Source organism: Henriciella algicola (assembly GCF_003576245.1).
Classification (GTDB): domain Bacteria; phylum Pseudomonadota; class Alphaproteobacteria; order Caulobacterales; family Hyphomonadaceae; genus Henriciella; species Henriciella algicola.
The window spans coordinates 1-229,213 of record NZ_QWGA01000003.1 but is presented as its reverse complement, the minus strand read 5'-3'; the positions used below and the strand labels follow the sequence as shown (position 1 = coordinate 229,213).

At 60.5% G+C, this 229,213-nt stretch carries 204 protein-coding genes, 1 tRNA gene and 2 riboswitches (1 of these 207 cut by a window edge); of the genes, 104 read left to right on the top strand and 101 right to left on the bottom strand.

The window, feature by feature from the left end:
• Window positions 1-743: the 3' portion of an SGNH/GDSL hydrolase family protein gene (locus tag D1222_RS01585; RefSeq protein ID WP_119452488.1), read on the top strand. The gene continues 109 nt to the left of window position 1, outside the view; only the last 743 of its 852 coding nucleotides appear in the window; its start codon lies beyond the left edge, outside the window; its stop codon occupies window positions 741-743.
• Window position 744: 1 nt separating this feature from the next.
• Here the strand turns inward: D1222_RS01585 and D1222_RS01580 are convergent, their stop codons facing one another.
• Window positions 745-1,911 (bottom strand): BaiN/RdsA family NAD(P)/FAD-dependent oxidoreductase, encoded by a 1,167-nt coding sequence (locus tag D1222_RS01580; RefSeq protein WP_233348461.1) that lies wholly within the window; start codon window positions 1,909-1,911, stop codon window positions 745-747.
• 120 nt (window positions 1,912-2,031) lie between these two features.
• Between D1222_RS01580 and D1222_RS01575 the strand changes: the two genes are divergently transcribed.
• Complete coding sequence (locus D1222_RS01575; protein ID WP_119452486.1) at window positions 2,032-6,990, top strand: alpha-2-macroglobulin family protein; 4,959 nt, start codon at window positions 2,032-2,034, stop codon at window positions 6,988-6,990.
• Window positions 6,987-9,050, top strand: a complete 2,064-nt coding sequence (gene pbpC, locus D1222_RS01570) for a penicillin-binding protein 1C (protein ID WP_119452485.1) — start codon at window positions 6,987-6,989, stop codon at window positions 9,048-9,050. The genes D1222_RS01575 and pbpC overlap by 4 nt, the downstream gene beginning before the upstream one ends.
• Window positions 9,051-9,056: 6 nt before the next feature.
• Here pbpC and D1222_RS01565 read toward each other — a convergent pair whose 3' ends face one another.
• The gene (locus D1222_RS01565) at window positions 9,057-10,229 is read right to left on the bottom strand and encodes a hypothetical protein (protein WP_119452484.1); all 1,173 of its coding nucleotides are present in this window, start codon (window positions 10,227-10,229) and stop codon (window positions 9,057-9,059) included.
• A gap of 208 nt (window positions 10,230-10,437) precedes the next feature.
• On the opposite strand from D1222_RS01565, the gene D1222_RS01560 reads away from it, so the two are divergent.
• Entirely contained in the window at window positions 10,438-11,238 is an 801-nt protein-coding gene (locus tag D1222_RS01560; RefSeq protein ID WP_119452483.1) for a sterol desaturase family protein, read from the top strand.
• Here D1222_RS01560 and D1222_RS01555 read toward each other — a convergent pair.
• The 3 genes from D1222_RS01555 to D1222_RS01545 all read right to left on the bottom strand — a co-directional run bounded on the left by D1222_RS01555 (window position 11,202) and on the right by D1222_RS01545 (window position 13,577).
• Window positions 11,202-11,888: a TlpA family protein disulfide reductase gene (locus D1222_RS01555; protein WP_119452482.1), complete on the bottom strand. Its 687-nt coding sequence runs from the start codon at window positions 11,886-11,888 to the stop codon at window positions 11,202-11,204. The two genes, D1222_RS01560 and D1222_RS01555, sit on opposite strands and share 37 nt — an antisense overlap.
• Window positions 11,889-11,996: 108 nt before the next feature.
• Entirely contained in the window at window positions 11,997-12,320 is a 324-nt protein-coding gene (locus tag D1222_RS01550; protein WP_147371795.1) for a hypothetical protein, read from the bottom strand.
• Between the two features lie 48 nt (window positions 12,321-12,368).
• Window positions 12,369-13,577 (bottom strand): acetyl-CoA C-acyltransferase, encoded by a 1,209-nt coding sequence (locus D1222_RS01545; RefSeq protein WP_119452480.1) that lies wholly within the window; start codon window positions 13,575-13,577, stop codon window positions 12,369-12,371.
• Between the two features lie 171 nt (window positions 13,578-13,748).
• On the opposite strand from D1222_RS01545, the gene D1222_RS01540 reads away from it, so the two are divergent.
• Window positions 13,749-14,123: a DUF4112 domain-containing protein gene (locus tag D1222_RS01540; RefSeq protein WP_119452479.1), complete on the top strand. Its 375-nt coding sequence runs from the start codon at window positions 13,749-13,751 to the stop codon at window positions 14,121-14,123.
• A gap of 44 nt (window positions 14,124-14,167) precedes the next feature.
• On the top strand, window positions 14,168-14,665 hold the full coding sequence (locus D1222_RS01535) for a DinB family protein (RefSeq protein WP_119452478.1): 498 nt from the start codon (window positions 14,168-14,170) through the stop codon (window positions 14,663-14,665).
• A gap of 6 nt (window positions 14,666-14,671) precedes the next feature.
• On the opposite strand, the gene D1222_RS01530 is transcribed toward D1222_RS01535, so the two are convergent.
• Window positions 14,672-15,571: a haloalkane dehalogenase gene (locus tag D1222_RS01530; RefSeq protein ID WP_119452477.1), complete on the bottom strand. Its 900-nt coding sequence runs from the start codon at window positions 15,569-15,571 to the stop codon at window positions 14,672-14,674.
• A gap of 82 nt (window positions 15,572-15,653) precedes the next feature.
• Here D1222_RS01530 and D1222_RS01525 point away from each other — a divergent pair, with 82 nt between their 5' ends.
• Complete coding sequence (locus D1222_RS01525; RefSeq protein WP_119452476.1) at window positions 15,654-16,049, top strand: VOC family protein; 396 nt, start codon at window positions 15,654-15,656, stop codon at window positions 16,047-16,049.
• A gap of 84 nt (window positions 16,050-16,133) precedes the next feature.
• On the opposite strand, the gene D1222_RS01520 is transcribed toward D1222_RS01525, so the two are convergent.
• The gene (locus D1222_RS01520; RefSeq protein ID WP_119452475.1) at window positions 16,134-16,436 is read right to left on the bottom strand and encodes a CC_3452 family protein; all 303 of its coding nucleotides are present in this window, start codon (window positions 16,434-16,436) and stop codon (window positions 16,134-16,136) included.
• Between the two features lie 262 nt (window positions 16,437-16,698).
• Here D1222_RS01520 and D1222_RS01515 point away from each other — a divergent pair, with 262 nt between their 5' ends.
• The 6 genes from D1222_RS01515 to gcvPB all read left to right on the top strand — a co-directional run bounded on the left by D1222_RS01515 (window position 16,699) and on the right by gcvPB (window position 23,186).
• A complete protein-coding gene (locus D1222_RS01515) occupies window positions 16,699-18,009 on the top strand; it encodes an acyl-CoA dehydrogenase family protein (RefSeq protein ID WP_119452474.1) in 1,311 nt (436 codons plus the stop codon).
• Between the two features lie 117 nt (window positions 18,010-18,126).
• A riboswitch (glycine riboswitch) is annotated at window positions 18,127-18,218 on the top strand.
• 3 nt (window positions 18,219-18,221) lie between these two features.
• Window positions 18,222-18,348, top strand: a riboswitch (glycine riboswitch).
• A gap of 61 nt (window positions 18,349-18,409) precedes the next feature.
• On the top strand, window positions 18,410-19,564 hold the full coding sequence (gene gcvT, locus D1222_RS01510; RefSeq protein WP_233348460.1) for a glycine cleavage system aminomethyltransferase GcvT: 1,155 nt from the start codon (window positions 18,410-18,412) through the stop codon (window positions 19,562-19,564).
• Between the two features lie 13 nt (window positions 19,565-19,577).
• On the top strand, window positions 19,578-19,967 hold the full coding sequence (gene gcvH, locus D1222_RS01505) for a glycine cleavage system protein GcvH (RefSeq protein ID WP_119452472.1): 390 nt from the start codon (window positions 19,578-19,580) through the stop codon (window positions 19,965-19,967).
• 2 nt (window positions 19,968-19,969) lie between these two features.
• Entirely contained in the window at window positions 19,970-21,316 is a 1,347-nt protein-coding gene (gene gcvPA / locus D1222_RS01500) for an aminomethyl-transferring glycine dehydrogenase subunit GcvPA (RefSeq protein ID WP_119452471.1), read from the top strand.
• On the top strand, window positions 21,313-21,624 hold the full coding sequence (locus D1222_RS01495) for a hypothetical protein (protein WP_119452470.1): 312 nt from the start codon (window positions 21,313-21,315) through the stop codon (window positions 21,622-21,624). The genes gcvPA and D1222_RS01495 overlap by 4 nt, the downstream gene beginning before the upstream one ends.
• Entirely contained in the window at window positions 21,621-23,186 is a 1,566-nt protein-coding gene (gene gcvPB / locus D1222_RS01490) for an aminomethyl-transferring glycine dehydrogenase subunit GcvPB (RefSeq protein WP_119452469.1), read from the top strand. Before D1222_RS01495 ends, gcvPB begins: the two co-directional genes overlap by 4 nt.
• 36 nt (window positions 23,187-23,222) lie before the next feature.
• Here gcvPB and D1222_RS01485 read toward each other — a convergent pair whose 3' ends face one another.
• Window positions 23,223-24,413 carry an acyltransferase family protein gene (locus D1222_RS01485; RefSeq protein ID WP_182481835.1) on the bottom strand — a complete coding sequence of 397 codons (1,191 nt, stop codon included), beginning with the start codon at window positions 24,411-24,413 and terminating at the stop codon, window positions 23,223-23,225.
• 155 nt (window positions 24,414-24,568) lie between these two features.
• Between D1222_RS01485 and D1222_RS01480 the strand changes: the two genes are divergently transcribed.
• Window positions 24,569-24,946, top strand: a complete 378-nt coding sequence (locus D1222_RS01480) for a hypothetical protein (RefSeq protein WP_233348459.1) — start codon at window positions 24,569-24,571, stop codon at window positions 24,944-24,946.
• An 85-nt stretch (window positions 24,947-25,031) separates the two neighbouring features.
• Here D1222_RS01480 and D1222_RS01475 read toward each other — a convergent pair whose 3' ends face one another.
• The 8 genes from D1222_RS01475 to D1222_RS01440 all read right to left on the bottom strand — a co-directional run bounded on the left by D1222_RS01475 (window position 25,032) and on the right by D1222_RS01440 (window position 32,821).
• The gene (locus D1222_RS01475; protein WP_119452467.1) at window positions 25,032-25,634 is read right to left on the bottom strand and encodes a F0F1 ATP synthase subunit B family protein; all 603 of its coding nucleotides are present in this window, start codon (window positions 25,632-25,634) and stop codon (window positions 25,032-25,034) included.
• A gap of 6 nt (window positions 25,635-25,640) precedes the next feature.
• Window positions 25,641-26,189, bottom strand: coding sequence for a F0F1 ATP synthase subunit B family protein (locus D1222_RS01470; RefSeq protein ID WP_119452466.1), 549 nt, complete (start codon window positions 26,187-26,189; stop codon window positions 25,641-25,643).
• Window positions 26,190-26,281: 92 nt separating this feature from the next.
• Window positions 26,282-26,518, bottom strand: a complete 237-nt coding sequence (locus D1222_RS01465; RefSeq protein WP_018146608.1) for a F0F1 ATP synthase subunit C — start codon at window positions 26,516-26,518, stop codon at window positions 26,282-26,284.
• Window positions 26,519-26,630: 112 nt separating this feature from the next.
• Complete coding sequence (locus tag D1222_RS01460; protein ID WP_233348458.1) at window positions 26,631-27,410, bottom strand: F0F1 ATP synthase subunit A; 780 nt, start codon at window positions 27,408-27,410, stop codon at window positions 26,631-26,633.
• Entirely contained in the window at window positions 27,410-27,769 is a 360-nt protein-coding gene (locus D1222_RS01455; protein WP_182481834.1) for an AtpZ/AtpI family protein, read from the bottom strand. Before D1222_RS01455 ends, D1222_RS01460 begins: the two co-directional genes overlap by 1 nt.
• Before the next feature lie 161 nt (window positions 27,770-27,930).
• Window positions 27,931-31,392, bottom strand: a complete 3,462-nt coding sequence (locus D1222_RS01450; protein WP_119452464.1) for an AAA family ATPase — start codon at window positions 31,390-31,392, stop codon at window positions 27,931-27,933.
• 27 nt (window positions 31,393-31,419) lie between these two features.
• Window positions 31,420-32,217 (bottom strand): DsbA family protein, encoded by a 798-nt coding sequence (locus tag D1222_RS01445; protein WP_119452463.1) that lies wholly within the window; start codon window positions 32,215-32,217, stop codon window positions 31,420-31,422.
• A 37-nt stretch (window positions 32,218-32,254) separates the two neighbouring features.
• Window positions 32,255-32,821: a DciA family protein gene (locus D1222_RS01440; protein WP_182481833.1), complete on the bottom strand. Its 567-nt coding sequence runs from the start codon at window positions 32,819-32,821 to the stop codon at window positions 32,255-32,257.
• A 19-nt stretch (window positions 32,822-32,840) separates the two neighbouring features.
• On the opposite strand from D1222_RS01440, the gene D1222_RS01435 reads away from it, so the two are divergent.
• Entirely contained in the window at window positions 32,841-33,902 is a 1,062-nt protein-coding gene (locus D1222_RS01435; protein WP_119452461.1) for an A/G-specific adenine glycosylase, read from the top strand.
• Here the strand turns inward: D1222_RS01435 and D1222_RS01430 are convergent.
• From D1222_RS01430 to D1222_RS01405, 6 genes are all read right to left on the bottom strand, one after another.
• Window positions 33,897-35,639 (bottom strand): cation:proton antiporter domain-containing protein, encoded by a 1,743-nt coding sequence (locus D1222_RS01430; protein WP_119452460.1) that lies wholly within the window; start codon window positions 35,637-35,639, stop codon window positions 33,897-33,899. The two genes, D1222_RS01435 and D1222_RS01430, sit on opposite strands and share 6 nt — an antisense overlap.
• Window positions 35,640-35,717: 78 nt before the next feature.
• The gene (locus D1222_RS01425) at window positions 35,718-36,800 is read right to left on the bottom strand and encodes a site-specific DNA-methyltransferase (protein ID WP_119452459.1); all 1,083 of its coding nucleotides are present in this window, start codon (window positions 36,798-36,800) and stop codon (window positions 35,718-35,720) included.
• 100 nt (window positions 36,801-36,900) lie between these two features.
• On the bottom strand, window positions 36,901-38,034 hold the full coding sequence (locus D1222_RS01420; protein ID WP_119453678.1) for a PA0069 family radical SAM protein: 1,134 nt from the start codon (window positions 38,032-38,034) through the stop codon (window positions 36,901-36,903).
• A gap of 89 nt (window positions 38,035-38,123) precedes the next feature.
• Window positions 38,124-38,537 carry a BLUF domain-containing protein gene (locus tag D1222_RS01415; RefSeq protein ID WP_119452458.1) on the bottom strand — a complete coding sequence of 138 codons (414 nt, stop codon included), beginning with the start codon at window positions 38,535-38,537 and terminating at the stop codon, window positions 38,124-38,126.
• 87 nt (window positions 38,538-38,624) lie between these two features.
• Window positions 38,625-39,224: a TIGR04282 family arsenosugar biosynthesis glycosyltransferase gene (locus D1222_RS01410; protein WP_119452457.1), complete on the bottom strand. Its 600-nt coding sequence runs from the start codon at window positions 39,222-39,224 to the stop codon at window positions 38,625-38,627.
• A gap of 11 nt (window positions 39,225-39,235) precedes the next feature.
• Window positions 39,236-39,919: a TIGR04283 family arsenosugar biosynthesis glycosyltransferase gene (locus D1222_RS01405; RefSeq protein WP_119452456.1), complete on the bottom strand. Its 684-nt coding sequence runs from the start codon at window positions 39,917-39,919 to the stop codon at window positions 39,236-39,238.
• A 111-nt stretch (window positions 39,920-40,030) separates the two neighbouring features.
• Here D1222_RS01405 and D1222_RS01400 point away from each other — a divergent pair, with 111 nt between their 5' ends.
• A complete protein-coding gene (locus tag D1222_RS01400; protein ID WP_119452455.1) occupies window positions 40,031-40,507 on the top strand; it encodes a hemerythrin domain-containing protein in 477 nt (158 codons plus the stop codon).
• Window positions 40,508-40,682: 175 nt separating this feature from the next.
• Here the strand turns inward: D1222_RS01400 and D1222_RS01395 are convergent, their stop codons facing one another.
• Window positions 40,683-40,958, bottom strand: a complete 276-nt coding sequence (locus D1222_RS01395) for a hypothetical protein (RefSeq protein WP_119452454.1) — start codon at window positions 40,956-40,958, stop codon at window positions 40,683-40,685.
• On the bottom strand, window positions 40,955-41,749 hold the full coding sequence (locus D1222_RS01390) for a uracil-DNA glycosylase (protein ID WP_119452453.1): 795 nt from the start codon (window positions 41,747-41,749) through the stop codon (window positions 40,955-40,957). The genes D1222_RS01395 and D1222_RS01390 overlap by 4 nt, the downstream gene beginning before the upstream one ends.
• Window positions 41,750-41,847: 98 nt before the next feature.
• Between D1222_RS01390 and D1222_RS01385 the strand changes: the two genes are divergently transcribed.
• Both D1222_RS01385 and D1222_RS01380 read left to right on the top strand, forming a co-directional pair.
• The gene (locus D1222_RS01385) at window positions 41,848-43,536 is read left to right on the top strand and encodes an electron transfer flavoprotein-ubiquinone oxidoreductase (protein WP_119452452.1); all 1,689 of its coding nucleotides are present in this window, start codon (window positions 41,848-41,850) and stop codon (window positions 43,534-43,536) included.
• A gap of 27 nt (window positions 43,537-43,563) precedes the next feature.
• Window positions 43,564-44,169, top strand: a complete 606-nt coding sequence (locus D1222_RS01380) for a hypothetical protein (RefSeq protein ID WP_147371794.1) — start codon at window positions 43,564-43,566, stop codon at window positions 44,167-44,169.
• Here D1222_RS01380 and D1222_RS01375 read toward each other — a convergent pair.
• The 5 genes from D1222_RS01375 to D1222_RS01355 form a co-directional block, all read right to left on the bottom strand.
• Window positions 44,065-45,123 carry a glycosyltransferase family 4 protein gene (locus tag D1222_RS01375; RefSeq protein WP_119452450.1) on the bottom strand — a complete coding sequence of 353 codons (1,059 nt, stop codon included), beginning with the start codon at window positions 45,121-45,123 and terminating at the stop codon, window positions 44,065-44,067. The genes D1222_RS01380 and D1222_RS01375 overlap by 105 nt on opposite strands.
• A 9-nt stretch (window positions 45,124-45,132) precedes the next feature.
• Window positions 45,133-45,993 (bottom strand): 4-(cytidine 5'-diphospho)-2-C-methyl-D-erythritol kinase, encoded by an 861-nt coding sequence (locus D1222_RS01370; RefSeq protein WP_119452449.1) that lies wholly within the window; start codon window positions 45,991-45,993, stop codon window positions 45,133-45,135.
• The gene (locus D1222_RS01365) at window positions 45,993-47,693 is read right to left on the bottom strand and encodes a tetratricopeptide repeat protein (protein ID WP_182481832.1); all 1,701 of its coding nucleotides are present in this window, start codon (window positions 47,691-47,693) and stop codon (window positions 45,993-45,995) included. The genes D1222_RS01370 and D1222_RS01365 overlap by 1 nt, the downstream gene beginning before the upstream one ends.
• Window positions 47,694-47,864: 171 nt before the next feature.
• Complete coding sequence (locus D1222_RS01360) at window positions 47,865-49,826, bottom strand: tetratricopeptide repeat protein (protein WP_119452447.1); 1,962 nt, start codon at window positions 49,824-49,826, stop codon at window positions 47,865-47,867.
• Window positions 49,827-49,968: 142 nt separating this feature from the next.
• Window positions 49,969-50,916 (bottom strand): polyprenyl synthetase family protein, encoded by a 948-nt coding sequence (locus D1222_RS01355; protein WP_407646732.1) that lies wholly within the window; start codon window positions 50,914-50,916, stop codon window positions 49,969-49,971.
• A gap of 166 nt (window positions 50,917-51,082) precedes the next feature.
• On the opposite strand from D1222_RS01355, the gene D1222_RS01350 reads away from it, so the two are divergent.
• From D1222_RS01350 to D1222_RS01310, 9 genes are all read left to right on the top strand, one after another.
• The gene (locus D1222_RS01350; protein ID WP_119452445.1) at window positions 51,083-51,292 is read left to right on the top strand and encodes a putative signal transducing protein; all 210 of its coding nucleotides are present in this window, start codon (window positions 51,083-51,085) and stop codon (window positions 51,290-51,292) included.
• On the top strand, window positions 51,270-52,028 hold the full coding sequence (locus D1222_RS01345) for a tRNA1(Val) (adenine(37)-N6)-methyltransferase (RefSeq protein WP_147371793.1): 759 nt from the start codon (window positions 51,270-51,272) through the stop codon (window positions 52,026-52,028). Before D1222_RS01350 ends, D1222_RS01345 begins: the two co-directional genes overlap by 23 nt.
• A gap of 208 nt (window positions 52,029-52,236) precedes the next feature.
• Entirely contained in the window at window positions 52,237-53,139 is a 903-nt protein-coding gene (locus tag D1222_RS01340; RefSeq protein ID WP_119452443.1) for a glycine--tRNA ligase subunit alpha, read from the top strand.
• 49 nt (window positions 53,140-53,188) lie between these two features.
• Window positions 53,189-53,734, top strand: coding sequence for a hypothetical protein (locus tag D1222_RS01335; RefSeq protein WP_147371792.1), 546 nt, complete (start codon window positions 53,189-53,191; stop codon window positions 53,732-53,734).
• Between the two features lie 63 nt (window positions 53,735-53,797).
• Window positions 53,798-56,155, top strand: a complete 2,358-nt coding sequence (gene glyS, locus D1222_RS01330) for a glycine--tRNA ligase subunit beta (protein WP_119452441.1) — start codon at window positions 53,798-53,800, stop codon at window positions 56,153-56,155.
• Window positions 56,156-56,185: 30 nt separating this feature from the next.
• Window positions 56,186-56,578 (top strand): hypothetical protein, encoded by a 393-nt coding sequence (locus tag D1222_RS01325; protein WP_119452440.1) that lies wholly within the window; start codon window positions 56,186-56,188, stop codon window positions 56,576-56,578.
• 5 nt (window positions 56,579-56,583) lie between these two features.
• On the top strand, window positions 56,584-59,268 hold the full coding sequence (gene ppdK, locus D1222_RS01320; RefSeq protein ID WP_119452439.1) for a pyruvate, phosphate dikinase: 2,685 nt from the start codon (window positions 56,584-56,586) through the stop codon (window positions 59,266-59,268).
• A gap of 366 nt (window positions 59,269-59,634) precedes the next feature.
• The gene (locus D1222_RS01315) at window positions 59,635-60,630 is read left to right on the top strand and encodes a cell wall hydrolase (protein WP_119452438.1); all 996 of its coding nucleotides are present in this window, start codon (window positions 59,635-59,637) and stop codon (window positions 60,628-60,630) included.
• A gap of 9 nt (window positions 60,631-60,639) precedes the next feature.
• Window positions 60,640-61,299, top strand: coding sequence for an O-methyltransferase (locus D1222_RS01310; RefSeq protein WP_119452437.1), 660 nt, complete (start codon window positions 60,640-60,642; stop codon window positions 61,297-61,299).
• 9 nt (window positions 61,300-61,308) lie between these two features.
• Here the strand turns inward: D1222_RS01310 and D1222_RS01305 are convergent, their stop codons facing one another.
• The 7 genes from D1222_RS01305 to D1222_RS01275 form a co-directional block, all read right to left on the bottom strand.
• A complete protein-coding gene (locus D1222_RS01305) occupies window positions 61,309-62,118 on the bottom strand; it encodes an SDR family oxidoreductase (RefSeq protein ID WP_119452436.1) in 810 nt (269 codons plus the stop codon).
• 65 nt (window positions 62,119-62,183) lie between these two features.
• On the bottom strand, window positions 62,184-63,035 hold the full coding sequence (gene nadC / locus D1222_RS01300) for a carboxylating nicotinate-nucleotide diphosphorylase (protein ID WP_119452435.1): 852 nt from the start codon (window positions 63,033-63,035) through the stop codon (window positions 62,184-62,186).
• The gene (locus tag D1222_RS01295) at window positions 63,035-64,579 is read right to left on the bottom strand and encodes an L-aspartate oxidase (RefSeq protein ID WP_119452434.1); all 1,545 of its coding nucleotides are present in this window, start codon (window positions 64,577-64,579) and stop codon (window positions 63,035-63,037) included. The genes nadC and D1222_RS01295 overlap by 1 nt, the downstream gene beginning before the upstream one ends.
• A gap of 20 nt (window positions 64,580-64,599) precedes the next feature.
• The gene (locus D1222_RS01290; RefSeq protein WP_119452433.1) at window positions 64,600-65,058 is read right to left on the bottom strand and encodes a hypothetical protein; all 459 of its coding nucleotides are present in this window, start codon (window positions 65,056-65,058) and stop codon (window positions 64,600-64,602) included.
• Window positions 65,055-65,519, bottom strand: a complete 465-nt coding sequence (locus tag D1222_RS01285; RefSeq protein WP_119452432.1) for a hypothetical protein — start codon at window positions 65,517-65,519, stop codon at window positions 65,055-65,057. Before D1222_RS01285 ends, D1222_RS01290 begins: the two co-directional genes overlap by 4 nt.
• A gap of 59 nt (window positions 65,520-65,578) precedes the next feature.
• The gene (nadA, locus tag D1222_RS01280) at window positions 65,579-66,727 is read right to left on the bottom strand and encodes a quinolinate synthase NadA (RefSeq protein ID WP_119452431.1); all 1,149 of its coding nucleotides are present in this window, start codon (window positions 66,725-66,727) and stop codon (window positions 65,579-65,581) included.
• 235 nt (window positions 66,728-66,962) lie between these two features.
• Window positions 66,963-68,801, bottom strand: coding sequence for a DUF885 domain-containing protein (locus D1222_RS01275; RefSeq protein WP_182481831.1), 1,839 nt, complete (start codon window positions 68,799-68,801; stop codon window positions 66,963-66,965).
• Between the two features lie 147 nt (window positions 68,802-68,948).
• Between D1222_RS01275 and D1222_RS01270 the strand changes: the two genes are divergently transcribed.
• From D1222_RS01270 to D1222_RS01260, 3 genes are all read left to right on the top strand, one after another.
• A complete protein-coding gene (locus tag D1222_RS01270; protein WP_233348457.1) occupies window positions 68,949-69,773 on the top strand; it encodes a SapC family protein in 825 nt (274 codons plus the stop codon).
• Window positions 69,774-69,955: 182 nt separating this feature from the next.
• The gene (locus tag D1222_RS01265) at window positions 69,956-72,106 is read left to right on the top strand and encodes a protein-disulfide reductase DsbD family protein (RefSeq protein WP_119452429.1); all 2,151 of its coding nucleotides are present in this window, start codon (window positions 69,956-69,958) and stop codon (window positions 72,104-72,106) included.
• A 33-nt stretch (window positions 72,107-72,139) separates the two neighbouring features.
• Entirely contained in the window at window positions 72,140-72,793 is a 654-nt protein-coding gene (locus D1222_RS01260) for a redoxin domain-containing protein (protein ID WP_119452428.1), read from the top strand.
• A 76-nt stretch (window positions 72,794-72,869) separates the two neighbouring features.
• Here the strand turns inward: D1222_RS01260 and D1222_RS01255 are convergent, their stop codons facing one another.
• Window positions 72,870-73,391, bottom strand: coding sequence for a hypothetical protein (locus D1222_RS01255; protein ID WP_119452427.1), 522 nt, complete (start codon window positions 73,389-73,391; stop codon window positions 72,870-72,872).
• Between the two features lie 95 nt (window positions 73,392-73,486).
• Here D1222_RS01255 and D1222_RS01250 point away from each other — a divergent pair, with 95 nt between their 5' ends.
• The 4 genes from D1222_RS01250 to D1222_RS01235 all read left to right on the top strand — a co-directional run bounded on the left by D1222_RS01250 (window position 73,487) and on the right by D1222_RS01235 (window position 80,336).
• Window positions 73,487-75,163 (top strand): peptide ABC transporter substrate-binding protein, encoded by a 1,677-nt coding sequence (locus D1222_RS01250; RefSeq protein ID WP_233348456.1) that lies wholly within the window; start codon window positions 73,487-73,489, stop codon window positions 75,161-75,163.
• Between the two features lie 26 nt (window positions 75,164-75,189).
• A complete protein-coding gene (locus D1222_RS01245; protein WP_119452425.1) occupies window positions 75,190-76,254 on the top strand; it encodes a DUF3667 domain-containing protein in 1,065 nt (354 codons plus the stop codon).
• A gap of 231 nt (window positions 76,255-76,485) precedes the next feature.
• On the top strand, window positions 76,486-79,479 hold the full coding sequence (locus D1222_RS01240; RefSeq protein WP_119452424.1) for a TonB-dependent receptor domain-containing protein: 2,994 nt from the start codon (window positions 76,486-76,488) through the stop codon (window positions 79,477-79,479).
• 119 nt (window positions 79,480-79,598) lie between these two features.
• Window positions 79,599-80,336: an RluA family pseudouridine synthase gene (locus tag D1222_RS01235; protein ID WP_119452423.1), complete on the top strand. Its 738-nt coding sequence runs from the start codon at window positions 79,599-79,601 to the stop codon at window positions 80,334-80,336.
• A 34-nt stretch (window positions 80,337-80,370) separates the two neighbouring features.
• Here the strand turns inward: D1222_RS01235 and D1222_RS01230 are convergent, their stop codons facing one another.
• The 4 genes from D1222_RS01230 to D1222_RS01215 form a co-directional block, all read right to left on the bottom strand.
• Window positions 80,371-81,582, bottom strand: coding sequence for a PQQ-dependent sugar dehydrogenase (locus tag D1222_RS01230; RefSeq protein WP_119452422.1), 1,212 nt, complete (start codon window positions 81,580-81,582; stop codon window positions 80,371-80,373).
• Window positions 81,583-81,661: 79 nt separating this feature from the next.
• A complete protein-coding gene (locus tag D1222_RS01225) occupies window positions 81,662-82,732 on the bottom strand; it encodes a phosphotransferase (RefSeq protein WP_182481830.1) in 1,071 nt (356 codons plus the stop codon).
• Complete coding sequence (locus D1222_RS01220; RefSeq protein WP_119452420.1) at window positions 82,725-83,090, bottom strand: nuclear transport factor 2 family protein; 366 nt, start codon at window positions 83,088-83,090, stop codon at window positions 82,725-82,727. The genes D1222_RS01225 and D1222_RS01220 overlap by 8 nt, the downstream gene beginning before the upstream one ends.
• A 5-nt stretch (window positions 83,091-83,095) precedes the next feature.
• Window positions 83,096-84,325, bottom strand: a complete 1,230-nt coding sequence (locus D1222_RS01215; RefSeq protein ID WP_119452419.1) for an FAD-dependent oxidoreductase — start codon at window positions 84,323-84,325, stop codon at window positions 83,096-83,098.
• Window positions 84,326-84,468: 143 nt separating this feature from the next.
• Between D1222_RS01215 and D1222_RS01210 the strand changes: the two genes are divergently transcribed.
• From D1222_RS01210 to D1222_RS01165, 11 genes are all read left to right on the top strand, one after another.
• Complete coding sequence (locus D1222_RS01210; RefSeq protein WP_119452418.1) at window positions 84,469-84,858, top strand: fluoride efflux transporter FluC; 390 nt, start codon at window positions 84,469-84,471, stop codon at window positions 84,856-84,858.
• The gene (locus D1222_RS01205; RefSeq protein ID WP_119452417.1) at window positions 84,855-85,850 is read left to right on the top strand and encodes an RluA family pseudouridine synthase; all 996 of its coding nucleotides are present in this window, start codon (window positions 84,855-84,857) and stop codon (window positions 85,848-85,850) included. Before D1222_RS01210 ends, D1222_RS01205 begins: the two co-directional genes overlap by 4 nt.
• Before the next feature lie 144 nt (window positions 85,851-85,994).
• Window positions 85,995-86,672, top strand: a complete 678-nt coding sequence (locus D1222_RS01200) for an HAD-IA family hydrolase (protein WP_119452416.1) — start codon at window positions 85,995-85,997, stop codon at window positions 86,670-86,672.
• A gap of 61 nt (window positions 86,673-86,733) precedes the next feature.
• On the top strand, window positions 86,734-86,898 hold the full coding sequence (locus D1222_RS15695; RefSeq protein WP_182481829.1) for a hypothetical protein: 165 nt from the start codon (window positions 86,734-86,736) through the stop codon (window positions 86,896-86,898).
• Window positions 86,899-87,067: 169 nt separating this feature from the next.
• A complete protein-coding gene (locus tag D1222_RS01195; RefSeq protein WP_119452415.1) occupies window positions 87,068-87,511 on the top strand; it encodes a hypothetical protein in 444 nt (147 codons plus the stop codon).
• 49 nt (window positions 87,512-87,560) lie between these two features.
• The gene (locus D1222_RS01190; protein ID WP_119452414.1) at window positions 87,561-88,289 is read left to right on the top strand and encodes an ATP12 family chaperone protein; all 729 of its coding nucleotides are present in this window, start codon (window positions 87,561-87,563) and stop codon (window positions 88,287-88,289) included.
• A gap of 57 nt (window positions 88,290-88,346) precedes the next feature.
• Entirely contained in the window at window positions 88,347-89,012 is a 666-nt protein-coding gene (locus D1222_RS01185) for a hypothetical protein (protein ID WP_119452413.1), read from the top strand.
• A 179-nt stretch (window positions 89,013-89,191) separates the two neighbouring features.
• Complete coding sequence (locus D1222_RS01180; protein WP_119452412.1) at window positions 89,192-89,842, top strand: hypothetical protein; 651 nt, start codon at window positions 89,192-89,194, stop codon at window positions 89,840-89,842.
• Between the two features lie 155 nt (window positions 89,843-89,997).
• Window positions 89,998-91,530 carry an acyl-CoA carboxylase subunit beta gene (locus tag D1222_RS01175; protein WP_119452411.1) on the top strand — a complete coding sequence of 511 codons (1,533 nt, stop codon included), beginning with the start codon at window positions 89,998-90,000 and terminating at the stop codon, window positions 91,528-91,530.
• A gap of 184 nt (window positions 91,531-91,714) precedes the next feature.
• Window positions 91,715-92,950, top strand: a complete 1,236-nt coding sequence (locus tag D1222_RS01170) for a hypothetical protein (protein ID WP_119452410.1) — start codon at window positions 91,715-91,717, stop codon at window positions 92,948-92,950.
• A 183-nt stretch (window positions 92,951-93,133) separates the two neighbouring features.
• Complete coding sequence (locus D1222_RS01165) at window positions 93,134-93,508, top strand: hypothetical protein (RefSeq protein WP_119452409.1); 375 nt, start codon at window positions 93,134-93,136, stop codon at window positions 93,506-93,508.
• 75 nt (window positions 93,509-93,583) lie between these two features.
• Here D1222_RS01165 and D1222_RS01160 read toward each other — a convergent pair whose 3' ends face one another.
• From D1222_RS01160 to D1222_RS01150, 3 genes are read right to left on the bottom strand one after another with little or no spacing between them, the layout of a single operon-like run.
• Window positions 93,584-94,294 carry a hypothetical protein gene (locus tag D1222_RS01160; RefSeq protein ID WP_119452408.1) on the bottom strand — a complete coding sequence of 237 codons (711 nt, stop codon included), beginning with the start codon at window positions 94,292-94,294 and terminating at the stop codon, window positions 93,584-93,586.
• A 24-nt stretch (window positions 94,295-94,318) separates the two neighbouring features.
• Entirely contained in the window at window positions 94,319-95,704 is a 1,386-nt protein-coding gene (locus D1222_RS01155; RefSeq protein WP_119452407.1) for a tetratricopeptide repeat protein, read from the bottom strand.
• Window positions 95,701-96,174 (bottom strand): hypothetical protein, encoded by a 474-nt coding sequence (locus tag D1222_RS01150; protein WP_119452406.1) that lies wholly within the window; start codon window positions 96,172-96,174, stop codon window positions 95,701-95,703. The genes D1222_RS01155 and D1222_RS01150 overlap by 4 nt, the downstream gene beginning before the upstream one ends.
• Before the next feature lie 373 nt (window positions 96,175-96,547).
• Between D1222_RS01150 and D1222_RS01145 the strand changes: the two genes are divergently transcribed.
• On the top strand, window positions 96,548-97,030 hold the full coding sequence (locus D1222_RS01145; protein WP_119452405.1) for a DUF411 domain-containing protein: 483 nt from the start codon (window positions 96,548-96,550) through the stop codon (window positions 97,028-97,030).
• Here D1222_RS01145 and D1222_RS01140 read toward each other — a convergent pair.
• Window positions 97,027-97,392: a DoxX family protein gene (locus D1222_RS01140; RefSeq protein WP_119452404.1), complete on the bottom strand. Its 366-nt coding sequence runs from the start codon at window positions 97,390-97,392 to the stop codon at window positions 97,027-97,029. The two genes, D1222_RS01145 and D1222_RS01140, sit on opposite strands and share 4 nt — an antisense overlap.
• Before the next feature lie 164 nt (window positions 97,393-97,556).
• On the opposite strand from D1222_RS01140, the gene D1222_RS01135 reads away from it, so the two are divergent.
• Window positions 97,557-99,788 (top strand): M3 family metallopeptidase, encoded by a 2,232-nt coding sequence (locus D1222_RS01135; protein ID WP_119453676.1) that lies wholly within the window; start codon window positions 97,557-97,559, stop codon window positions 99,786-99,788.
• A 120-nt stretch (window positions 99,789-99,908) separates the two neighbouring features.
• Here the strand turns inward: D1222_RS01135 and D1222_RS01130 are convergent, their stop codons facing one another.
• Window positions 99,909-100,517, bottom strand: coding sequence for an MlaC/ttg2D family ABC transporter substrate-binding protein (locus D1222_RS01130; protein WP_182481828.1), 609 nt, complete (start codon window positions 100,515-100,517; stop codon window positions 99,909-99,911).
• A 232-nt stretch (window positions 100,518-100,749) separates the two neighbouring features.
• Here D1222_RS01130 and D1222_RS01125 point away from each other — a divergent pair, with 232 nt between their 5' ends.
• Window positions 100,750-101,757, top strand: a complete 1,008-nt coding sequence (locus tag D1222_RS01125) for an SDR family NAD(P)-dependent oxidoreductase (RefSeq protein WP_119452402.1) — start codon at window positions 100,750-100,752, stop codon at window positions 101,755-101,757.
• Window positions 101,758-101,779: 22 nt separating this feature from the next.
• On the opposite strand, the gene D1222_RS01120 is transcribed toward D1222_RS01125, so the two are convergent.
• Both D1222_RS01120 and D1222_RS01115 read right to left on the bottom strand, forming a co-directional pair.
• On the bottom strand, window positions 101,780-102,310 hold the full coding sequence (locus D1222_RS01120) for a VOC family protein (protein WP_119452401.1): 531 nt from the start codon (window positions 102,308-102,310) through the stop codon (window positions 101,780-101,782).
• Between the two features lie 2 nt (window positions 102,311-102,312).
• A complete protein-coding gene (locus tag D1222_RS01115) occupies window positions 102,313-102,963 on the bottom strand; it encodes a carboxymuconolactone decarboxylase family protein (RefSeq protein WP_119452400.1) in 651 nt (216 codons plus the stop codon).
• 284 nt (window positions 102,964-103,247) lie between these two features.
• On the opposite strand from D1222_RS01115, the gene D1222_RS01110 reads away from it, so the two are divergent.
• The 5 genes from D1222_RS01110 to D1222_RS01090 all read left to right on the top strand — a co-directional run bounded on the left by D1222_RS01110 (window position 103,248) and on the right by D1222_RS01090 (window position 108,342).
• Window positions 103,248-103,658, top strand: coding sequence for a BLUF domain-containing protein (locus D1222_RS01110; RefSeq protein WP_119452399.1), 411 nt, complete (start codon window positions 103,248-103,250; stop codon window positions 103,656-103,658).
• A 96-nt stretch (window positions 103,659-103,754) separates the two neighbouring features.
• On the top strand, window positions 103,755-104,729 hold the full coding sequence (locus D1222_RS01105; protein WP_119452398.1) for a hypothetical protein: 975 nt from the start codon (window positions 103,755-103,757) through the stop codon (window positions 104,727-104,729).
• A gap of 156 nt (window positions 104,730-104,885) precedes the next feature.
• Window positions 104,886-106,883: an acetyl-CoA carboxylase biotin carboxylase subunit gene (locus D1222_RS01100; protein ID WP_119452397.1), complete on the top strand. Its 1,998-nt coding sequence runs from the start codon at window positions 104,886-104,888 to the stop codon at window positions 106,881-106,883.
• 37 nt (window positions 106,884-106,920) lie between these two features.
• Complete coding sequence (locus D1222_RS01095) at window positions 106,921-107,460, top strand: DUF805 domain-containing protein (protein ID WP_182481827.1); 540 nt, start codon at window positions 106,921-106,923, stop codon at window positions 107,458-107,460.
• 78 nt (window positions 107,461-107,538) lie between these two features.
• Window positions 107,539-108,342: a DUF805 domain-containing protein gene (locus D1222_RS01090; protein ID WP_119452395.1), complete on the top strand. Its 804-nt coding sequence runs from the start codon at window positions 107,539-107,541 to the stop codon at window positions 108,340-108,342.
• Here the strand turns inward: D1222_RS01090 and lipB are convergent.
• On the bottom strand, window positions 108,330-109,052 hold the full coding sequence (gene lipB / locus D1222_RS01085) for a lipoyl(octanoyl) transferase LipB (RefSeq protein ID WP_233348454.1): 723 nt from the start codon (window positions 109,050-109,052) through the stop codon (window positions 108,330-108,332). The genes D1222_RS01090 and lipB overlap by 13 nt on opposite strands.
• A gap of 62 nt (window positions 109,053-109,114) precedes the next feature.
• Between lipB and D1222_RS01080 the strand changes: the two genes are divergently transcribed.
• From D1222_RS01080 to D1222_RS01065, 4 genes are all read left to right on the top strand, one after another.
• Window positions 109,115-109,199: transfer RNA gene (locus D1222_RS01080), tRNA-Leu, on the top strand.
• Between the two features lie 59 nt (window positions 109,200-109,258).
• Window positions 109,259-110,650, top strand: coding sequence for a magnesium transporter (gene mgtE, locus D1222_RS01075; protein WP_119452394.1), 1,392 nt, complete (start codon window positions 109,259-109,261; stop codon window positions 110,648-110,650).
• A gap of 74 nt (window positions 110,651-110,724) precedes the next feature.
• Window positions 110,725-112,281, top strand: coding sequence for a lysozyme (locus tag D1222_RS01070; RefSeq protein WP_147371791.1), 1,557 nt, complete (start codon window positions 110,725-110,727; stop codon window positions 112,279-112,281).
• A gap of 60 nt (window positions 112,282-112,341) precedes the next feature.
• Complete coding sequence (locus D1222_RS01065; protein WP_119452392.1) at window positions 112,342-113,514, top strand: isovaleryl-CoA dehydrogenase; 1,173 nt, start codon at window positions 112,342-112,344, stop codon at window positions 113,512-113,514.
• A 16-nt stretch (window positions 113,515-113,530) separates the two neighbouring features.
• Here the strand turns inward: D1222_RS01065 and D1222_RS01060 are convergent, their stop codons facing one another.
• Window positions 113,531-115,489: an ATP-binding protein gene (locus D1222_RS01060; RefSeq protein WP_119452391.1), complete on the bottom strand. Its 1,959-nt coding sequence runs from the start codon at window positions 115,487-115,489 to the stop codon at window positions 113,531-113,533.
• A gap of 225 nt (window positions 115,490-115,714) precedes the next feature.
• On the opposite strand from D1222_RS01060, the gene egtB reads away from it, so the two are divergent.
• The 4 genes from egtB (at window position 115,715) to D1222_RS01040 (ending at window position 119,226) form a co-directional block, all read left to right on the top strand.
• Window positions 115,715-116,983, top strand: a complete 1,269-nt coding sequence (gene egtB, locus D1222_RS01055) for an ergothioneine biosynthesis protein EgtB (RefSeq protein ID WP_119452390.1) — start codon at window positions 115,715-115,717, stop codon at window positions 116,981-116,983.
• Window positions 116,983-117,921 carry an L-histidine N(alpha)-methyltransferase gene (egtD, locus tag D1222_RS01050; RefSeq protein WP_119452389.1) on the top strand — a complete coding sequence of 313 codons (939 nt, stop codon included), beginning with the start codon at window positions 116,983-116,985 and terminating at the stop codon, window positions 117,919-117,921. Before egtB ends, egtD begins: the two co-directional genes overlap by 1 nt.
• 28 nt (window positions 117,922-117,949) lie before the next feature.
• Window positions 117,950-118,315, top strand: a complete 366-nt coding sequence (locus D1222_RS01045; RefSeq protein ID WP_119452388.1) for an MmcQ/YjbR family DNA-binding protein — start codon at window positions 117,950-117,952, stop codon at window positions 118,313-118,315.
• Window positions 118,316-118,392: 77 nt separating this feature from the next.
• On the top strand, window positions 118,393-119,226 hold the full coding sequence (locus tag D1222_RS01040; RefSeq protein ID WP_119452387.1) for an aldo/keto reductase: 834 nt from the start codon (window positions 118,393-118,395) through the stop codon (window positions 119,224-119,226).
• 14 nt (window positions 119,227-119,240) lie between these two features.
• On the opposite strand, the gene D1222_RS01035 is transcribed toward D1222_RS01040, so the two are convergent.
• Window positions 119,241-121,067 (bottom strand): patatin-like phospholipase family protein, encoded by a 1,827-nt coding sequence (locus D1222_RS01035; RefSeq protein ID WP_119452386.1) that lies wholly within the window; start codon window positions 121,065-121,067, stop codon window positions 119,241-119,243.
• A gap of 152 nt (window positions 121,068-121,219) precedes the next feature.
• On the opposite strand from D1222_RS01035, the gene D1222_RS01030 reads away from it, so the two are divergent.
• From D1222_RS01030 to D1222_RS01000, 7 genes are all read left to right on the top strand, one after another.
• Window positions 121,220-122,827: a carboxyl transferase domain-containing protein gene (locus D1222_RS01030; protein ID WP_119452385.1), complete on the top strand. Its 1,608-nt coding sequence runs from the start codon at window positions 121,220-121,222 to the stop codon at window positions 122,825-122,827.
• 174 nt (window positions 122,828-123,001) lie between these two features.
• Window positions 123,002-123,325 (top strand): EF-hand domain-containing protein, encoded by a 324-nt coding sequence (locus tag D1222_RS01025; RefSeq protein ID WP_119452384.1) that lies wholly within the window; start codon window positions 123,002-123,004, stop codon window positions 123,323-123,325.
• Between the two features lie 88 nt (window positions 123,326-123,413).
• Window positions 123,414-124,493, top strand: coding sequence for an acyltransferase family protein (locus tag D1222_RS01020; protein ID WP_233348453.1), 1,080 nt, complete (start codon window positions 123,414-123,416; stop codon window positions 124,491-124,493).
• Between the two features lie 60 nt (window positions 124,494-124,553).
• The gene (locus D1222_RS01015) at window positions 124,554-125,345 is read left to right on the top strand and encodes an enoyl-CoA hydratase-related protein (RefSeq protein WP_119452383.1); all 792 of its coding nucleotides are present in this window, start codon (window positions 124,554-124,556) and stop codon (window positions 125,343-125,345) included.
• Between the two features lie 101 nt (window positions 125,346-125,446).
• Complete coding sequence (locus tag D1222_RS01010; protein ID WP_119452382.1) at window positions 125,447-126,328, top strand: DUF817 domain-containing protein; 882 nt, start codon at window positions 125,447-125,449, stop codon at window positions 126,326-126,328.
• Entirely contained in the window at window positions 126,294-128,234 is a 1,941-nt protein-coding gene (locus D1222_RS01005) for an acetyl/propionyl/methylcrotonyl-CoA carboxylase subunit alpha (RefSeq protein ID WP_119452381.1), read from the top strand. Before D1222_RS01010 ends, D1222_RS01005 begins: the two co-directional genes overlap by 35 nt.
• 96 nt (window positions 128,235-128,330) lie before the next feature.
• Complete coding sequence (locus tag D1222_RS01000) at window positions 128,331-128,735, top strand: DUF1489 family protein (RefSeq protein WP_233348452.1); 405 nt, start codon at window positions 128,331-128,333, stop codon at window positions 128,733-128,735.
• A 48-nt stretch (window positions 128,736-128,783) separates the two neighbouring features.
• Here D1222_RS01000 and D1222_RS00995 read toward each other — a convergent pair whose 3' ends face one another.
• From D1222_RS00995 to D1222_RS00975, 5 genes are all read right to left on the bottom strand, one after another.
• Complete coding sequence (locus D1222_RS00995; protein WP_119452379.1) at window positions 128,784-131,672, bottom strand: M16 family metallopeptidase; 2,889 nt, start codon at window positions 131,670-131,672, stop codon at window positions 128,784-128,786.
• A 159-nt stretch (window positions 131,673-131,831) separates the two neighbouring features.
• Entirely contained in the window at window positions 131,832-134,153 is a 2,322-nt protein-coding gene (gene clpA / locus D1222_RS00990; RefSeq protein WP_119452378.1) for an ATP-dependent Clp protease ATP-binding subunit ClpA, read from the bottom strand.
• 6 nt (window positions 134,154-134,159) lie between these two features.
• Window positions 134,160-134,537 carry an ATP-dependent Clp protease adapter ClpS gene (gene clpS / locus D1222_RS00985; protein ID WP_267896077.1) on the bottom strand — a complete coding sequence of 126 codons (378 nt, stop codon included), beginning with the start codon at window positions 134,535-134,537 and terminating at the stop codon, window positions 134,160-134,162.
• Between the two features lie 52 nt (window positions 134,538-134,589).
• Window positions 134,590-135,006 carry a DUF1499 domain-containing protein gene (locus D1222_RS00980; protein ID WP_147371790.1) on the bottom strand — a complete coding sequence of 139 codons (417 nt, stop codon included), beginning with the start codon at window positions 135,004-135,006 and terminating at the stop codon, window positions 134,590-134,592.
• A 127-nt stretch (window positions 135,007-135,133) separates the two neighbouring features.
• Window positions 135,134-135,547 carry a phasin family protein gene (locus D1222_RS00975; protein ID WP_119452376.1) on the bottom strand — a complete coding sequence of 138 codons (414 nt, stop codon included), beginning with the start codon at window positions 135,545-135,547 and terminating at the stop codon, window positions 135,134-135,136.
• A gap of 203 nt (window positions 135,548-135,750) precedes the next feature.
• Between D1222_RS00975 and D1222_RS00970 the strand changes: the two genes are divergently transcribed.
• Window positions 135,751-136,731: a D-alanyl-D-alanine carboxypeptidase family protein gene (locus D1222_RS00970; RefSeq protein ID WP_119452375.1), complete on the top strand. Its 981-nt coding sequence runs from the start codon at window positions 135,751-135,753 to the stop codon at window positions 136,729-136,731.
• Between the two features lie 88 nt (window positions 136,732-136,819).
• Here D1222_RS00970 and D1222_RS00965 read toward each other — a convergent pair whose 3' ends face one another.
• Window positions 136,820-137,716 carry a division plane positioning ATPase MipZ gene (locus tag D1222_RS00965; protein WP_119452374.1) on the bottom strand — a complete coding sequence of 299 codons (897 nt, stop codon included), beginning with the start codon at window positions 137,714-137,716 and terminating at the stop codon, window positions 136,820-136,822.
• Between the two features lie 53 nt (window positions 137,717-137,769).
• On the bottom strand, window positions 137,770-138,093 hold the full coding sequence (locus D1222_RS00960) for a hypothetical protein (protein ID WP_147371789.1): 324 nt from the start codon (window positions 138,091-138,093) through the stop codon (window positions 137,770-137,772).
• Between the two features lie 179 nt (window positions 138,094-138,272).
• Between D1222_RS00960 and panC the strand changes: the two genes are divergently transcribed.
• Window positions 138,273-139,130, top strand: coding sequence for a pantoate--beta-alanine ligase (panC, locus tag D1222_RS00955; protein WP_119452372.1), 858 nt, complete (start codon window positions 138,273-138,275; stop codon window positions 139,128-139,130).
• Here panC and D1222_RS00950 read toward each other — a convergent pair.
• The 8 genes from D1222_RS00950 to cysG all read right to left on the bottom strand — a co-directional run bounded on the left by D1222_RS00950 (window position 139,098) and on the right by cysG (window position 145,810).
• Window positions 139,098-139,727: a murein L,D-transpeptidase catalytic domain family protein gene (locus D1222_RS00950; protein WP_182481826.1), complete on the bottom strand. Its 630-nt coding sequence runs from the start codon at window positions 139,725-139,727 to the stop codon at window positions 139,098-139,100. The two genes, panC and D1222_RS00950, sit on opposite strands and share 33 nt — an antisense overlap.
• 94 nt (window positions 139,728-139,821) lie before the next feature.
• Window positions 139,822-140,493 carry a GOLPH3/VPS74 family protein gene (locus tag D1222_RS00945; protein ID WP_119452370.1) on the bottom strand — a complete coding sequence of 224 codons (672 nt, stop codon included), beginning with the start codon at window positions 140,491-140,493 and terminating at the stop codon, window positions 139,822-139,824.
• 79 nt (window positions 140,494-140,572) lie between these two features.
• A complete protein-coding gene (locus D1222_RS00940; protein WP_119452369.1) occupies window positions 140,573-141,316 on the bottom strand; it encodes a phosphoadenylyl-sulfate reductase in 744 nt (247 codons plus the stop codon).
• Window positions 141,317-141,326: 10 nt separating this feature from the next.
• Window positions 141,327-141,818 (bottom strand): DUF934 domain-containing protein, encoded by a 492-nt coding sequence (locus D1222_RS00935; protein WP_119452368.1) that lies wholly within the window; start codon window positions 141,816-141,818, stop codon window positions 141,327-141,329.
• Between the two features lie 21 nt (window positions 141,819-141,839).
• Window positions 141,840-143,498 carry a nitrite/sulfite reductase gene (locus D1222_RS00930; protein ID WP_119452367.1) on the bottom strand — a complete coding sequence of 553 codons (1,659 nt, stop codon included), beginning with the start codon at window positions 143,496-143,498 and terminating at the stop codon, window positions 141,840-141,842.
• Window positions 143,485-144,102, bottom strand: a complete 618-nt coding sequence (locus D1222_RS00925) for a glutathione S-transferase family protein (RefSeq protein WP_119452366.1) — start codon at window positions 144,100-144,102, stop codon at window positions 143,485-143,487. The genes D1222_RS00930 and D1222_RS00925 overlap by 14 nt, the downstream gene beginning before the upstream one ends.
• Entirely contained in the window at window positions 144,099-144,413 is a 315-nt protein-coding gene (locus tag D1222_RS00920) for a DUF2849 domain-containing protein (protein ID WP_119452365.1), read from the bottom strand. Before D1222_RS00920 ends, D1222_RS00925 begins: the two co-directional genes overlap by 4 nt.
• Window positions 144,410-145,810, bottom strand: coding sequence for a siroheme synthase CysG (gene cysG, locus D1222_RS00915; protein ID WP_119452364.1), 1,401 nt, complete (start codon window positions 145,808-145,810; stop codon window positions 144,410-144,412). Before cysG ends, D1222_RS00920 begins: the two co-directional genes overlap by 4 nt.
• A gap of 116 nt (window positions 145,811-145,926) precedes the next feature.
• Here cysG and gcvA point away from each other — a divergent pair, with 116 nt between their 5' ends.
• Window positions 145,927-146,862 carry a transcriptional regulator GcvA gene (gene gcvA / locus D1222_RS00910; RefSeq protein ID WP_119452363.1) on the top strand — a complete coding sequence of 312 codons (936 nt, stop codon included), beginning with the start codon at window positions 145,927-145,929 and terminating at the stop codon, window positions 146,860-146,862.
• A gap of 79 nt (window positions 146,863-146,941) precedes the next feature.
• Here gcvA and D1222_RS00905 read toward each other — a convergent pair whose 3' ends face one another.
• Entirely contained in the window at window positions 146,942-148,543 is a 1,602-nt protein-coding gene (locus D1222_RS00905) for an AbgT family transporter (protein ID WP_119452362.1), read from the bottom strand.
• 154 nt (window positions 148,544-148,697) lie between these two features.
• On the opposite strand from D1222_RS00905, the gene D1222_RS00900 reads away from it, so the two are divergent.
• Complete coding sequence (locus D1222_RS00900; protein ID WP_119453672.1) at window positions 148,698-150,299, top strand: peptide chain release factor 3; 1,602 nt, start codon at window positions 148,698-148,700, stop codon at window positions 150,297-150,299.
• A gap of 14 nt (window positions 150,300-150,313) precedes the next feature.
• Here D1222_RS00900 and D1222_RS00895 read toward each other — a convergent pair whose 3' ends face one another.
• The 10 genes from D1222_RS00895 to uvrB form a co-directional block, all read right to left on the bottom strand.
• Window positions 150,314-152,851: a DUF3772 domain-containing protein gene (locus D1222_RS00895; RefSeq protein ID WP_119452361.1), complete on the bottom strand. Its 2,538-nt coding sequence runs from the start codon at window positions 152,849-152,851 to the stop codon at window positions 150,314-150,316.
• 58 nt (window positions 152,852-152,909) lie between these two features.
• Window positions 152,910-153,236, bottom strand: coding sequence for a DUF6665 family protein (locus D1222_RS00890; RefSeq protein WP_233348450.1), 327 nt, complete (start codon window positions 153,234-153,236; stop codon window positions 152,910-152,912).
• 5 nt (window positions 153,237-153,241) lie between these two features.
• Window positions 153,242-155,170, bottom strand: coding sequence for a hypothetical protein (locus D1222_RS00885; protein ID WP_119452360.1), 1,929 nt, complete (start codon window positions 155,168-155,170; stop codon window positions 153,242-153,244).
• A 119-nt stretch (window positions 155,171-155,289) separates the two neighbouring features.
• Window positions 155,290-155,961 carry a GNAT family N-acetyltransferase gene (locus tag D1222_RS00880; RefSeq protein WP_119452359.1) on the bottom strand — a complete coding sequence of 224 codons (672 nt, stop codon included), beginning with the start codon at window positions 155,959-155,961 and terminating at the stop codon, window positions 155,290-155,292.
• A gap of 132 nt (window positions 155,962-156,093) precedes the next feature.
• The gene (locus D1222_RS15690) at window positions 156,094-156,249 is read right to left on the bottom strand and encodes a hypothetical protein (protein WP_182481825.1); all 156 of its coding nucleotides are present in this window, start codon (window positions 156,247-156,249) and stop codon (window positions 156,094-156,096) included.
• A gap of 90 nt (window positions 156,250-156,339) precedes the next feature.
• Window positions 156,340-156,642 carry a hypothetical protein gene (locus tag D1222_RS00875; RefSeq protein WP_119452358.1) on the bottom strand — a complete coding sequence of 101 codons (303 nt, stop codon included), beginning with the start codon at window positions 156,640-156,642 and terminating at the stop codon, window positions 156,340-156,342.
• A gap of 235 nt (window positions 156,643-156,877) precedes the next feature.
• A complete protein-coding gene (locus D1222_RS00870) occupies window positions 156,878-157,516 on the bottom strand; it encodes a hypothetical protein (RefSeq protein ID WP_119452357.1) in 639 nt (212 codons plus the stop codon).
• 976 nt (window positions 157,517-158,492) lie between these two features.
• Window positions 158,493-159,365, bottom strand: coding sequence for a class I SAM-dependent methyltransferase (locus D1222_RS00865; protein WP_119452356.1), 873 nt, complete (start codon window positions 159,363-159,365; stop codon window positions 158,493-158,495).
• Window positions 159,322-160,077, bottom strand: coding sequence for a hypothetical protein (locus D1222_RS00860; protein ID WP_119452355.1), 756 nt, complete (start codon window positions 160,075-160,077; stop codon window positions 159,322-159,324). Before D1222_RS00860 ends, D1222_RS00865 begins: the two co-directional genes overlap by 44 nt.
• Before the next feature lie 373 nt (window positions 160,078-160,450).
• Window positions 160,451-162,652, bottom strand: a complete 2,202-nt coding sequence (gene uvrB / locus D1222_RS00855) for an excinuclease ABC subunit UvrB (protein ID WP_119452354.1) — start codon at window positions 162,650-162,652, stop codon at window positions 160,451-160,453.
• Between the two features lie 224 nt (window positions 162,653-162,876).
• Between uvrB and D1222_RS00850 the strand changes: the two genes are divergently transcribed.
• Entirely contained in the window at window positions 162,877-164,382 is a 1,506-nt protein-coding gene (locus tag D1222_RS00850; RefSeq protein ID WP_119452353.1) for an MFS transporter, read from the top strand.
• Window positions 164,383-164,477: 95 nt separating this feature from the next.
• On the opposite strand, the gene D1222_RS00845 is transcribed toward D1222_RS00850, so the two are convergent.
• From D1222_RS00845 to D1222_RS00815, 7 genes are all read right to left on the bottom strand, one after another.
• Window positions 164,478-166,892, bottom strand: coding sequence for a TonB-dependent receptor domain-containing protein (locus tag D1222_RS00845; protein WP_233348449.1), 2,415 nt, complete (start codon window positions 166,890-166,892; stop codon window positions 164,478-164,480).
• Between the two features lie 147 nt (window positions 166,893-167,039).
• Complete coding sequence (locus D1222_RS00840; RefSeq protein ID WP_182481824.1) at window positions 167,040-167,924, bottom strand: FAD:protein FMN transferase; 885 nt, start codon at window positions 167,922-167,924, stop codon at window positions 167,040-167,042.
• 95 nt (window positions 167,925-168,019) lie between these two features.
• On the bottom strand, window positions 168,020-168,838 hold the full coding sequence (locus tag D1222_RS00835; RefSeq protein ID WP_119452351.1) for a DUF4198 domain-containing protein: 819 nt from the start codon (window positions 168,836-168,838) through the stop codon (window positions 168,020-168,022).
• Between the two features lie 21 nt (window positions 168,839-168,859).
• On the bottom strand, window positions 168,860-169,366 hold the full coding sequence (locus D1222_RS00830; protein WP_119452350.1) for a DUF2271 domain-containing protein: 507 nt from the start codon (window positions 169,364-169,366) through the stop codon (window positions 168,860-168,862).
• 9 nt (window positions 169,367-169,375) lie between these two features.
• Entirely contained in the window at window positions 169,376-169,942 is a 567-nt protein-coding gene (locus D1222_RS00825; RefSeq protein ID WP_407646731.1) for a PepSY-associated TM helix domain-containing protein, read from the bottom strand.
• 272 nt (window positions 169,943-170,214) lie between these two features.
• Window positions 170,215-170,925, bottom strand: coding sequence for a hypothetical protein (locus D1222_RS00820; RefSeq protein WP_147371788.1), 711 nt, complete (start codon window positions 170,923-170,925; stop codon window positions 170,215-170,217).
• A 77-nt stretch (window positions 170,926-171,002) separates the two neighbouring features.
• Window positions 171,003-172,463 (bottom strand): AMP-binding protein, encoded by a 1,461-nt coding sequence (locus D1222_RS00815; protein WP_119452348.1) that lies wholly within the window; start codon window positions 172,461-172,463, stop codon window positions 171,003-171,005.
• Window positions 172,464-172,745: 282 nt separating this feature from the next.
• Here D1222_RS00815 and D1222_RS00810 point away from each other — a divergent pair, with 282 nt between their 5' ends.
• Together D1222_RS00810 and D1222_RS00805 are read left to right on the top strand one after the other, a co-directional pair.
• Window positions 172,746-173,081 (top strand): hypothetical protein, encoded by a 336-nt coding sequence (locus tag D1222_RS00810; protein ID WP_119452347.1) that lies wholly within the window; start codon window positions 172,746-172,748, stop codon window positions 173,079-173,081.
• Window positions 173,035-173,766, top strand: a complete 732-nt coding sequence (locus D1222_RS00805) for an HNH endonuclease (RefSeq protein ID WP_119452346.1) — start codon at window positions 173,035-173,037, stop codon at window positions 173,764-173,766. Before D1222_RS00810 ends, D1222_RS00805 begins: the two co-directional genes overlap by 47 nt.
• Here the strand turns inward: D1222_RS00805 and D1222_RS00800 are convergent.
• Both D1222_RS00800 and D1222_RS00795 read right to left on the bottom strand, forming a co-directional pair.
• The gene (locus D1222_RS00800; protein ID WP_119452345.1) at window positions 173,763-174,242 is read right to left on the bottom strand and encodes an N-carbamoyl-L-amino acid amidohydrolase; all 480 of its coding nucleotides are present in this window, start codon (window positions 174,240-174,242) and stop codon (window positions 173,763-173,765) included. The two genes, D1222_RS00805 and D1222_RS00800, sit on opposite strands and share 4 nt — an antisense overlap.
• Before the next feature lie 58 nt (window positions 174,243-174,300).
• A complete protein-coding gene (locus tag D1222_RS00795) occupies window positions 174,301-176,688 on the bottom strand; it encodes a transketolase (protein WP_119452344.1) in 2,388 nt (795 codons plus the stop codon).
• Between the two features lie 225 nt (window positions 176,689-176,913).
• Here D1222_RS00795 and D1222_RS00790 point away from each other — a divergent pair, with 225 nt between their 5' ends.
• The 3 genes from D1222_RS00790 (at window position 176,914) to D1222_RS00780 (ending at window position 181,907) form a co-directional block, all read left to right on the top strand.
• The gene (locus D1222_RS00790) at window positions 176,914-179,565 is read left to right on the top strand and encodes a M14 family metallopeptidase (protein WP_119452343.1); all 2,652 of its coding nucleotides are present in this window, start codon (window positions 176,914-176,916) and stop codon (window positions 179,563-179,565) included.
• A gap of 63 nt (window positions 179,566-179,628) precedes the next feature.
• Window positions 179,629-179,961 carry a hypothetical protein gene (locus D1222_RS00785; protein WP_119452342.1) on the top strand — a complete coding sequence of 111 codons (333 nt, stop codon included), beginning with the start codon at window positions 179,629-179,631 and terminating at the stop codon, window positions 179,959-179,961.
• 137 nt (window positions 179,962-180,098) lie between these two features.
• Entirely contained in the window at window positions 180,099-181,907 is a 1,809-nt protein-coding gene (locus D1222_RS00780) for a DUF885 domain-containing protein (protein WP_119452341.1), read from the top strand.
• Between the two features lie 178 nt (window positions 181,908-182,085).
• On the opposite strand, the gene D1222_RS00775 is transcribed toward D1222_RS00780, so the two are convergent.
• The 3 genes from D1222_RS00775 to D1222_RS00765 are packed head-to-tail and all read right to left on the bottom strand — an operon-like array spanning window position 182,086 to window position 184,997.
• Window positions 182,086-183,504 carry an NAD(P)(+) transhydrogenase (Re/Si-specific) subunit beta gene (locus D1222_RS00775; protein ID WP_119452340.1) on the bottom strand — a complete coding sequence of 473 codons (1,419 nt, stop codon included), beginning with the start codon at window positions 183,502-183,504 and terminating at the stop codon, window positions 182,086-182,088.
• Entirely contained in the window at window positions 183,505-183,876 is a 372-nt protein-coding gene (locus tag D1222_RS00770; protein WP_407646730.1) for a proton-translocating transhydrogenase family protein, read from the bottom strand.
• Window positions 183,870-184,997: a Re/Si-specific NAD(P)(+) transhydrogenase subunit alpha gene (locus D1222_RS00765; protein WP_119453667.1), complete on the bottom strand. Its 1,128-nt coding sequence runs from the start codon at window positions 184,995-184,997 to the stop codon at window positions 183,870-183,872. Before D1222_RS00765 ends, D1222_RS00770 begins: the two co-directional genes overlap by 7 nt.
• Before the next feature lie 57 nt (window positions 184,998-185,054).
• Between D1222_RS00765 and D1222_RS00760 the strand changes: the two genes are divergently transcribed.
• Complete coding sequence (locus tag D1222_RS00760) at window positions 185,055-185,822, top strand: SDR family NAD(P)-dependent oxidoreductase (protein WP_119452339.1); 768 nt, start codon at window positions 185,055-185,057, stop codon at window positions 185,820-185,822.
• Window positions 185,823-185,961: 139 nt separating this feature from the next.
• Here D1222_RS00760 and D1222_RS00755 read toward each other — a convergent pair whose 3' ends face one another.
• The gene (locus D1222_RS00755; protein ID WP_119452338.1) at window positions 185,962-187,008 is read right to left on the bottom strand and encodes a mechanosensitive ion channel family protein; all 1,047 of its coding nucleotides are present in this window, start codon (window positions 187,006-187,008) and stop codon (window positions 185,962-185,964) included.
• Window positions 187,009-187,202: 194 nt separating this feature from the next.
• Here D1222_RS00755 and D1222_RS00750 point away from each other — a divergent pair, with 194 nt between their 5' ends.
• From D1222_RS00750 to D1222_RS00735, 4 genes are all read left to right on the top strand, one after another.
• Window positions 187,203-187,466, top strand: a complete 264-nt coding sequence (locus tag D1222_RS00750; RefSeq protein ID WP_119452337.1) for a hypothetical protein — start codon at window positions 187,203-187,205, stop codon at window positions 187,464-187,466.
• 68 nt (window positions 187,467-187,534) lie between these two features.
• Entirely contained in the window at window positions 187,535-188,407 is an 873-nt protein-coding gene (galU, locus tag D1222_RS00745; RefSeq protein WP_119452336.1) for a UTP--glucose-1-phosphate uridylyltransferase GalU, read from the top strand.
• Between the two features lie 80 nt (window positions 188,408-188,487).
• On the top strand, window positions 188,488-189,492 hold the full coding sequence (locus D1222_RS00740) for a GDP-mannose 4,6-dehydratase (RefSeq protein ID WP_119452335.1): 1,005 nt from the start codon (window positions 188,488-188,490) through the stop codon (window positions 189,490-189,492).
• A gap of 3 nt (window positions 189,493-189,495) precedes the next feature.
• Window positions 189,496-190,482, top strand: coding sequence for a threonine ammonia-lyase (locus D1222_RS00735; protein ID WP_182481823.1), 987 nt, complete (start codon window positions 189,496-189,498; stop codon window positions 190,480-190,482).
• Window positions 190,483-190,563: 81 nt separating this feature from the next.
• On the opposite strand, the gene smpB is transcribed toward D1222_RS00735, so the two are convergent.
• Together smpB and dapA are read right to left on the bottom strand one after the other, a co-directional pair.
• Complete coding sequence (gene smpB / locus D1222_RS00730) at window positions 190,564-191,043, bottom strand: SsrA-binding protein SmpB (RefSeq protein WP_119378386.1); 480 nt, start codon at window positions 191,041-191,043, stop codon at window positions 190,564-190,566.
• A gap of 6 nt (window positions 191,044-191,049) precedes the next feature.
• Window positions 191,050-191,925, bottom strand: coding sequence for a 4-hydroxy-tetrahydrodipicolinate synthase (gene dapA / locus D1222_RS00725; RefSeq protein WP_119452334.1), 876 nt, complete (start codon window positions 191,923-191,925; stop codon window positions 191,050-191,052).
• A 266-nt stretch (window positions 191,926-192,191) separates the two neighbouring features.
• On the opposite strand from dapA, the gene D1222_RS00720 reads away from it, so the two are divergent.
• The gene (locus D1222_RS00720; RefSeq protein ID WP_182481822.1) at window positions 192,192-194,054 is read left to right on the top strand and encodes a lytic transglycosylase domain-containing protein; all 1,863 of its coding nucleotides are present in this window, start codon (window positions 192,192-192,194) and stop codon (window positions 194,052-194,054) included.
• A 339-nt stretch (window positions 194,055-194,393) separates the two neighbouring features.
• On the opposite strand, the gene D1222_RS00715 is transcribed toward D1222_RS00720, so the two are convergent.
• On the bottom strand, window positions 194,394-194,954 hold the full coding sequence (locus tag D1222_RS00715) for an RcnB family protein (RefSeq protein WP_119452332.1): 561 nt from the start codon (window positions 194,952-194,954) through the stop codon (window positions 194,394-194,396).
• Between the two features lie 123 nt (window positions 194,955-195,077).
• Between D1222_RS00715 and arfB the strand changes: the two genes are divergently transcribed.
• The gene (gene arfB / locus D1222_RS00710; protein WP_119452331.1) at window positions 195,078-195,506 is read left to right on the top strand and encodes an alternative ribosome rescue aminoacyl-tRNA hydrolase ArfB; all 429 of its coding nucleotides are present in this window, start codon (window positions 195,078-195,080) and stop codon (window positions 195,504-195,506) included.
• A gap of 79 nt (window positions 195,507-195,585) precedes the next feature.
• On the opposite strand, the gene D1222_RS00705 is transcribed toward arfB, so the two are convergent.
• Together D1222_RS00705 and D1222_RS00700 are read right to left on the bottom strand one after the other, a co-directional pair.
• Entirely contained in the window at window positions 195,586-196,206 is a 621-nt protein-coding gene (locus tag D1222_RS00705) for a superoxide dismutase family protein (protein ID WP_119452330.1), read from the bottom strand.
• Between the two features lie 39 nt (window positions 196,207-196,245).
• Window positions 196,246-196,995 carry an SDR family oxidoreductase gene (locus D1222_RS00700; RefSeq protein ID WP_119452329.1) on the bottom strand — a complete coding sequence of 250 codons (750 nt, stop codon included), beginning with the start codon at window positions 196,993-196,995 and terminating at the stop codon, window positions 196,246-196,248.
• A gap of 84 nt (window positions 196,996-197,079) precedes the next feature.
• Here D1222_RS00700 and D1222_RS00695 point away from each other — a divergent pair, with 84 nt between their 5' ends.
• Window positions 197,080-197,811, top strand: a complete 732-nt coding sequence (locus D1222_RS00695; RefSeq protein ID WP_119452328.1) for a TlyA family RNA methyltransferase — start codon at window positions 197,080-197,082, stop codon at window positions 197,809-197,811.
• Here D1222_RS00695 and D1222_RS00690 read toward each other — a convergent pair.
• Window positions 197,808-198,674 (bottom strand): AAA family ATPase, encoded by an 867-nt coding sequence (locus D1222_RS00690; RefSeq protein WP_119378394.1) that lies wholly within the window; start codon window positions 198,672-198,674, stop codon window positions 197,808-197,810. The two genes, D1222_RS00695 and D1222_RS00690, sit on opposite strands and share 4 nt — an antisense overlap.
• Before the next feature lie 187 nt (window positions 198,675-198,861).
• Between D1222_RS00690 and D1222_RS00685 the strand changes: the two genes are divergently transcribed.
• The 3 genes from D1222_RS00685 to D1222_RS00675 are packed head-to-tail and all read left to right on the top strand — an operon-like array spanning window position 198,862 to window position 200,216.
• Window positions 198,862-199,254: a flagellar biosynthesis repressor FlbT gene (locus tag D1222_RS00685; protein ID WP_119452327.1), complete on the top strand. Its 393-nt coding sequence runs from the start codon at window positions 198,862-198,864 to the stop codon at window positions 199,252-199,254.
• Between the two features lie 22 nt (window positions 199,255-199,276).
• Complete coding sequence (locus D1222_RS00680) at window positions 199,277-199,555, top strand: hypothetical protein (protein WP_147371787.1); 279 nt, start codon at window positions 199,277-199,279, stop codon at window positions 199,553-199,555.
• Window positions 199,556-199,574: 19 nt separating this feature from the next.
• Complete coding sequence (locus tag D1222_RS00675; protein WP_119452325.1) at window positions 199,575-200,216, top strand: MarC family protein; 642 nt, start codon at window positions 199,575-199,577, stop codon at window positions 200,214-200,216.
• A 32-nt stretch (window positions 200,217-200,248) separates the two neighbouring features.
• Here D1222_RS00675 and D1222_RS00670 read toward each other — a convergent pair whose 3' ends face one another.
• Complete coding sequence (locus tag D1222_RS00670) at window positions 200,249-201,565, bottom strand: hypothetical protein (protein ID WP_119452324.1); 1,317 nt, start codon at window positions 201,563-201,565, stop codon at window positions 200,249-200,251.
• Window positions 201,566-201,804: 239 nt separating this feature from the next.
• Between D1222_RS00670 and dksA the strand changes: the two genes are divergently transcribed.
• Both dksA and D1222_RS00660 read left to right on the top strand, forming a co-directional pair.
• Entirely contained in the window at window positions 201,805-202,221 is a 417-nt protein-coding gene (gene dksA / locus D1222_RS00665; RefSeq protein ID WP_119452323.1) for an RNA polymerase-binding protein DksA, read from the top strand.
• Between the two features lie 323 nt (window positions 202,222-202,544).
• The gene (locus D1222_RS00660; protein ID WP_119452322.1) at window positions 202,545-203,564 is read left to right on the top strand and encodes a FliM/FliN family flagellar motor switch protein; all 1,020 of its coding nucleotides are present in this window, start codon (window positions 202,545-202,547) and stop codon (window positions 203,562-203,564) included.
• A 30-nt stretch (window positions 203,565-203,594) separates the two neighbouring features.
• Here the strand turns inward: D1222_RS00660 and D1222_RS00655 are convergent, their stop codons facing one another.
• Complete coding sequence (locus tag D1222_RS00655; RefSeq protein ID WP_233348447.1) at window positions 203,595-204,332, bottom strand: D-Ala-D-Ala carboxypeptidase family metallohydrolase; 738 nt, start codon at window positions 204,330-204,332, stop codon at window positions 203,595-203,597.
• A 150-nt stretch (window positions 204,333-204,482) separates the two neighbouring features.
• Window positions 204,483-206,318: a L,D-transpeptidase family protein gene (locus D1222_RS00650; protein WP_182481821.1), complete on the bottom strand. Its 1,836-nt coding sequence runs from the start codon at window positions 206,316-206,318 to the stop codon at window positions 204,483-204,485.
• 298 nt (window positions 206,319-206,616) lie between these two features.
• Here D1222_RS00650 and D1222_RS00645 point away from each other — a divergent pair, with 298 nt between their 5' ends.
• Complete coding sequence (locus tag D1222_RS00645) at window positions 206,617-209,208, top strand: ATP-binding protein (protein WP_119452319.1); 2,592 nt, start codon at window positions 206,617-206,619, stop codon at window positions 209,206-209,208.
• Window positions 209,209-209,211: 3 nt separating this feature from the next.
• Here D1222_RS00645 and D1222_RS00640 read toward each other — a convergent pair whose 3' ends face one another.
• Window positions 209,212-210,099 (bottom strand): class I SAM-dependent methyltransferase, encoded by an 888-nt coding sequence (locus tag D1222_RS00640; protein WP_119452318.1) that lies wholly within the window; start codon window positions 210,097-210,099, stop codon window positions 209,212-209,214.
• Entirely contained in the window at window positions 210,096-210,908 is an 813-nt protein-coding gene (locus D1222_RS00635) for a TrmH family RNA methyltransferase (RefSeq protein WP_119453665.1), read from the bottom strand. Before D1222_RS00635 ends, D1222_RS00640 begins: the two co-directional genes overlap by 4 nt.
• Window positions 210,909-211,095: 187 nt before the next feature.
• On the opposite strand from D1222_RS00635, the gene D1222_RS00630 reads away from it, so the two are divergent.
• From D1222_RS00630 to tuf, 12 genes are all read left to right on the top strand, one after another.
• Window positions 211,096-212,388, top strand: coding sequence for a hypothetical protein (locus D1222_RS00630; RefSeq protein ID WP_119452317.1), 1,293 nt, complete (start codon window positions 211,096-211,098; stop codon window positions 212,386-212,388).
• An 84-nt stretch (window positions 212,389-212,472) separates the two neighbouring features.
• Window positions 212,473-213,288 (top strand): M48 family metallopeptidase, encoded by an 816-nt coding sequence (locus tag D1222_RS00625; RefSeq protein WP_119452316.1) that lies wholly within the window; start codon window positions 212,473-212,475, stop codon window positions 213,286-213,288.
• A gap of 207 nt (window positions 213,289-213,495) precedes the next feature.
• Window positions 213,496-213,939: a 50S ribosomal protein L11 gene (rplK, locus tag D1222_RS00620; protein WP_119452315.1), complete on the top strand. Its 444-nt coding sequence runs from the start codon at window positions 213,496-213,498 to the stop codon at window positions 213,937-213,939.
• 4 nt (window positions 213,940-213,943) lie between these two features.
• A complete protein-coding gene (gene rplA, locus D1222_RS00615; protein WP_119452314.1) occupies window positions 213,944-214,645 on the top strand; it encodes a 50S ribosomal protein L1 in 702 nt (233 codons plus the stop codon).
• A 412-nt stretch (window positions 214,646-215,057) separates the two neighbouring features.
• On the top strand, window positions 215,058-215,573 hold the full coding sequence (gene rplJ, locus D1222_RS00610; RefSeq protein WP_119452313.1) for a 50S ribosomal protein L10: 516 nt from the start codon (window positions 215,058-215,060) through the stop codon (window positions 215,571-215,573).
• Between the two features lie 64 nt (window positions 215,574-215,637).
• Complete coding sequence (gene rplL, locus D1222_RS00605; protein WP_119452312.1) at window positions 215,638-216,015, top strand: 50S ribosomal protein L7/L12; 378 nt, start codon at window positions 215,638-215,640, stop codon at window positions 216,013-216,015.
• A gap of 175 nt (window positions 216,016-216,190) precedes the next feature.
• Window positions 216,191-220,318 (top strand): DNA-directed RNA polymerase subunit beta, encoded by a 4,128-nt coding sequence (rpoB, locus tag D1222_RS00600; protein ID WP_119452311.1) that lies wholly within the window; start codon window positions 216,191-216,193, stop codon window positions 220,316-220,318.
• Between the two features lie 92 nt (window positions 220,319-220,410).
• Complete coding sequence (rpoC, locus tag D1222_RS00595; RefSeq protein WP_119452310.1) at window positions 220,411-224,640, top strand: DNA-directed RNA polymerase subunit beta'; 4,230 nt, start codon at window positions 220,411-220,413, stop codon at window positions 224,638-224,640.
• 252 nt (window positions 224,641-224,892) lie between these two features.
• Window positions 224,893-225,264 (top strand): 30S ribosomal protein S12, encoded by a 372-nt coding sequence (gene rpsL, locus D1222_RS00590; RefSeq protein ID WP_018146782.1) that lies wholly within the window; start codon window positions 224,893-224,895, stop codon window positions 225,262-225,264.
• A gap of 12 nt (window positions 225,265-225,276) precedes the next feature.
• Window positions 225,277-225,747, top strand: coding sequence for a 30S ribosomal protein S7 (gene rpsG, locus D1222_RS00585; RefSeq protein WP_119452309.1), 471 nt, complete (start codon window positions 225,277-225,279; stop codon window positions 225,745-225,747).
• 45 nt (window positions 225,748-225,792) lie between these two features.
• A complete protein-coding gene (gene fusA, locus D1222_RS00580) occupies window positions 225,793-227,937 on the top strand; it encodes an elongation factor G (protein WP_119452308.1) in 2,145 nt (714 codons plus the stop codon).
• Window positions 227,938-228,017: 80 nt separating this feature from the next.
• The gene (gene tuf, locus D1222_RS00575; RefSeq protein ID WP_119452236.1) at window positions 228,018-229,208 is read left to right on the top strand and encodes an elongation factor Tu; all 1,191 of its coding nucleotides are present in this window, start codon (window positions 228,018-228,020) and stop codon (window positions 229,206-229,208) included.
• Window positions 229,209-229,213 lie beyond the last annotated feature (5 nt).

Sequence of the window (229,213 nt, the reverse complement as noted above, 5' to 3'; positions counted from 1 at the left end):
CGAACTATCGCACGCCAGGCCTGCCGGTGGTTCACCTCTTCGGTGACAGCATCATGCGTGGCTATGCGCTCAGAAAGTTTCCTGACCAGTATTCACCTGAGGAGGTTGAGAGTGAGATCCTCTGGTCGCTGCGCTCGCCTGCATCGATGCTCAAATTCATCGCGGAAGACAATTACTGGGCCGGTTACGCTGGCGGGACGGGTCTGCCGTACACGACGGACCCCAAGGGCAATACGGTTTATGCACGGGTCGATAATGGCCAGGTCTTCGACGACGATTTTATCGTGATCAGCGATGCCGGTGAGCACAATAACAATCCGGCTGAATACTATCTCATGCTGAGAAGCCTGCGGACCCTGCTCTGCGCCTATGATGTCGATGTGCTGTATGTGAACACGTTCGACGATATCGCCCCCGGCGCCTTGGCGATTGAGGACGAGGACCAGTATCGCTGGTCTGTCCCAATCAAGGGCAAGACGATGAATTCGACCTTCGAGAAGGCGGCAAATGAGGACATCGCCGACTGCAAGGCAGATGCCCACCTCATCGACATTGTGCCCGACATGATTGCGCTCAAGGAGCGGGGTATCCCCCCGATCCAGTCAGATGGCATCCACCCGAACATTACGGGCCAGTGGCTGATTGCCTACAAGATCGACAGCAAGGTTCGTGAAATCATGGACGCTCGTGCCGCCGCCGCTGGCGGAGAGGTCGCGGAGCTGGAAGCCGCAAGCGAGCACTAGGTCAGGCAATTGCCTTTGCGCAGGCGTCTGCGCTGGCCCAGGCCCATTGGAAATTATAGCCGCCGAGCCAGCCGGTGACGTCGACGCACTCGCCGATGAAGTAGAGGCCGGGCTGGTTCCTGCTTTCCATGGTTTGAGAAGACAGCCCATCGGTATCGATACCGCCTGATGTTACTTCGGCCGTTCGCCAGCCTTCCGTGCCGACGGGGACGACCCGCCATTTCTTCAGCGTGAGCGCGATATCGTCCATCTCGCCTTTGGAGAGCTGAGCGAGCTGCTTGTTAGCGGGCATGGTTGGCCAGCTGGCGATATAGCTGGCGAGACGCGCCGGGAAGCGTTTGCCGAGCCAGCTGGAGACGCTGGTGCGCGGCTGGTTCTCACGCGCGGCGCGCAGGTCTTCCAGCACAGGATCACCGGGCGCAAGATCGATTTCGACAGGCTGGCTTTCGCGCCAATAGGTCGAGGCCTGCAGCATGGCCGGGCCAGAGAGGCCGCGATGGGTAAAAAGCATCGCTTCATGAAAATCAGGCCCGCCGCCCGCTTTCGCATCCACCATGCAGGAAACGCCGGAAAGCTCTGAGAAGGCGTCCTTCAGCTCCCCTGAGAAGGTGAAGGGTACGAGCGCCGGGCGTGTTGGGATGATGTCATGTCCGAACTGACGCGCGATATCATAGGCGAGCCCGCTAGCGCCCATCTTTGGAATGGAAAGCCCGCCGGTTGCAACGACGAGGTTCGCGGCGCTGACCAGGCCGTTCGACGTCGTGACCTCGAACCTGCCATCGCGGTGTGCAATTTCGCCTATGCTTGTCTCGAGCCGCATCCTGCCGCCGGGGGCGGTCAACTCATCGACCAGCATGTCGATGATGGCGCCGGATTTCTGATCGCAGAAGAGCTGGCCGAGCGTCTTTTCATGCCAGGTGATACCGCGCTGGGCGACCCGGTCGCAGAAGTCCCACGGGCCGTAGCGGGCAAGCGCCGATTTGGCAAAATGACGGTTCGCCGAAATGAAGTTGGCGGGGCTGGTATGTATGTTGGTGAAGTTGCAACGCCCGCCGCCAGAGATACGCACTTTCTCGGCTGGTCGCCTGGCGTGATCGAGCACGAGGACGTCCGCGCCGCGCTCAGCAAGGCGCCCGCCGCAGAAGAGGCCTGCAGCGCCTGCACCCAAGATCAGCGTATCGACCCGCTCAGACAGTTCGCAAATCCTTAAAAAGTCTCAATCTGGCCCTGTTCGCGGCATAGCAAACTCCTGTAAAGAGTGGGAACGCACCAGGAGGAGGACGCAGGGATGGCAGGGTGGACCAACAGGGCGCGGGGATTGGTACTGGGTGGACTGACGGCCTTGGTCGTCGCCTGCGGCATCGGGGATGAGCCGCCAGCACCTGTCGATCCGGAAACCGCTGGCGGTGAAATCGTCGAGCGCTCACGTGCTGCACAGGCCGCTGCAGAGCGCCGCGAACGAGAGCGCCAGGCCCTCGCCGAGGCAGAAGAGAACCGCTTCGTCTATTTCCGCTACGCGCCTGATACGAGTGGTGTCAGCCCGCGTGCCTGCCTCGTCTTCTCCCAGCCGCTCGACCCTGAAATCAACTATGCCACCTATATCCGGATGCAGTCTGATGTGCGTCCTGCGTTTGCGGTAGAGGGGCGCGAGCTCTGCCTCGAAGGCCTCGACTTTGCGAGCGGGTACACCGCCACGATCCTGGAAGGCCTGCCAAGCGCTGATGGCCGCACGATCGAGCGCGAGGAAGAGGTCCAGATCAGCTTTGAGGACCGCCCGGCCTATGTCGGTTTTGATGGCGCAGGCGTTATCCTGCCGCGCGATGATGCCGATGGCCTCGCAATCGAGACGGTCAATGTCGATGCGGTCGAGATCAGCGTTTACCGCGTGAATGACCGCGCGCTGGCTTTCAAGTCGATCAGCCAAGGCGATGAAGCCGCGCAGGGCCGATATTCCTATCTTTATGGCGAGGAAGACCCGCGCGATGTCTCGACCGAAGTCTGGTCTGGCAGCATGGACATCGACAATGTCACCAATGCGCCGGTCACGACCGTCTTCCCGCTTCAGGATGTGATCGGTGAGCTTCGTCCCGGTTCCTATTTCGTGGAGCTGAAAGACGCCAAGGAGCTTGATGATTATGACGGCCCGGCCGCGTCGGCCCGCCGCTGGATCATGCTGACCAACCTCGCGCTGACAGCCTACCGCGCCGAGAATGGGATGGATGTCACGCTGCGCTCGCTGCAGGACGGTGAAGTCCTGCCGAATACGCGTGTTCAGCTGATTGCTTACAACAACGAAGTCCTGGGTGAAGCCGAGACGGGCGAAGACGGACGCGTGCGCTTTGAATCGCCGCTGCTGGCCGGTGAGGGCAATTCCGCGCCGCGCATGATCATGGCGTTCGGTGCCAAGGGTGACCTTGCTGTTCTCGATCTCTCACGGGCACCGGTTGACCTGTCCGAGATGAAGACGGGTGGGCGCGTGACGCCCGGCCCGGTCGATGGCTATCTCTATGCTGATCGCGGCATCTTCCGTCCGGGCGAGACCGTGCACCTGACTACAATGATGCGTGACCGCGGCGGTTCGGCCGTAACAAACCGTGCTGGCCAGATCGTCATTTACCGTCCGAACGGTGTCGAAGCCGACCGTATGCGCTTCACCGAAGCCGAGGCAGGCGCGCTCGTCTGGGATTATGAGCTGTCGCGGACGGCATCGCGCGGCATGTGGCGCGCGGTCCTGACGATAGATGGGGCGGGTGAAGCCGGCTCGCTGCGTTTCTCTGTCGAGGATTTCGTCCCGCAGCGTATCGCAGTCGAACTGGACGGCGAAGAAGAGAGCTTCATCGCAGCTGGCGGCACACGCGAAATCGAGGTTGAGGCGCGTTTCCTTTATGGCGCGCCGGGTGCTGGCCTGACGGTTGAGGGACAGGCAAGACTGGAGGCGGATCCGCGTCCGTTTGAGGCGCTGAACGGCTTCACTTTTGGGCGGGCCGACGAGCAATTCCGTGAGCGTATCGTGGAGTTTGAGCCGCAGACGACCGATGGCGCAGGCCGCGCCGTGGTGCGCCTCAATCCGGGTGACCGGGGCAGCGACTCCTCGCGCCCGCTGCGCCTCAATACCAATGTCAGCGTGCTTGAGCCGGGCGGACGTGCGGTCACAGAGAGCGTGCGTATCCCTTACCGCCCGCGCGACAGCTATGTCGGCATCCGCAAGGATTTTGATGGCCGCGCCGACCGTGATGGCCCGGCGGCGTTTGAACTGGCCGCCGTCAGCGCAAGCGGTGAAATTATCGACACGGAGCTGAACTGGCGCGTGATCGAGATCGACTATCATTATGACTGGTACCGCGATGGTAGCCAGTGGCGCTGGCGCCGCTCGCGCACGGTCAGCACCGTCAATGAAGGCGTGGTGCAGACAGATGGCACGACGCAGACGATCAGCGTCGATGGTCTCGACTGGGGCCAGCACGAATTGATCGTGTCAGATGTAAACGGCGATGCGGAAGCCAGCACAGGCTTCTATGTCGGCTGGGGCGGTTCTGTTTCCGATGACGGCGTCGAGGCACCAGACCGCGTCGAAGTGATCGTCGAGGAGCAGACCATCGTTCCGGGGCGTCCGGCCGCGATTACGGTGATCCCGCCCTATGATGGCGAGGCGCAGATCGTGGTGGCGACCGACAAAATCCTTCGTATCGAGACACGGGACGTGTCGGCTGAAGGCACGCAGTTCACCCTGCCAGTGACGGCTGAATGGGGCGAAGGCGCCTATGTCCTCGTCAATGTCTATACGCCGCGCGATCCTGTGCTTCAGGCAAAGCCCCGGCGCGCCGTCGGTGTGGGCTATGTGCCTCTGGACATGGACGAGCGCACCTTCGATGTCGCGATCAATGCGCCAGAGGTGGTTCGCCCGCGCCGCGAGCAGACGATTGAGGTCGAACTGGGCGAAGGCCCGCGTGAGAATGTCTATCTGACGCTGGCAGCGGTCGATGAGGGCATCCTGCAACTGACCAAGTTCCAGAGCCCTGACCCTGTGGCCTATTACTTCGGCAAGAAGTCGCTCGGCGTCGATATCTTTGACGATTATGGCCGCCTGCTCGACCCGAATATGGGGCTACCGGCAGAAGTGCGGACCGGCGGTGACCAGCTTGGCGGCGAGGGGCTTTCCGTTGTCCCGACAAAGACGGTGGCGCTGTTCTCCGGCATGGTCGATGTCGGCCGCTCCGGCCGGGCACGTGTGACCTTCGATGTGCCGGACTTCAATGGTGAGCTTCGCCTCATGGCAGTGGTCTGGTCGCAGAACGGTCTTGGCTCAGCCAGCCGTCCGCTGACTGTGCGCGACCCTGCGCCAGCTGACCTGATCCTCCCGCGCTTCCTTGCGCCGGGAGACGAAGCCGTTGCGACGGTCTCGATCGACAATATCGAGCTGGATGACGGCACCTTCACCGCGTCGCTGGACGCGAGGGAGCCTGTCAGCGTAGCGGCGACCGAACTATCGCGGACCATTCCATCCGGCCAGCGTGTCGATGAGGGGCTGCGGATTTCAGCAGGCGAGACAGGAATCTCGGATCTCCGCCTCAACGTGTCGGGGCCGGATAATTACAGCGTCGTGCGCCATTACGAGATCGAGTCCCGCTCTCCATGGCTTCCGGCGACACAGATCTCGACGGCGATGATGCAGCCGGGTGATAGCTGGGCAATCCCCGAGGACCTGCTCGAGGATTATGTGCCGGGCACGAGCTTTGTCTCGGTGACGTTCTCGACCCTGCCGCTGGACGCGAACGCGCTTTATGCCTCGCTTGCGCGCTATCCTTATGGCTGCACCGAACAGACGGTGAGCCGGGCGTTGCCGCTTCTCTATTCAGAGCAGCTGGTGGCGATGGGCGCAGATGAGACGTCACGTGAACCGGCGCGTGCGCAGATACAGGAAGCTGTAAGCGCTGTTCTGAACCGTCAGTCTGCCGAAGGGGCGTTTGGCCTCTGGCGCGAAGGTGACCGCAATGCGTCGCCCTGGCTGGGTGCGTACACGACTGACTTTGTCTACCGCGCGAGCGAGGCAGGCTATGAAGTGCCGGAAGTGGCGCTGGAGCGGGCCTTTGCATCGATGCGGGCCGTGGCGCAGGGCGATGCCTGGCGCGCCTATGGCTATGACACCGATGTCTGGGAAAGCGAGTGGCACAACGACACGGAAGCCAAGCTGATGCGCCGCGCCTCTGCCTATGCGCTCTACGTGCTGGCCAAGGCAGGCCGCGCGGATATCAGCCGTCTCCGCTACCTGCATGACCGCGAACTGGAGCGGATTGAGAGCCCGCTTGCACGTGCGCATCTTGGCGCCGCGCTTGCCTTCATGGGTGACCGGTCACGTGCGTTCAGCGCTTTCGAGGCCGCCGAAGATGCCCTCGGCTATCAGAACACGGGCGACTATTACCAGACGCCGCTGCGTGACCTGACCGGCATTATCGCGCTGGCGGCGGAAGCCGATTTTGACGATGTCGTCGCGCGGCTTGCAGAACAGCTTGGCGATGATGCGCCAGACCCAAGTGAACTGACCACGCAGGAGAAGGCGTTCGCGTTGCTCGCCGTCAATTCCATGAATGATGGCGGTGATGACTATCGAATGGTGGTCGAAGGGCTTGGCAACGGCAACAACAATGACCGGCGCTATCAGCTCAGCGAAGAGCAGGCCCGCGGCGATGTGAGCTTCACGCTCGGCCAGAACGGGCCAGCCATGTTCCGCACCGTGATGGTGCGCGGTGCGCCGTCTTCGCCGCCGCCTGCCGTCTCGTCTGACCTTCGCGTGACCAAACAGGTGCGCACGCTGACCGGCGGCGCGGTCGACCTCGGCGATGTCGATCAGGGCGACCAGCTGATCGTGACGGTTCAGATCACGCCGGAACAGCGCCGGACAAACCCTGTCATCGTGGCGGATCTTCTGCCTGCAGGCTTTGAGATCGAAACGGTTCTGAAGCCTGCCGACGGTGCGCGCGAAGGTGACACCAATGGCGCCTTCGCCTGGGCCGGTGAGATCGACGCGGCCAAGACGGCAGAAGCGCGCGACGACCGCTTTGTTGCCGCGATCGATGTGCGCAATGAGGCTGTGCGCCTTGCCTATGTCGTGCGCGCAGTCACACCGGGCGAGTTCGTGATGCCGGGTGTGACAGCTGAAGACATGTACCGGCCCGACGTGTTCGCACGCTCAGCCCCTGGCCGCGTGACGATCAGCACGGCCAATGCGGCGACTGGCGGACAGAGATGATCTGGCTGAAACGGTCAGCGATTGCCATTGCGGCGGCGCTGACCGTCCTGTTCGCGCTGGACAGGATTTTTCCGCCACCGCTTGAGCGCGGCGAAACCGTCTCCCAGCTGGTCAGTGACCGGCGCGGGCGGCCACTTCGCGCCATTCCCACACCGGACAATTACTGGCGCTTTCAGGCACATCTTGAAGACATCGATCCGATCTTTATCGAGGCGCTTCTGGAGGTTGAGGACCAGCGGTTCTGGCGTCATGGCGGCGTCGACTGGACCGGCATGGTTCGCGCGGCGTGGAGTTCAGTGCTCGCGGGCCGCGTCGTATCTGGCGGCTCGACCATCACCATGCAGACAGCACGCCTGCTGGAACCGCGCCCACGGACCATTCCGTCGAAGCTGATCGAGATGTTCAGGGCGCACCAGATAGAGGCGCGGCTGAGCAAGGAAGAGATCCTAGAGCTTTACCTCACCCTGACGCCCTATGGCGGCAATATTGAGGGTATTCGTGCAGCGAGCTGGCGCTACTTCGGGCGGTCCCCGGACCGGTTGTCTGACGATCAGATTGCGCTTCTGATTGCCCTGCCGCAAAGCCCTGAAGTGCGCCGCCCCGACCTTCGGCCGCAAGGCGCTGATGCTGGCCGCCGGGCCATTGTCGCCAAGCTGGAGCGGCTCGGTTATCTCGATGCGGGCCGGGCAGAAGAGGCGCGGACAAGCCAGATGCCGACGGGGGCCTATGCCTTCCCGTCCGATGCCTGGCATGCGACGGCGCGCGCAGCCCGCGATGTTCGCGGCGATGTCCGCGCCAGCCTCGATGCGCGCCTGCAGGCCGAGATGGAGGCGCTGGCGCTCGCCCATGCGACGGAGGCGGGACGCGAGACACAGCTTGCAATCCTCGTGGTGGACATTCCGACCCGTGCCGTGCGGGCTTCGGTCGGATCTGCTTCACGCGACATTGCAGGGGGCTGGCTGGATCTGACGGCGCAGGCGCGCTCACCCGGCTCGGCGCTGAAGCCGTTCATTTATGCCATGGCCTTTGATGATGGGGAGGCGAGCGCCTTGACGCGGATCGCCGACCTGCCAAAGCGATTTGCGTCGTATCAGCCAGATAATTTCGACCGTACTTTCAGGGGCGATGTGCGCGTGTCCGATGCGCTCCAGCATTCGCTCAACGTGCCCGCCGTGCTGGCGCTGGACCGTGTAGGGCCTGAGCGGTTTGCGGCGACACTCGCGCTCGCCGGTGCGCCGCCGCGCATTTATGGCGGGGCCGATCATGAGTTTGGCCTTGCGCTGGCACTCGGCGGGGCAGGGCTGACCGCGAGGGAGCTTGCGATTCTCTATGCAGCACTTGGCGATGGTGGCCGTGCCAAGCCGCTGGTCTGGACGGCTGAGGAGGAAGCGGAAAGCCGCGCGGCGAAAGGCTTCCGCATGATGGAAGCTGAAAGCGCGGGCGAGATCCTGTCCATCCTGCGACGCGCGCCGACGCCTGAGGGACGCATGCCTGGCAGGCTGACAGCGGATGCGCCGCAGATCGCCTTCAAGACGGGGACGTCCTATGGCTTCCGCGATGCCTGGGCAGCTGGCGTGTCGGGCGACCACGCCATCGTTGTCTGGGTTGGCCGAGCTGATGGCGCACCTCGCCCGGGTGAGACAGGGCGCACAGCCGCGCTGCCCATCCTGTTCGAGGTTGCAGACCGCGCCGCCTACCATCTTGGCGGTGACGGTGATGCAGGCGCGCGCCTGATGCCAGAGAGGCAGCATGAAGCCGACGGCGCGTTGACATCCTTCGATCAGTCGCGCGCGGAGGCACCGCACATTCTCTTCCCGCCTAAGGACGCAGAACTCTGGTCAGGTGAGATCAATGGCGCACCGGCGCGCCCCTTCGTGTTTGCCGGTCGCGGAGAGGGCAAGCTTCGCTGGTTCATTGATGGCGAGCCGTCGGACATTGATGACGCGGGACTGCCAATCTGGCAGCCGACACGCGCGGGCTTTTATCAGGTGCGCGCCGTCGATGAGGATGGTCGCACGAGTGAGGTACGGGTGCGCGTCATCGGCATAGGGGAAAGCTAGGCGCGCTCAGCTCCAGGGATTGAAGCGCGATTTACGTCTCTTCGGGCGTTCGGATTTCCTGTCCTCATCCTTCGCCTTTGAAGGCTTCGGCTGCGGCGTAGGTTCTTCGCCCTCATCGAAGAGTTCGATATCGGCTTCGCCGCTGGCTTTGCCTTCGGCTGGAGGGGAGACGGCATCGAGGTCTGCCGAAGAGACCGGGTCCGGACCGTCGGCCTCATCGTCCGATGCAGAAGGCGCCGTAGCGGGGTCCGTATATTCGACATTGGAGCGGAAGCCCTTGAGGTTCAGTGGGTAGCTTAGCGGGGCGTCGCCCGGCTCATTGTCTTCGTCGTAACCGGTCGACACATCATGGTCGGCGCCGTTCGGAATGGTCATGCCCGTGGAGGCTGCGCCGAGCTCTGATTCAATATCATCGTCGTTGTCAGTGTCTTCAGCCGTGCTCTCTGATGCATCACTCCCTGCGACCTGCGTGCCGCCAAGGCCGAAGGGAACATAGCTCTTCGCCTGCGGTGCGGTTTCCGTGCTGCCTTCGTCGGGGCCTGCGTCATCCCAGACATCAGGCGATGAGGCGTCGGCTCTAGACTCGCTCTCTTCTGGTGCCTTGGTTTTGGCGCGCGCGGCTTTTCCAAGTCCATTCACTTCTTCGGCCAGTCTCGCGACTGCCCCGCTGACATCGTCCTCGTCGAAGGCGGCGTGAAGGCGTTCTTCAGGCTCATCTTCAATGAGAGCGCTTGGCGGGATGCTTTCATCGACGGGGAGGGTGGGCTCGCCCTCATCCTCGTCGTCGACGGCTGTCTCGGCTTTTGTCGCAGCCGGCGCACTATCTGACTTACGCTTGTTCGGTGACTGGCCGCTCAGCCCTGCGAGCAGGGCGTCGATGGCCGCTTCCGTCCCCTTCGCGATGCGGGAGGCTTCCTTGACGACGGCGACGATCAGATCGCCATAATTGCCATGCTCCTCATGCGGCGTATCCTTGAGCAGACTTTCAGGCGCCTCTTCGAGCAGTTTGCCTTTCTCGGTCGCCAGCACGACTTGTGGCGGGCTGTCGGTCAAGTGAACGGAATAGCCCTCAGTCGCGTAGACGACGCCGCCGTTCTCGGTCTCGGCCCAATCGATCTGCTTGAGGGCGGTCATTTCTGCCAGCCTGTCGATGAGTTTCTTTGTCGATGGGTGAAGCATGAAAATTCTTTCCGCCAGCAGGAGTAGGAGGGGCAGTTTACACTAGACGGGATGAAACGCGCGTCAAAGATGCGGGTATCCGCCAGAGGCGAAAAACTTCACGGCCGCGGCATTGCAGGCCGCCGCGCTTCAATTGAGGGCGGAAGCGCTCATATTGGTGTTGTAGGCTACGAACAGGCAGGATTTGGAACAGCAGACCTTCATACGCATGGGTGTTTTTGCGGGCGTTTTCATCTCGCTCGTCCTTCTGGAGATGCTGGCACCCCGGCGCGAAGCGGCGCTTCCTCGTGCGCAGCGGTGGCCGGGCGCAGGTGCGATCTTCATCGCAGGCGCCGTGATTGGTCGGCTGGTACTGCCTGCCGGACTGGCTGGCATCGCGCTTCTGGCGGACGAGGCCGGGTTTGGCGTATTCAATGTGATGGGCGCGCCGGTCTGGCTAGTCGCGATCGCTGCATTCCTGGTCATGGACCTCGCGGTCTGGAGCCAGCATGTCGCTATGCACCATGTGCCCTTTCTCTGGCGCCTGCACCGCGTCCACCATTCCGATCCACATATCGACGTGATGACCGCGCTTCGCTTCCACCCGGCAGAGATCATCGTTTCGCTGGTCTGGAAAGGCGCAGTCGTCTTCCTATTCGGCATCCCGGCCTGGGCAGCGTTCGCGTTTGAAGTCGCCCTCAATGCTTTCGCCCAGTTCAACCACGCCAATTGGAAGATCGCGCCTTGCATCGACAGCGCCCTGCGCAAGCTGGTCGTCACGCCGGATATGCACCGGGTGCATCACTCGGTCCACCGCGCCGAGGCAAACCAGAATTTCGGTTTCTGCCTGTCAGTCTGGGACCGTATCTTCAGGGTGTATCAGGCTCAGCCTGCGGCCGGCCATGAAGCGATGAAGATCGGGCAGGAAAGCTGGAGAGAGGCAGGCGATCAGAACCCGCTACCGCTTCTCGTCCAGCCTCTGAAGTCGCCGCCTCAGTCTTCGACAGGACGCGGCGCGCCCGGCGTGTAGGAGGCCTTCACCGCTTCGATGTCAGCGAGAAGGTCAGCCACCGGATCATCGGAACTTGCAGCCGCAAGCTCTGAGCGGAAGCCCTGTACGGTGAGGTCCGGCGCAACGAGGATATAGCTCGGCGTCCAGGCGATCCCCAATGTTTCGCGGATGGAAGCGTCCTCATCGACGATGGTCGGGTAGGAGTATCCCTTCTCCTCGAAATAGGCACCGACGGAGCCATAACGGCCGAACGCCTCATCTGCGCGCTGGGCGTTAGGCGGTGTGTGGATCGAGAGGAAGGCGAGCTCATCGCTGCCGGATACCTCGTTCCAGAGCTCTTCGACATATGGGGCGTCGGCCATGCAGTCGCCGCACCAGAGTCCCCAAACATCAATGAGCGTCCATTGGCCTTCCAGATCCCCAGTCGAAAATCGAGAGCCGGAAATCATGGTACCGCTGAAGGCGGGGAGTTCACGGCCAAGAAACTCATAATCATAAGGACGCCCGTAATCGTCGCGAGGCACGCCATCCTCGCGGCGTTCTGCGCTTTCGGGCACGGAGGCACCGGGTTTGATGAAGCCGGTTGCGCTGTCGTCTCCGGTGCTGCCTGCACCGCCACAAGCAGCGAGAAGGGCGAGCGAGGCGGACAGGATAAGCGTTCGGATCATGGGTGGATGTCTCCTTTGTACAGAGTGGAAGGGTAATCCTGCGCGCACAAAGAAAAAGCCCCGGCCAATCGACCGGGGCTTTATAATTTCTAATGTCGAAATTGGCGATCAGCCAGCATTCGGGTCTGGCGTGCGAAGCGCGTTATTCTGGATATCGCGCGTGCCATCCTTGCTTGCCTGGGTTTTTGCGGCCCACTCTGCGCGTGTCGCGCAGATCCGGCGAGGAATGGTCGACCCCATTTGCTCTTCGCGCTTGCAGATTTCTTCATCCGGGTCGTGACCCTGACGACGGATCTCCGCTTTGATCGCAGGTGTCACAGAGACCATTTGGGACCCGCTGGACGCGCTGCTGGTGCCGGCGGCGCCGGCGGTGCAGGCTGCGGGGACAATGGCCATTGCAAGTAGACCTGCGCTAAGGGCGAGTGATTTCATCGAGTACTCCGATCTGAGGTGTTTAGGAAAAACTGACCCGAGGCCACCTTAGCTATAGATCTCGAAAAGGCCAGCAGCACCCATGCCGCCGCCCACACACATGGTCACAACGCCCCATTTCGCGCCACGACGCTTGCCTTCGAGCAGCATGGAGCCCGTGCAGCGAGCACCAGTCATGCCGAATGGGTGGCCAATGGAGATCGAGCCGCCATTCACATTGTACTTCTCAGGGTCGATGCCGAGGCGGTCACGGCTGTAGAGACACTGCGATGCGAAAGCTTCGTTGAGTTCCCAGAGGTCGATGTCGTCGACCTTGAGGCCGTGACGCTCAAGCAGGCGTGGAACGGCGAAGACCGGGCCAATGCCCATTTCGTCCGGGTCACAACCAGCGACGTTGAAGCCAACGAAACGGCCGAGCGGCTCAATGTTGCGCTTCTTGGCTTCGGCGGCTTCCATGACGACAACAGCTGCTGCGCCATCGGAAAGCTGCGAGGCGTTGCCAGCGGTGACGTACTTGCCTTCCTTGACGACCATGCCGCCGGAGAAGACAGGCTTCAGGCCCTGAAGCGATTCGAACGTCGTACCTGGGCGGTTACAGTCATCGCGGTCTGCGACGACGTCCTGGAAGGTCTCTTCGCCGGTTTCCTTGTTGACGAGCTTCATCTTCGTTTTCAGCGGGACGATTTCTTCAGCCATCCAGCCTTTTTCCTGGAAGACAGCCGTGCGGCGCTGGCTTTCAGCGGAGTACTCATCCTGGGCTTCGCGGCTGACATTGTAGCGGTCTGCAACGATCTCAGCGGTTTCGATCATCGTCATCCAGATCGCTGGCCACTTCTTCATGAGCTCAGGCTCAGTGTAGCGGTGGGTGTTCATGTGACCCGAGCGAGACACGAGCGAAAGGGATTCAACGCCGCCGCCGATTGCGACTGGGGCGCCTTCGCTGACAACGGTGTGCGCTGCGTTCGCGATGGCCTGCAGGCCGGACGAACAGAAACGGTTGATGGTCGCGCCAGACGTCGAGGATGGGCAACCGGCCCAGAGGGCGGCGTTGCGTGCAACATTGTGGCCCGTCGCGCCTTCCGGCTGAGCAGCGCCGAGGAACACATCTTCGACTTCAGCGGCGTCAATGCCAGCACGGTCGATCGCGCCCTTGATGGCGTGGCCGGCCATGGTGATACCGTGCGTGTCGTTGAGTGCGCCGCGGCCTGCTTTGGTCAGGGCCGTGCGGGCGGTTGAAACGATGACTGCTTCTCTCATGATTTGTCTCCTCCAGACAGGTTCTCGTTTGTTGCGGTGCAACCTAACGAGGCAAAGTTCAGGACGCTACCCCAAAACCGACAGTGGGTGCGATGACGTCGCGCCTTCATCTTCTGGCTCGCGGAACAGCATTGCGCGGACGCGCGTTCGCTAGCAAAGGAGACCTGCCACATGCCCACTGGAAACCGCTCGGATATCGACCGGCTCGCGAAATTACTTGATACGCAGTTCAAGTTGCCGGGTACGAATTTCCGCTTTGGTCTGGACGGGATTATTGGCCTCATTCCGGGTATAGGCGATACGGTGTCAGGCGGGCTGGGCCTCTACATTATTCATCGCGCACGGCAGGAAGGTGCCTCCGGCGGTTTGATTGCGAAGATGATCTGGAATCTGCTGGTCGATACCGTGCTTGGCGCGATCCCGCTCGTGGGCGACCTCTTTGACTTCGCGCACAAGGCCAATGCGAAAAATGCCCGCCTGCTTCAGGAATATCTGGACCGGCACGCCAGCGAGCACGCAAAGCCAGTTGGCCGCAGCACGGCTTAAAGCGTAAGTTCACCTCTAGCGAAGATTGGAGAGGGGTGGACCTGATGATCTTGCCGGACCATGCGCGACTGATGGCGCGATACAATCGCTGGCAGAATGAAAGCCTTTACGCTGCTGCTGACGCGCTTGGCGGCGATGCGAGGCTTGCAGATCGCGGTGCCTTCTTCCGATCCATTCACGAAACGCTCGCGCACATCCTGTGGGCCGACAGGATCTGGCTGTCGCGGTTCGGCAAATGCGAGAAACCAGCGTGTGCCGGGCATGAAACACTGAAGCTCTGGCCGGATTGGGAGGGTCTGAAAGCTGACCGGCAGGCCATGGACGATGTTGTCGAAGCCTGGGCTGCCGGTTTTAGCGAAGACGATCTTCGCGGTAATCTAGAGTGGTATTCAGGCGCTGCGGGCCGGAATATGGCCAGACCGGTCTGGTTGCTCGTCACGCACATCTTCAACCATCAGACCCATCACCGCGGGCAAGTGCACGCCATGCTGACATCAGCGGGCGCGCGCCCGGACGACACGGATCTGTTTCTCATGGAGTAATGCAGACTAGGGGAGGTCACCCCAGTGTTTGAGAGCCGCACGGGCAATCTGTTCGCCATGCTCCTGAACGAAGTGCCCGCCTTCAGAAATTTCCATTGGTTCAGGGCAGCCGCGAATGGTTTTCTGAAGATCGCGCATGATAGGTGGTCCCAGCACAGGGTCCTGCATGCCGATTGCCATGAAGCTGTCGCCGGTCCAGTCCTTCGACCAGAACGCTGCGGCGCGCTTCGATATATCGACGCCCTCCATATCCGGCGCGACCATCACTAGTTCGGGAAAGCGGCGCACGCCCGCCTTGTAACGGTGATCGGGATACGGGGCCTCATAGGCTGCCGCTTCAGTATTCGTCAGGACTGGGGTGGACCGCTTCATTAGGGCGGCAATGGGCAGGTCGGGCTGGCTGCGGTTGAACGCCTTCCAGCTCTCGAAACCTTCGCCAGGGCTCGTTCCCGTGGCGATGGCGGTGTTCATGACGAGAAGGCGCTCGAACCGCTCAGGCATTTCCATTGGGATTGTCAGGCCGAGCAGTCCGCCCCAGTCTTGGCAGACCAGGGTGATGCGTTGCAGGTCGAGCGCCTTGATGAAGGCCAGCATCATGTCGCGGTGGAAGTTGAACGTATAGACGTCGTCGCTCACTGGTTTGTCAGAACGGCCAAATCCAAGCCAGTCAGGCGCGATGACCCGTGCGCCGCTTTCCAGGAAGACGGGGACCATGCGCCTGTAGAGGTAACTCCACGTCGGCTGGCCATGCAGGCAGAGGAAGACGCGGTCCGCGTCTTTCGGCCCCTCATCGATGTAGTGAATTCTGAGCCCGTCATAGCCTTCGAGCGTATCGATATAATGCGGATCAAAGTTGTAGCCCGGCAGGTTCGCAAAGCGCTCGTCCGGTGTTCTCAAGCTTTCCATATCGCACAAACCTCCCATCACGCTGGCCTCTTTGCGGTTTGTGGGCCAGACTTGCCCCAAAGCTTTAGGATGGGAGGTTCAATTGGCAAGAGTTATCGGGGTCGGCGGTATTTTCTTTCTCTGCAAGGACGCAGAGGCGACGAAAACCTGGTACACAAGCGTGCTCGGTATCGAAGCGTCTGAGTACGGCATCTCGTTCAGTCACGCGGAATCGGCGAAAGCCTTTCCGAAAGGCGCGATGACCATCTTCGCGCCCTTCAAGGCGGATAGCGACTATTTCAAGCCATCCGACCACAACGTCATGTTCAACCTCATGGTTGATGACCTGAGCGGCATTCTGAAACAGGCCGAAGCGAAGGGTGTTATGCCAGTTCAGCCGCGTGAAGACCATGATTATGGCAGCTTTGCCTGGCTGATGGATCCGGACGGGCGGAAGGTTGAGCTGTGGGAACCAAAAGAGCCGCCAGCGGAAACCTGATCGCGATCTTTCGCGCGGCTCATAAAAAATGCCGCCCTTTTGTGAAGGGCGGCAAGTTCATTCAGAGAGTGAGATGAAGTTTATTTAGTCCTTGGCTGCCTTGTTGCACTCTGCCAGGTCTTCCTCGGAGAGGCTGTCATCGGCAGAGCCAAAGGAAGCGAGTACGCCAACTTCAGAGGCGACTTTCTTGCACGTGCGGACCGTCGCAGTGCGGCGATTGAGCTCGGCAACGCAGGTGTCTGCTTCGCAAGTCCAGACGGCGCTGGCAGCGACAACGCTGGACTGGCCGTCTGCAGGCGCAGCGAGCTTGGCGGTAAAGGCCGTACCAGCAGCGGCTGGCAGGGCGATGGCTGCGAATGCCGCAGACAGAACGATAGAGCGGATCATGGGAGGAAACCTTTCAGGCTTGGGCAGAAGATTTGTTTTTGGTCTTACTCTACAAGTGCTATTTATGAGCGCTGAATAAAATGTCAATCATTCAGTGATGACAAATTAGCGCAGTCGCCGCATGCGCTTTGATCGAACTGCGCATTCCGACGTGAAATTCTTCCCTGGCTTGACGCGACGGCCTGCATTGATGCGGCCTGATGGCCCGGTATCCTCAACCACAAACAGATCAGAATGCGCCCAAGCGCCAGGGAGGTTTCACATGGATTTCAACATTCCGCAGGATATCGCCGACTATCTCGTCGTGCTCGACAACTTCATCGAAGAGAAGATCAAGCCGCTCGAGAACAAGGACGACAATATCCGCTTCTTCGATCATCGCCGCGAATGGGCACGGACCGATTTCGACAATGACGGCCTGCCGCGCCCGGAATGGGAAGACCTGCTGCGTCAGGCAAAGAAGCTCGCCGATGAGGCAGGGCACCTTCGCTATGCGCTACCAAAGGAGTTTGGCGGTCAGGACGGCACCAATCTCGGCATGGCGATCATCCGCGAGCATTTCGCCCGCAAGGGCCTTGGCCTCCACAATGACCTGCAGAACGAGCATTCCATCGTCGGCAACTTCCCGCAGATCCTGATGCTGCGCGACTTTGCCCGTCCGGATCAAAAGCACCTCGCAGATGCGGCCCTGAAAGGTGAGTTCCGCGCCTGCTTCGGCCTGACGGAGCCTGATCACGGCTCTGACGCGACACACATGGAAACCCGCGCGGTGCGCCACAAGAAAGACGGCAAGGATGGCTGGCTGATCAATGGCGCGAAGATGTGGATTACCGGCATGCATGCCGCGTCCCACATCATGATGTTCTGCCGGACGTCCGGAAATGATGGCGACGCCAAGGGCATCACCTGCCTCATTACGCCAGCAAACGACCCGGCGATCGAGATCGACGAGTTCATGTGGACGTTCAACATGCCGACGGACCACGCCCGCTTCTACATCAAGGACCTCTGGGTGCCGGAAGATGCCGTGTTCGGCCCGCCGGAAGGCGGCCTCGCGCTGGCGCAGCACTTCGTGCACGAAAACCGCATCCGTCAGGCGGCAAGCTCTGTCGGCGCGGCGATGTACTGCATCACCGAAGCGATCAACTATGCCAATGAACGCAAGCCGTTTGGCAAGGCGCTGTCGCACAATCAGGCGATCCAGTTCCCGCTCGTGGAGCTTGCGACGCAGGCAGAGATGCTGCGCCTCCTGATCTTCAAGACGGCCTGGGAGATCGACCAGATGTCGAAGCCCGACGTTGCGATCTATCTCTCTGACAAGGTTTCGATGTGTAACTATTACGCCAACCGGCTCTGCTGTGATGCGGCGGACCGCGCGATGCAGGTGCATGGCGGCATGGGCTATTCACGCCACAAGCCGTTCGAGCACATCTATCGTCACCACCGCCGTTACCGCATCACGGAAGGCTCCGAGGAGATCCAGATGCGCAAGGTTGCCGGCCACCTCTTCGGCTTCATGGGCCCGAACAAGGGCAAGAACCGCAACGAGCCGTTCGACTTCGCCGTCCGCTAATTGCCGGCAGCAGCCTGACCTGCCCAAGAACAGGTCAGGCTGCAAACTGGAGTCACATCGCGGCGACGTTGCGCTTGCCGGGATGCTGAATCCGAAATAGTTTGCACCTCAAGTGATGACTCCCTCCCGGGAGAGAGCAGGTCCTTGTGCCTGCCGCCGAAGGCGCAACCGCCCCGGAAACGCTCAGGCAAAAGGACCGGGAGAGACCTAAACGCTGGAAAGAGGCAAGCGGGCCGTCAGAAGACCCGCAGCAGGCCTCGCCGAAGGAGCAAGCCGCTTCGACCTCCTCACCGCGAGCGAAGTCGAAGATGGCGGAATCTCTCAGGCACCGAGACAGCGGGGGCGGCCAACCATCCGGATCATCCGGAGTGGACGGCCGTTACCAATGTCAAAGGGTGCCATGGCTGACCAATCAATCGATACACTTCGCAGAACACCGCTCTATGAGCTCCATCAGGAGCATGGCGGCAAGATGGTGCCTTTCGCCGGCTATGAGATGCCGGTTCAGTTCGAGGGCGTGAAGCCTGAACACCTATGGACCCGCGAGCATGCCGGTCTTTTCGACGTTTCCCACATGGGGCCGTGCTTTCTCTATCTGAAGGAAGGCCTCGGCCAGCCGGGCGCGCATGAGAAGATCTCGACGCTGATCGAGCGCCTCGTGCCGAGCGCGATCTCGACCCTGAAACCGGGACAGGGGCGTCTGACCGTGCTGCTGAACGATGGGGGCGGCATTCTGGATGACCTGATCATCACCCGCATGCCTGACGCCAGTCTGGACGGGATGCTCTACATCGTCGTCAATGGCGCGGTGAAGCATGACGACTGGGCGCTGATCCGCGAAAAGCTGGCCGGCGAAGCTGAGCTTCAGACCGCAGATGACCGCATGCTTGTCGCCCTTCAGGGGCCTGAGGCGGAAGCGGTCCTGACCCCACATTTCCCAGTAGCGGCTGAGCTGAGCTTTATGCGCTGTGCCCACGTCCAGAAGGATGGTGAGCGCTACATGGTCTCGCGCTGTGGCTATACGGGCGAGGACGGGTTTGAGCTGCTGCTGCCGAATAATGAGACCGGCCTTGCCTATGTCCGCGGCCTGCTCGCTGATGAGCGCGTCAAGCCGATCGGTCTCGGCGCGCGCAACAGCCTTCGCCTTGAGGCAGGGCTGTGTCTCTATGGCCATGACATGGATGCGAGCCGCACGCCGGTCGAGGCGGACCTGCAATGGGTGATCCAGAAGTCGCGCCGTGAGCGCGCTGATTTCCCCGGCGCGGAGAAAATCCTGAAACAGATCGCTGACGGCCCCGCCGAGAAGCGCGTAGGCATCCTGCCGCTGGAGCGAGCACCCGCGCGTGAGGGCACGGAGATCCACGTCGACGGGCAGCTGGTCGGCATGGTCACGTCCGGCGGTTTCGGCCCCAGCACGGACGGGCCTGTCGCCATGGGCTATGTGCGCGCCGACCTCGCTGAGCCCGGAACGAAAATCGACCTCATGGTGCGTGGCAAGGCCCGCGCCGGAGAGGTCGCCGCCCTGCCATTCGTACAACCAAACTACAAACGTTGAGGATACCCGCCAGATGACGCAATTCACCCAGCAGACCACCTTCTATACCGAAGACCATGAATGGGTCACCGTTCACGGCGACCTCGCAACGGTCGGCATCACCCGTTACGCCGCCGAACAGCTTGGCGACGTTGTCTTCGTCGAGACCCCGGAAGTCGGCAAGACCTTCAAGAAGGGCGACGAGATGGCCGTCGTGGAGAGCGTGAAAGCCGCCTCTGACGTCTATGCACCGCTTTCGGGCGAAATCATCGACACCAACAGCGCGCTCGCTGACTCGCCGGAGACGGTGAACGAGCATCCTGAAGGCGAAGGCTGGTTCTGCGTGATCAAATTCTCTGACGGCGCCGAGACCCGCAACCTGATGGACAAGGACGCCTATTTCGAGTTCTGCAAAGGCCAATAATCATGCGCTACCTCCCCCTGACACCTGAAGACCGCAAGGAGATGCTGGCCACGATTGGTGCAGCCTCCATCGATGACTTCTACACCGATGTGCCTGAGGCAGCGCGCCTCGGCGGCAAGATTGCAGGCCTGCCTGATCATCAGGGGGAGCTTGCCGTCGAGCGCCATATGGGCGCTCTGGCGGCCAAGAACCGGACAGCCTCTGAAGGGCCGTTCTTTGTCGGTTGCGGTGCCTACAAGCACCACGTTCCGGCAACTGTGGACCACATCATCCAGCGGTCCGAGTTCCTGACGACCTATACGCCTTACCAGCCTGAAATTGCGCAGGGCACACTGCAGACCCTGTTCGAATTCCAGAGCCAGGTCGCCGCGCTGACCGCGATGGAAGTCGCGAACGCGTCCATGTATGACGGCTCAACCGCCTGCGCGGAAGCCGCCGTCATGGCATGCCGCGTGACGCGTCGCCAGAAGGTCGTCCTGTCGGGCGGTCTGCATCCTCACTACGCCGCTGCAACGCGCACCGTCTGTGAGGCGCAGGGCATTGAGGTCGTCCAGCTAGCACCCGGTATCGATGCAGAGCTCGCGCTCGCAGAGGCTGTCGATGACGAAACCGCCTGCGTGATCGGCCAGAGCCCGAACGTCTTCGGTACCGTCACGGATCTGACGCCAGTGGCAGACGCCGCACACGAGAAGAAGGCGCTTCTGGTGTCTGTCTTCACTGAAGCTGTTTCCCTCGGCATGACCATGCCGCCGGGCGAAATGGGCGCCGACATTGCGGTTGGCGAAGGCCAGTCGATCGGCAATCCGCTCAATTTCGGCGGCCCCTATGTCGGGCTTTTCGCCTGCTCGAAAAAGCTGATGCGGCAAATGCCGGGACGGCTTTGCGGTGAGACGGTCGATGCCGACGGCAATCGCGGTTTCGTGCTGACGCTCTCAACGCGCGAGCAGCATATCCGCCGCGACAAGGCGACATCGAACATCTGCACCAATGCGGGCCTCTGCACGCTGGCCTTCACGGCGCACATGACGCTGCTTGGTGAGAAGGGCCTTGGCCATCTCGCGCAGCTCAACCATGAAGCTGCCTGCATGCTGGCTGATGCGCTTGAAGGGGTGTCTGGCGTCGAACTCCTGACGCCGCGTTTCTTCAATGAGTTTGCTTTCCGTATCCCAGGCGACGCAGGCGACGTGCTTGAGAAGCTCGACGGACTTGGCGTCGTTGGCGGTGTGCGTGCCTCGCGCCTCTATCCGGGGAAGGGCCTCGACGATGTCATCATCGCTGCCGCAACTGAGTGCACGAGCGAGGCCGACATCAAGGCCTATGCAGACGCGCTCGTAAAGGTGCTGGCATGAGCGAAGCGCCCCAGCATCAGGAAGCCTGGGAGCATAAGCGGGCGATCCGTGAGTATGAGGATTTCCTTGAGGAGATCTTCCTGCGCATGGGCGCCGACAAGGCGGCGATCAGCCGCCGAAAGTCCCAGTTTCAGGAGATCTATGACGATCCCGAAACCTGGCGCGACCCGCAGGACTTCAAGAAACTCTATGCTGATCTGCGCCGGGAAATCCTTGCCCTCGGCGCCATCCATGTCAGCGCAGCCAACAAGCGTCTGAAAGAGACATTCGGACCAAACACCCAGCATTTCGTGGAGGCTCAGGCATGAGCATGAATTCACAAGGCCGTCCAACCAGCCCGTCCGCGCCAAGCGCCCCGCCAGCGATTGAGACCGTTTCCGGCTCACGCGGCCTGCAGCAGCGTGAAGACCTGATCTTCGAGACAGGCTCCACGACCAAGACAGGCGTCGACCTGCCAACGCCCAAGGGCGGTATGGACCGTCTCGGCGGTGTCACCCGCAAGAAGAGCGTTGGCCTGCCGGGCCTCTCCGAGCCTGAAGCGGTGCGCCATTATGTGCGCCTCAGCCAGCAGAACTATGCCATCGATCTTGGCCTGTTCCCGCTCGGCTCGTGCACCATGAAGCATAATCCACGCCTCAATGAGAAAGTCGCGCGGATGCCGGGCTTTGCAGACATCCACCCGCTGCAGCCCCAGTCGACCGTTCAGGGCGCGCTGGAGCTGATCGACCAGCTGGCGACGTGGCTAAAGACGCTGACCGGCATGCCAGCCGTCGCGATGAGTCCGAAGGCCGGCGCGCATGGCGAGTTTTGCGGCATGATGGCGATCCGCGGCGCCCTGATGGCTCGCGGCGAGATCGAGACCCGTACGCGCGTTCTGGTGCCAGCCTCTGCGCACGGCACCAATCCGGCAACCGCGGTCCAGTGCGGCTTTACCGTGGACGAGATCAAGGCTGATGCGCGCGGGCGCGTCGACATGGAAGACCTCAAATCCAAGCTGGTCGACAGCTCGGATATTGCAGGGATCATGCTGACAAACCCGAATACGTGCGGCCTGTTCGAAACCGACATTCGCGAGATTGCCGACCTCATCCATGAGGCTGGCGGCTATTTCTATTGTGATGGTGCGAACTTCAACGCCATCGTCGGCCGTGTGCGTCCGGGGGATCTCGGCGTCGATGCGATGCACATCAACCTGCACAAGACCTTCTCCACGCCGCACGGCGGGGGCGGCCCGGGCGCTGGCCCGACAGTGCTATCTGAAGCGCTAGCTGATTTTGCGCCTGTGCCTTTCGTCGTTGAGGAAGACGGCGTCTACCATCTGGTTGAGCAGCGCAGCGGCGAAGGCTCCGATGCGTTCGGCCGTCTCTGCGCCTTCCATGGCCAGATGGGCATGTTCACGCGTGCGCTGACTTATATGCTGAGCCACGGCGCAGACGGCCTGAAGCAGGCGGCGGAAGATGCCGTCCTGAACGCGAACTACCTTCAGTCGCGCCTTAAGAAGGTGATGACCCCGGCATTCGATGGCTACTGCATGCACGAAGCGCTCTTCTCTGACGCCTTCACGGCGGAAGGGATCGAGACGCTGGATATCGCGAAGGCGATGATCGATGAGGGCTATCACCCGATGACCATGTACTTCCCGCTGGTCGTGCATGGCGCCATGCTGATCGAGCCGACTGAGACGGAGTCGAAAGCCGAACTCGACCGGTTCTGCGAGTCGCTTCTCTCCATCGCCGAGAAAGCCAAGGCGGGCGATGAGAGCCTTAAAGGCGCGCCATATCTCGCGCCCAAGCGCCGCCTCGATGAGACGCAGGCTGCGCGCAAGCCCGAGCTCCGCTGGAGTGAGCCGGACAAGATCGCGGCAGAATAAGCTGAGAGATGGCCGGGCGATGTCCCGGCCATTTTTTTACCAGATGGCCGCTTTGATCGGGGCGGGCTTCAGCTGTGCATTCGTGTCTTCGAAAAGGTCTTTCCGCCAACGGCCAGTCAGCGCCATGGCAGGCTTTTCAAACAGTTTGAAGACGAGACCGGCGAAGATGATGCTGCCGATGAAGCCGAGTACGTAGAAGAGCAGATTGTCGAGAATGCCTGGCGCGCCGATCGTGAAAACGCCTTCAAGGAATGTGCCCTGCAGGCGGGCGGCCAGTGCATCGAAGATGCGGCGCAGCCCGCTCAGCACTAGCGGGTGGCCGAGGTAGAGCGCATAGGACCAGTCACCCAGCACGACGAGGGATCGCGGCACACTGATGCGGTCTTCTGCCTCCAGAGCGGCCGCGCCATAGACGATCAGAATGCTCGGAATGCCGAAGAAGAGGACGCGGCCCCAGCCAAGGGTAAAATCTGTCGGGTAGGGCTGCAGGTAAAGCGCCGCGATAAAGGCGACAAGGCCGACGATAAGCACGGTCATCGGCTTGAAACGCCGTCCTGAACAGATGAGCAGTGCAGCAGCGCAGCCACCCAAAAATTCAAGCGATAGTGGGTGGACGAGCAGGGAGACGTAATCCGTCGCGGTTGGCTGCTGCAGCCCTGCCAACGTGCCCAGGAGGATGATCGCTGCCCAACCAAGCAGGCCAAGTGGCAGGAAGCGGCGCGGGAGCAGGATGAGTACCGCAAAGCCGATATAGAAATGCATCTCATGAACCAGCGTCCAGCCAACGCCGTGCACGGGAACGGCCTGCTGGGGGAGCAGGGCGTAGGAATAGAAAAGGTGGAGCCACGGATTGTCCCGCATGAGTTCGCTGCCGCCAGCTAGCCGGTCGGCGTCATAGGGCAATCCGTATGAGATGAAGAAGAACAGCGTCATGATGGCCGCAAACAGCCACCAGAGCGGATAGATGCGGGCGGCCCGCGCGAACAGGAATGCGCCCGCCGTCGTCAGGCGTGGCTGCACCTTGCCGGTCACGTAGACCATGATGAAGCCGGAAATGACGAAGAAGAAATCGACGCCGGAAAAACCGTTCTGCACGAAGGTTGAGAGCAAGGGCGCCTCATCCAGCCCCTTGCGCATGATGGCATCCATCTCAATCGCGCGAGTGTGATAGAGGACGACGAGAAGCGCCGCGACAGCGCGAAGGGCCTGGATTGAATGGAGCTTCAAGGCGCCGCTTCCCTCTACTGCACATCCAGGTGCCTTCATCCCGGATCGGAGTGTCGTCTGTTGCGTTGTCATGACATGGCCCGCGAGAGAAGCAAAGGCCGCATCGCAACCACAGCTAACTCGATTGCCGTTCATCATGGTGAGGCGATCTAGGAATGCAGGCAACAAAGACCATATTCGAGATGATGGCGCGCCAACCCATAGACTCCGATATCCCTGAACAGGCCAGGATCAATCAAGCGCGTCGGCGTTTTGGCGCCGTGACGATGGGGCTCCATGTCGCGATGCGCCAGTGTCTGGCGGCGCTCGGCGCCTTTCTCATCGCGATGGCCATACCGATTGGTATCCTGACGCCGTTTCTTCCGATTGGGCTTCCCCTTGCAATTATTGGCGTAGTGCTTCTTGGCCGAAATGCAGTCTGGGGACGCCGGTGGATGGAAGGAATGCTGGACCGTCATCCGCGCCTCGAACACTTCGCGCCAAACTGGTTGATGCGCGCTGTATTCGGCAGGGACAAACGCCCGCGGTCCTGAAAGTGCTATCCCACATATGAAAACGCCCTGCTGAAGAGCAGGGCGTTCGTTGTTCTGGTACGAGTTTGCCGGATGGCAGTCTGCGCTAGTTCAACGCTTTCTCGATGTCGGTCAGCGCTTTGGTAAAGAGGTCACCGCGCTGAGGTGAATTGGCGACGATGTCCTTCGAGGCGCGGGTTGCAGCGTTTGCAGCGGCGCGGCGCACATCATTGGTCGCTTCGGCTTCGGCGCGCGCGATACGGGCCTCAGCCTGTGCTTCGCGGCGGGCAACCTTCTCTGCGAGATCCTTGCGGGCCTGCTCAACCATCATTTTGGCATCGGCCTTGGCCTGCTTGATCATCTCTTCAGCAGCCTGGTCAGCTTCTTTCTGCTTGCGCTCTGCCTCAGCAAGGGCAGCAGCGGCTTCTTCACGAAGCTGGCGCGATTCATCGAGCTGGCGCTTGATCTCATCAGCGCGGCCGTCGAGGGCAGACGTGATCGCTTTGAGACCGCCGAGCGAGATCGCGATCAGGAGGAAGACTACGAAGGCCGCGAATGCGAAATTGGTCGCCGCATCCGTGAACGGGTAGGCGAGGTTGCCAAAGCCGGTCTTGGTCTCGTAGCCAGCTTCGCCGGCAGGCGCAGCAAGCGCGAGCGGTGCAGCAAGGGCTGCGGCGGTCAGCATGGATGAAAAACGTCCAATCGTCATGATCGTCTAGCCTTCCTGCTGGGTGTTACGGGCGACGGCCTGACGGGCGTCGGCTTCTGTCACAGTCACGCCGAGACGGCCAAGCATGGCTTGCGTCGCGGAGGTCGCAATCTGTTCGACATTCGACATGGCGTTGGTGCGAAGCGTCTGGATACGGGCTTCAGCCTCTGCGAGGCGCTCACCGAGATCAGCGTCGACCTTGGCGGTTTCAGCCGCGATCTCTGCTTCAACTTTTTCGCGGGCCTTGTCAGCGGTGTCGCGGGCTTTGCCGCGTGCTTCTGCAAGCGCGAGGTCCTGCTGTTGCTTCGCTTCCTTGGACTGCTCGTTAAGACGTGCAGCTTCATCAAGCGAGTCAGCAATCGTGTCTTCGCGGTTCTCGATCACGCCGCCAAGCTTAGGCAGAATGAAACGCGAGAGCGCGAGGTAGAGAATACCAAACAGGATGGCCAGCCAGAAGAGCTGTGACGGGAAATGCCACGGATCGAACGGCGGGAAAGAGGCCCCACCGGCGGCTTCGCCGTTAGCGGCCGGAGCTGCAAGCGACAGGAAATTCATGGCGCGACCTTATCAGTCTGAATGGTTGAGACTGGCCCGCGCGCAGTCAATGCGACGGGCCAGTCCAAATCAATAGTCCGGAAAAGTCTTCGTTAGACGACGAAGAGGATCAGGACGGACACCAGGAAGGCCAGGATGCCGAGAGCTTCAGCAAGGGCCATACCGATGAAGAGGTTACCGGTCTGCTGAGGAGCAGCCGATGGGTTGCGCATGGCAGCGTCAAGGAAGCTGGCAAAGATGTTGCCCACACCGAGCGCGGCACCGATCATGCCGAGAGTTGCGAGGCCTGCACCAACATATTTGAGGCCAAGAGCGATATCGCCTTCCATTTCGTGTCTCCTTTGAGGGATTGGCGTTGGTTCGATTTGATGCCCGTGAAGCCTGTTCGGCGGGGCGCGTCAAGTGTTGAGGCGCGGCTCTTTTGGCCGCACCGGCGAGAAACTAGTGCGATGGGTGAAGCGCGTCGTTGAGATAGACGCAGGTCAGGATCGCGAAGATGTAAGCCTGAAGGCCTGCAACGAGAAGTTCAAGCGCGTTGATGGCGATGCCCATTGCAAAGGCGAGCACACCGACAACACCGAGGAGCGCCGTGCCAGCCAGCGCCGCAGCGAACAGCTGGGCAGCAAAGGTGGCGAACAGCTTCAGCATGATGTGACCGGCAAGCATGTTCGCGAAGAGACGAAGCGCCAGTGTCACAGGACGTGCGATGAAGGAGATGACCTCGATCGGCACGAGAATGAGATAGATGAAGAAGGGGGCGCCGGACGGGGCGAAGAGTTTGAAGAATTTCAAGCCGTTCTTGTAGAGACCATAAATGATCACGATGGAGATCACGAGCAGGGCCAGCGCCCCGGTGACGACGATATGGCTGGTTGTCGTGAAGGCGTACGGCACCATGCCGATCATGTTCGCGAAGAACACGAAGAAGAAGAGCGTGAACACGAACGGGAAGAATTTGAGGCCTTCCTCGCCCGCAGTGCTGCGGACCATATTGGCCACGAAGCCATAGCCGATCTCAGCGATGGACTGCGAACGCGATGGGATGAGCTTGCCGCGCGACGCTGCAAGGCCGAAGAAAACGATGATCAGCGAAACGCCCAGCAGCATGTAGAAAGCTGCGTTGGTGAACGAAAGATCGATGCCGCCAATTTGAAGTTCGAAGAGTTTCTTCACTTCGAACTGGCTCATCGGGTCAGCCATCTGGTGGAAGGAGAGGTTCATCAGCCCTGTTTCCTGTTTTCCGGACCCTTGGTCTGGTCCGTTCCCTGAGTTTCCGCATATGCCGTTAGCTGGCGATAGGCGCGTATAACACTAAGGATTCCGGCTGCAAGGCCGAATCCCAGCCAGACAAGCAGTCCCCAGGGCTCTGTGCCGAAAACCTTATCGAACCAGTATCCGATAAGCAGTCCGATCACGACGCAGCCGGCCATCTCCGCGCCGTAGCGCAAGGCCATGCCAGCCCCTGAGTTCACATTCTCCTGATCTGCCTCGCGCTTTCGCTTCCTGGCTTCCCGCGCGTCATTGTCGGCCTGCGCTTTCGCAATCCGCTCTGAAAGATCATCACGCTCAGGACCGGCCATGGGGAATCGCCTAAATGCCGCTCGATACAGACCCGGGGAGGACCCCATGTCTTTCGAGCCGGAAGCTATTGGAGGGGGGTGGCCAAGTCAAGCCGACCGGTTTTCGTGCAAACGTTTGATTTAAATGGAAAAAGTGCCAGCTGCGCTTTTGACGCATGCGCCTATTCGGCTGCGACCAGCTCTTCGGCGGCATCGAGGTCGACGGAGACCAGTTTGGACACGCCCTTCTCGCGCATGGTCACACCGAACAGGCGGTCCATACGGCTCATCGTGACCGGATTGTGGGTGATGACGATGAAGCGTGTATTGGTGCGGCGGCGCATCTCGTCGAGCAGGCGGCAATAGCGGTCGACATTGGCGTCATCGAGCGGTGCGTCCACCTCGTCCAGCACACAGATCGGGGCAGGTCGCGACAGGAAGACGGCGAAGATCAGTGCCGTCGCCGTCAGGGCCTGCTCACCACCCGACATGAGCGACAGCGTGCCGAGGCGTTTGCCCGGCGGCTGAGCCATGATCTCAAGGCCGGCATTGAGCGGGTCTTCATCGTCAATCAGGCGAAGCTCTGCCTCACCTCCCCGGAAGAGCGTGGTGAACAGCGCTTTGAAATGCTCATTGACCCGCTCGAAGGCTTCAAGCAGGCGTGCACGCCCTTCATCATTGAGCGCCATGACACCTTCGCGCAGGCGGGCGATGGCCTTTATCAGATCGTCTTTCTCGGTTGCCTGCGTGCCGAGACGCTCTGCAAGCTCCTCGGCCTCGGCTTCGGCTTCCATATTGACGCCGCCGAGCTGGTCGCGGTCACGGCGAAGGAAGTCGAGCTGGCGTTCCGCTTCTGACGGATCGAGGCTTTCAATCTCTTCGTCCTCAAGCCCTGCACGGGCGAGCGTGATGAGGCCGGCCGGGGCGCGCTGGAACTGGTTGCGAGCCGCTTCGACCGCATCGGTCAGGCGGGCCTCGGCATTCTCGACCCGCACCTTGGCGCCGGCGAGCGCTTCGCGGGCTTCGACGGCGGCATTCGAAGCCTCGCGGGCTTCTGTCTCGCTCTCGCGCAAAGAGGCTTCTTTCTCTGCCAGGGCATCAGCGGCGACGCGGCGCTCTTCTTCCAGCGTCTCGACCCGCTTGGCGAGCGCGTCGATGTCGGCCTGCATGTCTTCAGGCTTCGCACGCGCGGCCACTGCCTCGCCAGCCGCCTCACGGCGCCGGGCAAGAAGGTCTTCGAGGCGCTGCTCGCTTGCTGCGAATCGCCTTTCCCACCGCTCAACGTCGCGGGCGAGGCCTTCACGCCGGGCGATGGCCTGTTCCCGGTTGCGGGTAATGTCGGCCAGCTGGCCGCGATATTCGGTTTCGTCGCTGCGGGCGCGGGCGAGGGCTTCGCGTGCTTCGGCGAGTTCAGCCTCAAGCTCTGCGAGATCTTCTGGCGCACCGCCGATGGAAACTGATTCCAGCGCATCCTCGACGCCGCGTAGGTCTGATTCGACACGGGCGAGCGCTTCGCTGGCTGATTCGCGCTTCACGTCGGCGCGCTCAGCGGCTTGCCGGGCTTCTGCGGTGGCAGAGCGGGCGCGGTTAAGCTCAGAGGCTTTTGGAGAGACTTGCTGGCGCGCGTCCTTCAGGTCGCGTTCGGCGCTCTCGCGGTTTTCCCGCGCTTCAGACAGCTCAGCCGTCGCCGATTCGAGGCGATTGCGGGCGGGGCCGATTTCGGCCTCTGCTGCATCGAGACGCGCCTGCTGCGCGAGGCGTTCAGCGGCAGAAACGGGAGCGTCAGGCGTGCGGGTAAAGCCATCCCAGCGCCAGAGATGCCCTTCAACGGAAACGAGCCGCTGGCCGGGCTTCAGATGAGCTGCAAGGCGTGGTCCCATCTCGGCCGGAACAACGCCGCATTGCGAAAGACGCACGGCGAGTTCGACCGGCGCTTCGACATGAGTCGAAAGCGGCTCGGCGCCCTCTGGCAGGTCGGGTGTCTCAATTGAGCTACCGCCCCAATAAAGCGGCGAATCAGACCGGGTTGATGCCTGAAGGTCATCACCAAGCGCGGCGGCGACGGCTTTCTCATAGCCATCATCAGAGCGTATCCGGTCGATAACGGGCGGCGCCTTGGGGCCGCTGGACGGCTGAAGCAGGCGTTTGAGGCCTGCAATTTCCGACTCCAGCGTCCGCACCGCCTGGTCTGCCTGATTGCGTGGGCCTTGGGCTGCGGTTTCGCTGGCTCGGGCTTCGACCAAGGCCTCGTCGGCCGCGTCCACGGCACGCTCTGCATCATGCAGCGCGATCTCTGCGGCCTCTTCAGCCTTTTCGGCAGTCGCGAGGCGTTCAGCCAGCGCAGCTGTGTCCGGCATATCACCCAGCTGCTGGCGAAGCCGGGCGGCATCGCTTTCAAGCGACTGCTTACGGCGGCGCTGCTGGTTCGCATTGGCTTCGGCCGCCTGACGCGCCGCTCTCAGCTCGGCGAGCTTGCCGCCAAGCTCATCAGCGCGTGTCTGCGCAGCCTCGAGTTCCGTGCGGGCCTGTTCCAGCTTCTGCTTTGCGTCAGCTTCCAGTTCTTCATTCGCTTCCGGGTCTTCAGTCGGCAGCGCGGCCAGCGTTTCACGCGCTTCGGCAAGGGCGTTTTCGGCTTCTTCCTTCTGCGATTGCTCGCGCTCGATATCGGACATGATCCGGCGCGCTTCGCTCTCATGGCGGGCTAACAGCTCGGCAGCGGTCTTTCGCTCGGTTTCAAGGCGGGCAAGGTCGATCTTGGCCTGGCCAAGCTTTCCGGAAATGGCCGCTTCGACATTGCGCAGAGGCTGGATGCCATCGCCAGCTTCTATGCGGCGGGTCTCTGCGATGGCAGACGCGCGGGTCAGCGTCTCGACGGCGTCGCGGCAGCGGATGAGTTCTTCTTCAGCGAGTATTTTGGCTTCAGTGGCCGCCTGCCAGCGAAGATGGGCGAGGAAGGCTTCCAGAGCGGCGATCTTGTCTGAAAGCTCTTTGTATTTTCGTGCTTTACGGGCCTGACGTTTCAGGCTTTCGAGCTGTCGTTCTACCTCGGCCGAGACTTCAGAGAGCCGTTCGAGATTGGTTTCAGCGGCGCGCAGCTTCAGCTCGGCTTCGTGGCGGCGGGTATTGAGGCCCGCGATACCGGCGGCTTCCTCTAGGATGCGGCGACGGTTCTGTGGCTTGGACCCGATAAGTTCCGAAATCTGGCCCTGACGAACCAGAGAAGGAGAGTTCGCGCCTGTAGAAGCATCCGCAAAGATGAGCTGGATGTCCTTGCCGCGTACCGTCCGCCCATTGAGCTTGTAAGTCGAACCAGCACCCCGTTTGAGGCGGCGCACGACTTCCAGCGTGTCGGAGGCATTGAACTCCGGCGGCGCGGTGCGGTCCGAATTGTCGAGAACGAGGGTGACTTCAGCCAGCTCACGGGCCGGGCGGCTTTGCGAGCCGGAAAAGATGAGATCGTCCATCTCGCCGCCGCGCATGGCCTTGGCGGAACTGGCGCCCATGGCCCAGCGCAGGGCTTCGAGAAGGTTGGACTTGCCGCATCCATTCGGGCCGACAATGCCTGTCAGGCCCGGATGGATGGGGACTTCCTGGGGTTCAACAAAGGATTTGAAGCCTGCAATGCGCAGTTCTGAAATGTGCAATGCAGGCTCCCCAACTGAATGGAAGGCTTATTGCTGCGGCGCAGCCTCACCTTCGGTTTCGTCCATGGACTCAGTGTCACTGTTCATAGATTCGCCTGACATGTCGCCCTCGTCAGTCATGGCGGGGGTTTCAGCCTCTTCCATGCTCGCTTCGGTGGCAGTTTCTGGCGCATCTTCACCAAGGGCTTCGTCGAGCATGGCCTGCATGGCTGGCCACTGACGCCACTCATACCCTTCGAGCTGCTCGCCGTTGAGGAAGAGGGTCGGCGTTGCGTTCACGCCTGCATCATCACCGGCGGCGACGGATGCTGAGATCGCACGGCGGATGTCGGAGTTCTCAAGACAGGCATCAAACTCGGCCTCATCCGTGATGCCGTGATTGGCGCCGATCTGCTGCAGAGCTTGCTTCACCTGGCCGCCTTGGCGCGCAAGGCTGAGAATGGCGGTCTGGCGTGAGAAAAGCTCATCGAGAACGTCATAGTAGCGGTCTTCGCCTGCGCAGCGCGCGATTGCAAAGCCTGCGACGGAGATGTTTGCCGGTGCCGTCGGAAATTCGCGGAAGACGTAGCGGACCTTGCCGGTGTCGACATACTCGTCTTTCAGATTGCCAACGACATCATTGTGGAACTGGAGACAGGCCGGGCAGGTCCAGGAGGCGTACTCGACGATTGTGACCGGCGCATCCGCCTCACCAAGCGAAATTTCCTGAAGGGCCGCACTGTTCGGACCTTCGCCGCTTTCATCGCCTGAGGCCCCGCAGGCAGCCATCATCAGGAAGGATGCAGCCAGAATGGAGGTCCGGCGGGTCAGGGTGTTCATTTTCATGACGTCTTCTCTTCAGGATTGGTAGGTCAGGGGCCGGTCAGGGGTGATCCGGCAAATTAGTTGTCTCGTCGCTGGCTAGCACAGCTTCGCCCAGCGCCAAAACCGCCTCTCGCAAGGCGCGATCTTCTATCTTCGCAACTGAAGCCTCCAGTGCGGCGCGCTCCTCGGCTGTCAGGGGACGGCGCGTTCGTACAGGCTTCGGAGCAGGTTGGCGCGCAAGCGGCCCCTGCTTGATCCGGATTTCGGAGATATCGCCGCCCAGTGCCACAGAAACACGCTGGCGGATCAGCTCACTCTGATGCTGGATCATGGTCGAGGCTGCTGGGATGCAGGTCACGGTGAGGACGCGCCCCTTGCCCTTGCCGCCAGAGCCGACTTTCTCTGGCTCACAAACTCTTGCGATCTGCGAGCCGACGGTTTCGGCCCAGATCAGCTTTAGCCGGCCGATTGCCGGGCCCTTGTCCGGCACGCGGTCGCGGGTGATGCGCTGGCTGAGTGTGCCGATCGTCTTTGGGGCGGGGGCAACCGGTTTGGCGCGGGCATGGCGCAGCCTGATCCGGGCACGGGCTTCTTCCAGCGGGTCGAGGCTTGATCTCATCACCATGAACGTGATTGTGCCCTGCATGGCGAAACGAGAAAAGGCCGCTTCTGCGGCTGGCGCGCGCTTTGACGGGCTGCCTGATGCACTTCTTGACTGGTATGGGCGTCATGCGCGCACGCTGCCCTGGCGGATTGGCCCGGGTGAGCGCGGCCGCGGTGTCGTCCCCGACCCTTATCGCGTCTGGCTGGCGGAGATCATGCTGCAGCAGACCACAGTGCCGCATGCGGCTGGGTATTTCGAAGCATTCACCCGGACATGGCCGACGGTAGAGGCACTGGCCTCAGCTGAAGATGGGGACGTCATGGCGGCATGGGCCGGCCTTGGCTATTACGCCCGTGCTCGCAACCTCCTGAAATGTGCGCGTGAAGTCGCTGCGAGGGGCAGCTGGCCAAGAACTGAGGCGGGCCTTCGGGAACTGCCGGGCATCGGGCCTTACACGGCGGGGGCCGTCGCAGCGCTGGCCTTCAACCAACGCGCCGCTGCCGTCGACGGCAATGTCGACCGCGTCTTCGCCCGCATCCTTGCCGCCAAGGGTGAGTGGAAAGACGAGAAGCGGCGCATCGCGGACCTGGTGGGTGAGCTTGTTCCCGAAGACAGGCCGGGGGAGTTCGCAGAAGCCCTGATGGACCTCGGCGCCACCATCTGCACGCCAAAACGCCCCAACTGCCTGATCTGCCCTTTGCGGGCATGGTGCGCGGCTCATGCGGAAGGCGAGCCAGAGCGCTATCCGATGAAGCCAGCCAAGAAAGCCAAGCCGGTCAGGTTCGGTGAGGTCTACATCGTGCGCGGGGCATCAGGCGTCGCCGTGGAGACACGTCCGTCGCAGGGTCTGCTTGGCGGCATGCTCGGCCTTCCCACCACGGAATGGCGCGAGGATGGCAAAGCTGGCCGGCTGGATTGGATTGAGGGCGCGCAAGAGATAGGTGAGGTCAAACACGTCTTCACTCATTTCGAACTGCGCCTGAGAGTGCTGACCGTCGAGAGCGAAGGCGCGCTTCCGGATGGGTATGAGCTGCGCGATTCAGGCAGTGTGGCAGACGCTCTGCCGAGTGTGTTCAGGAAGGCGCTGAAGCTTGCTTCATGAGGTTTCCGTCGTTCCGGCCCGATAGGCCTCTTCGCGTTCGGCCGCGAGAAGGTCCCTCACTGTCTCATTGGCATAGCCGAACTCTTCGAGGACACGGCCGGAAAGCTGAAGCGCGGCCTCGATAGCGTCGGGGATCACATAGGTAGCGCCAGCAGCCTGGAGTTCCCGGCCATGCTCTGCATCGCGCGCCCGCACCATGATGGGGAGGGCCGGCCGCCTGCGGCGAACCGCTTCCACCATCTGGCGTGCGCTGGCTGCGTTATCGACGGTCACCACCACCATCGATGCCCCGGCGAGCCCAGCTGCGCCCAGCATTTCAGGCCGACCGGCATCCCCGATAGAGACTTGCCAGCCCTTGCGGCGCCCTTGCCGGACGAGGGCAGGATCATTTTCCACAATCACGATATCGGTGTTCGCTTCGGAGAGGACACGCGCAATCGTGCGTCCAACACGGCCAAACCCTGCAATGATGACGTGGCCGTCGAGGCCCTCGAAGCTCTCGGTGTCGGGCTCCTGCTCTGGCTGCGGGGATTTAAACCGCTTGGCGAGGACCTGCCCCAGCCGGGATGTGGCCGGGATCAGCAACATTGAAAGGCCAGCAATGGCCGTGACGGGTGTCGCCTGCTGCGAAGTCAGCAGACCAGCGGCCGTCGCAGATGCCATCACGACAAAAGCGAACTCACCGGCTGGGGCGAGCAGGAACGCGGCCTCGGTCGCGACGGGGCGGGCCGCTCCAAAGAGGCGCGTGCTGGTCCAGGCGATGGCGAGCTTCAGCGCCAGCATGGCGGCCAGTCCGCCAAGGACGACAGGCGCGAGTTCGACGATGACGGCGAGATCGATGCTCATGCCCACCGTCATAAAGAAGATGCCGAGGAGAAGCCCCTTGAACGGATCGAGATCGACTTCCGCCTGATGCCGGAACTCTGTTTCGCCCAAAAGCAAGCCAGCGAGGAATGCGCCGAGCGCAACGGAGAGCCCGGCAGAGGCGGTGATGACTGCTGCGCCGATAACGGTGAGCAGCGTGACCGCCATGAGAAAGTCGCGACCGCCCGCCTGCGCTGCCAGCCTAAAGACGGGGCGCACGGCAAAACGGCCGATGGCGACAATGACGACCAGCGCGATCAGCCCCTCACCGAGCGCGCGCAACACATCCCCCGCGAGGCTGCCGCCGCTTTCCGCTGAAAGGAAACTGATCAGGATCAGGATCGGCGCAACCAGAATGTCCTGAAAGAGGAGCACGCCCAGCGCCGCCTTGCCTGTCGGGCCGGTAGCACGATGCTCATTGGTCAGCATCTGCATGACGATGGCCGTGGAGGAGAGCGCGAGCGCAAGGCCGATGATGGCAGCGGCTGCTGGCTCAAGCCCGATCAGCCACAGCGCAACGCCAATGGCGATTGCGCTCGCCACCGACTGCAGGGCGCCTGCGCCAAACACCGCATCTTTCATGCGCCAGAGCTTTTCAAAGGAAAGCTCGAGCCCGATCAGGAAGAGAAGGAAGAGAATGCCCAGTTCAGCAAACGGCGCGGCAGCTTCCGGCTCACCTACGGTAATGAAATGAACCGGGGCCCAGAGGTCTTCCAGCGTGCCGAGGCCGTAAGGGCCAAGCACCACACCGGCGATCAGGAAACCAGCCACTGCAGGCACGCGCACCAGTCGCAGCGCTGGCACGATGATGCCAGCGGCGAACAGAAAGACGAGCATGTCCTTCAGGAAGAGTTCCTGGCCTTCGTGTCCCATACCTTGTCTTTCGACACGATCCGGGCGCCTGCGGCAAGGCCGGGATATTCCTTATGCTATTCCGGTCAGGGAAGGGCGCTAGTTAAGGCCCATTTCCTGACGGTATCGGCGGCGTAGCAGGTCGATCGGCGCAAGGTCGCCCTTTGGCGATTCATAGTGCCAGAACGTCCAGCCATTGCAGGCCGGCTGCTTCATGACATGGGCGCCCAGCCGGTGGATAGAGCCGGATGCGTCGCCTGAAGACAGGCTGCCATCGACGCGGATACGGGCGTGGTGGCGTTTCTTTGGCGACCAGAGACGGTCACCGGGTTTCAGCCAGCCATTCTCGACAAGTGCGCCAAACGGCACGCGGGGCAGCGCACGTGCACCCTTCTGCGTTTCCAGCGCGTCGCCTTCGAGCGGCGTGATCGCCGACAGTCGGGCGCGCGAGAGGCGAATGTAGGATTGGTCCTGCTCGATGCCGACATAGTCGCGGCCAAGCATCTTTGCCGCAGCAGCGGTCGTGCCGGTGCCAGAGAACGGATCGAGGATGACATCGCCCGGATTGGTGGTCGCGAGGATGACGCGTTTCAGCAGCGCCTCAGGCTTCTGCGTCGGATGGGCTTTCTTGCCCTGAACATCTTTCAGTCGCTCAGACCCCGTGCAAAGCGGGATGGTCCAGTCGGAGCGCATTTGCTTGTCTTCGTTGAAGGCTTTCAGCGCGTCGTAATTGAAGGTGACGCGCGACTTCTCGGTCTTGCCGGCCCAGATCAGCGTCTCATGCGCATTCTGGAAGCGCGTGCCCTTGAAGTTCGGCATTGGGTTCGACTTCAGCCAGATCACATCATTCTGGATCCAGAAGCCGCTATCCTGGAGGATCGCGCCGACGCGGAAGATGTTGTGATAGGAGCCGATCACCCAGATCGCGCCATCATCCTTCAGGACGCGGCGGCATTCGGTCAGCCACTGATGGGTGAACAGATCATAGGCGTCGAAGCTGTCGAACTGGTCCCAGGCATCATCGACGCCGTCGACATGCGACTGGTCAGGCCGGGTGAGCCCTCCGCCAAGCTGGAGGTTGTAGGGCGGGTCGGCGAAGACAAGGTCAACGGACTTGTCCGGAAGGCGCGACAGCACGTCGACACATTCGCCTTCGATGATCGTATTGCGGACCAGATCCATACTTGATTGCCCTCTTGCGCGCGATTCGGTTTCAGGCGCGCATCCCGCAGGAATTTGGTTATTCAATCGTTACACCCGCGCGCCCGTGCGCAGACGTTTTTCAGAAAGCCAGCCGCATCTGCCCGCTCGGCGGCTCTGGCGGACGGAAAAGATCGGTGCGCAGGCGCGGGCGCGCCTCATCAAGACCGAGCCGGCGCGCGGCCTTCTTGAAGCGCTGGGAAATGATCTGGGCGTGTACCCCACGTCCGCGCCCCCGCTCAAACCAGTTTGAATCATAGTCCTGACCGCCGCGCATATCGCGCAGCGTGTTGATCACTTTCGCGGCGCGGTCCGGGTAGTGTTCGGCCAGCCATTCATGGAAGATGTCTTTCAGCTCAAAGGGCAGGCGAAGGACGACATAGCCCGCGCTGGAGGCGCCATTCTCGGCGGCCGCTTCAAGAAGGTCTTCCATCTCCGGCTCATTGAGGGCCGGGATGATCGGAGCCGTCATCGCGATGATCGGAATGCCTGCTTTTGTCAGCGCAGAGATGGTCTGAAGCCTGCGATAGGGCGCGGCGGCGCGCGGCTCCATCAGGCGCGCAAGCCGGGGGTCCAGCGTCGTCAGTGACACGCCAACCCGGGCGAGCCCTTTTTCTGCCATCGGCGCGATGAGGTCGATATCACGTTGGATCAGCGCTGACTTGGTCAACAGGGTGACCGGGTGATTATGTTCTGACAGGATTTCCAGGAAGGTACGTGTCAGCTTCAGCTGTCGCTCCACTGGCTGGTAGGCGTCCGTATTCATCCCAAGCGCGATAGGCCGAGGTACATAGGAGGGGCGGGACAATTCCTTGCGCAGCAGGGCAGGGCCTTCCGGCTTGAAGAAGAGCCTGCTTTCGAAGTCCAGGCCCGCCGACAGGCCGTGATAGGCATGGGTTGGCCGAGCGAAACAGTAGACGCAGCCATGCTCGCAGCCGCGATAGGGATTGATCGTCCGATCGAAGGAAATGTCCGGCGAGCGGTTATAGGTAATGATCGTGCGCGCGCTCTCGCGTGTGAGTGTCGTGTCGAGACGTGCGGCGCTATCCTCGATCGTGCCCCAGCCATCATCGAACGCATCACGCGTCTCGCGCTCGAACCGGCCCGTCTGGTTAGAGATCGCGCCGCGTCCGCGATGTTCATGGCGCTCGGCGCTATGCGACACGTCCAGATTGGTGACGCGACCTTTCGGGGGGAGTTTCTGGTTCAGTCTCATGGGGAAAGGAAACCATGAGAAAAAGAACAAAACAAGAACAATATGGGCGTCATAAAGCGCTCATCCACAGGCGAATCAGCGGAGAGAGCCTAGTCGCGGCGGGTGTCGAAACTTTCCAGGATGGTTCGGAAGTGGCGCGCCAGAGAGGTCGGCAGGAACAGCGCGATGTCCTTGGTCACGGTCATGCCGTCCGGAGCCACGCCATGGGAGGCTGGCACGATCTGCAGCAGCATCGGGGCTTCTTCAAACTCGCGCACGCTGGTGCGTTCGCGATAGATGACGACGACGTTGCGGTGACGATCATCTGCGCAGATGTCTTCGAAGATCTTTTCAACTTCTTCCTGCGGGCCTTCGAGGACCTGCATGAAGTTCGTGCCGTTGAAAAGTAGAATGCCGGTTATGTTGCTATCACGGTTTCTGGTGATCGCAGCTTCCAGAATACTCTGAAGATCAACAGACGTCAGCGTGCGCGTTGCAACACTAACATAAGCTAGTTTGTACATAACGGACCCTCTTCGGCAGGCCGGGACATGGAACAATTCGGCAGGTGCCGTCGATAACCTGCATCAATATAGCTGTTCATCACGCGCTTATTGACTCTGTTTATACAGTTGCCAGTCACGCCATGTATCTATGTCGATCAGTTGCGGCAGTAGAGTTATACTCACGTCTCGCGGCAAGTTGCTCCACACGTCCTCCATGGCGTGAGGGCTAGACCAGCGGATATTTTCAAAAAGACTTGGGGTGCGCAGGTCTTGAGAAATGCCGAACAGCCAGAACCCCCCGTCCAATGCCGGTCCGAAGACAGCAGAGTTTCGCCCGAGATTTCGGGTCGCGGTGAGTATCATGCGCTTCTTCAGTCCCGGCGCATCCGTGCCGATGAACATGACGGGGCCGCGCGGGGCTTCGATCATTGCATGGGTCAAGCGCTCGCCGAGCGAGCGGCCATGCTGCACAAATCGTTCAAAATGTTCTGGCCAGACACCGCCCAGGGTAGACGACATCATCGATGGTGGATCGACCATGAGGCGCGTGTGCCATGCCGGGTGCTCGCTCTGGCTGATCGTGTGTGCGGTGAGGCTGCGGGCCATGCGCCGCGCGGCAACCCGGCCAATATCTGCCGCGAGCCTGGTCTTAGATGCGCCGATGCGCGGCGCCTTGGTGAAGATGAGGAGCGTTGGTCTGGTCATTAGGGCAATATTCAGCGATAGGCGGCGGCCAGCTTTTCCGGGCTGGCGCCAAGCAGGTAACGTGTAATCAGCCAGGCATTCTTCCAGCTGCGCTTGCGCCAGCCATCGCGTTCATACTTGGCGGCTGATGTCCGCGACTCGGCCGAGAGCATGTTCAGCCTGCGTTTTCCGATGGCCCGCACAAGCGCGACATCCTCCATGAGGGGCAGGTCCTGATAACCGCCGACCTCTTCATACAGGCTGCGAGGCAGCAGCAGACCCTGATCGCCATAAGGCAGACCAAGCAGCTTCGCGCGCCGGTTGGCCCGTGCGGCGACATGCTTGGCCATCGGATTGTCTGACCGGAAGGCGAGGGTGAAATATGCCGCCTTGCCGGGCGAGTTCGACATATGATCTCGGGCGCGCTCAACCCAGTCGCGCGTCAGCGCCGTGTCGGCGTGCAGGAAGAGGAGCCACTCGCCTCGCGCCGCATCTGCCCCGGCGGCGAGCTGTTTTCCGCGGCCAGGCTCACCTTTGATGAGTGTCGCGCCGGAAGCTTCAGCAATCTCGAAGGTGGCATCGTTAGAGCCCCCATCGCTGATCACGACCTCACGGATCAGGCCAGCTTCGGCACCGTTCATAAGGCTGGATAAGCTCTGCGGCAGATCGTCGGCGGCGTTGAGCGTCGGTATGACGACAGAGAGAGGCGCTGGCATGCGTAAATCTCGACAAGGTTCAAATTGTCGCGCGAAGGCGCACCACTATTGGCGGAACGGCTCCGCACCAACGGCGTTAAAGCAGTGTTCGAAACATGAAGGAAGGGACACATGTCCACGATCTACGAGACACTGAAGAAAGACCACGACAAGCACCGCGAGATGCTCGACCTCATCGCCAGCACCAGCGGCGACAACGAAATGCGCCGCGACGTCTGGGACAAGTTCTATCACGATGTGAGCGCGCACGCCGCCGCTGAGGAAGAGACGTTCTATTCCAAACTCATCTCCACAGAAGATGGCCAGCCTGAAGGTCGCCACTCCGTCGCCGAGCACAAGGAACTCGACGACCTGATGGAAGAGCTGAACGACACTGACATGTCTTCACCAGCCTGGCTCACCAAGTTCAAGAAGCTCAAGGACCGCTACGAGCACCACATGGAAGAGGAAGAAAACGACGTCTTCCCAGTGGCGAAAGAAACTGTCGGCAAGGACGGGAACGAAAAACTGGGGTCCGCGTTCAAGAAGCGTAAGGAAGCTGAATTTGAGCTTGTCGAGGAGAAAGCCGAAGAGAAGCTCGAAGAGTAGATTAGACAGATGGGACACCTAAGGAAGCTGGACCGCACATCCGGTGGACGTCCATCAAAAAGAGGCTGAAGCGTTCCCTCCCCCTCGCGCTTTACCCTCTCAAAAAGCCCCGGAGCGCATCCCCTCCCCCTCCCTAGCGCTCCGGGGTTTTTTTAATGCGCGGGAGAAAAGTCGCTCAATGGATGGAGTTGCGGAAGTGAGCCGCAATCAGCAGGGCTGCATACAAGCCCGCAGCGGCATTTCCTCCGATAGGGGTCTTCAAGCCGAAATACCCCGACACCATCCCGGCTGGCACAGCAATCAGCAACCGAAGCCCTTCATCAAGTGACGTGTATCGATCAAGCGCATAGGCAGTACCTAGCCCTGTGATCAGCGCCAGGAGGAAGAAGTGAAGGAAATGGCGACCCGTTCGCGCCATTTCAGTGTCCTCGCGGCCATATCGATCTATCAAGAAAGTGCCTCCAGCTTTGCCTGTATCTGCAGCAGGTCCCGCCATGCGCGGCTCTTTTCTTCGGGGCGACGCAGCAGGAAAGCCGGGTGGAAGATCGGGAAGAGGGGGCCTGAATAGCCGCCAGGTGTCTCGAAGGTCTGCTCGGTGCCGCGCAGCTTCATGATGCCGATAGAGGCATTGAGAAGCGACTTCGCAGAAACGCCGCCTGCCGAGATGATGAGTTTGGGTTGGCCCAGTTCCACCATCCGGTCGACGAAGGGGCGGCAGAGCGCCAGTTCATCATCGGTCGGATTCCGGTTGCCGGGTGGGCGCCAGTAATTGACGTTGGTGATGAATGTGTTTGTCGCACGCGACAGGCCGATTGCCGCCAGCATCCTGTCCAGCAACTGACCTGCGCGCCCCACGAATGGCAGGCCCTGTTTGTCCTCTTCGGCGCCCGGACCCTCACCGATCACCATGACCGGCGCGCCCTCGACACCGTCGAAACAGGCCGCCTTTCGCGCCGCCTCCTTGAGGAGGCAGCCGTCAAACCCTTCGATCGCCGCTTTCAGCTCAGCAAAGCTCGATGCCGCCTTTGCCAGGTTTTGGGCTTCTTCCACCCAGTCCTGATGGCCTTTCTCTTTGGGTATCCGGCGCAAGGCGCGTGTCTGCGCAGGGGCAGGCCCTGCGTCAGGTCTTGCGCGCGCAGCCTTGGTCAGGGCGCGGATCTCTGCCTCATCGGCCTCCACACCCATCTCCGCCCACCAGGCGCGCAGCGCCTCAAGCGCCTGAATTTGTTCCGTCTGAGACATTGAGACCCTTTGGAATTCTGGCAAATCGACTGTAGACCGGACTGTGACTATGTACAAAGCGGGCTATCACACGTGGCCTCAGCCGGGAGAGACAAGATATGACCGAAGCGGTGGAACGCGAATCCATGGAATTCGACCTCGTGATCGTTGGCGGTGGGCCTGCAGGCCTGTCAGCTGCGATCCGGGCGAAACAGCTGGCCAATGAGGCAGGCGAAGAGCTTGAAGTCGTCGTGCTGGAAAAAGGCGGCGAGATCGGCGCGCACATCCTTTCCGGCGTCGTGCTCGATCCAAAGGCCCTCGATGAGCTAATCCCCGACTGGCGGACACGCGACAACAAGCCGATCTATACCGAAGTCACCGCCGACAAGTACAAGCTGCTCGGCCCGAAAGGCTCCATGGGCATGCCGACCTTCGGCTTCCCGCCTTTCATGCACAACCATGGCTGTTTCACCGGCTCACTCGCGAACGTGACGCGCTGGCTGGGTGAAGAGGCAGAGAATCTCGGCGTTCAGGTCTTCCCGGGCTTTGCGGCATCCGACGTGGTCTATGGCGAGAATGGCGAAGTCAAAGGCGTCGTCGCTGGTGTCATGGGCATTGCAGCAGATGGCAGCCACAAGGGCGACTATGAGCCAGGCATGGAGCTGCTCGGCAAATACGTCCTCTTCGCAGAAGGCGCCCGCGGCTCGCTGACCAAGCAGGTCAAGGCAAAGTACGACCTCGAAGCCGACTGCGACCCGCAGAAATACGGCATCGGCCTGAAAGAAGTCTGGTCCGTCCCGGCAGACCATCCTGAATTCAGCGCAGGCTATGTCCAGCACACCTTTGGCTGGCCAGTACAGGACAAGGACGGCAATGGCGGCGGCTTCCTCTACCACTTCTCCGAGGGCGGCGAGAACTATGTCTCCGTCGGCTATGTGGTCCACCTGAACTACAAGAACCCGTGGCTCTCCCCGTATCAGGAGTTCCAGCGCTACAAGCACCATCAGGACATCAGCAAATTCCTCGAAGGCGGCAAGCGCGTTGCCTATGGCGCCCGTGCGATCACCTCTGGCGGCGTCCAGTCTGTGCCAAAGCTCGCCTTCCCGGGCGGTGCACTGATCGGTTGTTCTGCCGGTTTCGTGAACCTGCCGCGCATCAAGGGCTCTCACAATGCGATGAAAACCGGCATGCTGGCAGCTGAAGCCGCCGTCGAGGCCGTGCGCGAAGGTCGCCAGAGCGACACGCTGGACGCTTATGAGACGGCCTACAAGGATAGCTGGGTCTTCACGGACCTCTCGCAGGTCCGCAACATGAAGCCGCTGATGAGCAAGTTCGGCACGATGGCCGGCGCCGTCCTAGGCATGCCGGACATGTGGCTGCGCTATCTCTTCGGCTTTGGTTACCTGCCAACCATGAAGCATGAGAAGCCGGACTACGCCTATCTGAAGCCCGCCGACAAGTGCCGGAAGATCGAATACCCGAAACCGGACGGAAAGCTCAGCTTCGACAAGCTGACCAACGTGTCCTTCACCAACACCAACCATGCTGAAGACCAGCCGGTGCACCTGATCGTGAAGGATATGGAGCTTCAGAAGCGTTCAGAGCATGACGTGTTCGCAGGTCCATCCGAGCGCTACTGCCCGGCCGGCGTCTATGAGTGGGTTGAGGAAGATGGCAAGGAGCCACGCTTCCAGATCAATGCGCAGAACTGCATTCACTGCAAGACTTGCGATATCAAGGACCCGAACCAGAACATCAACTGGGTTACGCCTGAAGGCGGCGGCGGTCCTGCCTATCCGAACACGTAAGGTTCGCATCCTGAACAGGAGCGCGCTGTGCAAAGCTTCGAATTCAAACCCGCCCTCCTGAGAGGGCGGGACAACTGGACCGTCGATAGCGGCATGCTGACCTGTAATGGGGAGCTCTATCTGAGCTTCGCCGATGTCACGGGTCTTCACTTTGGTGAGATGACGGTCCGGCAAACGCATAGCGCGTGGCTGGATATCGAGACGGGCGAAACCCGCCACCGTATCGGCTGCAATGCGCCCCGGGGCGACCAGAATAATGAGCAGTTCCTGGCGCTTTGCCGGGCCATTGTCGCAGAGGTCGCTGAAAAGAAGCCCGACCTCACCATGAAGGTCGGGGTAGGCGGCGGCGCCCGCTGGACACTCTTCCTTCTTGGCCTCGCCATGATCGCGGCGGGCATCGTCGGCATGGTCTTCTCTCAGGAAGCACGGCGCGGCATGGAGCTTTTTGCACTGGCAGCCGGCGGCGGTTTTGCGCTTTTCGGTTTGCTGCTTGCCTTCATGTGGCGGCCGGGGGCAGGCATTCTCGTTCTAAATTCGGACCAGGCGCGTGCCCATCTGGCCGCAAGATCTCTGAACCCTGACCCAGCCGAAGCCGAGAAGCAGGCCGAGACAGACGAAGACAACAAAGGGTAGCGCGCCGCCGCCCGCTGCCCCAATCGTCGCCCCGGTTGCGCAGGCAGCGGCAAGCCCCCACCAGAGAATGGCAACTTCCCATGCGCTCCAGCCAGACTTGATGAGCGCCTGATAGGCATGGTCGCGGTGCGCGGTGAACAGGCTCTCGCCGCGCTTGGCGCGAAGGACCAGCGTCATCAGCGTATCGATCAGGATAGGCAGGGCGAGCGTCGCAATCGTCCAGACAGACAAGCCTGAGATGATGGCGAGCGTCGCAAAGAGCGCACTGACGCCGAACGCGCCGATATCGCCCGCATAGAGCTGGCCGCGCATATTGATGATGAGAAAGCCTGCGCAGGCCGTGATGATTGCGATCAGGCCGGACGGGAAGCAGCCAGCTTCGCTGAGCAGGAGCGACGCGCCAAGCCCGGAAAACATGAAGGCGAGGACGCCGATGGCGAGGCCATTGCTGCCATCCATGAAATTGGCGGCATTAGTAAAGACGAGCAGCCAGAGGGCAGAGCCTGCAATCATCAGTGCCGGCGCTGTGAGATTTCCGAACGGGCTATCAAGCTGCGGGACCACAACGCCGAAAAGCGGTGCGCCAATACAGATGGCGAGCAGCAGGACGAGTTTAAGGACGGCATTGAGGTCGCTGATATCATCAGCAGCACCGATCGCGGCAAAGCCGAGGCTCGCCGCCAGCGCAACCGCTACGGCGCGAACATTCCCGGGCAGGAAGTCATTGCCGAGCCAGAGCGGGTTCACTGCGTGGAGCACGCCCGCGAGCAGGATGACAGAGAAGAAGCCCGCCAGAATACCAGCGCCGCCAAGGCGCGGCACCGGCGCGGCCTGAAACTTCCGCTGGCCGTCCGGCATGTCGAGCACGCGCCATTTCCGGCTGAACTGGCACACCAGATAAGAGACAAGGCCCGCCAGAAGGCAGATGACCGGATAGAGAATCAGCTCAGGCATTCGCCGATCCTAGCCGCCTTTGAGAAGCGTGGGAGCCACCCACCAGTGCGGATATTGCGATTTCAGCGTATCGGCGGCGGCGACAAGGTCTGCGCGGGTCTCAAACAGGCCAAAACAGCTCGCGCCAGAGCCGGACATACGGCTGAGCGCGCATCCCGGCAGTCCCCTGATCGCGTCCAGTACACCTTCAATTTCAGGGATCAGGCCGATGGCCGGGGCTTCGAGGTCATTGCGGCTATTATTGCGCAGCCAGGCAATCATTTCAGGCGGGTGTTCAAAGGCCGGCAGGTCCAGCGGCGAGAGCCCCGGATTGCCGCTCGCCTCGTCAAAAGCCCTGAAAACCGGACCCGTCGGACAGGCGATGTTCGGATTCACGAGAAGCGTCGGCAGGTCCGGAAGGCCGCTGACCGGTTTGATGACTTCGCCTTCGCCCTGCATCCTGCAGGCCTGCGATACATAGGCGGCGGGCACATCCCCGCCGAGACTGGCAGCGAGCGTCCAGGCAATCTGGTCGGTGATCGTACCGAGCTTCACCAGCTGTCGCAGCATCGCCCCTGCATCGGCAGAGCCGCCCCCAAGACCGCCCGCAACAGGGATGTTCTTGTAAAGGGTAATGGCAAGCGGCGGCACGCGCAGGCCGCGGACCGCGCAGGCCGACAGCGCTTTCAGGACGAGGTTTTCGCTGGTCGCAAGGTCGGGCGAAGCGAAGGAGCCGTCAATCTGCAGGCTGAGGCTGGTCGCGCGCCGCGCTTCGACCCTGTCAGAGGCTTCGGGGCCCGCGAACATGACGAGGCTATCCAGCGGATGCCGGCCATTTTCCTTTACGGCTCCGACATGGAGCAGGAGGTTTATCTTGGCCGGAGCCAGCATCAGTTATCCCGGCTGGCCGCCTGCGTTTCAGGACCGGTGAGCATCTTGCGCTCAATCTTCCGGATTTCCTGCTCGTCATCATTAAGGAGCGTGAGCGCCTTTTCCCACTGGAAGCGCGCTTCGGTCCGCCGGCCCGTCATCCAGTAGGCATCGCCCAGATGATCGATGATCTCGGCAAGGTCAGGCTCAATCTCAGCGGCGAGCTCCAGATAATAGACCGCCTGATCAAAGTCGCCGAGCTTGTAATAGCCCCAGCCAAGGCTGTCCGTGATGGCGCCGCTATTCGGGCGCAGCGAAAGCGCCTGACGGATAAGGTCCATACCGCGCTCAAGGTGGAGGCCGCGATCCACCCAGCTATAGCCAAGATGGTTGAGAACTTCCGGCGAGGACGGGTTCAGCGCCTTGGCCGTCAGGAAGTCGGTTTCAGCGTCAGGCCAGTTGCCGAGGCGCTCATTGAGCGTGCCGCGTGCATAGTAAAGCCGCCAGTCACCAACGCCCAGTGCTTCGTCGCCAGAGATGACTTCGGTGAAGGCGGTGAGCGCTTCCTCGTCAGCCTCGAGCGAGGTGAGGAGGTCAGCAATCTGGATCTTGAGGTCGCGTTCCGGATCTTCCGACAGCGTTTCGATGGCAAGGCTCAGCGCTTCCTCATCGTTGCCGGCGCGGTGCAGGGCCCAGGCAAGCTGGCCAATGGCCGTCACATGATAGGGCGAGGCATCCGGAATGGCGCGCAACATGTCGATGGCGTCGCCGCTGCGGCCTGACCGGTCCAGCGCATCGGCAAAGAGGGCGCGGGCGGCATGCAGCTGGGGATCAAGTTCGAGCGCGATGGAATAGTAGACACCGGGCAGGTCGTCAGTGGACTGCGCGGCGAGTGCGGCAGCAGGCACATAGATGGAGAGCGCTGCGCCTTCTGCTGCGCTAAGGCGCTTTACCGGAAGGTCTTCACCGGCAGCAATCCGGTTCAGCGTGTCTTCGATGGCAGGGCTGTAGCCGACCTGTTCGAGATAGACTGACAATACGTTGATCGCGTGTGCTTCTTCCCCGCGGCTGGCCAGCAGGCGGGCATAGCTTTCGGCAGCGGCTGCGGTGAGCGCGAGGTTCTCCTCAAGAACGCCGAGCGTCTCCAGCGCCTGTACATCCTGACTGGCTGCGATTTCCATCAGCGCCAGCGAATTCAGCATGATGTCGCGCAGATACGGGTCTTCGCCTGCTGCATCGAGTAGCGTGAGCTCAGCCGGTCCAACGTCGCCTTTGCCGAACAGGGCCCATGCCTCAAGCGAACCGAGCACGAGCGCGTAAAAAGGGCCGGACCGCTCTCGGGTCGTCAGGGCAGGCACAGAGTCATAGTCGCCAGAGGAGATGGCATGCGCTGCCAGTGTCAGGCGCGGCAGACTCGATTGGCCGAGCACGGTTTCATCAGCGCTTTTCGACACCGACAGCGCGAGGTCAAAATCATTGGCAAGCAATGCCGAAAAGACCGCGCGCTCAGTGATGGAGGTATCGCCTGTATCAGACAGTGCGACACCGGCATAGCGTTGCGCGGCCTGCTGCGGATCGTTCGTCAGGGATGCATAGCGGGCGATCAGGAAGTCGCTGAACTCATTCGTCGACGCGACGGCTTCTGGCTCTGCCACCTTTTCGGTCGCTGCCGTTTCAGAGCTCTGGAAGCGTTCGGACAGGGCAAGCCCATAATCAGGCATGGACGAACACCCGGCGAGAAACACCGAAGCGGCGGTCAACACAGCTGAAAGATGGCGCTTTTTGATCATGATCCTACGCAATATCCGGCCTGGAACTTTACCATACCCGGCCTGACCGGACTTTCCTAGGAAAACCGGGTCACATTACCGTCATGCAATGTGGACAAGTGATCAGATGTCCTGGCGGTTCACTTCCTGGTCGTCGCCGAGCGAAATGTCAGGCAGGGGCTGCTTCTCTGGTGGCGGGCCCTCAAGGCCATTTTCCAGCTTCCGGGCGAGGTTCTGGCGAGTCTCCTCGCGGGGGTAGTCCGTTAGGGCGCGTTCCCACGCAGCGCGGGCTTCATCTTCGCGGCCAAGATGCCAGTAGATATCGCCAAGGTGATCCTCGATTTCCCAATGGGTATTTGGCTCAAGCAGGCGACGGGCGAGCTCAATATAGCGGGCCGCGCCTTCCAGGTCGCCAAGCCGATAGCGTGCCCAGCCATAGCTGTCAGCAATATAGGGGTCATTCGGCGCGAGCGCATTGGCGCGGGCGAGGACGCGGTAGGCTTCAGAATACTGGTCGGTGTTCTCGATCAGGAAATAACCGAGCGTATTCAGCATGTAAGGGTCATTGGGCCGGCGCAGCGCTTCGGCGCGAATAAGCTGTAGCGCCTCGTCCACCTGGCCTGCATCCGCCATCGCATTGGCAAGTGCCATGCGCCGCTCATGCGTATCGTCCAGTTCGCGCGCGGCTTCGGCATGGAAGAGGGCGCGTTCGAAATTGCCGAACTGGGAATAGATCGTCGCGCTGGTGGAATGGGCGCTGGCCTTTTCAGCATCCGTTTCGGCAAGGTCCGGCGTCGTCTCAGCCAGCTCACTCGCGCTTTCCTGTTCGCCAAGGAGGGCGTAGATCAGCATGGCGCTGGAGGTCGTGCTCAGCTTTTCGTCTTCGTCGGCAAGTTCAAGCGCGCGATCAAGGGCGGTGCGGGCCTCATCTGCCTGCTCCATCCGGACATAGGATTGCGCTTTGGCAAGCTGCAGCGAGGCCGTCTCTTCCGGCGCGACTTCCGCGACATGAAGGGCGGATTCAAACAGCGTCTCGTCGTAAAGGTCGGCAATCACTGCGAGGCGCAGGTCTTCATTGTCCGGGTCGATGAGAAGGGCAAGCTGGTCAAAGGCAGCCTTGGTATCGTCGAAACCTGACGCCTGCTGGCCTGCAAAGGCTGACCGGATCATCCGCTGATAGGCGAGGGCCAGCGAATAGTCCGCCATGGTGCGGGCGAAGGCGGTGTCCACATCCAGCGCTTCATCGTCGAGGCCGCGGCCGGTTTCTATCTGCTCGATGGCGGCAGCATAAGTGGCGGCGCGTTCAGGTTCTGCTTCGGCGAGGCGCTGGTAAAGTTCCACCGCTTCTTCCACGCGGCCAAGACGGCGCAGGAGCAGGGCCTGGCGCGAGATGACGAGGCGCACATGGCTGAAGATGATCGACTGCGGATCGAACTGGTGTTCGGGCGCTTCGATCTCTGACGGGGTGATGGCGGAATAGACGGCAAGGGCTTCTTCCTCGCGGCCTGCTGCTTCCAGCATGGCGGCGAGAGAGAGGTCACCGGTCAGACCCGGCAGCCGCGATCCGACCTCAAGTTCAGCATCGACGGCCGCGTCAAAGTCGCCTTCAAGCGCAAGGTACCAGGCTTTCAGGAAGCCGCCGAGCAGCGCGAGCTCTGCACTTTCCGCCGCTACATCCGCGAGGTCCCGGGCGCGTTCATAATCTTCGGCAGCAGCGGCATCGATGGAGCTGATGGCAGAGGCGAAGGGGACGTTGGAATCGTTACGCTCAATGCTGAGCTTCATGGCGGCGACGAAGGCGGCCATGTCGCCAGCTTTCACAGCATCGCCGGGGGAGGCATAGGCGAGCGGGCCAACAGGGGCGCCGCCGGGGCCGCGCACAGCGGTGGCGAGGGCGGCGTCAGAAAGCTCGAAATCATTCGCCGTTTCGGGGCTAATGCCCAGAATTTCATACTTTTTCGCGTTCACTGCGGCCTGGTCAGCCTCAGAGATCTCAAAGGTCTGTTCCGGCGTGGTTTCCACGGTCGCGCAGGCGGCGAGCGCGAGTGCGGAGAGGGCGACGGCTGAGGTCTGATGGAACTTCATGCGGCAATCCTTTCGGGATTATCGGCCTTCAAGCTAGAACGGGTTTGCCGACTGACCACCGGTGTTTTGACGGTGCAGTGGCGGTGTATGGACGGTGTTTCTGCCGGTGTCGCAGAATGCAGATTTGAGCCGCGCGCGGATATCAGCTGACGCGCCGGATACAGAAGTCGGCAAGCTCACCAAGAAGGGTACGCCATGGCGTATCCGGCAGCGTCGATAGCGCGGACTTTGCGAGACCGACATAGGCCTCAGCTTCGGCAATCGTCGCCTCGGCAGCACCGGTCGTGCGGATAAGATGGATCGCGCGGGCGAGGTCGCCTTCTTCCTGCTGGTCGAGGTCGAGCGCGCGGGCCCAGAAAGCCTGGTCTTCGGCGCGGCCTCGGCGGCGAGCGATAATGACGGGCAGGGTGATCTTGCCTTCGCGAAAATCGTCGCCGACGACCTTGCCGATCACCGAAGTCGTGCCGCCATAGTCGAGGACGTCATCGACGATCTGGAAGGCGAGACCGAGATTCTTGCCATAGCTGGCGAGTGCGGCTGCGTGATCTGAACCGCCGCCAGAAATTGCGCCAGCGCGGGCAGCCGCTTCGAAGAGGGCAGCGGTCTTGGCTTCGATGATGGCGAGGTAGTCTTCGGTCGGAAGGTCGGGCTTGCCTTGCGCGGCGAGCTGGCGAACTTCGCCCTCTGCGATCACCGAAGAGGCGTTGGAGAGGATATCGAGGATTTCCAACGAGCCGGTTTCCACCATGAGCGTGAATGCGCGCGCGAACAGGAAGTCGCCAACGAGGATTGAGGCAGAATTTCCCCAGATTGACTTTGCGGCGGGTTTGCCGCGGCGAAGGTCGCTCTCATCGATTACGTCATCGTGCAGCAAAGTGGCGGTGTGGATGAACTCAACCGCAGCGGCCAGCGAATGGGTCGATGGATTGGCCGTGCCGACAGCCTGCGCGGCGGCGAGCGTGATCATCGGGCGCAGGCGTTTGCCGCCAGCCGAGACGATATGCTCGGACATGGCAGGGATAATATCGACGGGGCTTGCAGCCTTGGCGTTGAGCAGGGTCTCAACCGCGGCGAGGTCCTTTTCGAGCATGCCGCTCAGACGTTCGACGACGGATGACCGGCTGGAAGTTTCGCGCGCTGTCGCTGGTGTGGTCACAAAGATTTCCTGCTAAGCTCAATTGACTAGGTCATATGCATACGAATACGTCCGCGGTCCAGCGATGCGGTACAGGACCGCAGCAGTGAAGGGACATGGCATGGAAGAAGTGTTCCGCACCAATGACCCCGTCAAGCTGAGCTATATCAGACATCTGCTTTCCGAGGCCGGAATCGAGGTTTTCGTGCTCGATGAGCACACCGCCTATATCGATGGGCGCGGCCCTCTGGTGCCAGTGCGCGTGGTGGTGCACGAAGATGATGCAGACGACGCCCGGCGCGCTCTAAGTGAACTGGACCAGGATGGTTGAAGGCGAGGTCACTGAAGACGCCTTCCTTGGCGGGCTGGTGAAAGTCTACCAGCCACGGCGCGGATTTCGCGCCGGAACGGACAGTGTTCTCCTGTCGGCTGCGCTCGATCCTGAAATGACCGGCGATGCGGCCGAGTTTGGCTGCGGGGCAGGCGGGGCGCTCCTGCCGGCAGCTTACCGCCTCAAGAAAATGCGCTTCACCGGCTATGAGCGTGATGTGCGTCTTGCGGGGCTTGCCCGTCTCGGCGTTGAAGCGAACGGTTTTGGCGAGCGCATGTCGATCGAGCTTCAGGATGTGGGCGAGCTGTCCGACGCCATCGAGAACCGCTTTGACCTCTGTTTCTCCAACCCGCCTTTCTTTCGCGGCGGGTCGATCACCTCTCCCGGCGAGGGCAAGGCCGACGCCTATCTGGAGACGGTGCCGCTGAAAGACTGGATCGGGCGGATGCTGCACGTGTTGAAGCCGAAGGGCCGCTTCGTGATGATCCACCGCGCCTCAGAGCTTGCGCGCATCCTGTCCCTGATCGAGCGGCGCACCGGCCAGATCGAGGTCCTGCCTGTCCGATCCTTCCCGGGTGAGGATGCCAAGCGCGTGATCGTGCGGGCCCGCAAGGGGCTGCGGTCCGGGCCGATGCGGCTGCTGCCAGGGATCAACATCTATACCGGCAAGGGCGGTGAGCGGACCGAACTTCTGGAACGTATTGCGCGGTCCGAGGCCGGGCTGGACTGGAGTTAGCATGCGGTGCCCGCGTGGTTCGGCTTCGCTCACCATGCGGTGCCCGCGTGGTTCGGCTTCGCTCACCATGCGGGCATTCTTTCCGTCAGCAGAACTTCTGCTGCTTGTCGCTGGCCCGGACGGCCGTGCCGCAGTTGCGAATTCGGGCAGGTGGCGCTAGGCGGAGTGACCAGAACCACGACGCCAACTCAACCGGCTGAGCCCTAGCATGACTGCACCCGTTGCCCGCGAGAAACCCGCTTCCTTTCAGGACCTGATCCTGCGCCTGCAAGCCTATTGGGCCGCGCAAGGCTGCGCGATCCTGCAGCCTTACGACATGGAAGTTGGCGCAGGTACGCTGCACCCGGCGACCGTGCTGCGTGCGCTGGGGCCGAAGGACTGGCGCGCTGCCTATGTGCAGCCATCGCGCCGCCCGGCCGATGCGCGCTATGGTGAGAACCCGAACCGGCTCGGCCATTACTATCAGTATCAGGTGATCCTGAAGCCGAACCCGGCTGACCTTCAGGACCTGTACCTCAACTCGCTCTACGAGATCGGCATCGACCCGACCGTCCACGACATCCGCTTTGTCGAGGATGACTGGGAGAACCCGACCGTTGGCGCCTGGGGGCTTGGCTGGGAAGTCTGGTGCGACGGGATGGAAGTCAGCCAGTACACCTATTTCCAGCAGGTCGGCGGGCTTGATGTCTTCCCGGTTTCGGGCGAGCTGACCTACGGCCTCGAACGCCTCGCCATGTATGTGTTCGGCGTCGACAATGTCTACAATCTGCCATTCAACGATCCGGCCTCGCAGACTCCGCTCTCCTATGGCGATGTCTTCCTGCAGAACGAGATCGAGCAGTCGGCCTTCAACTTTGAACTGGCCGATGTGGAGATGCTGCAGACCTGGTTCTCGGGCTGTGAGAAACAGTCAACGGCGCTTCGCGAAGCGGGCAAGCCGCTGCCAGCCTATGATTATGCGCTGAAAGCCAGCCACGTCTTCAATCTGATCGATGCGCGCGGCGCGATTTCGCCAACAGAGCGTCAGGCCTTCATCGCCCGCGTGCGCGATCTTGCCCGCGGCGCCGCCGAGAAATGGGCTGAGCAGGAAGCAGAACGCGCGGCCGTCTAGGGCGCGGCAGGTGAGCGGCGCACGGGCGCCGGACCTTCAGGAGAAAGCCATGACCAGGTCTGGTTCAAACACGAAGAACGCCATCCTCCTTGGGGGCATCATCATGCTGGTCGCTGCCTGCGGCGGAGACCGTGCGCAGCCCGAAGCGACGAATGAATTCAAGAAATCAGTCGAGGAGCCGTCCCCGCAAGTCCAGCAGGTCGCAGACCGGGACCCGCAGGCGCTTGAAATCCGCACGATGCACGCGCCGGACACTGACGCCTATTGCACCTTCACGCAGGCTGCCCACACATTCGTCTATGATGACCCGGCAACCTGGCGCTTTGTTTTCCTGAGTGAGCCAGCTGGCGAGACCCCGTCAGCGCGCATCAAGATCAATGATGAGGAGCTGGCCTTCCAGCGCGCCGACCGCACGACAGATGATGAGGGGCTGCAAACCTGGCGCTTTCGCTCTGAAGACCGGCGCATCCTTGTTGAGATGAAGCTGAAAGAGGCTGAAAGCGGCCCTGAGAACACCGATTACACCGGCACGATGGCGATCATAGAGCCGACGACAACCGAACGAATGCGCATCAAAGGCAGTTGCGGCGTCTAGGAAGCTGCGCCATCCCTGCCCACTGATTTTTCTGGCCCCCTGAATTTCCGGACCGACCCGCTTATGGCTGAACTCCTTCTTGAACTCTTTTCCGAAGAAATCCCGGCGCGCATGCAGGCGAAGGCCGAGGCTGACCTGCGCGATGCGCTGACCAAGGGGCTGGGCGAGGCGGGCGTCGAGTTTGGCGATGTGGTTGCCCGGTCCGGTCCGCGCCGTCTGATGGTGGCGATTTCGGGCCTGCCGGAGAAGTCGGCCGATGTCAGCGAAGAGAAGAAGGGCCCGAAGACCGATGCGCCGGAAAAGGCGATCGAGGGATTCCTGCGCGGAGCAGGGCTCTCCTCGATCGATCAGGCCGAGGTGCGGAGCGACCCCAAGAAAGGCGATTTCTATGTCGCCGTGCGCGAAATCCCGGGTCGTCCGCTGGAAGACATCATTGCAGGGCTCGTGCCAGAGATCGTGCGCGGCTTTCACTGGCCGAAATCCATGCGCTGGGGCCGCGGGGAGCTGCGCTGGGTGCGCCCGCTGCAACGCATCCTTTGCGTCTTCAATGGCAAGACGGTCGAGTTTGAGATCGACGGCCTGAAATCGGGCAATGAGACCGAAGGCCACCGCGTCCACGGGCGGGGGCCGTTCAAGGTCTCTTCCTATGCTGAATACAAAGAGACGCTGCAGGAGAAGGGCTTCGTCGCCATCGCCCGTGAGGACCGCCGCCTCCTGATCGAGGAACAGGCGCAGATGGTCTGCGCGCAGGCGGGGCTGGAGCTGGTTGAGGACAAGGGTCTTCTGGAAGAGGTGACGGGCCTTGCCGAATGGCCGGTCGTCATTCTGGGTGAAATGGACCCGGCCTTCCTGTCGCTGCCGCCGGAAGTTGTGCAGCTGTCGATGCGCACGCACCAGAAGTATTTCGCTGTGCGCGACCCGAAAACGGGCGAGCTTGCACCGAACTTTGTCGTGGTCGCCAATATCGAAGCCAGCGATGGCGGCAAGGCGATTGCGGCAGGCAACTCCCGTGTCCTGTCAGCACGTCTAGATGATGCGCGCTTCTTCTGGGAGCAGGACAAGGCGACCCCGCTGGAAAAGATGGCCGAGAAGCTCGCGACCATCGACTTCAAGAAGGAGCTGGGCACGATTGCAGACAAGGTGGAGCGGGTGGCCGCGCTGGCGCGTGAGCTTGCGCCGAAGGTTGGCGCTGACCCGGACATGGCTGAACGCGCGGCGCGCCTTGCGAAGGCTGACCTCGTCTCTGGCATGGTGGGGGAGTTCCCTGAGCTGCAGGGTGTGATGGGGCGCTACTACGCTCTGGAACAGGGCTTGGCCCCCATCGACCCGCATTCGCGGGCCACTTCCCCCGCAGGCGGGGGAAGAAGCGCCGACGCTGATGGAGTGCCATCCTCCCCCGTGGACGGGGGAGGTGCCCGGCAGGGCGGAGGGGGGCTGCTGAGCGGTCTCGCCGAAGATAATGTCCGCAAGATCGCCGACGCCATCGGCGACCACTACAAGCCGCAAGGGCCTTCTGATGCCGTACCGACTGAGCCGGTCGCGATTGCTGTCGCGCTCGCCGACAAGCTCGATACGCTGGTCGGTTTCTGGGCGATTGATGAAAAGCCGACAGGGTCGAAGGATCCGTTCGCGCTCCGCCGCGCGGCGCTGGGTGTGGTGCGGATTGTGCTGGAAAATGGCGTTCGGCTTCGACTGGCGCCAATGATTGTCGCTCAGTACGAGCTAGAGCTCTTCGCTATTGAACAGCAGAAGTACAATAAGCAGTTCGATGCAGCATCGAAAGCTGAGGCGGATTCTGACCTGAGTGGGCTGATCGAGATGGTCACTGACAATTCGATGTCCATCGTCGATGAGATTATCTTTGGTTCGGATGCGAAGCTCCAAGCTTGGTCGCATTCGAAAGACCTCCTCGCCTTCTTCGCTGACCGTCTCAAACAATACCTCCGCGACCAGGGCGCGCGCCATGACCTTATCGATGCCGTCTTCGCGCTGGGCGAGGATGACCTCGTCCTAATCGTGAAGCGCGTCGAGGCGCTGGCGGCGTTCCTTGAGACCGAGGACGGTGCGAACCTGCTTGCGGGCTACAAGCGCGCGGCGAACATTCTGAAAGCCGAAGAGAAGAAGGATGGCGCCGCCGTAGAGGGTGATGTTGATGCCTCCCTGTTCGAGCAGGAAGAGGAGCGCGCGCTTCACACCGCCATCGAGACGGCCGTCTCGCGCGCCGATGCCGCGTTGGAGGCGGAAGACTTTGAGGCAGCGATGGCAGCGCTTGCGGAACTTCGCGGGCCGGTCGACGCGTTCTTTGACGGCGTGACGGTGAATGCCGACGACGAAAAGCTTCGCGCGAACCGTCTTCGCCTGCTCACATCGATTCGCGCTGCGCTGTTCTGTGTGGCCGATTTCTCGAAGATTGCGGGCTGATCCGGAGAGGCAGAAGGTCGCAAGGGCGCCATGGTCATTATCGTGTTTATCGTCGGCGTGATCGTCTTTGTCGGCTATTGCCTGATCAATATGCCTTCCGGGCAGGCACGCGCGATCTTCGATGCACAGGGGCGCGGCCCCGACGTCATTTCTGACAGTGACCGGGCCTATGTGGCTGATCTTTACGGTCGTTTCGGCACAAGAGACTTCAAGTTGAAAGAAATCCGGGAAAAAAGGCTGAATCCGGACATTGCGGAACGCTTCGGCGTGACTCCTGCAAGGCTTGACGATACGCAGGCGCTTGGCGTGAGACTACCGCAGTTAAATTTACTGGTTTCCTTTGAACCGGGGCGATATCGCCTTACAGAGGATGCCGCACGACTGGCCACTGGCCAGACAGGCAGGACAGAGACTGGAGAATGAAAGTCATGGGTGACACCGCTCAGCAAATGTCGAAGGAAAAATGGGTCTATTCCTTCGGCGGGGGATCGGCAGACGGCAATACCTCGATGAAGAACCTGCTGGGTGGCAAAGGCGCCAACCTTGCCGAGATGGCACGGCTTGGCCTGCCAGTGCCGCCGGGCTTTACCATCACCACCGCTGTCTGCACCGCCTATTACGATAATGGCGAAACCTATCCGGGCGGCCTCGATGCGGAAGTCGATGCGGCGCTGAAAGCTGTCGAGGCCGAATCCGGCAAGACGTTCGGCGACGCTGACAATCCGCTGCTGGTTTCCGTGCGCTCTGGTGCGCGCGCGTCCATGCCGGGCATGATGGACACGGTCCTCAACCTCGGCCTGTCCGAAGTCACTGTCCAGGGCCTCGCCAAGAAAGCCGGTGAGCGGTTCGCCTATGACAGCTATCGCCGCTTCATCCAGATGTATTCCAACGTCGTCCTCGGCGTGAAGCATGACGTCTTCGAGCACATTCTCGACGACTATAAGGAGCGTCAGGACTATCAGCTCGACACCGAGATGACGGCTGACGACTGGAAGGAAATCATCGTCCAGTACAAGGCGGCGGTGAAGAAGCAGCTCGGCAAGCCATTCCCGGATGATCCGCGCGAACAGCTCTGGGGCGCGATCACGGCTGTGTTCGGCTCGTGGATGAATGACCGCGCGATCCTCTATCGCAAGCTCAACGACATTCCGGCCGAATGGGGTACGGCGGTGAACGTCCAGTCCATGGTGTTCGGCAATATGGGCGACACCTCGGCGACCGGCGTTGCGTTCACCCGCGACCCGTCCACCGGTGAGAAGACCTTCTATGGTGAGTTTCTGATCAATGCGCAGGGCGAGGACGTCGTTGCCGGCATCCGCACGCCAGCACCGATCTCCCGCTCGCGCGCCGATGCGCTTGGCTCTGATGAGGCGCCGCTCGAAGAGGCGATGCCGAAAGTCTATGAAGAGCTGGTGGCTGTCGCCGACACGCTGGAAGCGCACTACCGCGACATGCAGGACATCGAGTTCACGGTCGAAGACAACAAGCTCTACATGCTGCAGACCCGTAACGGGAAACGCACGGCTGCTGCTGCGCTTAAGATCGCGGTCGACATGGCCGGCGAAGGTCTCATCAATGAGGAAGAGGCGGTTCTGCGCCTGATGCCGGGCCAGCTCGACCAGCTGCTGCACCCGACCATCGCACCGGATGCCAAGCGCGACGTCATCGTGAAGGGCCTGCCAGCCAGCCCCGGCGCGGCTGTCGGCAAGGTCGTCTTTGATTCCGATGAGGCCGCAGAGCTCGCCGAGAAGGGCGAAGACGTCATCCTGATGCGCGTCGAGACCAGCCCGGAAGACATTCACGGCATGCATGCGGCGCGCGCCATCGTCACGTCCCGCGGTGGCATGACCTCGCACGCCGCCGTTGTGGCCCGCGGCATGGGCCGTCCTTGTGTCTGCGGTGCAGGCACTCTGCAGATCGACCCGGCCAAGGGCGTGTTCCGTTCTGGCGGACGTGAGTTCAAGAAGGGCGACGTGGTCACCATTGACGGCGCTGAAGGCGAAGTGCTCGTCGGCGCGATCGACATGGTCCAGCCGGACCTGTCGGGTGACTTCGGCAAGCTGATGGAATGGGCAGACCGTGCGCGCCGCCTGAAAGTGCGCACCAATGCCGAAACGCCAGCAGACGTCGAGACGGCCAAGAATTTCGGCGCAGAAGGCATCGGCCTCTGCCGCACAGAGCACATGTTCTTCGATGCAGAGCGTATCCCTGTCGTGCGCTCCATGATCCTGGCGGAAAACAAGAAGGGTCGTGAAGCGGCGCTTTCCAAGCTGCTGCCAATGCAGCGCGGCGACTTCGCAGAGATCTTCCGCATCATGGAAGACCGCCCGTGCACGATCCGCCTGCTCGATCCGCCGCTGCACGAATTCCTGCCGCACTCGGAAGACGAGATGGCGGAAGTCGCCAAGTCCGCCGGTGTCAGCGTCGAGACGCTGAAGCGCCAGGCAGACGAGCTGCATGAGAGCAACCCGATGCTCGGCCACCGTGGCTGCCGCCTCGGTATCACCTATCCTGAAATCTACGAGATGCAGGCTCGTGCCATCTTCGAAGCGGCCGTCGAGGTCGCCAAGGAAACGGGCTACAAGCCAGTCCCGGAAGTGATGATCCCGCTGGTCGCGACGCAGAAGGAGCTCGATATCCTGAAGGCCAAGGTCGATGCAACGGCAAAGGCTGTCTTCAGCGAGACGGGCACTGAGCTTGACTACATGGTCGGCACGATGATCGAGCTGCCACGCGCAGCCCTTCAGGCCGGTAAGATCGCAGAGTCGGCGGCTTTCTTCTCATTCGGGACGAACGACCTGACGCAAACGACGCTCGGCATCTCCCGCGATGACGCTGCGCGCTTCCTCAAGGCCTATGAGGAGCAGGGCATCTACGAGAAAGACCCGTTCGTGACGCTGGACCAGACCGGCGTGGGCGAGCTTGTCCAGATCGCGACCGAACGCGGCCGCAAGACCCGCCCAGATATCAAGCTTGGTATCTGCGGCGAGCATGGCGGCGACCCGGCTTCGGTCATGTTCTGCGACAGCCTCGGTCTCGATTACGTGTCGTGCTCGCCTTACCGCGTGCCGATCGCCCGCCTTGCCGCGGCGCACGCTGCGCTCAGCAAGTAAGACCCGCTTGCCCGAATCGAAAATCGGGCAGGTGAACGCCAGAAGCGGTGCCGGGGGAACTGTGTTTTCCCGGCAACATGCCTTTTTTCGCAGCGTGCCTGCGACTTTGTCGTTCCACTTCGGAAGCTGCTGAAAATCCAGAAGATTTCTATGCGTCGGAGACCCGATCCATTTATTGGCGATCTGGTCAGGTTCCATTCATAACGGAAATGTAAGTCTTTACCGCGACGATATCGTTGATATAGCCGCCCGTCGTCCAATATCGAGACCGGATGGAATACCGGCATCAGGCAGCAGGTACGGGCCAAATTCGGCCCTAATCTTGCGGTCATAGAAGACTGAGCCGGGTTTAAGAGGGGGACAGAAATGTCACTCAGGACCAGACAACAGAGTTCGCAATTCATTGCGAACACTTCGCTTCGCGCGCGGGCCCGCCGTTGGTGGCTTGCAAAAAGCGATGCTGAACAACGCTCCGCGATTTCGCGCGCGGCGATGGTGTGTGCCTGCGCATTCGGCCTGACCTTTGCGCTGCCAACGATTTCTTCTGCCAATACGCAGAAAGAGGCCGAAGCCGATTTCCGTGAGCAGACGCTGCGTTTTGCCCAGGCAAAAGACGCTGGCGATGCCGTTCGCGCTGACCCGGCCGCGCCAGCGGTGATGCAGCATGAATGGCTGCGCAATGTCGAATATTCGCTGGAGCGCGACCCGGATTCTGCGACCAACCGCTATGGCGCGCTGGAGCGTGACGCGGCCGTCCTCGCAGGCATGAAGAGCTTTGAGCCAGCACACCTCAAGCGCGCTGAAGAAATGAGCACGCAGATGAAGTGCCTCGCTGAGGCGGTCTATTATGAGGCGCGCTCGGAATCGACGCAGGGTCAGATTGCCGTTGCCGAAGTCATCATGAACCGCGTTCGCGATCACCGGTATCCAAATTCCGCTTGTGGCGTCGTCTATCAGGGCGCGACACGGACCACGGGCTGCCAGTTCACCTTCACCTGTGATGGCGCCATGGCGCGCACCCCGCGCGGCTCGCGCTGGGAAGCAGCAAAGTCCATCGCGGCTCACGTCTATCTCGACCTTGATGAGCCACGAACGGGCGGCGCAACGCACTATCACGCGACCTATGTGAACCCGGTCTGGAATTCCGGCCTGATTCGCACCTCGCGCATTGGCACGCACATCTTCTACCGTTTCCCGCGCGGCGCCGAATGGGCGAGCGCAAAAGCGGCAGAACGTGCACGTATTGCGATGGCGCGGACCGAAGAGGGCGGCGCTGACGCGACCATCATGACGATCGACACGCCGACCACGACGCAAGACCTCAACGCACAGTCGCTGAACGTCCTCAGCCCGGCTCCATAAAGGCGCTATATGTCCGCGACCCAGCTTTTCGAAGCCGTAGACACCTATATCAACAGCCTGTTCGCCGCTGACGACGAGATCCTGTCACGCGCGGTTGAGCGTGCGCGCAAGGCTGGTCTGCCGGAAATTCAGGTTTCATCGGGCCAAGGCAAGCTGATCTATCTGCTGGCCAAGATGATTGGCGCAAAGCGTATCCTCGAGATTGGCACGCTGGGCGGCTATTCGACTGTCTGGCTTGGACGCGCCCTGCCAAAAGATGGTGAACTCATCTCGGTCGAGCTTGATGCGGCCCATGTCACCGTGGCGCGTGAGACGGTGAAAGATGCGGGCCTGTCGGAAAAGGTTGAGATCATCGAAGGGCGCGGCCTCGACGAGATGCGCGCGCTTGAGCCAAGCTTTGATCTCGTCTTCCTGGATGCCAACAAGGACGGCTACCCCGCTTATCTGAAGCAAGCCAAGCGCCTGCTGCGGAAGGGCGGCCTGATCGTGGCCGACAATGTCGTGCGTGAAGGCGCGGTGCTGGAGCCGTCACAGGTCGATCCGAATGCGATTGGCGCGGCGGCTTTCAATCAGGCGCTCGCCAGTGATCCCGATCTTGAAGCGATTGTCCTTCAGCAGGTCGGCATCAAGGGCCATGACGGCCTCGCTATCGCCCGCGTGAAGGACTAGGCCGCGGGCCTAGTCTCGCGGCGGCAGATTCTTCATCAATTGACGACGCAGACGCCCCGGAATGAAACGCTGGGCGAACCGTACCTGTTGGGCGCGCTTGCCCGCCATGTAGTGGACCTCTTCGCCGTGGGCCGCGTCCCAGGCGCGTTCAGCGGCCAGTTCCACCGGATAGACTTCCTGGCCCTGGTCACGCAGCTCATCGCTCACTTTGGCATTGGTGCGGTCACCAGAGAACATGTCGAGGATCGGCGTATCGATGAGCCATGGCATGAGGCTCGTCACGCGGATGCCCATATTGGAGAACTCAACATCCAGCGCTTCTGTCAGGCCGCGAACGGCGAACTTGGTCGCTGAATAGACCGCCATTTGCGGTCCGCCGACGACGCCCGCCGCAGATGCCGTGTTTACGATGCGCGCGCCTGGCGTGTTGCGGAGGAGCGGCAGCGCCGCGCCCACACCATTCAGCACGCCTTTGACGTTGATATCGACCATGAGGTCGTTGTCGTCGCCAGAGATGGACTCAAACCAGCCATGCCGCGCTATACCGGCATTGTTGAACAAGACGTCGAGCTTGCCGCCAGTGGCCTCAGAGAAATGATCCATGCCCGCGGCCCAGTCCTCACGGGAGCGCACATCCAGCTTTTTCCAGACGCAATTTTCGACACCGATTTCCTGAGCGAGGGTTTTGAGGCCCATCTCATCGATATCGTACAGTCCGACAAACCAGCTGCGCTCAGCGAACAGCTTTGCGGTTGCCTTGCCAATCCCGGATGCGGCCCCGGTGACGAAAATACTCTTGCGGCCTGCTGCCTTGTTCATCTGAACGCTCCTCCCCGGGTTCCTGCCTCTTGTCGATTGCGAGGCCGGTGTTCGCAGCGCGTAACTCAGGCCACGTCGAGGCCAACGTCAAGGTTTGACGCTGAGTGAGTGAGCGCGCCGACCGAGATATAATCAACACCCGTTGACGCGATGGCGGCCACTGTGTCGAGGTTCACACCGCCAGACGCTTCGGCCTTGCAGGCCCCGTTGATCATGGCGACGGCCTTCTTCAGCGTATCGGTGTCCATATTGTCGAGGAGGACGGCATGCGGCTTGTGGGGCAGGGCCTCTTCAAGCTGGACCAGCGTATCGACCTCAATCTCGACCATGCGCAGGTGCCCGGCATAGGCGTGGGCACGTTTCAGCGCTTCCGGGATCGAGCCGCAGGCGGCGATATGGTTGTCCTTGATCAGGATCGCGTCATCGAGACCATAGCGATGCGAGGTTCCGCCGCCGCAGCGCACGGCGCGCTTTTCGACGGCGCGGTGGCCAGGCGTCGTCTTGCGCGTGCAGACAATCGTGGCACTCGTGCCAGCAACTTTTTCGACGAATGTGCCGGTCAGGGTCGCAATGCCCGAGAGGCGGCCGATGAAGTTCAGCATGGTACGCTCTGCGGTCAGGATGGAGCGGGCCGATCCCGACAGGGTCGCGATGACGGCGCCCGGCTCCAGCTTGCCGCCATCATCAATCGAGATGTCGAGCGAGACGGACGGGTCGACCAGTTTCAGCGCATAGGCGGCAGCATCCATGCCCGCCAGAATCCCTGGCTTACGGGCGCGAATCTGCGCGCTCATCTCTGTGCCGGGAGGGATGGTGGCGTCCGTGGTCAAGTCACCGGCGCGGCCAAGGTCTTCGGTCAGGGCGAGCCGGACGATTGGGTCAAGGACGAGGTCTGGTAGTGGCGGAGGGGCAGGCATCAGACGGCCTCCTTTGCAAGCGGGCGCGAAGGCGTTTCAAGGAATGAGCGGGAGGCGGCAGGCGCCGTATCCGGGAAATCGCTGCGGAAGTGGCCGCCGCGGCTCTCCTCGCGGGCGAGCGCGGCGGAGGCGATCAGCCGGGAAGCCTGAAGCGCGTGAACGGGGCCGTGTGTCTCGATCTGCTCATCGATCATGGCGACAAGCTCCCGAAGGTCCTTGCCATTGCGCACGACCCCGCACTTCGAGGCCATGGCCCGGCGGAGCGAGAGGAGGGCGTCCGGCGCAAGTTCATTGGGGACGTCAGCGCGCGAAGGGCCGGGATTACCAAGTTCGCTGGCGGTCAGGCGTTCGGCAATCCGTGCGGCGAAGACAACGGCTTCGAGCAGGGAGTTCGAGGCAAGCCGGTTTGCGCCGTGGGCGCCGGTCGACGCGCACTCGCCGCAGACGGAGAGGCCATCGAGCGAAGAGCGGCCCCAGGTGGAGGAGACCACGCCGCCCATATGGTAGTGCGCGGCAGGCGCGACCGGAATCGGGGCCTCGCGAGGATCAATTCCTGCAGCCATACAGGCGGCAAAAACGGTCGGGAAATGGGCCGGAAAAGCGTCGCCAACGGCTTCCGTGGCGTCTAGGAATGCGCCGCGGCCTGCCTTGATCTCAGAGTCGATGGCGCGGGCGACCTCATCGCGAGGGGCGAGCTCTGCCTTCCTATGATAGCGCGCCATGAACAGGTCACCCTTGCCATCGCGCAGGACGGCACCTTCGCCGCGTAGCGCTTCGGTGGCGAGCGGGGCTGGGTCGAGGCCGACATCCATGGCGGTCGGGTGGAACTGGACGAACTCTGTGTCTGCAACCAGTGCACCAGCGTTCCAGGCCATGGCGAGCGCGTCGCCGCGCGATTCGGGTGGGTTTGTCGTGACGCGGAACAGGCCACCAGAGCCGCCCGTGCAGAACACGGTTTCGCGGGCCGTCATCGGGTTGAGATTGCCCTTGGCGTCGCGTGCGATGACACCGGCGATGCGGCCATTGTCGTCCTGTAGCAGGCCAACCGCGCGGTAGGGCTCAACAAGCTCGATATGGCTGCTGGCCTGCACGGCCGTCGTCAGCGCGCCCATGATGGCCTTGCCGGCGAGGTCACCTGCAACGCGGGCCACGCGTGGGACCGAATGCGCCGCCTCCAGCGAGAGCGACAGGGCGCCTTCGGGTGTGCGGTCAAAAGGAACGCCAAGCTCGATGAGGTCCAGCACGCGGGCGGGGCCTTCTTCAGCGATGAGCTGCGCAATCACCGGATCGACGAGACCTGCTCCAGCCGCAACCGTATCACGGGCATGGGCGTCGGCGGTATCGAGCGGGTCGAGGGCTGCGGCAAGCCCGCCCTGGGCCCATGCAGAGGAGGCCGCTTCGCCAAGCGGGGCAGGTGCAATGACGGTGCATTTGCGGGGGGCGAGGCGCAGGGCGAGGAACAGGCCTGCGAGGCCTGCGCCCACGATCAGAATATCGCGGTCACCAGCCGGCGGGCCGGCTTTCAGCAAACGGGTGTGCGTCATGTTCTAGCGTCCCCGGCGGCTCAAGAAATGGCCCCGTCGGCGCGCTGCCAGACGGCGGGGTAGATGTCGGCGCCAACAAGGACACCGTCCATGCGGGAGTCGGACTCGATGCGCAGCTGGAAATTGTCCGGCGTGTAGAAGGCGGACGGTTCGCCCTGCAGGAAATTCTGGATCTCGGAACGCACGGTGAGCACATCCTCCTCGACGCTCGCGCGGCAGCTCTGCTCGACCACATAGGTGACATCGATGGCAGGGCAATCCTGGCGGGCGGTCAGCTCACAGCCATATTCGCCTTCGGTCTCGGTTGGCATGAGGCGCGCCTGACCATCGAAGGTGCAGGCTTCATTGAGATCGGCCTCGAAGACCCATATCCCGGCGAGGACGGGTGGAGCCTTGAGCGTCTCTTCCTGTCCGAAGGCAGCAGGGCCGGTGGCCAGCGCGAGCGCGCCGATCAGAAGGGCGGCGCGGGCGCGGATCATGAAATGCCTTCCTCGGCGCGGATAAACTCAACCGGCGCAGTCGCGGCAGAGACGAGCGAGCCGTACATGCGCCGCGCGTCCTGAACGGTCAGCGCGAAATTGTCGGGGACGTAGACGAGACCTTCGGCTTTCGACTCAACGAACTGCTCAATCTCTGAGCGGATCGAGACCTGATCGTTGAACCGGCGGGCCTTGCAGCTCTGTACCACGACAGAGCGGCCCCACATGGAGCAGACCTCAACGGCGGTCAGCTCACAATTGTAGAGGCCCGCGTCGGGGTGAGGCGTCAGGCGCATTGTGCCGGACATGATGCACTGACCCTCACGGTAGGGCTTGGTCTGGAAGGTCCAGTTGCCGAGCACGTCGCCGGGATCGCTCTTGCCTGAATCCTGCGCCGTGGCGGCAGGGCCTGCGGCAAGCAGGGCAATCGTCAGGCAGGCAAGTCGCAGGCGGCTCAGCATGGAGGCTCTCTTCGTCTCATTCGTCCAGAAAAGACCGCCGAAGCGGCCACTTCAAGGCGTCAGGCCGGCGAAATAACTTCGATCTCACGTGGGGCGAGGCCGGTTTCGAAGGCGAGTGGCTTGTCGGTCTTCGGCAGGGCCAGCATCGCATCGATCGCTGCTTTCGCTTTCACGCGCATCTCTTCGTCAATCTCGACTTCATGCTTCATCTCGATGAGGCAGTCGAGGATGTTCTCGAGCGTGATGCGCTTCATATGCGGGCAGAGATTGCACGGACGTACGAAATTCACGCCGGGGTTCTCTGCGGCGACATTGTCGCTCATCGAGCACTCGGTCAGGAGCACGACCTTGTTCGGGCTGTTGTCCTGCACATAGCTGGCGAGTGCCGAGGTTGAGCCTGCAAAGTCTGCGGCCTGAAGCACATCTGGCGGGCATTCCGGGTGGGCCAGGATGACGACGCCCGGATGGGCTTCGCGCAGCTGGTTCACATCATCGGCGCTAAAAAGCTCATGCACTTCGCAGGCCCCCGGCCACGTGATGATCCGGATATCGGTCTGTGCCGCGACGTTCTTGGCAAGGTACTGGTCCGGCACGAGGATGACCGTGTCGGTGTCCCATTCCTTGGCGATGGCTTCGACCACCTGCGCGGCGTTCGAGCTGGTGCAGGTGATGTGACACTCAGCTTTCACGTCCGCGGTCGTATTCACATAGGTGACGACCGGATAGTCAGGATAGCGCTGCTTGATCAGGCGCACATCTGCGCCAGTGATCGAGGCGGCGAGCGAACAGCCTGCTTCCATGCTCGGGATGAGCACTGTTTTCTCAGGCGCGAGGATCTTGGAGGTTTCTGCCATGAAGTGGACGCCAGCCTGCACGATGATATCGGCTTCGACAGCCGCCGCCTCACGGGCGAGCTGGAGGCTGTCACCGCGGAAGTCACCGACGAGGCGGAAAATGTCCGGCGTCATGTAGTTGTGCGCAAGGATGACCGCGTTTTTCTCTTCTTTCAGGCGATTGATTTCCGCGACAAGCGGCGCAATCGCAGGCCATTCCATCGGCGTGATGAAATCAGACACGAGCGGGTAGAGATCATCGGTCTTCGCCTTGATCTCATCTGTGTAGGCAAGGCCGCGCGCTTCTGCTGCGTTCTTTGCGCGGATCGGCGTCGGGGTCGGGCAACCCGGTCCTGAATCGATCAATCTAGCCATATCGTGTCCTCCACGCTTTTGCTCAATATGAGCATTACTTGGTTATGCGTAAGCCGGATTTCAAGTCTTTCCGCGAGGAAAAGGAGAAATCTGACCCTGCCCAGCCCTTTTAGGCACGGTGAGCAAAAGGCCAATTAGTCCACGCATCCTGGCATGGCAAGGCCCATGTCACTTTTGCGACAATATGGAGCTGACCGCCCGGTCCGTCAGTCGCCTTACCAGTAAGGTCCTGCCGTCAGTTCTGAAGCCGTTGCTGATACCAGGTCTCGACATCGATCTCGACGAGTTCAAGGGGACGTGGCCCGCCCGACAGGATAACCGCATTGAAAGAGGCTTCATCAAAGCGCGCACCAAGCACAGCCTCGGCGCGGGTGCGCATATCGAGGATGCGGTTGCGGCCTGCGAAGTAGGAGATGGCCTGGCCGGGCCAGACAAGATAGCGGAGCACTTCGCGCTCCATCTGGCTGCGCGGCATACCGGTCGTCTCAACCAGATAGTCGACAGCCTGCTGATGCGACCATCCGCGCGAATGAAGCCCGGTATCCGCCACAACGCGTGCGGCGCGGAACAGGATGGACTGCAGATAGCCGAGCCGTCCTAGCGGATCGTCGGCATAAAGCCCCGCACTATCGGCGAGGTCTTCGGCATATGTCCCCCAACCTTCGCCAAACGAGACATCCCAGATCATCTGACGCAGTAGCGGATTGCGGGTCTGGGTCGTCAGCGTGCTTTCGGTGTGGTGTCCTGGCACGCCCTCATGTGCAGCAAGCGTTGCCAGCGAGAAGGGCGGCCATTCTTCGCCCTGGCCGAGATTGATCAGAAGCAGCCCCGGGCTCGTGCCGTCCGCGGTGGCGGGCGTGTAGATTGCGCCGGAATAGGTCGCCTCTTTCAGGGCAGGCATACGCGCAACGACTAGACTTTCATTCGGAGCATTCGCGACGAGGCGCGGCAGTGCTTCGGTTGCCTTCGACGCGGACTGGCGCAGCGTGTTCAGCACCTGGGGCCGCGTCTCGGCGTTTAGCGGCCGGGCTTGTCCGGGCGTCTCCGCCAGATAGGCAAGGCGCTCACCCACGGACCCGCCCGAGAGGCCCAGTGTTTCAAACTGCGCATCGATTTCTGCGCTGATCGTCTCGACGGCGCTTGCAGCTTCCTGATGCAGGAATTCCGGGTCGACATCCGGCGCAGCATAGAAGGCGAGAAGGTCGCGGTAATAGGCGTCCCCATCCTGAAGTGACGACATGCCCGCTTCCTGCGGCGCACGAAGCTTGAGGCGCGCTATCTCGTCAGCAAAGCCAATATAGGCCGGGATGATATCGTCGAGCATCGTGCGGGCAGCGGCTTCGCGGTAAGTGTTGGCCGACCGCCCGGTGTCGGCAGGAAGGCCGCTCACCACATTGCCGAATGTCTGGATCAGTGGGTGGGTCTGCACCGGCTGGCGCGCAAATTCGCGCAGGCGCGCTTCGAGTACTTCAAGAATGATGCGCGGAGGGATGACGCCGCTCTTCGCGTCCGACAGCAGGCGGCGCCGTTCATCCGCGATAGCGAAGGGAAGCGCAGCAAGGCGCGCGAGATAATCCTCTGCGTCCTCGTGAGAGCGAAGTGGCTGCGAACTGACAAGCAGATCAGGGACGTCCACCCATGCGCCGCTAATCTGATCGACAGCATAAGGTCGCGCGAGGCCCAGCGAGTAACGGCCATAACCGTAGGCTTCCAGCCGGGTGAGCGCCTCATAATGACTCGAAATCACATCCAGATGGCGGGCAAGTTCACTCTCTGACGGAATGTCCGGGGTCTGCAAGAGCCGGTTCAGGAGCTCAATTCGCAAGAGGCGCGTGCGTTCGAATCGCGCCTGCGAGCGATCGTCCAGCACATCATGGAAAGAGTTGCGGGCACTGTTCTCTTCCAGTCCAAGCCGGGTGGCGGTTTCTGGTGAGAGGGCCAGCTCGGCCTGGGCCGTATCCTCCATCACGCGGTTGATGTCGCGCACGGTCCGCCGGGCGATACCATCCTCATTCACAGCCGGGCCACAGGACACCGCCAGGCTGACCGCTGCGAGCGCCAAAACTGGACGCATTCTTGCAAGGCTGGGGACTGGTCTCATGAGGCGTGAAAATCCGCTTTCGATAGGCTGGCGTGAACCGGGCAGGGCAATAGCTGCTCGGCTGTTGTGAGCGTCTGGCTTATCCGGTAAACCGCGCCGGTCAATCAATGGAGTGTTCCCGTGGCAAATTCCCAGCCTGCCCAACCAAATGCCCTCAGCGGACAAGTGCTGTTTTACACCAATCCTCAGCCGCTCAATGCTGAGAATCATGCCGGTCTCGGCATCAAGCCGATCGAAAAGCCATTCTCATTTCTTGGCAAGGCACACGCTGTTCCTCTCACGGTAAACGAATTCGGGCTGGCCTCCACGTCTTACCCGATCATCTTCGTTGGCAAGGACAAGATGCCAATCGGCGCCATGGGTGTGCGCGACAATGAGAACCTCTACGTCAAGGACGGTGCGGTCGATCCGGACTTCTACATCCCGGCATTTGCCCGCCGTTACCCGTTCGTCTTTGCGAATGACAGCTCTCAGGAGCGCCTTGTTCTCTGTGTCGACCGCGATGCTGCCATGGTCTCCAACAAGCCGGAGATCCCGTTCTTCCAGGACGGTCAGCCTTCGGAATTCACCACGAATGCGATGAATTTCTGCCGCGACTTCGAAAGCCAGCGTCGCCGCACCGAAGAGTTCGTGAAAGAGATCGACAAGCTCGGCCTGTTTGCAGAGCGTGAAGCGACCTTCCAGCCGCGCGACAATAGCGGCAACAATATTGGCGATGCACAGGTCGTTGCGAAGTATTATGCGATCGACGAGCAGAAGGTGAACGCTCTTTCCGAAGAGAAGATCGCCGAGCTTCAGCGCAACGGCATGCTTGGTGCTATCCTCGCGCACAACATCTCGCTGCTGAACTGGTCCCGCGTGATCAACCGTGCCCTGCGTGCGCAGGAAGCAGACGCTGTCCAGCAGCCACAGGGCGGCTCCGACGGTCCAAGCCTTCAGATCTAGGCAAGGCCGCGAGAGGCAAGCAGCCTTTCGATGACGATTTCAGAAGGCCGGGCCTCACACAGGTCCGGCCTTTTTCGTTGATATCGTCGCATCACATTTGCGCGAGAGCGCTGGCGCGCAATGAGAATTTGCGACATCCAGCCCTCTGGAATTCTGTTCAGTAAAAGTCGACCTTCCGCCTCATGACAAAATTTCTTCTCCCGTTGATCACCGCGCTCATCGCTGCGCCGGCGCTTGCGCCTCTGAATGCGCAGCCGGTGGATGGCGGCCATGCGCGTGTCGAACTGATTTCAGAGCGTGAGACGGCCATACCGGGCGAAACCGTCTGGTTCGGTCTCAGCTTCGAAATGGATGATGAGTGGCACATCTACTGGAAGAATGCCGGAGATGCCGGCATTCCGCCGCGCGCTTACTGGGATGACCAGACAACGGTGGAGGCCGAAGCGATTGGCGACATCGACTGGCCTCTGCCTGAACTCCTTCCCGTCGTGGAAGGTGAGATCATGGACTATGGCTATAGCGGCGAAATCGTCTTGCCATTTCCGGTCGAAGTACCAGCCGGCGCCACTGGACCCATCCGTCTCGGCGGGGAAATCGATTACCTTATCTGCAAGGACATCTGCATTCCGGAATCGGTCGATGTCGAAGTGGTCATGGATGTGGGCGCTGAGCAGGTGCCGGACCGTGAGAATGGTGCACGCATCGCTGACGCGCTTGCAGATGTGCCGGTAGAATTTACTGGCGACACAGCGCTGACCGCAGAGGGCGAGAGCTGGGTCCTGTCAGCCTCGGGCGGCGCGCTCGCGGGCGTATCGGGCGACACACGTTTCTTTCCTGACGGACATGAAATCGTCCACGCAGCCCCGCAACCTGCGACGTTCGGTGAGCAGGGGATTGCCATCGAGTTGACGCCGGTACGCGCCGGAATGCCTGAGGCGCTGACCGGTGTCATCCGTGTGGCTATGGCGGGGGGAGATCCTGTTGCGGTGAGGATATCGGCGAGTGAAGCCGATGTGCTTTCCGGAACAAGCGGACTTGGAAGCTCTGACGGGAACGCGGCAAAATCAGGCGGCGGCGCGGGCGGTCTCACCTCCAGTTCAGGCGGAGCTGGCGGCGGGCTCAACCTCTTCATCCTGATTGGATCGGCGCTGCTTGGCGGCCTGATCCTCAACCTGATGCCGTGCGTCCTGCCGGTACTCTCGATCAAGGCGATTGGCATGGTGCAGGTTGCGGCCAGCGGTGAGCGCAGCGAGCTTAGAAAGCATGGGCTCTGGTACACAGCAGGCGTTTTGATCAGCTTTGCAGCGACGGGCCTTGCCTTTATCGCGCTGCGCGCGGCGGGCCAGTTCGTAAGCCTTGGCTTCCAGCTTCAGTATCCGGCGGTTGTCGCAGCGCTGGCGCTCATCATGGTGGTCATCGGTCTCTGGCTGCTCGGCGTCGTGAACTTTGGCACGTCTGTGCAGAATGTCGGCTCCGGTCTTGCCGGGCGGCAGGGGAGTGCAGGCGCGTTCTTTACGGGTGTCCTGGCCGCTGTGGTCGGCGCGCCCTGTGTCGGCCCATTTGTTGTCGGCGCGCTCGGGGCTGTCCTGAATGAGCCTTGGCCGGTCGTGATGGCGGTCTTCCTGATGCTGGGTCTTGGCCTTGCGCTGCCCTTCCTGGTGCTGAGCTATGTGCCGGGCCTGCATAAGTCGCTGCCAAAACCGGGCCTCTGGATGGAGCGGCTGAAGCAGGCCTTTGCCTTTCCGATGTTCCTGACGGCCGCCTGGCTGGTCACCGTGCTCGGCAACCACCCCGCCGCTGGCGCAACCGCATTCGGTGCCGTCATCCTCGCCTTTGGTATCTGGCTGGTCAGCGTCGCGGGCGGGCGCCTTCGCACAGGGCTGGTCACGCTTGGGGCGGGATTTGCCTTGATAGGTATCGTCTGGCCGGTGGCGTCGGGCCTGCAGGACGCGCCATCGGCGAGTGGAACGCCAGCGTCCTATGCTGCTGCCTATGAGCCAGAGCCCTGGTCGCCGACGCGCGTCGAAGAGCTGCTTGGTGAAGGGCGCGGCATCTTCGTGGACTTCACCGCGTCATGGTGCGCGACCTGTCAGGTGAACAAGCGCACGACGCTGAAACGCGACGATGTCCTTCAAGCCATGGAGGACGCGAACGTCACTTTCCTCGTGGCCGACTTTACGCGCCCAAATGACGAGATTTCAGACGAACTCAAGCGACGTGGAAGTCCCGGCGTTCCGATGTATCTTCTCTATGCGCCTGGTGAGCCGGAGCCGGAGATCCTGCCGACGCTGCTCAATGCAGGCATGTTGAAGCGCAAGCTCGAAGCCTTTTGATACTGCATCTGCCCACCCAGAAAGGATGACGTCATGACCGCTCTTACCCGTAGGAACCTTGGACTTGCCTCAGGCATGGCCGCAGCCGTTGCGCTCAGCGCTGGCGCGATGATCGCATTTTCCGCTTCCGCTGCGCCGGCAGCAGAGCCTGGCCAGCCCGCGCCGGAATTCACCGGCACCACGGCGACAGGTGAGGAAGTCTCTCTTTCTGATTTCGCAGGCAAGACTGTCATTCTCGAATGGACCAATGATGGCTGCCCGTTCGTGCAGAAACACTATGCAGACCCGCCGCAGAACATGCAGGGCCTGCAGGCACGCGCAGGCGAGGATGACATTGTCTGGCTGCAGGTGATTTCGTCGGCGCCGGGCACGCAGGGTCATGTCGATGGTGACCGCGCGATTGAGATCAATGAGGGGCGCAGCGCGGCCCCGACCCATGTCATCCTTGATCCGTCTGGTGATATCGGCCGTCTCTATGAGGCAAAGACCACGCCGCACATGTTCATCATCGAGCCCGATAGCGACATCGCCTATGCAGGCGCGATCGATTCCATCCCATCTTCACGCGTGTCTGATATCGAGACCGCTGAGAATTATGTGACCGCCGCGCTCGACGCGCTGGAAGCCGGTGAGACCGTCCAGACGAGCTGGGCAGCGCCTTATGGCTGCTCGGTGAAATACGAATAGGCGAACGCGCGCCACCTCAAATGAAAAGACCCTTGCAGGCATCGCCCGCAGGGGTCTTCTTTTGTCTGGTCGCTCGCTATTTCAGGCGTTCGACGCGAAACTGCAGGCCGTCATCCAGCTTCATCATATAGCTGCCAAGGGCGGCTGACTTGATGGTTGCGCTGTCGACACCGCGTTTGGCCGAGTAATAGACGCGCTTATTGTCCGTCTGCTGCCAGACCTGGCCGTTCTGCAGGGTGATATAAAGCTCACCGCGAGGTGTCTTCTGGACCGATGCGACAGGGTAAGACACCTCATCAATCTTCTCGCTATCGCTGAAAACCGAAGACGCGAAGTTCGGCAGGCTCGGAATGGAGAAGCCAAAGGAGTCGCGGCGAACCTCTTCCACTTCGCTGCGGGTAACGATAACCGCTTCGCCCGTCTCTTCTGCCGATTTGAGGCGACCGACGGCGTCATCATAACAGGCAAGCCGCGCGGCATCGTCCGAAAGATCGGCGCAGGCATAGACCTCACGCGTGCTGAAGGATGCTGCTTCCTGCGCTGTTGCTGGAAGAAATGTGCTCAGGATAAGTATCGAAAGAGGTAAACTGTGTCGCATGCCTGTTCATCTGCTGCTCAACTGCGGTGCGCTATCTTTCCAAGCGCCTGATCACATGAAACACTAAGTCGAAACGAAAATCACGGGAAGTCATGATGAAATCTCTCAAATCCGTTCTTCTGTCGGCCGGCGCCGCTGGTCTGGTTCTCACGCTTGCTGCCTGTGGGGGCAGCGGAGGAAACGGATCTGGCGACGGCGATGAAGCCGCTGTCCTGCGCCGCGGTATCTCTGCAAAGGTCGATACGCTCGACCCGCACCGATCTTCGGCCAAATGGGAAAACATCGTGATCTCCGACATGATTGTCGGCCTCATGACCATCACGCCTGACCGTGAAGTCATTCCAGGCGTCGCGGAAAGCTGGGAGACGAGCGAGGACGGCCTGACCTGGACGTTCAATCTGCGCGAATCGCAATGGTCTGACGGTGAGCCCGTCACGGCAGACGATTTCGTCTATGCCTTCCGCCGCATCCAGAACCCGGAAATTGCGTCGCAATATTCCTCCCTGCTCTACATCGTGAAGAATGCTGCGCAGGTGAACTCTGGCGAACTGCCACCTGAAGAGCTCGGCGTGCGCGCCATCGATGATCTGACGTTTGAGATCACCCTTGAAGAGCCTGCGCCTTACCTGCTCGGCCTTCTGACCCACTACACGACCTATCCGGTGCCACAGCACATCGTCGAACAATACGGCGAAGCGTGGATCCAGCCTGACAACATTGAGGTGAACGGGCCTTACAAGTTGGCTTACTGGCGCACCGGCGACCAGCTCGTCTCAGAGAAGAACCCGCTCTTCTATGAGGCCGATGAGGTCTGCTTCGACCGCGTCGCCTGTTTCGAGATCGAGGACGCTGCAGCCGTCGAGCGCCGCATCGAGGCAGGTGAGCTCGATATCAATAATGGCTTCGATGGCGGCCGGACCGAAGAACTGGAAGCGAAGTTTCCGGGCTGGGTGCGCACCGCACCAAGCCTGATTACCACCTATTGGAGCTTCAATTCCAGCCAGGAGCCGTTCGACGATGTGCGCGTTCGCAAGGCGCTGTCGCTGGCGCTGGACCGTGAGTTCATTGTCGACCGCGTGCTGACGCCTGGCTACATCCCGGCCTATTCTTTCGTGCCGCCAACGATGAGCAACTATAATGTCGAGCGTCCGGAGGTCGGCTTTGCTGACATGTCCCGCGAAGAACGTCTCGCAGAAGCCCGCGCGCTTCTGGAAGAGGCCGGATATGGCCCGGATAATCAGCTGTCGTTTGAATTCATCCACCGCTCGACTGACGACAATCCGAAAGCTGCGCCTGTCGCTCAGGCGAACTGGAACGAGATCGCGCCCTGGGTGAATGCCGAGATCCTGCGTCAGGACACCAAGGTGCTCTATGCACGCCTTCGCCAGTCTGACTTTGAGGTGGCGGACGGCGCCTGGGTTGCTGACTTCGATGACCCGATCAACTTCCTCTACCTGCTCGATTCGGAGACCGGCCAGCAGAACTATGGTCGTTATTCGAACCCGGAGTACGATGCGCTCCTGGCTGAAGCGAGCCGAACCCGCGACCTTCAGGCCCGGGCCGAGATCTTCGCCGAAGCTGAGGCGATGATGCTGGAAGACTATCCGATCACGCCGATGTGGATTCAGGTCACCAAGAACCTTGTCGATCCGGAGCTGACCGGCTGGGCCGAAAATGCCCAGGACGATCACCTCTCGCGCTGGCTGTGCCGCGCCGACATTGAGGCAGGCGCTGAGCCCGAGGCAGAGGCGACCGACAGCGCCGGGGAGTAGGCGGCAAGGAAGAGGGCCGGGGGGCTATGAGCGACGAACTTGAAGCAGCAGGCCTCGCCTCGGTCGGCGCCCTCTCTGCGGGGGGAACCGCCGACCTGCAGGGCCAGCCCTGCCGCAATTGCGGCGTGATGGTGAAACACCGTTACTGCCCCAATTGCGGTCAGCTCGCCGCCAGTTTCCACCGGCCTTTCTATTCACTTGTCGCCGAAACGGTGTCGGACAGTCTGGCGCTGGATGGGCGTATCGCCCGCACACTGCCGAAACTGCTTTTCAGGCCGGGCGCGCTAAGCCGTGACTATAGCGCAGGCAAGCGGGCCCGCTATGTCCCGCCATTCAGGCTCTTCCTGCTGTCGAGCCTGATCTTCTATTTTGTCGCCTTCGCCTTCATCAACTCCAATGGCGTCAACGCGTTGGAACAAATCGAGACGGGAGAGGGCCCGGCGCTGAGCGAGGAAGAAAGCGAAGCGCTTTCTGAATACCTGTCGCAGAATGGCGGCCTAAATGAGCGCGAACTCGAAGATATAATTGAACGCGCGCGCGCAAACAGGACCGAAGCCGAACAAGAAGCCACAAGCGATGCTGTGCCCGATCAGCCAGTTGCCGATTCGGAGGAAAGCGAATCGGAAGAGAACAACGTCAATCTTGGCTCAAACGAATTGGGTGAACGCCTTGAAGCGGCTGCCGAGCGCACTTTTGAGAATCCAAGACTATTTACGACGGCCGCAGAAACCTGGGCGCCGCGCCTCAGCCTAATTCTGGTCCCTCTGACGATACTTGCCCTATCGCTCATGTATGCCTGGCGTCGGCGCATCTATGTTTATGATCACGCAATCCACGCGCTCCACTTGCACAGCTGGATCTATCTCAGCTCGACCTTGGCATTCGGTCTGTCCGCATTGATGGGGGGCTGGGTCGCCGGTCTTTATTACTCGATCGCGCTTCCGGTCTATACGATGTTCAGTATGCGCGGGGCCTACGGTACAGGATATCTGCAGGCCTTTTTGCGAATGATGGTCCTGTCATTCTTCTGGCTGGTCAGCCTGACAGCGCTCATCGTGGCGCTCGTCATCCTTTCGCTGCTCGCTGTCTAGAGCGTTGCAAATACGCCGATCACGCGAAGAAAACGCAGCGTGTCGACATCTTAGCAACACTTTTTCGAGAATCCGTCATCAGTTTGTCACTTTCGATTGACGCGACGAAATCAACTTCGATAGCAGTGCTAGCTATACCGATTTCTGAGGGGTCGGTTGCCAAAATGCATGGCACACGAGAGTTAATCTGGAGGTTCAACTGTGAACGGAACTACACTCAAAAAACATCTGTTGACGTCGGCGGTCTTCGCCGGTGCAGCGATGACGGTGTTCGCCGCACCTGCGTTTGCGCAGGATGACGTCGAAACCGTACCAGCGCAGGAAGAGGCGGAAGCGCGCCAGCAGACGGTGGTTATCACCGGCTCGCTCATCCCGCAGTCCGGCAACCTGACGGCGACCAGCCCGGTCACCGAGCTTGACGCAGAGCAGTTTGACATCCGCGGTACGATCCGCGCGGAAGACCTCGTCAACACCCTGCCACAGGCATTCGGTGCACAAGGTTCGTCGCTCGCGAACGGTGGTACCGGTACGGCTTCCGTGAACCTTCGTGGTCTCGGCTCGGAGCGTACGCTCGTTCTGATGAACGGCCGCCGCCTTCCTTACGGCTCGCTGAACATCTCCGCGCCAGACATCAACTCGATCCCAACCCAGCTGGTTGAGCGCGTTGACGTTCTGACCGGTGGTGCATCGGCGACCTACGGTTCTGACGCTATCGCAGGCGTCGTGAACTTCGTCATGAATGACGATTTCGAAGGCTTCCAGATCGACGGCAACTACAGCTTCTACCAGCACAACAATGATGGTGAGCTTCAGGGCCTTCTGAAAGAATTCGCTGGTCTGAACCCAAGCCAGTACCGCGTCCCAAGCGGCTCTGTTGAAGACGGCGACGCTGTTGATGTCACCCTGATGGCTGGTGGCAACTTCGACAATGACCGCGGCCACATGATGGCTTTCGCGTCGTACCAGAACGTCAACGAAGTCCTTCAGGGCGACCGCGACTACGCACAGTGTGCTCTTGGTACCCGCAACGGCGGCAACGAGTTCACCTGTGCTGGTTCAGGTACGAACCAGTTCACCAACCTTCTCGATCTTGGCGGCGGTCTGCCAACCGGCACCTGGGGCCGCGTTGATCCTGCAGGCACCGGTACGTTCATCGCACGTGACTTCGTCACCGACACGTTCAACTTCAACCCGTTCAACCACTTCCAGCGTCCGAACGAGAAGTACACGTTCGGTACGTTCCTGAACTACGACATCACCGACAATATCGAAGCCTATGGCGAGTTCATGTTCGTTCAGAACGAAACCAACTCGCAGATCGCACCTTCCGGTGTGTTCGGCTACGGTGTTGCTGGCGCTGCCGGTGGTCTGAACTGTGACAACCCGTTCCTTTCGGCTCAGCAAACCTCCTTCATCGGCTGTGACGGTCTCGCACCTGACGCAGTCGTCGGCGTTGGTTCGCTTCTGGCACTTCGCCGGAACGTTGAAGGCGGCCCACGTAACAACGACATCCGTCACCAGACCTTCCGCAATGTCATCGGCATCCGCGGCGATCTGGAAGGCACCTCGATCGGTTACGATGTCTACGCATCGTTCGCGAAAGTGGTCCGTACGGAAGTTTACAACAACGACCTCTCCATCCGAAAGCTGACGAACGCGCTCTACGCGGTTCCAGATGGCAATGGCGGTGTGGCTTGTAACGTCAACGTCGACGCTGACCCAACCAATGATGACGCGGCCTGTGTGCCTTACGACATCTGGTCGGGCAACGCGCCTGATCCAGCAGCTATCGACTACGTCGTCAGCCCGCTGAACCGTAACGGCGACGTGACCCAGACGGTCATCTCCGGCAAGATGTTCGGCTCGTTCGGCGACTACGGCCTCGTTTCGCCAATGGCTGTCGACGCACCAGGCTGGGCCTTCGGTGCTGAATACCGCCGCGACACGATCGACTCGAACCCAGACGCTGCATTCCAGTCGGGTGACGGTGCTGGTCAGGGTGGTCCAACCCAGGCGATCTCGGGTGCGCAGAATGTTATCGACATCTTCGCAGAACTCGACATCCCGCTGGTTCAGGAACGTCCAGGTATCTACGACCTGAACATGGACCTCGCCTATCGTAAGTCCTATTACGACAACGTCGATTCCGACGCGTACAAGGTTGGCCTCCAGTACTCGCCAACTTCGGACTTCATGCTTCGTGGTTCGTTCCAGCGCGCTGTTCGTGCTGCGAACATCTTCGAACTGTTCTCGCCAGCCGGCCTGACGCTGTTCGACCCTGCAGATGGTGACCCATGTGCCGGCCCGAACCCGCTGTTCACCCAGGCCCAGTGTGCGAACACCGGTCTTGACCCAGCGAACTACGGCTCGCAGGCGCTCACCAGCCCAGCTGGTCAGTACAACATCCTGACGGGCGGTAACGAAGACCTGGATCCGGAAGAGTCCGACACGTTCACCGTTGGTGCGGTGTTCACGCCGAGCTTCCTCGACGGCCTCACGGTGTCGCTCGACTACTTCAGCATCGAAGTGGAAGGCTACATCTCGACGGTTCCTGCCGAGACCTCGATCAACCAGTGTGCCCTGACCGGCGACCAGTTCTTCTGCTCGCTCATCAACCGCGGTACCGGTGGCACCCTCTGGGCCAACCCAACTGGCTTCTTCATTGCGACGAACGTCAACACGGGTAGCCTCGAAACCACTGGCTTCGACCTCCAGGCAAACTACACCTACGACGCTGGTGCGACGGGCGTGTTCAGCTTCGACTATGTCGGTACCTACCTCGACAGCCTCGAAGTTCAGTCGCTCCCAGACGCATCTGTCACGCCTCCGTTTGACTGTGTCGGCCTCTATGGCGGCCGCTGTCAGTCGAACTTCGGCAACGGTGCAAACCCTGAGTATCGCCACAAGGCGAGCGCAACCTGGATGCCACTCGACGGCAAGTTGTCCGTCACCGGTACGTGGCGCCACTTCAGCGAAGTTGACCTCGACGCAGCCAACCCAGCGCCGATCAACGCAACGTTCGAAGCTCAGGACTACTTCGACCTGTCGACGAGCTACCAGCTCCTGGACAACACCCGCGTCCGCTTCGGTGTGAACAACGTCACGGATGAAGATCCGCCGCTGTCCTCCGTCGTTGGTACGGCACCAGGTAACGGTAACACCTACCCGCAGGTGTACGACGCACTCGGCCGTTACATCTTCATGGGCGCCACGGTCGACTTCTAGGTCCTCCGAGGTTCCGGAAGAACGGAATATCAGGAAAGGGCGGCCTCTCGGGGCCGCCCTTTTTCTTTGGCTGGCGTGGGCCGTTGCGGCAGGGCGCCGCGCCGCGCTATGAGCAGGCCATGGCCCGCAACACGCCCATCCCTCATATTTCTGATGAAGATCGCGCCTTTGTCCGCGGCCTGCTGATCCATCAGGATGATCAGGTGCTGGCCTTCAACAAACCGCCGGGCCTCGCCGTGCAGATCGCTGGTGGCAGAGGCAAGTCCCTGGACTTTCTGCTCTGGGCGTTCGCAAAGTCGAATGGCAAGCGGCCGCGCCTCGTTCACCGCATAGACTCCGGAACATCCGGCGTCCTGGTCGTCGCGCGCACAAAGCCTGCGGCTGCTGCACTTTCTGCCCAGTTCTCTGAGCGCGCAGCGTCCAAGACCTATCTCGCCATCGTGTCAGGTCAGCTGCCGTCTGCGGACGAAGGGGTCTGCGCTGAGGCCCTCCTCAAGGTGCCGTCAGACAGGGGCGGGCGCGAGAAGATGATCCCTGCATCTGCCAGCCAGAAAGGCGCGCTGAGCGCCGAGACTCGCTGGAAAATACTGTCCCGGTCCGACGGTTTCGCCCTGATAGAAGCAAAGCCCGTTACCGGCCGCATGCACCAGATCCGGGCCCATATGGCCGCGCTTGGTTGCCCGATACTCGGCGACCGGATCTACGGCTCCGGCAAGCTCTCAGCCGACCGGTTGATGCTCCACGCCGCGCGTCTTGATATCGCGCACCCTGAGCCTGGCGCCGGGAGGCTCCAGCTGGAGGCGCCGCTTCCCGAAGATTTCCTTGCCCGAATGAAAGAGGCCGCCCTTTCGATCTGAAAGGACGGCCTCAACATCTCAGGTTCTGCGCGCGTTACTCGGCAGCGCCCGGTGTCAGGCGGATCAGGCGGCCGCCATCGTCGTCCTCCAGCACATAGATCGCGCCGTCCGGGCCTTGCTCGACCTCACGGATACGCTTGTCCCACTCATAGCGCTCGGCCTCATTCGCGGTGGTTTCCATCGTCGATGAGGTGCCGCCAGCGCCCTGATTGTCGAGCGGGGTCTGTTCGAACTCGACACGCACCAGCGCCTTGGACGACAGGCCGCCAATAAAGGCGTCGCCCTGCCAGTCAGCGAAAGTGTCGCCGTCATAGATGATGAGGCCCGCCGGGCTGATCACCGGTGTCCAGGAAACGGCGGGGTTCTCATAAATCGGGAAATCCTCATGGTTTCCGAAGAACTGCTTGCCGTTATAGTGCTCGCCATTCGAGACGATCGGGTAGCCGTAATTCTCGCCCTTCAGGATGAGGTTCAGCTCATCGCCGCCAGCCGGGCCCATCTCATGTACCCAGAGCTGGCCGTCTGCATCGAACGCCACGCCAAGCATGTTGCGATGGCCAAGCGACCAGATCGTGTCGGCGACACCGCCATTGCCGTAGAAGGGATTGTCCTCAAGCGGGGCGCCATCGGTCGTCACGCGGATCACCTTGCCGAGGTTCATGTCCATATTCTGCGCCGGGCTGAACTTCTGACGCTCGCTGGAGGTGATGATGAGGTTTCCATCCGGCGCGACGGCGAGACGGTGACCATAGTGGCCGTTGCCCGGCACCTTCTGGGACTGTTCCCAGATGCGGGTAATACCAGACAGGCTGCCACCGGTTTCCGTGAGCTCCAGCGTGGCCTTGTCGACTGCCGCGCCTGACAGAGTGTCATCCTGCGGGTCGCGCTCGGCATAGGACAGGAAGACCGTACCGTTCTCTGCAAAGTCCGGGTGGATGATGATGTCACCAAGGCCGCCCTGGCCGCGCATGGTGACTTGCGGCACGTTGGAAATCTCTCCCAACTTCGCGCCATCGGTGCCGAGCAGCCAGAGATTGCCATCCTGCTCGGTGACGAGCGCGCGGCCATCCGGCAGGAAGGTCATTGCCCAGGCGCCGTCGAACGTCTCAAGCGCCTCGGCCGTGAGGACAGTGCCTTCGGTGCCGGTGACGGTCATCGTTTCGCCGGAAAATTGCGCCGCAGCGCTGAGGGCGAGGGCAGGGACCGCGCAAGCGGCGAGGAGTGTTCTGGTAATGGAGGTGACCATAGCTGGACCTTTCTGGCTGGCTGGTAAACTGCCACGCCAGATAGAACGCTTTTCTGCGTCGGCCAGCTCGGGGCTCTACTCAGCCATACCAGTCCAACGCATCATGGTCTGAAATCAGGTCGACTGCGCCGTTCAGCATCCGGAAGAACATATTGTCGCCGCGCTCGGTCTGCGTGACCAGCATGGCGGCGAAATAGGCCGTGAAGAAATGCTGGTACGCCCCGGCCACATAGTGGCGGAGAAAGTCGTTGCGGTCATAGTTGGACACGCCGAGCCGGTCGAGCTCTTCAAGGTAGAGGTCCACCAGCGCGCTCTCATTGGCCTGACGGGTCGCCGGGTCGATCGCGCCCGCGATGAAATAGCCGACATCCGCGCCGCCCGGCCCATAGCCAAAGCTCTGCCAGTCGACCACGGTCACTGGCTTGGCCGTGTTCGACAGGTCGAACAGCATGTTGTCCGGCCGGAAGTCTGAGTGGATCAGGCATTTCTGGCCTTCGCGGCTGTCACCATACTTGTCCATGTTTCGCGAGAGGGCATCGCCAACCTTGGTCGCCTCTGGCGTTACGCGGTCTCCATAGCGGGCCTTGAAACCGTCCCACAGCCCAGCAACCACGTCCGGATCCAGGACATCTGGCGCATGGGTCGTCCCCATGACCCATGCATACTCATCGAGCTTTTCGTCTTCCCAGTAGGCTGAGTGCAGCTTCGCGGCCTCTTCCAGCACGAGCTTTGCCTCGTCCAGGGTGACGCCTTCCAGCTGGTCGCCCTGTTCTGCGGGCGCCATGTCCCCCATCATCAGCACGAAGTCATGCGTCTCTTCATTCACGTCCGTGAAATAGCAATGCGGCGTCGAAACCCGCGCATCAGGCTGTAGCAGCTGGTAGAATTTCACTTCGCGGTGATAATTGCCGAGACTGCGGCCGGTCGCGCGGCTTTCCTCACCTTCTGAGGGGAATTTGCCGACAATGGTCGCGGGCGCGTTGGGCGCTGCTTCCGCGTAATTCAGCTTGAAGCGGACACAGTCGCCAATCTGGCCCGTTCCAACCCGTCCAGCCTCGAATGAGGCAACGCGCGCATCAATGCCATCGCTTTTCAACGCCGCTGTCAGCCATTCGGCGTCGATGTCCCTCCATTCGCGGATCTCAGGCATTGGCGGCCTCGCTGAGTGGATGGACGTAGACTTCATTGTGCTTGATGAGGCTATTTTCGATCAGGACGAGGTCGAAGCCCCGCATCTTGCCTTCCTTGCCGCCGTCGCCGATGTCGCAATACCAGCGCCCACAGAAGCCGCCCTGAATGGCCCAGACCATCTCCGGCAGATAAGTCATGGGCGGTGTCGAGCTGAAAAGCGTCTGAAGATAGCTTCTCAGTGCCTCCCGCCCTTCAATCCCGTGTGGGACTTGCGGATCCTTGTAGACCGTGTCGGCCGCGTAAAAGCCGACCAGCCGGTCCACATCCTTGTCTGTCCAGGCCTGCAGCCAGTCCGCGTTGAAGCGTTCAATATCCATTGGGCTCATCCGTTCAGAACCCTTTCCTTGTGTGCATCGGTAAACACTTCGGGTGGGACCATTTCAGGCCCGCCCATGATGGCAACGCCGTGCAAGCCGAGGCTTGGATCCGCAGCAGCGCGCTCGAGATAGCGCTTGCGCCGCTCTTTGGCGTCGTCGCCAAATTCCATGTCGAGTGAGGCCTGAAGGTGGCCCGCAAAGCGCAGGCGCCGCATCTGCTCGAAACGCTCTGCCGCGTATTCCGAAAAATCAGGTGCTTCTCCGGCCGGGGTCGCTTTCAGTATATCGGACACCATTCGGACGTCGCGATAGGTGATTGAGAGCCCAAGCCCATTGATCGGGTCATTCCAACCGGCGGCATCGCCAATCAGGACGCAACCTTCCGTGAATGGCTCATCCGTCCAGCTGTCATTGTTGAAATAAGAGAGGAGGGGACCTGCAGGCTTGCCATCGGCAATCGCCTCATTCCCCGGCGCACAATTCATGCGAAAGCTTTCGAGGAATTTGCGTGGGCCATCTTCGCCAGCAAAGCGGCCCTTGTCTTCAAGCGCGTAGCCGCCATAGACGCGAACCTTGTCGCCGCCTTGCGGGAAGGCGAGAAAGCCGAAACTGCCTTCTGTCCCGATGGCCTGGCGTGTTTCGTCCCACCCTTCGACGCCTTCCACCAGCAGGCCGGCGAACCAGTGATGTGGCTTGTCCTGGTGCAACTTGATGCCCGCCGCCTTGCGGGTAGGGGACATACGGCCCTCTGCGCCAATGATAAGCGGAGCCTGCGCCGTATGGGATTTGCCGTCCTGCTCATAAGTGACGGTTGGTGTTGCGCCGAGTTCAATATCGGTGACGTTTACATTGCGCACCGCCGTTGCGCCGCAACGCACGGCTTCATCATAAAGTGTCTGGCAGTGATGCGGATGACCAATTGTGAGCGGGCCCGGCACGTTCTCCGCAAACATGCCGAGCGGCAGCGCCGTTTCCTCAGCGTCCGTTGGCGCCCGGCTTTCATCATAATGAACGTGAGAGGTGATGTGATGTCCGCCTGCCTCCCGGAGCAGATCATACAAGCCGAGGCGATGGACCTCGACAACGCCCCAGGGCGCGATCCATTCGCCCCGCACATGATCGGTGAAGGTCGCCGACTTCTCCAGCAAAAGCACGGATTTGCCCGCGCGGGCCATGGTTGCTGCCATGGCGGATCCGCCGATGCCGCCACCGACGATGATCAGGTCATAATTCATCTCTTCCTCCCGGATGTCTCTTTGCGGACATTCACGTTGGTGCAAAGCGTATCGGCAGGCGCGTCGATGGCAAGACGCGACGCCGCGTCAGTGCTGGGGTGTAGGCTGTCAATTTCCGCCCAATCGCCGTAAAAGCCCCGTCGATGAACGGATTTCTTTATGTTGCTCTCGGCGGTGCGCTTGGCGCCAGCCTTCGCCACGGGGCGGGGCTCGCGGCTGTGCGCTTCGGGCTCAGCGGCTGGCCGTGGGCGACTTTCTTCGTCAACCTGCTGGGCAGCTTGCTCATGGGGCTGCTAATTGGCTGGCTGGCTTTCAAGGGTGAAAGCCTTGGCGGCGGCCAGGGCGCGCGTCTGTTCCTGGCGACCGGCCTTCTGGGCGGATTCACCACCTTCTCGGCGTTTTCGCTAGAGATCGCGCAATACATTCAGAAAGACGACTGGGCCCGCGCCATTGCCTATGCGGGCCTATCCGTTGTAGCGGGCCTCGCTCTTGTTCTCATAGGCATGATGATCATGCGGAAGGTACTGGCATGAACAGCCAAGTCATCAACGAAACCGTCAACCCGAAGGAAGGCGGCACGCGCCTCGACCGCTGGGTGAAGCGCCGTCTCAACGTCACGCAGGGCCAGCTCGAAAAGCTGCTGCGCTCGGGCCAGATCCGCGTTGATGGCAGCCGCGCCAAGGCCAATACCCGCCTTGAGGCCGGCATGGTCGTTCGCCTTCCGCCGCTGCACCAGCCGACCGCGGCAGAGAAGAAGGCGCGCGCTGCCAACACGGCGTCGGCCAAGGATGAGCAGTTCATGCGCGAAATGGTCATCTATGAGGATGACGATCTGTTTGCGCTGAACAAGCCCGCCGGCATCGCCGTGCAGGGCGGCACAAAGCAGGGCGACCGTCATATAGATGGCATGCTCGATATCCTTTCGGACGGCGAGTATCGCCCGAAACTCGTGCACCGCCTCGACAAGGAAACGTCCGGTCTTCTGCTGATCGCGCGTCATCCGGCGTCTGCGGCATGGCTGGGCGATCTTTTCCGCTCACGCGATATGGAAAAGGTCTACTGGGCCGTCACCGTCGGCGCGCCAAAGCCACCTGCCGGTCAGGTACGGTGCTGGATGACCAAGGGCGAAGGCTCTGAAGGCCGCGAACGCATGGTCCAATGTGCCCAGAATGATGAGGGCGCGCGCCACGCGATTACCGATTACGTCACCGTCTCGCAGGCGGGCCAGAAAGCAGCATGGGTTGCGCTTCGCCCGCAGACCGGCCGTATGCACCAGCTGCGCTTCCATATGCATGAGCTCGGCACCTCCATCCTCGGCGACGACAAATACATGACCCGCCGCGAAGTGCCCCAGGGCGTCGCCAATGGCTTGCACCTCCATGCGCGCGCGCTGCAGATCCCGCGTAAGAACAAGAAGCCGCTCCTGCTGCAGGCGCCTCTTTCCGGCCATATGAAACGGACTTTCGACACGCTTGGCTTCCTCGAACAGGAAGCAGGCAAGGATCCGCTGGAGCTGTTTATCTGAGGATCAATCCGCTGGCGCACTCGTCTCCGAAGATACCTGCGGAGGCAGGTATGCAGAGCGGCCGGCTTGCAATTGCCCATGCCCTTAATGACGCATCATGGACCCCTGCCTGCGCAGGGGTTTGCGGAGATTGGTTAAGTTGAAATGACCCAACTCAAACTCGCCATCTGGGATATGGACGGCACCATTGTCGACAGCCGGGAAGTCATCCAGGCGGCGATGTGCCGGGCCTTTGGTGTCTGCGGCCTGCCAGAGCCAGCCTATGAGGAGACCCGGAAGATTGTCGGTCTCGGCCTTGAAGAGGCCTGCCGCATCCTCGCGCCAGACTATCACGACCCTGCCGGTCTCAGCACCGCCTACAAGGAAGCCTTCGTCGCGCGCCGTACCGAAGAGAACTTTGTCGAGCCGCTTTATGACGGCGCAGAAGAGACGCTGAAACGCCTCGCAGAGGATGGCTGGCTGATCGCCATGGCAACGGGAAAGTCCCATCGCGGCATCCGCGCCATCTTCGAGATGCATCCGCTGGAGCAATATTTCGACACCATCTGGTGCGCTGATGATGGCCCCGGCAAGCCGCACCCTTTCATGGTCGAGCAGTGCATGAACGCGCTCGGCTGTGAGCCTCACCAGTCGCTCATCATTGGTGATGCGATCCACGACATCGCCATGGGCCGCAATGCTGGCATCCATACAATGGGCGTCAGTTGGGGCTTTGGCCGCGCCGATGAACTTCATGCGGCAGGCGCCCACGAAGTGCACGACACATTCGCAAGCCTGAATGCCGGCCTGCTGGGGTTCGAGCAGAAAATTTCAAGTATTTAGGGAACAGCCCGCGCTGAGCGGCGTTTGCACCCTGAGTATCCAGAAAAACAAGGGGAATCTCATGAAAAAGTCTTTGGTCGCACTTCTCATCGGTATGGGCGCAGTTGGCGGTATCGCAGCATGTGACAGCAATGATGGTCCAGCAGAGGAAATGGGCGAAGAAATAGACGAAGCCGGTGATGAGCTGGAAGAAGCCGGTGACGAGCTCGAAGAAGAAGTCGAGTAAGACTTTTCATAGTCAACCGATTGAAGGGCCGGCCTGGAAACAGGTCGGCCTTTTTCGTCTAGTGCTCTGAAAAAGATGAAGAAAAATGCATAAACGATGGATCGATACCGAGACGGCTGCGTTCCTTTTCTAACCGGATCGCAATGAAGCACCTCGAAAGGACCAAGCCGTGAAGTACAACATCGATTATATTCTGACGGGACTCGCAGTTGCCGCAATCGGTGGTGGCGCACTGGCTTTGTCGGCGCACTCAAGTGTCACCAATAGTGCAGCAGCGACGCAATTCACGGCGAGCGACACTGCCGCCTTCGACCGCAACTTCCAGGTCGCTGACCGCGATTGTGAAGTTGGCTTCGCCGCCCAGCAACTCTGCTTTGAACGTACCGCTCTCGAAGATCGTATCTCGATTGGCGAACCTTTCCCTGAGACGATGTATCCGCTGGCTCTTGAGTGGCGCGCAAATCTCGCGCTGGAGCGTAAAGCCGACAACCTCAAAACGGTCCGCATCGGCCAGAGCATCATCCTGATGGAACGTGATACGCGTATGGTTGTCGACAAGATGGATCTTTCCGGTCAGCGCCACGCTGACGCCGACACCACTGCCGCAGGCTAGCTGAACGCAGAAATTGACCTTTTGCCTCCGCATGGCATGAGGTCGCTGCATGACGACGCGCAAGCCCACCCCGCCAAATCTGCCCCGCCGCTTCTATAAGGAGGCGGCGGTTTCGCGTGAGGGCGACACGTGGGCCATCCTGCTGGACGGCAAACCCGTACGTACGCCTGAAAAGAACCACCTTGCGACCGAGCATGAAACGCTCGCCACCCTCATCGCAGAAGAATGGGCCGCGCAGGGAGACCTGATCGACCCGACCACCATGCCGCTGACGCGCCTGCTGAACGTCTCGATAGACGGTGCCCCCGGCGCGCGAGACGCCCTCGCCGATGAGGTCGCAAAATACGCAGAGACCGACCTTGTCTGCCACCTCGCCGACGGTCCGAGCGAGCTGCGCGCCCGCCAGGAAGCAGGCTGGGGCCGCTGGCGTGAATGGGCGGGCAAGAACCTCGACATTGTGCTCGTCCCTGTCGAAGGCATCATCGCCTCACCGCAGCCTGACGCCTCGCTCAAGGCCGCGCGTGACCATGCCGCGAGCCTCGACGACCTACGCCTCACCGCGCTGACCTGGGCGATGGCGCTCTATGGTTCGGCCGTCCTCGCGCTGGCGGTAGAGCAGGGCGAGCTTGATGCCCTCGACGCGTTTGACCTCTCCCGCATTGATGAGACCTGGCAGATCGAGCAGTGGGGCGAGGACGAAGAAGCCATGGATGTGGTCGCGCGCCGCCGCGCGGACGCCGACGCCATCGGGCAACTCTTTGCGGCCATCGCGCGTTAGATCAGCCTCGAGGTTCGGCGCCCAGCACGGGCGCCCGCCGCCGAGGAGGAGAACGCCATGACCTACCGGTTCCAACTCGCCGCCAGCGCCGCCCTCGCCGCTGTCTTCCTTGCCGCCTGTGATCCTGCCACGCCCACAGACCCGGAGCCGCTGACACCGCCGGAAGAGACCGCCGCGCCAGCTGATCCGGCCATGCCTGCGCCCGGCACATCGACGGATACGACGGGAGACAGCGCGGGTATGGACGCGTCTTCCCCTGATCAGGTCAGCCCAGCCGCCTGCGCGACCATCACGGCTGACGGCCTTTGCGGCGTCGAGTTCGGCATGAGCGCCGATGAGGCCAGGGAAGCCCATCTCGCCGGTCTCTACGCCATGGGCGACAGCGGCACGGGCGAAGAGAGCGCCTGCTACTATCTCGGGCCCGAAGAGGGCAATTACGATGTCGGCTACATGGTCGAGAGCGGCAGCGTGCAGCGGATCGACATCCGCGCGCCGGGCGTGGTCACCCCCGAAGGCGTCGAAGTCGGCATCAGCGAAGCCGACGTCGAAGCCATCCATCCGGACCTCACCCGCCAGCCCAACAAATATGTCGATCGCGACGATCTCATCGTCGAGATGGATGGCGGGGCAAAACTCATCATGGAAACAGATGAGGCAGGCGCTGTGTCTGCCTACCGCGTCGGCCTGTCGCCAGCCGTCGATTTTGTCGAAGGCTGCGCCTGATTCCGCACGCCCAATCTGAACAATGCCTCAGGCGCTGCGCACGCCCGCGTGGCGCCTGAGCGCCTGTAGCGCATAACACCCTGTATCAAAACGACTAATAAGGTGAATGGAATCCGAACGGGCCGGTCACGCTGTGTTCGACTGCCGTATGTTTTTCTGCTGCCATGATGAAGAACGTCATGAAGAACCGGGTGGTAGCGCTGGCTTTGGCGGCTCTCCCACTCACCGCAGCACCTGCCTTTGCAGATGAAGCCCCTCACCGCTCCGCGACCGCCCTCTCAGGCGCGTTCCTCAGCGTCGCCGACGCGTCTTTCTATATCTCCGTCGGCAATGACCGCTGGCGTGGACGCGATGGCCGCTATTACAGCAATGACCGCTATGGTCAGCGCCCGTGGGAAACCCGCCAGCTTCGCCGTGATGCCGTGCGCCAGTGCGCTGCCGTCATCCAGCGCGAAGGCTACCGCGCCGGCTTCCGCGATGTGGATATCGACAATGACCTTCGTGTTCGCCAGATCGGCCCACGCGGCTTCGTCGTCCGCTTCGACGATGTCGAGTTCGAAGGCCGCCGCCGTGAGTTCTACCGCGATGTGAGCTGCACCGTGCGCCGCGGCAACGTGGTGGAGCTGTCAGGCCTGCCAGAGCCGGGGCGCCGCGGCAATCGCGGTTACAACAATGGCTACTATAACGGCCACAATGGCTATCGCAGCCACTCGTCCACCACCTACGGCCCGCGCGGCGCGCATACGGTGACGACGACCACAGCGACCCAGACGCCAGATCCATACCTTTATGGCGGACGCGGTGATCGCGGCGGACGTCGCGGCAATTAGGGCCTGACCCGGCCTGCTGGACGCAGGCATATGCCCAACTGAAGAAAGGCTGGCAGGTTGCCCATGCGGCAGCCTGCCCTTTTTCTTGCGTCGTCCGCCTCATTCAGTAACAAGGACAGCCATATCAAGGACTCACCGATCGAGAGGGCTGCCCCATGAAAGACGTCATCGAAGCGCTTGAGGCAAAACGCGAAGAGGCCCGCATGGGCGGCGGCGAAGGCCGCATCGCCAAGCAGCACGAAAAAGGCAAGCTCACCGCGCGTGAGCGGATCACCCTCCTGCTGGACGAAGGCAGCTTTGAGGAAACCGACATGTTCGTGGAGCACCGCTCCCACGACTTCGGCATGGAAGAACAGCGCATCCCGGGCGACGGCGTCGTCACCGGCTTCGGCACGGTGAATGGCCGTCTCGTCTATGTCTTCTCAAAGGACTTCACCGTGTTCGGCGGCTCGCTGTCGCTCGCGCAGTCGGAAAAGATCGTGAAGATCCAGAAGGCCGCGGCCCGCAACGGCGCGCCTGTTGTCGGCATCTTCGATGCGGGCGGCGCGCGTATCCAGGAAGGCGTAGACTCTCTTGCGGGCTATGCCGATATCTTCATGGAAAACGTCCTCTCCTCCGGCGTCATCCCGCAGATCTCCGTCATCATGGGCCCATGTGCGGGCGGCGACGTCTATTCGCCTGCCATGACCGACTTCATCTTCATGGTGAAGGACACCTCCTACATGTATGTTACCGGCCCTGACGTCGTGAAGACCGTCACGAATGAGGAAGTCACCCACGAAACTTTGGGCGGTGCGTCCGTCCATGCCAAGAAGTCCGGCGTTGCCGATGGCGCGTTCGACAATGACATCGAGGCGCTCATCCAGATGCGCCGCCTCATCGACTTCCTGCCGCTGTCTAACCGTGAGGAAGCACCAAAGCGCCCAAGCTTTGATGATCCGGACCGCGTCGAGGAAAGCCTCGACACCCTCATCCCGGACAATCCGAACACGCCTTACGACATGCGAGAGCTGATCGAGAAGACCGCCGATGAGGGCGACTTCTTCGAAATCAGCCCTGATTTCGGCGCCAACATCCTCTGCGGTTTTGGCCGTATGGAAGGCTCCACCGTTGGCTTTGTCGCCAACCAGCCAATGACGCTCGCCGGCGTCCTCGACATCGACTCCAGCCGCAAGGCCGCTCGTTTCGTGCGCTTCTGCGACTGCTTCAACATCCCGATCGTCACCTTCGTGGACGTGCCGGGCTTCATGCCGGGCACCAAGCAGGAATATGGTGGCCTCATCAAGCATGGCGCAAAGCTCCTCTTCGCCTATGCCGAAGCCACCGTCCCGAAAGTCACCGTCATCACGCGCAAGGCCTATGGCGGCGCCTATGACGTGATGAGCTCCAAGCACCTGCGCGGCGACATGAACTATGCCTGGCCAACGGCTGAAATCGCCGTGATGGGCGCAAAGGGCGCAGTGGAGATCATCTTCCGCAAGGACATTGGCGACGAGAAGAAAATCGCCGAGCACACCAAGATGTACGAAGACAACTTCGCCAACCCATATGTGGCCGCGAAGAAGGGCTATATCGACGACATCATCATGCCCCACTCCACCCGCCGCCGCGTCTGCAAGGCGCTACGCACCCTCCGCGGGAAAGAGCTCGAGAACCCCTGGAAGAAGCACGATAATATCCCGCTTTAAGGGGCTAAAGATTGCAGAGTTATCTTTTTGGAGAGCATCAATAGCGATCCGCTGAAGAGACTTGGCTAGCTCGACCTGTTCGAAGCTTGGGCGGCGCAATGGTTTATGGATAGGTTGATGCTCTTGTGCGAACTTCTGCATTCGTGCCAATCAAATTCACTTTACCGTGAAGTTGGTTGTTGAAATGGACGATAATAGCGATCCAGAAGCTGAAAAGCGCAAAGTTAACAGTTCGAGTGAAAAGATAGAGAATAACCGGCCGTCGAATGACGGTCCCGTGACCAAAAGTTCTCGAGCCTTCCGTACCGAAACTTTCAAAAAGGCGGTCAAACCGGATTCTTCATTGCTTGCCTCGGCAGCGCAGGTCGCTTCTGAGACGACGAAGTACAAGGATCTGCTTCGACAAGCAGGAATGGGCAACGGGATTGATGCTCAGCACGTAGCCAAACTTGCGAGCAGCTCTTCCTTAGAGTCGATAGCTCGGATCGCGTCGGAATCGACGAAATACGACAACCTACTTCGACAAGCTGGAACAGGCCACGAGAACTACGCTCAGCAGATAGCCAGACTGGCAGATAGCTCTTCCTTGGCATCGATAGCCCGGGCCGCGTCGGAATCGACGAAATACGACGATCTACTTCGTCAGGCTGGAATCAAATCCGCATCTAAATGGCACCGTATGGTGTCCGACCTTTCTTCAGCGAAATTCAAAAGTGGATCGCTCTACGCGGGGCATGGAGTCGATCAGCATCAGATTCGGAAACTCGAGAAAGATGCGACTGAACGGATTCGCGAGGCTGACGCTGAGCAGGATGATGATCGTCGCGAAAGCTTAAAGAGGTCAGCTCAAGAAACTTTCGACTTTCTAGCTGAACTTGCCGACCGAAGGGTGTTAGCAGTAGAGAGCGCACAAATCTTTTGGTCGCGTCGATTGGGTATAAGCGTCGCTGTAGCGAACGGGGCATTCTGCGCAGCCATCGGCGCTGCGCTCATAAATGGTGGGATAGATCTTTCGTTCGGCACCTATATTTTTTGGCTTACTGGAGCGGGCATGCTGGTAGCGGGTCTTTTGCCTATAGTGGAGCTTTGGCATCACAGCTCAGTTCTTGAGGTAGTTGAGGCGGAAAGAGATCGGTTGAAGATGGATGTTTCTAACCGGCCCTCTTCAACCGATGCGAGGTCATTTTGGTCATTTAAGTGCGCCAAAATCGTTATGATCGCGATGGCAACTTTAGCATTTTTCGTTGCTGCGGTTTGGACGGGTATTTCTGGTCCTTCCCACTTGCAAAATCGAAAGACGCGTAGTGTTCCGTCAAACGAGTTCGAACGGGAAATTGAGCCTTTGCTGTTCAAAATTTCTGCTAGACCGCTAAGCAATGCTGAATGGAATGTAGTTTTGCCTGCTCCGTCCCTAGACTAAGTGATATGGGCAGGAAAAGGTGGATCTTAGCTCGGCCGTCGCTGCTATGAGTTTTATCAAGGTGGAGCATCGATACCCAAGTACGGCCCGGTGCAATGGTGCTTCCCCCATCCCCAGCCCCTCTCCCGTGGGGAGAAGGGAGAAGTTTCCTCACCTCTCCAAACCACTCCCATACTCCTCGTCATGCTCACCCGTGACTGGATCCTCGAGACACTTTCAAAGCTGCCGGTCTGGGCCTGGCCGTTCTTCCTGGTTCAGGTCTGGGCGACGGAGCGCTATTACCGCGCCTATCGCGCGGCGAACCCCATCGGCATGCTCGGCGCCGGGGTCCTGCCCAATGGGCGGATCGTCATCACACTACAGGTCGCGGGCGAGAAGAGGGCGGAGCCTTCGTGGCGCGAACTTGCGCCCGCCGCGTCGTGGAGACGCCTCGCGTCGGGTGCAGCATTCTCCATTTCTATGCCCGCACTGCATGCGCACCGTATCTGCACCCTCACTGCACCACGGATGCACCTTGCGCGCACGCTTCAGTCGGCGAGACCGCTCGCCCCGCCCTAGCTCCACGCGCCGAAAACCAGACCTCTAACGCCACAAGTCCGACCGACCCTGTGGCCGCACGTGCTGCCAGATCACCTAATGCTTGCGGTCGCAGGCGTTTGTCGTGAACAGGTCTGCGATCACGCCTTCGCAATCGCGGTCCTTGCGGTGGTGACGGTCGCGGTGGGGGCGATGGCGGCGGTCGTAGCGATCGTACCTGTCACCGTGCGGATAGCTTTGACCATAGACCCGGCGCTGTACGACAGGGGCGGCGATTGAGGCCCGGAGGTCAGCGAGCGACAGCGAAACTTCGGTGAACCGGTCCTGCGACCGCTCCCAGGAAGCGAGTGAGCCGACGCAGGCGCCTTCCTGGTAATCGCGCTGATGCATGCAGGCGGCATAGGCGCGGCAAGAGCCCTCGGCGAAGCGATAGGCGGCATCAAGATCGATCTCGAAGGCGCGCAATATCTCGGTGCGTTCGGTCTGCGGCCCCGCAGGTGGTTGATCCACGCGCAGGGTGCCTTGCGTCGATTGCGCGCGCTCATTCACATCGCCGCCTGAGGCGTAGCCCGTGATCAGGAGCGTGCGGGCCGCCTCCATGCGTTCATCACGCTGGGCGCGCAGGGAGTCCACGTTGCACACTTGCAGGGCGGTATCGATGGCGATCGCGTCTGCGGTGGCGACAACGGGCGTCGTGCTCGGCGGGTAGAATGGGGTCGGAGGGAGGGGCTCATAATGGCGAGTGGGGCCGCAGCCGACGAGCGCGGAAGCGCCAATCAGCACGCTAAGAAGGGTCAAATTGCGCATCGGTCCTGTCCTCTCGATTTACCGTCACCGGCTTGCATTGGCGTCCAGACACCCAGCGGCAGCCGGGGGAACGCGGGCGCGCATGGCATTGCGCAGAATTTCCATGGCCCGCGCGCCGCGCCCGGGCGTTTCGCTGGACTCTTCCTCAATCTCCTGTCGGATCCGCGCCCAGCGCACCTGGGCATTCGGGGCATGGGCCAGTTCGGGGGTGGATCGAAGGCGACGCGCAATGTGATGGCCGAGATCGGCCGCGTCGCGGAGATATGCGTCAGCGCGCTCAGGGTTTTCGACGATGGCGCAGAGCCGGTACGAGCCGAACACGGCGCCCGTGCCATAGATCACAGCGAGATTAAAATTGGCGTCTGGATCACCGCGCACGGCAGCCATTTCCAGCCATTCCAGCGCCAGATCAGTGTTCTGCACCACGCCGAGGCCCACCGAGTGCATGATCCCCAGGACATTCTGCACGCTTGGGTCGCGGGCTGTCTGGGCGGCATGACACATGAGCTGCGAGGTCTGGCGCGGGGTCAGGGAGGCGGTTTCGTCATAGCCGAGCTCGCGCTGGAACGCTCGAACGGCCCGGCGGGTCTCTGTCCCATAAGCGCCGTCGATCGCGCCATTGTAATATCCAAGCGCCATGAGCGCGGCCTGACGCAGATTGAGCCCGATTACATCGGCCATCACACTGTCTGGATCGCGCGCGATCCGGGCGAGGCTTTCCTGCGAGACCGGGCAGTCGACGAGGTGTGCCTGCAGGCGGCGCTGCGCGAGGATGGAGGATTGGGCGCCGAATGGTCGGCCCCAGGCGACCGACCGGCTCCAGTAGCGCATTGCGGCTTCGCGCGATTCCGGCATCAACGGGCGTCCGCCTGCGCGCTCACAGCCAAAGTCGATGATCGAGGAATAGGTCTCACCACAATCAAGCTCCAGCGTGGTCAGCTCGGCGTCCCCGCGCAACAGCCAGTAGCGCGCTGCTTCGCTATAGACCCGAGCAGCGATGGGACGAGGCACACATTCGGCCGCGCCATAGACGCAAACCAGCGCGGCGTTGGTGCTGCCTGTGCCCGGGGCGATGGTTTCCAGATGAAACGCCCAAGGTTCGGCCGGAAAGGCTTCGCGTCGGGGGCCAGACCAGCCCCGATCAGGATTGACCCATGTTGTGGGGCGCCGATCGCTCTGACTGACGCCGGGCGGTGTCCAGCGGCCTTGCTGTTCCAGCACTTCCGGCGGGGTGCGCGGTTCCCACTCAGCTGTCGATCCGACGGCGATGCGAGTATCGACTGGATCAAGCGCGGGCTCGACCTCAAACCCCGATGTCTGTGCCCTGCTGTCTGCAGCCAGGAACGCTGCAGCGCCGCCTATGATAAGTATGCCCAGCGCCAGGGTGATGAGGATGTAGACCCGGTTCATGATCCTTGGTCCCATGTTTCGGCAGGGCCCTCATAGAGCCGCCCCTGGCTCTGCAGCGGAATGGCGCCATCGAGCCCTAAATTGTCCTGCGGAATATTGTAGCGCGGCTCACAGACCGGCACGCCGCAGATGTCGGATGCGTCCACGCATACCCCGGCATCGCGTCCGGTGAAGCTGTTCTCCGCCAGACGACCATCGAAATAGCGGAGGCGATATTCGTCACGTTCAAGATCGCTGACATAGGACTGATAGGCGCGCTCGGAGAGCTGAACGCTCAGAATGCCAGCAAAACACCGGCAGTTCTTGCCGCCATAAGTGTCGGTACAGGCAGTGTAGATCGGGTCCTCGTGCGCCTTGCTTGAGAGCAAGCCGCTCCGCAAGGCGCCGAACAGCAGCAGGAGGACAACGATCAGGATGACTAGCGCCCAGATCCAGCCCAAACCGCGGGGATATCGATCCTGTTCATACATATTGCCCGTCCCCGCCCCACCACAGGCGTCCCTCTCTGTTAAGGTTAACGTATGATTAAGTCTACCCGTTAACCATAAAAGTGAACGCGGCACCGGGACGGGTTCGGTTCGCATTCGCTTGGTGTGGTTTTCGCTACAGGATAGGGCAGGCCGGGGCAGTGGGGCTGGCGCAGACTTTCCAGCCAAAAAAAGGCGCGCGTCGTCGCCTGATAAAACACCATTGATACACCGTCAGTGCACCGCCCCTGCACCGTGAACACGCTGTTCGGCGAGGCGGGCGAACTTCCTCAGGCAGCCTTTAGGGTGACACGGCGACCCGTGCGCGATTAAGATCGTTTCAGTCGTAGAGATGCCCGCTAGAAAAGGTCCCGCCATGCCGAAATTCTTTGCCTCCGCCATCGCCAGCCTCGCGCTCGCAGGCGCTGTCTTTACGGGCTGGAGCCTTTTTTCTGCGCCCATGCCAGCGCATGCGCAGACGATGAATGTCCACAAGACGCCGTGGTGCGGCTGCTGCGCGAAATGGGCAGAGCACCTGGAAGAAAACGGCTTCGACGTCGTCATTCATGAGCATGAAGACCTGACCCCGATCCGCAGCGAGCTTGGCGTGCCGGGAGAACTGCAGAGCTGTCATACCGGTGAAGTGAACGGTTATGCGGTCGAGGGACATGTCCCGGCGAGCGATATTCGCCGCCTGCTAGCCGAACTTCCGGCGGCGCGAGGACTATCTGTGCCAGGGATGCCTGCGGGCTCTCCGGGTATGGAGATGGGCGACCGTGTGGATGCCTATGATGTCATCCTGTTCGGTGATGAAGGCCAGGAAGTGTGGGCAAGCCATGGCGACGGCCACGACCATTAGATGCTGATCGTCCTGCGCTGCCAGAGCCATAGGCCAAGCGCGATGATGATGAGCTGCACCGCGATCCGCGCGGACGCAGCCCATGGGACTGAAAATATCGGGTCAGCCCGAAAAAAATCCCAGACATGGATTGGCAGGTAGACGAGGCACATCACGGCGAAGGCGAGCCCGGCAATCGCCCGCGTGCGGGGCATCAGGACGCCGATACCAATCGCGATTTCTGCAATGCCTGACAGGTAGACGATAGCGAGCTTCGGCCAGCCATCGGGGACTGCGCGGAAGAATGGCTCCGGCATGACCATGTGGAGGACGCCGCCGACCAGCATCCAGACGGCGATAATGATGATGGCGATCCAGTGCATGGGCTGTTTCCTTACCGCATTGTCATCCTAAATCCTTGCGACGGATTGGACGTCCAGCGCAAGCAGGTGGTAGGACTCCAGTTAATTGCATTTGAAATTACCATGATCCCGGAGGCCGAAAGGGCGACGGGATCAGCCAAACTGGAGTGAGGAAACACGTGAAACTGAAGACCCTTCTTTTTGCTGGCGCGTCCGCGCTGACGATGAGCGCCACGAGCCCAGCTGCATTTGCGCAGGACACAAGCATGGAAACCACGGCCGAAGAGACGACTATGGCCGAAGCAGCTGACGCCGCACCGGCGGCGGACCCGCAAGTGCTGCTGGCAGAGTGGACCGGCCCCTATGGCGGCGTGCCACCATTCGATCAGGTTGAAGTGGCCATGTTCACGCCAGCGCTCGAAGCGGCCATGGACAGTGCCCGCGCCGAAATCGATGCGCTGACGGCGCAGACCGAGCCTGCAACATTCGAAAATACGATCCTGCCGATGGAGCAGGGCGCAGGAGAACTTAGCCGCGCGCTGACGGTCTACGGCATATGGGCTTCGAACCTGAACAGCCCGGAAGTGCAGGCCGTGCAACGCGAAGTCGCGCCAAAGCTCGCAGCCTTCCAAGACGAGCTCTACCAGAACGCAGCCCTCTTTGACCGTATCGACGCGATCTATAATGGCGACGATTACGACCAGCTGACCGCTGAACAACAGCGTCTTGTCTGGGATTATTACACCGATTTCGTTCGTGCTGGCGCTGCGTTGGACGAGGCTGAAAAAGCCCGCGTGGCCGAGATTAACCAGGAACTGGCAACGCTTTATACGAGCTTCTCCAACAATCTTCTCAATGATGAGCAGGCCTATGTGACCTGGCTGAGCGAAGACCAGCTCGGCGGTCTGCCGGACTCGGTCATTAGCGCGGCTAAGTCTGCCGCCGAGAGCCGCGACAATGAGGGCGGCGAATATGCCATCCTCAATACGCGTTCTTCGATGGACCCATTCCTGACCTATTCAGACGACCGCGCCCTGCGTGAGGAAGTCTGGAACACCTATTATGCGCGCGGTGACAATGGCGATGAGTTCGACAACAATTCAGTGATTGCGCAAATCATGCCGCTGCGTGCCGAACGCTCGCAGATCCTCGGTTATGAGAGCTTTGCACATCGCTCGATCGAGAAGGCCGTCGCTGGCAATCCGCAGGCCGCCATGGACCTGATGCTGAAAGTCTGGCCGGCTGCGACCGCAAAGGTCGATGAGGAAGTTGCCGCGATGCAGGCAATCGCCGACGCGGAAGGCGCTGAGATCACCATCGCGCCGTGGGACTATCGCTACTATGCCGAGAAAGTCCGTCAGGCCGAGTACGACTTCGATTCCGAGGAAGTGAAGCAGTACCTCCAGCTTGAGAACCTTCGGGAAGGCATGTTCTGGATGGCTGGCGAGCTCTATGGAATGGAGTTCGAACAAGTCACGGACGTGCCAGTCTTCCATGAAGATGTCCGCGTCTGGGAAGTCACCCGCGACGGTGAACATCTTGGCCTCTGGTATTTCGACCCATATGCCCGCACCGGCAAGCGTTCGGGCGCCTGGATGAATGCCTACCGCACGCAGGACAATATCGACGGTTTCACCACGCCGATTGTTTCGAACAATTCGAACTTCGTGAAGGGTGCCGAGGGCGAAGCTGTCCTGATTTCATGGGATGATGCGACGACGCTGTTCCACGAATTCGGCCACGCGCTGCATGGTCTCAATTCTAATGTGACCTATCCAACGTTGGCCGGTACTGCCGTGCCGCGCGACTATGTGGAGTTCCCGAGCCAGGTGCACGAGAACTGGCTGCCGACGCGCGAAGTGCTGGAGAATTACGCGCTTCACGTCGATACGGGTGAGCCGATCCCGCAGGAGCTGGTCGACAAGATCGAGCGTGCGGCCAATGCGCGTCAGGGCTTCGACACGACCGAGTATCTGGCAAGCGCGCTCGTCGACATGAAGCTTCACATGATGACGGACTTTGAAGGCTTTGACCCTGACGCTTTCGAGCGTGAAACGCTCGAAGAGCTGGGCATGCCGGAAGAGCTGCCAATGCGTCACCGCATGCCGCAATTCGCGCACGTCTTCTCTGGAGAAGGCTATGCGGCTGGCTATTACGCCTATCTCTGGGCTGACACGTTCAGCGCAGATGCCTGGGAAGCGTTCGAGGAGGCTGGCGGTCCTTATGACCGCGAGACGGCGGACGCCTTCGGCAAGTGGATCCTGTCGGTCGGCAACACGCTGCCGCCGTCCGAAGCCTACGAGAACTTCCGTGGCCGCCAGCCGGATACGGATGCGCTGATGCGTGACCGTGGCTTTGGTGTCGCGGGCGAAGCGACCGGGACAGTTGGCGATACGCCTTCGACGCCTCTCGAATAGGTCAGTCGTCAGACTCTAGTATTGGAAAGGCCCCGATCTGTTCGGGGCCTTTCTTGTTTCAGGCAAAAGAAAAGCCGGCGCGAAGGCCGGCTTTTCAAGAGTTTGAGAGAGGCTTCCAGCCTAGCTCGAAATCTCATTAATCAGTGCATCAATGTCGCCATTGTTGCGATCAAGAATCGCGCCGAACTGTGCGCGCTGCTCAATGGCGAACCAGATGTCCTGAGCCTGGATATCGACGATATGCCAGCTGCCATTGGCGACAACGCGCCAGCTCATTTCCTGTGGCAGGTCATTGCCTGCAGTCCGAACCTGCGTGACGACGATGGCATCCTTGTCACCGCGTGGGACGACGTCAGTCACCGTCACATCTGCGCCAGAGAGCCCGGACAGGTGCTCTTTCATCTGGTTGCGCGCGAAGACTTTGAAAGCATCAACATAACGCGACTGTTCGTCAGCCGAGAGGTCTGCCCACTTGTTGCCCAGCGTGAACTTGGCGACAGCGTCGATATCGACGTTGGACAGAACGCGGTCTGCTTCATCGTCCGAAATGATCTGGTCGTCCAAGGCCGTCACAGCCTGTGAGGCGGTATCGGTAACCAGCAGAGCTGCGTCGTGGTCTTCGTTCGCTGCCTGCGCGAGCGGGGCAAGCGCCAGCGCACCTGTCGCAATGAAAGCACCAGCGGCCATACGGGCGCGCAGCTTTTGAGTGAATCCTTTGGCTTGCGTCATCATCATCTCCTTGTGCGGTTGCACGTCTGTAATTCTGTTCAACGCGTCGTTGCGTTTGCTCATGACGCAAATTGAGAACGCGCTTTGGGCAAACCGGTTTCACTGAAGGGTGCGATGACACTTATTTCATGCGTGCATGGGCGGTCACCGAAACGTGTAGGGGCGGGCGTTCGACATGCTCGCTGGCTCGGTTACATTGAGGGCAGCAAAACGAGTGAAGAGGTGCCCCAAGATGTCCCGTTCCATGTCCCCCAGCCGCCGCCAACTCCTTCTTGGGGCAGGCGCTGCGGCGCTCGCCGCGTCCACGGTATCAGGCGCATCGGCGCAATCCGCTGGCAGAGACGCGATGGGGCTCTCGGGCAAGTCGATCCTTATCACTGGGGCATCATCCGGCTTCGGCCGGCTTGGCGCTGAGCACTATGCGCGGCTTGGCGCGAAAGTGTTCGCGACCATGCGGAACCTGCCGCGGCCTGAAGCTGATGAGTTGCGTGCGCTGGCCGAGGATGAAGGTCTCGATATCACGGTGATCGAAATCGACATCACGTCCGACGAGCAGGTTGAGGCGGGTATCGCAGAAGCCGAAGCGGCTGCGGGCGGCGCGCTCGATATCCTGATCAATAATGCGGGCATCGCCATGTCCGGGCCAATCGAGGTTCAGGACCTTGAGGCCACCAAGCTGATGTTCGACACGAACGTGTTCGGTGCACAGCGCATGATCCGCGCTGCACTCCCTGCCATGCGCCAAGCCGGGCGCGGCCAGATCTTCAATGTGACCTCGCAGCTCGGCCGCCTGATCATTCCGGGGCTTGGCCAGTACTCGCCAACAAAGTTCGCGCTCGAGGCGCTGAGCGAGCAACTTGCCTATGAGACGGTCGACAAGGGGATCGACGTCACGATCATTCAGCCGGGCGGCTATCCAACGGAGATCTGGCAGAGCGCCGCAGACCGTTCAGGCGCCCTGAAAGAGCGCACGCGCGATCCGCTGCTTGCGGCCTATCCGCAGCTGACGGCCGGGATGGGGCAGGCGAGCAATGGTGGCGGGTCGACCGACCCGATGGATGTGCCGCGCGCGATTGCGGAGATCATAATGATGCCAGCGGGGCAGCGCCCGCTTAGGAAGCCTGTCCACCCGGCCGCGAAGCCGCAAATCCCGATCAATGAAGTGTCGGCGCAGCAGCAACTCGCCATGCTGGGCAATTCCGGCTACGGGCCGTGGCTGCGCGCTGTCCTGGAGAGGTAGGACGGCCAATCAGGCCCAAAAGTCAGGCCGGCTCTGGCTCCCAGAACTTCACAAGGGCAGGGGGCGGGGATGGCTTGAATTCGGTCTCGTCCAGCGCGGCCAGCGCGCGTTCGCGGTCGGCCTCATCGAAGGTGCCGGTGGTGAGGCAAAACTCCACGCCGTTGCCGTTCGGGTCCGTCGTGTAGATGGAGTGGCACCAATTATGGTCGATCTCGAAAACGCGGAGGCCGGCCTTGCGCCATTTTTCCTTCCATTCGGACAGTTCTTCCTTCGAGGAGACTGAGAAAGAGTAGTGATTGGTCAGCGGCGGCAGGTTGGCGGCCTTGTTCAGGTCGTGGATGTGCTTGTCCTGGGTTTCTGTGTCGTGCAGCTCCCAAAAGGCGATGAATTTGGAGTCGTCGCCGTCCATCCGGTAAAAGAAGTGCTTGCCCCAGCCGCCTGACTGGATTGGCGCGACTTCCACCTTCACCAGCTCGAACCCCATGATGCCTTCATAGAAGTCATGGGTGGCTTTCATGTCTTTCGTGGCGAGTGCCAGGTGATGGTATGCCATGTCTATTTCTCCCCCTTCTTGTCAGTATCGACCATGGCCATGACGTCGGCGCTGTCGCCGCCGGGGGCCGGAACTTCGACGATGCGGTCATCGACATCGTCATATTCGAGCCGTAGCGCCCGGCTCATAATGGCGTGCATCATATAGGTGCAGGTCGTGTAGGTCAGCTCGAGGATTTCCTCGTCTGACAGGCCCTGTTTGAGGGCATTGAAAGTGCCGTCGCTGACGCGGCCGCGCTGTAGGACAAGCTCGTCAGTATAGGCGAGGACGGCGCGCTCTATCGGGCTGTAGCAGTCAGCGGTCTGCCAGTGCGGGATCGCATCGATCTGGGCTTCGGTGAGGCCTACATCGCGGCTCGCCTTGCAGTGCTGGGAGAACACGAATTGCGAGCCGACAGTAAAACCGGCGCGCGTCTGGCCAAGTTCGCGCAGCTTCGGGTCAAGCTTTCGCTCTTTCGAGCGGTAGAACTGGAAGCCCTCGGTCGTGTGCTTGAAGGCATCGGGGACGATGTTGAAAACGGTCCACCAGTTGCCGGGTGTGCCGGTCGCTGTGCCGGGGCTTTCGATGGGGTCGCGGTCGCCGAACAGCAGGTCGAATATCCGGTTCGCGAAGGGGTTGCCGGCCTCACGGCCCGCCTGTTTCAACCTCGGCACATTTTCCTCCCTGACATCCTGCCTGTGGCGGTGTCATTCTTCTTGTCAGGGCGAAATTGTCCGGCCTTCCCCAAAGGCAGTCAAGCGAAGGCTTTTAGGGTGCGTTCGGCTGCAAAACCTTGAAAACGGACAAGGCTTGATCAGTTGACGGTATCAATATTGATTAGAAAATGATACTTTGCCGAGGTGTGAGGGGCGCCCCTGCCCAACAAGGTCTGGTAGACTGCAAATGCCGCTTCAGAGACGGCATGTGACCGCGCGAGAGAGGATAAAGAGACACACGAATGTATCGGCTGGTTTATGTCAGTACGGCTGTAGACGGCCTCCAGGATGACGATATCGACAGCATCCTCAACGTGTCGCAGTCGAATAACGATGAGCGTTATCTGACTGGGTTTCTTGCCCATAATGGCCGGGCGTTCATGCAGGCTCTCGAAGGCGAGCGTGAGGAAGTCCTCGAGATCTATGGCCGTATCCTGGAGGATGACCGCCACTTCGGCGTGGCGCAGATCATCGGTGAACCCGTCGAGAAGCGTGCTTTTCCGGAATGGAGCATGAACTATCACCGTGTCGACGACCATGAAGGCTCCTCGACCATGATCGTGCGCCAAGACGAATCAATTGACGCGCTGCTCAACCCCGACATGCCGCGCGACCTCCTCTATCTCTTCTCCAAATTCCTCCGTATGCGCTGAGCCACCACGCCGGGCGGGCTTCGCGTTTGATAACGCCTTTTAAAGGGGTTTCTGCGAGGTTTGAGGCTGTCAGAACCGGCCCCGGGTGGAAACAGGATGTCCGAGGATTTGAAAGTGCGCGCCGCGCAGATCGCGAAGCTTGGACAGCTGAGCCAGTCTGAAGCGCGCCTGCTTCTCAATGAAATCTACAGCGACGGCATCGTTTCGCGCGAAGAGGCCGAGGCACTTTTCCGGCTGAATTCGAAACTTCCTTCGCCCGATCCTGAGTGGACCGACCGGTTCGTCGAGATCGTGAAGGACTATCTCCTCTTGCATGAAAAGCCGACAGGCTGGGTCACCGAGGAAGAAGCCGGATGGCTGATCGCGCAGATCGACCGGGAAGGCCATCTGCCGAATGACGCCGAGATTGACCTGATGCTATCCACGCTGCGCTATGCAGAAGGCGCACCGGTCAGGCTCTCACACTACTGCCTTGAGGCAATCGCAGAGCGGATCATCGAGGCAGGCTTTGCCGACGATGCCATGACGGAGCGCATGCGCCGTATCCTGCACGCGCCGGCGGGCGATGGATCCATCTCCATCTCGCGGTATGAAGCGAATGTGCTGTTCCGTATCAATGATGCGATTGGCCACGCGATGAATTCGAAGAGCTGGGAGAATGTGTTCGCAAAGGCCGTGCTCAACCACCTCGTCTCTGCGGCGCACCCAGACCCTATGACAGAGGAGTGTGCGCTGACCCGCGAGGCGTGGCTGCGTGATACCGATGTCGATGTTGGCAACTTCCTTGGCCGGATGAGCGGTGCGTTCGTCAGCGGCAAATGGTTCGACCGCGTCAGCTATAGCGAGGAGTCTGCTGCTCGGGCCCGATACTATGCAGCCAGCGAGGCGCGGCGTTCGGGCGCAAAGATCACAGAAGAAGAAAGCCAGTGGTTTCTGAAGCGCCTTGGCTGGGACAAGTCGGTGACCCCGGCTGAGCGCCGCCTCGTCAATCTGATGAAAGAAGACCTTCCGGCTTTTGTTCGCGGGCTATCAGAAGCCCTGCGAGAGGACGGTTTGCGCGATAGCGCCTAGGCAAACCGCGTCCTCAATCCCTCCAGCAATCAGGACAGATTGCAGTCAGATCCCTGAAACCGAACGCATGACGCAAGGGCACGTCATGGACAGGCTGGCCGCCGGGCTATAAGTCAGGGCTTCTGTTATAAATCACTGCTGATTCAGGGGTCAGTCATGTTCGAGAAAATCCTGATCGCCAACCGCGGCGAGATCGCTGTTCGTGTGATCAAGACCTGCCGACGCCTCGGTATCAAAACGGTCGTTGTCTATTCAGATGCTGATGCTGGCTCCATGGCGGTCGAGATGGCCGATGAGACGGTTCATATCGGTCCGTCGCCTGCTGCCGAATCCTATCTGGTCATGGACAAGATCGTCGATGCGGTGAAGCAGACCGGCGCTGAAGCGGTTCATCCAGGCTTCGGCTTCCTGTCGGAAAACCCTGAATTTGCAAAGCGGCTTGAGAAAGAAGGCATCGCCTTCATCGGCCCCAACCCTCACGCCATTGAGGCGATGGGCGACAAGATCAGCTCCAAGAAGCTTGCCGACGAGGCAGGTGTGAGCACCGTGCCAGGCCATATGGGCCTTATCGAGTCGACCGAAGAGGCTGTGAAGGTCTCTGGCGATATCGGCTATCCGGTGATGATCAAGGCATCGGCTGGCGGCGGCGGTAAAGGCATCCGCGTCGCTTATAATGACAAGGAAGTCCAGGAAGGCTTCCCTGCCGTGAAGGCAGAGGCAAAGGCCTCCTTCGGCGACGACCGGATCTTCATCGAGAAATTCATCGAACAGCCGCGCCACGTTGAAATCCAGATCATGGGCGACAAGCACGGCAACTGTGTCTACCTGTTCGAGCGCGAATGTTCGATCCAGCGTCGCAACCAGAAAGTCATCGAGGAAGCGCCAAGCCCGCTGCTTGATGAAGCGACCCGCAAGAAGATGGGCGAACAGGCCGTCGCACTTGCCAAGGCTGTGAATTATGACAGCGCTGGCACGGTCGAGTTCGTCGCTTCGGGCGCCGACAAGAGCTTCTATTTCCTTGAAATGAACACCCGCCTGCAGGTGGAGCACCCGGTCACGGAGATGATCACGGGCGTCGACCTCGTCGAGCAGATGCTGCGCGTGGCGTCGGGCGAGACGCTGGCGATCAAACAGGACGATCTCAAGATCAATGGCTGGGCGATTGAAAGCCGCGTCTACGCTGAAGACCCGTACCGCAAGTTCCTGCCATCCATCGGTCGTCTCCGTCGCTTCCACCCGCCGGTCGAAGGCCCGCTGGGTGAGGGCACGGTGCGCATGGATTCCGGGGTCCGCGAGGGCGACGAGATCTCCATGTTCTACGACCCGATGATCGCCAAGCTCGTGACCCACGGCAAAGACCGCGACACGGCGCTTGATACGCAGGCGTCTGCGCTTGATCGTTTCCATATCGAAGGCATTCAGGACAACATTCCGTTCGTGGCGGCCGTCATGGATGAGAAGCGCTTCCGTTCCGGCGACATCACCACGGCCTATATCAAGGACGAGTTCCCTGATGGCTTTGACGGCGTGGAGCCAACCGACAAACAGCGCCTCTATCTGACGGTCACGGCCGCCTACGTGCACGGCGTCTTTGCGCGCCGCGCCGAGAAGATCTCTGGCCGCATGAGCGAGCCAAGCGCAGCGCGCAAGGACTGGGTCGTCATCCTCGACAAGCATCAGCAGCCGATTGAGCTGGAGCTTGGCGACGAGAGCGCAAAGATCACGATCGACGGCAATACGCATAGCCTGGAGACCGAATGGAAACCGGGCACGCATCTGCTTGAGGGCACGATCGATGGTGAGCCTTTCGCCGTGAAGTTCGCTGACAAGACCGAAGGCTATCTGCTGCGCCACCGCGGTGTGGCCGTACGGGCGCTTGTCTGTACGCCGCTGACTGCAAAGATGCTGGAGCGTCTGCCTGAAAAGCCGAAGCCCGATACGTCCAAGCTGATCATCTCGCCAATGCCGGGCCTCGTTGTCTCGGTCGATGTCGAGGTTGGCCAGCAGGTCGAAGAGGGCGAAGCGGTCTGTATCGTCGAAGCGATGAAGATGCAGAACATCATTCGCGCTGAGGCGACCGGCACGGTGAAGACGATCAATGTCGGCGCGGGTGACAGCGTTGCCGCCGATGAAATCATGGTCGAATTCGAATAGTCAGCGCGCCAGCAGACCGGAGCTTTGCCGTCAGGCGATGAAAGACCTTCTTTTCAATCCCAATGGGCGGATCGCGAAGCGTCGCTTCTGGCAAGGTGTCGTGCTTGTGACCGTCGTGGCGGTGATCAAGCGCGGTATGGAAATCAAGCTGCCGGGCGCGATGGATAATGGGCTCGGCATCATTGCCCTGCTGCTGACCGTCGGGCTGGTCTACGCAAATATCTGCATCTTTGCAAAACGCTTCCACGATGCTGGCACGAGTGGCTGGTGGATCATCGCGGTCTGGTTCGCGAAGTTTTTCACCTTCATCATCATGTTCGCCCTGTTCGGTGGCCTGTTCCTCGGCAGCGAGGGGACCGCGCTGCTTGAAGCGGTGATGGAAGGCTGGGCGACAGCTGACGAAGCGCAGCTGACACAGGCGTCCCGCCGGCTCGTCGATCTGCTCTTCCCCCTGATCATCCTGTCTTATGTGGTGAATGGCGTGCTGGCGGCGCTTGTCGTCGGCAGCCTGCCAAGCGATCCGGCCGCCAATATTCATGGCCCGCCCCCCGGGGATGGACCCGAGACATTCAACTGATATTTTTCTTATCGTTTATTGATAAATACAAATCTGGCGATATAAGCGTTTATCGATAAGACGCGAAAGCCAATCCGAATGTCAGATACGACCGAGACTGCAATCGACCCAAAGCGCCCGTGGCTGACGGATGAGCGTGAGCTGCCAGAGCGCATGAACTGGCTGCAGACCCTGTTCGACCCGACGGGGGAGACGCCGCGTCTTCACTTCACGCGGGCCTGGACCCTGTTGTTCACGCTGCAGGCAATGATCATCGTCGTGCCTTTCACGATTGCGCTTGTGCTCAACCTGGCGGGCGGTGATGGCAGCAGCGTTTCGACCTTTGGCACCTATGCAACACCGATCGTCTTCATCGTGACGACTCTGATGTCCTACGTGATCCATTCGCGGCGCCTGAGCGATGCGGGCAAGTCGCCGTTGCTGGCGATCCTGCCTCTGGTGCCGCTCATCATCGGATGCGCGCTTTTCGTCACGACGGCGCAGGGGTCTTCAAAGAGCTATGACAAGCAGTTCGAGATGCGCCAGGATTATCTCGCAGACCCTGATGCGTTCCGTGAGCGCCAGCGTGCAGAACGCGAAGCTGCGCAAGCAAGGGCCGAAGCTGAAGGCGGCGGAGAGCAGGCGCAGCAACAGCAGCAGCGCGGCCGCGGTGGTCCTCCCGGTGGTCGCGGCGGCATGAATCTTGACCGGCCGATGGACCCGAAGACCGAGGTGGTGCTGAAAGCCGCTGCGCCTATGATCCAGATGGTCGTCATCCCGCTGAGTGGACTTCTCGCGATCTGGAGCCTGATGTGGGTCGCGCGGGTGCCTTACTTTGGCAACTATCCGCCAAATGGTGGCCAGTCATGGCCAGCAGCCGACCGGCGGCCTTACGCGTCCTGATCGCGAAGTGGGGCAGGGGCGTCTTCCAGTTCAGACAGGAAGACGTCGCGAAAAGCCTTCTTCAGCGCAACATCGGCATCATCCATCGTGACCGGCAGACCGAGGTCGACAAGACTGGTGACGCCGAGGCCATCATCTGTGATCCCGCATGGCGTGATGCCTTCAAAATGGGTGAGATCAGGTTCGACGTTCAGGCTGATGCCGTGAAAGCTGACCCACCTCTTCAGGCGCAGGCCAATAGCAGCGATCTTGTCTTCGCGCACCGGGGCGCCGGGCGATGAACGGTCAACCCAGACCCCAACACGGCCGCAGCGGACCTCACCCTTCACATTGAACTCTTCCAGTGCGCCGATGACCCAGGCTTCGAGCTTGGCGACGAAGTCACGCACATCGCGGCCACGCGCGGCGACATCGAGCATGACATAGGCGACCCGCTGGCCGGGGCCGTGATAGGTGTACTGGCCGCCGCGGCTCGTCTCATGGACGGGAAAGCGATTCGCATCCTTGAGGTCATGCGGCTTGGCACTGGTGCCGGCCGTGTAGAGCGGGGGATGCTCTAGTAGCCAGACAAGTTCGGGCGCACCTTCATCGCGGATTGCCCTGACACGGCGCTCCATAAAGGCGATTGCGGCTTCATAACTGACCGGCTTGTCGCTGACGGCCCATTCAACTGCAGGAAAATCTGTCATTTCGCGCATATAGAGGTGCATGCGGGGCTTCACAAAGCTTCTTTGCGCACTTATACCGCGCGGACTTCCCGTAGGGATCCAGTGCGGTCGTGGCGGAACTGGTAGACGCGCAGCGTTGAGGTCGCTGTGGAGCAATCCGTGGAGGTTCGAGTCCTCTCGACCGCACCATTCCTGGGGAAGACAGGCAGCTAGGGCGCCAAAGCCGTCCGGAACGATGGAGAGGCCCCATGTCCGATCTGCCGCAAACCAGCCAGACAGATACATCAGACGAGCCCGGACGCGAGGCACACCTCGACTATGTCCAGGATGTGCGCGATGCCGTGTGGGACCGCGACGCCCGCTGGCTGGCCCGGCTTCTGGGGCGCCTCCACCCGGCTGATGCTGCCGACCTTCTCGAACAGCTGTCTGGCGATGACTTCGCTGCCTGCGTGGATCTGCTTGGCGGTCAGCTGCCGACCAGCATCATCATCGAGCTGCGCGACGAGTACCGCGAGGAGGCTGTCGAAGTCCTTCCCGATGACGCTGTGGCGGCCGTGTTGGGTGAGCTTGATTCAGATGACGTCACCACGATCCTCGAAGACCTTGAGGAAGAGCGCCGTGAACGCATCCTTGAGGAACTGGCGCCAGAAGACCGTGCCTCGCTCGAGCAGGGCTTTGCCTATGAGGAAGAGACCGCTGGCCGTCTCATGCAGCGCGAATATTTCGCCGCGCCTGAGTTCTGGACAGTGGGGCACACCATCGATCATGCGCGTGAGCATGCTGATGACCTGCCTGCTGAATTCTTTGAAGTTTACGTCATCGACCCAGCGCACAAGCTGAAAGGCCAGGTGCCGCTGGCAACGCTGCTGCGCACGCCGCGCGACGTGAACCTGTCCGACATCATGGAAGAGGTGGAGTCTGACATTCGGGTCGAGATGGACCAGGAAGAAGCTGCCTACCAATTCCAGAAATATTCGCTCGCCTCGGCGCCGGTCACCGATGACAATGGCCGCCTGATCGGCATGCTCACCGTAGACGACGTCGTCGATGTCATTCAGGAAGAAAACACTGAAGACCTTCTGGCGCTGTCAGGCGTCAACGCGGCCGACGGCTCTGACACGGTGCTCGACTCGGTGAAGTCGCGTGCGCCGTGGCTGGCGGTGAACCTCGTGACGGCGTTCATCGCCTCGGCGATCATCGCCATCTTCGAAGGCGTCCTCGATCAGGTCGTTCAGCTTGCCATCCTGATGCCGGTCGTCGCGGCGCTTGGCGGCAATGCCGGCAGCCAGGGGCTGGCCGTTGCGGTGCGGGCTATTGCCGAGCGTGAGATGGAAGGGGATGCTGGTCGCCGGGCAATCCTGCGCGAAACACTGACCGGGCTTGTGAATGGCGTGATCTTTGCGATCGGCGTGGGCATCATCGCCTTTGTCTGGTTCAGGAGCCTGGAACTCAGCCTGACAATCTCTGTCGCCATGTTCGCGACCTTCATCTGGGCAGGCTTTTCAGGCATTGTTGTGCCGCTGACCTTGAAGCGCGCAGGCGCAGACCCTGCAGTTGCCTCCTCGGTCTTCGTACTGACACTTACAGATATTATGGCATTCTTCAGCTTCCTCGGCCTTGCGACCCTGATCCTGGTTTAAGGCAGCTGCGTCAGGCCACCCGGCCTGCGACTTGCAGTGTCAGAACGCATTGTATCGGTTTGGAGCAATTTACTGTGTCAGAACTTCGTACATCAGACGCGGGTCTCAAGCTCATCATGGCGTATGAGGGGTTTCGTTCAGACTCCCGCAAACTGCCGGACGGGCGCTGGGTGATTGGCTATGGCCACACCAAAGCAGCGCGTGAAGGACTGCAGATTACCGAAACCGAAGCCAAGGCTATTCTGTCAGAGTTTGACCTGCCGCCGATCGAAGAAGCGCTTAACCAGCTGCTGCTCGTACCGGTGTCGCAGAATGAATTCGACGCGCTTGTTTCGTTCGCTTTCAATATCGGTCTGACGCAATTCGAAAGCTCTGACGTTTTGGCCAGCATCAATGCAGGCAACAAGCTGAAAGCGGCCTGGGCGATGGAGAGCTGGCGCAAGGCCCGCGTCGGCCAGCGCGATATGGTCGTTGATCCGCTGGTTCGTCGCCGCGCCGATGAAAAGGCACTGTTCCTGAAAATCGACGGACCTGTTCCGCACGCATCGAGCAGCCACTTCCGTCCACTCGTCGATATCGAAGAAACAGACCGCTACCGCAAGCAGGTGCAAATGGCGTTTCAGGTTCCGGGCAATCCGGCCAACGACCAGATCGACGAAGAGATCTCCACCGAAGCTGCTGCGCGCCACGTCAAGGATCGGCTCACCCGCATCCTCGGCGAAGAAGAAGAGCAGGGCGATGCCGAAACGGCAGAGCTCGAAACCGATCTCGACACCGCGCGCGAGGATGACGAGAAAAGCGTCGATGATATCCGCGCCGCCGTCTCTGCCCTCGCTGGCACAGCCGCAGCCGAGCGCGACGTCGAAGGCGACCTGGGAGTCGAGGAAGACGCTTCGGACGAACAGGACGCTGAGCCTGAAGCCGAGGAAGTTGAGGCTGAAGACGAGCAGAAGCCAGCCTACACGATTAGCGCCGCGAACGATGTCGATGACGAGCCTGTAGAAAAAGCGCCAGAAGCGAAAACCTCGCCTTTCGATCTTATTGTGCCTCCATCGGCGCAAATCGAGACCGAAGAGCGCGAAGAGGCTGCGCCTGCCGCAAATGAAGCCGCCGATGAGAGCAGCCCTTCCGATGACGACGCCATTGAGGCTGAAGAAGTCACGGCCAGCGCCGAAGAAACGACCGAGAGCGAAGAGAGCGATCAGCCAGAAACTGAGCGCCGCGTCGAGACGCTTGAAACCGAAGACTTCGACATCGTATCCGAACCGCTCACGATCGAAGACATGGATGATGTCGAAGAGGGCGAATACAAGGACGAGCTTGGCCGCATCCTGATTGATGATCTTCGCCCGTCCGATGTCTGGCTGTCAGAAGGCCATGAAGAGGATGGCGAGACCAAGGAAGGCCCGCTCGAGACGATGCTTTTCGGTGTGCTGGCTCTCGTGGGTGCGGGCCTGTTCACCTACGGCGGAGCGGGCGAGTTCGGCTGGTTCGGCATGGAGCGTCAGGATGACACAGAGCTGCTGGCCTACCTGCCGCCTTTCCTGATGCTGCTCGGCGGTCTGGTCTTCGTCGTGATGGCCTACTACTGCTTCAAGGCAATCTTCCCGGGCAAGAAGAAGGAAGGCTAAGCGCCTTCAAAGGGCATTCGTCGCATTGGCAATCTAGGCAATCTTGGCTACATCATCGCCATGATCCCGAACACATATCCTACGCTGAACTTCGATCTTGGCGAAACCGCCGACATGATCCGCGATACGGTGAAAAGTTTTGCCGCTGATCACGTCGCTCCGCTGGCTGCAGAAATTGACCGCACTGACGTCTTTCCGCGCCATCTCCTCCCGAAAATGGGTGAACTTGGCCTTCTCGGCATCACTGTCGAGGAAGAGTGGGGCGGTAGCGGCCTTGGCTATCTCGAACACGTCGTTGCGATGGAAGAGATTTCGCGCGCGTCGGCTTCGGTTGGCCTTTCCTACGGCGCGCACTCGAACCTTTGCGTGAACCAGCTTCGCCGCTGGGGCAATGAAGACCAGAAGAAGCGCTACCTGGAAAAGCTCGTCACCGGTGAGCACCTTGGCGGCCTCGCAATGTCTGAGAGCGGGGCTGGCTCTGACGTCGTGTCGATGAAGCTCAAGGCCGAGAAGAAGGGCGACCGCTACATCCTCAATGGCTCGAAGATGTGGATCACCAATTCGCCGGATGCCGACACGCTGATCGTCTATGCGAAGACAGAGCCTGAGAAGAAGTCACGCGGCATCACCGCCTTCATCATTGAGCGCGGCATGAAAGGTTTCTCGGTCGCCCAGAAACTCGACAAGCTTGGCATGCGCGGGTCTGAGACCGGCGAACTGGTCTTTGAAGACTGCGAAGTTCCCGAAGAGAACATTATGGGCCCGCTGAATGGCGGCGTCGAAGTGCTGATGAGTGGTCTCGATTATGAGCGTGCTGTCCTCTCAGCTGGCCCGACCGGTATCATGCAAGCCTGTATGGACGTCGTGATCCCTTACATTCACGACCGCAAGCAGTTCGGCCAATCCATTGGTGAATTCCAGCTCGTCCAGGGCAAGATCGCCGACATGTATGTTCAGATGAATGCGGCCAAGGCCTATGTCTACACCGTCGCAAAAGCCTGCGACCGGGGCGAGACGGCACGCAAGGATGCGGCTGGCGCGATCCTATATGCGGCTGAAACGGCCACCAAGCTTGCGCTCGATGCCATCCAGCTGCTCGGTGGCAATGGCTATATCAATGAGTACCCAACCGGTCGTCTGCTGCGCGATGCGAAGCTCTATGAGATCGGGGCAGGGACGTCAGAAATCCGCCGCTGGCTGATCGGGCGCGAGCTGTTCGGCGAAACGTCTTAATGGTCTTGGGCGGCGACTAGATCGCCGCCTGCAGCCGCTCGTCCGATGTTTGAATGCTGAGCACCTGTCCCATCGCGGTGACAAGAGAGCGCTCATCAATCGGCTTCGAGACATAGCCATCAAAGCCCATGCCGAGATAGCGCTCGCGGTCACCTGCCATAGAGTCGGCGGTCAGTGCGAGGACGGGAATAAGCCGGTTCGGGCTTGCTGACATGCGAAGGCGGCGGAAGGCTTCAGCGCCGTCGAGGCCCGGCATGTGAATGTCCATGAGCACGATGTCAAAAGGCTGATGGCTAAGTTTGTCGAGCGCTTCGTTCCCATCATTCGCCAGCGTAACTTCGACATCGTAATGCTCAAGGAAGGTCTTCGCGACACGCAGATTGATCGCATTGTCATCCACGACAAGCGCGCGGCAGCCAGACAGGCTGGTGCGGGGGCGGGGCTCTCGGATTTGTACCGTCTTGGTCGTCTGCGAACTATATGGGGTGGAGACATCCTGAGCCGAGAAGCTGAGCGTGAAGACAGACCCGCGCCCTTGCTGGCTGACGACAGTCACATCTCCGCCCATCATGCGGGCAAGCTTTCGCGTGATGGAGAGGCCAAGTCCGGTGCCACCGAATTTGCGTGTTGTTGAACCGTCTTCCTGCGAGAAGCTTTCGAAAATCCGATCCAGCTTGTCAGGGGCGATTCCGCAGCCCGTATCAGATACGTGAATGGTCACGCGCTGGGTCTCATCATCGTCGCCCGGTGTGCTGGACACGACGATCATCACTTCGCCCTGTTCAGTGAACTTGATCGCATTGGAGATGAGGTTGCCAACGCATTGGCGCAGACGAACCGGGTCGAAGATGAGGCTGGACGGCACGTCGGGATGGACGAACAGTTTCAGCTTGATGCCCTTTTCCTCGGCAAGGGCCTCATGAAGTTTGAACAGACTGCTCAACTTGTGCCGAAGGTCGCTGGCCACCGGCGTGATGTCGAGTTTGCCAGCTTCGATCTTTGAAAGGTCGAGAATGTCGTTCAACAGGACCATCAAGGCCCGGCCGGAATCAAGAATGATGGATACCTGCTCACGCTGAACCCCGCTCAGGTCGCTGTGCACAAGCGTCTGCGCCATGCCAAGGACGCCGTTGAGGGGCGTGCGGATCTCGTGGCTCATATTGGCCAGGAATTCGGACTTCATGCGGGTCGCCTGTTCGGCCCGGTGCAAGGCGTCACGAAGTTCATGAGCCTTCCTGCGTTCTTCGCGTACGTCCTGGATGTGAAGAATGTAGACTGGCTTGGTTTCTCCGGGCAGAAACGCATTGTTGAGCGCGATAGAGACCCGAATGCGTTCACCGGCAGGGGTCAGCATTTCGCCGTCGGAAATGTGACGCACCACTTCGCCGCTTGCGATCTTTTGCTGCAGCTCCTGGCTGCGTTGCGCTTGGCCGGGGCCCATCAGGAGATCGACGTGCTGGCCAGCGACGTCGTCGAAAGTACGGCCAGAAATCTCTTCCAGGGCGGGGTTCATATAGAGGAGCGCGCCGTCATGGGCGGCGATAGCTACGCCGTGGAGGGCCCGGTCGCAGGCGAGGCGCAAAAGTTCTGCCTGCTCCTGAGCGGCATCGCGCTCTTTTGCGATGTCAGTGATCTCGTGAGAACAACACAACACGCCCCGTTCGGTCGGAATAAGGCTGGTCTTCATGACCTTGTTCAGCATTTTCGCGGCGCGGCCCTGCTGGGTCACGAGAGACCCGGGCTGGCCGGTCTCCAGGCATTCCAGAACGGCCTTCACCATTTCGGATTCGCGATAGGACGGGTCGAATTCGAATATGCGCATGCCCACGACGCTTCCGCCGCCCGGCAAGATCGACGCGTTCATGAGGTCGTTGGCGTCGATCCATTCAAGGTCGATGATCTCTCCGCTTTCGTCGCGCACCGCCGCTGTCTCACAAACGAGAATTGGGAGTTTGTCGAAAATGCTCGAGCGCATGGCCACCCCGGCGTGTGTTGGTTTGAGACATTACCTGTGCGTAAGCATTGCGGCGTGAGGTTTAACAATGAGTTGACCAACCTGTAGCAGGCATTGGGGTTCTGGCGGACTGGTCTTGTTTGAGGCAGACGGATGCCCAAGCCTTTCGCAACTGACACATTGTCGTCGGGAACACGCGCTATAGTTGTTGGTTAGACCAAGGTTGCATGCCGAAAGGAGCACGCCATGCTTTCAGCAAGCCCTCTAGGCGTATCAATGGGTGAGAAAGAGCTCCTGCAGGCGTATGAGCGCGTGCGGTCCTACTCCAGAGACCTTGCCGCGCCGCTGTCCGATGCCGACGCGACCGTCCAGTCTATGGAGGATGCGAGCCCCGCCAAATGGCACCTCGCGCATGTGACCTGGTTCTTTGAGTGCTTTGTGCTGAAGCCGCACCTGCCGGGGTATGCGGTCTTCGACGAGGCATTCGAATACCTCTTCAATTCGTATTACGACGCTGTTGGTGAGCGCCATCCGCGCCCGCGCAGGGGCATGCTGACGCGGCCGACGCTGGAACAGGTCATGTCCTTCCGCGCGCATGTAGATCAGGGCATGGCGGAACTTCTATCAGGCGACCCGGCGCCAGAGGTGATCGAGCTCGTTACGCTTGGCCTGCACCATGAGCAGCAGCATCAGGAGCTGTTCCTCACCGACATCCTGCACCTGTTCAGCCAGAACCCGCTGAAACCAGCTTACCGGCCGTCTGAGCCGCGCCTTATGGAAGGCAGCGCAAAGCCGCTCGACTGGCACCGATTTGAGGGCGGCCTTGTCGAGATCGGTCATGAGGGCGAAGGCTTCCACTATGATTGCGAGGGGCCGCGCCACAAACAGTTTTTGGAGCCGTTCGAGCTTGCCGGACGCGCCGTCACGAATGCGGAGTGGATCGCATTCATTGAAGCTGGCGGCTATGAGGCGCCGGGTCACTGGCTTTCTGATGGCTGGGCCTGCGTCCAGTCGAATGGCTGGAAGGCGCCGCTCTACTGGCACCGCAAGGACGGCGCCTGGTGGACGATGACGCTGCGGGGTGCGCAGCCCGTCGACCTGGAAGCGCCTGTCACACATGTCAGTTTCTATGAGGCGGATGCCTATGCCAGCTGGGCGGGCGCACGCCTGCCCACAGAGGCAGAATGGGAAGTGGCCGCTGAAGGTTATGACCTTGGCGGCAATGACGCCGGAACTGGGCGCCTTAGTCCGGCCATGCAGACCGGCGAAGGCCTGGGCGGTCTTTTCGGCGATGTATGGGAATGGACGGGCAGTTCATTCCTTCCCTATCCGGGCTTCAAGGCACCCGAAGGCGCGGTTGGCGAATACAATGGCAAGTTCATGAGCGGCCAGATGGTGCTGCGCGGCGGCTCCTGCGTGACGCCGCCAGACCACATCCGCCCGACCTACCGAAACTTCTTTCACCCCGACAAGCGCTGGCAGTTCTGCGGCGTCAGACTGGCAAGGAATGCATAATGGACGGCTCTGGAATTGACCCATTTCTGCAGGATGTCCTCACGGGCCTTGCGCGCGACCAGAAATCGATACCGAGCCGCTGGCTCTACGATGCGCGCGGCTCTCGCCTGTTCGATGACATCACTGAGCTGGACGAGTACTATCCGACGCGGACGGAGCTCACGATCTTGAATGAGCACGCAGGCGCCATGGCAGACGCCATCGGACCTGACGCTGTCATCGTGGAATATGGCGCGGGCAGCCTCGTAAAGGTGCGCATCCTGCTCGACGCGCTCGAGCGGCCGAAGGCGTTCGTTCCGGTTGATATCTCATCCGAGCATCTGAAGGGTGCAGCGGACGAGCTGAAAGCGGCTTATGGCGATCTGGACGTCTATCCGGTGGCGGCCGACTTCATGGACACCAACCTTGGCAGCAACCTCCCCAATGGCGGTGGCCGCCGTGCAGGCTTCTTCCCAGGCTCGACCATGGGCAATCTGCTCGACAAGGATATCGACAGCTTCCTGCGGACGGCGCGTGAGGACCTTGGCGATGGCTCCTGTTTCATCATTGGCCTCGATCAGCCGAAATCGCCTGACATCCTGGTGCCCGCCTATGATGATGCGAAGGGTGTGACCGCCGACTTCAATCTGAACCTGCTGCGCCGGATCAACCGTGAACTTGGCGGCAATTTCGATCTGACCAGCTTTGAGCACGAAGCGCGCTGGAATAGCGCTGACAGCCGCATCGAGATGCACCTTCGCAGCGTGAAGGCGCAAAGCGTCGAGGTCGCTGGGCGGACGTTCGAGTTCGAGGAAGGCGAGACGATCCATACCGAAAATTCTCGCAAGATTGCCCTCGACCGGTTTGCGCGAATGGCGGAAAGTGCTGGCTGGGAGCTGACCCGCAAATGGACGGACGCCGAAGGCCTTTTCGCCGTCATCCTGCTTGAGGCAAGCTGAGCAGGTCGCCCCTTGGAGGGAGGGCCTGATGAATATCGAAAGCTATAATCACTTCTGCGGCGCGCTCGCCCACACCACGCATGTGGTGCAGTGGGGTGGTAGTCATGTCTGGAAGATTGGCGGCAAGGTCTTTGCCATTGCGGGCGAGGACAAGCATGGCAGTTTTCGCTGCAGCTTCAAGGTCTCAGAGCTCGCCTTTGATATCCTGAAAGAACAGCCCGGCTGCCAGGGCGCGCCGCATCTTGCCTCACGAGGTATGAAGTGGATCCAGCGCTTCTCTGATGAAGCCGTCGATGATGAGGCGCTGAAAGACTATCTGCGCGAGAGCTATCGGCTGGTCTCGCTTGGCCTCACCAAGAAGCTGCAGCGAGAGCTTGGCCTGAACCAGTCGTGACGCCGCACCTGGCGGAACCTCACCCCTGACGTCCCGTTGCTTTTTCAAGAGATTGAAAGTGGCAAGAAAGGACCATCATGACCCTGACAACCAAGCATTTCGGCGTTGATATCCCTGCAATCGGGTTCGGGACCTGGAAGCTCAAAGGTGAGACGGCGCAGGAATGCGTCTCAAAGGCTATCGAGGCAGGCTACCGGATGATCGATACGGCGCAGGCCTATGAGAATGAGAAGGATGTCGGCCGGGGGATCGCTGATGCCCAGCTGCCGCGAGAAGACCTCTGGGTGACCACAAAGGTCTGGATGTCCGAATACAAGGATGGCGACCTTCAGAAGTCAGTTGAGAAGAGCGTGAGCAAACTCGGCACCGACTATGTCGACCTGATCCTGCTGCACTGGCCGAATGACGACGTCCCGCTGGAGGAAAGCCTCGGCGCACTGAACGAGGTTCGCGACAAGGGGCTGGCAAAGAATATCGGCGTGTCGAACTTTACGGTGGATCAGCTGGGGAAGGCCGTGAAGCTGTCCAAGGCACCCATCATCACCAATCAGGTCGAATACCATCCCTTCATCGACCAGACCCCGGTGCTCGAAGCGGCGCACGCCATTGGCACGTCCGTGACTGCCTATTCGCCACTCGCACAGGGACAGGTCTTCGACAGCGACATCCTGAAAGAGATTGGCGAGGCGCATGGCAAGACGCCAGCGCAAGTCGTGATCCGCTGGTTCACACAGCAGCCGGGCGTAATCACCATTCCGCGCTCTTCATCGCCAGAGCATCTGCGTCAGAACAATGATGTGCGTGACTTTGAACTGACCGCCGAAGAGATGGGCCGGATCACGGCGCTGAAGGCGAAAAATCAGCGGCTGATCAACCCAAGCTGGGCACCCGAATGGGATAAGGCGGCCTAGTCGCCACGGACCGATCAGACCTGTTTCAGCTCGACGCCCCGGTGGCTATGGTTTGCGCCAGACGCTGAACCGAAACAGAATTCGTTAAGTGAGCCGCCCGCGAGTGCCTTGCGGGCGGCTTCGTATCCGGCTTCGACAGCTTCGTCGTAAGCTGTCCAGTCACGAAGCTCGATATCGCGTAATTCCGGCACGATCAGCATGTCGGCCAGCTCACGGCCAGCATTAGGATTGATATTGAGCGTGGCCGACCGCATCAGCAGGCCCGCAATGGGCGGGGCAGATGAAAAGCCATGCCGCCAGACCCATTGGAAGAAGTTTGGCGGGTTCACGAAGTCTTCTGCCTTGAGGCCCTCTGGCGCTCGGGACACATCAGCGCCTATCACCATGCCGCGATGAAGCTCTCGCATGACGTCGGTCGGGAAATTGTTGAGTACGGCGCCGTCGACCAGAACCTCACCATCATGGACAACCGGCGGCAAAATACCCGGCAGGGAAATCGTCGCGCGTAGCGCCGTGCGAAGCTGTCCCTTGCGATGAACGCGGTAGGTGCCATCCGTCAGATTTGTCGATACGGCAAAGAAGGGGATCTGAAGCTCATTGATGTCGACATCGCCAAAATGCTCTTCGAGGCGGCGGTTGACCCGCTTGCCCCGCACCATGGATATGACGGGCAGATTGTAGTCGCCAAGCGGATTGGTTTCGACGAAGGCCTTCCGGATGCGCCGATCGATCTCTTCGTCATCCCACCCCATTGCCACGCAGGCTGCGACCACGGCGCCCATCGACGCCCCGCCGGCAAAGTCGATCGGTATGCCGGCTTCGCGGATAGCGCGGATGACGCCGATATGGGCATAGGCGCGCGCGCCGCCGCCTGAAAGCAGGATACCGGTTGAACGCCCAGCCATCACGCGGGCGAGGCGTTCGCAGTGCTCGGTATTCAGCCCCTTCCAGTGGAATAGCCGGGCTGCCCCGGATGCCTCGAGCCAGTCTGACGGATGCGAGGCCTGCCGTTCCGAGCTGTGATGTAGGAGGATGATATCGACCAGCTGCAAAGCCCGCGCTGGCGAGTCGTGAGACGGCATGAGCGGCTTGGAAGGCCGCGCATCGGCCCGCCCGAAAACCCAGACGCGGTCTGCCTGCCTCGTCGAGAGCCGGAACCATGATGAGTCGCCCACCGATGTGACCAGGATGACGATGTCATTATTCGCCTCAAGCTCATCGAAAAAGCCGGTCGGCTTGTCGCGTCCTTCGGCCTCGTCGATGATGCGGCACTTCATGTCGAAACGGGCAATTGCCATCTGCAACGCCTCGGCGCGCAGCATAAGGTCGATGGTTGGCGATGTGGCCACCAGCGCAAAGACTTTCGGCGCATTGCGCTTGTTTGGTTTACGCCCTTCGCGCAGGCGCGCCAGCATCACCTGGATCATCGAAGTCAGGATGTCCGGATCAGCCTTCGTGATCCGGTCAAACCCCTTACGGGAGATTTCGAGGATTTCGGAATCGCGCAGCGCATAGACCGAGCTTGTGTGCGGGGCGTTGTCGGGCAGGCCGTCGCCATTGAAGTCGACCGCGCCTTCAAAGAGCGCCATTTCACCAACTGGCTCACCGGCGCGGATGTGACCGAGAAAATCAGAGCGCCCGTCCGGCATTGTCCTGAACGCGCCAAGCGATCCGGACAGGACGAAATAGATCGACTCCGAGATATCGCCGGCCTTGAACAGCTCCCACCCGGCAGGGAGGGCGAACCATTTCGCTTCTCGTCCAGCCGCTTTCAGCGCGCGCTTCGGGACATCGCCCAGAAACGGGATCGACTTCAGCGTTGGCGCGATATCGAGACTCATCAGTGCCACAGTGTGTTCCCTCAGAGTGGCAATGAAAAGGCCTCTCTACGGCCAGTTATAGGCGCAGATATATGTCAGTCTGGTTACCGCTGCGGGATGACATTGCCCGCAACCGGCGATAGGTCTGCAAGAAACAGTCTCCGGGAGGGCCAATGCCCGTACTGAAATCTACGCTCGACACATCTGGCGAAAAATTCTCGTCGAACCGGCAGGCCATGGAGGCACTGCTCGAAGAGCTGAGGCAGAAGAGCGCAAGCGCCGCGCTCGGCGGCCCTGAACGCTCGCGTGAGCGTCACACAGAGCGCGGCAAGCTGTTGCCTCGTGAGCGGGTCGAGCGCCTGATTGATCCCGGTGCACCCTTCCTTGAGATCGGCGCGCTTGCGGCCAACGGCATGTATGATGATGAGGCGCCCGGCGCTGGCATCATCACGGGCATTGGCCGTGTCGAAGGCCGTGAATGCATGATCGTTTGCAATGATGCGACGGTGAAGGGCGGTGCCTACTTCCCGATGACGGTGAAGAAGCATTTGCGTGCGCAGGAAATCGCGATGCAGAACCATCTTCCCTGCATCTATCTCGTTGATAGCGGCGGCGCGAACCTGCCACACCAGGCAGAGGTTTTCCCGGACCGCGAGCACTTCGGCCGCATTTTCTACAATCAGGCGCAGATGAGCGCGAAAGGCATCCCGCAGATCGCGTCGGTCATGGGCTCGTGTACCGCTGGCGGCGCCTATGTGCCTGCCATGTCGGATGAGACCATCATTGTTCGCAAGCAGGGCACCATCTTCCTTGGCGGCCCACCGCTGGTGAAAGCGGCAACCGGCGAAGAGATTTCAGCTGAAGATCTTGGCGGCGCTGATGTCCACGCCCGCAAGTCAGGTGTTGCGGACCACTACGCGGCCAGTGATGAGCATGCGCTGGCCATCGTCCGCTCCATCGTGCGCACATTGCATCAGCCGAAGCCGGATACGGTCGGCTTTACGGACGTTCGGGAGCCGCTCTACAATCCGCAAGAGCTTCATGGCCTTGTGCCGCGCGATGTGCGCGAACCCTATGATGCGCGTGAGGTCATTGCGCGCACTGTCGACGGGTCTGAATTCCATGAGTTCAAACAGCTCTATGGCGACACGCTCGTCTGCGGTTTTGCGCATATCTACGGCATGCCGGTTGCGATCCTTGCCAATAATGGCATCCTGTTTTCTGAAAGCGCACAGAAGGCGGCGCACTTCATTGAGCTGGCGGATCAGCGTCGCACGCCGCTCATCTTCCTGCAGAATATCACCGGCTTCATGGTCGGCTCCAAGTATGAGGCAGGCGGCATCGCCAAGGACGGCGCCAAGATGGTGACCGCCGTTGCCACCGCATCGGTGCCAAAGTTCACTGTCGTGACTGGCGGCAGCTTTGGCGCTGGCAATTACGGCATGTGCGGCCGGGCCTATAGTCCGCGCTTTCTCTTCATGTGGCCGAACGCTCGTATCTCTGTCATGGGCGGCGAGCAGGCGGCTTCTGTTCTGGCAACGGTCCGGCGCGACGGCATGGAGCGGCGCGGCGAAGAATGGAGTACGGCGGATGAGGAGGCCTTCAAGGCACCGATCCGCGAAGCCTATGAGGCCGAGGGCAGCCCGTACTATTCAACCGCGCGTCTCTGGGATGATGGCATAATCGATCCTGCTGACACGCGCCGGGTGCTCGGCCTTTCGCTGGCCGCCGCGCTCAATGCGCCGCTTGGTGAGCGCGGGTTTGGTGTCTTCCGCATGTAGGTTTCATCGACCTGTCAGAAGCTTAATGAGCCTTCTTGATCGTTGAATTTCATAGCTTTTGCGAACCATGTCGCAAATCCATAGATGCCTAACCGCGTTGTAACGCATCGCAGGTGCCGAGCTGTGCGTATTCTCCTCGCATCTCAGAAAGAGATCGCAAAAAAGGAGTAACTTATGAAACGCTTTGCAATTGTTATCGCCGGTGCCGCAGCAGCAGGTGCCTTCGCAGCCTCCGCAGGTGAAATGTCCGCCTTTGGCGACGTAGATACCGATGCTAGCGGTACCATCTCCCAAGAGGAGTTTGTCGCCTGGAAGACCGCTGACGGCGATGTGACAGAGGCAGAAGCCACTGAGAAGTTCGCGATGATCGACGCCGACTATGACGGCGAAGTCAGCGAGGCAGAATACGACGAGGCCAAGGAAGCCTGGGCTGAGAAAGAAGACGCCTCTGACGACATGACGGATGATTCCGATATGGGCGTGGACACCGACTACTAGGTCGCGTTCTGACAATCAGACCAGCGAAGGGGCCTGCACATGCAGGCCCCTTTTGCTTGCGTGTAGCCCCGGTCCATGCCACCCGGTCATGCCATCCCTTGAGGCGGAGTTTGGTGCCCTGACTGCGAACCGTTTTGACCTCCTGCGACTGGTTTTCGCCGCTGGTGTCACCGTGTTTCACGCTGTGGCGCTGACCGCCATTGCGCCAGACGGCGCTCTTGAAACATCGCTCGGCGCGCTTGCCGAAATTTCCATTCAGGGCTTTTTCATCGTCTCGGGCGCGCTCGTTTTCGGGTCGCTCATGCGTTCGAGGTCGCTTGGTGACTATACGGAGAAACGCGTTCGGCGGCTTTATCCCGCCTATGCCGTCATCATTCTGATCCCCGCGCTTGTCAGTCTTATCTTGGCCGGGCCGGGCGCTTTTGGCGGGATTCTTCGCTACCTCGCCGCCAATCTTGTTTTCCTGAACTTCATTGCGCCAGACCTTCCCGGCCTGTTTGACGGCCAGCGCTTTGAAGCCGTCAATGGCGCGCTATGGACGCTGAAGGTGGAAGTCATGTTCTACCTCGCGCTCCCGATTATCGCCTGGATGATGCGGCGCGCAGGTAAGGCGCGATGGGCCGTACTCGCATTCCTTTATGTCGCCGGGGAGGCATGGCGCCTGCTGTTAGGGCCATCACTTGGCGCAGCGAATGCCTCGCCCACACTCACCGCGCTCGCGCCGGAGCTTGCGCGCCAGCTGCCGGGCCAGATGGCGTTCTTTGCCAGCGGCATGGCGCTGTGGCTGGTCTGGGACCTGGCGAAGGAGAAGACAGGCCAACTCGGCCTGATTGGACTGGCGCTATTCGCCGGTTCATTTGCGCACCCGGTTCTGGAGCCATTGCGCGCGGCAGGACTTGCGGGCCTCATCGCCTGGGCGGCGTTTGCGCCCGGGCCGGTTCTCAACGCTGCGCGCTATGGCGACATCAGCTATGGCCTCTACATCACCCACTTCCCGATCCTTCAGGGGCTGATCATGGCAGGTGTCTTCGCAACCGCGGGCCTGTCTGCGGGTTTCGCTATTGCGGCGCTTCTCACGCTGGCCGCGAGCTTCCTGCTCTGGTGGTTTGTCGAGAAACCGGCTCTTCGCCGTGACAGTCATTATAGGCAGGCTGCAAAGGACGGCTAACGCCCATTCCAAAACGGCCGCGTCAGGCCTAACGTCATCTTCAGATCACAGGAGATTTTCATGGCCTACGAGACCATTTCCCTCGATGCGACGCCGGGTGGTATCGCTATCATCACGCTGAACCGGCCGGAAAAGCACAATGCCTTCAATGCTATCGTCATTGAAGAATTGACCGACGCCATCGAAACCCTGACCGAGCAGACGACCATCCGGATGGTGATCCTGCGCGGTGATGGTCCGAGCTTCTCGGCCGGCGCTGACCTCGAATGGATGAAGGCTGCCGCCAGCTATTCGCGCCATGAGAACGAAGAAGACGCCTTCAAGCTGGCAGAGATGCTGCGAAAGCTTGCGGCCCTGCCGCAGATGACGGTTGCGCTGGTGCACGGCGCGGTCATGGGTGGCGGCGCAGGGCTTGTGGCAGCCTGCGATGTCGCTGTCGCGATGAAGGACACCAAGTTCCGCTTTTCAGAAGTTCGCCTCGGCCTGACCCCGGCGACGATCAGCCCGTTTGTGATCTCGGCCATCGGCCCGCGCTGGGCAAAGGCGCTTTTCGTGTCGGCTGAAAGCTTCGACGCTGCCTTCGCTGAGCGCATTGGTCTCGTCCAGTATGTGGTCGAGACCAATGAAGGCCTGCTCGAGATGGAAGAGTATCTTGCTGACCTTGCGAGCAAGGCCGCGCCCGGCGCAATCCATGACAGCAAACGGCTCGTGCAGGATTTCGCCGGTGTCGCCATCGACCAGTCGCTCAGCCATGAAACGGCCAAGCGCATCGCCGCGCGCCGCGTCAGCGACGAGGGCAAGGAAGGCCTCAGCGCCTTCCTCGAAAAGCGCAAACCCGGCTGGGCAGAATAGGCTCGGGCCGTCGCACAGGTCTAGAAATTGCCGCGTCCCTTGCGGCAGATCGCCTTTGACCTGCCTTCCGGTCGCCCGTTTCAACAGTGAAAGAGCCTGTCATGTGGACATGGACGCAATGGCAGGACTGGCTTTCAAGGCAACGTGAAAACGTCAGGCAGCGGCTCGTGCGCGGGCGTGTCGGGGCGGGCTTCTTCGAGTTTCTGAGCTTCGGCATCAAGCAGGGCTGGGCCTGTATCTTTGGCGGTTTGCTGCTGGCGCTGATCCTGCTGACGCACCTGTTTTACCCTGAGGGCGCCCCGATCAGCCGCTACGATTTCCTCGTGGTCGCGGCGGTGCTCATCCAGATCGGCTTGATCGCCACGGGCCTCGAAAGCCTTGAGGAAGCGAAGGTCATCCTCGCTTTCCATATCGTCGGCACGGCGATGGAAGTGTTCAAGACGGGCGCTGGCAGCTGGATCTATCCCGAAGAGAGCTTCCTGCGCATTGGCGGTGTGCCGCTCTTTTCTGGCTTCATGTATGCAGCGGTGGGCAGCTATCTCGCCCGCGTCTGGCGTATTTTCGACTTCCGATTTGACAGGTTTCCGTCGCTCTGGCTGCAGGGCCTTTTGGCGGCCGCGATCTATGTGAATTTCTTTGCCCATCACTATACGATCGACATTCGCAACGTGCTGTTCGTTGCGACGCTCCTGATCTACGGTCCTTGTGTGGTCTGGTTCAGGGCGGACCGGGACCACAGGCCCATGCCGCTCGTCATCGGCTTTGGCCTGGTTGCACTTTTTATCTGGTTTGCCGAGAATATTGGAACACTTGCGCGGGCCTGGACCTATCCGGGGCAGGAGTCAGTCTGGAAACTTGTTTCTCCGGCAAAATTCGGCTCTTGGTACCTACTGATGATCATAAGTTTCGTGCTGGTGGCCCTGATCCACCGGCACCGGGAAGGACAAGATGCTGAAAAGCCTGCTGATCGCGAACCGGGGTGAGATTGCCTGCCGGATAATCGAGACTTGCAAACGCCTCGGCGTGCGCACTGTCGCGGTCTATTCCGACGCTGACGTCTATGCCCGCCATGTCGCCATGGCCGATGAGGCTGTTCACATAGGCGCGTCCCCGGCAACAGAGAGCTACCTTCAGGCGGGCCGCATCATTGAGGCGGCGAAAGTCTCAGGCGCTGAGGCGATCCATCCGGGCTATGGCTTCCTGTCAGAGAATGCTGACTTTGCCGAAGCCGTCGCAAAGGCTGGCTTGATCTGGGTTGGTCCGACGGCGGCGACGATCCGCTCCATGGGCCTCAAGGACGAAGCCAAGCGCATCGCAGAAGAGGCTGGCGTTCCGGTCCTGCCGGGTTATCGCGGCGAGGCGCAGGATGCTGCCACGCTGGAAGGCGAAGCCGAACGCATCGGCTACCCGCTTCTGATCAAGGCCGTCGCTGGCGGCGGCGGGCGCGGCATCCGTCTGGTGGCGAGGAAAGAAGACCTCGCAGGCGAGCTGGAAAGCGCCGTGCGCGAGGCGAAATCCTCATTCGGTGATGGCCGCGTGATGCTGGAGAAGCTGGTCGAACAGCCCCGCCATATCGAGGTGCAGGTCTTCGGCGACAGCCATGGCGATGCGGTCCACCTCTACGAGCGCGACTGCTCGCTGCAGCGCCGCCGTCAGAAAGTCGTCGAGGAAGCGCCCGCGCCCGGCATGCCAGAGGATGTGCGCGCCGCCATGACAGGCGCCGCCGTCGATCTCGCCAAGGCCGTTGGCTATCAGGGCGCAGGTACGGTGGAGTTCATCGTCGACGGCACCCGGCCGCTCGCCAAGGACACGTTCTTCTTCCTTGAGATGAATACGCGCCTGCAGGTCGAGCACCCTGTGACCGAACTCATCACCGGGACCGACCTCGTTGAGTGGCAGCTGCGTGTCGCTTCGGGTGAGAAACTCCCACTGAAACAGGGTGATATCCCGCTAAACGGACACGCCATCGAGGCGCGTATCTGCGCCGAAGACCCAGCCGACAATTTCCGGCCCGGGGCAGGGCGGCTCTATGCCTTCAATCTCGGCAATGTCGAGCGTCTGTCCGAGAGCAGCGCTGGTGCGCCAGCAGATGCGCTGGACGGCGACCTCACGCTCTACCGGCTCGATAGCGGCTTTGGTGCGGGCGACACCGTGCCTGCGGTCTACGACTCGATGATTGCCAAGGCGATCGTGAAAAGCTGGGACCGTGAGAGCGCAATTGACGCCCTGTCTGAAAGCCTCGGTGAAAGCATCATTGCGGGCATTCCGAGCAATGTTGGCTTCCTGAAGCGCTGTCTCGATCACCCCGTCTTCCGCGGCGGCGAGCATCATGTGAACTGGATCGCGGAAGAAATAGACGCGCTGACGCAAGCGAAGACCGACATCCGTGAAGCCGCTGGCCGTCTGGTGGCGCATGCGCTGCTGACGGATACAGGCGACACGCCATTCGACCAGAAGGATGGCTGGCGCCTTAACGCACCGGCTCACCGATCCATCCGGCTGAAGCTCGACGGCGAGATTGCAGACATTGCCGTCGATGCGCGAGACCCGGTTATGGAAATCATGCCCGCCATCTCCATCACCGATCACAGCTTCGCTGTCGCCGTTGATGGCGACACGGTCCTCGTCGACATCCCGGACTATGAGGCCGAAGCCGAGGCGATTGCAGGCGGCGACAAGGTGTCTGCGCCAATGCCGGGCAAGGTCATCGATCTGCGCGTCCAGCCGGGCGACGAGGTCACCAAGGACCAGACGCTAGCCGTCATGGAAGCCATGAAAATGGAGCACAGCCTGAAAGCGCCGCGTGATGGCATTGTAAAGGCGGTAGGTGCCAGCGTAGGTGAGCAGGTCGCTGAAGGCGTCATGCTGGTGGAGCTGGAAGAGGTCTAGGCGACCGTTTTCCAGTCGGCCACTTTCCACAGGAATGACAGAGAGGGACTGGCCTCTCTTGCGGGCGGCATTAAATTTGTCCTCGTGAGCCTGAACATGGTCAAACTCTGCGTAGGCGCCGAAGAGATTGGCGACCTGGAGGCGTGGCAGAAGCGCCTGATGCGCTCCTATCCCCAGCCGGTCCATCACACGCGCATGGTGCCGAAACAGGTGGATGAGCTGCTTGATGGCGGCTCCATCTATTGGGTGATCAAAGGCCTGATCCAGGTCCGCCAGAAAATCACCGACATCCGCGTCATGGCCGACAGAAATGGGCGCAAGGCCTGCGAGCTTGTGCTGGACCCGGAAATCGTCCTCGTTGAGCCAACGCCCAAACGCCCCTTTCAGGGCTGGCGCTACCTGAAGCCCGATGAGGCACCTGCCGATATCAAGCGCGACAGCAAGGCCGAAGAGATCCCCCCATCTCTCCACGCAAAGCTCAAGGAAGCAATGGTCTGGTAGGCCCGGCAACAGGCGCCTCCGGTCTGAAGGCGCCTATGCTGGAGTTTTCTAGTCGCTCAGATCGTCGACCGCGTCATTGATCGCCACCGGGTCGCCATAGCCAAGCTCTGACAGCCGCGGCATCTGTGTCTCGGCGTCGCCAACAATGACATAGTTCATCTCGTCCGGACGGATGAGACGTGCGGCGAGACCTTGCACATCACCGAGGCTAAGCGCTTCCACTGCCGCGATTTCCTGAGAGACGAAATCATAGGGCAGGCCATAGTCTGCGATGTCCGACAGGGCGCCGAGCTTTGCGCCAAGCGTCTCGAAACGCCGTGCCTGGCTTTTGGTGAAGAAGCTCTTCGTCACCGCGAGGTCTTCCTCGGTATAGGTCTCCGCATAATCGCTAAGAATGTCGCGTACGAGCGTTGCCGCTTCCAGCGTGACATTGGAGCGGATACCGCTGCCGATCGTGAAAGTGCCGACTTTGTCAGTGCCATCAAAGTCCGAGAAGATGCCATAGGTATAGCCTTTGCCCTCGCGTAGCTCCTGCGTCAGCCTTGAGGCAAAGCCGCCGCCACCGAGCCGGTAGTTCATCGCGCCTGCGGTCACGAAATCAGGGTCGGTCCGCGTCAGCGATGGATAGCCGAAGCGGAAGACGGACTGGGAAGAGCCCGGCACATCGTAGAAATACACGGTCGAGCTATCTGGCGCATCTGGTGCCGACGCGTAGCTGAGTTCGGGCGCGTCGCCGCTCCAGCGCTCAGAAAGGCCGGAAAGCGCCGTCATGACGTCATCCTTGCTGACATCGCCCACGACGCGAAGACTGCTGAGCTGCGGCACGAGATTGTCTGAATGCCAGGCTTTCAGGTCTTCGAGTGTGATCCCCTCCAGCGAGGTTTCGCTGCCAAGCGTGCTGAGCGCGCGCATGCTGCCCGGTCCGAAAGTGACATAGCTATAGGTCCGCGAAGCAATCGCATTCGGGTCAGCCCGATTTGCCTGGATTGCGTCACGTGTGCGCGCGACGGCGAGGTCGAATTCAGCCTCATCCCAGCGTGGCTCCAGCAGCATTTCCTCCACGAGCGCCATGGTCGGAAGGAAGTTGCGGGCGAGCGTCTCGCCATTGATCTCGAAAGCGTCGCTGGTCACAGCCACCGATACATCCGCGCCGAGCAGGGCAAAGGCCTTGTCGAGCTCTGCTGGCGTCTTGCTGGCGGTGCCTTTTGTCAGAACTTCGCCGAGCATATTCGCCGTGCCGGCTGTCTCCGGCGTGTCGAGCAGGTGCCCGCCCTCACTGGACAGAGCGAAGCGCACAAGCGGCAGCTCATCGTCTGAGATGCCGTAGACCTTGATGCCATTCGCTGTCTCATCCTCCCACACGTCGGGGGCGGCGACTTCTGGTGATGCGCCATATGGCGGCTCGACGCTGCGATCGATCAGCGATGGCGTGCGCTCATAGCTGCTGTCCGTGCTGGGATCGACTTCATCCTCGGCGCCCTGAACAATGGGCTCGATAACGACCTCGGCACGCTCAGAACCTTCAAGCGCAAGTTCTGGCGAGCCGTTCGGCACGAAGCTCGTGGCGACGTAATTTCGGCCCTTGATATAGGTCTCATAAACGCGGCGCACGTCCTCTGCCGTCACGGCCTGAATGCGGGCAAGGTCTTCGTCGATATATCCCGGGTCGCCTGCGAAGATGTTGTACTGGGCAAGCTGCGCGCCCTTGCCGAGAACGCTGCCAAGCGCCTGATAGAAGGCGACTTCCTGCTCGGTCTTTATCCGGTTAAGGTCATCGTCGGTGATCGGCTCGGCTTCAAAGCGGGCAAAACCGTCTTCCAGAGCCGCGGCGACCGTGTCGAGGTCGGTACCTTCAAAAGCGCTGACCCGCAGGATCATTTCCCCTGCAAGCTCACTGGTATAGGCGAAGGCCGACACGGCGGGGGCGAGCTTTTCTTCGTCCACCAGCACCTCGTTCAGCGGCGCCTCTTTGCCGTCCGTCAGCAGCCGCGCCAGCACTGCGAGCGGATAGCTGTCCGGATGGTATTCCTCGACGGTCGGCCAGACCATATTGAGCTGTGGCAGGTTGGCGAAGTTATCCTCGTGGAAGAGCTTCACCGTTTCGGTGACGACGCCCGGCTCTTTCGGCTGTGGCTCAATGTCGGGACCGCGGGGTATTTCCGCGAAGTACGTCTCAACCCATTCGCGTGCCTGAGCCGTGTCGAAATCACCAGCGACGACCAGAGTGACATTATTTGGCGTGTACCAGGTGCGGTAAAACTCTTTCACGTCTTCCAACGTGGCGGCCTGGAGGTCTTCAAGCGAGCCGATGACCTGCCAGTTATAGGGGTGGCCGTCCGGATAGAGCGCCTTGTGCATCACATAGAAGGTGTGGCCATAGGGGCGGTTATCGACGCCCTGGCGCTTCTCATTCTTGACCACCTGCTTTTCCTTGGCGAGCACTGGCTCGGTCACCGTATTGATGAACCAGCCAAGCTTGTCAGCCTCCGCCCAGAGCATCTTCTCGAGCGCATCATTCGGAACGGTCTGCAGGTAGTTGGTGCGGTCACGGCTGGTCGAGCCGTTGGCGCCGGATCCGCCAATGCGCGCGCTCAGCTTGTCTAGACCGCCGGGGCCGAGGTTTTCCGACTCGAGGAAGAGCAGGTGTTCGAAAAGGTGGGCAAACCCGGTCCGGCCGGGCTTCTCCCTCGCAGAACCGACATGCGCGGTAAGCGACACAGCAACGACCGGATCTGAGCGATCGACATGGAAGATGACTTCCAGCCCGTTCTCCAGTGTGAACTTCTCATAAGGCAGAAGCGTCGTCTCAGCCTCTGCCATCTCCGTCGCTGCCGGATTTGCCTCGCTCGATGTGGTGGGTGCCGGGGCGGTGTCAGCCGTGCTGCACGCTCCCATCATCAGAATGGCGGAAGCGAGAACGAGCTGGGACACATGCATGATGGCACTCCATGGACAGGGTGGATTCCGAAATGGACCAGACCTGTCTACAGACTGCGCGGCACGCCGCAACAAAGATAAGTTGATGGGAGAGGATTGCAGGGGAAAGGCCCGGCGGGCGACCACTAGGGGTGCGCCCGCCGGGCGATCTCAGACAGCCTAGTCGACCTGTTCAGGCTTGCCCGGCTTCTTCTTTTTCGACTTCTTCGTCTTGTCCTCGATGTATTCGAAAGCAAGCTTCTCGTCGTCTTCCTTGTCGACCGTAATCTTCACTGCGCCGCCCTTGGCGAGCTTGCCGAAGAGCAGCTCCTCGGCCATCGGCTTCTTCACATGCTCCTGGATCGTGCGGGCCAGTGGACGCGCACCGAACTCTTCGTCGAAACCACGCGCGGCGAGCCAGTCGCGGGCATCTTCGGAAAGCTCAATCGTCACATTGCGGTCGGCAAGCTGGACTTCGAGCTGAAGCACGAACTTCTCGACCACCCGTTCGATGATCTCAGGCGTCAGGCCGCCAAATACGATGGTCGCGTCGAGGCGGTTGCGGAATTCCGGCGTGAAGAGACGTTTCAGGGCTTCTTCCTGCTCGTCTTCCTTCTTGCCCCGGCCAAAGCCGATGGAGTTCTTCGCCGCGTCAGACGCACCAGCATTGGTGGTCATGATCAGGATGACATTGCGGAAATCGACCTTGCGGCCATTCGCATCCGTCAGCGAGCCGTTGTCCATCACCTGAAGCAGGATGTTGAACAGGTCCTGATGGGCCTTCTCGATCTCGTCTAGCAGCAGGACGCAGTGCGGGTGCTGCATGACGCCATCGGTCAGCAGGCCGCCCTGATCAAAGCCGACATAGCCCGGAGGCGCGCCGATGAGGCGGGAGACGGTATGGCGTTCCATATACTCCGACATGTCGAAGCGCAGGAGCTCCACGCCCATGATCGACGCCAGCTGGCGAGCGACTTCGGTCTTGCCGACACCGGTCGGGCCGGTGAACAGGTAGGAACCGATTGGCTTATTCGGCTCACGAAGGCCAGCGCGCGACAGCTTGATCGCCGACGACAGCGCTTCGATCGCGTCGTCCTGGCCGTACACCACGCGCTTGAGGTCCGGCTGCAGGTTCTTGAGCGCGACCGCATCGTCCTTGGTGACCTGTTTAGGCGGAATGCGGGCGATCTTCGCGATCACCGCTTCAATCTCCTTGGCACCGATCTGCTTGCGGCGGCGGTTCTCAGGAACCAGCCACTGCGTCGCGCCAGCCTCGTCGATCACGTCGATCGCCTTGTCCGGCAGCTTGCGGTCCGTGATGTAACGGGCCGACAGCTCAACGGCGGTCTTGATCGCGTCATTCGTATAGCGAATGCCGTGGAAGTCCTCGAAGGTTGGCTTGAGGCCAGTGAGGATCTTGATCGTGTCCGGCACGGTTGGCTCGACCACGTCGATCTTGCGGAAGCGGCGGGCGAGGGCGCGGTCCTTCTCGAAGTGCTGCTTGTACTCCTTGAACGTGGTCGAGCCCATGCAGCGGACCTCGCCGCTCTGCAGCGCAGGCTTCAGCAGGTTGGACGCGTCCATTGCGCCGCCGGACGTCGCGCCAGCACCGATAACGGTGTGGATCTCGTCGATGAAGAGGATGCCTTTTTCCTGTTCGCCGATCTCCTTCATCACGGCCTTGAGGCGTTCCTCGAAGTCGCCGCGATAGCGCGTGCCGGCGAGCAGGGCGCCCATGTCGAGCGCCCAGATGACCGCATCGTCGAGGATCTCAGGCACTTCGCCATCAACGATCTTCTTGGCGAGGCCTTCAGCGATAGCGGTTTTGCCAACGCCCGGGTCGCCCACGAGGATCGGGTTGTTCTTGGAGCGGCGACAAAGCACTTCGATGCAGCGTTCGATCTCGGAATCACGTCCGATGAGCGGGTCGACCTTTCCCTGCTTGGCCTTCTCATTGAGGTTCACGCAATAGGCTTCCAGCGCCTCTTTGGCGGGGCCAGGCTTTTGCTGTTGTTCGGTCTCCTCAGAGCCGCGCGGCGTTGTCGAGCGCGACATGCCTGGCGATTTCGCAAGGCCGTGCGAGACGAAATTCACCGCATCATAGCGCGTCATGTCCTGCTCCTGCAGGAAGTAGGCAGCATGGCTCTCGCGCTCGGAGAAGATGGAGATGAGGACGTTCGCGCCAGACACTTCATCACGTCCCGAGCTCTCGACATGCAGGATGGCGCGTTGCACGACGCGCTGGAAAGCGGCGGTCGGCTGCACCGATGTCGTCGGGCTGTCAGTGATCAGGCTGGACAGCTCATCATCGATATATTGGGTGAGAGACTGGCGCAGGTGTGGGATGTCGACCTTGCAGGCCGTCATGACTTCAACAGCGTCAGTGTCCTCTGTCAGGGCCAGAAGCAGGTGTTCGAGGGTGGAATACTCATGCGAGCGCTCGCCAGCGAGGTTCAGCGCTTTTTCCAGGGCAGTTTCGAGACTGTCGGTCAGTGAGGGCATCTAGCTTTAATCCTCTTTTTCCATCGTGCATTGCAGAGGATGTTCGTTGCGCCGCGCCAGATCCATGACCTGGGCAACCTTGGTTTCGGCGACCTCGAAAGTGTATACGCCGCAAACCCCCACACCCTTCTGGTGTACATGCAGCATAATCCGAGTCGCCTGTTCCGGGCTCTTGTTGAAGAATTGCTCCAGAACGAAGACGACAAACTCCATCGGCGTGTAGTCGTCATTCAGAAGCAGTACCCGGTACATGCTTGGTTTTTTTGTCTTCACCCGCGTCTCGGTGACGACGCCGGTTCCGTCCGTATCATCGGTTCGGCCGGGCCCTGTCGGGTCGTCCGGATCTGAGAGTGTTGGTCTGTAGTCGTTTGCGGCCATGATCATGACATAGGTTGGCTTGCTGGCAATTTCAGCCTGATACGTTCTGCTCTACTGATCAAGCTGTAGCTGCCGCATTTCCTTTCAACTCCGAAAGCAGCGAATGGACGCGCTTCTGGTTGGCCTTGAAGTCGTACTTTCCGAGACGGGAGCGTGAATAGACGGCCAGTTCGCTGGTCTGCGTGCCGTCCGTGGACGGGCAAACGCGCACCGACACATCGTCCTTGAATTTCAGCAGCTTGGTCGTCGCGACGATTTCGAGCTGCATCTTTTCATCGTCCTGGGCTGCGATGGTCCAACCGTCCTTGGTACCCGCCAGCATCTTCAGGCGCTGATAAAGCGCTTCAGCCGGCTCACCGAATACAGGCGAGCTTTTATCGGCCTCAGCTGTCGAGTTCAAACCAGCCGGCAGCACGAGATAAGTGTTCGGCGTGTCGGGCCGCACCAGCGTTTCAAAGGAGACAGTTTTGCTCATAATGAAAATATAGGTCTCGGTCCGGGGGCATGCACGGGACAAGTTGCAGCAGCCGGAACGAAAAAGGCCAGCTGCGGTCGCAGCTGGCCTTTCGATATTCCGAATGCCTGATTTTCAGGCAGCCCCATTAGGAAGCTTTTGCCTTGGAAGCAGCTTCCTTGGTCTCGGTCGTTGCGGTCTGCATGTAACCAGCGAAAGGCTGGAAGCAGTCTTTCATCGCGGAGCTGTAAATGTCAGCCAGCTCGGTGAGGCCGTCGAGATGCGCTTTCATTGCGGTGCGCATATAGTTCGACTGGATTTCCAGTGCTTCTTCCATCGAAGTAACACCAGCCAGCGTCTTGCTGGTTTCGACCGTCATGCTCATGCGGTCCTGGGCCTGACGCATAACGGCGGCGCTAGCATCCTGAAAGCTTTTCACGGAAGCTTTTGCGCTTTCCGTGCCTGCGGACATCGCGTCCTTGCTCATATCGCCAAAAGGGAATGCCTTGACGAAAGTCTGAGGATCAAACGTGCCAAAAGAGTAGGTGTCGGTCTTAGCCATGAAGAAATCTCCTTCTATGCATCCTATATAGTCGAGGCGCTTCGCACTTGCAACATCTTTTTGTGCGGTGCACAAAAATTACGCCTGGCACGGGAATTGCGAGTTAACAGATCGCGTCATGCGGTTAACTGCTGGATAACTGATTTCTATCATTCTAGTGTCTCCCCGGCAGTGGGGACTGCATCAATTCACGGAGGGATCATATGAAGCTCGGTTTCATTGGACGACTTGCGCGTGTCACTTTGGGTGTGCTCGCCATAAGTCTCATGCCTGCCCAGTTCGCACAGGCTGAGAAATACGCGTCCATCGTTGTCGATGCTGATACCCACGAAGTGCTTCATGCGCGAAACGCAGACGCGCTGCGCTATCCTGCCTCCCTCACCAAGGCCATGACGCTCTACATGGTGTTCGATGCGCTAAAGGCTGGCGAGATCACCCTGCAGGAAGAGCTTCCGGTGTCTCGCGCAGCTGCCTCGCAGCCCCCTTCCAACCTTCGCCTTCGCGCAGGCTCCACCATCACCGTCCGCGATGCGATCCGCGCGCTGGTCACGAAGTCTGCCAATGATGTGGCCGTTGTGATCGCAGAGCGCCTTGGTTCTTCTGAGTCGCGCTTCGCCACGCTGATGACCGCAAAGGCGCGCTCTTTCGGTATGACCCGCACCACCTTTCGCAATGCGTCGGGCCTGCCGGATGCCGCGCAAATGTCGACCGCACGCGACATGGCTATCCTCGCAGAACGCCTGCTTGAGGATCATTCGGGCTACTACCACTATTTCTCCACCGACAGCTTCCAGTGGGGCTCGCAGAAATACCCTAATCACAATGCGCTGCTTCGCTCGGTCGATGGCGTTGACGGGATCAAGACCGGTTACACCCGTGCATCGGGCTTCAACCTCATGTCGTCTGCGCGCCGCGATGGTCGCCGTGTGATCGCCATCATGTTTGGCGGGTCTTCCTCGCTCTCGCGCAATCAGCATGTCTCTGATCTTATTGAGGCCGCCTTCAACACATTTGAGACGCCGCGTCTGCCGGACACGGCACTCGCGAGCTACGCCATCAACAACATCCAGCGCCCGGGCAATATCAACGCCGCGGCCATGCCGATGCTGAACGGTGAAGTCTTCACCCCGGCCACGATTGGCGAAGGCGACGAGAGCACGCCGCTGCGCGTTGCGCCGCGCTAGGGCCACGCCAGACCAGTTTTGTAGAGTTCAGTAAAAAGCCCCGGCCGATCATCTCGGCCGGGGCTTTGTTTTAACAGCTGGCGCTTTCTCAGATAACGAGATCGGCGTCTGCAAGCTCAGGCAGCTTCAGCATCAGGACCAGTTCGCGCAGCTCTTGGCGGGCGGCAACATGGCTCATCGTAAAAGCGAAGTTCGATCCCTTCTCGGTGAGGTCGAGCAGGGTGAGACCGGCTGGGAAAAGCTCGCGGTAGATGACGCGTTCGGACAGGCCCGGCGCAATTCGAAAGCCAACCCGCTTGGACAGATTGTCCATCGCTTCGCCGACCTTCTGCTTGTTGCGTGCTTCGAGCGGTGAGGTGCGGTTGCGCATGACGATCCAGTCGACGGGGCGCTTGCCCGCCATGGCGCGTGCCTTGCGGCAGGACCAGACCATTTCCGAATAGAAGCTCGGGCGCAGGACCTGCAGCGTCTGCGGGTTCACATCGCCCAGAAGGTCGAAATCGACAAAGCTGTCATTGAGTGGCGTGATCAGCGTGTCCGCTTTCTCGTGCGCAAGGCGCGACAGGAAAGTGTCACTGCCGGGCGCATCGATAATGATTACGTCGCAGACCGTCGCCAGGCGCTGCAGCGCGTCTTCAAGACGGCCCGCTTCCTCGGCTTCGGCCTCATCCAGGCTTCGCTCTGTGCTCGCATCCACGCGGATCATGTCCGGCATGGGCAGCCTGGAGCTTGTTGTCTCAATCCAGCGATAGCGGTTTTCGAGATAGCGGGTGAAAGAGCGCTGGCGCACATCCAGGTCGATCGCGCCGACCCTTTTGCCCTGACGCAGCAGGGCGATACAAAGATGCATTGCGACAGTGGACTTGCCCGCGCCGCCTTTCTCATTGCCGATCGTGATGATTCGGCAGGGACGCGACGGCGCATCACTCATGTGCGCGCCGTCCGTATGCGCGGATCCAATGGACCCGAAGCCATCAGCAGCCATTACAGCCCCTTCCAGATTGCCCAATTGTATTAGATCGCCGGCGACGCAGCCTGTCAGGCAGGCGCGAGACCGGCAGATCGGTCAAACAAAATATTGTCCAGCCATGTCGGCTCGCTGCGTTCTGGACGGTAGGCTGTCGGGCGATCGAACAGCTCGTCATCAAACATGACATCATCCTCAAGACCGCAATGGTCGGAGAATTCGACCCGGTAATGAGATGGGCGCACTTCGATGATCGGTGCTGCGTTTGCGATATCCACGAGACAGTTGCGGAGCCTGCAGAGCGACGCGGTCAGACGTGAAAACACGTCCGTCTTGCCGACAACAGGGCGCTCGTCTTCGAAAAGCCAGTCGTCATGACCATGGCTCGTGCTCATGGAGGGCCTGCGTTCACCGAGGTTGACCAGCGGTCTTTTTAGTTTGAACGGCAGGGCCGCGCGGGCCAGAAACGTTTGCAAGAGAGACATATCGGACTTTCTCATAAAGTGAACAAATCGGCCTAATTGGTTAATACCTCGTTGAGGAAACCAGAATTCGGAGACTTCTCCAAGTGAGCATGCAGCAGGCAAAGATTGTCAGGACTCGCGCCGATTTGCAGCGTGAGATTTCAGCGGTCCACAAGTCAGGACAGCGTGTGGGTTTTGTCCCGACCATGGGCGCCCTGCATGACGGTCACATCTCACTGGTGACGAAAGCCAGGGAAAATGCCGATTTCGTCGTGGCCAGCATTTTCGTCAATCCGACCCAGTTCGCGCCGGGCGAAGACCTCGACCGCTATCCCCGTAATGAAGAGGGCGACGTTGCCCGGCTCAGCGGGGCGGGGTGTAATCTCGTCTACTGCCCAAGCGTTGAGGAGATGTACCCCGAAGGCTCCCTCACCAATGTCCGGGTTGAGGAGATGTCCGACCTTCTGGACGGTATCTACCGCCCGCACTTCTTCTATGGCGTTGCGACCGTGGTGGCCCGGCTCTTCATCCATGTTCGCCCGGACGTCGCTGTCTTTGGCGAGAAGGACTATCAGCAACTCCAGATCATCAAGCGAATGGTGCGTGATCTTGGCTTTGCGATTGAGATCATCGGTGGCACGACCTGGCGCGATGAAGACGGCCTCGCCCAGTCCTCCCGCAATGCCTATCTCAGCGAGGAAGAGCGCCGCCGCGCCAATGCTATCTTCTCGGCGCTGCACCGTGCGGCCTGTCGGCTACGGATTGGATGTCCTGTTGAGGACGCCATTAAGGAAGCCCGCGGCACCATTCTGGCGGCGGGCTTCTCAAAGCTTGATTATGTCAGCGCGGTCGATCCGGTCACATTGCAGGATCTTCCCGACGGTCCGATGGAGGCCGGACAGGACTGCCGCCTCCTCGCAGCAGCCTGGATGGGATCAACCCGCCTGATTGACAATCTGGGCGTATAGCTTGGCGTCGAGCTCAGGGCCGCGGGTATAGATCAGCGTGCCTTCAGCGATACGTGGGATCATCTCTTCGGCGACAGCACGCTCGAGTGCGGGGCAACCCCAGCTGCGTCCAATCTTCTTGCCGCCGCCATAAACATAGTCGGCGCCGTGAATGACGATGGCGCGGTCACGGGCGAGCGAATTGGCCTCATCCAGACCATCCAGACGTAGCGACAAGCCGTGCTTGCCGTAATAGGTTTCCGCCGTGACGAAGGTGCCGAGCGAGGTCATCTTCGAGCCGGAAATGTTCGAGAAGGTGTCGGCGATGCCGTCATGATCGCTGTCGGAGCCTTGGCCGTGGGAGACCAGATACTCGTCCGCCGTCATCGATTCCATGTCGATCAGGAAAAAGCGCGGCTCGCTGGAGTGACGACGATAGTCGATCACAACCATATACCGGTCATTCTTCACCGCATTGGCATGCACAGCACGTGCTGCCATGGCTTCGGACCAGAGCTCAGGGCCCATGGCGTCAGTTGGCGTTTTGGCGAAAGCGGCGGTCCCGGCGAGGGTGACGGCCGCAAGCGATAACAGGAAGGAACGGATAAGTGCTTTCATGGTTCCCAACTTGCCAAAAGAATTTGGCAGAAATTTGAAGGGAGCCACAAAAGGTTCCATGCGAACTGCAATTGATGCTGCAGGTGGGCCGGTATCAGCTTACGGACGCACTACCTGCTGAAGCTGCCGCAATCGAAGCCACCAGAGCAGCTTGAACCGCTTCAATGGCCTGAATGGTCGCTTTGGTAGAGGGCATGCTGCCTTTTGCGATCTCCTTGATGCGGTCCTTGTGAGCTTTCAGCTCCTGTTTCGCGAAATTCTTTCTCAACAGGCCCGTCTTCTCGCCAAGTGCGATGATCACGCAGTCTTCGGCCTCAGGTGGCTTGCCCTCGAACATCACCGCTTCAAGGTGACGGATCAGTTTCACTTCAGCCTCTGGCTCTGCCTCGGGATACCGTGTCCAGTTGAAGAACAGGAAGGATTGTGGGTCCGCACGAAGGATACCCTTGTCGACAAGCGCCTGCGCCTGCGTGCGAAACAGTTTAGACTTGTTGGCAAGCTTGCTGACAGCCGACTTTACCGACCGGCCATCTGCGCGCTTTGCGAGCGTTTCCAGGCATGAATCGAGGAAGACGTCTCCCGTCGGTGCGGCGTCGATCACTGACAGCTTCTTCTGTTTCACAGTATCAAGGGCTATTCGCCCCCGCAGGATAAGTTCTGCCATGGCGCTACCCGCCAGGCCGAACTCAACGAATTGCCCGCTTTTCTCGCCCGTCTCATTCTTGAGCGACAGAAGCACCAGGCCTTCAGCAATCGTCAGCGTCATTTGTAATTCTCTCCCTATCGTCTCTGTAACAGAGAGATGGGAAGAGAATTATCGAATTTCAATAATAATTCGAACTGGATCAGAAGACGCGCGGACGCTCTGCCTTTTCGACGTGAAGGCCGCATTCCGTCTTGGCCATACCGGCCCAGCGGCCAGAACGGACATCCGACGGGTCTTCTGCAGGGCGCGTGCAAGGCCAGCAGCCAATCGACGGATAGCCCTGTGACACCAGCGGGTGCTTCGGCAGGTTACGCTGCACGAAATAGCGGTCGACATCTTCCTGCGTCCAGCTTGCCAGCGGGTTCACCTTGTAGCGGCCATTGGCATGCTCAAACACAGGCAGGCTCATACGGGCGCCGCCATGAAAGCGCTTGCGGCCGGTAATCCAAGCATCAAAGCCTTCGAGCGCAGGCTCAAGCGGGCGCACCTTGCGCAGCGAACAACAGGCGTCCGGATCGGTCTGCCAGAGGCGGTCCTTCGGGTCGATGATCTTGCGCTCGGTCTCGTTCGGCTTGATTTCCTGCACATTGGTCAGGCCCAGCCGGTCGATCAGCTCATCCTTATAGTCCAGCGTCTGCGGGAAATGCAGGCCGGTCTCGAGGAAGACGATCGGGAAGTCCGGATCGACATCAGCAATGAGCGACAGCATCACAGCGCTCTCAGCGCCGAAACTCGACACATAGGTCAGCTTGCCAGCCCACTCTCGCACCAGCGAGGCGCGCAGGATTGTGGTTGCGGACGCGTGACGCAGCTCACCATTGAGGCGGGCAAGCCGCTCCTCAACGGGCTGTCTCAGACGTGTCTGATAATCGGCATATGGCATATAAGCGCCTTTAATCCTTTCCGTGCCGGCGGCGGAAAACGGGAACACGTTCATCCGCTGCTGGCTGATACACCGCTGAAAACTCTTCCAGCGCGTCTAGTACGGAAGGTAATTCGGCCCTGTCGGTCTCAAAAGCATCGAACCCTGAACGGTTCATATAGAGAATCTGATCTCGCAGGACGTGGCCGACGGCGCGAAGCTCTCCTTCATAGCCCATACGGCGGCGCAGGAGCTGCGCCTGCGAATAGCCGCGCCCATCGGTATATTTGGGGAAATCGACCTCAATCAGCGCCAGACGGTCGAGAAATTCTTCGAGCTCATGCGGGTCGTCGGCGGGCTCCAGGCGCACGCCGATTTCAGTATTTCTCGCAAGAAGAAGCTCTGTCTCGCTGCGAAAACGCGCGAGTGAAACCGTGATGCACCCACCGGGGGAGAGATCGGCTTCGTCGGGCACATAGGCCCAGATATCGTCGACTTCGCGGCGGTCCTTGATAAGTGGCATGTAAGTGTCGTCCTCGTCTCTCTACGCGCCCGCGTAGATGGCGTCCTTGAAAGGCTCCATGCCTTCGCGCTCAAACGTTTCGATGAAGGTTTCGTCCTTGCCGGTGCGAAGCTCGCGGTAGCGATCAACAAGGCGTTTCAGCGCGACCGGCACGTCTTCGGCCTTCAGGCCTGGCCCAGCAATCTGGCCGATGGCGGCTTTCTCATCAGCGCGCCCACCCAGCGTGATCTGGTAGTATTCCTCACCTTTCCGGTCGACGCCGAGAATACCGACATGGCCGACATGGTGGTGACCACAGGCATTGATGCAGCCGGAAATATTGATGTGGAACTTGCCGATATCGGCCTGGTCATCCGGGTCGCTGAACGCTTCCTGTATGGCCATGCCGACCGGGATAGAGCGCGCATTGGCGAGGTTGCAGTAATCAAGACCCGGGCAGACGATCATGTCCGAGATGAGGCCTTCATTCGGCGTCGCGAGACCGGCGGCATCCAGCTTGCGATAAAGCTCATAGACATCATCCAGCGCGACATGCGGCAGGACGACGTTCTGCGCATGGCTGACGCGGATATCGTCATGGCCATAGGTCTCGGCGATGTCCGCCATGACATCCATCTGATCGTCGGTCGCATCGCCTGCGGCAACGCCCATCGGCTTCAGGCTGACGGTGACCGTCGTATAGCCATCCACCTTGTGCGGGTGCAAATTCGCGCGCGTCCAGCGTGCGAAGCCTGCGTCAGCGGTTTTTGTCTTTTCGAAGGCTTCTGAAGTCGCCGATTTCACCGCCAGCTTTGGCGGCTCGAAATAGGCGTGGATCCGGTCGATTTCTTCCTGGGGCAGGGCGATCTTTTCAGCCGTCCGCTGGGCGGCGAACTCATCCTCGACCAGCTTGCGGAATTCCTCTTCGCCCGTCTCGGAGACGAGGATCTTGATACGCGCCTTGTACTTGTTATCGCGGCGGCCAAAGCGGTTATAGACCCGCATGATGGCTTCCAGATAATCGAGCAGCTCGCTTTCCGGCACGAAGTCAGAAACCTTGGCGGCGATATGCGGCGTGCGCCCCTGGCCGCCACCAACATGGACCTCAAAGCCGACCTCGCCGTCCTTGCGGCGCATGTTCAGGCCAATATCGTGCACCTTGATCGCTGCGCGGTCATGCTCTGCCGCCGTGACGGCGATCTTGAACTTGCGCGGCAGGAAGGCGAATTCCGGATGGAAGGTCGACCATTGGCGGATGATTTCGCACCAGGGGCGCGGGTCCATCACTTCATCCTTGGTCGCGCCTGCATAATGGTCGCTCGTCACGTTCCGGATGCAATTGCCTGAGGTCTGGATGGCGTGCATCTCGACCTCTGCAAGGTCCGCCAGCACATCAGGAATGTCCTTCAGAGCCACCCAGTTGAACTGGATGTTCTGGCGCGTCGTGAAGTGGCCATAGCCGCGGTCATACTTGCGGGCGATCTCGGCCAGCGCGCGCATCTGGCGTGGATTGAGCTGGCCATAGGGAATAGCGATCCGCAGCATATAGGCGTGCAGCTGGAGATAGACGCCGTTCTGCAGCCGCAGCGGCTTGAACTCGTCTTCCTTCAGTTCGCCAGACAGGCGGCGGGCCACCTGTCCACGAAACTGCTCGACCCGTTCCTTTACGATCCGGGTGTCGAATTCATCATACCTGTACATCGGTAACCTCATGCAGATGGGGAAGGCCGAGCTCGCGCTCGCAGCGCGCAATCCAGCCGTGAACGGCAGGAAACTCGGACACGTCAAACCCGCCCTCATGGGCGAGGCGGGTATAGGCAAGCAGCGATATATCGGCGAGCGTCATCGACTCACCGCCAGCGATCCAGTCATTGCCAAGCAGGGCAAGTTCCATCCGGCCAAGTGCGCGGCGGCCCTTTGCCATCAGGTGTGGGTCGATCTCTTCGTCGCTGCGCTTTTCATAATGCTTCTGAAAGCGGCGCACCGCGATCGCCGTCTCGTGGGAATATTGCTCCCAGAACATCCACTCCAGAACCTTGGCGCGTTCGAAAGCGTCTTCCGGTACAAGCTCGCTTCCATCGGCGAGATAGGAAATGATGGCGTTGGACTGGGCCAGCACGCGGCCATTGTCGAACTCGATGACAGGTACCTGACCGAACGGGTTGATCGCAAGGAAAGTATCCGTGCGGGTCTCGCCCTTCATGATGTCGATCTCGACCCATTCATGGTCGATGCCGAGGCGCTCTGCGACCCATTTCACTTTCAGGCAATTGCCGGAAATGCTGTCACCATAAATGCGGATCATTTCGGCACTTTCTGAAACTCAGGGTGCACTGTCGGGCCGTTCGCACGAATATTTTCGCGAAGCGTTTCGCGGCCATCGACGGCGCCGGTTTCAGTCACCTGCATGAAGTAGGGGTCAGTGACCGTGCCTTCCTGTGCCTCTGCATCTTTCAGGCGGGCCTCGGCCTCATCGCCGGTGAAGACGCCGATGCGCTGCGGGTCGTCAGACCAGCTGCCATCGCCTGCCATCCAGACGACTTTGCCAGTCAGCGTGTCCCAGGCGGTCACCGCCTTGGGCTGGTCGGGTTTCAGTTTTGGGCGGACCGAAGTCATGCCAGCGCCTCCGCTATGAATTTGTTCCGGGCCTCGGCGGGAAGACCGGCCACCTCGCCAATGATCAGCAGTGCCGGGCCCTTGATGCCATGTGTTTCTATGATCCGGGGCAGGGCCTCAAGAGAGCCAAAGCCGCGTGTCTCGTTCGCGCGTGTGCCATTCTCAATGACGGCGACGGGGGTGTCACCTGAAAGGCCAGCTTCCTGCAGCTTTTCCGAAATGACGGTCGAAGTGCCAACGCCCATGAAGACGACAACCGTCTGGTTCGGCTTGGCCAGCCCCTGCCAGTCGAGGTCCGGCACGCCGCCCTTACGGGCATGCCCTGTCACGAAGGTCAGCGTCTGGGCATGGTCGCGGTGGGTCAGCGGCAGGTTCGCATTCGCCGCGCAACCAAGCGCCGAAGAAATGCCCGGCACGACCGTCGCTTCGATGCCGGCTTCTCGCAGCGCTTCGACTTCCTCGCCGCCGCGCCCGAAGATGAAAGGGTCGCCGCCCTTTAGGCGCACGACACGTTTGCCTTCGCGGGCGGCCGCGATCATCAGTTCATGGATGCCATCCTGTGGTACAAGGTGCTCACCCTTGGACTTGCCGACGGGGACACGTTCAGCGTCGCGGCGGACCATGTCCATGATCTCATCCGAGACGAGCTTGTCGTGAAACACGATGTCGGCCTGCTGGATCAGGCGAAAGGCTTTGAGCGTCAAAAGCTCCGGGTCGCCGGGGCCGGCGCCAACGATATGGACGGGGCCGGGATCGTTCGAGCTTGCCTCATGAGAAAAACGAAGGAGCGCGATGTCCATGAGCTTCTCTGCGCGCTCATCATCGCCGCCATAAACCGCTTCAGCCACAGGCCCGCGCAGGACATGCTCCCAGAAGTGACGGCGGGACGTCTCCGAACTGATCGCGTCCTTCACAGCCGGGCGCCAGCGCTCAGCCAGTTCGGCTAGCTTGCCGATCCGCTCCGGCAGAAGCGTTTCGAGTTTCGCGCGAATATCCTTGGCGATCACAGGGGCTGCGCCGCCCGTCGCGAACGCGGCAACGACCTGGCCGCGGTCCAGAATGCTCGGCACAGTGAAGTCGCAAAGCTCCTTGCGGTCCACCACATTCACCGGCACGCCGAAAGCACGCACCAGCTCATATGCCCATTGCAGCTCTGCTTCGTCCTCAGACGCGATGATCGCAAAGCGTGACATGTCCAGCGCCTGTCCGGCCTGTTCCGGCTCGACATGCGTGATCTGCTCAACGCCCTTGGCCCAATCCGGCACGTGTCGGCTGACCAGCGCAATCTGTGCCGGGGTCTTGGCGACGAGGCGCGCCTTGCGCTCCGCATTCACGCCATCGCCGAAAATGACGATCTGGGCGCCATCCATCTGGAAGAAGGCTGGGAAGAGTTGCATCTGGACTCGCATTGCCGGGCGTTGCTGGGACTTACCGGAAAATGAGGCTTGTGACCCGCCTCCGGCAAGCGTAGACCCCTGATCCCATCGTTTAGATAAACTATGCGAGGATTTCCATGGCCGATCCGAATGATCGTCTGCCCCCGCTGAATGCGCTGCGCGCCTTTGAAGCGGCTGCCCGCCGTCTGTCTTTCAGCAAGGCGGCTGAAGAGCTGAATGTGACGCCGGGCGCCATCTCCCAGCATATCCGCCAGCTGGAGGAATATGCCGGCACGCCTCTGTTCAAGCGCACCGGGCGCAGCGTTCTGCTGACCGATGCCGCGCAGGCGAGCCTGCCGCTGGTGCGAGAAGCCTTCTCCCGCATCACCGAAGCTGGCCGGATTATGCAGCAGCCTGCACGCAAGGGCCGGGTCATGGTCTCCTGCGCGCCGAGCTTTGCCGCCAAATGGCTGGCCCCGCGCCTTGACCGGTTTCACATCTCCAATCCGGGCATCGAGGCGTGGATCTCGGCGGACATGTCGATCACCGATTTCACCACGGCCGACGCCGACTTCGCGATCCGCTATGGGCAAGGCAGCTATGATGGCCTCAAATCAGAGAAGCTGATGGATGAGACCGTGCTTCCGGTCTGCTCACCGCGTCTCCTTGAAGGCTCTGACGCGATCAAGAAACCTGAAGACCTCGCCAAGCACACGCTCATCCACGATGAGAGCACTGAGCAGGACCCGTCCTGCCCGGACTGGACAAGCTGGCTCGCAGCGCGCGGTATCGCAGATCAGGTGAATGGCCAGCGCGGTCCGCGTTTCAACCAGTCTTCGCTCGCGATTGAGGCGGCAGCTTCGGGGCGCGGTGTTGTCCTCGCCAAGCGCGCCATCGCATCGTCGGACATGGCGGCAGGCCGTCTCGTGGCGCCTTTCGCGGATGGATCGACCAGTATCGACTTTGGCTACTGGGTCGTCTGGCCGAAGGGGCGTCATCAGTCAGACGATGTCCGCGCCTTCATAAAATGGATCAAGGCCGAAGCCGCCGCAGGCGAAATCCACGGCGTCTGAACTTCGCGCTTCAGCCCAAAAGCAAAGCGCCGCCGGTTGATGAGACCGGCGGCGCTTCTTTTTAAAATTGTCAGGCTGTCTAGCTGACCGTGCCCGGGACCGGGATTTGCGCAGGCGCGCCCGGGCCAAGATCGATGCCGAGGAACAGCCAGATCATCATCAGCGCGACACCGGTGATGAGCATCCAGATCGAGTACGGGATCATCATCGCGGTCAGGCTGCCGAGGCCGAAATTCTTCTGCCAGCGCTGGGCGAAGACCAGGATCAGCGGGAAGTAGACCATCAGCGGCGTGATTATGTTCGTTGCACCATCGCCAACGCGGTAGGCCGCGGTTGCACCGTCCGGGCTGATCCCGACCAGCATCAGCATCGGCACCAGAACAGGCGCGAGCAGCGCCCACTTCGCGCTGGCAGAACCGACGAACAGGTTCAGTGCAGCAGAGAAGAGGACGATCAGGCCCAGAACAGCCGGGAGTGGCAGGCCGCTATTATTGATCGCGTCCGCGCCGTGCACAGCCGAGATAAGGCCAAGGTTCGACCAGCCAAACATTGCCACGAAGTGCGCGGCTGCAAAGGCGAGGACGAGGTAGTAGCCCATATCCTTCATGCCGCCCGCCATCATGTTGACGAGGTCGCGGTGGTTCTTGATCGTTCCGGCAGCCGAGCCGTAGGCCCAGCCTGCCGCGAGGAACAGGATCAGGAAAGCTGCCACAAGCGAGCGGAAGAGAGGACCAGCCTGCACATACCAGGCGGCGTCTTCATTGCCGGGGCCATCAGCCAGAAGCGGCGTGCCCGGCCCGATCGTCATGAACACCCAGAGAAGCGCGACGCCGAGAATGGCGAGACCTGCGCGGCCAAGGCCCTTCTTTTCGCCTTCGGTCAGCGGGCGGTCTTCATCGCCATAAGACTGCATATCGCTGTCTGCGTCCGGCTTCCATTTGCCAAGGCGTGGTTCGATGATCTTGTCGGTGACCATCCAGATGACCGGCAGGTAGATGAACAGAAGAACCGCGATGAAGTACCAGTTGCCGGCGAAGTTCACGCTCCAGCCGCCGTCAATATTACTGGCCTCATAGGCGCTCTCGGTAATACCAAAAAGGAGTGCGTCGAGCTGGCCGGGTGTGATGTTCGCAGAGAAACCGCCGGATACGCCCGCGAAGGCGGCCGCGATCCCTGCCAGTGGGTGGCGTCCTGCGGAGGCAAAGATGATCGCCGCCAGCGGGATCATCACGACATAGCCCGCATCGGCGGCGTGGTTCGACAGCATAGCGATCAGTGCAACCAGCGGCGTCAGCATGGCCTTTGGCGCATTGCGCACAGCGCCCCGGATCGCGCTGCCAAAGAGGCCCGACCGTTCTGCCACGCCAGCGCCCAGCATCACGACCAGCACATAACCGAGTGGATGGAAGTGCGTGAACGTCGTCGGCATCTCGACCCAGAGCCGCTGGATGTTCTCAGGCGAGAACAGGCTTGCAGCCTCTTCCAGCTGCGGCGTGCCATCAGGATTGGTCAGGCTGGGGTGAAACGCAGAAACGCCGAGCCAGGCACAGATCTGCGAGACGATCATCAGCGCGATGATCAGATAGAAGAAGATGAAGACCGGGTCGGGCAATTTGTTGCCCGTTTTCTCGACCCAGCCGAGAAAGCCTTTCTGATCGCTACTAGCGGTCTGGTCTGACATGCCCTCAATTCCCTCATATGTTTGAATGGCGCGACCCTAGCCGTGTCCGGCGCGATTAGGCAATGCGCGTGCGGTCAAATTGCCTTGAGCGGCGCAGTAAATGGCTGGCCGCGCCATCTCGACAAGCTGGCCATTCCCTTTTATCCGGCGGGCCATGAGCTTGACCCCCGCAGAAGAAGCCGCCCGCAGGCGGACATTCGCCATCATTTCGCACCCGGACGCCGGTAAGACTACGCTGACCGAGAACCTGCTTCTCGCTGGCGGCGCCATTCGCCTCGCCGGACAGGTCGCCGCGCGCGGTGAGCGCCGCCGCACCAGCTCCGACTGGATGAAGATCGAGCGCGACCGCGGTATCTCGGTGTCGGCTTCCGTGATGACGTTCGAGCATGACAATCTCATGTTCAACCTGCTCGACACGCCGGGCCACGAAGACTTCTCCGAAGACACCTATCGTACACTGACGGCGGCCGACTCTGCCGTCATGGTGCTCGACGCCGCAAAGGGCATCGAGCCGCAGACGCTGAAACTCTTCGAAGTCTGCCGGATGCGTGACATCCCGATCATCACCTTCATTAACAAGATGGACCGGGAAGCGCTCGACCCGCTGGAGCTCCTCGATGAGATCCAGGACAAGCTGCAGCTCGACACCTCGCCGCTCTACTGGCCAGCCGCATCGGGCCAGCGCTTTGCCGGCATGAAAGACCTCCGCAAGGGCGACTTTGTTTCCTTCCGCAAGAAAACAGCCGATCAGGCCGACGATGTTGGCCCGTCCACGCGCATCGGCATGCAGGAAGCGCGCGGCACGCTCGACACCATGGTCATGGATGAGCTGGAAGAGGGCGCAGAGCTTGCCTCCGAAGCCCTGCCGGATTTCGACGTGAAGGCGTATGAGGAAGGCCACATGACGCCGGTCGTCTTCGGCTCGGCCCTTCGTCATTTCGGTGTGAATGAGCTTCTCTCGACATTGGCAGAATTTGCGCCCGGCCCGCGGCCCCAGAAGGCAGAGAAGAAAGACCAGCCGATCACGGTTGACCGCTCGGACAAGACTGTCTCCGGCTTCGTCTTCAAGATCCAGGCGAATATGGACCCGAACCACCGCGACCGCGTGGCATTCCTTCGCCTCTGCTCGGGTGAGTTCAAGCGCGGCATGCGCCTCAAGACGACCTCGAACAAGCAGATCAATATCCACGCCCCGCTCATGTTCCTCGCGCAGGACCGCGAGATTGCAGAGACTGCCTATGCTGGCGACGTGATCGGTGTGCCCAACCACGGCCAGCTTCGTGTCGGTGACAGCCTGTCTGAAAGCGGCGAGATCAAGTTCCAGGGCATTCCGAACTTCGCGCCTGAAATCCTGCGCCGCGCGCGGCCCAAGGATCCGATGAAATCCAAGCACTTGCGCAAGGCCCTTGAGAGCCTGGCTGAAGAGGGCGTGACCCAGCTTTTCACGCCGGTGCTCGGGTCCGACATGATCGTCGGCGCGGTCGGCTCGCTACAGATCGACGTGATGGCAGAGCGCGTGTCGGCCGAATACAATCTCGAAGTCGTCTTCGAGCAGGCCGCCTACAACGTCGCGCGCTGGGTCTCATCAGACGACCCGGCAAAGCTTGAAGCCTTCATGGAAAAGAACCGCGGCAGCGTGGGCACAGACCTCGACGGTGCGCCGGTCTTCCTTGGCAAGAACACCTGGGATGTCGGATACGTCCAGGAAAAGAACCCCGACCTCCAGTTCACCTCCACCAAGGAGCGGATGGTCTAGCGCACATCGCTGACCTATCCGGTCTCATCCTTTTCGTCGGCCGCGCGCGCTTCGTTGCGGCGTGATGGCGCTTCTTTCGGCGCGTCATCCTCGCTCGGCTTCTGCCCTTGCAGAGCTTTTGGCGCGTCCGGCCAGTCGAAATGTATGTCGCGCTGCGGGAACGGGATGTTGACCCCTTCGCGCTCGAAGACGCGCGTCAGCTCATGTCGCATTTCTGATGGCGCAATTACGACATGGTCCGCGATGATGTAGGCGCGCAGTTCGAAATCGAGCGAGCTGTCGCCGAAGCCTTTCATGACCACGTGCGGCGGCGGATCCTTCAGAACGTAGCTGACGCTCTCAGCCACTTCGAGCATGAGGCGCTCCACCTTCCTCGTATCGGTGCCATATTTGACGCCGACCGTCACAGCGACCCGCATGACGGCGCTCTTATGGGTCCAGTTGCCGAATGAATTGCTGACCAGCTCCGCGTTCGGCACGATGATCGACCGGCGGTCAAAGGTTAGCACTTCAGTCGCCCGGACATTGATCTTCTGGACGGTGCCTTCGCCGGATGGCGTCACGATCCAGTCGCCAATCTTGAAGGGGCGCTCAAACAGCAGGATGAGGCCGGCCACAAAGTTGCTCACAATGCTCTGAAGGCCAAAACCGATACCGACGGATAGCGCACCAGCGATGATGGCAAGGCTGGAAAGATCAAAGCCGATGACACCGATCGCCGAAACGAAGGCGATGATCACGCCCGCATAACCAAGCAGGGTCACCAGTGAATTGGCAGCACCGCTACTGATCTGCGACTTCGGCAGGATCTGCCGCTCCAGCGTGCGCTGGATGAGGCGCGTCGCCAGCATGATGGCGATGACAGTCAGGATCGCCGACAGGATGGCGCCGAGCGAAATACGCTGCCCGCCAATCTCGAAGCCAGCCAGCAGCCAGCGGATTTCATTCCAGAGTTCCGATGCTGGAAGCCCAAGCGCCAGAAGCAGGAATGGTGGCAGCAGCAACACGACGATCGTGTCGACGCTCGATTTGATCCAGAACTCCGAATTCATTTCGGTCGGTTCGTCGTCATCATCCTCGCGGGCTGATGCATAGCGGCGTTCCTCGACCACGCCCGACAGGAATTTGAGCGCGGCCGCGCGGATATATTCGCGCACCAGAATAGCGATTAGCAGGACGATGGAGACAAGGATCAGTCGCTCGACGAGATACCTCGAGAATGCGTGATATCCGACCAACGAGCTGACCATGATGGTGATTGCAACGGCGACCACGGACCAGCGGATGATGATGCGAAGGGTCGATTTGCCCTTCTCAGTACGTGCCCGCATCCGGACAGCAAGCCACAGTAGAAGACAGCCGGTCAGCATCGCCAGAAGGAAGGTCCGAACGCCAACCAGCGCGGCGCCGGGGGAGGTCAGGGCACCCGTTGCTGTCAGGATCGACTCAATCGCGAAAGCGATGACCAGCACGACGAAGGAAAGACTGATCGCGGCGGCGGCCTTGTCGCCAACACCGATCAGGCGGAACGCCGTCGTGCGCGGTGCCATTACGGACGAAACGAGCGCGCGCATACAGAGGACGGCGACGGTGACGAAGGCCACGCGGCGACCCGCGCTGCTCTCGAGGACATTCATGCCGAGCAGGTAGGCGCAACCGGCAATGGTCAGAACGACAGCGCCTGCCGTTGCAAAGCGCGCAAGGAAACTGCCCATGGCAACGTAAGCCACCGTCTGACGGCTCGGTCGGACTTCGGTATTCTTGCGCAGCTCCCACTTGTAGAAGAGACGATAGAGCCAGAGCAGACCTGCAAACAGGACGAGGCTGAGGCCGATCAGTATGGTCAGGGGGTAGGGCGTGCCGCGCGAGACCTGTTCGCTGCGCCAGTCCGAGATTTCCTGGCCGAGTTCTCGCCACACATCATCCGTGCGTTGAAAGGCCTCCATCCAGACAGAAGGCGAAATCGGCGACGCGCCCTGTTCAAGTATGGAGGAAACAAAAACACTATCCCGGCTCTGCGCGATACGCTCCATCAGCCGCCGGGCATCGATATCGGCCAGCCTTGCATTGGCCGCGGCGATGCTGGCTCGAGAATTGATTTCGCGAAAAGGTGCGGTCACGCCGGAAAGATCACTCTCTGCAAGTCTGGCGGCCGCTGTTTCATCGCTCCCGCCAGAGCTTCCATTCGCGGCATCACCGGCAACTTCGGCTGCACCCTCACCGGATTCGCTCGGGATAAGATCCGCAACCGAATCCAGCGCTTCCTGGGAACCAGAGCGAATTTCGATTGCGCGTGCTTCCAGCGAGGAAAGACTATCCCTGATGCCAGCAATCGCAGCGATATGTTCGCTGAGCTCTTCAGGCTCCTCGCTCTCCTCGAATTCGCTTGAGAGCTCGGCAAGGCTGGAATTGATGGTCTCCAGGCTAGTTTCGATCTCGCCGATTTCTTCCAGCGCGCGTTCGCTTGAGGTCGGCTGGGCGTGCGCGACTGGAAGACAGGCCAGCAAGATCATCAAGGCCACGCCCATGAGGGTGCGCACGCAAGAGTTCATTCTATCGACCTTCAATTCGTTGCAAGCTGACCGCGTCGTACAGCCCTCTCACGGCAAATCAATGCCGCTTGCTGGATGTGCCGAGGCGGGCAAGGACCGCGCGCGGTATATCATAATCGCGAATGATCGCATTGCGATCACGAAGACCGAGCAGCTCTCGCTGGATGAGAAAGCCGTAGACCGCCTCCACCGCCTGATCGAGCTCAATTTGATGGTCTTCGCCAGATGCCTCTGCCTCGCGATAGGCTTCCAGCCGTGCGGCAACCAGCCTGGCTGATCGGCCTAGCGCGCTTGCCTGTTCGGACGCGATCTCATGCTCCAGAGGAGACTTTGCCTCGGCGTCCTGAAAACGGCCAGCATATGTTTTTGGAGCGCGGACAGCCATGACGGCTAACCTAGGGCAGCATCAATCAGAAGGAAGGCCGAGAGCCTGGCACTTGCATTGCGCGAGGAGTGGCTCGTCTTGACGAGGGCGCTCAGTGCGTCCGCTTCTTCCACCGCCAGAAATTCACGTGCCATCAGCATCAGGTCGCTATCCATATCGAGGCGTTTCTGCACCCGCTGTACCTGACGGGAGGCGGCATCCACCACGGCCTTGCGACGCACCCCTTCGCCCTTGCGAGCAGCGGCGGCGATCTTCTTCTTGTCCCGGGGACGAAAGATATCCGTCAGGCGAATGCCTGATTCCATCAGCCGGTGAATCATCTCCTCGGCATTCTCCTCGCGGGGAAGATGCGGGCGTTCATCTCGCGCGACATCAGCAAGGATGCTGCTCCAACGCTCTCGGCGTCCGGTTTCACCAAGTTCGCTGCGATCATCGCGGCGCTCGATGACTGGCTCCGACGCTGGCGTCTGGTCAGTATTTTCCCCATTGTCATTTTCAACGAGATCCTGCGCATCGCTGCCGCCCACCGGTTTCAGGTAAGGCGGCATGCGGTCCTTCCAGCGCCTCCTGGCGGCGGATTTGTCCTCATCGGCCGCCGGACTGTCCGGGGCTAAGGCGTCGTCATCTGCGCCTGTCTCATAGGGAGACGCCGAGGTGTCATTGCTGCCAAAAAGGTCATTGTCAGTTTCCGGGCGCTTGCGCGGCGGAATAGGTGACGTGTTGTCGTCAAAGACTTCATCGTCAACAGCGTCGGTGTCTGGCCCGCCCTTCGAGGTCTCAGTAGGCTCTGGATTTTGCGCGGGCGCGAACGAAACCTGTAACCGCGCAAGCTCATCTGCATCCCTGCGAGCTTCGCGCACGGCTTCGGCTGCTTCTTCTCCCGCGCGTTTCAGGGCTGCGAGTGACTCTGCCGCTTTTTCGGCGGCCTCGCGGGCTTCCATCTGGATGTCACGCGAAGCCGTCTTTGCATTCTCCATCGCGGCTGACACAGCTTCGGTAATTCTGTCACCCGTCGTCGATGCGCTGGCAGCAACCATCTCGCTGGCACGCAGTGCCTGATCGACCATGCGGCGGGACTGCTCCAGCTTCTCTTCCATGCGCGAAACGGCAAAGATGAGGGACTCGCTGCGTTTGGTCGCTGCGACTGCCATCTCATCGAGTGCAGCCACGCGATCAGACAGTGTGGCGCCTGCGTCGCGCAGCTCGTTGAGGCGCGTTTCGAGCCCGGCATCCGCTTCGGCAATGTCCTCGGCAGCCTGTCTGGCTGAGGCATGCATCTGCTCAGCCTGGCGAGGAATGGCCTCGCTCATCTGCTTGCTCTGGTTCTCGATCTGCTCTGCCAGCATCTGCAGCGCAGATCGTTCCGAGTTGAGGCGTTTGGAGAGCTCCGTCGCCTGTCTTGCCGTCTCATGAGACACTGTTTCGAGGCGCTGTCTTTCCTCTGAAATTTCGCCCGACATGGCTTTCATTGAAGACAAGGCATGCGCCATCGCCCGGTCGACTTCCCCGGCAGACGTTTTCATGAGGCCAGCAAAACTCTGCGCCTCGCGGCCGCTCGTCTCGATCGGCGCAATCAGTCTCGCAGCTGCTTCCAGAACGACCGAGTTCGCCGCCGATGCCTGCGCATTCGCACGCGCCAGGAAACCAGCGAGCAGGATGAGAAGGCCGGGCAGGGAGAGCGCTGCAGATCCTGCAATGACTGTCACGACGGGCAGTTGTGACAGACCGGGGGAGCCGAGATAGGCGTAGACCCCTGCAAAAGCTGCAATCCACCACAGGACTGCTGCCCCGATAGCCGTCCAGACGAACACCTTACCCTCATCGCGGGCCGAGTTCAGCGCGTCGACCTCACTTGCCGGTGAGCGCTCGAACGCCGTCTGCACCGGGTTGGAGAGGCGCAATTCGTTTCGTTCTGGGATTTCTTTTTCTGCCATATCTCTCGGTCTGCGAACTTCTCGGCCGGAAACTTCCTTCAAAAGCCCGGCGAGCTAACTATCCTGTACTATGCAGCGTTAGTCTGGCGTGTGCAATTTCCCGCGTGAAATCAGCCGGTTCAGCTTGTTTCTTTAGTCTCTTTTTCGGGTTCATCCCCAGCAGGCGCGTCCGTGATAATTTCAGCGTCGACCGGCTCGCTGTCAGCCTGCGGCGTTACTGGTTTCTCGGCCGGTTTTTCCGCAGTCTTTTCATCCGCAGGCGCCTGGGCTGCCGGTTTACGCGAAACAAGTTCGAAAAGGAGATGATCACGCCACTCGCCATCGAGCTTCAGATAGCGCTCTGCGAGGCCAATCTCGCGAAAGCCAAGACGTTTCACGAGACCGCTGGAGCGCGTATTCTGGGGCATGATCGCCGCCTGGACGCGGTTCAGCTTGAAATCAGTAAACACCATGGAGAGGACTTCTTCCATGGCGCGGCGCATGATCGACTGGCCTTCATGGCGCCGGTCGAGGAAATAGCCAAAATCGCCAGTGGAGAATGGCCCCCGGCGGATGTGATCGAGGTCGATCTTGCCGATCACCTCTTCATTCTTGTGCATCACCACGAAGCGATAGGCGCGGCCTTCTTTCCACTCGATCTTTGAGCGTTTACAGGCCGCCCGCCAGTGGGAATTAGTGTAGTAATGCTCGCTGCGCGTCGGCGCGTAAGGGCGAAACCGCTCACGGTTTAGCGTCAGGAAACGCGCCACACGTTTCGGATCGCACTCATGCAGGGCAACCAGCTCGAACATTTCTACCTTTGCCCTCCAGATCGCGGCAGCTTGCTACCATGCAAGTATCTAGCCGGGATCAGGGGCCAAGCGAAAGGCCAAGCTGTGCTAAATCGGGAAGGCTGGCCGCATATGCGCGGCCAGCCTCAAATTTTAGCCGTCGACAATCTCATCGAGCGGATCGAAATCGCCGTCATTCTCGTTGACTTCCTCGCCCACGACATAGGCAGCGCCCACAGCAGCCGCGACGCAGCCAGAGAGCGACATGGAGCCCAGAAGCAGGCCAAGCGCGATCAGGGATTTGTTCATTCTCATCGTATCAGTGCCCTTTGACGGTAAATGATGAGACCCAAACGCGCGGAGAACGAAACGGTTCTCGAGGCGGGCCGAAAAATCGTTCTAGAACAGGCGTTCCTTGTCATCGACGACCTCATCGACGAGGCGGAGCAGAGCAAGCCCACCGCCGATCGTGATCAGCGAAGTTCCCAATGAATTCAGCATGTTGGACGGCAGGGCGAACTTCGCAAAGCCATCCCGCGCCTTGCGGACCTTGCGGCTCATTCCGCGGTCGAGATGGGGACGCTTTTTCTTCGGGTCCGGCATGTCGAGCGGGGTCGGCTTCCAGGTCTTGAGGAGGACGCCGGTGCCCAAGAGGGCGGCGGCGGCGATGAGGGGCTGATTCTTCTGTGGCAGGTCGGCCATGCGTGCGTATCCTTTGTGTTCTTCAGTGATTTCAATGCGCACGCGAAGGGGGAGGTTCCCGAACGACCAGCGGTTGCGGCCCGCCTTTGCCGGCGGGCGAGGTGAGAGGGCGGTCTTTTGGGCGCGTCCTTCGACCCCGGCCTGCGCCGGGGCAGGCTCCGCTCAGCTCTTTAGCCGCTTCATCCTTCGACAGGCTCAGGATGAGGTTGCATTTTATCCGAAGGATAGAGCGCCGCTAGCCGGTGTCGTACCAGTCGGACAGCGCCGCCGCGATCAGGGCGGGGAGGCAGGCCGCGAGCGCACCGAGTTCGGCCGATAGCCGGTGCAGGCCGGGCTGCGGCGCACAGGTGGGGCGGATCTCTCCGCCGGTGCGCAGCCTTGCAAGGTGGCGTGCCATGCGCCGGGCGAGCCGCTCGGGGTGCTGAAGGTGTTTCAGGAGGGTGCAGTAGCGGTGCACCAGCAGTGTTTCATCGGCGGGGCGTGGGGCACGGCGCGGCAGGGCGCTGAGGCGGGCCGCGTCCTCGGCGGTGTAGGGGCGCAGGATGCGGAGGAGGGGGAAGCCCGGTGTGCGGGTGCCCGTCCTTCGACTGCGCTCAGGATGAGCACGAGTGGTGTTGGAGGGAGCGGGTTTGCTGGACGAGACCCCGGCCTTCGCCGGGGTGAGCGGTTGCATATCTAATTCCAGCTCCGCAGCCATCAGGACAAGGAGACGGCGTAGCAGCGTTTCGAGCTGGCGCAGCCTCGACATGAAGCGGCGGGCCGCTGCGCGGGTCACCGGGGCATGGCGCGTGATGAGCCCCGCCCGCTCGGCCGCGCACTCAAGCGCGCCGATCATGGCGTTGAAGCTGTCCCTGATGAACCCGTTGGCAATCATGGGCGCAAGTATGGGTCGGGTTTGTAAGGGTGGGGAAAGTCAGGGAGTTTCCCCTTGGCGTGCTTCTCTCAGTGACCTCATGCTGAGCCTGTCGAAGCATGCTGGCGGTGCGCTTGGGGGACGGGTCCAGGAAGCTCGCCTTCCCACGGCTTGTCCGTGGGATCCATCTTCCAGAGTTTGATGGTGTTGCACGGGCGGGAGATGGGCACCACGGACGGGCCGTGGTGAGGCGCAAACCTTTAGCTAAGACTGAGCCTTAGTACGCAGCGCTTTCGTTCCGCACAGAAGGCCCCCTTCGACCCGCATTCGCGGGCCACTTCCCCCGCAGGCGGGGGAAGAAGGACTAGCGCCGATGGGGTGTCAGCCTCCCCCGCTCGCGGGGGAGGTGCCCGGCAGGGCGGAGGGGGCGAATGTGCTAATCAGGCAAACGCGTCAACGTGACCTCATGCTGAGCTTGTCGAAGCATGCTGGCGGTGCGCTTGGGGCTTCATCCTTCGACAGGCTCAGGATGAGGATTCACTCGTCTCGAACAGCCTTGACCCCTCAGCCCTCATGCGCCCAGTTTTCCCGCCAGGGCGGCAGGAAGGGGTGCTGGGCATGAGACGATTGATTCTTGGCATGGGCGTCCTGCGCTCGGGGCGTGTGGGGGCTCGGGGGGTTATGAGAAGCCGGTCAATCTCTGTGAGGCTTCGAAGGATCAGAAATCAGTCCAGTGGACTGATTTCCCTGAGAAGGCCTTGAGCGTTAGCGGAAGGCTTGCGCGAGAGATAGCAGAGATAGCGATGGGGGCAGCCACTGCCGTGGCCTTCTCCACCTTCATTTGATCCACTGGATCAAATGATTGCTGCGCAACCGGTTACGAAGTCTCGACGGCGACCATGTTGGCTGGCTGCTCTCACGCGACGGGCTGGCCCGGCCGCTTGAGGAGGGTGTGCAGGTGGATTGGTGTGGGTAGGGTGCGACGAAGCTCCCTGTCTCATCCTTTCAGAAGGAAAAACAAGGCTTTTGGAAACTGGTTGTTGACGTGTACTCTATTTGTTTCTTCTTCGCTTAGCTCACCTGGTTCAAAGTATATTTCTTCAAAATGCTCGATTTTGAAAGAGAGCCTTATCAACATTTCGAACAAATCTCCGGTTGGAAAGTGAGTGTAGGGAATCGCGAAGTTTCCTCGGGAAAAATTGTATCGACCGGTATCCTGTGATTTGTACGACTCTATCTCTAGAAATTTTCTGCTGTTTGCGCGTCCGAAATAGAAGTCAGATAAATCTTTTAAAACTAAAAACGGGTGAGTGACTACTAAGCATACTCTGCTTTTGTCAGCTTCGCTGATGCGGTTGCTTTTGCTGCCGCGTCGGCACAACTTTCTTATGCCACGTAGATAAATTCGAGGGTCTCTCAGTTCATTGAGAACGAATATCGACAGACCGAGGTCAAAGGATCGCGTAATGCTGCGTTCCCAACCTGATTGGTCAAAATTCTTCCTGATGAAGCTCACGCGTTCCGATTCATGAGTTTGCTTGGCAGCATCCAAGAAATGGCGATTGACATCAAAACCGGTGTACTGGCTAGCTCCCATCCCCAGACAAAAATTCACAGCGTTGCCAACTCCGCAGCCAAAGTCGTAGACGACATTGTCTCGAGCGAAATGAGACGCTACTTGAGAAATTGCCGGAAAAATGTGGTCATTTCGAATTCGATCTGGGGCTGTTCCATATTCGTCAATCCAGTACTCAGCGTACTGACGGTCTCTTTCCTCTTCGAGACTGCTGCGATCAACTCGTGAGATGCCTTTTACATGTTCAATGTCAGACTGGCGATGAAGCAGATAGGGCTTTGGTCTTTTGGGCATCGGAGTTCTCTGTATTCATCTGTTTCAGAAGTTCGCAAGCTAGGTAGAACTTCCAGTGCCAAACGCTTTCGATCAGCTTTTTATCCTTGGCCGCATATTTTAGCCAGTCGCTGAATTTAAGTCGCTTTAAGCGAATGTCGGTTTTAACAATATTTTCTCGCACGCGACCGTTTCCATCTAATACTCCGACAAAAAAACCTGTGGCAGCTTCCGATGCCAGTTTTGGAAATCCATACTGTGCAAGCCCAGTTCGGTTGTCATGCTCACCTACGATCGACGAGTTATAATTGAATGTTATCTTGATTTCGTGGTTCAAGTCAAAGTGTAAAGAGTCGGAACTAAATCTCGCGTAGATTTTTTTTGTTTTGCAATATTCACAATCAAATTCAATTGTTTCGCCGTAGACCGAGAATTCATTATTGTTGAATCTCCGCCAAATACGAAACATGGTTACATAGTTTTTGCCGTTTTGACTGATTTTTTCTACCCAAGTGCCCTCTGTTTTTACTTTTCGATCCCAAATCATACGAAGAATTCGGATTTGACGAAATGAGATGCTCAGCAGTGCAGGAATGAAGAACAGAATCGACGCATTTACTGCATCCCTCTCTCTCTGGCTGAGGTTTTCCGGGTCATATCCCAGAAGAATTGCGAGAACTTGGGATAATACCTCCACCAAGCCCCAAATTATTTCGAATAGCGCGGCGAACACCTAGACCCCCTAATTTCCCACCGTAGGTCAAAGATTTACTCTGATACTAAATTTTCGATTGTAAACCGTTGGTCTGAATTTCGTTTAGTTGGTCAGCACTGACGGGGTGCCGTCGCCGAAGTCGTGCACTAATTGAGCCGATGTCTCGAGTGGTCCGAGCAGCGATCAGATTAATGATTTCAGTTGGAAAGGAAATGGTGGAATCATGCCGTCCTTGAACTACGGCATCAAGGTGGCACGTAGTCTTCGGGCAATTTAATGTCATCAGGTATCAGCCGCGCCTTCGACCTAAATGCGTATTTCGTGGACCGAATAAGTTCACTGAGCGCGCCCGGTCGAACCCTCATCCTTCGACTTCGCCCAGGATGCGGGTTTAGAGTCCCAGCTCGCCCTCCCTCAACTTCTTCACCTCATCGCGCAGCCTCGCCGCCTCTTCAAACTCAAGGTTCGCTGCAGCTTCGCGCATCTGTTTCTCGAGGCTGGCGATGACGGCCTGGACGTTGTGGCCTGAGCCGGGTTCGAGTTTGGCGACGGCCTCTTCGGCCATGCCGCGGGCGGGGAGCTTGCGGGACTTGCCGCCCTTGAGCTGCTGGGTCTTGCCGCGGGCTTCGCCGAGATCGGCGAGGATGTCGGCGACGGCGCGTTTGATCGTGGTCGGCGTGATGCCGTGCTCTTCATTATGGGCGATCTGCTTCTCGCGCCGGCGTTCGGTCTCGTCCATGGCGCGCTGCATGGAGCCGGTGACCTTGTCGGCATAGAGGACGACGCGGGCGTCTGCGTTCCGGGCGGCGCGGCCAATGGTCTGGACCAGCGAGGTTTCAGACCGCAGGAAGCCTTCCTTGTCGGCGTCGAGAATACCGACAAAGCCACATTCCGGGATGTCGAGGCCCTCGCGCAGGAGGTTGATGCCGACGAGGACGTCGAACTCCCCAAGGCGCAGGTCACGGATGATCTCGATCCGCTCCACCGTGTCGATGTCAGAGTGCATGTAGCGCACGCGCACACCGTTCTCGTGCAGGTATTCGGTGAGGTCCTCGGCCATCTTCTTGGTCAGCGTGGTGACGAGGGAGCGCATGCCCTTTGCGGCGACCTCTTTCACCTCGGCGAGGAGATCGTCGACCTGGTTGATATTGCCATTGTCCTTTGTGCCCGTGACGGGGCGGACTTCGACGGGCGGGTCGATCAGGCCGGTCGGGCGGATGACCTGTTCGGTGAAGACGCCGCCGGTCTGCTCCAGCTCCCATGAACCGGGGGTGGCCGAGACATGGATGGTCTGTGGACGCATCGCCTCCCATTCGGGGAATTTGAGCGGGCGGTTATCGATACATGACGGCAGGCGGAAGCCGTATTCGGCGAGGGTGGACTTGCGGTTGAAGTCGCCCTTGAACATGGCGCCGATCTGCGGAACGGTCTGGTGGCTCTCATCGACGAAGACGAGGGCATTGTCCGGCAGATATTCGAACATGGTGGGCGGCGGCTCGCCCGGCAGGCGGCCGGTGAGGTAGCGGCTGTAGTTCTCGATGCCGTTGCAGGAGCCGGTGGCGGCCATCATTTCGAGGTCATAGGTGCAGCGCTGTTCGATCCGCTGGGCCTCGAGCAGCTTGTTGTGCTTCTCGAAGTGCTCGATCGTTTCCTTGAGTTCTTTCTTGATCGAGTTGATGGCGTTGTTCAGCGTCGGGCGCGGCGTGACATAGTGGCTGTTGGCGTACATCTTGATCGCGGGGAGATCTGCGATCTTCTTGCCGGTGAGGGGGTCGAACTCGACGATGCTCTCCAGCTCATCGCCGAAGAAGGAGAGCTTCCAGGCGCAGTCATCAAGGTGGGCCGGGAAGATGTCGAGCACGTCGCCCTTGAGGCGGAAGGTGCCGCGCTGGAAAGCGCTGTCATTGCGGGTGTATTGCAGGGCGACGAGCTTCTGCGTCACCTCGCGCGGGTCGATCTGCTGGCCCTCTTCGAGCTTGAAGGTCATCGAGGTGTAGGTCTCGACCGAGCCGATACCGTAGATACAGGAGACCGACGCCACGATGATGACGTCATCGCGCTCCAGGATGGCGCGGGTGGCCGAGTGGCGCATCCGGTCGATCGCCTCGTTGATGGAGGATTCCTTCTCGATATAGAGGTCCGAGCGGGGGACGTAGGCTTCGGGCTGGTAGTAGTCGTAATAGGAGACGAAATACTCCACGGCATTGTCCGGGAAGAAGGATTTCATCTCGCCATAAAGCTGCGCCGCGAGCGTCTTGTTGGGCGCGAGTATGAGGGCGGGGCGCTGCACCGCCTCGATGACCTTGGCCATGGTGAAAGTCTTGCCCGTGCCGGTCGCGCCGAGGAGGACCTGGTCGCGCTCGCCCTGCTGGATGCCTTCGACGAGCTCGGGGATGGCGGTGCGCTGGTCGCCGGCGGGCTCATAGTCGGAGGCGACCTTGAAGCGCTTGCCGCCCTCGATCTTTTCCCACTGGCGGTCAGGCCTGTGCGGCGTCCAGTTGTCGGATGGCAGCGTGCCCGACGCATCGCGCGCGGCGCCGGACCAGTTGAATGTGGCGGAAGCGTCCGAGACGCCGGAAGGGGAACGGGACATGAACGGCAAGATGGGGCGAGGTGGGGGCGGCGTAAAGGTCTAATAGTGCAGTGGGGGTGTGACGCGGGTTTGGTGTGGGGGTGGCTGGCGGAGCGCCGGGTCATCACATCCTCGCGAGGGGCGCCGCGTCAACATTGACAAGGGGAATCCGAAACCGTCGATTGAAAGGAAAAACGATGTGCCCGCAAACCCAAAAATGGGCGCACAAATGGAGGAAGCGGCCCATGGCAATTGTGGACCCGGAAGTTGCAGCCGCTGCTGCAGCAAAGCCTGTCTCGGCGAGTCACGGCCTAACGCGGCGTGCGATCTATCTGCATGGCTCGCTGGCGATCCCGCTGGCGATCTATGGCTATCCGCTGGCGATCTGGCTGCCGGCCCATTATGGCGCGAGCCTCGGGAGCCTGGCGCTGGTCGGGACGCTGCTGATGCTGGCACGGTTCACGGATGTGTTCACCGATCCGCTCATGGGCGAGATTTCGGACCGGGGGCGGACGAGGTTTGGCCGGCGAAAGCCCTATATGGTGCTGGGTGCGCCTTGCCTGATGATCTCGTCCTGGTTCCTGTTTGTTCCGCCTGACAGCGCGGGCGTGCTCTACCTGCTCTGCTGGCTGACGGCCTTCTTTGCCTCCGCCACCATGATCCAGATCCCGTTCCGTGCCTGGGGCGCAGAGCTGTCAGCCGACTATCATGTGCGCAGCCGTATCACTGCTGCGCGGGAGTTCTTCGTCCTTAGCGGCCTGCTTCTGGCGGCTGCTGTGCCGATGGTCGTCGAGATCGTGGCGGATGGCGGCGCTGTGAGTGAAGTGTTCGTTTCCATGTGGCGGGACATGATCGGTGCGTTCTCCGGCGATATCATGAACCGGGTGCCGAGCGATCGGTCGGCGCTGACGGGGCCGGTCCTGTTCTGGCTCGCCATTACGATCATTGTTCTTGTGCCGCTGCTGACGGCGCTTGTTGTGACGACGGTGAAGGAGCCGCCGCCAGCTGCGCGCGAGAGAGTGCCTGTCATCGAGGGCTTCAAGCATATGTGGCGCAACGGCCCGATGCGCCGGGTGCTGCTTATCGCGTTTTTCGTGATTGCCGGGGAGAGCCTGCGCAATGCGGTATCGCTCTTTTTCATTCGCGATATCGTCGGCATCCCGACAATTGGTGCGGCCTATTTCCTTTATTTCGTGGCAGGCATCGCCGCGATCCCGTTCTGGCTCTGGATGGGCAAGAAGGTGGGTAAGCACAGGGCCTTTCTGGGCACGCTTGGCTTCGTCAGCTTCGTGAGCGCAGCCAATCTGCTTCTCGGTTATGGCGATTACCTCGCCTTCTTCTGCCTCTTCCTGCTCAAGGGATTTGCGTTTGGTGGGCTTCAATTCCTGCCGCTGGCCATGCTGGCTGACGTGATCGATGTGGACAGTGCGCGGTCCGGTGGACGCCGGGCGGGCGCGTATTTCGCCGTGATCGGCCTGTCAGAGAAGCTGGCCGCGGCGATCTTTACGGGCGTTGCGCTGAATATCGTCGGCCTGCTTGGCTATCAGGCGATGGGCGGGGCGAGTGCGTCTGCGGAAGAGGGCGTTCTGGCGCTTCGCCTGGTCTACTGCCTCGGCCCCATCGCGCTCTATAGCTTGGCTGTGCCGCTCATCTGGAGCTATCCGCTGACCCCTGAGCGCCATGCCCGTCTGCGCGCGCGGCTGGAGCGGCGGTCGGCGAGACTGGCCGCAGCGAAGGCCGCCGACAGCTGATTTCCGTCGACTGCAATCTGAATGGCGTGAGGGAGGGAAAAGTGCTGAAACCGGCCCCGCAGACGATGTGCAGGGCCGGTCTCGCATGATGGAGCCTAGAAGCGGGCGTTCAGGCTGACCCAGTAGCTGCGGGCCTTGTCCTTATTGTTGTAGTCGTCCTGGAAATTCGGCTCATACGTGCCGTTTCCGAGGTCCACAAAAGTCGTCTGATAGCTGGTGAAATCCTCGTCGAGGAGGTTGTTCACCCGGGCGCTGATCGTGACGAAGTCATTGACCTCATACTGGGCGCTCAGATTGAAGACGTTGTACTCCTCAAAATAGAGATGCTCGCCAGTCGTCGCGTCGAGACCGCGATAGCGATCGGACCTCAGTTCATACCCAAGCTGCGAACTCAGCCGGTCGGTCACATTCCAGTCGAGCGTGACGTTCGCCATGTGCTTGGCCGTATTGGTCAGGGGCTCGCCCTCTGACGGCCCGCTCTGCTGCTCACTATCCGTGTAGGTGTAGTTGGCGCGCAAGGAGAGGTCGTCGATGATCTGGTAGCGGCCAGCAATTTCGACGCCCTGAATACGGGCTTCGTCGATATTGATTGGCTGGCGCAGGCTGCCGACGCCGAGCACATCTGAATAGGCGCCGAGGTTCGCACAAGGCCGCACGCCACCTGTCTGGGCACAGGTGGCCGTGACAGTCGTTGAGGAGATCTTGTCCTCAAAGTCATTGTGAAACCAGGTGATGTTGAAGTTGTGCCCACCGGTCAGCGCCGTCCAGTAGAGCGCGATTTCGCTGTTCACGCTGGTCTCTGGCTCAAGCTCCGGGTTGCCGGTCCACGGCACGGTGCCCTGGCCACCAAAGCCTGTGATGCCGTCATAGAGGTCGGTGGTCTTCGGCGTCTTGTAGCCAGTGCTGACGCCGCCCTTTACCGTCCAGGCTGGAGACAGGGTGTAGACCGCATAGAGGCGCGGGCTGGTGTGGGAGCCGAACACCTCGTGGTCATCAAAGCGAACGCCGCCAGTAATGGTGAGGGGTTCAATCGGTGACCAGTTATCTTCGGCAAAGACGGACCACATTTCCTGATCCTGCACGGCCTGAAGGCCTTCGGCGGTGTCCTCGAGACCGAAGACGCCGTCTTCCAGCTCTCCATCGATGACCTGACCGCCGATGACGAAGCGGTGGTCGCCGACAAAGCCGGACACGGGAATGTCGACGCGGGCGTCAAGCGTGTACTGGCTGCTTTCGAGGGTCCGCTTCGGACGCGGCAGGAATGTATCTTCAGCGATGGCGCGGCGCTCATCCTCAGACAGGCCTGCGAACTCGCCAGTGCCATTGTACAGACGATCCAGAAGCACGCGCTCTGCGACAGAGAAGGGCAGCGTGCGGCCATCGTTGGACGTGTCGACATAGGCCAGCGAGACAAAGCTCGACCCGAAATTCCAGTCGCCTTCATGGGTCAGGGCCCAGTTCTGGCGCTCATATTTCTGTTCAGCCGCATAGCCGACGCGGGGGGCGACAATGCCGCCACGCGTCTGCCAGATCGTGTCGATGCTATCGAGGGTGCCGAGCGGGAAGCTGACGGCCCCGGTATCAGGGTCGTAAGTCGGCGTATTGTCATAGCTTTGCGTGGAAAAATCGTAGTCGAAGACGACTTTCTGCTGCGCAGTCGGCGTCCAGTTCAGCGTGAAACCGGCGGCCTTATTTGTATTGTCGACCGTGCGTCCACCGCTCCCGAAGCCAAGGCTGCGAACGTGCACGACGCCAGCCGGATCGGTTACCGGTTCGAACTCCGGGTTCGACGCGATGCGCTCATAGACCGAACCACGCAGCGAGAGGCCGAGACGGTCCTGAATGATTGGGCCGGAGACGACTGCGTCAAAAGTGATGTCGTCGCCGAAATTGTCATTCTCCTGGAAACTGCGGCCGACCGTGGCGGAGCCGCTCCAGCGGTCAAACTGGCGCTTCGTAATAATGTTGATCACGCCGCCAAGCGCATCGGCGCCGTAGAGAGTGGAGGCCGGGCCACGGATCACCTCGATCCGTTCGATCGTGTCGAGCGGTGGAATGTGGTTGAACTGGTTGCCGCCGAAATTGTTCGGGTAAATGTCGCCGTGATTGTTCTGGCGTTTGCCGTCGATGAGGACCAGCGTGTAGTCGGCGCCCATGCCGCGAATACTGATCGTGCGCTGGCCGGTCTTGTCGGAGGTCTCGCCGACATCAACACCTTCCAGATCGCGCACCGCGTCGATGAGTGTCATGTAGGGGCGCTCTTGCAGGACATCGACAGGCACCACGCTGATACTTGCCGGCGCATCTGTCAGCTTCTGCTCGAAGCCTGCTGCGGTAACGACGATGTCGTCCATGCGCATTTCACCAGCCGCTTCATCCTGCGCGCTGTTGCGATCGACGGTCTCTGGATCGTCCTGAGCTGTTTGAGCGACCGCGAGCGGCGCGGAGAAGATCAGTGTCATGGCGGCGCCAGCGAGTGCTGATTGCCTGAGAAGTTCGTACTTGGTCATTGCCTCATCCCGTAGTGCAAATTATTCTCAGTCGCACTAACAGGTTCGGTGATGGTCTCAACTGCAAATGAGAACAATTTGCATTAATTTATGATGTCGCCGCGTAAGCTGTGGCAGATGGGCCACAGGCACCCTGAGACGGTTCGATCAGCTGGCTCGATCGACCATCGGCATCAGCGCAGAAGACAGCTGAGCGGGCGCATCCCGATACTGAAAAATGGCTTTGATGCCGTGGATGTCAGCGAGGTTGAGACCGCGCTGGTCACCGCATGCGAAGAGGGCGGTCGCCCACCCATCAGCATCCATGCAGTTGGTTGCGATCACACTCACTGAGGCGAAGTCGCCATGGACGGTTTCGCGCGCCTTATCGCCAACAATGTGAGAAATGCGCGTGCCGTGCCGGACGGCGAACTGGCGATAGTCGCCTGAGGTTGCCAGGGCGCCATCGATGAGGGCAATCCGCCAAGGGGCTTCTGTCCCGGTTCGTGTTTCCAGATCCAGCCACCAGGGTGAGCGGTCAGGTTTGACGCCACTGGCGACGAATTCACCGCCGATCTCTACCAGGTACTGGTGGACGCCGCGCGCCTTGAGAATGTCAGCCATCCGGTCGACCGTGTAGCCCTTGGCGATGGCTGACAGGTCCAGCGTGACGCCGCCTGGCTGGCGGATGTGCTCTGAGCGGCTGAAAAGCCTGTCCCAGATATCAGGGCCGTGCGCCGTACCGTCTGTGCCCGTGCCAAGTCCTGCCGCGCCAAAGCCATTTCGCATGACCGCGCCGCCGAGGCATGGGTCGAAAGCGCCATCGGTCAGCCGGGCAAGATGCAGGCCGGCGCGAAGCACCTCTTCAAACGCCGTGTCCACCTTCAGCTCTGCGCCTGCTGGCAGGGCGTTGAAGCGGGAAATCAGGGACGCGCTTTCCCAGGGGCTCATGGAGAGGATGGTGCGCTCGAACAGTGCCTCGAATTCTCTCCGGATGTCTTCAGGGTCGAGGCCCGGCAGGGCAAACCATGTTGCCGACCAGTTCGTCCCCATCGTTTCACCAGCAAGGCGCATATGAAGAATCGCAGCCCGGTCGGGCGATACCTGACCGGGCTGCAAATCATTTGGTAGAAGGAGGTTTACTCCGCTCAAAAGGGCAGGGCCTCGAATGTAACGACATAGCTGGTCCGAACAGCGATTGGCTGGCCGTTCAGTGAGCCTTCGCTCTCATGTTCGGCGCTCATCCAGTAGGGGGCGGCGGTGTCTGGCGTGAAGGTCACCATGCCGTCGGCGTCAGTCGTCAGCTCAACGGCGCCCTCGACATCGCGGTAGCGGTCGTGGCCGCGCACGAGTTCGATGGAAACGCCTTCGGCAGGCGCACCGTCGAGGAGGAACTGGAAGCTGACTTCCTCGCTGGCGTAGATGTCGTTGGGGTGTGTGACCGGCTTAAGCTCAAGGCCTGTGCCTTCGGTCGCGAACACGCCATCGCTTGGCGCGCCGAGCGTGACGAAGGTTTCGGTGCGCCGAACGGTTCTGGAGATTTCGACGTCAGGCTTCTGCTCGATGCCTTCAGCTGCGAGCGTTTCGGCGGTACCGCGCCAGCGCTTGCGCTCGCCGTCTTCCTGCCAGCTTGCGAAATAGCCCGCGCCGCCGGAGGAAAGGCGATAGGTGCCCTGCTGGTCGAGGAGGACATCGAACGCTGACCGGATTTCACCGCTGGATGCGTTCTGGATCTCGACTGCCGCGCCATCAGGGCCAGTCACTGTCACGCCGTCAAGGCGCATCGCCACATGGTTGGGCGTGAACAGATTGTTCGAGATGGCGCCGTCTACCGTGATCCATTGTTCGTCACCGGAGAGGGTGAAGGTGGATGGCAGCATCCAGGCGCGGTGGGCGCTGGCGGTACCGGCGGCGATCAGTGCTGCAGCCGTAAGACACGCCCCGGCTTTCGGCAGATTCAGTTTCATGGAGAACTCCTGTTATAACTCTTAGGGCGCAGTGCTGCGCAGGATGACGGTGCCGAGCTCACGCTCGCCCTCGGCGGTTGATGACGTGCCTTCTGCGAGCGGCCAACTGAACGGGATGGTGACCAGCTCCCGGCCCCCAACCTCGCGCGCGGCTTCGACGACGAGCTGATAGTCGCCGGGCTCAAGATCGGTGTTGGGGCCGAGATCAATCGTGTGTTTGCCGGGGGCCTGCGTTGGCCCGGAAACACCGTCGACCGGCATATCGAGAGAGCGGCCAGCGCGCCGCCACCATTGGCGCAGATCCTTGAGCCAGGTTTCGCCTTCCTCTGCGCCGCGGGATTCCTGCTGGTACCAGACGGCGACATTGGAAACGACGCTGTGGTCGGGCCGGGCGACCCAGACGGCAACATAGGGGCGGTGATATTCGGCGACGTCGAGGCGAGGGATCTCGATTTCCAGCTCGACACCTTCGCCAGCGGCGTGTCCGGCAGCGAGGGTGAGGCCCGCCAGGGTCAGGATTGAACGCATATGAAAACCTCAGATGTGAATGAAGATGAGAAGAAGCAGCGCGGGGACGGCGAGGCCGCCAGCAACGAGCGGCCATGTGGAGCGGCGGCGCGGTGAATGGATCTGGAGAAGCCAGAGACCGCTCAGGCAGAATACGGCGCAGGCGACGGCGAAGATGTCGAGGAAGAGGGACCAGACCGGGCCGGTGCTACGCCCTTTGTGAAGATCGTTGAGATAGGAAATCGCGCCGCGTGAGGTGCCTTCATAGAAAACCTCGCCGGTCTCGCGGTCGATGCTGATCCAGCCATCGCCGCCCGGACGGGGTAGGCTGACATAGACGTCGATATCGGTCCATTCACCCGCTTCGCCCGCCAGATTGACGTTGATCTCGCGGCGAACCGACCGGACGATTTCGGCCGGGAGTATGGCGCCGTCTTCAATCGTGATATCGGGCGAGATGCTCGCCAACGCGTCGGCCGGCAGCACCATTTCCCGCTCTGTTATTTCTGTATTCGCGGGGATCTGGTGGGCGTGATTGAGGGTGATGCCGGTGAGCGCGAAGAGCAGCATGCCGAGCAGGCAGATGGCGCCTGACATCCAGTGCCAGGTGCGGGCCTGGCGTTTCCAGAATGCATAGGTCGACCATTTCTGGAAATGCAAGGCACGCGACAGCCGGCTTGCCGGTCGGGAGGAAACTGAAGAGTCTGGCAAGGTGATGAGGGCCGCAATTGCAAGGAAGGGAGGAAGCTAGAAGCGCAACCCTAATTGCAAATCATTCTCATACGCAAGCCGTAATTCGGGTAAGGCTGCAAATCTCCCGCCCGCAAGTGCATAGCTGTCTGGTGAGCTGCGCCAATCAAGCGGGCGGCCTAGTCGCAGGGGGCTGAGAAGGGTTCTTCGCTGATCTCGCTAGTGTCTTCATCCAGCATAAGAAGGCTGCCGGTCATCTCAGCGTCTTCCGGGGTGCTACTTGCACATGGGTCTGACAGGAGGCTCCATTCCGTGAGCACTGACGCCTCACCGCTACGCAGGCTGAGATGGGTTGCCTGACCTGTAACGAGGCCATCGGAGTCGCTGGTTGAATAGAGCACCAGCTCCGTCATGCCGTCCTGATTGGTGTCCGGCGCAGCGACGATGCGCGGCGGTTCCGCGCCTTCAGAACCGGGCAGGTCGACCTGTTGCATCATGCCGCCAATTGAGACGAGGACGATGCGTTCGGGGGCGCCTTCCTCTCCGATGAGCCATGCCGTCTCATTCGCGCCGGGCGCCGTGAATGAGCCGCTTACCCGGCCGAGAACTGCTCCGGTTTCGATCTCATCCGGGGGTGTTGCGTCCCCGGCTTCATAGGCGGCTGCAGTCGCGCCTGCTTCTCGTGGGTCGAAGAATGGGGCCGCTTCGGTGTCTTCCTCATCGCGAGGGGAGAGGCCTTCCGCGTCGCGGATTTCTGGCATGTCGATCTTGCCGGTCTTCGCGGCGTCTTCCGTGCCCGGTGTTGGCGGCGGCGCTGGCTGCTCCATCGGTTCGGAGCAGGCAGCAAGGCCCGCAGCGAGCAGCAGCCCGGTCATCATATGTCTGGACATGTCATTACCTCACAGAAGCGTTCGCCGGAGCGAACGTCTGGGAGGCGTTTTGGTTCTGCGGGCGCTGGGGTGCGGTGTCAGCCCGCAGGCTGGAGGCGGGCTTCGCGCAGTGCCTTGCGGCGGGTCTTGCCGGCATCATCGCGCAGGGGTTCGCGCACGAGTTCGATGGATTTCGGTTGTTTGTAAGTGACCAGCCGCTCTTTCAGGTGCGCGGTGAGGGCCGCCTCGTCGAGGTCGCCGGTCGGCATGTCGATGATGGCGTGGAGGCGGGAGCCCATATCCTCATCCGGCAGGCCAATGACGGCAGAACTGCGCACGCCCGGAAACGCATCGAGCGCGGCCTCGACCTCTGCGGGGTAGATGTTCGCGCCGCCAACGATGATCATGTCTGACTTGCGGTCTGTGAGGTAGAGATAGCCATCCTCGTCCATCCAGCCCATATCGCCGAGGCTTTCCCAACCGCCCTCGATCGCCTTGGCTTCGGCGCCGAGATAATAATAGGAGGTACCTTGGCCTGCGAGCGGGCGGAGGAAGACCTCACCGACCTCGCCGGGTTGCAGGGTCTCGCCTTCCTCGCCGACGATCTTCATCTCGCAGGTCTCAACCGGCTTTCCGACCGAACCTTTGTGGGTCAGCCATTCAGTGCCCTGGATCGTGGTCGAGCCCTGGCCTTCCGTGCCGCCATAAAGCTCCCAGATGACCTCGGGGCCCAGCCATTCGATAAAGGCCTCTTTCAGCCAGGGCGGGCAAGGGGCGGCCAGGTGCCAGAGCGCGTTGAGGCTCGAGATGTCATAGCGCGTGCGCACATCCTCAGGCAGGGCCCAGATCCGGCGCATCATGGTCGGCACCATATAGGCGGTTTCGAGCTGCAGACGGTCGATCAGCTCAAGCGTCTTCTCGGCATCAAAACGGGTCGTGACGGCGACGGTTGCGCCCTTGAAGAGGGCGATGGTGGCCCACATGAAAGGGCCATTATGGTAGAGCGGCCCCGGGATCAGCATGGAGCCTTGATTGCGGATTTCGAGGAAATCCAACTCAGTGTCCCACTGGGCCGGTAGCTTTGAGACGATGAGTTTCGGACGGCCCGTGGAGCCGCCTGAGGTCATCGCTTTCAGGGAGGCGGCGGTCTTCTCGGGCAGCGGCTCTTCAGAGAGGCTGCTGTCCGGGGTGAAGCCTGCGGGCACGCACGGGGTGGGCGCGTACTCTCCCTCGGCCACGCCAACGACGAGGGATGGCTTGCCGAGCTCGACGATCTGGTCGCGCTCATATTTCGGCAGGCGGGCAGAGACCGGCTGCGGCGTCGCGCCGAGTTTCCAGGCCGCGAAAGTCGCCTCGAAGAATTCAAGACTGTTGGGCAGGGCGATGGTGACGAAGTCGTTTTCCTTGACGCCAAGGTCCGCATAGGCGCGGGCGAGCCGGTTGGTGCGCGCGTCGAGGTCCGCCCATGTGATCTGGTGGCCCTCATGGTCGACAGCGACCCGCTCCGGCTGGATAGCGGCCCAATGGGCAAGAATGCGCGACAGCGACAGGGCAGGCATAGGCGGTTTCCTCCGGGACGGGCCGTCTCATGCGGCCGGTTGTTGGTGCTGGCGCAGAGCCTAGCGATTTGGACGCGGAGGGGAAGGTGGCAGTTTTGGGACGGAAGCGCACACGCCCGTGGTTCGACTTCGCTCACCATGCGGGCTTTGAGAGGTTGAAAGTAGACCCGCATGGTGAGCGCAGTCGAACCATCGGGTCTCCGCGCCAACAAATAAATTAAAACGAGAAAAGTATCTTACAACACGCTTGAGTAGATTTAAAAGCTGGAGCATATTCACCTTATGCGCTTGCAGGATGGCACCAGAGAGAAGACCGAGATCGTGGACCTTTTAGTGGCGGAAGCAAGCGAAGAATGCCGGGTACTGGAGCTGCAGGATGGCTACCTCGCGGCTGTCTTGAGTCCATGCCTGGGGGCGGATGAAGACGCGGTGGTACGCCTGATTCTGGCTGCGCCAGACATGCTGGCGATGTTGGAGGAGGCGGCGAAGGCGGAGTTTGTACCGCAAGACTTTCGTAAACGCGCCAATGCGATAGTCTCAACCGTTCGAGCGGAGAACAGCTGGGAGCGGGATGGCGCGCAGGAATTGGGATCGCAGAGAGGTCACGCTCGCGATTGAGCTCTATACGCGGCTGCCTTTTGGGCGTTTGCATAGTGGCAATCCGGAGATCATTGCGCTTGCCGCAGAGATTGGGCGCACGCCGAGCGCTTTGGCGATGAAGCTTAGCAATCTTGCCTCGCTGGATGAAGACTTGGATCGCAAAGGTCTCGACGGCGCATCGAACTTGGACCGCGAGGTCTGGACCGATTTTACAGCCCGTCCAACGCAATTCATTGAGCGGGCGCGGCGCATTGTGAGCGAAATTTTTTATAGGGAACCGGAGTCTTCTGCGGTCCTCCAAGTGACCGAAGGCAAAGAAGTAGAGCGTACCGTGAAGGTGCGCCAAAACCAGCGTGTCTTCCGGGAGATCGTGCTGCCGTCTTACGACAATCAGTGTGCGGTGATGGGTAAGGTTTCGCCGTCGCTGCTAACGGCGAGCCATATTATTCCGTGGAAGACACGCGAGGACACGCGCCTCGACCCACGCAATGGGATCAGCCTAAATTCGCTACATGACCGGGCCTTTGATCGCGGCCTGATCACCTTCCGCGATGACCTCACCATGATGGTATCGTCAAAGATCGTCATTCCGGATCATGTCCGGTCTCTCTTCAATGAGGATATCCGGCTGAAGCCAGCGAAGTTTCGGCCGCTGCCGGAGTATCTCGAGCACCATCGGGATGTAGTATTTGAGGCAGCTTAGATATTCGCTAGAAATGCGCCAATTATTGCACCACCAAGCGCGAGCAGACCTGGCACAATTGGTACCCACCATTTTTCCGCTTTAGCTTGCTCAAGTGCCCCATCGTGCAAATTGGTCGCGATGTTGATGAGAGCGGTTAGTTCAGCGGGCTCCAAGGGCCTGCGGCTTAGTCGATCAATATCTTCATGATGCTTGTTGCCCTCGGGTATGGGTATATCCCGCTGCTGGTCCACGTCATAAGTTTTCGGAAACTGTCGTCTCCACACCAGAGAGGCTTTGTCACCTTCCGCACTCAGTCGGAAAAATTCTGGATGCTCGATGAAGACGGATTTCCAGTGAGTAGCATTCTTTTCGGAGCCGGATATGCGATCAGACCACTTCGAAAAATCTAATTTGTAGAACTTATACGTACCCAAGGCAGTAATTCCGGCGATAACATCTGATAATCTGTTCTCTTTTAAATACGGGTTCCCCATCGCTCTTTCCTGTTCTTGAATTTCGAGAATATCGCAGCTGATAGAGCTAACGAAAAACCTAACCTCCCATCAGCCTAATTCTCCGCCCGGCGCTGAGATGGTTAGCGGCGTTTACGATGGCGTCGGTGTCGATCTGGAAGTGGCGGTGGAGGTCGGGGATGGTGCCGGTTTGGCCGAAGTGTTCGACGCCGAGGGGGGCGGTCATGTGGCCGGCGACGGAGCCGATCCAGGCGAGTGTAGCGGGGTGACCGTCGGTGACGGTGATGAGGGTTGCGTCGCGGGGGACTTTGGCCATCAGGCGCTCAATCTGGCTCATCGCTGAGCTGTGGCCTTTGGCGCGGGCGCGGCGGGCGGCGGTCCAGCCTGAATTGAGGCGGTCGGCGGAGGTCACGGCGAGCACGCCGATGTCGCGGCGGTCATTGCCGATGCGGCCGGCGGCTTCGATAGCTTCGGGCGCGATGACGCCCTGATAGGCGATCACGACCTCGCAATTGGGGCCCGGTTCGCGCAGCCAGTAGGCGCCGTCGACGACGCCGCGGCGAAACTCTTCATTGTCGCGGTTGCGGGGGCCGAGCTGTTCTATAGGGCGGGTGGAGAGGCGGAGATAGACTGAGCCGCCGGTTTCATCGCGCAGCCATGTGCGCTCATCCGGGTCATTCTCGCCGGAGCGCTGGAGGTAGTCAAAGCTCCAGTCCATGATGATGGACAGCTCATCGAGGAAAGCGGGCTCAAAGCTGACAAGGCCGTCCTGGCTCATTCCGATAAGCTGGGTGCCGACCGACTGGTGGGCGCCGCCTTCGGGCGCGAGCGTTATGCCGGACGGGGTGCCCGCGACGATGAAACGGGCGTCCTGATAACAGGCATAGTTCAGGGCGTCGAGGCCGCGCGCGATGAACGGATCGTACAGGGTGCCGATCGGGATGAGGCGGGTGCCGAAATGGCTGTGCGCGAGCCCGCACTGGCCGAGATGGAGGAAGAGGTTCATCTCTGCGATGCCAAGCTCGAAATGCTGGCCCTCGGGCGAGAATTCCCACTTCTGGGCGGACGGGATCGACTGTTCCTTGAAAATGTCGGAGACCTCACGCCGGGCAAAGAGTGAACGGCGATTGACCCAGCCGGTGAGATTGGTCGAGGAGGTCACATCCGGAGACATGGTGACGATGTGGTCGGCGAGGTCTGAATCGCCGCGCGCAAGGGCGTCGAGGATCTTGCCGAAACCAGCCTGCGTCGCGAGTTCGCGGTCGTCCAGCCAGACCGGGCCGGGGGACTTTACCGTGGGGGCGGTGTAGCGGCGCGTGCCTTTAGCGAAGAAGGGGACGCTATCGAGGAATTTCTGGAGGCTGTCTTCGTCCTCAACGGTGGCGAACTTGTCCCATTCCTCGCCTTCCGGAACGCCCATCCGCTTCTGGAATTCGGCGAACTGGGGATTGTTCATGAAGCCGCCATGATTGTCCTTGTGGCCTGCGAGCGGGGTCTGCCAGCCCTTGATCGTATAGGCAAGGAAGACAGTCGGCTTGTCGTCATCGATCTTGTCGAAGGCTTCGGTCAGCGTTGCGAGGCACTGTCCGCCGAGATTATTCATCAGGGCGTCGAGTTCTTCGTCACTGCGCTTGTCGAGAAGGGCGGAGACGTCGCCCTGATCGCCAATGTCGTTCATCAGGCGTTTGCGCCAAGCCTTGCCGCCTTTGTAGGTGAGGGCGGAGTAATCCATGTTCGGACAGTTCTGGATCCACTCTTTCAGGGCTTCGCCGCCCGGCTCCTTGAAGGCCTCGCGCTGCAGGACGCCGTGGCGCAGCACCACAGTGCGCCAGCCGAACGCCTTGAAGATGGCCTCAATCTTTTCCCAGAGGCCCTCATGGACAACGCCGTCGAGGCTCTGGCGGTTATAGTCGATGATCCACCAGGTGTTCCTGAGGTCGTGCTTCCAGCCTTCCTGAAGACACTCATAGACGTTGCCTTCGTCGAGTTCGGCGTCGCCGACGAGCGCGACCTGACGGCCGAGCGGCGTGTCGCCGAGCCAGCCCTTGGCGGCGACATAATCCTGCACGAGTGAGTTGAAGGCAGTGGCCGCCACGCCGAGACCGACAGAGCCGGTGGAGAAGTCGACATCGTCGACATCCTTGGTGCGGCTTGGATAGGACTGAGCGCCGCCATAGCCGCGGAAGTTCTCGAGCTTCTCGCGCGTCTGGTTGCCCATCAGATATTGCATGGCGTGGAAGACGGGCGAGGCGTGCGGTTTTACGGCGACGCGGTCTTCCGGCTTCAGCGTATTGAAGTAGAGCGCCGTCATGATCGGCACCATTGAGGCACAGGAGGCCTGGTGCCCGCCCACCTTGATCGCGCCGTCTTCCTTCTTGCGGATATTGTTGGCGTTGTGGACCGTCCAGGCCGAGAGCCAGAGCAGGCGCTGTTCGATGGTTTTGAGATGATCGAGATCGGCGGTCATGACGGGCCTTTGCAATTGCAACAGTCTTTACATCTGGGGGTGTGGCATGAAGTGGCGCGGCAAGTCCATCCGGCGAGCCACGTGGTCAGCAGGCGGGCGTGTGACGCAAACTGAGGCAAACGCAGGTGGCCGGTTCAATTCAACGAGGTGTGACTTGATGCGGCGTCCTGCGTCGGCTTTAGCTGGCGCGAACTGGATTTGAGTAGATGTGCCGGGGAGGCTGACATGAAGACTTGGGTGATTGCCGCAGCAGGGTTTTGCAGCGCCGTCATGGCAGGGAGCGCCGAGGCGCAGAGCTTTCTGAACATTCAGGCTGACCCATCCATCCCGACGCTGGAAGAGGTCGCAGGCCATGCGCCGGGCGATGAGATTTCTACTGTCACCGAAGCGCGCGACTATATGGAGGCGCTGGCCGAAGCGGCGCCTGACCGCATGCAGATCACGCCTTATGCGGAAAGCTGGGAAGGCCGGGAGCTTTTCTATGCGGTGATCTCTTCGCCGGAGAACTTGGCGCGCCTTAATGAGATCAAGGCGAATATGAGCCGCCTTGCCTCTGGTGAGCTGTCGGCGGGCGAGCGCAGCTCCCTCATCAATGAGACGCCTGCGGTCGTCTGGCTGTCCTATGGCGTCCACGGCAATGAGATTTCGAGCACGGATGCGGGCCTGGCGCTCGCCTATCACCTGCTGGCGGCAGAGGGCGACCAGACAGTGGATACGATCCTGTCAAATACGATCGTCGTGATCGACCCTATGCAGAACCCGGACGGGCGGGCGCGCTTTACCAACAGTTTCGAGGCGGCACGCGGGATCACGCCTTTTGCGGACCGCTACACCGCCGAGCATGATGAGCCATGGCCGGGCGGGCGCTTCAATCACTATCTCTTCGACATGAACCGTGACTGGTTCACCCTGTCCCAGCCGGAAACGCGGGGCCGGGTGTCGAGCATGCTGGAATGGCATCCGGTGGTCGTGGTCGACGCGCACGAAATGGGCGGGGATGAGAGCTATTTCTTCGCCCCAGCTGCCGACCCGTTCAATCCGAACATCACTGAAGCCCAGAAGGAAAAACAGGTCCTGATCGGGCGCAACCATGCCCGCTGGTTCGACCAGCGTGGCTATGACTATTTTACCCGCGAGGTCTTTGACGCCTTCTATCCGGGCTATGGCGACATGTGGCCAACGCTCGGCGGGGCGATCGCGATGACCTATGAGCAAGGCTCTGCGCGCGGGCTCGCCTATGAACGCTCTACCGGCGATGTGCTGACCTATAAGCAGGGCGTGGAGCAGCACTTTGTGGCGACGCTGTCGACGGCGGAAGTGGTTGCGAACAACCAGTCGCTTTTCCTGAATGATTTCGCATCCTACCGGCGTGAAGCCGCCGCTGAAGCACGAGGCGCGAGTGACCGGTACTTTGTGTTCGATTTGTCCGACCGCCGCTGGCAGGCAGAGCAGCTTGGCCGCAAGCTAGCGGCGCAGGACATAACCGTTCAGCGCCTGTCGCCCGGCGCGCAGGCTTGCGGCGTGCGCTATCCTGACGGGGCGCTAGTGGTCGACCGCGCGCAGCCATCCGGCAAACGGATCACGACGCTGCTGAGCGAGGATACGAGCCTTCCTGAAGACTTTGTCGACGAGCAGGAATCGCGCCGCGACCGAGGCCTCAATCATGAGCTTTATGATGTGACCGCCTGGTCCATGCCGCTGATGGAAGGCGTGACGAGCCGGACCTGCGGGCAGGTGAATGTTTTCAATGCGAGCATGGTGAGCGCCGACGATCCGGTCACCGCGCTGACGGCGTCTAATGCGGCGTATGGCTATGTCGTGCCCTGGAGCGATGCGGGGCAGGCAAAGCTTGTGCTCAGCGCGCTGGATGCTGGTCTGACGGGCCGCGCGACGACCGAGGCGTTTACGGTCGATGGGCGTGAATATCCGCGCGGGTCAGTGGTCTTCCCGCTGGCGGCGAATGAAAGCAACCTAGCGACCACGCTGAACGGGCTCGCGACGGAGATAGGCGCTGAATATGTGGCGCTGCAGTCTAGCTGGGTCGAGGATGGCCCGAACTATGGCAGCGACAAGTTCGTCGCCCTGACCATGCCGAAAGTCGCCATGGCCTGGGGCGAGGGGACGAGCGCGACGGATGCTGGCGCGGCGCGCTTTGTGCTGGAGCGGGAGCTTGGTATTCCGGTCGCGCCGATCCGAGTCGGCACGCTGCCGCGCGCCAATCTTGGCCGCTATGACGTGCTGATCCTGCCGGATGCCGGCTGGGGCTTTGAAGGTGAGCTTGGGGTGGCCGGGAAGTCGGCCATCGCGACCTTTACCCGCAATGGCGGAGTGCTGATCGGGTTTGAAGGCGCACTTGGAGCGCTGACGAGCGGTGATGACAAGCTGCTCTCTGCGCGCGCGGAGACGGCCTATCTCGCCGAGGAAGATAAGCGCAACGATGGTGAGGAAGCGCCTGCCTCTGGCCTGCTGATCGAGAGCGATGAGGATTATGACGCGGTTACGGCGAACCAGACCGCGCGACCTGACAGCGTGCCAGGCGTTCTGGCGAATGTGATCGCCGATACCGATCACTGGTTGTCGTCCGGCTATGAGGAGGCAGTGGCGCTCTACCAAGGTTCAACCATCTATCGACCTCTCAATGATGCCGACGGCGCCAATGTGTTTCGCTATGCGGCCGCCGATGAGCTGGTGGCGAGCGGCTATCTTTGGGAAGAGAACCGGGCACAGCTTGCCTACAAGCCGTATCTGATGGCAGAGCAGCAGGGCGCTGGCGTGGTGATCGCCTTCACGCAAAGCCCGGTGACGCGCGCCTATCTCGACGGTCTGAACCTGCTTCTGGTGAATGCCGTGCTCTTTGGGCCTGCGCATACGCGCTAGCGATTGGAACCGCGCTCACGCCTTGCCCGTTTCTTTTGTGAACAGTCACAAAGGAGACCCGCGATGAGTGAGCGCGACCATCAGAGAGTTGAAGAAGTTGAACGTCAGCGCGGCTATGGCGAGGGCTTTCGCAAAGGCGAAGATGTGGAAGATCAGTCCACCGCAGCTGCCGGTTACAAGGAAGGTTCACCCATAGCCGACCAGCAGGACCATGACGCCGACCTCGTCGTCGATATGGAGGATGAGCGCCTGCCGAATGTACCGAATGATGACCATGACGATGCATCGAGCGAGACGATTGAAGGCCATGCGGCGCTGAAGAAAAAGCCGGATGGGCACCTTCTGGAAGATGCCTATTCGGTGGTCGACCCGGATGTGGAAGACCCCAAACGCTAGAAGCGAATTGAGAGAGCCCGGCCAGAGTGCCGGGCTTTTTCGTGTTTGCGATGCGGGCTCAGACGTGGTGATGTTCGCACCACCCCGACTGCTGAATGGCTGCCGCTTTGGCGGTCCTGTCTATTGAGGAGACCCCCATGACACTGAAGCCCCTTATGTTCGCCGCGTCTGCGCTGACGCTCGTCCTTGCTGGCTGCGCGACGCCTGAGACCGGCGCGGCGGGTGAAACGGCAAATGCCTCTGTTTCTGGCGAGGCAGATATCCTCACGAGCGTAAGCGACTTTGCAGAGCTGAACGCCGAGGGGCTCTCATGGGACAGCTATATGGAGAGCTTTCTCGAAGGCTATTTCGAGCTCAACCCGACTTTCGCCGTCAGCCAGGGGCGCCACGAGTTTGACGGCCAGCTGCCAGACTGGAGCGATGCGGGCCTCGAAGCGCAGATCCTGTTTCGCCAGTTCGCGATTGAGCTTGCGCAAGAAATGGATGCAGGCAGCCTCAGTGAGGCCGATGCATTCGAGCGCCAGTATCTGATCAACACGATGAAGGGTGAGCTGTTCTGGCTCACCGAAGCTGACCAGCCGCATCTCAATCCGAGCTTCTATCTCGGCCCGCTTGGCCCGAGCGTCTATGTGGCGCGGCCCTATGCGGACGCTGAAACGCGGATGAAGGCGTTCATCGCGTACGCAAAGAACGTCCCTGAGGCCGCTGCGCAGGCGAAAGCCAATCTGAAGCTGCCAATGCCGGCGACCTATGTGAAGTTGGGCACCGCAGGCTTTAATGGCTTGGCGGACCACTATGAGACCGGCGCGAGGGATGCCTTTGCCGAGGTTGAGGACGAAGCGCTGATCGCCGAGTATGACGCTGTAGTCGCAGAAGCGGCGGCCGCCATGCGCTCTGTTGCCGACTATATCGAGAGCGAAGAGGGCACCGAGGATGGCTATGCCCTCGGGCAAGAGAAATTCGCCGATATGATCGCGCTGACCGAAGGCGTTGGCATCTCGCTCGAAGAGCTGGAAGCCATCGGGCGGGCTGACCTCAAGGCCAATCAGGATGCGCTGGCCGAAGCCTGCGCGGTGTTTGCCCCGGGCGCGAACATGGCTGACTGCATGGCCAAGATGGCGGCGAACAAGCCGGAGAATGGCCCGGTGCAGGAAGCGCGCGACTCGCTGCCTGCGCTGAAGCAGTTCCTGATCGATGAGGACATTGTCTCCATTCCGGGCACCGAGGAAGCGCTGGTCACGGAGTCGCCGCCCTATCGCCGGCAGAACTCAGCCTACATTTCCATTCCGGGGCCTTATGAAGAAGGCATGCCGTCGGTCTATTACATCTCACCGCCAGACCCGAGCTGGGACGAGGCGACGCGCGCCGAATACATTCCGGGCAAGATGGACCTTCTCGGCACGACGATCCACGAAGTCTGGCCGGGCCACTTCCTGAATTTCCTGCATGCCAACCGCTCTGATTCGGTCTTCGGGCAGATGTTTGTCGGCTACGCCTTCGCTGAGGGCTGGGCGCACTATACCGAAGAGATGATGCTGGATGCGGGCCTGCATGATGGCGACCCGGAAACCAAGATCGGCCAGCTGTCGAACGCACTGCTGCGCAATTGCCGCTACCTCTCGACGATTGGCCTGCATACGCAGGGCTGGAGCGTCGATGACAGCTACGAGCTGTTCCGCAAGGAGTGCTATATCGACCGCGGCAACGCGCTGCAGCAGGCCGCACGCGGCACGTATGACCCAGCCTATCTCAATTACACGATGGGCAAGCTGATGATCCGCAAGCTGCGCAATGACTGGGTTGCGGCGAACTATCCGGACGCGACAGGCACCGAAGGCTGGAAGGAATTTCACGACGAATTCCTGTCCTATGGCGGCCCGAACATCCCGCAGGTCCGTCAAGCCATGATGGACGAGGAGGAAGCGCGCGCAGTGTTCGGGGAGTAGGACACTTCGTTCCGGAGACCCCTGCGCAGGCAGGGGTCCAAGGAGCTCCGTTTCCGGGATCGAGAGATGCGGGCGATGCACTCTGGATACCTGCCTTCGCAGGTATCTTCGGAAACGGAGGACAAGAAAAAGCCCGGCCAGTGCGGCCGGGCTTTTGTTTTGATGGTTTCCGAGAGCCCTACAGGGCCTTCACGATATTCTCGACCATCTTCTTGGCGTCGGACAGCAGCATCATGGTGTTGTCCTTGAAGAAGAGCTCGTTCTGGATGCCGGCATAACCGGAGCCCATGGAGCGTTTGATGAAGAGGACCGTGCCAGCATCCTCAACATTGAGGACGGGCATGCCGTAGATTGGCGAGGTCTGGTCGGTCTTCGCGGCCGGGTTCGTCACGTCGTTTGCACCGATCACGAAGGCGACGTCAGAGGTGTTGAACTCGGAATTGATGTCTTCCAGTTCGAACACCTCGTCATACGGCACCTGTGCCTCGGCGAGCAGCACGTTCATGTGGCCCGGCATACGGCCCGCAACAGGGTGAATGGCGTACTTCACTTCGACGCCTTCTTCCTTGAGCAGTTCTGCCATTTCCTTCAGCGCGTGCTGTGCCTGGGCAACCGCCATGCCATAGCCCGGCACGATGATGACCTTGGACGCGTTCTTCATGATGAAGGCTGCGTCGTCGGCAGAGCCCTGCTTGAACGGGCGGTCGACCTGCGCACCGGCAGACGCACCGCCATCATCGTCAGCGCCGAAGCCGCCAAGGATGACCGAGATGAAGCTGCGGTTCATGCCCTTGCACATGATGTAGGAAAGGATCGCGCCTGACGAGCCAACGAGCGCGCCGGTAATGATCAGCGCGAAGTTACCAAGCGTGAAGCCAAGCGCCGCCGCAGCCCAACCGGAATAGGAGTTGAGCATGGAGACGACGACCGGCATGTCCGCGCCGCCAATCGGGATGATTAGCGTGATGCCGAGGACGAAGGCGAGGACGGTCAGCGTCCAGAACGCCCAGGTCGCGCTGCCGCTGGACATGATGAGCACGACGACGAGCGCTACGATGGCGACGGCGAGGGCGATGTTCAGCAGGTGACGCGCTGGCAGCAGGATGGGCGAGCCAGACATGTTGCCGTTGAGCTTGGCGAAGGCGATCACCGAGCCAGTAAAGGTCAGCGCACCAATGGCCGAGCCGACAGCGAGTTCAATCAGCGAGACAGTGGCAATGTTGCCGACTGTGCCGATGCCGAATTCAGCTGGCGCATAGAGCGCGGCTGCCGCGACGAGCACGGCGGCCATACCGACCAGTGAGTGGAAGGCAGCAACCAGCTGCGGCATCGCCGTCATCGGGATGCGGCGGGCGATGATCGCGCCGATTACACCGCCTATGGCGGCACCTGCGATGAGGATGCCCCATGTGACAGCATCAAGCTGTGGCCAGAGGAGGGCAATCGTCGTGGCGACGGCAATGCCCATGCCGACAATGCCGTTCCGGTTGCCTTTGCGCGCCGTGGCCGGGCTGGAAAGCCCGCGTAGCGCGAGGATGAAGAGCATGCCCGCGACAAGATAGAGAAGCGGGGCCCAGGTGTTGGTGAACTGTTCCATTTATTCCCCCTTCTTCTTGTACATGGCGAGCATCCGCTGGGTGACCATGAAGCCACCGAAGATGTTCACGCTGGCAAGCGCGACAGCGACGCCGCCGAGGATCTTGGCGGTCCAGCCGCCATTGATCAGGCCAGACGAAGCTGCTGCCACGATGGCGCCGACCACGATCACAGAAGAGATCGCATTGGTCACAGCCATGAGCGGGGTGTGGAGGGCCGGGGTAACCGACCAGACGACATAGTAACCGACAAAGCAGGCGAGCGCGAAGATCGCCGCCAGGAATACCGTCGGGTTGAGGTTTGTGATTTCGGCAGCATGGGCTGGCAGGGCCAGCGCAAAGGCCGAAAGAGCTACTGGGATGGCTTTCATGATTTCAGCCTTTCATTCACGGTTTCGCCGGCCTTGGTGAGGATCATCGCGGTAACGATCTCGTCATCGGTCTCGAGATTGAGCGATCCATCTTCAGCCGTAATCAGCGGCAGAAAGGCGACGAGGTTCTTGGCGTAGAGCGAGGAGGTGTCGGCCGGAAGGCGTGCGGGCAGGTTTGAGAAACCAGCGACTTTCACGCCGTTCACATCGACGACTTCATCAGGCTTGGACAGCTTGCAATTACCGCCTGTGGCGACTGCCATGTCGACAATGACGGCGCCGGGCTTCATTGCCTTCACCATCTCTTCGGTCACCAGTTCCGGGGCCGGACGGCCCGGAATGAGGGCGGTGGTAATGACGATATCCTGCTTGGCGATGTGGGTCGCCGTCAGTTCTGCCTGCTGCTTCTTGTAGTCGTCAGACATTTCCTTGGCGTAGCCGCCAGCGGTCTCGGCTTCCTTGAACTCGTCATTCTCGACCGCGATGAACTTCGCGCCGAGCGAGGCGACCTGTTCCTTGGCGGCCGGGCGAACATCCGTTGCCGTGACCACGCCGCCGAGACGGCGGGCCGTCGCGATCGCCTGAAGGCCTGCAACGCCTGCGCCCATGACAAAGACCTTGGCCGGGGCAACCGTGCCTGCGGCGGTCATCATCATCGGAAGCGCGCGGCCATAGAGGGTCGCGCCTTCGATCATGGCACGGTAGCCAGCGAGGTTCGACTGGGATGAAAGCGCGTCCATGGATTGGGCGCGTGTGATTCGCGGGGTGAACTCCATGGCGAGCGTGTTGAGCTTCTTGCCGTTGAAGGCAGTCAGAAGGTCGCCCATGCCGAACGGGTTCATCAGCGCGATGACTGTCAGCCCTTCAGGATAGCTGCCCGCTTCCTCTGCGCTCGGCGCGCGGACCTTGAGGAGCAGATCGGCCCCCTGCAGCGCTTCGCCAGCGGAGCTTGCGATGGTGGCACCTTCATCTGAAAAAGCCTTGTCCGGAAAGCCAGCGGCCACACCGGCACCAGATTCAATGGTGACGGTGTGATCGAGGCCGACAAGCTTCTTCACCGATTCCGGGGTTGCCGCGACGCGCGTCTCTCCCGGACTTGTTTCTTTCAGAATTGTCAGCTTCATGGCGCGAGTGATCGGAAAAATTTTGCGTGAAAGCAATAGTAAGTCGAAAGGCGAGGCATGGAATTGTTCAAACTCAACGGAAAAACGGCGCTTGTTACCGGAGCGTCCGGCGGCCTTGGTGAAAGTTTCGCACGGGCCCTGTCGCAAGCAGGGGCGCGAGTCGTGCTCGCTGCGAGGCGCCTTGAGAAACTTGAGGCGCTGGCCGATGAAATCAAATCGCAGGGCGGGGAAGCGCTCGCGGTTGCGATGGACGTGACGGACCCGGCAAGCGTCGAATCGGCTTTCGCAAAGATCCAGGAAAAGCTTGGCGCGCCGTGCGATATCATCGTGAACAATTCGGGTATTTCGCGCGACAACTGGTACACGAAGATCACCGAGGAAGAGTGGCGCTCGGTCATGGAGACCAATGTCGACGGCGTCTGGCGGGTGGCGAAAGCGGCATCCAATGCGCTGATCGATGCTGGCAAGCCCGGCTCCATTATCAATATCGCATCGATTACCGCGCTGCGCCCGCAATACTTCATCTCAGCCTATGCAGCGTCAAAAGCGGCAGTGGATCACATGACCCGCGTCATGGCGCTTGAAGGGGCCCGCTACGGCATCCGTATGAACGCAATCGCGCCTGGCTATTACAAGACCAACATCAACGACGAATTCCTCGACAGCGAAGCGGGCGACAAGATGCGCAAGCGTATCCCGATGAAACGCTTTGGTGAGCATGGTGAACTGGCTGGCGCGCTGCTACTGCTCGCGTCCGATGCGGGTAGCTATATGACGGGCGCGACCATCGTGGTCGATGGCGGGCATACGGTGAATACGCTTTAGGTTTGGAGCCCTTATCCGTTGCGCACGCGCCTCGGCCGTCTTCCCAGCGAAAGCTGGGATCTATGGCGGTTGAGAGCTGACCACCCAGCCGCCATGGGCCCCACCTTTCGGTGGGGAGGCGGCTGTTGAGAGCTTAGGCTCAAGCCTTCGGGAGCGGCTGATCCGCCGGAAGGTGTTCGCTGCCGTCGAGGGACTGATCGCCAAGCTCGATATCGGACGGCTTTGGCGGCGGGGCGAAGCTCATCGGCTCGTCGGCGGCGACTTCGGCGCGGGCGCGGATCCGCGGGAAGGCTTCGGGGTGTTCGGCCTGTAGCCAGTTGATCATCTGCTCGCGGATATAGCAACGAAGGTCCCAGGCGCGGGGGCTGGTGCTGGCGGTGGCCAGCGCGCGGACTTGGATTGTCATCGTGTCGGTTTCGGAAACCTGGAGGTTGCAGACCTCGCCGTCCCAAAGGTCGGTAGAGTCCAGTATCTCCTGAAGCTTGTCGCGCATTTTCGCGACCGGGGCGCGGTAGTCGAGCCACCAGTAGACAGAGCCGATGATCGTCCCGGTCTTTCGGGTCCAGTTCTGGAAGGGCTTTTCGATGAAATGGGTGAGCGGCACGATCAGTCGGCGACGGTCCCAGATGCGGATCACGACGTAGAAAAGGTCGATCTCCTCAATCCAGCCCCACTCATTCTCGACGACGACAGCGTCCTCAATGCGGATGGGCTGGGTGAAGGCGATCTGGATGCCGGCGATGAGGTTGGCGAGGACCGGGCGTGCGGCAAGACCGACAGCAATACCAACGATACCGGCTGAGGCGAGGAGCGACACACCGAGCTGTCGCGCCCAGGGCACGACAACAAGCGCGCAGGCGAGTGTTGCGATGGCGCCGAGAACGACGATGACCCGCCGCATGACATCAAGGCGGGTTGCAGATTTGCGGGCGAGGAAATTGTCCGCGGCGTCAATGTCCAGCCGTGACATGCGGCGCTTGATGGCAAGATCAGCGAGAGACGTCGCCGCCCAGCCGACCGCCGCAATTGTCAGAAAGCGCGCGGTGATCAAGGTCGCGCCGACATAATCGGTATCGGGCCAGAGATATTCGGCGCCGGCAACCAGGCCAGCGGCGCAAAGGAGGATGAAGACGGGCGTGCGCAGCCGCGCGATCCATTCCCAACGGCTCAACTTTCGGGTCGTCATCAATTGCCTCGTTTCGCGCGGTGAGTGTTGGCAGACTAACGCGAGCCGCAGAGGCATGTTTCGAACCTGCGGAAGATCGGCCGCAATTCGCAGAATCTGCCTGCCATCCGTGCAATGCGGTCAATTTGGAAGCGGAGTTTAGGGCTTCGTTAGGGGCGTCGTGAGACATCCAAGGCCCATTGAAAGGTGGCAAGATGACCGCAGAGCGCAAGACGTTTTCAGACCCGCAAACCGGTGCGAGTGAGCAGGAATCTGCCGCTGGTTCACGCCCGGAAGCGGCATGCTATGAGCGTCATGACGGCTCGCACTCACCGGCGCGTCAGCTTCAGGACGATCTGCAGAATCGCCTCGCGCCCCAAGTGCGTGCGTCGACGTTTCGTCAGATTGCCCAAGCGCTGGTCACGGCCTCTGGCCTGACCATGGTGATGGGCTTTTTCCTCTTTAACGCGATTTCCTAGCGCTTTCTCTGGCAATCGGCTGAGCGGGCAATATGATTGCTAGAGAAGTTGAATGCGAAAGAGTCCGAATGAAAGTCAGAAAAGCCGTGCTGCCTGTTGCAGGCCATGGAACCCGCGTCCTGCCAGCTTCGAAGTCTATTCCGAAGGAACTGCTGACGGTCGTCGACCAGCCTGTGCTGCAATACGTCGTCGATGAGGCCCGCGCAGCCGGGATCGAGCATTTCGTCTTCGTCACCGGGCGCGGCAAGCATGCCATCGAGGACTATTTCGACGAGGCTTTTGAGCTTGAGCAGACCCTTGCGTCCAAGTCTTCAAAAGCCGATATCCTGAAAGACCTTCAGCGCACCAAGCTGCCGCCTGGTGCCGCGAGTTTTACCCGTCAGCAATCGCCGCTGGGGCTTGGGCACGCGGTGTGGTGTGCCAAGGACATCATCGGAGATGAACCGTTTGCGGTGCTGTTGCCGGATGTGATTCTGCGCGCAGAGCCTTCCGCGCTGGCGCAGATGGTCAGCGCTTATGATGAGGTTGGTGGAAATGTCATCGCCGTAAATCCGGTGCCCGAAGAGCAGGTTTCGTCCTACGGGGTCATCACACCGAAGTCGCGTGATGGGCGCCTTATCGAGATGAGCGGTATGGTCGAGAAACCAGCGCGCGAGGATGCGCCCTCGAACCTCAAGATTACCGGTCGCTACATCCTGCAGCCTGAAATCTTTGGCCTGCTGGAGGATCAAGGCAAAGGGGCCGGCGGTGAAATCCAGCTCACTGACGCGATGGTGCGCCTGATGGAAACGCAAGCCTTCCACGCCTACGAGTTTGATGGCGAGGAGTTCGATTGCGGTTCCAAGACCGGTTATTTCGAAGCTTGCGTCGCCCATGCGTTGGAGCACTCCGAAACGGCAGAAGATGCCAGGGCCATCCTGAAAAAGTATTCGGGCGGGTGAGCCGTCGGCGCTGTCGAGCGCAGCCCGTGCCTTTCCCTCATTTGCGCGACTGGCTATAGCGGTTCGCGCGAGGTGAGCGGATGAGATTTCTTGTAACTGGCGTCGCCGGTTTTATTGGATCACGAATTGCCGGAGCGCTTTTGGGCGACGGCCATGAAGTCATCGGACTCGACAATCTCAATGCCTATTACGACCCGGCGCTGAAGCAGGCACGCCTGTATGAGCTGCAGGCTCATGAGAATTTCTCGTTCCGCAAGCTCGATATTTCCGACCATGAAAAGCTGCTTGGACTGCCTGAACGCGATTCGATCGACCGGGTGATCCATCTCGCGGCGCAGGCGGGCGTTCGCTATTCGCTGGAGAACCCGTTTGCTTATGCCCAGTCCAACCTGACCGGGCATCTTGCGATGCTGGAATTCTGCCGCCGGGCGGCAAAAGTGCCGATGCTGGTCTATGCCTCATCGAGTTCTGTCTATGGCGATGATGCGGTGGCGCCGTTCCGCGAAGACGCCAATGTCGACAGGCCGGTCTCGCTTTACGCTGCCACGAAGCGGGCCGATGAGCTGATGAGCCAGGCCTATGCCAAGCTTTATGACATTCCCCAGATCGGGGTGCGCTTCTTTACTGTGTATGGCCCCTGGGGGCGCCCTGACATGGCGTATTGGTCGTTTACTGACCGCATCCTGCGCGGTGAGACGATCCGCGTATTCAATGGCGGCAAGATGAAGCGTGACTTCACCTATATCGCGGATGCCGTGGCCGGTCTGAAAGCGATTGCCACGCGGCGTGCCGTGTTCGTGGAGGGGCAGCGCGCGCACAAGCTTTATAATATTGGGCACAACCAGCCCGTGGAGCTGCTGAAGTTCATTGAGACCATCGAAGAGGTCACAGGCAAGAAAGCGCGTATGGCACTGGAGCCGATGCAGCCCGGCGATGTTACCGAAACCTGCGCCGATATTTCCCGCATGCAGGCCGACTATGGCTATGAGCCGAAGGTGAGCCTGAAAGAGGGGCTTCAGCAGTTTGCGGACTGGTTCAAGACGCAGCGCGTTGCGGCGGGTCCGGCGCTCCGGCAGGGGTACTAGACCATGTCGTTGGGGGCGCTTCCGACCAGTGAGGATGTGCTCGATGCGGCCCGGCGGCTTCATGGGCATGTGCTGCGTACGCCCGTCCTGCGCAATGATGCGCTGGATGAGGTTGCGGGCGCAAAGCTCTGGTTTAAATGTGAAAATCTGCAGGTCACGGGCAGTTTCAAGATCCGGGGCGCGACCAACAGGCTGCTGCAGCTGAGCCCTGAAGAACGGAAGAACGGCGTCGTCGCTTTCTCCTCAGGCAATCATGCGCAAGGCGTCGCGAGAGCGGCAAAGAACTTCCGGATGCCAGCGCTGATCGTCATGCCGTCAGATGCGCCAGCCATCAAGGTCGAAGGCGTGCGCCGCGACGGGGCTGAAATCCGGCTTTATGATCGCGACAGCGAAAGCCGCGAGGAGATCGCGGCTGAAGAGACCAAAAAGCGCGGCGCGACGCTCGTGCCGAGTTTTGATGATCCGTACATCATCGCCGGGCAGGGGAGCGCCGGGGTCGAATTCGGTCAGCAGATGCGCGACGCGAACACGCCGCTCGATCATATCATCTGCTGTGCAGGCGGCGGGGGGCTCATTACCGGGCTGGCGTTGGGTTACCGGCACTTTGACCCTGATGTCGCGATCTGGACAGCAGAGCCTGAAGCGCATGATGACTGGCGGCGTTCGCTGGCGGCAGACCGGATTGAGGTGAATGCCCCGGGCACGCGCTCGATTTGCGATGCAATCCTGACACCGTCGCCAGGGGACCTGACCTGGGCGTTGGGTCGTGACTCGCTGGCAGGTGGGTGTGCTGTTGGCGACAATCAGATTGAGGAAGCGATGCGGCTCGCGTTCCGGCACCTGAAGCTGGTTGTCGAGCCGGGCGGCGCAGCGGCGCTCGCTTGCGCCCTGTTCGACCTGCCGGAAGCGGCGAAGGGCAAATCAGTCGGCGTTGTGCTGTCAGGCGGCAATGTTGATCCGGCGCAGTATGCGCGGATCTTTGCGGGCTAGCCGATAGGCGTCGTTCAATTTCAATCCAGCCGCCATAGGCCCCAACTTTCGTTGGGGAGGCGGCAATCGGATCGCGTCTACCTAGTTTTCTTTCAGGATGCGGGACTTCTCGCGCTGCCAGTCGCGTTTCTTGGCGGTTTCGCGCTTGTCGGGCGCCTTCTTACCGGTTGCGAGACCGATGAGCAGTTTCGCCATGCCACGGTCGTTGAAGTAGAGTTTTAGCGGGACAATTGTGCGGCCTGCGCGCTCTACTTTCTGGGACAGCTCTGCGATCTCGCGCTTTGAGGCGAGGAGTTTGCGGCGGCGTTTGGGTTCGTGATTGAACTGGTTTGCGCCTTCATAGGGCGGGAAGTCCGCATTCACGAGCCAGAGTTCGCCTTCCTCAACGGCTGCATAGGACTCTGCGATATTGGCGCGGCCGTTCCGCAGCGATTTCACTTCGCTGCCCTGCAGCTGCAGGCCAGCCTCCAGCGTGTCCTCGACCTGATAGTCGAAGCGGGCGCGGCGGTTTTCCGCAACGAGGCCGTCCGAGCGACCCTTGATCTGGCTCTTCTTTGACATGGGAGGCTATATAAGGCCTGCGATCTCCATTGCAGCCTCAATCCTGCGACGGGCTGCATCATCTGGCGCGACAAGCGGCAGGCGAACCTCGTCACTGCAGAGGCCAAGGCGCGACAGTGCGAACTTCGCGGGCCCTGGTGATGGCGCGCAGAAGAGTGCCTTGTGGAGGGCGATGAAGCGGGTTTCGATCTCGCGTGCGGTCTCTAGATCAGCCTCATCCATGGCCTTGTGCATCTTCGCCATTTCAGCCGGTGCAACGTTCGAGGTGACCGAGATACAGCCGGTGCCGCCCATGGCGCGGTAGCCAAGCGTGACGGGGTCTTCGCCGCATATCTGGACGAACTGCTCGCCCTTGAGGCCAGCCGAATGAAGGCTGATGCGCGCAAGATCACCTGTCGCATCCTTGATGCCGACAATGTTCGGGTGCTTGCCGAGGCGGATGACCGTTTCGGGTTGAAGGTCTGAAACGGTGCGGCCCGGTACGTTGTAGAGGATGATAGGCAGGGCGACAGCGTCCGCGATGGCGCGGAAATGGGCTTCAAGGCCAGCCTGATCCGGACGGTTGTAATAGGGGCAGACGCAAAGGGCGGCATCGGCGCCAGCTTCTTTGGCATGCTCGACGAGGCCGATGGCTTCGCGCGTCGAATTGGAGCCTGCGCCCGCAATCACGGGCACACGGCCTGCTGTCACTTCGATGCAGAGGCTGACGACTTCGCGGTGTTCTGCGTGGCTCAGCGTGGCGGACTCGCCAGTGGTGCCACAGGGGACAAGACCGCCTGCGCCATTCTCGATCTGGCGCTCCACGAGATCGGCAAACGCTTTCCGGTCGACCTCCCCATTATGGAACGGAGTGACTAGTGCCGGAATTGAACCATTGAACATCGTGATTTTGCCGCGAAGTTTATGTTACACATATGCTGAGTTGGACGATAAAGTGTCTGACATCTCAACAGCCAAAAGAAAACAGGCAGGGCCTAATGGGCGTTACCACATACAGAGCGATTACAGCAGCAATAATGCTGGCGACTGCATCACCGATTGCAGTGGCGATTCCCTCATCTTCTCCGAGTGTTAAGCCAGACCTGGTGCCCGCGTCGAGTGTGGTAACGACCGCCGAGGCTAGACTGTTCCGTGATGCGGTGTCCGCAATGGACCGCGGGGACTGGTCTACGGTGCGAAGCCTGCAGGCCAGATCCGGCGATGCAGTGGTGCGTGACCTCATCACCTGGTTTCGTGGTCGAAGCGACCCGAACATGTCTTTTGACGAAATGAGTGTGCTGCTGCGTCAGCGTGCTGACTGGCCGTTTATGACGACGCTGCAAGTGCGCGCAGAAGGTCAGATTTCCGACTCAGCGCTGAACGATCAGCAGAAGATCGCCTGGTTTGAGGAGATGGGTGGACCAGCATCCGGCGAAGGCCGATTCGCCTTGGCCGAAGCCTATCGCCGGACGGGACAATCCGATCAGGCAATCAAGCTTATCCGCGATGCCTGGCACGGCAACACGCTGAATAGTTCGATCACCCAAAGCGTGCTCAACCAGTATGGCAGCCAGTTGACCCAGGATGATCATCGTAAACGCGCTGATTTCCTGCTCTGGACCAACCAGCGCACCGCGGCGTCGCAACTGAAGTCGAGAGTTGGAGGCGATTGGGCGCTGCTGATCGAGGCGCGGATCAGGCTGCAGGCGAGAGCAGCGGGTGTCGATGCAGCCGTAGATGCGGTACCAGCATCCCTGCAGAACCATCCCGGCCTGATGTTCGACCGCGCCAACTGGCGCAAGCGTGCCGGTCAGCGTGATGAGAACTGGGTGCCGCTGCTTGCAGAGATTGATGGCACCGGTGTTCCGGCGGCGGGCCAGGATGCGCTGTGGAACCTTCGCCACTGGCCGATCCGTGAGGCGCTGCAGGAACGCAATTTTCAGCTCGCCTACAATCTCGGGTCACGCCATGGCATGGGTTCGGGGGCGAATTTCGCTGAGGCGGCCTGGGTATCTGGCTGGACGGCGCTTCGGCATCTGAACCAGCCTTCAATGGCGCTCCCGCACTTCAAAGCACTCGAAACGGGAACATCGACCCCTATCAGCCAAGCCAGAGCGCATTACTGGCAGGGGCGCACCTATGAGGCGCTGGGCAACCAGGTCGAGGCGGCCGCGAGCTATCAGAAGGCGGCGCAGTATCCCTACGTCTATTATGGCCAGCTGGCCGCTGAGAAGGCAGGCCTGCAGCGGATCTACCTGAAGACCGAAGCCGATGTGACGGATGCCGAGCGCAATGCGTTCATGAGCCGGCCGCAGGTGAAGGCGGCGATCCTGTTGGCGGAGAACGGGCAGGAAATGGATTTCCGCCGTTTCGCCTACAATATCGACGATACGTTGGAGACCGAGGCTGACTATGTGCTGCTGTCAGAGGTCGCGAACGACTATCTCTATCCCGAGGTTGGCGTGCGCGGTGCAAAGGCGGGGCTCGCCAAGAATGTGATCGCGCCGCAGGCAGTGTTCCCGATCCCGAATTTTCCGCTCCAGCGCGAACCGAATGTTGAGCGGGCGATGATCTATGCGCTCGCCCGTCAGGAAAGCGAGATGAACCCATCGGCGGTGTCGCACGCCAATGCGCGGGGACTGATGCAATTCCTGCCGGCGACCGCGCGGGAGGAAGCTCGCCGTCTCGGACTGCCGTTCCGGACATCGTGGCTGACCGATGACCCGGGTTACAACATGACCCTTGGTGGCTCCCACCTGGACACGCTGCTCGGCCAGTTCAATGGCAGCTATATCATGACGGCGGCGGCCTATAATGCCGGGGCGTCGCGTCCGCGCCGCTGGATGCAGGAATATGGTGACCCGCGCCGGGGCGAGATCGACCCGATCGACTGGGTGGAGTTCATCCCGTTCGCCGAGACGCGCAACTATGTGCAGCGCGTGCTGGAGAATACGCAGGTGTATCGTCAGCGCATTGCCGGGGAGGCGGTAGATATCCGTCTGACGGAAGACCTCAACAGAGGCAGGTACTAGCGAGCGACCGGCAAACGAAAAGGCCACCCCCGAGGGGTGGCCTCCGTGAGCCGGATTGGCCCATGAATCCTGGCAGGGCAATGCCTACCCAAGGTCAGTGCTAGCAAACAGAGAGAGGTTGCTCTCCAAGGCCACCAGCACAGACGGACCCATTTGCCGTTCCTGGTTTCTCACTCGACATTGGATCACCTCCTTTCAGCTGTTGATACAGAACACCGACCGCAAGGCGCGCCCGGTACCTCAAATAGAACATGATTTGCGGCGATTTAAAGGGCGCGACATTAAAAAAGCCGGCTGCGATCTGCAGCCGGCTTTCTGTTTGGTGGTCTGATGCCTGCTCTATTGGCTCAGGATGCCAATCGCGAGGCCGACGATTGCGCCGGTGGCGACTGAGGTCAGGACCGCATCATTGCTGCCGCGGTGGTGGACCCACTGATGACCGCGCGGCGGATTGTAGAGACCGTAGCGGCCATAATCGCGAATGATCACAGAGTTGGAGCCGTAGTGATAACGGTTACCAATCGTATAGCGCGGGTGGTGGTAGCCACGATTGTAGTGATAGACGACGCGCGGGCGAGGACGGTAATAGGTCGGCGAACTGTAATAGTTGCGCGTGACGACCCGGCCGCGATTGTAGTGGCGGTTGTGGTCACGATAGTAATCGCGGCCGCGGCGATAGTCGCGCCGCTGGTCGCGGCGGTGATGGTAGTCGCCACGTCGGTCACCGCGATGGTAGCCACGATTGCCGCGATCACGGTTACCATGATAGCGGTCGCCTCGATCGCCCCGGTCATAATGTCCGCGGTCACCGCGCTGGTCGGCAGCTGCGACGGGTGTGAACGCCACAAGCGCGAGAGCTCCTGCGGCACCAATACGGAGAAGTAGTTTTCTGAACGCCATGAGGAGCCTCCTTTTACAAGTTCGCTCACCGGACCCTTGCCCGGAAATGTTTCTGGTCTGAATACAAGCGTTAACTAATTATGGGGTTCCAAGCTTGAACCTTAGCTGAACAAGTCCTTCATCATGGCCCGCCAACAAAATCTCGAAATCGACGATGAACTGACGGTTCCCCATTGGGAGCTCGTGGAGACGTTCACGCGCTCTTCCGGGCCGGGCGGGCAGAATGTGAACAAGGTCTCGAGCGCGGTGCAGCTGCGGTGGAATGTCGATGCATCCTCCGTCCCCGCGCGCATCAAGACGCGCTTCCGTCAAATCTGGAAGAACAGGATTACAAAAGAGGGTGACGTGATTGTGGACGCGAGCGAACACCGCTCGCAGGCGCTGAACCGCGATGCGGCGCGTGATCGCCTCACCTCCATGATCCGGAAGGCAGCAAAGAAGCGTAAGCGCCGCATTCCGACCCGCCCGACGCGCGGCTCGGTCGAGCGGAGGATAAAGGCCAAGAAAGAAACCGGCGAAAAGAAAGCGCTCCGCGGCAAGGTCGATCCTTAGTCGCAACGGTCTTCGGCCAAAAGAAAACGCCGCCCCCCTAAAGGAGGCGGCGTTCGCATTTCTGGTTTAGGTCAGACGCTTATTGAACGACTGCGCAGGCAATACGTCCGCCGGCGCCGCCAATTGGCTGGCTCATATGGTCGTCGCGGCCTTCGTGGATAATAATCGCGCCGCCATCGTCATCCATCACGTCGGAAAGAGCGACAAGGTCAGTGAAGGTTTCGAAGTTAACCGAGCCATCCTCGAAAGCGTAGAGGTTTGGCAGGTCGCCTGGCTCTGGGCCGGCTGGATTGAGGAGGCCGTGACCGCCTTCGATCTTGCCGACATGGCCGCCAGAAGCGGTGTACTCGCCCGTATCGCTACAGTCGCCGGTCTGGTGAATGTGGACGGCGTGCCAGCCTGGCGTGAGGCCGCCTTCATTGATCGACACTTCCATGACGATGCCATTCGGACCTTCGATCATGTTCACGCTGCCAATCGTGTCGCCCTCATTGCCCATAAGGTCGCCAGTGGCGCGCATCATGGAAGGAAGGGACTCGTTGCCGTCCATCTCCATTTCGGAAGGCGGCATGTCAGCTTGCATTTCTGCGCCATTGTCAGCGGAGGTCGTGTCTTGCTGGGCATCCGAGGTTTGCTGCGTGCAGGCAAAAACGATCGCAATCGAAGCGGCTGCGGCGGATAGGGGTAGGAAGCGGCTCATGAATATTCTCCTGTTTGGACACATTGTAACATAGTTCGATCAGCGTTTTGTCATGCCACCATCGACGACATATTCGGAGCCGGTGACGTAAGAGGCATCGTCAGACAGCAGGAAAGATGCGACGGCGGCAACTTCTTCCGCCTTGCCAAACCGACCAAGTGGCACCTGTGATCTGATCTGCTCCGTCATCTCCTTCTTCTGCTCTTCATCATCGACCGCTGTGTCAAAGAAGTTTGTTTCGATCGGCCCCGGGGCAATCGAATTTACGCGGATCTGACGCGGTGCCAGCGCGGAAGAGAAGGACCGAGCGAAGACGGCCATTGATGCTTTTGATGCGCCATAGACAGCGCCCGGTGCTTGACCAAGATAGGCGGCGACGGACGAGGTCAGGAGCACTGCGCCACCATCAGTTATGTTGTCCTTGAGTAGGTCCATATGCAGAAGCGGCCCCCGGACATTCGTGTTCATCATCTGATCGAAGAAGTCGGTGTCGTGCTGCCCGACCTCCTTGAAGGCGCCGTATCCGGCATTGAGATAGAGGCCGTCGAGCTTTCCCATCTTCTCGCCAACCGCTTCGGCTAGCTGCTTTGCTTCCTCTGCGCTGGAAGCATCATTGCGTAGCACGAGTGACCCGGATGGAAGTTTCTTTCCTGCTTCATTAAGGTGGTCCTGGCTGCGGCCTGTTACGCCGACCTCGCCGCCTTCCTCGACGATGCGAAGCGCCGTGGCGAGGCCGATACCGCTCGTGCCGCCGGTAATGAGGATGCGCTTACCTTCAAATCTCGACATTCTAGTCTCTCTTTCCATTCTGGTTTACGCTAGGCGAACGGGCCGCAGGTGCGAGCGTTCCGAGACATTTTCACAGGCCCGCGAATGACGACAGAAAGACTGGACAAGGCACTTGTTACCCAGGGCTATTTTGATAGCCGGTCAGCGGCGCAAGCTGCTGTCGCTGCAGGTACCGTGCTGGTAAATGGCCGGCGAGCCCAGAAGACGTCCCAGGTGATCGGACCGGCTGACCGGCTGCAGGCAGAGCCTGCCCATCCTTATGTGTCTCGCGGCGGGTTAAAACTCGCCCATGCGCTGGTTGTTTTCGGCGTGGACCCTGCCGGTCGACATTGCCTTGATGTCGGCGCGTCGACTGGGGGCTTCACCGACGTGCTTTTGCAACGCGGCGCAGCAAGCGTTGTCGCGGTCGATGTCGGGCGCGGGCAGCTTCATGAGAAGATCGCGCGCGATCCACGTGTCACCTCCTATGAGGCGACGGATGCGCGGTCCCTGACGGCAGAGATGGTCGGACACGCGCCATCACTCATCGTCTGTGATGCGAGCTTTATCTCTCTGGCGAAACTTCTCGAAGCGCCGCTTTCGCTCGCCGCTTCGGGGGGCGAACTGGTGACACTGTTCAAGCCACAGTTCGAGGTCGGGCGTGAGTTCGTTGGCAAAGGTGGGCTGGTGACGGACAGAGAAGCGGTAACGCGCGCCGAGGCCGCATTCTGCGACTGGCTGGCCGATATGAATTGGGCTGTCAGCGCGAAAACTGACAGCCCGATCCTTGGCGGCGACGGCAATGCCGAACGCCTCATTCATGCTGTGAAGGCCTAGCCCGCAGGGCCGCGGCGGCCACCGCTTTCGCGGCGCGACAGGAAGGCAAGGCGCTCAAACAGGGCAACGTCCTGCTCGTTCTTGAGAAGTGCGCCGTGCAGTGGTGGTGTCAGCTTGTCCGGGTCCTGTTCCTTGAGGGTCTCAAGGTCGATGTCTTCATTCATCAGGAGCTTCAGCCAGTCGAGCAGTTCGCTGGTCGATGGCTTTTTCTTCATGCCCGGAACTTCGCGCATGGAGTAGAAAGTGGTGAGTGCTTCGGCGACCAGCTTCTGCTTGATGCCCGGATAGTGGACGTCGATGATCTCTTTCATCGTCTGCTCGTCCGGGAATTTGATGAAGTGGAAGAAGCAACGGCGCAGGAACGCGTCCGGGAGCTCTTTTTCATTGTTCGAGGTGATGATGACGAGTGGGCGCTGCTTGGCTTTCACCGTTTCATCGGTCTCGTAGACATAGAACTCCATGCGATCGAGCTCCTGCAGGAGGTCGTTCGGGAATTCGATGTCAGCCTTGTCGATTTCGTCGATCAGCAGGATCGGGCGTTCGTCGGAGGTGAAAGCCTCCCAGAGCTTGCCCTTCTTGATGTAGTTGGAGATGTCCTTGGCGCGTTCCTCGCCCATCTGACCGTCACGCAGACGGGACACGGCGTCGTACTCGTAGAGGCCTTGCTGAGCCTTGGTGGACGATTTGATGTGCCATTCGATCAGCGGCACGCCGAGCGCTTTTGCGACTTCGATTGCCAGAACGGTCTTGCCGGTGCCAGGCTCACCCTTGACCAGCAGCGGCCGCTGGAGGGCAATTGCCGCGTTCACAGCGACACGAAGGTCTTCGGTTGCAACGTAATTCTCAGTGCCTTCAAAGCGCATGCTGTTCTCCCAAAACTTTTCCGAGCTGATGATAAAGACGCAGGTGCGAAGGGCAACCTGTTGAGCGCGCCTATCTTGGCGTCAATCGCGGCATTTTCGCCCGAGCTCTCGTTTTAATCGGTGTTAACCTTAGAAGTTGTATTGAATTTGCATTATCCCAGTAAGGATTCGGGGGAGAGCGCGCACAATGCCGCTGAAACTGTCATTGAAACCGGGCGAGGCCGTCGTCGTCAACGAAGCCGTTATCCGCAATGGAGAACGCCGCGGAACCATGTTGCTTGAAACCAAGGCGCGGATACTGCGAGAGCGCGACGTGATGTTTCCTGAAGACATCTCGACACCGCAGGACGCGGCGTATTTCTGTCTGATGCAGATGTACATTGTCGGCGAAACGAGCGGCAAACTTTACGACGGGACAGTGTCTGCCCTTGCTGACTGGATGGACCGGAGCCGTTCTCAGGCTGAGCGCGATGAAATTCTGCGCATCGCCCAACACGTTGCTGCCGGTGATCTTTACAAGGCGCTTGGCAATTGCCGCAAACTCCTCAAGTCGGACCATGATGAGGCCGAATATGCCTGAAGGCCACGTAAAGATGACCGCCATGAATGACGAACCTACCGTTCTGACGGACCTCGCCGAGGCGATCGATGTGCTTGAGCGCGGCGGTGTGAGCGCGCCGGTATCGATCCAGCTTGGCAATGACGTTGTGCTGGAAGCTGGTACTGACCACGAAATTGATGGCCTGTTGCAGCGGGCTCGTGGCCTGCGCCTCATCACCATGATTGCCGCTGGTGAGACGGTCGAACGACCTTCAAGCATGCGTCAGGACAGGCCTGCCTTGCATGCGCGGGTCAAGGAGATACTGGACGCACTGAAATAGGACGATTAAGGCGCGCCTCATGACCGGTGATCTTGTCTCTGTATTCACTGCGTCCTTTGTGACGTTTTTCGTGCTTATCGATGCGCTGGGCGTTGCGCCCGTGTTTGCGTCGCTGACGGCGAAGGGCGATGCCCGCTATCGCCGCAACATGGCGTGGCGCTCCATCCTGGTGGCGACGCTTATCATTTTCGGCTTTGCCTTCTTTGGTACATGGCTGCTGCGCCAGCTTCACATCACCATCGACGCCTTCCGGGCCGCAGGCGGCGCGCTTCTCTTCCTGATCGCGCTCGACATGGTGTTCGAGAAGCGCACGGAGCGTCGCGAATCGCGGGCGGACGAGTATCTCGAAGAGCATGAAGAGCCGGACGATGTATCGGTCTTCCCGATCGGTATCCCCATGCTGGCAGGGCCGGGCTCCATCGCGACCGCAATGCTCTTCATGTCGGAAGCTGCCAACTGGATGACCCAGGCGGCGGTGCTGGCGGCGATTGGCATCAATATGCTGCTCTGCCTGATCGTGTTCCTGATTGCCGGACCGCTGGTGAAGGCGATGGGCGACAGCGTTGCTGGCGCAATCACGCGCATCTTTGGCGTTATCCTGGCAGCTCTGTCGGTTCAGCTTTTGATCGACGGCCTACAGGGCGCTTTCGCTTCCGTCTGACGTGTCGGCATGGCTGCTCGACAGCCGGCCCATCATTGCCATCTGGAATTCTGCATTTTCTGAAAGGCCGATGCCGTCGACCAGACCAGTGCCGCGAAGATGGCGAGAAGTCCCAGGATCTGGAAAACGAGAGCGGTCGACCAGCGGATACCGATCTGAGCCAGGTCGGTCACACGCGGGCCGATGGCCTTGGCGAGGGCAACAGCGCGGTCGCTGCCTGACTGGGCGACGACTTCCAGCTTGCGGACATCCTCTGGCGATTTGGCCAGTTCGATCAGCGTAACCGCGCCAGCGGGCGTTGTCTCAGCCGCAATGTGCGCGATCGATGCGAGGTCACGGCGCAGGCGAAGCAGGCCTTCAGCGTTGAGAGACTGCTCATAGGCGCCGAGGACCTGGCTTTGACGTACGCTTGGCGGGACGACGGCGCTCACCACGCCGGAGAGGCGATCAAGCAGCTCTTCCTCGGGCAAAGCGAGATCCACGCGTTCATCGAGATAGGTGAGGTAGGCCTCATCAAGGCGACCAGCTCGCCCAGCGGCGCGCAACACCGAAATTGCTGTCAGTAGAGCGGGTTCAGCTTCACCATTGCTGACTTCGATCAAGCCGATTGCGCTCAGGCGGAGCTGCACGGTGTCGGTCGTCTCACCGTTCACCCATTGCTGCGAGCGGCGAACGAGGTCAGCGCGGCTGCCGATCATGGAGAAGCCGGCGGACTGGGTGTCCAGCGATGGCTCTGGCTCACTCGCTTCCATTGCGTCGTCGGATAGTTCTTCTGGCGATACGCCGATTTCCGTTTCGTCATCAGCAGTCCCGGACGTTTCCGTCTCAGGCGCCGGTGTGTCAGTCGTTTCGGCAGGCGCTGCTGGTTGCTCAGAATAAAGCATGTCGGGGCGTTCGACGGCGCGCTGATAGTCGGCGCGGACGTCGTTTGGAAGAAAGAGAAGGCCCGCGCGCGTCAGGCGCTCATCCTCAGTGCCGGACTCTTCGGCGTTCACAGCGGCGAGCAGGGCGCGACGATCATTGCGACTAAGCATGGCGGGGGCGGCCAGCAGGTAGCCGCGCGCCGCCGAGAAGTCGCGTTGCGCAAGTTCGTTGGCAATCTGCTCTGCCCAATAGGCACGGGATGGAACGCCATCCGGCACAATGGTCTCAAATGCCTGATCGATTTCGCGCCGGGTTTCCTCGCGGGCTTCAGCGTCGAGGCTGCCATCAAGGCTTTGTGTGGAATAGGCACTGACCAGGACACGAACGGCCAGCACGGCGAGAATCAGAAGCAGGCTGTTGAAGACCAGCGCATGGCGCCAGCTGCCCTTCTCCTCCAATTCCCTGCGCCTGTGATAGCGGGCCATATACAAGACCTGATGTTCAATCTGGTTTGGATGCGACCCATACGCGGCCGCGCGAGAGCTATAGGGCACAGGCCCCGCCGTGTCCGCAAGTGGCTACAGCTAATCAGGCGACTGGCGCAGACCTTGCAGAATTCAGGACAGGTTCATGTGCGGGCGTGTAATTTAAACCTCATGTAATGGCCAATTGCGCAGAGGGGCAACACGCTATATAGGCCGCGCCAGTGGGAGGTATGGAGACCATGGCTGACACGAAGCTGAATGACTATATCCCGTCCGACGACGAGGAGTTCATGAACCCTCGCCAGCAGGCATTCTTCCGTATGCGCCTCGAGCAGTGGAAGACCGACATCCTTGATGGCACCAAGTCCACAATCAACAATCTTCAGGAAGACTCGAGCAATCTTCCGGATATTGTGGACCGCGCATCATCGGAAAGCGACAAGGCACTGGAGCTTCGCACCCGTGACCGTCAACGCAAGCTGATCTCGAAAATCGACGCAGCGCTGCGCCGTATCGATGAAGGCACTTATGGTTACTGCGACGAGACAGGCGAGCCGATCAGCCTGCGTCGTCTGGAAGCCCGTCCGACTGCGACGCTGAGCCTTGAGGCGCAAGAGCGTCATGAGCGCAAGGAGCGCACGGTTCGCGACGACTGATTGCCTTTTCTGACACCGGAATTGGAAACGGCAGAGCCTGCGAAGGCCCTGCCGTTTTTTGTATCACCCAACGCCCGGCGGTTTGTTTTCAGTGCCGGTCCGTTGAGGGTGAAAATGACACGGGAATCCGAATCAAAAATTACCGCAACATTTCAGCCAGATTAATTCCGAGTGGAGTTGGTTAATGACCAGCGGGGCGGAAATTTACTTTTATTGACGGAAAACCGCTCCTGCAGCTGATTCCAGTGCAGGCGGACTCGAAAATACTAACGCTTCATTAACCAGCGCAGCCCAGTCTGCGGAGTTGGAGAGCTGGGGTTCCTATGCGCGATACAGAACGTACCGAAGAGGACTGGTCCATGTCTGAAAGACGTGAGCGGGCGGTCATGCGCGACGTGCCGAATGTGAGTGCGCCGCCAATCCTGCCCGAGGCAAACGATTTCAAACTTCCGACAGCGCGGGGCATCCTTTCGAAGGAAGAGATCCAGGCCCTGCTGCGTCCGGATCTGCCCAAGATCAACGATGCAGGCGACACGTCGCAGCCCTTCGGCCGGGACCTCGATGCGCGCGAGGAAGTTGATGAAGCAGCGAGGGAGGGTCGGAAGATTGCGGCGCGCCTGTCGCGGGCTTTTGGAGAACATGCAGGCCTCAAAGCCGCTGTCACGCTTGCAACGGCCGCCTCGTTTGAGGACGCCGGTGAGCTGCGCACGTATGCAGAGGAATCTGCCACGAACGCGTTTGCGATTTTCGAAAGTGATGAAGGCGACGCGACGCACATCATCTGTCTGAGCAATCATCTGAATGATCAGTTGATCGCCAATGCGTGTGGTGCGCTATCGCTCGCGGGATCAGCGGCCAAGGCACGTCATCTGAGCGTCATCGACTGCGCTCTCATTCGGCAGTTCATGTCGCCTTTTGGCAGGCTGATGGGACAGGGCCTGTCGCTCGTCGGCATCGAGACGAACGCCGCCTATGTATCTTCGCTTATGGCTGGCGATGTCGGGGCCCGGTTCGACTTCAACGTCGATGCTGCCGGGCGCCGGAGCGCAATGTCACTCTGGACTGTGGAGGTGGCGACTGCGGAACGGCAAGCGAGTGCGCCGGCGGAGCCTCCACGTGAGGTGCAAGACGCAACAGCGCTTCTCACCGCCCGGATGGCAAGCCTGAGTGTGCCGGTCAGGAAGCTTGCAGCGCTGAAACAGGGCGATACGCTTCTGCTTGGATTGCCAGCGGATCAGCCCGTCCAGCTCCTGTCTGGTGGCCGTGATGGGCGTGTTGCCTATGAGGGTGATCTGGGGCGGAAGGGCAACAGCATGGCTGTGCGCCTGCGGCAGTGCGCCTGAGGCGTAAGCGGCTCTGCAGCTTCGCCCTTTTTACCTTCCCCAGCGGGCAGGCCGGCCGCGACCATCGACATGGACAAACGGTCCGTGCACCGCATTAGCCTTGTAGCTGCCCAGCCCGCCGCGTGGGACACTGTCCGTCGCAGCGAATAGCTCCTCAGCGTAGTCGTAGAGGAAATCGGCATCCGTCTTGTCGATCGCGCCATCGCGGTTGAGATCGTCCATCACGCCATCGCGCGGCGCGACGTCGACATAAACGTCGGTCGCGTCGCCATACATGTGACGCGACAGCGTCGCAGAGCCGATAGCGGTATTGTAGAAGGGCGAGCGGTAGCCACTCATCACGAAGAATGTGTCAGCATCGGTGATGCCATCGCGGTTGAGCGCCGCTAGCAGCACTTCCAGTCTTTCCAGATTGTCGCCTGAGATCAAAAGATATTTTGGCCAGTGGTCGGGCTGCTGATGACACAGGAACTGGCCGATCTTGAAGCTCGGCGAGACATTGACGTCGCCATAGCCCTCATCGAGGCGGATAAATCCTCGAGGTGTGTTCTCAGGATAAGCGCCCATCCGAAACCCGTTCAGACGACCATCGGCGTCAACGCGGCTCGAGGGCTCGAGCACGAAAAGCGCCACCTCGTATTTCTCGTCGCCATCAAGGCTACGGAATTCCAATGGATAGGTGCCTGGCGTTTCGGGCGCGGTGAACTCATCGGCGGCCTTGATACGCTCGCCGTCGAGATAGGCGGCCATCCCTGCGGGTACGGTCATTGATACGGTTTCCGAGGGCATGGCCATATGATGCCAGACTGGGTGAGGAATTTCCTCTCCATCAAGCGACACCGGCACGGTCGAAACCGCACCGGTGAAAGCCATTGTCTTCAATATTGCTGCGCCTAGCAGGGTGTTCACCATGTAACCCTAGCCTCGTTCGGTTGCTTCGACAGTTTGCGTACTGGCGGTCTGACCGATTGGAGACATCCTTTCGACCTGACGGATGCCTTCCGTCCGGTCGTAGATGTCGCGCCAGAAGTTGACCGTGCCATCGTCGTTCACCGTCACCGTCATGTAGGTGATGTGAATTGGCATGCGGCCCTGAAAGTCAACGCGGGTGTTGCGCGTCGTCGAAAGGGCATCGCGCACTTCATTGAGCCGCTCGTCGCCATCATAGCTTGCAACCCACTCGGCCATCTTCTCTGGCTGTTCGAGACGGATGCAGCCAGAGCTAAACGCGCGTTCGGCGCGATCGAACAGGTGCGTGCTCGGCGTGCCGTGCAGATAGATCGAATACTGGTTCGGGAAGATGATCTTCAGTTGGCCGAGCGCATTGCTGCTACCTGGTTGCTGAACCAGTCGGTAATTGCTGGCCGAAGACGGATCATTCCAATTGACCGAATAGGCGCTCACTTCTGCACCGCTGGAGCGGTCATAGATCTTGAAGTTGGCGCGCTGCGCGTAGGATGGGTCGCGGCGAAGCTTTGGAAGCTTGTCCTTGGCGACGATGCTGACAGGTGCATACCAGCGTGGGTTCGCAACAGTGTATTCGATTTCATCATTGAAGGTCGGTGTCTCGCGGCTCTTCATGCCAACCACGGACTTCATCGAAATCTCGCGTGCATCCCCATTCCAGCCTTCAACCGTGTAGGAAGGGATATTCGCCCAGATGTAGTGCGCATCCGCCGGGCCCTGGGCACGCCAGCGCTCCATGGAATCTGCGATACGTGCGATCTTGGACTCAACGCTTTCATTGAGAGCCGAAAGCGTCTTTGGACCGATCACACCATCCGGCTCAATGCCGTGACGTTGCTGGAAGGTCTGGACCGCTTCAACCAGATCTTCGCTGTAGAGCATTGGGTCAGCAGCGGATGTCTTAATGGATTTCGTCGCAAAGAGGTTGGTGCGGCGATCGCCGCCAGCCTCTGGATTGCGCTCTTCGACGGAAACATTTTGGAGCTTGCCGGCATCAGCCAGCAACATCTGCTCATTGCTTTCGGGGGCTTCGATATAGCCTTCGACGCTCAAACGCTCTCGAATTGCGGGAATGCGCGGGTCGCTATCGCCAGCTTCAACGCTCTCGCCCTCAGGGATTGCGAGCCATCCGCCAGCATCGCGAATGTCGCGATACTGGGCGAGTGCACCCTTGAGTGCGGCGTATTGCGGATAGCCCGACTCAAAGTCCTGAAAGCTGAGCGTGCGGCCCTGGCCCGCTTCGAGCAGCTTCTTCGAGACGAGAGCCATCTTGGCTGATCCGTAACCGCTCGTTGCGGCCTTGCCTTCATCGCTGAGACCTCCGCTGACGGCTGAGGCAATGCGAAGCCATGCGGCCGTCAGGGCAAGATCAGCCTCGGCCTGCTCGTCTTCACTGCCTGCGGAAAAGCGCTTGTCGATGAGCTGCTCCAGATCGCTGTCCAGAACTTCATCGCTTGCGAGGCCATGTTCGAAGAGATCGCCCGCCGCGTTCTGAAGGCTTTCGGCGCCTTGGCGTGTCCAGATCGGTTGGAACATTCTCTGGATGTAGGCCCTGCGAGCAACTTCACTGACGCTTTCGCCCATCTCGCCATTCAGTTCGGCTTCAAACCAGTCGCTCATAACTGCCGTCTCGATAGCATTTGGAAGCGGTGCCGACACGGCGGCGCCAGACATGGCAGCCTGTTCTGCGGCACTTACAGCGCGGATTGCCGCTCCATCACCGCCGAGCTGTGCAAGCGCGACCGGCGACGCTGAGGCAAGGATGATTGAGACGAAGAGCGGTTTCATGTTTTCGGGTCCTGTATCGCTGTGACTGTTGCCAATCCAACGGAGGCAACAATGAGAGCGTTCCCGAGAAAGTTTGGTGCAGAATGCTGGAACCAAATCACAGTTTCTGCGTGTCAACCGCCGCCTTGGTGGTGCTGCAGGGCATCCATTAACGCGTCTTTCGGAAGCATTAACCATCCTCGTGGCAGCCTGTCCGGAAGTCGTCGTCGCCCCTAGCCGCGTGCACTGAGGCTATTTGGCGTTATCATGCGATTTTTCGAATCAGCGCGCGATTGATGCGTGTCCGGAGTATACCCCAATGTCCGATCAGCTGGCTGAAAACAAAGACCGTGATGAACAGCACCAACAGGAAGCCGATCCTGGCGCCAAAGGTGTGAGGGTAGACCTGCTGCAACTGCTCTTCTGGGGCTGCCTTCTGGCGGCTGTTGCTGCTGCAAGTGTTGCCATTGCGTGGCCTGAAGCGGTGGGCGGCATTGGACCGATGCTCCTTATCTCCATGGCGGCTGGCTTTATCGTTTTCCTGCTCTGGATTTTAAAGGGGGCAGGGCGCAAGCTTGGGCTCTTCCCGCAGCGCGGTGCCGCTGCAGATGCTGTTGATGCCGCCGGTCCACGCTTTGGCTGGATCGAGGCGCTGGACGAAGCGGTTCTGGTCGCAGACGCAGGTGGCGCGCCCATTGCGGCGAACGAGCATTACCGCGAGTTGTCGCGTCGTATCCTTTCCAATCTCAAGGATACTGCAGCGCCTGTTTCCTTTGACCGTCTTTTCTCATCCATGCCGGGGCTGGCCGCCCCCGTCTTCCGACTGTCCCGCGCAGCGCGGGCAAGCGAGCCGCTGAGCGAGACGCTTCCGGCGATGACCGTCGGGCCGGAGACAGAGACCGTCCAGTATGAGGCCATGGTGGCGCCGCTGCCGCGTGGCCGCGTGATGTGGCGCCTGCGCGAAGTGAGCGCTGCGCCGCTGAGCGGTGCGACAACTGACGGTCAATCGCTTTATGTCGAAGACGCGCCTGTCGGCTTCTTCGCGGCGCGCCCCGATGGGCGCATCAGCTATGCCAACAAGTGGCTGCGTGACCTGATCGGCCTGCCGGAGACCGCGCGGAATGTGCGCCTTGATGACATCATGCGCCCTGAATTCGTTCGCATGCTGGGGCGCGATCGCAAGAGCAAGATGCCGGCGCAAACGCGCATCATGATCCGGGGCAGGGACGGGGTGGAGCTGCCGATGCAGGCGCTGACATCCTGGTCCGGCAAGGGCGTGAATGCACAGGGCCGTACAGTCCTGATGTCAGCCCAGCTTGCGCCTGCCGAACGCGAGGGCCGCTTCAGCGCTCCCGTGTCCGTGCGGCCGCCGTCGACAGAGCCCAACCCGCTATTCAATGAAGCACCATTTGGTGTTGCGCGTCTCGAAGGGGCGAGCGTTGAGAGCGCGCGCATTCTGGATGCAAACCGCGCCCTTCGCGAACTGAGCGAGGCATCAGAAGCAGGTGGCGCTTTTGCTGATATCTTCCTGAATGAAGCCGACGATGCAGGTGAACAAATTTCATCGAAACTGGCTGAGGCCGTCGACAAGCCCGTCGGTCTGAAGATGCCAGGCGAGCCACCCAGGAATGTAAACGTATTCGTGTCCCTGGATGCAGCAGGGCGCCCGTCCGTTGCCTACATCATCGACATCACTGAGCAGAAGGATCTTGAGATCCGTCTGGCGCAGGGTGAGAAGATGCAGGCTATCGGCCAGCTTGCTGGCGGTGTCGCGCATGATTTCAACAATGTCCTGACCGGTATCATGCTCAACAATGATGAGCTGATGACCCGCCACCCGGTTGGCGACCCGTCCTACGAAAACATCAAGAGCATCTACGAGTTTTCGGTGCGGGCGAAGGACCTTGTTCGCATGCTGCTCGCCTATGCGCGTCAGCAGACCTTCAAGCGCGAGATCGTGAATGCGACGGACTTCCTGACGGAGTTTTCACGCCTGCTGCAGCAGATCCTGGATGAGCGTATCGACTTCAAGACCGTTCACGGGCGCAACCTGCCTTACATCAAGGCGGACATAAACCAGCTTGAAACGGCAATCATCAATCTCGTGACCAATGCGCGTGACGCCATGCTGCTGTCAGGCCGGACGGGCGGTTCGCTGACGATCCGCACGTCTGCAGCCACCGGCGCCGATGCCCATGAAAAGGGCTTCACTTATGTTGATGATGGCGACTATCTGCTTATTGAAGTGGCAGATACCGGGTGCGGTATCCCGACCGATATCCTCAACAAGATCTTCCAGCCCTTCTTCACCACCAAGGATGTTGGCGTCGGTACGGGCCTCGGCCTCGCAACTGTTTACGGCATCATCAAGCAGTCGGAAGGCTATATCTGCCCGATCTCCAAGGTTGGCGAGGGTACGACCTTCCAGATTTACCTGCCTGCGCTGAAGGAAGAGGACATCCCGCAACCTGCAGAGGATGCGCCTGTCGAGGCAGCAGAAGAGCCGCGCCCGATGGATATTTCGGGCCGTGGCCGCATCCTTCTGGTCGAGGACGAGAAGGGCCTGCGCGATATCGCCGTCATGCACCTCATCTCGCGCGGCTATGAGGTAGAGTCGGCGGCCGACGGTGAAGAGGCGCTGGAAATCCTCGAGGATGAGCCAGGTGCATTTGATCTGGTTATCTCCGACGTCGTCATGCCGGGTATGGATGGGCCGACGCTGATCCGTGAGGCGCAGGAATATCTTGGCGAGGCGCGCGTGATCTTCGTGTCGGGCTATGCCGACCCGAACATCGCCAAACAGCTCGACGACCGGGAAATCACCTTCCTCGCAAAACCGTTCAATGTTCGCCAGCTCGCCGAAAAGGTGAAGCAGCAACTGGGCGTGCGTAAGGAGCGTGAGGCGGCCTAGAGCCTAGTCTGCGCGCCAGCGCGCGCAGATCGAAGTTGGCAGCATGCGGCGGGTCTTCTCTTCCGGCAAGGCCATCTCACCCATCTCGATGCGGCCGCCGAACGCTTTCATCCGGTCGCCCAGCGCCTGCGCCAGTGCAATATGCGACAGGCGGACGGCATAGGCGGTGAGGATCACGAAGAGCGGCTTTTTCACCAGAAGGCTCGCCACTCCGTCGAGCAGACCGGGCAGGTCTTCCTCGAAACGCCAAGTCTCATTCTTGGTGCCGCGGCCGAATTTTGGCGGGTCCAGAATGATCGCGTCATACTGATTGCCGCGGCGCTGTTCGCGGGCAACGAACTTCATCGCATCGTCTGCGATCCAGCGGATCGTGCGGTCGTCGAGACCAGAGAGGGACTGGGCGTCCTTGCCGAAGCCGTTCGACTTCGGGCTGGCGTCAAGGTGGACCACTTCCGCGCCGGCCTGCGCGCAGGCAAGCGACATGAGGCCGGTATAGCCAAACAGGTTCAGAACCTTTGCCGGGCGGCCTGCCTTTTTGAGCTGTTCCTGCGCAAAAGCCCAGTGAACCGCGTGTTCCTGAAAGACGCCCATGTGGCGGAAGGGCGTGCGGCGCGCTTCAAAGCGGATGCCGTTCCACTCCATCGGCCATGTGTCGGGCGCTCTCGGATTGAGGCGCCGCCATTCGCCGCGCTCATCATCGCCTGCCTTGGCATCAAACCAGGCATCGGCTTTCCAGCTTCTGACGGGCTGGTTGGGTCGCCAGAAGGCTTGGGGGTCCGGACGGATGACGTTCTGGCTCCCGAAACGCTCCAGCTTCATGCCGTCGCCGCTGTCGAGGAGGGCATAGTCTTCCCAGTTATCAGCGAGGAAAAGCGTCTGTTCGTATTTCATGCAAACCCCCGTTGGCGCCAGGCTTCGTACGTCATGATGGCGGTGGCCTGCGCGAGGTTGAGGCTGTCGGCGCCGCCGCGCATCGGGATGAGGCAGAGCGTATCGCATTTCGCTTCGACCTCATCAGGAAGGCCCGCCTGCTCATTGCCCATCAGGATGATGCTTGGACCTGTCATGTCAGCTTCTGTGTGACGGACCGTTCCGTTCACGCTGGCAGCGAACATTGAGAGGCCTTTGCCAGTACGCCAGGTGTTGAAATCGTCAAAGCTGCTGCGCGCGAATGGGATGTCGAAGATAGAGCCCATGGATGCGCGCACAGCCTCTACGCTGTAAGGGTCGCAGCACTGGCCGATGAGAAGGACGCCAGAGATCCCAGCGCAATCGGCTGTCCGCAGGATCGTGCCTAGATTGCCTGGGTCGCGAACCTCGTAAAGCGCAATCCAGAGCGAGGATTTCGGAACGCTGAGGTCGCCAAGCTTTGGGGCGGCCTGTTTGAACGCGCCGATGACAGCTTGCGGGTTGTCCTTGCGGGCGATCTGCCCGGCGAGACGGTCTGTGACCTGAACGGTGCGTGCGCCGGACTTAGAGGCGCGGGAGACAAGATCGCGGACAAAGGAGCGTTCTGCGCTGGAAGCGGAAACGACGAGGCTGTCGAGTTCCCAGCCAGCGGACAGACCCTGTTCAACAAGGCGCGCGCCCTCAGCGAGGAACAGTCCGGTTTCGGCCCGGCCTTTCTTGCGCTCGAGGCTGCGAAGGCTCTTGATGAGCGGGTTCGATGTGCTCGAAATGATATCAGGAGGCGATGACATGCGCGGCGTGTAGCCTGATGGGCGGTGGAAGACAATTGACGCAGGCGTCAGGGTTCGGTCTGGTAGCAGAATCAAGACAGGAATGCCGACCTGCCTGCAGAGCCAGAGGTTCTGGCGTGCAGGATGATGCGTCATAAGCAAGCTGGCGACGCGTTGAACACCGTTGCGAGCATGGGGAGCCCACGAGATGGCTTTGGTTCATGAGTATGTCTGGTTCATCCTGGCCGGGGCCGTCGTCTTTGGTTTTGTGCTCGCCTGGATCCTGCGTGGCCTGAAGAAATCGCCGGCTGAACAGCGCGCGATTGTAGATCGCGATATCGCGCTGCTTGAGCTGCAGCAGACGAAGGATGAGCTCGACAGCCTGTTTGCGGCGCAGCGAAAGTTTAAGGCGGAAACCAAGGCCGCCGCCGATGCGGGCGCTGATCCGGCCCTGAGGGCGCAGGTCGAAAAGCTACAGGCAGAGCTTGCTGCGGCTAGGGCAGGGCTGGAAGTAGCACCTAAGGCGCAGGCAGAATTGGCCGCGCCGCCAGAGACGCTGAGTGCGCCTGCTCCGGCCGAGAGCGAGGGCTCCGCCGAGCAAAAGGCATCTGCGAAAGCAAGCGCGGACGCCGAGATGCGCAATGCACTGATTGCGCGAAACGAGTATCTCGAGGCTCGCATGCACGACGTTGAGCTGCGCCTGCACCACATGGCGAAAGAGGTCTCTGTGGCGAAGGTGCAAGAGAGCCCCGCGATCAGCAGTTCGAAAGACGCTTGGCTAGCAAATTATCTCGGTCTTCGTGCGGAAGCGCTTCAGGCCAAGCTGCAGGAGACGCTCAACTCATCAGGCAAGAAGCAGGCTCTTGCTAATGTGCAGTCTGCGCCAGAGCTGTCGAAGGAAGATACTGAGGCGCGAGACGAAGAGATGGCGCGTCTTCGCTGGCGCAACCGCTATCTGGAGAGCCGTCTCGCCTATCTCGGACAGCCTTCATCACGTCCCTCTGCACCTGCATCGCCTGCAGCTACTTCAGGCGAGCGCGCCGCTAACCCAGCCTCAAGCCCGTCCCGTCCGGCGCCATCAGCAGCACAGGCGCCAGTACGCCCAGGCCAGCCCGCCTCCGCGCCGCGTCTTGCCGAAACATCGCCTGACCGGCTCGCGGCGCGTGGTCCGCGTTTCACCAGCCCGTTTTCGGCGCTCGCAAACTCCGCCCCTGCAAAGAAGCAGGCGCCCCCAATCGCTGCAGCGTCCAGCCGTCCCACACCGATCAAGCCACCAGCGAAGCAGACCGCTGACGGTCAGGCAGACGACTTGACCCGGATTTCGGGTCTAAGCTCGTCCATAGAGCTCAAGCTCAACGAGATCGGCATCTGGCATTATGCTCAGATCGCAAGCTGGACCGACCAGCACCTTGAGTGGGTGGACCGCAGTTTCGGTCTCGATGGTCAGGCCAAACGGGAAGGCTGGGTCGCTCAGGCCAGCCAGTTGATTGCCGCAGACTAATTTCTGTCCCAGGCAATTGAACGAACCGGTGATTTGCGAGTTTAGCCATTCAGGCTAATAATCGATGCAAATGGGAGACACCGGATGGCAGTGGACAACAAGGCTGAGGCCGTATCGCGCGGGGCGCACAAGCAGGACAAGCTTCACAGAAAGCTATTTGTAGCGCTCGCCGGGTCTCTGACCCTTGCTGCGGCTGCCTGTAGCGTGAACCCTTACACAGGCGAGCAGCAGTTTGCCGCCTATGATGACGCCCAGCTCTCACAGGCATCTGCCCAAGCGTGGCAGCAATTGCAGGCACAGACACCGACGCTCAGCTCAGGCGCTCAGTATAATCGCGTCCAGACCGTCTGGCGGCGCATCGCGGCAGCGTCACCAAAAGCGGGCGAGCAGTGGGATGTGCAGGTGTTTAATTCGGACGAAGTCAACGCCTTCGTCATGCCGGGAAACCGCGTCGGTGTTTATACCGGCCTTCTGAACCTCGTTGAGAATGACGACCAGCTCGCAGCGGTCCTCGGCCATGAGGTCGCGCACGCGATCTATCGCCATGCAAACCAGCGCGCGACCCGCGCGGCAGCGGCCTCCACAGCGGTGCAGATCGGTGCAGCAGCTGTCGGTAGCAGCGGACTTGGCGTCGATCCGAACCAGGTGAATGCGCTTGGCAGTGTCGCCGCGAACCTTGGTGTCGTTCTGCCCTATAGCCGCAACGCCGAGCTTGAGGCTGATCTCGCGGGTGTCGATTACATGGTCCGGGCCGGATATGACCCGCGCGCAGCTATCCGCCTTTGGGAAGTGATGCAACAGGCCAACAACCAACGCACAGCTGATTTCCTGTCGACCCACCCGAACCCGGATGTCCGCCAGCAGCGTATCCGCGATTACATTCAGCAGAAGGGCTACTAGGCCTTTATGTAAGGACGCAGAGCTGACCCGGCGGGCTTGACCTGCCGGGTCTTTTCGTGTGTACCGCGCGCTTCGCTCAGCAATGGGCGGAATACCTGTGGGAGGTGCCGGTGGTTAAGACCATCACCGGGCTCATGACCACGGGGCCTCAAACCAGGCGGCCGGATCGAAAGACCACCGGTCACTTTACAAGCCAGAGAGGATGACATGGCTAAGAAATTGCTGGGGCAGCTCAAGCTCCAGATCCCGGCCGGTTCGGCCAACCCGTCTCCACCCGTTGGTCCAGCGCTCGGTCAGCGCGGCATCAACATCATGGAGTTCTGCAAGGCCTTTAACGCGAAGACGGAGAGCATGGAAAAGGGCCTGCCGATCCCAGTCGTGATCGACTACTATCAGGACAAGTCCTTTACCTTCACCACGAAGACGCCGCCTGCGAGCGTTCTTCTGAAAAAGGCTGCAGGCCTGAAGATCGGCAAGCCGAACTCAGGTGCAAAGCAGCCGGGCAAAGACGTCGCCGGTAAGGTGACGATCGCCCAGTGCCGCGAGATCGCCGAAGCCAAGATGGTCGATCTCAATGCAACGGACCTCGACGCCGCAACAGAGATCATCAAAGGCTCTGCGCGCTCGATGGGCCTGAACGTGGTGGAATAAGAACATGGCTAAGCACGGAAAAAGATATCGCGCCGCTCACGGCACTGTCGACATCGAGAAAGTGTATGGCGTTTCTGAAGCCATCTCGCTAGTGAAATCCAACGCAACCTCCAAGTTCGACGAGACCATCGAAGTCGCCGTCAATCTGGGCGTTGACCCGAAATATGCTGACCAGATGGTTCGCGGCATGGTCTCCATGCCTGCCGGTACCGGTAAGGACGTCCGCGTCGCTGTGTTCGCACGCGATGCCAAGGCAGAAGAAGCCCAGAAGGCTGGCGCTGACTTCGTCGGTGCCGAAGACCTCATGGAGCAGATCCAGGGCGGCATGATGGACTTCGACCGCGTCATCGCGACGCCAGACATGATGGCTGTTGTCGGCCGTCTCGGTAAGGTGCTCGGCCCACGCGGCCTGATGCCAAACCCAAAAGTCGGCACGGTCACGCCAAACGTTGCGAAGGCTGTTGCCGACGCAAAGGGCGGCTCTGTCGAGTTCCGCGTCGAGAAGCAGGGCATCATTCATGCCGGCATCGGCAAGGCCAGCTTCTCCGAGGCTGACCTTGAGAAGAACTTCAAGGCATTCGTCGACGCGCTGGTCAAGGCACGTCCGTCGGGCGCCAAGGGTACCTATGTCCGGAAGATCGCTCTTTCCTCGACCATGGGCCCAGGTGTCAGCGTTGATACCGCCGAGGCAATTGCTGTCGGCTAAGGCCTGGCACTATGCCAAATCAGACAAGCGCCCGGGCTTTGCGGCCCGGGCGTTTTTCGTTGCCGGGTGCGCCGCAGTTTGATCTCATACGGGTTACTTGACCGGTCTGAGATTTTGTGCGGGCGAGGGGTTGCGGCAAAAATGTTTACACGTTAACAGACCCCTCTTGACGGGAGGCCACCGACCTAAATCGGGGGGCTCCCGTTTTCCTGTCCAAGACCATGGGTCGTGCCCTTTGGGCTCAGAAATCCCATGATAGACGGGGTGAGGCGAGTATTAGAGGCTGTCGGAATTCGCGTTTCGGCCAGTCTGGTATCGCCAGGCCCTGGGCAGGCGCTGGACGCGGAGTGATCCGTTGAAGGCGAATTCCCGGGCGCCCGGATGGGCCGGACGCCTTAACTGGAGAACCGTAATGGATAAAGCTGGAAAGCAGGCGGCGCTCGCGGAACTCGAAGAAGTTTTCGAGAATTCCGGTGCAGTTGTCGTCACGCATTATACCGGTTTGAGCGTTGCGGAACTGACGAAGCTGCGTACCACGCTCAGAGAGCAGGGTGGGCGGCTTAAAGTGGTCAAGAACCGGATTGCCAAGATTGCCCTCAAGGGCAAGGGCGGCGATGCGGCTCAGGGCCTCTTCACTGGCCAGGTGGCAATTGCCTATGCAGAAGACCCGACGGTCCCTGCAAAAGCGACTGCCGATTTTGCCAAAGACAATGATAAGCTGAAACTCGTCGGAGGCGTCATGGGCGCCGAAGTGATGGACGGTGCGGGTGTTGAAGCCCTCGCCAAGATGCCATCGCGCGAAGAGATGATTGCAACCATTGTTGCCCGCCTGACAGGTCAGGCCAGCCAGATCATCCAGCGCGTCAATGCGCCGGGCCAAGGTCTTGCTGGAGCGATCAAGGTCATCGGCGAGCAGGCAGCGGCATAGCGTCAGCTAGACAACGCGAAACCAGAACACCTCTTATTTTTGAACAAGAAAGTCGATCAGACAAATGGCAGATATTGCAAAACTTGGTGACGAACTTCTCGGCCTCACCATCCTCGAAGCAAAAGAGCTCAACGACTATCTCGAAGAGCGCGGCATCAAAGCAGCGGCAGCTGTTGCTATGGCCGGTCCAGCAGCTGGCGGCGGCGACGCAGCAGCAGCTGAAGAGAAATCCGAATTCGACGTTATCCTGACCGATGGCGGCGACAAGAAAATCAACGTCATTAAGGTCGTGCGCGAAGTCGTGTCCGGTCTTGGCCTGAAAGAAGCCAAGGAGCTCGTCGAAGGCGCTCCGAAGCCGATCAAGGAAGGCGTTTCCAAGGACGAAGCAGAAGAACTCAAGAAGAAGTTCGAAGAAGCTGGTGCCAAGGTTGAAATCAAGTAAGCCGGTTCCGGCTTACAATTAAGGGGTGGTGTCTGCGCGAGGCATCATCTCTGTAGAGTAAATAGCGCGGCGGAGCCCTTTATGGGTTCCGCCGCGTGCTCGCGTTTCAGGTGGCAAGCCGCCGCCGGATCTGCATGCTGCAGGACGGAGTGGCCGGCAAGAAACGGAACTAAAGATGGCTCTTTCTTTCACGGAAAAAAAACGTATCCGCAAATCCTTCGGTCGTATTCCCGAAGCCATCGACATGCCAAACCTCATCGAAGTGCAGCGCTCCTCCTACGAGCAGTTCCTGCAGATGCATACCGCTCTTGCTGAGCGCACCGATGACGGCCTTGGTGGTGTCTTTAAAAGCGTTTTCCCAATCATCGACTTCAATGAGCGCGCGACGCTTGAATACGTTTCATACGAATTCGAGCCGCCGAAGTTCGACATGCAGGAGTGCATGCAGCGCGACATGACCTACGCAGCGCCGCTGAAAGTGCGGCTGCAGCTGGTCGTCTTCGATATCGACGAAGATACGGGCGCGAAGTCCATCAAAGAGGTCAAGGAACAGGAAGTCTATCTCGGCGACATTCCGCTGATGACGGACAAGGGTACGTTCATCGTGAACGGCACCGAGCGCGTGATCGTCTCGCAGATGCACCGTTCGCCTGGCGTGTTCTTCGACCACGACCGCGGCAAGACCCACTCGTCGGGCAAGCTGCTCTTCGCGGCCCGCATCATTCCTTACCGTGGCTCCTGGCTCGATTTCGAGTTCGACGCCAAGGACATTCTCAACATCCGTATCGACCGCAAGCGCAAGCTTCCGGCGACCACGATGCTGTATGCGCTCGGTTATGACACTGACGAGATCATCGATCTCTTCTACACCCGCTCTGTCTTCCGCCTCGACAAGAAGGGCTGGATCGCGGGCTACCGTCCAGAAAGCTGGAAGGGCCAGAAGCCAGACTATGACCTCGTCGACGCAAAGACCGGCAAGGTCGTCGCGCCAGCAGGCCGTAAGATCACCGCGCTCGCTGCAAAGCGTATTGCTGAAGGCGGCACGGATGAGCTTCTCGTTCCGTCGACGGCGCTTGAGGGCAAGTTCCTCGGCCGCGATATCGTCAACCGTGAAACCGGTGAGATCTTTGGTGAGGCCGGCGACGTCCTGACCGAGGAGCTCGTCGCAGAGCTTCGCGAGCTTGGCCAGAAGTCGGTTGAGATTCTCAACATTGACGGCGCTGACCGTGGCCCATGGCTGCGCAACACGCTGAAGGCTGACAAGAACGAGACGCGCTTCGAAGCGCTGTCCGACATCTACCGCGTCATGCGCCCTGGTGAGCCACCGACCCAGGAAGCAGCCGACGCGCTGTTCAACCAGCTCTTCTTCGATGGCGAGCGCTATGACCTCTCCGCGGTTGGCCGCGTGAAGATGAATATGCGCCTCAACATGGCTCTCGATGATTACGAGCTTGCTGAAGACAGCATGCGCACCCTGCGCAAGGAAGACATTGTCGGCGTCATGAAGGTCATCCTCGACCTGAAGGACGGCAAGGGCGAAGTCGACGACATCGACAACCTCGGCAACCGCCGTGTCCGTTCGGTCGGCGAGCTGATGGAAAACAACTACCGCATCGGTCTCGTCCGTATGGAGCGCGCCATCAAGGAGCGTATGTCCTCGGTCGATATCGACACGGTCATGCCGCACGACCTGATCAATGCGAAGCCGGTTGTCGCTTCGGTGCGTGAATTCTTCGGCTCCTCGCAGCTGTCGCAGTTCATGGACCAGACCAACCCGCTGTCGGAAATCACCCACAAGCGTCGTCTTTCGGCACTTGGCCCAGGCGGTCTCACCCGTGAGCGCGCAGGCTTCGAAGTCCGCGACGTTCACCCGACCCACTATGGCCGTATCTGCCCGATTGAGACGCCGGAAGGCCCGAACATCGGTCTGATCAACTCGCTCGCGACCCATGCACGCGTGAACAAGTACGGCTTCATCGAAAGCCCGTACCGCAAGGTCGAGAATGGCAAGCTGACCAGCGAAGTCGTGTACCTCTCCGCCATGGAGGAGCACCGCTTCGCGATCGCGCAGGCCAATGCGACCGTCAATGACAAGGGTGAACTCGACAATGAGTTCGTCAACGCCCGCGTCAACGGCGAAGCGACGCTCGTCCCGCGCGAGGAAGTGGAGTATATGGACGTGTCGCCGAAACAGGTTGTTTCGGTTGCTGCGGCCCTCATCCCGTTCCTTGAAAACGACGACGCCAACCGCGCTCTCATGGGCTCGAACATGCAGCGTCAGGCTGTGCCGCTCGTCAAATCAGAAGCCCCGTTTGTCGGTACCGGCATGGAGTCCGTTGTTGCCCGCGACAGCCGCGCAGCTGTTGTGGCGCGCCGCGCCGGTGTGATCGAGCAGGTGGACGGTACGCGTATCGTTGTGCGCGCGACGGAAGACATCGACTCGGCGAAGTCCGGCGTTGATATCTATCGCCTCGCAAAGTTCCGCCGTTCGAACCAGAACTCCTGTATCAACCAGCGCCCGATTGTGCGCGTGGGTGACGAAGTCCGTTCCGGCGACATCATTGCAGACGGCCCGTCCACCGATCTTGGTGAGCTGGCACTCGGCCGCAACGTGCTCGTCGCGTTCATGCCGTGGAATGGCTACAACTTCGAGGACTCCATCCTGATCTCCGAGCGGATCGTGAAAGACGACGTCTTCACCTCGATCCACCTGGAAGAGTATGAGATCGCGGCTCGCGACACCAAGCTCGGCCCGGAAGAGATCACGCGCGACATTCCGAACGTCGGCGAGGAAGCCCTGCGTAACCTCGACGAAGCCGGTATCGTTGCTGTTGGCGCTGAAGTGAAAGCTGGCGACATTCTCGTCGGCAAGGTCACGCCGAAGGGCGAAAGCCCGATGACGCCGGAAGAAAAGCTTCTGCGCGCTATCTTCGGTGAGAAGGCGTCTGACGTTCGCGACACCTCCCTGCGCGTGCCTCCGGGCGGCTCGGGTACGGTCGTTGAGGTCCGTGTCTTCAATCGTCACGGCATCGACAAGGATCAGCGCGCGCTCCAGATCGAGCGTGAGCAGATCGAACAACTGCAGGAAGATAAAGAAGACGAGCAGAACATCCTGGAGCGCAACACCTATGCGCGCCTGCGTGAACTGCTCGTTGGAAGCGAAGCTGCTGCAGGCCCGAAAGGCTTCAAGACGGGCAAGATCACCAGTGAGGCACTTGACGAACTTCGCGAGAGCCAGTGGTGGGAAATCGCCCTGAAGTCTGAAAAGGCCCAAGGCGAGCTTGATTTTCTGCAGAGCCGCTTCAACGACTCCCTGCGTGAGCTCGAAGCCCGCTTCAACGACAAGGTCGACAAGGTCCAGTCGGGCGACGACCTGCCTCCAGGCGTGATGAAGGTCGTCAAAGTCTTCCTCGCTGTGAAGCGCAAGCTGCAGCCGGGCGACAAGATGGCTGGCCGTCACGGCAACAAGGGTGTGATCTCGAAGATCAACCCGGCCGAAGACATGCCATTCACTGAAGACGGTACGCCTGTCGATATCGTTCTCAACCCGCTCGGCGTGCCGTCGCGGATGAACGTCGGGCAGATCCTGGAAACCCATATGGGCTGGGCCTCGAATGGTCTTGGCCGTCTGGTCCAGAATGCGCTCGATGAGTGGAACGAGAACAAGGACAATAAGGCTCTGCGCGAGACGGTCCAGCACGTGTACGGCAAGGAGCAGGAACTGCCCGAGTCCGATACCGAGATCGTCGAGCTGGCCTCGAACCTCAGCAATGGTGTTCCGATCGCAACGCCAGTGTTCGACGGCGCTCGTGAAGCTGACATCGTCGAAATGCTGGAGCGGGCAGGGCTGGATGCGTCCGGTCAGGTGACCCTGTTCGACGGTCGCACCGGCGAAGCGTTCAAGCGCAAGGTCACGGTTGGCTACAAGTATCTTCTGAAGCTTCACCACCTGGTGGACGAGAAGATCCACGCCCGCTCGACCGGCCCATACTCGCTCGTTACCCAGCAGCCGCTGGGCGGCAAGGCGCAGTTCGGTGGTCAGCGCTTCGGCGAGATGGAGGTCTGGGCCCTGGAAGCGTATGGCGCCGCCTACACGCTGCAGGAAATGCTCACCGTCAAGTCCGATGACACGGCAGGTCGTGCCAAGGTGTACGAAGCCATCGTCCGCGGTGATGATACGTTCGAAGCCGGTATCCCGGAATCGTTCAACGTTCTCATCAAGGAAATGCGCTCGCTTGGCCTCAATGTCGAACTGATCGAAGCCAATGAGGATGATGATGACTCACCGGTGGCGGCCGAATAGGCCGCCACGTGGTAATCGTGTCGAATAGAGACTAGGTTTTTCTAAAGGCCAGACATCAGGTCTGGCCGCCCCCTCCCGAGGAGCGGAATTAAATGCGCCAAGACGTCACAAACCCCTTCAATAACGCCAACGCCCCAGCCCCGAGCTTTGAGGCGATCAAGATCTCTATCGCCAGCCCGGAAAAGATCCGGTCCTGGTCGTCCGGTGAGATTAAGAAGCCGGAAACCATCAACTACCGGACCTTCAAGCCAGAGCGCGAAGGCCTGTTCTGTGCCCGCATCTTCGGTCCAATAAAGGACTATGAGTGCCTTTGCGGCAAGTATAAGCGCATCAAGTATCGCGGGATCGTCTGTGAGAAGTGCGGCGTCGAAGTTACCCTCGCCAAGGTTCGCCGTGAGCGCATGGGCCACATCGAGCTAGCTGCGCCTGTCGCGCACATCTGGTTCCTGAAATCGCTTCCATCGCGCATTTCCACGCTGCTGGACATGGCTCTGAAGGACGTTGAGCGCGTTCTCTACTTCGAGAGCTATGTGGTCATCGAGCCGGGCCTCACCCCGCTTGAGCCGAACCAGCTGCTCACCGAAGAAGAGTATATGGACGCTCAGGACGAGCACGGTGAAGACGCCTTCACGGCGATGATCGGTGCCGAAGCTGTTCGCGAGCTCCTGCGCGCGCTTGATCTTGAGTCGCTCGCAGACCAGCTGCGTGAAGACCTCGCAGAATCCACCAGCGAACTGAAGACGAAGAAATTCTCCAAGCGTCTCAAGGTCGTGGAGGCGTTCCTTGCATCCGGTGCGAAGCCGGAATGGATGATTATGACGATCGTTCCGGTGATCCCGCCGGATCTTCGTCCGCTCGTTCCGCTGGACGGTGGCCGCTTTGCGACCTCTGACCTGAACGACCTTTATCGCCGTGTGATCAACCGGAACAACCGCCTGAAGCGCCTCATGGAGCTTCGCGCGCCGGACATCATCATCCGTAACGAAAAGCGGATGCTGCAGGAGTCTGTCGACGCCCTGTTCGACAATGGCCGCCGCGGCCGCGTCATCACGGGCACCAACAAGCGCCCGCTGAAGTCGCTCTCCGACATGCTGAAAGGCAAGCACGGCCGTTTCCGTCAGAACCTGCTCGGCAAGCGCGTCGACTATTCTGGTCGTTCGGTCATCGTGGTTGGCCCGAACATGAAGCTGCATGAGTGCGGCCTGCCGAAGAAGATGGCGCTCGAGCTGTTCAAGCCGTTCATCTATGCGCGTCTCGATGCGAAGGGGCTCGCCGGCACCGTCAAGGCTGCCAAGAAGCTCGTCGAGAAAGAAAAGCCGGAAGTCTGGGATATCCTCGAAGAGGTCATTCGTGAGCACCCGGTCCTGCTGAACCGCGCACCGACGCTGCACCGTCTCGGCATTCAGGCGTTCGAGCCAAAGCTGATCGAAGGCAAGGCCATCCAGCTTCACCCGCTGGTCTGTGCGGCCTTCAACGCTGACTTCGACGGCGACCAGATGGCTGTTCACGTTCCGCTCTCGCTGGAAGCCCAGCTGGAAGCGCGCGTGCTGATGATGTCGACGAACAACATCCTGTCGCCAGCCAACGGCAAGCCAATCATCGTTCCGTCGCAGGACATCATTCTTGGCCTCTACTACCTGTCGCTCGACAAGGACGAAGAGCCAGGCTCGTACAAGACCGACAAGGAAGGGCGTCCGCTTCAGGGCATCTATTCCGACATGGCGGAAATCGAGCATGCCCTGCACGCAGGCAAGCTGTCGCTGCACGCCAAGATCAAGGCGCGCTTCGAAGGCGTTGATGAAGAGGGCAATGAAGAAGTCCGCATCATCGACACCACGCCGGGCCGCTACATGATTGCGTCCCTGCTGCCGAAGATGAAAGGCATGCGCGCCGAGCTGGTCAACGACCTTATGACCAAGAAGGCGATCTCCAAACTGATCGATGAGGTCTATCGGAACTGCGGTCAGAAGGCGACGGTCATCTTCTGCGACCAGGTGATGGCACTCGGCTTCCGTGAGGCCTGCAAGGCGGGCATTTCGTTCGGTAAGGACGACATGAAGATTCCGGCAGCCAAGGCCAAGCTGGTCGAAGATACCCGCGCGCAAGTGTCGGAGTATGAGCGCCAGTACGCAGAAGGCCTCATCACCCGCGGTGAGAAGTACAACAAGGTGGTCGACGCCTGGTCGACCTGTACCGACAAAGTCGCTGACGCGATGATGGACGCCGCAGGCGAAGCTGAAATCAACGCCGAAACCGGCCGACAGGAAGAGACCAACTCGGTCTTCATGATGGCCCACTCCGGTGCACGTGGTTCGAAGAACCAGATGAAGCAGCTGGCTGGTATGCGCGGCCTGATGGCCAAGCCATCGGGTGAGATCATCGAGACGCCGATTGTGTCGAACTTCAAGGAAGGCCTGACCGTTCTTGAATACTTCAACTCGACCCACGGCGCCCGTAAGGGTCTTGCTGATACGGCTCTGAAAACCGCGAACTCCGGTTACCTTACCCGTCGTCTCGTCGACGTGGCGCAGGACTGTATCGTCAATGAAGATGATTGCGGCACCGACAAGGGCATCATGCTTGCCCCGGTCATGGAAGGCGCAGACGTCACCGTTTCGATCTCTGAGCGTATCCTCGGCCGGACAACCGGTTGGGACGTCAATGATCCGAAGACGGGCGAGCTTATCTGCCCGGCCAACACCTATGTCGATGAAGCGCTTGCCGCGACCATCGAGGCGGCTGGTGTCGATGAGATCAAGGTGCGTTCGCCGCTGACCTGCGAAACGAAGACTGGTGTCTGTGTGGCGTGTTACGGCCGCGATCTTGCACGTGGTACGATCGTCAACCGTGGTGAAGCGATCGGTGTTATCGCAGCACAGTCGATCGGTGAGCCGGGTACCCAGCTGACCATGCGTACCTTCCACATCGGCGGCGCTGCCTCCGTCGCGGAAGAAAGCTCGGTTGAAGCTTCGTTTGAAGGCACGATCTGCTTCGAGGAAGCCGACACGGTTACCCGTTCGGACAAGACGCTCGTTGTGGTTGGCCGCCAGATGTCGGTGTCGATCATCGACAGCGATGGCCGTACCCGCCAGACCTTCAAGCCTGGCTACGGTACGCGCGTCTACACCAAGGACGGTGCGAAGGTGAAACCAGGCGACAAGCTCGCTGACTGGGATCCGTTCGCACAGCCGCTGATCTCCGAGATCTCGGGCGTCGCCAAGCTCGTTGACGTCGTCGACGGCATGTCGGCCCGTGAAGAGACTGACGAAGCAACCGGCATCTCGTCGCGCGTTATCGTCGACTATCGCGGCAGCAAGGGTAATGAGCTTCGTCCATCGGTCCTGATCACGGATGCGAATGGTGAAGCCAAGACGCTGCCAAACGGCACCGAAGCCCGCTATCTGCTTTCGCCAGGCGCGATCCTGTCGGTCAATGATGGCGACGAAGTCGGCTCAGGTGACAGCCTTGCACGTACTTCGACGGGTGGTGCAAAGACCAAGGACATCACCGGTGGTCTGCCGCGTGTGGCCGAGCTGTTCGAAGCACGTCGTCCGAAGGACAATGCGGTTATCGCCGATATTGACGGCCGTGTGTCGTACCTTCGCGACTACAAGAACAAGCGCAAGATCGGCATCATTCCGGAAGAAGAGGGCGTCGAGCCTGTTGAGTACCTCGTTCCAAAGAACAAGCGTATCTCCTTCCAGGACGGTGACTTCATCCGCCGCGGTGAATACCTCGTCGACGGTAACCCTGCGCCGCAGGATATCCTCGGCTCGCTCGGTATCGCGGCGCTGGCTGACTACCTCGTCGACGAAGTCCAGAAGGTCTATCGTCTGCAAGGCGTGCCGATCAACGACAAGCACATCGAGGTGATCGTTCGCCAGATGCTGCAGAAGATCGAGATCACCGATCCGGGTACGACGACGCTCCTTAAGGGCGAACATGTCGACCTGCTCGAGCTGGAAGAAGCAAACGCGTCGGTTCGCCGGTCGCGCAAGCAGGACCAGCGCGAGGCATCGGGTGTTCCGGTTCTCCTCGGTATCACCAAGGCGTCGCTGCAGACCCGCAGCTTCATCTCCGCAGCATCCTTCCAGGAAACGACGCGCGTGCTGACCGAAGCTGCCCTGCAGGGCAAGGTCGATACGCTCGAAGGCCTGAAAGAGAACGTCATTGTCGGCCGCCTGATTCCGGCTGGTACGGGCGGCGGCATGCGCAACTTCCGTCGCATAGCCGGTCAGCGCGACCAGAAGCTCAAGGCGAAGCGCCGCGAAGCAGCTGAACAGGCCGCAGCGGCCCTGCCGGCACCAGACGCTGCAGAGTAGTTGCAGCTGAAACCGACCCTATCGCAGCGCGTCCCGTCCCAAACACTTGACGGGACGCCTGCAGGGTCTTAACACGCGCCGAACGCTGGCTGAGGCGGTAGGTTTTATTGCCTCCAGCGGCCCGTAAGGGCGCTGTCAGGTCGGCATAGTACGGAATTGATTGTCCGGTGGGCCAAGTAATGGCCCAGCCGGGCTATCTTGGTTTGGACTGGTCCGATGGGGCCAAGTTAGAAAGTAATCAAAAAGGCCCTCATGCCCACGATTCAGCAACTGATCCGCAATCCGCGCAAGCCAAAGCCTGCGCGTTCGAAGACACCGGCCCTCAAGGGCAACCCACAGCGTCGCGGCGTTTGCACGCGCGTGTACACGACCACGCCGAAGAAGCCGAACTCGGCACTTCGTAAGGTCGCCAAGGTCCGTCTGACCACGGGTTTTGAATCGCTTTGCTACATTCCAGGTGAAGGCCACAACCTTCAGGAGCACTCTGTTGTCCTGATCCGCGGCGGCCGCGTGAAAGACCTTCCGGGTGTGCGTTATCACATCCTCCGCGGTGTCCTCGATACGCAGGGCGTCAAGAACCGTAAGCAACGCCGCTCGCATTACGGCGTCAAGAAACCGAAATAAGGGTCATAGAGCATGTCACGTCGTCACCGCGCCGAAAAACGCCAGGTTCTTCCTGATCCGAAGTTCAAGGACATCGTTATCTCGAAGTTCATGAACCAGATCATGCAGGACGGTAAGAAATCCACCGCCGAGCGCATCGTTTACGGTGCCTTCGATCTGGTTGAGTCGAAAGCGAAGAAGGACCCTGTCGAGGTGTTCCACTCTGCGCTTGAAGCTATCTCGCCAGCTGTCGAAGTGCGTTCGCGCCGCGTTGGCGGTGCGACCTATCAGGTCCCGGTCGAAGTTCGTCCGGAGCGCCGTCAGGCTCTCGCGATTCGCTGGCTCGCCTCTGCTGCCAGCTCGCGCAACGAAAACACCATGCGTGAGCGCCTTGCAGGTGAACTGCTCGACGCATCGCAAGGACGCGGCACGGCTGTGAAGAAGCGGGAAGATACCCACCGCATGGCCGAAGCTAACCGCGCCTTCTCCCACTACCGCTGGTAACACGTTCGACACGTTCCTCCCGGAACTAGACAAAAAGGTAATCCCATGGCCCGCGAATACTCGTTGGAGCGCTATCGCAACTTTGGCATCATGGCCCACATTGATGCCGGTAAGACGACGACGACCGAGCGCATCCTTTTCTATACCGGCCGTTCGCACAAGATCGGCGAAGTCCACGACGGCGCGGCCACGATGGACTGGATGGAGCAGGAGCAGGAGCGCGGCATCACGATTGCGTCTGCTGCGACCACGACCTTCTGGTTCCGTACCGAAGACGGCAAGAACCCGACCGGCATCTACGGCGACACCCCGGACGAGGCGAAATTCCGCTTCAACATCATCGACACGCCAGGCCACGTTGACTTCACCATCGAAGTCGAGCGCTCGCTGGCCGTGCTTGACGGCGCTGTCTGCGTTCTCGACGCAAACGCCGGTGTCGAGCCACAGACCGAAACTGTCTGGCGTCAGGCTGACCGCTACAAGGTTCCGCGCATCGTGTTCGTCAACAAGATGGACAAGACCGGCGCAGACTTCTTCAACTGCGTTCACATGATCAAGGACCGCACCGGTGCACAGCCGGCTCCGATCCAGTTCCCGATTGGTGCAGAAAACGAGCTCGAGGGCATCGTTGACCTGATCACCATGCAGGAATGGGTCTGGGAAGGCGAAGACCTTGGTGCGTCATGGGTCGTCCGCGACATCCGCGACAGCCTGAAGGCAAAAGCTGAAGAGATGCGCGCCGAGCTGGTTGAGCTTGCTGTCGAGCAAGACGAAGCTGCTATGGAAGCCTATCTCGAAGGCACCGAGCCGACCGAGTCCGAGCTTCGCGTCCTTATCCGCAAGGGCACGCTGTCCATGGCATTCGTGCCTGTGCTCGCCGGTTCTGCGTTCAAGAACAAAGGCGTCCAGCCAATGCTGAACGCTGTCATCGACTATCTTCCAGGTCCGCTCGACGTGCCAGCCTATATGGGCTTCAAGCCGGGTGACGAAGAGGAAGTTCGTAACATTGCGCGTCATGCAGACGACAATGAGCCGTTCTCCGGTCTTGCATTCAAGATCATGAACGACCCGTTCGTTGGCTCGCTGACCTTCGTGCGTATCTATTCCGGTCAGCTCTCCAAGGGCGGTGCGGTTCTGAACTCCACGAAGGGCAGACAAGAGCGCGTCGGTCGTATGATGATGATGCACTCGAACAACCGTGAAGAGATTGAAGAAGCATATGCTGGCGACATCATCGCGCTGGCAGGTCTCAAGGAAACCACGACGGGCGATACGCTTTGCGACAAGTCCGACCCGGTTGTCCTCGAAACCATGACCTTCCCGGATCCGGTTATCGAGATTGCGGTTGAGCCGAAGTCGAAGGCCGACCAGGAGAAGATGTCGATCGGCCTGCAGCGTCTTGCTGCCGAAGATCCGTCTTTCCGCGTCGAGACCGACATCGAGTCCGGTCAGACCATCATGAAGGGCATGGGCGAGCTTCACCTCGACATCCTGGTTGATCGTCTGAAGCGCGAGTTCAAGGTTGAAGCAAACATCGGTCAGCCGCAGGTGGCTTACCGTGAAGCGCTCGGCCGTCCGACCGAAATCAACTACACGCACAAGAAGCAGTCTGGCGGTTCCGGTCAGTTCGCTGAAGTCAAGATCCAGTTCGAGCCACTCGAAGCAGGTTCAGGCTTCGTGTTCGAGAGCGCGATCGTTGGTGGTTCGGTGCCGAAGGAATACATCCCGGGCGTCGAGAAGGGTCTCAACCAGGCCAAGGAAAACGGTCTTCTGGCCGGCTATCCTGTCACCGACTTCAAGGCTGTTCTCGTCGACGGTAAGTTCCACGACGTGGACTCCTCGGTCCTCGCCTTCGAAATCGCTTCGCGCGCTGCTTTCCGTGAGCTTCGCACCAAGGCTGATCCGAAGCTGATGGAGCCGATGATGAAGGTCGAGGTCGTGACGCCTGAAGACTATATGGGCGACATCATTGGCGACCTGAACTCCCGCCGCGGTCAGATTCAGGGATCCAACCCACGCGGTAACGTGGTCGCGATCAATGCATTCGTGCCGCTGGTGAACATGTTCGGTTATGTCGGCAACCTTCGCGGTATGTCACAGGGCCGTGCCCAGTTCACCATGGTGTTCGATCACTATGCCGAAGTCCCAAAGGCCGAGGCCCAGAAGATCGTCCAGGATCTGGCGGGCTAGGAATAGATCCGGATACCGGCCTGGCGGTTCATGCCCGGAATTTTGGCTGAAGACTAAGTTTGAAGTGAAGGAGAGGCCCGATGGCCAAAGAGAAGTTTGCGCGGAACAAGCCGCACGTAAACATCGGCACGATCGGCCATGTTGACCATGGCAAGACGACGCTGACGGCAGCGATCACGATGACGCTTGCAGAAGTTTATGGCGGCGCAGCGAAGTCCTATGCGGACATCGACAACGCCCCTGAAGAAAAAGCACGCGGCATCACCATCAACACCGCGCACGTCGAGTATGAGACGGACGAGCGTCACTATGCTCACGTCGACTGCCCGGGCCACGCTGACTATGTGAAGAACATGATCACGGGCGCCGCTCAGATGGACGGCGCGATTCTGGTTGTGAACGCAGCTGACGGCCCGATGCCGCAGACCCGCGAGCACATCCTGCTTGCACGTCAGGTCGGCGTTCCTGCGCTGGTCGTGTTCCTCAACAAGGTTGACCAGGTCGACGACGAAGAGCTCCTCGAGCTCGTCGAGATGGAAGTCCGTGAGCTTCTGTCGTCCTACGACTTCCCGGGCGACGACATTCCGATCGTTTCCGGTTCTGCACTCGCAGCTGTCGAAGGCCGCGACGAGAATATCGGCAAGGAGAAGATCCTTGAGCTGATGAAAGCTGTCGACGAGTACATCCCGACCCCGGACCGTCCACTGGACAAGCCGTTCCTGATGCCGGTCGAGGACGTGTTCTCGATCTCTGGCCGTGGTACGGTTGTGACCGGCCGCGTCGAGACGGGCATCATCAAGGTTGGTGAAGAAGTCGAGATCGTCGGTATCCGCGACACGCAGAAGACGACCGTTACGGGCGTTGAGATGTTCCGCAAGCTGCTCGACCAGGGCCAGGCTGGCGACAATATCGGCGCACTGATCCGCGGTATCGACCGTGAGGGCGTTGAGCGTGGCCAGGTTCTCTGTAAGCCAGGTTCGATCACCCCGCACACGACGTTCGAGGCAGAAGCCTACATCCTGACCAAGGAAGAGGGTGGCCGTCACACGCCATTCTTCACCAACTACCGTCCACAGTTCTACTTCCGTACGACGGATGTGACGGGTGTTGTGAAGCTTCCAGCGGACAAGGAAATGGTCCTGCCGGGCGATAATGTGAAAATGGAAGTCGAGCTCATCGCTCCGATCGCCATGGACCAGGGTCTTCGCTTCGCAATCCGCGAAGGCGGCCGCACCGTCGGTGCAGGCGTCGTCTCAAGCGTTAGCAAGTAAGACCT

Excerpts from the sequence above, each read along its gene's own strand:
- D1222_RS01575 (WP_119452486.1), top strand. The coding sequence starts at position 2,032 with ATGGCAGGGTGGACCAACAGGGCGCGGGGATTGGTACTGGGTGGACTG.
- pbpC (WP_119452485.1), top strand. The coding sequence starts at position 6,987 with ATGATCTGGCTGAAACGGTCAGCGATTGCCATTGCGGCGGCGCTGACC.
- D1222_RS01565 (WP_119452484.1), bottom strand. The coding sequence starts at position 10,229 with ATGCTTCACCCATCGACAAAGAAACTCATCGACAGGCTGGCAGAAATG.
- D1222_RS01560 (WP_119452483.1), top strand. The coding sequence starts at position 10,438 with ATGGGTGTTTTTGCGGGCGTTTTCATCTCGCTCGTCCTTCTGGAGATG.
- D1222_RS01555 (WP_119452482.1), bottom strand. The coding sequence starts at position 11,888 with ATGATCCGAACGCTTATCCTGTCCGCCTCGCTCGCCCTTCTCGCTGCT.
- D1222_RS01550 (WP_147371795.1), bottom strand. The coding sequence starts at position 12,320 with ATGAAATCACTCGCCCTTAGCGCAGGTCTACTTGCAATGGCCATTGTC.
- D1222_RS01545 (WP_119452480.1), bottom strand. The coding sequence starts at position 13,577 with ATGAGAGAAGCAGTCATCGTTTCAACCGCCCGCACGGCCCTGACCAAA.
- D1222_RS01540 (WP_119452479.1), top strand. The coding sequence starts at position 13,749 with ATGCCCACTGGAAACCGCTCGGATATCGACCGGCTCGCGAAATTACTT.
- D1222_RS01535 (WP_119452478.1), top strand. The coding sequence starts at position 14,168 with ATGATCTTGCCGGACCATGCGCGACTGATGGCGCGATACAATCGCTGG.
- D1222_RS01530 (WP_119452477.1), bottom strand. The coding sequence starts at position 15,571 with ATGGAAAGCTTGAGAACACCGGACGAGCGCTTTGCGAACCTGCCGGGC.
- D1222_RS01520 (WP_119452475.1), bottom strand. The coding sequence starts at position 16,436 with ATGATCCGCTCTATCGTTCTGTCTGCGGCATTCGCAGCCATCGCCCTG.
- D1222_RS01515 (WP_119452474.1), top strand. The coding sequence starts at position 16,699 with ATGGATTTCAACATTCCGCAGGATATCGCCGACTATCTCGTCGTGCTC.
- gcvT (WP_233348460.1), top strand. The coding sequence starts at position 18,410 with ATGGCTGACCAATCAATCGATACACTTCGCAGAACACCGCTCTATGAG.
- gcvH (WP_119452472.1), top strand. The coding sequence starts at position 19,578 with ATGACGCAATTCACCCAGCAGACCACCTTCTATACCGAAGACCATGAA.
- gcvPA (WP_119452471.1), top strand. The coding sequence starts at position 19,970 with ATGCGCTACCTCCCCCTGACACCTGAAGACCGCAAGGAGATGCTGGCC.
- D1222_RS01495 (WP_119452470.1), top strand. The coding sequence starts at position 21,313 with ATGAGCGAAGCGCCCCAGCATCAGGAAGCCTGGGAGCATAAGCGGGCG.
- gcvPB (WP_119452469.1), top strand. The coding sequence starts at position 21,621 with ATGAGCATGAATTCACAAGGCCGTCCAACCAGCCCGTCCGCGCCAAGC.
- D1222_RS01480 (WP_233348459.1), top strand. The coding sequence starts at position 24,569 with ATGCAGGCAACAAAGACCATATTCGAGATGATGGCGCGCCAACCCATA.
- D1222_RS01475 (WP_119452467.1), bottom strand. The coding sequence starts at position 25,634 with ATGACGATTGGACGTTTTTCATCCATGCTGACCGCCGCAGCCCTTGCT.
- D1222_RS01470 (WP_119452466.1), bottom strand. The coding sequence starts at position 26,189 with ATGAATTTCCTGTCGCTTGCAGCTCCGGCCGCTAACGGCGAAGCCGCC.
- D1222_RS01465 (WP_018146608.1), bottom strand. The coding sequence starts at position 26,518 with ATGGAAGGCGATATCGCTCTTGGCCTCAAATATGTTGGTGCAGGCCTC.
- D1222_RS01460 (WP_233348458.1), bottom strand. The coding sequence starts at position 27,410 with ATGAACCTCTCCTTCCACCAGATGGCTGACCCGATGAGCCAGTTCGAA.
- D1222_RS01455 (WP_182481834.1), bottom strand. The coding sequence starts at position 27,769 with ATGGCCGGTCCTGAGCGTGATGATCTTTCAGAGCGGATTGCGAAAGCG.
- D1222_RS01445 (WP_119452463.1), bottom strand. The coding sequence starts at position 32,217 with ATGAAAATGAACACCCTGACCCGCCGGACCTCCATTCTGGCTGCATCC.
- D1222_RS01440 (WP_182481833.1), bottom strand. The coding sequence starts at position 32,821 with ATGGTGATGAGATCAAGCCTCGACCCGCTGGAAGAAGCCCGTGCCCGG.
- D1222_RS01435 (WP_119452461.1), top strand. The coding sequence starts at position 32,841 with ATGGCGAAACGAGAAAAGGCCGCTTCTGCGGCTGGCGCGCGCTTTGAC.
- D1222_RS01430 (WP_119452460.1), bottom strand. The coding sequence starts at position 35,639 with ATGGGACACGAAGGCCAGGAACTCTTCCTGAAGGACATGCTCGTCTTT.
- D1222_RS01425 (WP_119452459.1), bottom strand. The coding sequence starts at position 36,800 with ATGGATCTGGTCCGCAATACGATCATCGAAGGCGAATGTGTCGACGTG.
- D1222_RS01420 (WP_119453678.1), bottom strand. The coding sequence starts at position 38,034 with ATGAGACTGAACCAGAAACTCCCCCCGAAAGGTCGCGTCACCAATCTG.
- D1222_RS01415 (WP_119452458.1), bottom strand. The coding sequence starts at position 38,537 with ATGTACAAACTAGCTTATGTTAGTGTTGCAACGCGCACGCTGACGTCT.
- D1222_RS01410 (WP_119452457.1), bottom strand. The coding sequence starts at position 39,224 with ATGACCAGACCAACGCTCCTCATCTTCACCAAGGCGCCGCGCATCGGC.
- D1222_RS01405 (WP_119452456.1), bottom strand. The coding sequence starts at position 39,919 with ATGCCAGCGCCTCTCTCTGTCGTCATACCGACGCTCAACGCCGCCGAC.
- D1222_RS01400 (WP_119452455.1), top strand. The coding sequence starts at position 40,031 with ATGTCCACGATCTACGAGACACTGAAGAAAGACCACGACAAGCACCGC.
- D1222_RS01390 (WP_119452453.1), bottom strand. The coding sequence starts at position 41,749 with ATGTCTCAGACGGAACAAATTCAGGCGCTTGAGGCGCTGCGCGCCTGG.
- D1222_RS01385 (WP_119452452.1), top strand. The coding sequence starts at position 41,848 with ATGACCGAAGCGGTGGAACGCGAATCCATGGAATTCGACCTCGTGATC.
- D1222_RS01375 (WP_119452450.1), bottom strand. The coding sequence starts at position 45,123 with ATGCCTGAGCTGATTCTCTATCCGGTCATCTGCCTTCTGGCGGGCCTT.
- D1222_RS01370 (WP_119452449.1), bottom strand. The coding sequence starts at position 45,993 with ATGCTGGCTCCGGCCAAGATAAACCTCCTGCTCCATGTCGGAGCCGTA.
- D1222_RS01365 (WP_182481832.1), bottom strand. The coding sequence starts at position 47,693 with ATGCCTGATTATGGGCTTGCCCTGTCCGAACGCTTCCAGAGCTCTGAA.
- D1222_RS01360 (WP_119452447.1), bottom strand. The coding sequence starts at position 49,826 with ATGAAGTTCCATCAGACCTCAGCCGTCGCCCTCTCCGCACTCGCGCTC.
- D1222_RS01355 (WP_407646732.1), bottom strand. The coding sequence starts at position 50,916 with ATGCTCGAAAAGGACCTCGCCGCGGTTGAGACCCTGCTCAACGCCAAG.
- D1222_RS01350 (WP_119452445.1), top strand. The coding sequence starts at position 51,083 with ATGGAAGAAGTGTTCCGCACCAATGACCCCGTCAAGCTGAGCTATATC.
- D1222_RS01340 (WP_119452443.1), top strand. The coding sequence starts at position 52,237 with ATGACTGCACCCGTTGCCCGCGAGAAACCCGCTTCCTTTCAGGACCTG.
- D1222_RS01335 (WP_147371792.1), top strand. The coding sequence starts at position 53,189 with ATGACCAGGTCTGGTTCAAACACGAAGAACGCCATCCTCCTTGGGGGC.
- glyS (WP_119452441.1), top strand. The coding sequence starts at position 53,798 with ATGGCTGAACTCCTTCTTGAACTCTTTTCCGAAGAAATCCCGGCGCGC.
- D1222_RS01325 (WP_119452440.1), top strand. The coding sequence starts at position 56,186 with ATGGTCATTATCGTGTTTATCGTCGGCGTGATCGTCTTTGTCGGCTAT.
- ppdK (WP_119452439.1), top strand. The coding sequence starts at position 56,584 with ATGGGTGACACCGCTCAGCAAATGTCGAAGGAAAAATGGGTCTATTCC.
- D1222_RS01315 (WP_119452438.1), top strand. The coding sequence starts at position 59,635 with ATGTCACTCAGGACCAGACAACAGAGTTCGCAATTCATTGCGAACACT.
- D1222_RS01310 (WP_119452437.1), top strand. The coding sequence starts at position 60,640 with ATGTCCGCGACCCAGCTTTTCGAAGCCGTAGACACCTATATCAACAGC.
- D1222_RS01305 (WP_119452436.1), bottom strand. The coding sequence starts at position 62,118 with ATGAACAAGGCAGCAGGCCGCAAGAGTATTTTCGTCACCGGGGCCGCA.
- nadC (WP_119452435.1), bottom strand. The coding sequence starts at position 63,035 with ATGCCTGCCCCTCCGCCACTACCAGACCTCGTCCTTGACCCAATCGTC.
- D1222_RS01295 (WP_119452434.1), bottom strand. The coding sequence starts at position 64,579 with ATGACGCACACCCGTTTGCTGAAAGCCGGCCCGCCGGCTGGTGACCGC.
- D1222_RS01290 (WP_119452433.1), bottom strand. The coding sequence starts at position 65,058 with ATGATCCGCGCCCGCGCCGCCCTTCTGATCGGCGCGCTCGCGCTGGCC.
- D1222_RS01285 (WP_119452432.1), bottom strand. The coding sequence starts at position 65,519 with ATGCTGAGCCGCCTGCGACTTGCCTGCCTGACGATTGCCCTGCTTGCC.
- nadA (WP_119452431.1), bottom strand. The coding sequence starts at position 66,727 with ATGGCTAGATTGATCGATTCAGGACCGGGTTGCCCGACCCCGACGCCG.
- D1222_RS01275 (WP_182481831.1), bottom strand. The coding sequence starts at position 68,801 with ATGCGTCCAGTTTTGGCGCTCGCAGCGGTCAGCCTGGCGGTGTCCTGT.
- D1222_RS01265 (WP_119452429.1), top strand. The coding sequence starts at position 69,956 with ATGACAAAATTTCTTCTCCCGTTGATCACCGCGCTCATCGCTGCGCCG.
- D1222_RS01260 (WP_119452428.1), top strand. The coding sequence starts at position 72,140 with ATGACCGCTCTTACCCGTAGGAACCTTGGACTTGCCTCAGGCATGGCC.
- D1222_RS01255 (WP_119452427.1), bottom strand. The coding sequence starts at position 73,391 with ATGCGACACAGTTTACCTCTTTCGATACTTATCCTGAGCACATTTCTT.
- D1222_RS01250 (WP_233348456.1), top strand. The coding sequence starts at position 73,487 with ATGAAATCTCTCAAATCCGTTCTTCTGTCGGCCGGCGCCGCTGGTCTG.
- D1222_RS01245 (WP_119452425.1), top strand. The coding sequence starts at position 75,190 with ATGAGCGACGAACTTGAAGCAGCAGGCCTCGCCTCGGTCGGCGCCCTC.
- D1222_RS01235 (WP_119452423.1), top strand. The coding sequence starts at position 79,599 with ATGGCCCGCAACACGCCCATCCCTCATATTTCTGATGAAGATCGCGCC.
- D1222_RS01230 (WP_119452422.1), bottom strand. The coding sequence starts at position 81,582 with ATGGTCACCTCCATTACCAGAACACTCCTCGCCGCTTGCGCGGTCCCT.
- D1222_RS01225 (WP_182481830.1), bottom strand. The coding sequence starts at position 82,732 with ATGCCTGAGATCCGCGAATGGAGGGACATCGACGCCGAATGGCTGACA.
- D1222_RS01220 (WP_119452420.1), bottom strand. The coding sequence starts at position 83,090 with ATGGATATTGAACGCTTCAACGCGGACTGGCTGCAGGCCTGGACAGAC.
- D1222_RS01215 (WP_119452419.1), bottom strand. The coding sequence starts at position 84,325 with ATGAATTATGACCTGATCATCGTCGGTGGCGGCATCGGCGGATCCGCC.
- D1222_RS01210 (WP_119452418.1), top strand. The coding sequence starts at position 84,469 with ATGAACGGATTTCTTTATGTTGCTCTCGGCGGTGCGCTTGGCGCCAGC.
- D1222_RS01205 (WP_119452417.1), top strand. The coding sequence starts at position 84,855 with ATGAACAGCCAAGTCATCAACGAAACCGTCAACCCGAAGGAAGGCGGC.
- D1222_RS01200 (WP_119452416.1), top strand. The coding sequence starts at position 85,995 with ATGACCCAACTCAAACTCGCCATCTGGGATATGGACGGCACCATTGTC.
- D1222_RS15695 (WP_182481829.1), top strand. The coding sequence starts at position 86,734 with ATGAAAAAGTCTTTGGTCGCACTTCTCATCGGTATGGGCGCAGTTGGC.
- D1222_RS01190 (WP_119452414.1), top strand. The coding sequence starts at position 87,561 with ATGACGACGCGCAAGCCCACCCCGCCAAATCTGCCCCGCCGCTTCTAT.
- D1222_RS01185 (WP_119452413.1), top strand. The coding sequence starts at position 88,347 with ATGACCTACCGGTTCCAACTCGCCGCCAGCGCCGCCCTCGCCGCTGTC.
- D1222_RS01180 (WP_119452412.1), top strand. The coding sequence starts at position 89,192 with ATGAAGAACCGGGTGGTAGCGCTGGCTTTGGCGGCTCTCCCACTCACC.
- D1222_RS01175 (WP_119452411.1), top strand. The coding sequence starts at position 89,998 with ATGAAAGACGTCATCGAAGCGCTTGAGGCAAAACGCGAAGAGGCCCGC.
- D1222_RS01170 (WP_119452410.1), top strand. The coding sequence starts at position 91,715 with ATGGACGATAATAGCGATCCAGAAGCTGAAAAGCGCAAAGTTAACAGT.
- D1222_RS01165 (WP_119452409.1), top strand. The coding sequence starts at position 93,134 with ATGCTCACCCGTGACTGGATCCTCGAGACACTTTCAAAGCTGCCGGTC.
- D1222_RS01160 (WP_119452408.1), bottom strand. The coding sequence starts at position 94,294 with ATGCGCAATTTGACCCTTCTTAGCGTGCTGATTGGCGCTTCCGCGCTC.
- D1222_RS01155 (WP_119452407.1), bottom strand. The coding sequence starts at position 95,704 with ATGAACCGGGTCTACATCCTCATCACCCTGGCGCTGGGCATACTTATC.
- D1222_RS01150 (WP_119452406.1), bottom strand. The coding sequence starts at position 96,174 with ATGTATGAACAGGATCGATATCCCCGCGGTTTGGGCTGGATCTGGGCG.
- D1222_RS01145 (WP_119452405.1), top strand. The coding sequence starts at position 96,548 with ATGCCGAAATTCTTTGCCTCCGCCATCGCCAGCCTCGCGCTCGCAGGC.
- D1222_RS01140 (WP_119452404.1), bottom strand. The coding sequence starts at position 97,392 with ATGCACTGGATCGCCATCATCATTATCGCCGTCTGGATGCTGGTCGGC.
- D1222_RS01130 (WP_182481828.1), bottom strand. The coding sequence starts at position 100,517 with ATGACGCAAGCCAAAGGATTCACTCAAAAGCTGCGCGCCCGTATGGCC.
- D1222_RS01125 (WP_119452402.1), top strand. The coding sequence starts at position 100,750 with ATGTCCCGTTCCATGTCCCCCAGCCGCCGCCAACTCCTTCTTGGGGCA.
- D1222_RS01120 (WP_119452401.1), bottom strand. The coding sequence starts at position 102,310 with ATGGCATACCATCACCTGGCACTCGCCACGAAAGACATGAAAGCCACC.
- D1222_RS01110 (WP_119452399.1), top strand. The coding sequence starts at position 103,248 with ATGTATCGGCTGGTTTATGTCAGTACGGCTGTAGACGGCCTCCAGGAT.
- D1222_RS01105 (WP_119452398.1), top strand. The coding sequence starts at position 103,755 with ATGTCCGAGGATTTGAAAGTGCGCGCCGCGCAGATCGCGAAGCTTGGA.
- D1222_RS01100 (WP_119452397.1), top strand. The coding sequence starts at position 104,886 with ATGTTCGAGAAAATCCTGATCGCCAACCGCGGCGAGATCGCTGTTCGT.
- D1222_RS01095 (WP_182481827.1), top strand. The coding sequence starts at position 106,921 with ATGAAAGACCTTCTTTTCAATCCCAATGGGCGGATCGCGAAGCGTCGC.
- D1222_RS01090 (WP_119452395.1), top strand. The coding sequence starts at position 107,539 with ATGTCAGATACGACCGAGACTGCAATCGACCCAAAGCGCCCGTGGCTG.
- lipB (WP_233348454.1), bottom strand. The coding sequence starts at position 109,052 with ATGCACCTCTATATGCGCGAAATGACAGATTTTCCTGCAGTTGAATGG.
- mgtE (WP_119452394.1), top strand. The coding sequence starts at position 109,259 with ATGTCCGATCTGCCGCAAACCAGCCAGACAGATACATCAGACGAGCCC.
- D1222_RS01065 (WP_119452392.1), top strand. The coding sequence starts at position 112,342 with ATGATCCCGAACACATATCCTACGCTGAACTTCGATCTTGGCGAAACC.
- D1222_RS01060 (WP_119452391.1), bottom strand. The coding sequence starts at position 115,489 with ATGCGCTCGAGCATTTTCGACAAACTCCCAATTCTCGTTTGTGAGACA.
- egtB (WP_119452390.1), top strand. The coding sequence starts at position 115,715 with ATGCTTTCAGCAAGCCCTCTAGGCGTATCAATGGGTGAGAAAGAGCTC.
- egtD (WP_119452389.1), top strand. The coding sequence starts at position 116,983 with ATGGACGGCTCTGGAATTGACCCATTTCTGCAGGATGTCCTCACGGGC.
- D1222_RS01045 (WP_119452388.1), top strand. The coding sequence starts at position 117,950 with ATGAATATCGAAAGCTATAATCACTTCTGCGGCGCGCTCGCCCACACC.
- D1222_RS01040 (WP_119452387.1), top strand. The coding sequence starts at position 118,393 with ATGACCCTGACAACCAAGCATTTCGGCGTTGATATCCCTGCAATCGGG.
- D1222_RS01035 (WP_119452386.1), bottom strand. The coding sequence starts at position 121,067 with ATGAGTCTCGATATCGCGCCAACGCTGAAGTCGATCCCGTTTCTGGGC.
- D1222_RS01030 (WP_119452385.1), top strand. The coding sequence starts at position 121,220 with ATGCCCGTACTGAAATCTACGCTCGACACATCTGGCGAAAAATTCTCG.
- D1222_RS01025 (WP_119452384.1), top strand. The coding sequence starts at position 123,002 with ATGAAACGCTTTGCAATTGTTATCGCCGGTGCCGCAGCAGCAGGTGCC.
- D1222_RS01020 (WP_233348453.1), top strand. The coding sequence starts at position 123,414 with ATGCCATCCCTTGAGGCGGAGTTTGGTGCCCTGACTGCGAACCGTTTT.
- D1222_RS01015 (WP_119452383.1), top strand. The coding sequence starts at position 124,554 with ATGGCCTACGAGACCATTTCCCTCGATGCGACGCCGGGTGGTATCGCT.
- D1222_RS01010 (WP_119452382.1), top strand. The coding sequence starts at position 125,447 with ATGTGGACATGGACGCAATGGCAGGACTGGCTTTCAAGGCAACGTGAA.
- D1222_RS01005 (WP_119452381.1), top strand. The coding sequence starts at position 126,294 with ATGCTGAAAAGCCTGCTGATCGCGAACCGGGGTGAGATTGCCTGCCGG.
- D1222_RS01000 (WP_233348452.1), top strand. The coding sequence starts at position 128,331 with ATGGTCAAACTCTGCGTAGGCGCCGAAGAGATTGGCGACCTGGAGGCG.
- D1222_RS00995 (WP_119452379.1), bottom strand. The coding sequence starts at position 131,672 with ATGCATGTGTCCCAGCTCGTTCTCGCTTCCGCCATTCTGATGATGGGA.
- clpA (WP_119452378.1), bottom strand. The coding sequence starts at position 134,153 with ATGCCCTCACTGACCGACAGTCTCGAAACTGCCCTGGAAAAAGCGCTG.
- clpS (WP_267896077.1), bottom strand. The coding sequence starts at position 134,537 with ATGATCATGGCCGCAAACGACTACAGACCAACACTCTCAGATCCGGAC.
- D1222_RS00980 (WP_147371790.1), bottom strand. The coding sequence starts at position 135,006 with ATGAGCAAAACTGTCTCCTTTGAAACGCTGGTGCGGCCCGACACGCCG.
- D1222_RS00975 (WP_119452376.1), bottom strand. The coding sequence starts at position 135,547 with ATGGCTAAGACCGACACCTACTCTTTTGGCACGTTTGATCCTCAGACT.
- D1222_RS00970 (WP_119452375.1), top strand. The coding sequence starts at position 135,751 with ATGAAGCTCGGTTTCATTGGACGACTTGCGCGTGTCACTTTGGGTGTG.
- D1222_RS00965 (WP_119452374.1), bottom strand. The coding sequence starts at position 137,716 with ATGGCTGCTGATGGCTTCGGGTCCATTGGATCCGCGCATACGGACGGC.
- D1222_RS00960 (WP_147371789.1), bottom strand. The coding sequence starts at position 138,093 with ATGAGCACGAGCCATGGTCATGACGACTGGCTTTTCGAAGACGAGCGC.
- panC (WP_119452372.1), top strand. The coding sequence starts at position 138,273 with ATGCAGCAGGCAAAGATTGTCAGGACTCGCGCCGATTTGCAGCGTGAG.
- D1222_RS00950 (WP_182481826.1), bottom strand. The coding sequence starts at position 139,727 with ATGAAAGCACTTATCCGTTCCTTCCTGTTATCGCTTGCGGCCGTCACC.
- D1222_RS00945 (WP_119452370.1), bottom strand. The coding sequence starts at position 140,493 with ATGACGCTGACGATTGCTGAAGGCCTGGTGCTTCTGTCGCTCAAGAAT.
- D1222_RS00940 (WP_119452369.1), bottom strand. The coding sequence starts at position 141,316 with ATGCCATATGCCGATTATCAGACACGTCTGAGACAGCCCGTTGAGGAG.
- D1222_RS00935 (WP_119452368.1), bottom strand. The coding sequence starts at position 141,818 with ATGCCACTTATCAAGGACCGCCGCGAAGTCGACGATATCTGGGCCTAT.
- D1222_RS00930 (WP_119452367.1), bottom strand. The coding sequence starts at position 143,498 with ATGTACAGGTATGATGAATTCGACACCCGGATCGTAAAGGAACGGGTC.
- D1222_RS00925 (WP_119452366.1), bottom strand. The coding sequence starts at position 144,102 with ATGATCCGCATTTATGGTGACAGCATTTCCGGCAATTGCCTGAAAGTG.
- D1222_RS00920 (WP_119452365.1), bottom strand. The coding sequence starts at position 144,413 with ATGACTTCGGTCCGCCCAAAACTGAAACCCGACCAGCCCAAGGCGGTG.
- cysG (WP_119452364.1), bottom strand. The coding sequence starts at position 145,810 with ATGCAACTCTTCCCAGCCTTCTTCCAGATGGATGGCGCCCAGATCGTC.
- gcvA (WP_119452363.1), top strand. The coding sequence starts at position 145,927 with ATGGCCGATCCGAATGATCGTCTGCCCCCGCTGAATGCGCTGCGCGCC.
- D1222_RS00905 (WP_119452362.1), bottom strand. The coding sequence starts at position 148,543 with ATGTCAGACCAGACCGCTAGTAGCGATCAGAAAGGCTTTCTCGGCTGG.
- D1222_RS00900 (WP_119453672.1), top strand. The coding sequence starts at position 148,698 with ATGAGCTTGACCCCCGCAGAAGAAGCCGCCCGCAGGCGGACATTCGCC.
- D1222_RS00895 (WP_119452361.1), bottom strand. The coding sequence starts at position 152,851 with ATGAACTCTTGCGTGCGCACCCTCATGGGCGTGGCCTTGATGATCTTG.
- D1222_RS00890 (WP_233348450.1), bottom strand. The coding sequence starts at position 153,236 with ATGGCTGTCCGCGCTCCAAAAACATATGCTGGCCGTTTTCAGGACGCC.
- D1222_RS00885 (WP_119452360.1), bottom strand. The coding sequence starts at position 155,170 with ATGGCAGAAAAAGAAATCCCAGAACGAAACGAATTGCGCCTCTCCAAC.
- D1222_RS00880 (WP_119452359.1), bottom strand. The coding sequence starts at position 155,961 with ATGTTCGAGCTGGTTGCCCTGCATGAGTGCGATCCGAAACGTGTGGCG.
- D1222_RS15690 (WP_182481825.1), bottom strand. The coding sequence starts at position 156,249 with ATGAACAAATCCCTGATCGCGCTTGGCCTGCTTCTGGGCTCCATGTCG.
- D1222_RS00875 (WP_119452358.1), bottom strand. The coding sequence starts at position 156,642 with ATGGCCGACCTGCCACAGAAGAATCAGCCCCTCATCGCCGCCGCCGCC.
- D1222_RS00870 (WP_119452357.1), bottom strand. The coding sequence starts at position 157,516 with ATGATTGCCAACGGGTTCATCAGGGACAGCTTCAACGCCATGATCGGC.
- D1222_RS00865 (WP_119452356.1), bottom strand. The coding sequence starts at position 159,365 with ATGCCCAAAAGACCAAAGCCCTATCTGCTTCATCGCCAGTCTGACATT.
- uvrB (WP_119452354.1), bottom strand. The coding sequence starts at position 162,652 with ATGTCCCGTTCCCCTTCCGGCGTCTCGGACGCTTCCGCCACATTCAAC.
- D1222_RS00850 (WP_119452353.1), top strand. The coding sequence starts at position 162,877 with ATGGCAATTGTGGACCCGGAAGTTGCAGCCGCTGCTGCAGCAAAGCCT.
- D1222_RS00845 (WP_233348449.1), bottom strand. The coding sequence starts at position 166,892 with ATGACCAAGTACGAACTTCTCAGGCAATCAGCACTCGCTGGCGCCGCC.
- D1222_RS00840 (WP_182481824.1), bottom strand. The coding sequence starts at position 167,924 with ATGGGGACGAACTGGTCGGCAACATGGTTTGCCCTGCCGGGCCTCGAC.
- D1222_RS00835 (WP_119452351.1), bottom strand. The coding sequence starts at position 168,838 with ATGAAACTGAATCTGCCGAAAGCCGGGGCGTGTCTTACGGCTGCAGCA.
- D1222_RS00830 (WP_119452350.1), bottom strand. The coding sequence starts at position 169,366 with ATGCGTTCAATCCTGACCCTGGCGGGCCTCACCCTCGCTGCCGGACAC.
- D1222_RS00825 (WP_407646731.1), bottom strand. The coding sequence starts at position 169,942 with ATGTCAGGCGCCATCTGCCTGCTCGGCATGCTGCTCTTCGCGCTCACC.
- D1222_RS00820 (WP_147371788.1), bottom strand. The coding sequence starts at position 170,925 with ATGTCCAGACATATGATGACCGGGCTGCTGCTCGCTGCGGGCCTTGCT.
- D1222_RS00815 (WP_119452348.1), bottom strand. The coding sequence starts at position 172,463 with ATGCCTGCCCTGTCGCTGTCGCGCATTCTTGCCCATTGGGCCGCTATC.
- D1222_RS00810 (WP_119452347.1), top strand. The coding sequence starts at position 172,746 with ATGCGCTTGCAGGATGGCACCAGAGAGAAGACCGAGATCGTGGACCTT.
- D1222_RS00805 (WP_119452346.1), top strand. The coding sequence starts at position 173,035 with ATGGCGCGCAGGAATTGGGATCGCAGAGAGGTCACGCTCGCGATTGAG.
- D1222_RS00800 (WP_119452345.1), bottom strand. The coding sequence starts at position 174,242 with ATGGGGAACCCGTATTTAAAAGAGAACAGATTATCAGATGTTATCGCC.
- D1222_RS00795 (WP_119452344.1), bottom strand. The coding sequence starts at position 176,688 with ATGACCGCCGATCTCGATCATCTCAAAACCATCGAACAGCGCCTGCTC.
- D1222_RS00790 (WP_119452343.1), top strand. The coding sequence starts at position 176,914 with ATGAAGACTTGGGTGATTGCCGCAGCAGGGTTTTGCAGCGCCGTCATG.
- D1222_RS00785 (WP_119452342.1), top strand. The coding sequence starts at position 179,629 with ATGAGTGAGCGCGACCATCAGAGAGTTGAAGAAGTTGAACGTCAGCGC.
- D1222_RS00780 (WP_119452341.1), top strand. The coding sequence starts at position 180,099 with ATGACACTGAAGCCCCTTATGTTCGCCGCGTCTGCGCTGACGCTCGTC.
- D1222_RS00775 (WP_119452340.1), bottom strand. The coding sequence starts at position 183,504 with ATGGAACAGTTCACCAACACCTGGGCCCCGCTTCTCTATCTTGTCGCG.
- D1222_RS00765 (WP_119453667.1), bottom strand. The coding sequence starts at position 184,997 with ATGAAGCTGACAATTCTGAAAGAAACAAGTCCGGGAGAGACGCGCGTC.
- D1222_RS00760 (WP_119452339.1), top strand. The coding sequence starts at position 185,055 with ATGGAATTGTTCAAACTCAACGGAAAAACGGCGCTTGTTACCGGAGCG.
- D1222_RS00755 (WP_119452338.1), bottom strand. The coding sequence starts at position 187,008 with ATGACGACCCGAAAGTTGAGCCGTTGGGAATGGATCGCGCGGCTGCGC.
- D1222_RS00750 (WP_119452337.1), top strand. The coding sequence starts at position 187,203 with ATGACCGCAGAGCGCAAGACGTTTTCAGACCCGCAAACCGGTGCGAGT.
- galU (WP_119452336.1), top strand. The coding sequence starts at position 187,535 with ATGAAAGTCAGAAAAGCCGTGCTGCCTGTTGCAGGCCATGGAACCCGC.
- D1222_RS00740 (WP_119452335.1), top strand. The coding sequence starts at position 188,488 with ATGAGATTTCTTGTAACTGGCGTCGCCGGTTTTATTGGATCACGAATT.
- D1222_RS00735 (WP_182481823.1), top strand. The coding sequence starts at position 189,496 with ATGTCGTTGGGGGCGCTTCCGACCAGTGAGGATGTGCTCGATGCGGCC.
- smpB (WP_119378386.1), bottom strand. The coding sequence starts at position 191,043 with ATGTCAAAGAAGAGCCAGATCAAGGGTCGCTCGGACGGCCTCGTTGCG.
- dapA (WP_119452334.1), bottom strand. The coding sequence starts at position 191,925 with ATGTTCAATGGTTCAATTCCGGCACTAGTCACTCCGTTCCATAATGGG.
- D1222_RS00720 (WP_182481822.1), top strand. The coding sequence starts at position 192,192 with ATGGACCGCGGGGACTGGTCTACGGTGCGAAGCCTGCAGGCCAGATCC.
- D1222_RS00715 (WP_119452332.1), bottom strand. The coding sequence starts at position 194,954 with ATGGCGTTCAGAAAACTACTTCTCCGTATTGGTGCCGCAGGAGCTCTC.
- arfB (WP_119452331.1), top strand. The coding sequence starts at position 195,078 with ATGGCCCGCCAACAAAATCTCGAAATCGACGATGAACTGACGGTTCCC.
- D1222_RS00705 (WP_119452330.1), bottom strand. The coding sequence starts at position 196,206 with ATGAGCCGCTTCCTACCCCTATCCGCCGCAGCCGCTTCGATTGCGATC.
- D1222_RS00700 (WP_119452329.1), bottom strand. The coding sequence starts at position 196,995 with ATGTCGAGATTTGAAGGTAAGCGCATCCTCATTACCGGCGGCACGAGC.
- D1222_RS00695 (WP_119452328.1), top strand. The coding sequence starts at position 197,080 with ATGACGACAGAAAGACTGGACAAGGCACTTGTTACCCAGGGCTATTTT.
- D1222_RS00690 (WP_119378394.1), bottom strand. The coding sequence starts at position 198,674 with ATGCGCTTTGAAGGCACTGAGAATTACGTTGCAACCGAAGACCTTCGT.
- D1222_RS00685 (WP_119452327.1), top strand. The coding sequence starts at position 198,862 with ATGCCGCTGAAACTGTCATTGAAACCGGGCGAGGCCGTCGTCGTCAAC.
- D1222_RS00680 (WP_147371787.1), top strand. The coding sequence starts at position 199,277 with ATGAATGACGAACCTACCGTTCTGACGGACCTCGCCGAGGCGATCGAT.
- D1222_RS00675 (WP_119452325.1), top strand. The coding sequence starts at position 199,575 with ATGACCGGTGATCTTGTCTCTGTATTCACTGCGTCCTTTGTGACGTTT.
- D1222_RS00670 (WP_119452324.1), bottom strand. The coding sequence starts at position 201,565 with ATGGCCCGCTATCACAGGCGCAGGGAATTGGAGGAGAAGGGCAGCTGG.
- dksA (WP_119452323.1), top strand. The coding sequence starts at position 201,805 with ATGGCTGACACGAAGCTGAATGACTATATCCCGTCCGACGACGAGGAG.
- D1222_RS00660 (WP_119452322.1), top strand. The coding sequence starts at position 202,545 with ATGCGCGATACAGAACGTACCGAAGAGGACTGGTCCATGTCTGAAAGA.
- D1222_RS00655 (WP_233348447.1), bottom strand. The coding sequence starts at position 204,332 with ATGACCGTACCCGCAGGGATGGCCGCCTATCTCGACGGCGAGCGTATC.
- D1222_RS00650 (WP_182481821.1), bottom strand. The coding sequence starts at position 206,318 with ATGAAACCGCTCTTCGTCTCAATCATCCTTGCCTCAGCGTCGCCGGTC.
- D1222_RS00645 (WP_119452319.1), top strand. The coding sequence starts at position 206,617 with ATGTCCGATCAGCTGGCTGAAAACAAAGACCGTGATGAACAGCACCAA.
- D1222_RS00640 (WP_119452318.1), bottom strand. The coding sequence starts at position 210,099 with ATGAAATACGAACAGACGCTTTTCCTCGCTGATAACTGGGAAGACTAT.
- D1222_RS00635 (WP_119453665.1), bottom strand. The coding sequence starts at position 210,908 with ATGTCATCGCCTCCTGATATCATTTCGAGCACATCGAACCCGCTCATC.
- D1222_RS00630 (WP_119452317.1), top strand. The coding sequence starts at position 211,096 with ATGGCTTTGGTTCATGAGTATGTCTGGTTCATCCTGGCCGGGGCCGTC.
- D1222_RS00625 (WP_119452316.1), top strand. The coding sequence starts at position 212,473 with ATGGCAGTGGACAACAAGGCTGAGGCCGTATCGCGCGGGGCGCACAAG.
- rplK (WP_119452315.1), top strand. The coding sequence starts at position 213,496 with ATGGCTAAGAAATTGCTGGGGCAGCTCAAGCTCCAGATCCCGGCCGGT.
- rplA (WP_119452314.1), top strand. The coding sequence starts at position 213,944 with ATGGCTAAGCACGGAAAAAGATATCGCGCCGCTCACGGCACTGTCGAC.
- rplJ (WP_119452313.1), top strand. The coding sequence starts at position 215,058 with ATGGATAAAGCTGGAAAGCAGGCGGCGCTCGCGGAACTCGAAGAAGTT.
- rplL (WP_119452312.1), top strand. The coding sequence starts at position 215,638 with ATGGCAGATATTGCAAAACTTGGTGACGAACTTCTCGGCCTCACCATC.
- rpoB (WP_119452311.1), top strand. The coding sequence starts at position 216,191 with ATGGCTCTTTCTTTCACGGAAAAAAAACGTATCCGCAAATCCTTCGGT.
- rpoC (WP_119452310.1), top strand. The coding sequence starts at position 220,411 with ATGCGCCAAGACGTCACAAACCCCTTCAATAACGCCAACGCCCCAGCC.
- rpsL (WP_018146782.1), top strand. The coding sequence starts at position 224,893 with ATGCCCACGATTCAGCAACTGATCCGCAATCCGCGCAAGCCAAAGCCT.
- rpsG (WP_119452309.1), top strand. The coding sequence starts at position 225,277 with ATGTCACGTCGTCACCGCGCCGAAAAACGCCAGGTTCTTCCTGATCCG.
- fusA (WP_119452308.1), top strand. The coding sequence starts at position 225,793 with ATGGCCCGCGAATACTCGTTGGAGCGCTATCGCAACTTTGGCATCATG.
- tuf (WP_119452236.1), top strand. The coding sequence starts at position 228,018 with ATGGCCAAAGAGAAGTTTGCGCGGAACAAGCCGCACGTAAACATCGGC.